This window comes from Streptomyces solitudinis, from assembly GCF_036323765.1.
In the GTDB taxonomy this organism is placed as follows: domain Bacteria; phylum Actinomycetota; class Actinomycetes; order Streptomycetales; family Streptomycetaceae; genus Streptomyces.
In genome coordinates, this window is the sequence record NZ_JAZDCW010000003.1 from 57,672 (window position 1) to 282,753 (window position 225,082).

198 protein-coding genes, 5 tRNA genes and 3 pseudogenes (2 of these 206 only partly in view) are annotated in these 225,082 nt (G+C 74.1%); 124 read left to right on the top strand and 82 right to left on the bottom strand.

What is annotated here, in order from left to right; all coding sequences use genetic code 11:
- The 3 genes from V1J52_RS07785 to V1J52_RS07795 form a co-directional block, all read left to right on the top strand.
- Window positions 1-1,111, top strand: partial view of a HelD family protein gene (locus V1J52_RS07785; RefSeq protein ID WP_330138912.1) — the 3' portion only. Its footprint begins 1,220 nt before the window's first position; 1,111 of the gene's 2,331 nt are visible here — the last part of the coding sequence; its start codon lies off the left edge, out of view; its stop codon occupies window positions 1,109-1,111.
- Between the two features lie 497 nt (window positions 1,112-1,608).
- On the top strand, window positions 1,609-3,027 hold the full coding sequence (locus V1J52_RS07790) for an NAD-dependent malic enzyme (protein WP_330138913.1): 1,419 nt from the start codon (window positions 1,609-1,611) through the stop codon (window positions 3,025-3,027).
- 285 nt (window positions 3,028-3,312) lie between these two features.
- Window positions 3,313-3,594, top strand: coding sequence for an HU family DNA-binding protein (locus V1J52_RS07795; protein WP_330138914.1), 282 nt, complete (start codon window positions 3,313-3,315; stop codon window positions 3,592-3,594).
- Between the two features lie 80 nt (window positions 3,595-3,674).
- Here the strand turns inward: V1J52_RS07795 and murA are convergent, their stop codons facing one another.
- Window positions 3,675-5,000, bottom strand: coding sequence for a UDP-N-acetylglucosamine 1-carboxyvinyltransferase (murA, locus tag V1J52_RS07800; RefSeq protein ID WP_330138915.1), 1,326 nt, complete (start codon window positions 4,998-5,000; stop codon window positions 3,675-3,677).
- Between the two features lie 226 nt (window positions 5,001-5,226).
- Between murA and V1J52_RS07805 the strand changes: the two genes are divergently transcribed.
- From V1J52_RS07805 to V1J52_RS07865, 13 genes are all read left to right on the top strand, one after another.
- Complete coding sequence (locus V1J52_RS07805; protein ID WP_330138916.1) at window positions 5,227-5,844, top strand: YqgE/AlgH family protein; 618 nt, start codon at window positions 5,227-5,229, stop codon at window positions 5,842-5,844.
- A 42-nt stretch (window positions 5,845-5,886) separates the two neighbouring features.
- On the top strand, window positions 5,887-6,177 hold the full coding sequence (locus V1J52_RS07810; protein WP_330138917.1) for a DUF3039 domain-containing protein: 291 nt from the start codon (window positions 5,887-5,889) through the stop codon (window positions 6,175-6,177).
- 124 nt (window positions 6,178-6,301) lie between these two features.
- On the top strand, window positions 6,302-6,439 hold the full coding sequence (locus tag V1J52_RS07815; RefSeq protein WP_330138918.1) for a DUF6126 family protein: 138 nt from the start codon (window positions 6,302-6,304) through the stop codon (window positions 6,437-6,439).
- A 266-nt stretch (window positions 6,440-6,705) separates the two neighbouring features.
- Window positions 6,706-8,016 carry an extracellular solute-binding protein gene (locus V1J52_RS07820; protein ID WP_330138919.1) on the top strand — a complete coding sequence of 437 codons (1,311 nt, stop codon included), beginning with the start codon at window positions 6,706-6,708 and terminating at the stop codon, window positions 8,014-8,016.
- Window positions 8,013-8,960: a carbohydrate ABC transporter permease gene (locus V1J52_RS07825; protein ID WP_443075748.1), complete on the top strand. Its 948-nt coding sequence runs from the start codon at window positions 8,013-8,015 to the stop codon at window positions 8,958-8,960. Before V1J52_RS07820 ends, V1J52_RS07825 begins: the two co-directional genes overlap by 4 nt.
- A 137-nt stretch (window positions 8,961-9,097) precedes the next feature.
- Entirely contained in the window at window positions 9,098-9,952 is an 855-nt protein-coding gene (locus V1J52_RS07830; RefSeq protein WP_330139531.1) for a carbohydrate ABC transporter permease, read from the top strand.
- A gap of 6 nt (window positions 9,953-9,958) precedes the next feature.
- Complete coding sequence (locus tag V1J52_RS07835; protein ID WP_330138920.1) at window positions 9,959-11,656, top strand: beta-N-acetylhexosaminidase; 1,698 nt, start codon at window positions 9,959-9,961, stop codon at window positions 11,654-11,656.
- Between the two features lie 252 nt (window positions 11,657-11,908).
- Window positions 11,909-12,838: an FAD binding domain-containing protein gene (locus V1J52_RS07840; protein ID WP_330138921.1), complete on the top strand. Its 930-nt coding sequence runs from the start codon at window positions 11,909-11,911 to the stop codon at window positions 12,836-12,838.
- Complete coding sequence (locus V1J52_RS07845; RefSeq protein WP_330138922.1) at window positions 12,835-14,151, top strand: (2Fe-2S)-binding protein; 1,317 nt, start codon at window positions 12,835-12,837, stop codon at window positions 14,149-14,151. The genes V1J52_RS07840 and V1J52_RS07845 overlap by 4 nt, the downstream gene beginning before the upstream one ends.
- On the top strand, window positions 14,148-16,460 hold the full coding sequence (locus V1J52_RS07850; protein WP_443075749.1) for a xanthine dehydrogenase family protein molybdopterin-binding subunit: 2,313 nt from the start codon (window positions 14,148-14,150) through the stop codon (window positions 16,458-16,460). The genes V1J52_RS07845 and V1J52_RS07850 overlap by 4 nt, the downstream gene beginning before the upstream one ends.
- Window positions 16,461-16,541: 81 nt before the next feature.
- The gene (locus tag V1J52_RS07855; protein WP_443075750.1) at window positions 16,542-18,347 is read left to right on the top strand and encodes a DEAD/DEAH box helicase; all 1,806 of its coding nucleotides are present in this window, start codon (window positions 16,542-16,544) and stop codon (window positions 18,345-18,347) included.
- A 303-nt stretch (window positions 18,348-18,650) separates the two neighbouring features.
- Window positions 18,651-19,295: an IclR family transcriptional regulator gene (locus tag V1J52_RS07860; protein WP_330138924.1), complete on the top strand. Its 645-nt coding sequence runs from the start codon at window positions 18,651-18,653 to the stop codon at window positions 19,293-19,295.
- 59 nt (window positions 19,296-19,354) lie between these two features.
- Window positions 19,355-20,155 carry a S16 family serine protease gene (locus V1J52_RS07865; RefSeq protein ID WP_330139533.1) on the top strand — a complete coding sequence of 267 codons (801 nt, stop codon included), beginning with the start codon at window positions 19,355-19,357 and terminating at the stop codon, window positions 20,153-20,155.
- 7 nt (window positions 20,156-20,162) lie between these two features.
- On the opposite strand, the gene V1J52_RS07870 is transcribed toward V1J52_RS07865, so the two are convergent.
- A complete protein-coding gene (locus V1J52_RS07870; protein WP_330138925.1) occupies window positions 20,163-20,633 on the bottom strand; it encodes an Lrp/AsnC family transcriptional regulator in 471 nt (156 codons plus the stop codon).
- Window positions 20,634-20,779: 146 nt separating this feature from the next.
- On the opposite strand from V1J52_RS07870, the gene hppD reads away from it, so the two are divergent.
- Together hppD and V1J52_RS07880 are read left to right on the top strand one after the other, a co-directional pair.
- Entirely contained in the window at window positions 20,780-21,922 is a 1,143-nt protein-coding gene (hppD, locus tag V1J52_RS07875; RefSeq protein WP_330138926.1) for a 4-hydroxyphenylpyruvate dioxygenase, read from the top strand.
- Between the two features lie 177 nt (window positions 21,923-22,099).
- A complete protein-coding gene (locus tag V1J52_RS07880; protein WP_330138927.1) occupies window positions 22,100-23,485 on the top strand; it encodes an FAD-binding oxidoreductase in 1,386 nt (461 codons plus the stop codon).
- Between the two features lie 13 nt (window positions 23,486-23,498).
- On the opposite strand, the gene V1J52_RS07885 is transcribed toward V1J52_RS07880, so the two are convergent.
- Entirely contained in the window at window positions 23,499-23,921 is a 423-nt protein-coding gene (locus tag V1J52_RS07885; RefSeq protein WP_330138928.1) for an SsgA family sporulation/cell division regulator, read from the bottom strand.
- A gap of 237 nt (window positions 23,922-24,158) precedes the next feature.
- On the opposite strand from V1J52_RS07885, the gene V1J52_RS07890 reads away from it, so the two are divergent.
- Both V1J52_RS07890 and V1J52_RS07895 read left to right on the top strand, forming a co-directional pair.
- Window positions 24,159-25,478: an RDD family protein gene (locus V1J52_RS07890; protein WP_330138929.1), complete on the top strand. Its 1,320-nt coding sequence runs from the start codon at window positions 24,159-24,161 to the stop codon at window positions 25,476-25,478.
- Between the two features lie 77 nt (window positions 25,479-25,555).
- Entirely contained in the window at window positions 25,556-26,206 is a 651-nt protein-coding gene (locus V1J52_RS07895; RefSeq protein ID WP_330138930.1) for an RDD family protein, read from the top strand.
- Window positions 26,207-26,236: 30 nt separating this feature from the next.
- On the opposite strand, the gene V1J52_RS07900 is transcribed toward V1J52_RS07895, so the two are convergent.
- Complete coding sequence (locus V1J52_RS07900; RefSeq protein WP_330138931.1) at window positions 26,237-26,503, bottom strand: hypothetical protein; 267 nt, start codon at window positions 26,501-26,503, stop codon at window positions 26,237-26,239.
- 413 nt (window positions 26,504-26,916) lie between these two features.
- Between V1J52_RS07900 and V1J52_RS07905 the strand changes: the two genes are divergently transcribed.
- Both V1J52_RS07905 and V1J52_RS07910 read left to right on the top strand, forming a co-directional pair.
- Entirely contained in the window at window positions 26,917-29,217 is a 2,301-nt protein-coding gene (locus tag V1J52_RS07905; RefSeq protein ID WP_330139534.1) for an immune inhibitor A domain-containing protein, read from the top strand.
- A gap of 144 nt (window positions 29,218-29,361) precedes the next feature.
- Entirely contained in the window at window positions 29,362-29,694 is a 333-nt protein-coding gene (locus V1J52_RS07910; protein WP_330138932.1) for a hypothetical protein, read from the top strand.
- A gap of 57 nt (window positions 29,695-29,751) precedes the next feature.
- On the opposite strand, the gene V1J52_RS07915 is transcribed toward V1J52_RS07910, so the two are convergent.
- Both V1J52_RS07915 and V1J52_RS07920 read right to left on the bottom strand, forming a co-directional pair.
- The gene (locus V1J52_RS07915) at window positions 29,752-30,333 is read right to left on the bottom strand and encodes an isochorismatase family protein (RefSeq protein ID WP_330138933.1); all 582 of its coding nucleotides are present in this window, start codon (window positions 30,331-30,333) and stop codon (window positions 29,752-29,754) included.
- A 107-nt stretch (window positions 30,334-30,440) separates the two neighbouring features.
- On the bottom strand, window positions 30,441-31,778 hold the full coding sequence (locus V1J52_RS07920) for a nicotinate phosphoribosyltransferase (protein WP_330138934.1): 1,338 nt from the start codon (window positions 31,776-31,778) through the stop codon (window positions 30,441-30,443).
- A gap of 138 nt (window positions 31,779-31,916) precedes the next feature.
- Between V1J52_RS07920 and clpS the strand changes: the two genes are divergently transcribed.
- From clpS to V1J52_RS07960, 8 genes are all read left to right on the top strand, one after another.
- On the top strand, window positions 31,917-32,216 hold the full coding sequence (gene clpS, locus V1J52_RS07925) for an ATP-dependent Clp protease adapter ClpS (RefSeq protein ID WP_330138935.1): 300 nt from the start codon (window positions 31,917-31,919) through the stop codon (window positions 32,214-32,216).
- Window positions 32,216-32,812: a DUF2017 domain-containing protein gene (locus tag V1J52_RS07930; RefSeq protein WP_330138936.1), complete on the top strand. Its 597-nt coding sequence runs from the start codon at window positions 32,216-32,218 to the stop codon at window positions 32,810-32,812. The genes clpS and V1J52_RS07930 overlap by 1 nt, the downstream gene beginning before the upstream one ends.
- Before the next feature lie 425 nt (window positions 32,813-33,237).
- Window positions 33,238-34,809 (top strand): alanine/glycine:cation symporter family protein, encoded by a 1,572-nt coding sequence (locus tag V1J52_RS07935; protein ID WP_330138937.1) that lies wholly within the window; start codon window positions 33,238-33,240, stop codon window positions 34,807-34,809.
- A 150-nt stretch (window positions 34,810-34,959) separates the two neighbouring features.
- Window positions 34,960-35,400: a M67 family metallopeptidase gene (locus V1J52_RS07940; RefSeq protein WP_330138938.1), complete on the top strand. Its 441-nt coding sequence runs from the start codon at window positions 34,960-34,962 to the stop codon at window positions 35,398-35,400.
- A 66-nt stretch (window positions 35,401-35,466) separates the two neighbouring features.
- Complete coding sequence (locus tag V1J52_RS07945; protein ID WP_330138939.1) at window positions 35,467-35,562, top strand: putative leader peptide; 96 nt, start codon at window positions 35,467-35,469, stop codon at window positions 35,560-35,562.
- 86 nt (window positions 35,563-35,648) lie between these two features.
- Window positions 35,649-35,927 carry a MoaD/ThiS family protein gene (locus V1J52_RS07950; protein ID WP_330138940.1) on the top strand — a complete coding sequence of 93 codons (279 nt, stop codon included), beginning with the start codon at window positions 35,649-35,651 and terminating at the stop codon, window positions 35,925-35,927.
- Entirely contained in the window at window positions 35,927-36,877 is a 951-nt protein-coding gene (locus V1J52_RS07955) for a PLP-dependent cysteine synthase family protein (RefSeq protein ID WP_330138941.1), read from the top strand. The genes V1J52_RS07950 and V1J52_RS07955 overlap by 1 nt, the downstream gene beginning before the upstream one ends.
- 245 nt (window positions 36,878-37,122) lie before the next feature.
- Window positions 37,123-37,878: an MBL fold metallo-hydrolase gene (locus V1J52_RS07960; RefSeq protein WP_330138942.1), complete on the top strand. Its 756-nt coding sequence runs from the start codon at window positions 37,123-37,125 to the stop codon at window positions 37,876-37,878.
- Window positions 37,879-37,995: 117 nt separating this feature from the next.
- On the opposite strand, the gene V1J52_RS07965 is transcribed toward V1J52_RS07960, so the two are convergent.
- Window positions 37,996-39,261 (bottom strand): PTS transporter subunit EIIC, encoded by a 1,266-nt coding sequence (locus tag V1J52_RS07965; RefSeq protein ID WP_330138943.1) that lies wholly within the window; start codon window positions 39,259-39,261, stop codon window positions 37,996-37,998.
- A gap of 302 nt (window positions 39,262-39,563) precedes the next feature.
- On the bottom strand, window positions 39,564-40,817 hold the full coding sequence (locus V1J52_RS07970; protein WP_330138944.1) for a PTS transporter subunit EIIC: 1,254 nt from the start codon (window positions 40,815-40,817) through the stop codon (window positions 39,564-39,566).
- Window positions 40,818-41,015: 198 nt separating this feature from the next.
- On the opposite strand from V1J52_RS07970, the gene V1J52_RS07975 reads away from it, so the two are divergent.
- The 4 genes from V1J52_RS07975 (at window position 41,016) to rdgB (ending at window position 43,268) form a co-directional block, all read left to right on the top strand.
- Window positions 41,016-41,249, top strand: a complete 234-nt coding sequence (locus tag V1J52_RS07975) for a PTS sugar transporter subunit IIB (protein WP_166631116.1) — start codon at window positions 41,016-41,018, stop codon at window positions 41,247-41,249.
- A gap of 84 nt (window positions 41,250-41,333) precedes the next feature.
- The gene (gene rph, locus V1J52_RS07980; RefSeq protein ID WP_330138945.1) at window positions 41,334-42,062 is read left to right on the top strand and encodes a ribonuclease PH; all 729 of its coding nucleotides are present in this window, start codon (window positions 41,334-41,336) and stop codon (window positions 42,060-42,062) included.
- Between the two features lie 206 nt (window positions 42,063-42,268).
- A complete protein-coding gene (locus V1J52_RS07985; protein WP_330138946.1) occupies window positions 42,269-42,643 on the top strand; it encodes a hypothetical protein in 375 nt (124 codons plus the stop codon).
- 13 nt (window positions 42,644-42,656) lie between these two features.
- Window positions 42,657-43,268: an RdgB/HAM1 family non-canonical purine NTP pyrophosphatase gene (rdgB, locus tag V1J52_RS07990; protein WP_330138947.1), complete on the top strand. Its 612-nt coding sequence runs from the start codon at window positions 42,657-42,659 to the stop codon at window positions 43,266-43,268.
- 52 nt (window positions 43,269-43,320) lie between these two features.
- On the opposite strand, the gene V1J52_RS07995 is transcribed toward rdgB, so the two are convergent.
- Window positions 43,321-43,404 (bottom strand) — tRNA-Leu (locus V1J52_RS07995).
- A gap of 25 nt (window positions 43,405-43,429) precedes the next feature.
- The gene (gene bcp / locus V1J52_RS08000) at window positions 43,430-43,906 is read right to left on the bottom strand and encodes a thioredoxin-dependent thiol peroxidase (RefSeq protein ID WP_330138948.1); all 477 of its coding nucleotides are present in this window, start codon (window positions 43,904-43,906) and stop codon (window positions 43,430-43,432) included.
- Window positions 43,907-44,062: 156 nt separating this feature from the next.
- On the opposite strand from bcp, the gene V1J52_RS08005 reads away from it, so the two are divergent.
- From V1J52_RS08005 to sugE, 3 genes are all read left to right on the top strand, one after another.
- Window positions 44,063-44,380: a DUF3618 domain-containing protein gene (locus V1J52_RS08005; protein ID WP_330138949.1), complete on the top strand. Its 318-nt coding sequence runs from the start codon at window positions 44,063-44,065 to the stop codon at window positions 44,378-44,380.
- 139 nt (window positions 44,381-44,519) lie between these two features.
- Window positions 44,520-44,822, top strand: coding sequence for a GroES family chaperonin (locus V1J52_RS08010; protein WP_330139535.1), 303 nt, complete (start codon window positions 44,520-44,522; stop codon window positions 44,820-44,822).
- Between the two features lie 117 nt (window positions 44,823-44,939).
- Window positions 44,940-45,260 carry a quaternary ammonium compound efflux SMR transporter SugE gene (sugE, locus tag V1J52_RS08015; RefSeq protein WP_330138950.1) on the top strand — a complete coding sequence of 107 codons (321 nt, stop codon included), beginning with the start codon at window positions 44,940-44,942 and terminating at the stop codon, window positions 45,258-45,260.
- A gap of 16 nt (window positions 45,261-45,276) precedes the next feature.
- On the opposite strand, the gene V1J52_RS08020 is transcribed toward sugE, so the two are convergent.
- Window positions 45,277-47,763 (bottom strand): transglycosylase domain-containing protein, encoded by a 2,487-nt coding sequence (locus tag V1J52_RS08020; RefSeq protein WP_330138951.1) that lies wholly within the window; start codon window positions 47,761-47,763, stop codon window positions 45,277-45,279.
- A 323-nt stretch (window positions 47,764-48,086) separates the two neighbouring features.
- Here V1J52_RS08020 and V1J52_RS08025 point away from each other — a divergent pair, with 323 nt between their 5' ends.
- Window positions 48,087-48,449: a DUF4180 domain-containing protein gene (locus tag V1J52_RS08025; RefSeq protein WP_330138952.1), complete on the top strand. Its 363-nt coding sequence runs from the start codon at window positions 48,087-48,089 to the stop codon at window positions 48,447-48,449.
- Between the two features lie 262 nt (window positions 48,450-48,711).
- Here the strand turns inward: V1J52_RS08025 and V1J52_RS08030 are convergent, their stop codons facing one another.
- The gene (locus tag V1J52_RS08030; RefSeq protein WP_330138953.1) at window positions 48,712-49,548 is read right to left on the bottom strand and encodes an NAD(P)H-binding protein; all 837 of its coding nucleotides are present in this window, start codon (window positions 49,546-49,548) and stop codon (window positions 48,712-48,714) included.
- An 82-nt stretch (window positions 49,549-49,630) separates the two neighbouring features.
- On the opposite strand from V1J52_RS08030, the gene V1J52_RS08035 reads away from it, so the two are divergent.
- The 3 genes from V1J52_RS08035 (at window position 49,631) to V1J52_RS08045 (ending at window position 53,261) form a co-directional block, all read left to right on the top strand.
- Entirely contained in the window at window positions 49,631-50,635 is a 1,005-nt protein-coding gene (locus V1J52_RS08035; protein ID WP_330138954.1) for an AraC family transcriptional regulator, read from the top strand.
- 260 nt (window positions 50,636-50,895) lie between these two features.
- On the top strand, window positions 50,896-52,254 hold the full coding sequence (locus V1J52_RS08040) for a DUF445 domain-containing protein (protein ID WP_330138955.1): 1,359 nt from the start codon (window positions 50,896-50,898) through the stop codon (window positions 52,252-52,254).
- A 149-nt stretch (window positions 52,255-52,403) separates the two neighbouring features.
- A complete protein-coding gene (locus V1J52_RS08045) occupies window positions 52,404-53,261 on the top strand; it encodes a fumarylacetoacetate hydrolase family protein (RefSeq protein WP_330139536.1) in 858 nt (285 codons plus the stop codon).
- A 75-nt stretch (window positions 53,262-53,336) separates the two neighbouring features.
- On the opposite strand, the gene V1J52_RS08050 is transcribed toward V1J52_RS08045, so the two are convergent.
- Window positions 53,337-54,443, bottom strand: a complete 1,107-nt coding sequence (locus V1J52_RS08050) for a Gfo/Idh/MocA family oxidoreductase (protein WP_330138956.1) — start codon at window positions 54,441-54,443, stop codon at window positions 53,337-53,339.
- Window positions 54,444-54,614: 171 nt separating this feature from the next.
- Here V1J52_RS08050 and V1J52_RS08055 point away from each other — a divergent pair, with 171 nt between their 5' ends.
- The 4 genes from V1J52_RS08055 to V1J52_RS08070 all read left to right on the top strand — a co-directional run bounded on the left by V1J52_RS08055 (window position 54,615) and on the right by V1J52_RS08070 (window position 57,957).
- Window positions 54,615-55,394, top strand: coding sequence for an HAD-IIA family hydrolase (locus V1J52_RS08055; RefSeq protein WP_330138957.1), 780 nt, complete (start codon window positions 54,615-54,617; stop codon window positions 55,392-55,394).
- Window positions 55,395-55,531: 137 nt separating this feature from the next.
- The gene (locus V1J52_RS08060; protein ID WP_330138958.1) at window positions 55,532-56,119 is read left to right on the top strand and encodes a hypothetical protein; all 588 of its coding nucleotides are present in this window, start codon (window positions 55,532-55,534) and stop codon (window positions 56,117-56,119) included.
- A 5-nt stretch (window positions 56,120-56,124) separates the two neighbouring features.
- Complete coding sequence (locus V1J52_RS08065) at window positions 56,125-56,814, top strand: class F sortase (RefSeq protein ID WP_330138959.1); 690 nt, start codon at window positions 56,125-56,127, stop codon at window positions 56,812-56,814.
- A gap of 87 nt (window positions 56,815-56,901) precedes the next feature.
- Entirely contained in the window at window positions 56,902-57,957 is a 1,056-nt protein-coding gene (locus V1J52_RS08070) for a glycoside hydrolase family 6 protein (protein ID WP_330138960.1), read from the top strand.
- A gap of 66 nt (window positions 57,958-58,023) precedes the next feature.
- Here V1J52_RS08070 and V1J52_RS08075 read toward each other — a convergent pair whose 3' ends face one another.
- The 3 genes from V1J52_RS08075 to V1J52_RS08085 form a co-directional block, all read right to left on the bottom strand.
- Window positions 58,024-58,245 (bottom strand): hypothetical protein, encoded by a 222-nt coding sequence (locus tag V1J52_RS08075; protein WP_330138961.1) that lies wholly within the window; start codon window positions 58,243-58,245, stop codon window positions 58,024-58,026.
- Window positions 58,246-58,867: 622 nt separating this feature from the next.
- Window positions 58,868-58,941, bottom strand: a tRNA-Lys gene (locus V1J52_RS08080).
- A 119-nt stretch (window positions 58,942-59,060) separates the two neighbouring features.
- Window positions 59,061-59,744: a nucleoside/nucleotide kinase family protein gene (locus V1J52_RS08085; protein ID WP_330138962.1), complete on the bottom strand. Its 684-nt coding sequence runs from the start codon at window positions 59,742-59,744 to the stop codon at window positions 59,061-59,063.
- Window positions 59,745-59,864: 120 nt separating this feature from the next.
- Here V1J52_RS08085 and ehuB point away from each other — a divergent pair, with 120 nt between their 5' ends.
- From ehuB to ehuA, 4 genes are read left to right on the top strand one after another with little or no spacing between them, the layout of a single operon-like run.
- Window positions 59,865-60,788, top strand: coding sequence for an ectoine/hydroxyectoine ABC transporter substrate-binding protein EhuB (ehuB, locus tag V1J52_RS08090; RefSeq protein ID WP_443075751.1), 924 nt, complete (start codon window positions 59,865-59,867; stop codon window positions 60,786-60,788).
- Window positions 60,785-61,534 (top strand): ectoine/hydroxyectoine ABC transporter permease subunit EhuC, encoded by a 750-nt coding sequence (ehuC, locus tag V1J52_RS08095; protein WP_330138964.1) that lies wholly within the window; start codon window positions 60,785-60,787, stop codon window positions 61,532-61,534. Before ehuB ends, ehuC begins: the two co-directional genes overlap by 4 nt.
- Window positions 61,531-62,178 carry an ectoine/hydroxyectoine ABC transporter permease subunit EhuD gene (gene ehuD / locus V1J52_RS08100; RefSeq protein ID WP_330138965.1) on the top strand — a complete coding sequence of 216 codons (648 nt, stop codon included), beginning with the start codon at window positions 61,531-61,533 and terminating at the stop codon, window positions 62,176-62,178. Before ehuC ends, ehuD begins: the two co-directional genes overlap by 4 nt.
- Window positions 62,168-62,986: an ectoine/hydroxyectoine ABC transporter ATP-binding protein EhuA gene (gene ehuA, locus V1J52_RS08105; protein WP_330138966.1), complete on the top strand. Its 819-nt coding sequence runs from the start codon at window positions 62,168-62,170 to the stop codon at window positions 62,984-62,986. The genes ehuD and ehuA overlap by 11 nt, the downstream gene beginning before the upstream one ends.
- A gap of 63 nt (window positions 62,987-63,049) precedes the next feature.
- Here ehuA and V1J52_RS08110 read toward each other — a convergent pair whose 3' ends face one another.
- Window positions 63,050-64,141, bottom strand: a complete 1,092-nt coding sequence (locus V1J52_RS08110) for a GlxA family transcriptional regulator (protein ID WP_330138967.1) — start codon at window positions 64,139-64,141, stop codon at window positions 63,050-63,052.
- Between the two features lie 71 nt (window positions 64,142-64,212).
- Here V1J52_RS08110 and V1J52_RS08115 point away from each other — a divergent pair, with 71 nt between their 5' ends.
- From V1J52_RS08115 to V1J52_RS08135, 5 genes and pseudogenes are all read left to right on the top strand, one after another.
- A complete protein-coding gene (locus V1J52_RS08115) occupies window positions 64,213-65,652 on the top strand; it encodes an MFS transporter (RefSeq protein ID WP_443075752.1) in 1,440 nt (479 codons plus the stop codon).
- A 94-nt stretch (window positions 65,653-65,746) separates the two neighbouring features.
- Window positions 65,747-66,505: an IclR family transcriptional regulator gene (locus V1J52_RS08120; protein ID WP_330138969.1), complete on the top strand. Its 759-nt coding sequence runs from the start codon at window positions 65,747-65,749 to the stop codon at window positions 66,503-66,505.
- Window positions 66,506-66,561: 56 nt separating this feature from the next.
- A tRNA-Lys gene (locus tag V1J52_RS08125) sits at window positions 66,562-66,635 on the top strand.
- A gap of 246 nt (window positions 66,636-66,881) precedes the next feature.
- Window positions 66,882-67,313 carry a hypothetical protein gene (locus tag V1J52_RS08130; protein ID WP_330138970.1) on the top strand — a complete coding sequence of 144 codons (432 nt, stop codon included), beginning with the start codon at window positions 66,882-66,884 and terminating at the stop codon, window positions 67,311-67,313.
- An 83-nt stretch (window positions 67,314-67,396) separates the two neighbouring features.
- Window positions 67,397-68,501 (top strand): annotated as a pseudogene (locus V1J52_RS08135) (IS630 family transposase); the annotation flags it as partial.
- Between the two features lie 75 nt (window positions 68,502-68,576).
- Here the strand turns inward: V1J52_RS08135 and V1J52_RS08140 are convergent.
- Window positions 68,577-69,011, bottom strand: coding sequence for a MarR family winged helix-turn-helix transcriptional regulator (locus V1J52_RS08140; RefSeq protein ID WP_330138971.1), 435 nt, complete (start codon window positions 69,009-69,011; stop codon window positions 68,577-68,579).
- Window positions 69,012-69,117: 106 nt separating this feature from the next.
- Here V1J52_RS08140 and V1J52_RS08145 point away from each other — a divergent pair, with 106 nt between their 5' ends.
- The 3 genes from V1J52_RS08145 (at window position 69,118) to V1J52_RS08155 (ending at window position 71,889) form a co-directional block, all read left to right on the top strand.
- A complete protein-coding gene (locus tag V1J52_RS08145; RefSeq protein WP_330138972.1) occupies window positions 69,118-70,032 on the top strand; it encodes an alpha/beta hydrolase in 915 nt (304 codons plus the stop codon).
- A gap of 99 nt (window positions 70,033-70,131) precedes the next feature.
- Complete coding sequence (locus tag V1J52_RS08150; protein WP_330138973.1) at window positions 70,132-71,346, top strand: helix-turn-helix domain-containing protein; 1,215 nt, start codon at window positions 70,132-70,134, stop codon at window positions 71,344-71,346.
- 126 nt (window positions 71,347-71,472) lie between these two features.
- Window positions 71,473-71,889, top strand: a complete 417-nt coding sequence (locus V1J52_RS08155) for an ATP-binding protein (RefSeq protein ID WP_330138974.1) — start codon at window positions 71,473-71,475, stop codon at window positions 71,887-71,889.
- Between the two features lie 261 nt (window positions 71,890-72,150).
- On the opposite strand, the gene V1J52_RS08160 is transcribed toward V1J52_RS08155, so the two are convergent.
- From V1J52_RS08160 to V1J52_RS08170, 3 genes are all read right to left on the bottom strand, one after another.
- A complete protein-coding gene (locus V1J52_RS08160; protein ID WP_330138975.1) occupies window positions 72,151-72,651 on the bottom strand; it encodes a DUF3830 family protein in 501 nt (166 codons plus the stop codon).
- A gap of 83 nt (window positions 72,652-72,734) precedes the next feature.
- Window positions 72,735-74,159, bottom strand: a complete 1,425-nt coding sequence (locus tag V1J52_RS08165; RefSeq protein WP_330138976.1) for an amidase — start codon at window positions 74,157-74,159, stop codon at window positions 72,735-72,737.
- Window positions 74,160-74,171: 12 nt separating this feature from the next.
- Window positions 74,172-75,134 carry a D-2-hydroxyacid dehydrogenase gene (locus tag V1J52_RS08170; RefSeq protein ID WP_330138977.1) on the bottom strand — a complete coding sequence of 321 codons (963 nt, stop codon included), beginning with the start codon at window positions 75,132-75,134 and terminating at the stop codon, window positions 74,172-74,174.
- A gap of 212 nt (window positions 75,135-75,346) precedes the next feature.
- Between V1J52_RS08170 and V1J52_RS08175 the strand changes: the two genes are divergently transcribed.
- Both V1J52_RS08175 and V1J52_RS08180 read left to right on the top strand, forming a co-directional pair.
- The gene (locus V1J52_RS08175) at window positions 75,347-76,273 is read left to right on the top strand and encodes a maleate cis-trans isomerase family protein (RefSeq protein WP_330138978.1); all 927 of its coding nucleotides are present in this window, start codon (window positions 75,347-75,349) and stop codon (window positions 76,271-76,273) included.
- A gap of 81 nt (window positions 76,274-76,354) precedes the next feature.
- Window positions 76,355-77,104, top strand: a complete 750-nt coding sequence (locus V1J52_RS08180; RefSeq protein WP_330138979.1) for a maleate cis-trans isomerase family protein — start codon at window positions 76,355-76,357, stop codon at window positions 77,102-77,104.
- A 90-nt stretch (window positions 77,105-77,194) separates the two neighbouring features.
- Here the strand turns inward: V1J52_RS08180 and V1J52_RS08185 are convergent, their stop codons facing one another.
- Window positions 77,195-78,910, bottom strand: coding sequence for a putative bifunctional diguanylate cyclase/phosphodiesterase (locus V1J52_RS08185; RefSeq protein WP_330139537.1), 1,716 nt, complete (start codon window positions 78,908-78,910; stop codon window positions 77,195-77,197).
- 325 nt (window positions 78,911-79,235) lie between these two features.
- Here V1J52_RS08185 and V1J52_RS08190 point away from each other — a divergent pair, with 325 nt between their 5' ends.
- Window positions 79,236-80,519 (top strand): M6 family metalloprotease domain-containing protein, encoded by a 1,284-nt coding sequence (locus tag V1J52_RS08190; protein WP_443075753.1) that lies wholly within the window; start codon window positions 79,236-79,238, stop codon window positions 80,517-80,519.
- 79 nt (window positions 80,520-80,598) lie between these two features.
- Here the strand turns inward: V1J52_RS08190 and V1J52_RS08195 are convergent.
- The 6 genes from V1J52_RS08195 to V1J52_RS08220 form a co-directional block, all read right to left on the bottom strand.
- Window positions 80,599-80,672, bottom strand: a tRNA-Lys gene (locus V1J52_RS08195).
- Window positions 80,663-81,250: a hypothetical protein gene (locus V1J52_RS08200; RefSeq protein WP_330138980.1), complete on the bottom strand. Its 588-nt coding sequence runs from the start codon at window positions 81,248-81,250 to the stop codon at window positions 80,663-80,665. The genes V1J52_RS08195 and V1J52_RS08200 overlap by 10 nt, the downstream gene beginning before the upstream one ends.
- A 159-nt stretch (window positions 81,251-81,409) precedes the next feature.
- Entirely contained in the window at window positions 81,410-81,772 is a 363-nt protein-coding gene (locus V1J52_RS08205) for a DUF8844 domain-containing protein (protein WP_330138981.1), read from the bottom strand.
- 89 nt (window positions 81,773-81,861) lie between these two features.
- On the bottom strand, window positions 81,862-83,235 hold the full coding sequence (locus V1J52_RS08210; RefSeq protein WP_330139539.1) for an AAA domain-containing protein: 1,374 nt from the start codon (window positions 83,233-83,235) through the stop codon (window positions 81,862-81,864).
- Between the two features lie 5 nt (window positions 83,236-83,240).
- Window positions 83,241-84,773, bottom strand: a complete 1,533-nt coding sequence (locus tag V1J52_RS08215) for a hypothetical protein (RefSeq protein WP_330138982.1) — start codon at window positions 84,771-84,773, stop codon at window positions 83,241-83,243.
- The gene (locus V1J52_RS08220) at window positions 84,770-85,906 is read right to left on the bottom strand and encodes a hypothetical protein (protein ID WP_330138983.1); all 1,137 of its coding nucleotides are present in this window, start codon (window positions 85,904-85,906) and stop codon (window positions 84,770-84,772) included. Before V1J52_RS08220 ends, V1J52_RS08215 begins: the two co-directional genes overlap by 4 nt.
- 84 nt (window positions 85,907-85,990) lie before the next feature.
- On the opposite strand from V1J52_RS08220, the gene V1J52_RS08225 reads away from it, so the two are divergent.
- Window positions 85,991-86,596: a histidine phosphatase family protein gene (locus V1J52_RS08225; protein ID WP_330138984.1), complete on the top strand. Its 606-nt coding sequence runs from the start codon at window positions 85,991-85,993 to the stop codon at window positions 86,594-86,596.
- Between the two features lie 92 nt (window positions 86,597-86,688).
- Here V1J52_RS08225 and V1J52_RS08230 read toward each other — a convergent pair whose 3' ends face one another.
- Complete coding sequence (locus V1J52_RS08230) at window positions 86,689-88,119, bottom strand: NsdA family TPR-like regulatory protein (RefSeq protein WP_330138985.1); 1,431 nt, start codon at window positions 88,117-88,119, stop codon at window positions 86,689-86,691.
- A gap of 183 nt (window positions 88,120-88,302) precedes the next feature.
- Here V1J52_RS08230 and V1J52_RS08235 point away from each other — a divergent pair, with 183 nt between their 5' ends.
- The 3 genes from V1J52_RS08235 to V1J52_RS08245 all read left to right on the top strand — a co-directional run bounded on the left by V1J52_RS08235 (window position 88,303) and on the right by V1J52_RS08245 (window position 91,066).
- Window positions 88,303-88,698, top strand: coding sequence for a hypothetical protein (locus tag V1J52_RS08235; protein ID WP_330139540.1), 396 nt, complete (start codon window positions 88,303-88,305; stop codon window positions 88,696-88,698).
- 77 nt (window positions 88,699-88,775) lie between these two features.
- A complete protein-coding gene (locus V1J52_RS08240) occupies window positions 88,776-89,678 on the top strand; it encodes a spermidine synthase (RefSeq protein WP_330138986.1) in 903 nt (300 codons plus the stop codon).
- A gap of 338 nt (window positions 89,679-90,016) precedes the next feature.
- Window positions 90,017-91,066, top strand: a complete 1,050-nt coding sequence (locus V1J52_RS08245) for a hypothetical protein (protein ID WP_330138987.1) — start codon at window positions 90,017-90,019, stop codon at window positions 91,064-91,066.
- A 298-nt stretch (window positions 91,067-91,364) separates the two neighbouring features.
- Here the strand turns inward: V1J52_RS08245 and V1J52_RS08250 are convergent, their stop codons facing one another.
- The 4 genes from V1J52_RS08250 to V1J52_RS08265 form a co-directional block, all read right to left on the bottom strand.
- A complete protein-coding gene (locus V1J52_RS08250) occupies window positions 91,365-92,786 on the bottom strand; it encodes a GH1 family beta-glucosidase (protein WP_330138988.1) in 1,422 nt (473 codons plus the stop codon).
- Between the two features lie 120 nt (window positions 92,787-92,906).
- Window positions 92,907-93,755, bottom strand: a complete 849-nt coding sequence (locus V1J52_RS08255; RefSeq protein ID WP_330139541.1) for a carbohydrate ABC transporter permease — start codon at window positions 93,753-93,755, stop codon at window positions 92,907-92,909.
- Between the two features lie 85 nt (window positions 93,756-93,840).
- Window positions 93,841-94,848, bottom strand: coding sequence for a carbohydrate ABC transporter permease (locus tag V1J52_RS08260; protein WP_330138989.1), 1,008 nt, complete (start codon window positions 94,846-94,848; stop codon window positions 93,841-93,843).
- Window positions 94,849-94,872: 24 nt separating this feature from the next.
- Window positions 94,873-96,201 (bottom strand): ABC transporter substrate-binding protein, encoded by a 1,329-nt coding sequence (locus V1J52_RS08265; RefSeq protein ID WP_330138990.1) that lies wholly within the window; start codon window positions 96,199-96,201, stop codon window positions 94,873-94,875.
- Between the two features lie 201 nt (window positions 96,202-96,402).
- On the opposite strand from V1J52_RS08265, the gene V1J52_RS08270 reads away from it, so the two are divergent.
- Window positions 96,403-97,431 carry a LacI family DNA-binding transcriptional regulator gene (locus V1J52_RS08270; protein ID WP_330138991.1) on the top strand — a complete coding sequence of 343 codons (1,029 nt, stop codon included), beginning with the start codon at window positions 96,403-96,405 and terminating at the stop codon, window positions 97,429-97,431.
- Between the two features lie 36 nt (window positions 97,432-97,467).
- On the opposite strand, the gene V1J52_RS08275 is transcribed toward V1J52_RS08270, so the two are convergent.
- The 3 genes from V1J52_RS08275 to V1J52_RS08285 form a co-directional block, all read right to left on the bottom strand.
- Complete coding sequence (locus V1J52_RS08275) at window positions 97,468-99,006, bottom strand: type 1 periplasmic-binding domain-containing protein (protein WP_330138992.1); 1,539 nt, start codon at window positions 99,004-99,006, stop codon at window positions 97,468-97,470.
- A gap of 106 nt (window positions 99,007-99,112) precedes the next feature.
- The gene (locus tag V1J52_RS08280) at window positions 99,113-101,089 is read right to left on the bottom strand and encodes a hypothetical protein (RefSeq protein ID WP_330138993.1); all 1,977 of its coding nucleotides are present in this window, start codon (window positions 101,087-101,089) and stop codon (window positions 99,113-99,115) included.
- Between the two features lie 254 nt (window positions 101,090-101,343).
- Window positions 101,344-103,113 carry a glycoside hydrolase family 6 protein gene (locus V1J52_RS08285; RefSeq protein ID WP_330138994.1) on the bottom strand — a complete coding sequence of 590 codons (1,770 nt, stop codon included), beginning with the start codon at window positions 103,111-103,113 and terminating at the stop codon, window positions 101,344-101,346.
- 722 nt (window positions 103,114-103,835) lie between these two features.
- On the opposite strand from V1J52_RS08285, the gene V1J52_RS08290 reads away from it, so the two are divergent.
- Window positions 103,836-104,375, top strand: a complete 540-nt coding sequence (locus V1J52_RS08290) for a M23 family metallopeptidase (RefSeq protein ID WP_330138995.1) — start codon at window positions 103,836-103,838, stop codon at window positions 104,373-104,375.
- A gap of 56 nt (window positions 104,376-104,431) precedes the next feature.
- On the opposite strand, the gene V1J52_RS08295 is transcribed toward V1J52_RS08290, so the two are convergent.
- A complete protein-coding gene (locus tag V1J52_RS08295; protein WP_330138996.1) occupies window positions 104,432-105,088 on the bottom strand; it encodes an SACE_7040 family transcriptional regulator in 657 nt (218 codons plus the stop codon).
- A gap of 97 nt (window positions 105,089-105,185) precedes the next feature.
- Between V1J52_RS08295 and V1J52_RS08300 the strand changes: the two genes are divergently transcribed.
- The 6 genes from V1J52_RS08300 (at window position 105,186) to glmS (ending at window position 113,300) form a co-directional block, all read left to right on the top strand.
- Entirely contained in the window at window positions 105,186-106,802 is a 1,617-nt protein-coding gene (locus tag V1J52_RS08300; protein ID WP_330139542.1) for a carboxyl transferase domain-containing protein, read from the top strand.
- Between the two features lie 16 nt (window positions 106,803-106,818).
- Window positions 106,819-108,888 (top strand): acetyl/propionyl/methylcrotonyl-CoA carboxylase subunit alpha, encoded by a 2,070-nt coding sequence (locus tag V1J52_RS08305; protein ID WP_330138997.1) that lies wholly within the window; start codon window positions 106,819-106,821, stop codon window positions 108,886-108,888.
- A complete protein-coding gene (locus tag V1J52_RS08310; RefSeq protein ID WP_330138998.1) occupies window positions 108,885-109,856 on the top strand; it encodes a hydroxymethylglutaryl-CoA lyase in 972 nt (323 codons plus the stop codon). Before V1J52_RS08305 ends, V1J52_RS08310 begins: the two co-directional genes overlap by 4 nt.
- Window positions 109,857-109,861: 5 nt before the next feature.
- A complete protein-coding gene (locus V1J52_RS08315) occupies window positions 109,862-111,025 on the top strand; it encodes an acyl-CoA dehydrogenase family protein (protein WP_330138999.1) in 1,164 nt (387 codons plus the stop codon).
- 113 nt (window positions 111,026-111,138) lie between these two features.
- Complete coding sequence (locus tag V1J52_RS08320; protein ID WP_330139000.1) at window positions 111,139-111,417, top strand: hypothetical protein; 279 nt, start codon at window positions 111,139-111,141, stop codon at window positions 111,415-111,417.
- Between the two features lie 56 nt (window positions 111,418-111,473).
- The gene (glmS, locus tag V1J52_RS08325; protein ID WP_330139001.1) at window positions 111,474-113,300 is read left to right on the top strand and encodes a glutamine--fructose-6-phosphate transaminase (isomerizing); all 1,827 of its coding nucleotides are present in this window, start codon (window positions 111,474-111,476) and stop codon (window positions 113,298-113,300) included.
- Window positions 113,301-113,373: 73 nt separating this feature from the next.
- Here glmS and V1J52_RS08330 read toward each other — a convergent pair whose 3' ends face one another.
- The 4 genes from V1J52_RS08330 to V1J52_RS08345 all read right to left on the bottom strand — a co-directional run bounded on the left by V1J52_RS08330 (window position 113,374) and on the right by V1J52_RS08345 (window position 117,178).
- Window positions 113,374-113,787 (bottom strand): hypothetical protein, encoded by a 414-nt coding sequence (locus V1J52_RS08330; protein WP_330139002.1) that lies wholly within the window; start codon window positions 113,785-113,787, stop codon window positions 113,374-113,376.
- 31 nt (window positions 113,788-113,818) lie between these two features.
- Window positions 113,819-114,235 (bottom strand): DUF4279 domain-containing protein, encoded by a 417-nt coding sequence (locus V1J52_RS08335; RefSeq protein WP_330139003.1) that lies wholly within the window; start codon window positions 114,233-114,235, stop codon window positions 113,819-113,821.
- A 20-nt stretch (window positions 114,236-114,255) separates the two neighbouring features.
- Complete coding sequence (locus V1J52_RS08340; RefSeq protein ID WP_330139004.1) at window positions 114,256-116,190, bottom strand: putative adhesin; 1,935 nt, start codon at window positions 116,188-116,190, stop codon at window positions 114,256-114,258.
- A gap of 457 nt (window positions 116,191-116,647) precedes the next feature.
- A complete protein-coding gene (locus V1J52_RS08345) occupies window positions 116,648-117,178 on the bottom strand; it encodes a universal stress protein (RefSeq protein ID WP_330139005.1) in 531 nt (176 codons plus the stop codon).
- A gap of 355 nt (window positions 117,179-117,533) precedes the next feature.
- On the opposite strand from V1J52_RS08345, the gene V1J52_RS08350 reads away from it, so the two are divergent.
- From V1J52_RS08350 to V1J52_RS08375, 6 genes are all read left to right on the top strand, one after another.
- Window positions 117,534-117,899 (top strand): hypothetical protein, encoded by a 366-nt coding sequence (locus V1J52_RS08350; protein WP_330139006.1) that lies wholly within the window; start codon window positions 117,534-117,536, stop codon window positions 117,897-117,899.
- A gap of 407 nt (window positions 117,900-118,306) precedes the next feature.
- Window positions 118,307-119,599: a GlxA family transcriptional regulator gene (locus tag V1J52_RS08355; RefSeq protein WP_330139007.1), complete on the top strand. Its 1,293-nt coding sequence runs from the start codon at window positions 118,307-118,309 to the stop codon at window positions 119,597-119,599.
- Window positions 119,600-119,637: 38 nt separating this feature from the next.
- Window positions 119,638-120,249, top strand: coding sequence for an oligoribonuclease (gene orn / locus V1J52_RS08360; RefSeq protein ID WP_330139008.1), 612 nt, complete (start codon window positions 119,638-119,640; stop codon window positions 120,247-120,249).
- A gap of 192 nt (window positions 120,250-120,441) precedes the next feature.
- Window positions 120,442-120,514 (top strand) — tRNA-His (locus tag V1J52_RS08365).
- A gap of 176 nt (window positions 120,515-120,690) precedes the next feature.
- Window positions 120,691-121,848, top strand: a complete 1,158-nt coding sequence (locus V1J52_RS08370; protein ID WP_330139009.1) for an acyl-CoA dehydrogenase family protein — start codon at window positions 120,691-120,693, stop codon at window positions 121,846-121,848.
- Between the two features lie 11 nt (window positions 121,849-121,859).
- Complete coding sequence (locus tag V1J52_RS08375) at window positions 121,860-122,750, top strand: acyl-CoA thioesterase (RefSeq protein ID WP_330139010.1); 891 nt, start codon at window positions 121,860-121,862, stop codon at window positions 122,748-122,750.
- Between the two features lie 18 nt (window positions 122,751-122,768).
- On the opposite strand, the gene V1J52_RS08380 is transcribed toward V1J52_RS08375, so the two are convergent.
- Window positions 122,769-123,611, bottom strand: a complete 843-nt coding sequence (locus tag V1J52_RS08380) for a phosphatase (protein ID WP_330139011.1) — start codon at window positions 123,609-123,611, stop codon at window positions 122,769-122,771.
- Window positions 123,612-123,725: 114 nt separating this feature from the next.
- Here V1J52_RS08380 and speB point away from each other — a divergent pair, with 114 nt between their 5' ends.
- Window positions 123,726-124,718: an agmatinase gene (gene speB, locus V1J52_RS08385; protein WP_330139012.1), complete on the top strand. Its 993-nt coding sequence runs from the start codon at window positions 123,726-123,728 to the stop codon at window positions 124,716-124,718.
- A 681-nt stretch (window positions 124,719-125,399) separates the two neighbouring features.
- Window positions 125,400-126,734 (top strand): NADP-specific glutamate dehydrogenase, encoded by a 1,335-nt coding sequence (gene gdhA / locus V1J52_RS08390; protein ID WP_330139013.1) that lies wholly within the window; start codon window positions 125,400-125,402, stop codon window positions 126,732-126,734.
- 161 nt (window positions 126,735-126,895) lie between these two features.
- Here the strand turns inward: gdhA and V1J52_RS08395 are convergent, their stop codons facing one another.
- Window positions 126,896-127,798, bottom strand: coding sequence for a Sco1979 family transcriptional regulator (locus V1J52_RS08395; RefSeq protein ID WP_330139014.1), 903 nt, complete (start codon window positions 127,796-127,798; stop codon window positions 126,896-126,898).
- 109 nt (window positions 127,799-127,907) lie between these two features.
- Window positions 127,908-128,159, bottom strand: a complete 252-nt coding sequence (locus tag V1J52_RS08400) for a DUF397 domain-containing protein (RefSeq protein ID WP_330139015.1) — start codon at window positions 128,157-128,159, stop codon at window positions 127,908-127,910.
- A gap of 209 nt (window positions 128,160-128,368) precedes the next feature.
- On the opposite strand from V1J52_RS08400, the gene V1J52_RS08405 reads away from it, so the two are divergent.
- The 6 genes from V1J52_RS08405 to V1J52_RS08430 all read left to right on the top strand — a co-directional run bounded on the left by V1J52_RS08405 (window position 128,369) and on the right by V1J52_RS08430 (window position 137,594).
- The gene (locus V1J52_RS08405; RefSeq protein WP_330139016.1) at window positions 128,369-129,043 is read left to right on the top strand and encodes an ATP-binding protein; all 675 of its coding nucleotides are present in this window, start codon (window positions 128,369-128,371) and stop codon (window positions 129,041-129,043) included.
- A 229-nt stretch (window positions 129,044-129,272) separates the two neighbouring features.
- Window positions 129,273-133,064, top strand: coding sequence for an ABC transporter ATP-binding protein (locus V1J52_RS08410; RefSeq protein ID WP_330139017.1), 3,792 nt, complete (start codon window positions 129,273-129,275; stop codon window positions 133,062-133,064).
- Between the two features lie 204 nt (window positions 133,065-133,268).
- Complete coding sequence (locus V1J52_RS08415; protein WP_330139018.1) at window positions 133,269-134,597, top strand: ABC transporter substrate-binding protein; 1,329 nt, start codon at window positions 133,269-133,271, stop codon at window positions 134,595-134,597.
- Window positions 134,594-135,562 (top strand): carbohydrate ABC transporter permease, encoded by a 969-nt coding sequence (locus V1J52_RS08420; protein ID WP_443075754.1) that lies wholly within the window; start codon window positions 134,594-134,596, stop codon window positions 135,560-135,562. The genes V1J52_RS08415 and V1J52_RS08420 overlap by 4 nt, the downstream gene beginning before the upstream one ends.
- Entirely contained in the window at window positions 135,562-136,404 is an 843-nt protein-coding gene (locus V1J52_RS08425; protein WP_330139019.1) for a carbohydrate ABC transporter permease, read from the top strand. Before V1J52_RS08420 ends, V1J52_RS08425 begins: the two co-directional genes overlap by 1 nt.
- Before the next feature lie 5 nt (window positions 136,405-136,409).
- Window positions 136,410-137,594, top strand: a complete 1,185-nt coding sequence (locus tag V1J52_RS08430; protein ID WP_330139020.1) for an ABC transporter ATP-binding protein — start codon at window positions 136,410-136,412, stop codon at window positions 137,592-137,594.
- A gap of 31 nt (window positions 137,595-137,625) precedes the next feature.
- Here V1J52_RS08430 and V1J52_RS08435 read toward each other — a convergent pair whose 3' ends face one another.
- Window positions 137,626-138,111, bottom strand: coding sequence for an NUDIX domain-containing protein (locus tag V1J52_RS08435; RefSeq protein WP_330139021.1), 486 nt, complete (start codon window positions 138,109-138,111; stop codon window positions 137,626-137,628).
- Between the two features lie 166 nt (window positions 138,112-138,277).
- On the opposite strand from V1J52_RS08435, the gene V1J52_RS08440 reads away from it, so the two are divergent.
- Window positions 138,278-139,714, top strand: coding sequence for a S28 family serine protease (locus V1J52_RS08440; RefSeq protein ID WP_330139022.1), 1,437 nt, complete (start codon window positions 138,278-138,280; stop codon window positions 139,712-139,714).
- A 120-nt stretch (window positions 139,715-139,834) separates the two neighbouring features.
- Here V1J52_RS08440 and V1J52_RS08445 read toward each other — a convergent pair whose 3' ends face one another.
- Window positions 139,835-140,917 (bottom strand): LacI family DNA-binding transcriptional regulator, encoded by a 1,083-nt coding sequence (locus V1J52_RS08445; RefSeq protein WP_330139023.1) that lies wholly within the window; start codon window positions 140,915-140,917, stop codon window positions 139,835-139,837.
- A 151-nt stretch (window positions 140,918-141,068) separates the two neighbouring features.
- On the opposite strand from V1J52_RS08445, the pseudogene V1J52_RS08450 reads away from it, so the two are divergent.
- The 5 genes and pseudogenes from V1J52_RS08450 to V1J52_RS08470 form a co-directional block, all read left to right on the top strand.
- Window positions 141,069-142,223: pseudogene (locus V1J52_RS08450) on the top strand (Gfo/Idh/MocA family protein); the annotation flags it as partial.
- A 110-nt stretch (window positions 142,224-142,333) separates the two neighbouring features.
- Window positions 142,334-143,506, top strand: a complete 1,173-nt coding sequence (locus V1J52_RS08455; RefSeq protein WP_330139024.1) for a dihydrodipicolinate synthase family protein — start codon at window positions 142,334-142,336, stop codon at window positions 143,504-143,506.
- A 20-nt stretch (window positions 143,507-143,526) separates the two neighbouring features.
- The gene (locus V1J52_RS08460; RefSeq protein ID WP_330139544.1) at window positions 143,527-144,324 is read left to right on the top strand and encodes a sugar phosphate isomerase/epimerase family protein; all 798 of its coding nucleotides are present in this window, start codon (window positions 143,527-143,529) and stop codon (window positions 144,322-144,324) included.
- A gap of 119 nt (window positions 144,325-144,443) precedes the next feature.
- Window positions 144,444-146,687, top strand: a complete 2,244-nt coding sequence (gene recD2, locus V1J52_RS08465) for an SF1B family DNA helicase RecD2 (RefSeq protein WP_330139025.1) — start codon at window positions 144,444-144,446, stop codon at window positions 146,685-146,687.
- A 145-nt stretch (window positions 146,688-146,832) separates the two neighbouring features.
- A complete protein-coding gene (locus V1J52_RS08470; RefSeq protein ID WP_443075755.1) occupies window positions 146,833-148,161 on the top strand; it encodes a citrate synthase in 1,329 nt (442 codons plus the stop codon).
- 435 nt (window positions 148,162-148,596) lie between these two features.
- On the opposite strand, the gene V1J52_RS08475 is transcribed toward V1J52_RS08470, so the two are convergent.
- On the bottom strand, window positions 148,597-148,815 hold the full coding sequence (locus V1J52_RS08475) for a heavy-metal-associated domain-containing protein (RefSeq protein ID WP_330139027.1): 219 nt from the start codon (window positions 148,813-148,815) through the stop codon (window positions 148,597-148,599).
- A 176-nt stretch (window positions 148,816-148,991) separates the two neighbouring features.
- Window positions 148,992-149,192, bottom strand: a complete 201-nt coding sequence (locus V1J52_RS08480) for a helix-turn-helix transcriptional regulator (protein ID WP_330139028.1) — start codon at window positions 149,190-149,192, stop codon at window positions 148,992-148,994.
- A 305-nt stretch (window positions 149,193-149,497) separates the two neighbouring features.
- Between V1J52_RS08480 and V1J52_RS08485 the strand changes: the two genes are divergently transcribed.
- A complete protein-coding gene (locus V1J52_RS08485; protein ID WP_330139029.1) occupies window positions 149,498-149,893 on the top strand; it encodes a glycine cleavage system protein H in 396 nt (131 codons plus the stop codon).
- A 119-nt stretch (window positions 149,894-150,012) separates the two neighbouring features.
- Here V1J52_RS08485 and V1J52_RS08490 read toward each other — a convergent pair whose 3' ends face one another.
- Together V1J52_RS08490 and V1J52_RS08495 are read right to left on the bottom strand one after the other, a co-directional pair.
- A complete protein-coding gene (locus V1J52_RS08490) occupies window positions 150,013-151,662 on the bottom strand; it encodes a RecQ family ATP-dependent DNA helicase (RefSeq protein ID WP_330139030.1) in 1,650 nt (549 codons plus the stop codon).
- 11 nt (window positions 151,663-151,673) lie between these two features.
- Window positions 151,674-151,979, bottom strand: a complete 306-nt coding sequence (locus tag V1J52_RS08495; RefSeq protein ID WP_330139031.1) for a hypothetical protein — start codon at window positions 151,977-151,979, stop codon at window positions 151,674-151,676.
- 86 nt (window positions 151,980-152,065) lie between these two features.
- Between V1J52_RS08495 and V1J52_RS08500 the strand changes: the two genes are divergently transcribed.
- Window positions 152,066-154,144: an FUSC family protein gene (locus tag V1J52_RS08500; RefSeq protein ID WP_330139032.1), complete on the top strand. Its 2,079-nt coding sequence runs from the start codon at window positions 152,066-152,068 to the stop codon at window positions 154,142-154,144.
- Window positions 154,145-154,246: 102 nt separating this feature from the next.
- Here the strand turns inward: V1J52_RS08500 and V1J52_RS08505 are convergent, their stop codons facing one another.
- Together V1J52_RS08505 and V1J52_RS08510 are read right to left on the bottom strand one after the other, a co-directional pair.
- Window positions 154,247-155,572, bottom strand: coding sequence for an FAD-binding protein (locus tag V1J52_RS08505; RefSeq protein WP_330139033.1), 1,326 nt, complete (start codon window positions 155,570-155,572; stop codon window positions 154,247-154,249).
- 104 nt (window positions 155,573-155,676) lie between these two features.
- A complete protein-coding gene (locus tag V1J52_RS08510; protein WP_330139034.1) occupies window positions 155,677-157,062 on the bottom strand; it encodes a glycoside hydrolase family 10 protein in 1,386 nt (461 codons plus the stop codon).
- A 572-nt stretch (window positions 157,063-157,634) separates the two neighbouring features.
- On the opposite strand from V1J52_RS08510, the gene V1J52_RS08515 reads away from it, so the two are divergent.
- Window positions 157,635-158,069: a VOC family protein gene (locus V1J52_RS08515; RefSeq protein ID WP_330139035.1), complete on the top strand. Its 435-nt coding sequence runs from the start codon at window positions 157,635-157,637 to the stop codon at window positions 158,067-158,069.
- A 142-nt stretch (window positions 158,070-158,211) separates the two neighbouring features.
- Here V1J52_RS08515 and nhaA read toward each other — a convergent pair whose 3' ends face one another.
- A complete protein-coding gene (gene nhaA / locus V1J52_RS08520) occupies window positions 158,212-159,567 on the bottom strand; it encodes a Na+/H+ antiporter NhaA (RefSeq protein ID WP_330139036.1) in 1,356 nt (451 codons plus the stop codon).
- A gap of 373 nt (window positions 159,568-159,940) precedes the next feature.
- Between nhaA and V1J52_RS08525 the strand changes: the two genes are divergently transcribed.
- The 4 genes from V1J52_RS08525 (at window position 159,941) to V1J52_RS08540 (ending at window position 169,016) form a co-directional block, all read left to right on the top strand.
- A complete protein-coding gene (locus V1J52_RS08525) occupies window positions 159,941-161,047 on the top strand; it encodes a PucR family transcriptional regulator (protein WP_330139037.1) in 1,107 nt (368 codons plus the stop codon).
- 159 nt (window positions 161,048-161,206) lie between these two features.
- The gene (locus V1J52_RS08530; protein WP_330139038.1) at window positions 161,207-161,854 is read left to right on the top strand and encodes a DUF1449 domain-containing protein; all 648 of its coding nucleotides are present in this window, start codon (window positions 161,207-161,209) and stop codon (window positions 161,852-161,854) included.
- A 198-nt stretch (window positions 161,855-162,052) separates the two neighbouring features.
- The gene (locus V1J52_RS08535) at window positions 162,053-164,134 is read left to right on the top strand and encodes an SPFH domain-containing protein (protein ID WP_330139039.1); all 2,082 of its coding nucleotides are present in this window, start codon (window positions 162,053-162,055) and stop codon (window positions 164,132-164,134) included.
- 94 nt (window positions 164,135-164,228) lie between these two features.
- Window positions 164,229-169,016, top strand: a complete 4,788-nt coding sequence (locus tag V1J52_RS08540; RefSeq protein WP_330139545.1) for a DNA repair ATPase — start codon at window positions 164,229-164,231, stop codon at window positions 169,014-169,016.
- Here the strand turns inward: V1J52_RS08540 and V1J52_RS08545 are convergent.
- The 4 genes from V1J52_RS08545 to V1J52_RS08560 all read right to left on the bottom strand — a co-directional run bounded on the left by V1J52_RS08545 (window position 168,991) and on the right by V1J52_RS08560 (window position 173,149).
- Window positions 168,991-170,979 carry a M48 family metalloprotease gene (locus V1J52_RS08545; RefSeq protein ID WP_330139040.1) on the bottom strand — a complete coding sequence of 663 codons (1,989 nt, stop codon included), beginning with the start codon at window positions 170,977-170,979 and terminating at the stop codon, window positions 168,991-168,993. The two genes, V1J52_RS08540 and V1J52_RS08545, sit on opposite strands and share 26 nt — an antisense overlap.
- Window positions 170,976-171,752, bottom strand: a complete 777-nt coding sequence (locus tag V1J52_RS08550) for an RNA polymerase sigma factor (protein ID WP_330139041.1) — start codon at window positions 171,750-171,752, stop codon at window positions 170,976-170,978. The genes V1J52_RS08545 and V1J52_RS08550 overlap by 4 nt, the downstream gene beginning before the upstream one ends.
- Window positions 171,753-172,118: 366 nt before the next feature.
- A complete protein-coding gene (locus V1J52_RS08555; protein WP_330139042.1) occupies window positions 172,119-172,331 on the bottom strand; it encodes a DUF397 domain-containing protein in 213 nt (70 codons plus the stop codon).
- A complete protein-coding gene (locus tag V1J52_RS08560; RefSeq protein ID WP_330139043.1) occupies window positions 172,328-173,149 on the bottom strand; it encodes a helix-turn-helix domain-containing protein in 822 nt (273 codons plus the stop codon). The genes V1J52_RS08555 and V1J52_RS08560 overlap by 4 nt, the downstream gene beginning before the upstream one ends.
- Window positions 173,150-173,365: 216 nt before the next feature.
- Here V1J52_RS08560 and V1J52_RS08565 point away from each other — a divergent pair, with 216 nt between their 5' ends.
- Genes V1J52_RS08565 through V1J52_RS08575 form a run of 3 tightly spaced genes read left to right on the top strand, consistent with a single transcriptional unit; the run spans window position 173,366 to window position 173,855 of the window.
- Entirely contained in the window at window positions 173,366-173,584 is a 219-nt protein-coding gene (locus tag V1J52_RS08565) for a hypothetical protein (RefSeq protein WP_330139044.1), read from the top strand.
- Complete coding sequence (locus V1J52_RS08570; protein ID WP_330139045.1) at window positions 173,581-173,727, top strand: hypothetical protein; 147 nt, start codon at window positions 173,581-173,583, stop codon at window positions 173,725-173,727. Before V1J52_RS08565 ends, V1J52_RS08570 begins: the two co-directional genes overlap by 4 nt.
- Window positions 173,724-173,855: a hypothetical protein gene (locus V1J52_RS08575; RefSeq protein WP_330139046.1), complete on the top strand. Its 132-nt coding sequence runs from the start codon at window positions 173,724-173,726 to the stop codon at window positions 173,853-173,855. The genes V1J52_RS08570 and V1J52_RS08575 overlap by 4 nt, the downstream gene beginning before the upstream one ends.
- A gap of 40 nt (window positions 173,856-173,895) precedes the next feature.
- Here V1J52_RS08575 and V1J52_RS08580 read toward each other — a convergent pair whose 3' ends face one another.
- Entirely contained in the window at window positions 173,896-174,501 is a 606-nt protein-coding gene (locus tag V1J52_RS08580; RefSeq protein ID WP_330139047.1) for a TetR/AcrR family transcriptional regulator, read from the bottom strand.
- An 83-nt stretch (window positions 174,502-174,584) separates the two neighbouring features.
- Here V1J52_RS08580 and V1J52_RS08585 point away from each other — a divergent pair.
- A pseudogene (locus V1J52_RS08585) lies at window positions 174,585-175,365 on the top strand (SDR family NAD(P)-dependent oxidoreductase).
- 10 nt (window positions 175,366-175,375) lie between these two features.
- Here the strand turns inward: V1J52_RS08585 and V1J52_RS08590 are convergent.
- Entirely contained in the window at window positions 175,376-176,791 is a 1,416-nt protein-coding gene (locus V1J52_RS08590; protein WP_330139048.1) for an aminotransferase-like domain-containing protein, read from the bottom strand.
- Between V1J52_RS08590 and V1J52_RS08595 the strand changes: the two genes are divergently transcribed.
- Window positions 176,790-177,734: a DMT family transporter gene (locus tag V1J52_RS08595; protein WP_330139049.1), complete on the top strand. Its 945-nt coding sequence runs from the start codon at window positions 176,790-176,792 to the stop codon at window positions 177,732-177,734. The genes V1J52_RS08590 and V1J52_RS08595 overlap by 2 nt on opposite strands.
- A gap of 32 nt (window positions 177,735-177,766) precedes the next feature.
- Here V1J52_RS08595 and V1J52_RS08600 read toward each other — a convergent pair whose 3' ends face one another.
- Window positions 177,767-179,476 carry an ABC transporter ATP-binding protein gene (locus tag V1J52_RS08600; RefSeq protein ID WP_330139546.1) on the bottom strand — a complete coding sequence of 570 codons (1,710 nt, stop codon included), beginning with the start codon at window positions 179,474-179,476 and terminating at the stop codon, window positions 177,767-177,769.
- 589 nt (window positions 179,477-180,065) lie between these two features.
- Between V1J52_RS08600 and mgtE the strand changes: the two genes are divergently transcribed.
- From mgtE to V1J52_RS08615, 3 genes are all read left to right on the top strand, one after another.
- A complete protein-coding gene (gene mgtE / locus V1J52_RS08605) occupies window positions 180,066-181,439 on the top strand; it encodes a magnesium transporter (RefSeq protein ID WP_330139050.1) in 1,374 nt (457 codons plus the stop codon).
- Between the two features lie 237 nt (window positions 181,440-181,676).
- Window positions 181,677-182,543 (top strand): metallophosphoesterase family protein, encoded by an 867-nt coding sequence (locus tag V1J52_RS08610; protein WP_330139051.1) that lies wholly within the window; start codon window positions 181,677-181,679, stop codon window positions 182,541-182,543.
- 91 nt (window positions 182,544-182,634) lie between these two features.
- Window positions 182,635-183,342, top strand: coding sequence for an RraA family protein (locus V1J52_RS08615; protein ID WP_330139052.1), 708 nt, complete (start codon window positions 182,635-182,637; stop codon window positions 183,340-183,342).
- A 108-nt stretch (window positions 183,343-183,450) separates the two neighbouring features.
- Here the strand turns inward: V1J52_RS08615 and nagB are convergent, their stop codons facing one another.
- Complete coding sequence (gene nagB, locus V1J52_RS08620) at window positions 183,451-184,233, bottom strand: glucosamine-6-phosphate deaminase (RefSeq protein WP_330139053.1); 783 nt, start codon at window positions 184,231-184,233, stop codon at window positions 183,451-183,453.
- Between the two features lie 135 nt (window positions 184,234-184,368).
- Between nagB and V1J52_RS08625 the strand changes: the two genes are divergently transcribed.
- Entirely contained in the window at window positions 184,369-185,034 is a 666-nt protein-coding gene (locus tag V1J52_RS08625; RefSeq protein WP_330139054.1) for a DUF4230 domain-containing protein, read from the top strand.
- 227 nt (window positions 185,035-185,261) lie between these two features.
- On the opposite strand, the gene V1J52_RS08630 is transcribed toward V1J52_RS08625, so the two are convergent.
- From V1J52_RS08630 to V1J52_RS08685, 12 genes are all read right to left on the bottom strand, one after another.
- Window positions 185,262-186,827 carry a pectate lyase family protein gene (locus V1J52_RS08630; protein WP_330139055.1) on the bottom strand — a complete coding sequence of 522 codons (1,566 nt, stop codon included), beginning with the start codon at window positions 186,825-186,827 and terminating at the stop codon, window positions 185,262-185,264.
- 860 nt (window positions 186,828-187,687) lie between these two features.
- Window positions 187,688-187,972: a gas vesicle protein K gene (locus V1J52_RS08635; protein WP_330139056.1), complete on the bottom strand. Its 285-nt coding sequence runs from the start codon at window positions 187,970-187,972 to the stop codon at window positions 187,688-187,690.
- A 14-nt stretch (window positions 187,973-187,986) separates the two neighbouring features.
- Complete coding sequence (locus V1J52_RS08640; RefSeq protein ID WP_330139057.1) at window positions 187,987-188,187, bottom strand: gas vesicle protein; 201 nt, start codon at window positions 188,185-188,187, stop codon at window positions 187,987-187,989.
- Window positions 188,180-189,049 carry a GvpL/GvpF family gas vesicle protein gene (locus tag V1J52_RS08645; protein ID WP_330139058.1) on the bottom strand — a complete coding sequence of 290 codons (870 nt, stop codon included), beginning with the start codon at window positions 189,047-189,049 and terminating at the stop codon, window positions 188,180-188,182. The genes V1J52_RS08640 and V1J52_RS08645 overlap by 8 nt, the downstream gene beginning before the upstream one ends.
- Complete coding sequence (gene gvpJ, locus V1J52_RS08650; protein ID WP_330139059.1) at window positions 189,046-189,357, bottom strand: gas vesicle protein GvpJ; 312 nt, start codon at window positions 189,355-189,357, stop codon at window positions 189,046-189,048. Before gvpJ ends, V1J52_RS08645 begins: the two co-directional genes overlap by 4 nt.
- On the bottom strand, window positions 189,354-190,526 hold the full coding sequence (locus tag V1J52_RS08655) for an SRPBCC family protein (RefSeq protein WP_330139060.1): 1,173 nt from the start codon (window positions 190,524-190,526) through the stop codon (window positions 189,354-189,356). Before V1J52_RS08655 ends, gvpJ begins: the two co-directional genes overlap by 4 nt.
- Entirely contained in the window at window positions 190,519-191,175 is a 657-nt protein-coding gene (locus V1J52_RS08660) for a DNA primase (protein WP_330139061.1), read from the bottom strand. Before V1J52_RS08660 ends, V1J52_RS08655 begins: the two co-directional genes overlap by 8 nt.
- Window positions 191,172-191,462 (bottom strand): gas vesicle protein GvpG, encoded by a 291-nt coding sequence (locus V1J52_RS08665; protein WP_330139062.1) that lies wholly within the window; start codon window positions 191,460-191,462, stop codon window positions 191,172-191,174. Before V1J52_RS08665 ends, V1J52_RS08660 begins: the two co-directional genes overlap by 4 nt.
- Complete coding sequence (locus V1J52_RS08670; protein WP_330139063.1) at window positions 191,462-192,196, bottom strand: GvpL/GvpF family gas vesicle protein; 735 nt, start codon at window positions 192,194-192,196, stop codon at window positions 191,462-191,464. The genes V1J52_RS08665 and V1J52_RS08670 overlap by 1 nt, the downstream gene beginning before the upstream one ends.
- The gene (locus tag V1J52_RS08675; RefSeq protein WP_330139064.1) at window positions 192,193-192,642 is read right to left on the bottom strand and encodes a gas vesicle structural protein GvpA; all 450 of its coding nucleotides are present in this window, start codon (window positions 192,640-192,642) and stop codon (window positions 192,193-192,195) included. The genes V1J52_RS08670 and V1J52_RS08675 overlap by 4 nt, the downstream gene beginning before the upstream one ends.
- A 78-nt stretch (window positions 192,643-192,720) precedes the next feature.
- Window positions 192,721-193,047: a gas vesicle protein GvpO gene (gene gvpO / locus V1J52_RS08680; RefSeq protein WP_330139065.1), complete on the bottom strand. Its 327-nt coding sequence runs from the start codon at window positions 193,045-193,047 to the stop codon at window positions 192,721-192,723.
- A 77-nt stretch (window positions 193,048-193,124) separates the two neighbouring features.
- Window positions 193,125-193,661, bottom strand: coding sequence for a VanZ family protein (locus tag V1J52_RS08685; protein WP_330139066.1), 537 nt, complete (start codon window positions 193,659-193,661; stop codon window positions 193,125-193,127).
- Between the two features lie 368 nt (window positions 193,662-194,029).
- On the opposite strand from V1J52_RS08685, the gene V1J52_RS08690 reads away from it, so the two are divergent.
- Together V1J52_RS08690 and V1J52_RS08695 are read left to right on the top strand one after the other, a co-directional pair.
- Entirely contained in the window at window positions 194,030-194,464 is a 435-nt protein-coding gene (locus V1J52_RS08690) for a VOC family protein (RefSeq protein ID WP_330139067.1), read from the top strand.
- Between the two features lie 184 nt (window positions 194,465-194,648).
- A complete protein-coding gene (locus tag V1J52_RS08695) occupies window positions 194,649-195,155 on the top strand; it encodes a DinB family protein (protein WP_330139068.1) in 507 nt (168 codons plus the stop codon).
- A gap of 368 nt (window positions 195,156-195,523) precedes the next feature.
- On the opposite strand, the gene V1J52_RS08700 is transcribed toward V1J52_RS08695, so the two are convergent.
- Window positions 195,524-195,985, bottom strand: a complete 462-nt coding sequence (locus V1J52_RS08700; RefSeq protein WP_330139547.1) for a GNAT family N-acetyltransferase — start codon at window positions 195,983-195,985, stop codon at window positions 195,524-195,526.
- Between the two features lie 514 nt (window positions 195,986-196,499).
- On the opposite strand from V1J52_RS08700, the gene V1J52_RS08705 reads away from it, so the two are divergent.
- The 5 genes from V1J52_RS08705 to V1J52_RS08725 all read left to right on the top strand — a co-directional run bounded on the left by V1J52_RS08705 (window position 196,500) and on the right by V1J52_RS08725 (window position 202,782).
- The gene (locus V1J52_RS08705) at window positions 196,500-196,700 is read left to right on the top strand and encodes a hypothetical protein (protein WP_330139069.1); all 201 of its coding nucleotides are present in this window, start codon (window positions 196,500-196,502) and stop codon (window positions 196,698-196,700) included.
- Window positions 196,701-197,273: 573 nt separating this feature from the next.
- Window positions 197,274-197,942, top strand: coding sequence for a hypothetical protein (locus V1J52_RS08710; RefSeq protein WP_330139070.1), 669 nt, complete (start codon window positions 197,274-197,276; stop codon window positions 197,940-197,942).
- Window positions 197,943-198,144: 202 nt separating this feature from the next.
- A complete protein-coding gene (locus tag V1J52_RS08715; protein ID WP_330139071.1) occupies window positions 198,145-199,638 on the top strand; it encodes a glutamate-cysteine ligase family protein in 1,494 nt (497 codons plus the stop codon).
- 117 nt (window positions 199,639-199,755) lie between these two features.
- A complete protein-coding gene (locus V1J52_RS08720) occupies window positions 199,756-201,495 on the top strand; it encodes a flavin monoamine oxidase family protein (protein ID WP_330139072.1) in 1,740 nt (579 codons plus the stop codon).
- 66 nt (window positions 201,496-201,561) lie between these two features.
- Window positions 201,562-202,782, top strand: coding sequence for a metal-dependent hydrolase family protein (locus tag V1J52_RS08725; RefSeq protein ID WP_330139073.1), 1,221 nt, complete (start codon window positions 201,562-201,564; stop codon window positions 202,780-202,782).
- 69 nt (window positions 202,783-202,851) lie between these two features.
- On the opposite strand, the gene V1J52_RS08730 is transcribed toward V1J52_RS08725, so the two are convergent.
- The gene (locus tag V1J52_RS08730; protein ID WP_330139074.1) at window positions 202,852-203,709 is read right to left on the bottom strand and encodes a DUF5995 family protein; all 858 of its coding nucleotides are present in this window, start codon (window positions 203,707-203,709) and stop codon (window positions 202,852-202,854) included.
- Window positions 203,710-203,972: 263 nt separating this feature from the next.
- Between V1J52_RS08730 and V1J52_RS08735 the strand changes: the two genes are divergently transcribed.
- The gene (locus V1J52_RS08735) at window positions 203,973-204,593 is read left to right on the top strand and encodes an L-threonylcarbamoyladenylate synthase (RefSeq protein WP_330139075.1); all 621 of its coding nucleotides are present in this window, start codon (window positions 203,973-203,975) and stop codon (window positions 204,591-204,593) included.
- 116 nt (window positions 204,594-204,709) lie between these two features.
- Here V1J52_RS08735 and V1J52_RS08740 read toward each other — a convergent pair whose 3' ends face one another.
- Both V1J52_RS08740 and V1J52_RS08745 read right to left on the bottom strand, forming a co-directional pair.
- Window positions 204,710-205,687 carry a TIGR03557 family F420-dependent LLM class oxidoreductase gene (locus tag V1J52_RS08740; protein ID WP_330139076.1) on the bottom strand — a complete coding sequence of 326 codons (978 nt, stop codon included), beginning with the start codon at window positions 205,685-205,687 and terminating at the stop codon, window positions 204,710-204,712.
- A gap of 258 nt (window positions 205,688-205,945) precedes the next feature.
- A complete protein-coding gene (locus V1J52_RS08745; RefSeq protein WP_330139077.1) occupies window positions 205,946-207,973 on the bottom strand; it encodes an AfsR/SARP family transcriptional regulator in 2,028 nt (675 codons plus the stop codon).
- Window positions 207,974-208,613: 640 nt separating this feature from the next.
- On the opposite strand from V1J52_RS08745, the gene V1J52_RS08750 reads away from it, so the two are divergent.
- From V1J52_RS08750 to V1J52_RS08785, 8 genes are all read left to right on the top strand, one after another.
- Window positions 208,614-209,834 carry a radical SAM protein gene (locus tag V1J52_RS08750; RefSeq protein WP_330139078.1) on the top strand — a complete coding sequence of 407 codons (1,221 nt, stop codon included), beginning with the start codon at window positions 208,614-208,616 and terminating at the stop codon, window positions 209,832-209,834.
- Window positions 209,822-210,877, top strand: coding sequence for a radical SAM protein (locus tag V1J52_RS08755; protein WP_330139079.1), 1,056 nt, complete (start codon window positions 209,822-209,824; stop codon window positions 210,875-210,877). Before V1J52_RS08750 ends, V1J52_RS08755 begins: the two co-directional genes overlap by 13 nt.
- Window positions 210,874-211,701, top strand: coding sequence for an iron-containing redox enzyme family protein (locus tag V1J52_RS08760; RefSeq protein WP_330139080.1), 828 nt, complete (start codon window positions 210,874-210,876; stop codon window positions 211,699-211,701). Before V1J52_RS08755 ends, V1J52_RS08760 begins: the two co-directional genes overlap by 4 nt.
- A 50-nt stretch (window positions 211,702-211,751) precedes the next feature.
- Window positions 211,752-213,446 (top strand): MFS transporter, encoded by a 1,695-nt coding sequence (locus V1J52_RS08765; RefSeq protein WP_330139081.1) that lies wholly within the window; start codon window positions 211,752-211,754, stop codon window positions 213,444-213,446.
- A gap of 103 nt (window positions 213,447-213,549) precedes the next feature.
- Window positions 213,550-213,753: an aroma-sacti cluster domain-containing protein gene (locus V1J52_RS08770; protein WP_330139082.1), complete on the top strand. Its 204-nt coding sequence runs from the start codon at window positions 213,550-213,552 to the stop codon at window positions 213,751-213,753.
- Window positions 213,754-213,841: 88 nt separating this feature from the next.
- Window positions 213,842-217,345, top strand: coding sequence for an adenylate/guanylate cyclase domain-containing protein (locus V1J52_RS08775; protein WP_330139083.1), 3,504 nt, complete (start codon window positions 213,842-213,844; stop codon window positions 217,343-217,345).
- A complete protein-coding gene (locus V1J52_RS08780; RefSeq protein WP_330139084.1) occupies window positions 217,342-218,163 on the top strand; it encodes a S8 family peptidase in 822 nt (273 codons plus the stop codon). The genes V1J52_RS08775 and V1J52_RS08780 overlap by 4 nt, the downstream gene beginning before the upstream one ends.
- On the top strand, window positions 218,160-218,783 hold the full coding sequence (locus V1J52_RS08785; protein WP_443075758.1) for a GAF domain-containing protein: 624 nt from the start codon (window positions 218,160-218,162) through the stop codon (window positions 218,781-218,783). Before V1J52_RS08780 ends, V1J52_RS08785 begins: the two co-directional genes overlap by 4 nt.
- A 208-nt stretch (window positions 218,784-218,991) precedes the next feature.
- Here the strand turns inward: V1J52_RS08785 and V1J52_RS08790 are convergent, their stop codons facing one another.
- The 5 genes from V1J52_RS08790 to V1J52_RS08810 form a co-directional block, all read right to left on the bottom strand.
- A complete protein-coding gene (locus tag V1J52_RS08790; RefSeq protein ID WP_330139085.1) occupies window positions 218,992-220,551 on the bottom strand; it encodes an aldehyde dehydrogenase (NADP(+)) in 1,560 nt (519 codons plus the stop codon).
- Entirely contained in the window at window positions 220,548-221,972 is a 1,425-nt protein-coding gene (locus tag V1J52_RS08795; RefSeq protein WP_330139086.1) for a pectate lyase family protein, read from the bottom strand. Before V1J52_RS08795 ends, V1J52_RS08790 begins: the two co-directional genes overlap by 4 nt.
- Before the next feature lie 138 nt (window positions 221,973-222,110).
- Window positions 222,111-223,442, bottom strand: coding sequence for an ABC transporter substrate-binding protein (locus V1J52_RS08800; protein ID WP_330139087.1), 1,332 nt, complete (start codon window positions 223,440-223,442; stop codon window positions 222,111-222,113).
- Window positions 223,443-223,596: 154 nt separating this feature from the next.
- Entirely contained in the window at window positions 223,597-224,499 is a 903-nt protein-coding gene (locus V1J52_RS08805) for a DUF6807 domain-containing protein (protein ID WP_330139088.1), read from the bottom strand.
- On the bottom strand, window positions 224,496-225,082 hold the 3' portion of the coding sequence (locus V1J52_RS08810; RefSeq protein WP_330139089.1) for a Gfo/Idh/MocA family protein. Its footprint extends 598 nt past the window's final position; the window shows 587 of its 1,185 coding nt (coding positions 599-1,185); the start codon falls outside the window, past its right edge; the stop codon is at window positions 224,496-224,498. The genes V1J52_RS08805 and V1J52_RS08810 overlap by 4 nt, the downstream gene beginning before the upstream one ends.

Below are 225,082 nucleotides of genomic sequence, written 5' to 3' on the forward strand. Positions count from 1 at the left end.
GGACCCGGAGCTGGCCGCCGAGGCCCGCGAGGCGTTCGACGAGGAGGTGGCCGAGTCGGACGAGTTCGCCGGTTTCCTGGCCGCGTGGTGGCGGGAGCTGACGCCGCGCGCGGTGCTCGCCGCGATGGCCGACGAGAAGCGGCTGGGCCGCTGGTCGCGCCGGGTGCTCCAGCCCCGCGAGGTGCGCCGCCTGGCCCGCTCGCTGTCCCGGCTGGACGCCGCGGGGCAGGGGCCGCTGTCGGTGCACGACGTGGCGCTGCTGGACGAGCTGCACGTCGTCCTCGGCGCCCCGGCCCGGCCCAGGAAGCGGGAGATCGACCCGCTCGACCAGTTCACCGGCCTCGCGGAGCTGACCACGGCGGCCGACCGCGACCCGACGCGCCGCGAGCGCCGTCCGGCCGACGGGGAGGAGCGGCGCGACTACGCCCACGTCATCGTGGACGAGGCGCAGGACCTCACGCCGATGCAGTGGCGCATGGTCGGCCGCCGGGGCCGCCACGCGACGTGGACGGTGGTGGGGGACCCGGCGCAGTCCTCCTGGACCGACCAGGAGGAGGCGGCCGAGGCCCGCGGGGAGGCGCTGGGCACCCGCCCGCGCCGCCGGTTCGAGCTGACCGTCAACTACCGCAACCCGTCCGAGATCGCCGAGCTGGCCTCGCGCGTGCTGGCCCTGGCGATGCCCGGCACCCAGCCGCCCAAGGCGGTGCGCTCCACGGGCCTGGTGCCCCGGTTCGCCGTGACCGGGACCGCGGGGGGTGCCGGAGAGGCCGGGGAGGCCGTGGCCGCCGCCGTGCGCCGGGAGGCGGCGCGGCTGCTGGCGGAGGTGGACGGGACGGTGGGCGTCGTCGTGCCCATGGCCCGGCGGGCGCAGGCGGCCCGCTGGCTGGCCGGGCTCGGCGCGCGGGTGGTGGCGCTGGGCAGCCTGGAGGCGAAGGGCCTGGAGTACGACGCGACGCTCGTGGTGACGCCCGCGGAGATCGCCGACGAGTCACCCGCGGGACTGCGCGTGCTCTACGTCGCGCTGACCCGGGCGACGCAGCGGCTGACGATCCTCTCCGGGGAGCGGGACCTGCCCGACGCGGACGGCGTCCCCGACCTGCTGCGGGACTGAGCGGGACCGGCCGGGGCCGGGACAGGGCCGCCCGGGACCGGCGCGGCCCTGTCCCGGCCCCGGCCGGGGGCCCGTTCCCGGGCCCGGGAACGGGTTGCGGCGGGGGGACGACTTCTGCGGGGGGTTTGTTAGCCTGGGTGGTGGCACCGGCCCGATCCATGCCCCCGGGCCCAACCATCGTCGCTTCGAGCGACCTCTTGCCGCGAGGCGAGCTGGCGGGTCGGTGCCACCCTCAGCGATGAGAAGCGGGTCTCCCACCGGGAGGCCCGCTTCTGCGTGCGCGGCACGCGTCCGTGCGCGGCTCCGCCGGGTGCGGACGCGTGCCGGGACGCGCCCTGCGGGCGGCCGCCCGGGGTTCCTCTCGCCCCGCACTTCTCGTATGGTGGAATCTGTTTTCCGGAGTCAACCCGACTTACCGCCTACCGGGCGGTAAGTGCGACGATTCGGAAAGCAGCCCGCACCCCGCGAAGTGCTCAAGGAAAGCAGAGGAAGTCCGCATGGCAACGGCGCCCAGCGTCTCCTACTCGATGACCGTCCGGCTGGAGGTCCCGGCCGGCGGATCGGCGGTCAGCCAGATCACCACCGTCGTGGAGTCCTCCGGGGGCCATGTCACCGCCCTGGACGTGACCGCGTCCGGGCACGAGAGACTGCGCATCGACGTGACCGTCGCCGCCACGTCCACCGACCACGGCAAGTCGATCGTCGCCCGGCTCGGGGAGATCGACGGCGTCTCGCTCGGCAAGGTCTCCGACCGCACCTTCCTCATGCACCTCGGCGGCAAGATCGAGATGTCGTCGAAGCACCCCATTCGCAACCGCGACGACCTGTCCATGGTCTACACGCCCGGCGTGGCACGGGTGTGCACGCAGATCGCCGAACACCCCGAGGACGCCCGGCGGCTGACCATCAAGCGCAACAGCGTCGCCGTCGTCACCGACGGCTCCGCCGTGCTGGGCCTGGGCAACATCGGCCCGCACGCCGCGCTGCCGGTCATGGAGGGCAAGGCGGCGCTGTTCAAGCGGTTCGCGGGCATCGACGCGTGGCCGCTGTGCCTGGACACCCAGGACCCGGACGCCATCGTGGAGATCGTCAAGGCCATCGCGCCCGGCTTCGCCGGCATCAACCTGGAGGACATCTCCGCGCCGCGCTGCTTCGAGATCGAGGCCCGGCTGCGCGAGGCGCTGGACATCCCCGTCTTCCACGACGACCAGCACGGCACCGCCATCGTCGTGCTGGCCGCCCTGCACAACGCGCTGCGGGTCGTCGGCAAGGACATCGCGGACGTCCGGGTCGTCATGTCGGGCGCGGGCGCGGCCGGGACGGCCATCCTCAAGCTGCTGCTGGCCGCGGGCGTCAGGCACGCCGTGGTCTGCGACATCGACGGCGTCGTGTGCTGCGACCGCGAGGACCTGAAGGAGGCCGACCCGTCCTCCGCCCTGCGCTGGATCGCGGACCACACCAACCCGGAGAACATCTCCGGCTCGCTCAAGGACGCCGTCGCCGGCGCGGACGTCTTCGTCGGCGTCTCCGCCCCCAACGTGCTCACCGGCGAGGACGTGGCGACGATGGCGGAGGGCGCCATCGTGTTCGCGCTCGCCAACCCGGACCCGGAGATCGACCCGGCCACCGCCCGGCAGACCGCCGCCGTCGTGGCCACCGGCCGCTCCGACTTCCCCAACCAGATCAACAACGTGCTCGTCTTCCCCGGCGTGTTCCGCGGCCTGCTGGACGCGCAGTCGCACACGGTGACGGACGGCATGATGCTGGCCGCCGCGCGGGCGCTCGCCGACGTGGTCGGCGAGGACGAGCTGAACGCCAACTACGTCATCCCGAGCGTCTTCAACGAGAAGGTGTCCGGCGCGGTGGCCGACGCGGTGAACGAGGCGGCCCGGGAGGACCGGGCGGCCGCGGTGTGAGGACCGCCACGCACGGGCGTACGGCGCGTCGCGGGGAGGGGCACGCCCCGGCCCCCCGTAGGGTTGCGGGCGGGCAAAGCCGGCGGAACGTCATCGTGACGAGACACGGCGCTTTGCGTGTGACGACAGGCCGCCGGATTGGCTTTACCGCCACTGGTGGGGGCAGGATGCGTCCCGGGCGCGAGGGTCTGGGAGCAGACCCGGGTCCCGGCACTGTCCGAGGGCCCTGGCAGCATCGGCTTCGTCTCACGCCTCATCGGCAAGAAGAACACGGGAGTAACACACATGAACCGCACTGAGCTGGTGGCCGCACTGGCCGATCGCGCCGAGGTGACCCGCAAGGACGCCGACGCCGTTCTGGCCGCCTTCGCCGAGACCGTCGGCGAGGTCGTCGCCAAGGGCGACGAGAAGGTCACCATCCCGGGTTTCCTGACCTTTGAGCGCACCCACCGTGCCGCTCGCACCGCCCGCAACCCGCAGACCGGCGACCCCATCCAGATCCCGGCCGGCTACAGCGTCAAGGTCTCCGCGGGCTCGAAGCTGAAGGAAGCCGCCAAGGGCCAGTAAGGCTCCGCAGGCGCACGAAGGGGCGGCGTCCGGCACCGAGTGCCGGACGCCGCCCCTTCGTGCGGGCGCCCCGCGGGGCGCTACGGCAGCTCCACCTGCGCGCCGAGCGCCGGGAGCTTGTCCATGAAGTTCTCGTAGCCGCGGTTGATCAGGTCGATGCCGTGCACCCGGGACGTGCCCTGGGCGGCCAGCGCCGCGATCAGGTACGAGAACCCGCCGCGCAGGTCGGGGATCACCAGCTCGGCCGCCTGGAGCTTCGTCGGCCCCGACACCACGGCCGAGTGCAGGAAGTTCCGCTGGCCGAAACGGCACGGCGTGCCGCCCAGGCACTCGCGGTACACCTGGATGTGCGCGCCCATCTGGTTGAGCGCCTCGGTGAAGCCGAGGCGCGACTCGTACACCGTCTCGTGCACGATCGACAGCCCCGACGCCTGGGTGAGGGCGACGACGAGCGGCTGCTGCCAGTCCGTCTGGAAGCCGGGGTGGACGTCCGTCTCCAGCGCGATGGCGTTCAGCGGCCCGCCGGGGTGCCAGAAGCGGATGCCGTCGTCCTCGACGTCGAAGGCCCCGCCGACCCGCCGGTAGGTGTTGAGGAACGTCATCATCTCGCGCTGGCTGGCGCCGCGGATGTAGACGCTGCCCTCGGTGGCCAGCGCCGCGCAGGCCCAGGACGCGGCCTCCAGCCGGTCCGGCAGCGCGCGGTGCCGGTAGCCGCCGAGCTTGTCCACCCCGGTGATGCGGATGGTGCGGTCGGTGTCCATGGAGATGATCGCGCCCATCTTCTGCAGGACGCAGATCAGGTCCTCGATCTCCGGTTCCACGGCCGCGTTGGACAGCTCGGTGACGCCCTCGGCGAGCACGGCCGTCAGGAGCACCTGCTCGGTGGTGCCCACGGACGGGTACGGGAGCTGGATCTTCGTGCCGCGCAGCCGCTGCGGCGCCTCCAGGTACTGGCCCTCGGGCCGCTTCTCGATGACCGCGCCGAACTGGCGCAGCACGTCGAAGTGGAAGTCGATCGGCCGGCCGCCGATGTCGCAGCCGCCCAGGCCGGGGATGAACGCGTGACCGAGCCGGTGCAGCAGCGGACCGCACAGCAGGATGGGGATGCGGGACGAACCCGCGTGCGCGTCGATGTCCGCGACGTTGGCGCTCTCCACGTGGGAGGGGTCCATCACCAGTTCGCCGGACTCCGCGCCGGTGCGCACGGTGACGCCGTGCAGCTCCAGCAGCCCCCGCACCACGCGGACGTCGCGGATATCGGGGACGTTGCGCAGCCGGCTCGGTTCGCTGCCGAGAAGGGCCGCGACCATGGCCTTGGGCACGAGGTTCTTCGCGCCGCGGACCCGGATCTCGCCCTGGAGCGGGGTGCCGCCGTGGACGAGCAGGACGTCTTCGGTGCCGGTCATGGAACTCGCGATCTCTACACAAGGGGCAGGGGACAGACGAAATGGTAGTCGCCGCGGCGCCCGCACCCGGCAGCCCGGCGCCCGCCGCGGGCCCGCCGGCGGCCCTACCAGGAGCGTCCCGGCGAAACGCCGTGGAAAGCCGGGGCCGGGGCCGCGGGGAAACCCGTGGGCCGGGAGATCGACGTTGGCCGCCCGCGCGCGGCCCCGGTGGGGAATCATGGGAGCCATGTCCGAGGTGTCCTCGCTCACCGGGCGGCTGCTCGTCGCCACCCCGGCGCTGACCGATCCCAACTTCGAGCGCGCGGTGGTGCTGCTCCTCGACCACGACGAGCAGGGCTCGCTCGGCGTCGTGCTCAACCGCCCCACGCCGGTGCACGTCGGCGACGTCCTGGAGCCCTGGGCGGCGCTGGCGGGCGCCCCCGGAGTCGTCTTCCAGGGCGGTCCGGTGTCGCTGGACGCGGCGCTGGGCGTGGCGATCGTGCCCGGCGCCGCGGGCAACGGCTCCACCGGGGCCGCGTCCGCCGCGGCCCCGCCCGGGGCACAGGGCGCCAGTCCGCTGGGCTGGCGCCGGGTGCACGGCGCGATCGGCCTGCTGGACCTCGACGCCCCGCCCGAGGTGCTCGCCGCCGAGCTGGGCTTCCTGCGCATCTTCGTCGGCTACGCGGGCTGGGGACCGGGGCAGCTGGAGGAGGAGGTGGCGGAGGGCGCGTGGTACGTCGTCGACTCCGAACCGGGCGACGTCTCCTCACCCGACCCCGAGCGGCTGTGGCGCGCCGTGCTGCGCCGGCAGCGCGGCGCGCTGGCCCTCGTGGCCACGTATCCGGACGACCCGACCCTCAACTGAGGCGGGTCCGGCTCGCCCGGCGGGTCGGTACCCTTGGACGCCATGAGCACTCTTGAGCCCGAGCGCGGTACGGGTACCGGCACGCTCGTCGAGCCGACTCCGCAGACGTCACACGGCGATGGCGACCACGAGCGCTTCGCCCACTACGTCCAGAAGGACAAGATCATGGCGAGCGCGCTCGACGGCACGCCCGTCGTGGCGCTGTGCGGCAAGGTCTGGGTGCCCGGTCGTGACCCGAAGAAGTACCCGGTGTGCCCGCTGTGCAAGGAGATCTACGAGTCCATGACCAGCGGCGGCAAGGACGGCAAGGACGGCAAGGGCGGCGGGAAGTAGCCCGCGCCCTGTGGCGGTAGGCGGTACGGGCTCGGTACCGAGGCCCCCGCGGTGTGCCATCGGCGCGCTGCGGGGGCCGCCGTCTGAGCGGGTGGCGGGACGGGACGCGAAGGGGAGCGGGAGCATGGGTGTCACAGGTGGCGGGACGGAGCGCTGGAAGGAACGGCGTGTGCTGCTGCGCGTGCTCATCTACGTGGTGGCGACGCACGTCTTCGCGTTCTTCGTGATCCTGCTGTTCCAGCTGGGGGACCGCAGCGGCTGACCCCGCCCCCGGCCCCCGCGTCCGCCGAGCCCGTCCGGTGATCCGGACGGGCTTTCGGGCGTCCGGGGCCGGGACGGCCGGTCAGGTGGGCGGCCCGGGCCGCGCGTGACCCGGTCCGCGCGGCCCGGGGCCGGGTGCGGGCGGGCGGCTCCGGACGGGCGGAATGGTCGAGACCTCTTGTCGTGGCGGGCCGCGTCGGCCTAGCCTCTTGCGCAGAGCGAAACAGTGGTTGCACATATTGCAACGCCCGTCGTCGGGAGTCCCCCATGAAGCTCTCCGCCCGCCTCGCCGCGCCCCTCGCGGCCCTCGCCCTCGCCGGACTGACCGCCACCGCCTGTGCCCCCGCCACCTCCGACGGGGGCGGCGGGGGAGAGGACAAGAAGACCGGAACGCTGCGCGTCTGGCTGTTCCGCGAGGTGAACAACCAGCCCAAGGAGCGCGTCGTGGACGCCGCGGTGGAGGCGTTCACCGCCCGGCACGACGGCGTCAGCGTCGACGTGCGGTACATCCCCACCGACAGCCGCGCCGAGCGGATGAAGGCCGCGTTCAACGACCCCGCCTCCGCGCCCGACCTCGTCGAGTACGGCAACACCGACACGGCCGGCTACGTGCGCGACGGCGGACTGGCCGACATCAGCGAGGAGTTCGCCGCCTGGGACGAGGCCGCGGACACCGACCCCACCGCCCGGCAGTCCGTCACCGTGGACGGCCGCGTCTACGGCGTCCCGCTGTTCGTCGGCGTGCGGGCGCTGTACTACCGCACCGACGTGTTCGACGAACTCGGCCTCAAGCCGCCGGCCACGCTGGCACAGGTGCGGGAGACCGCCGAGGCCGTCCGCGCCGAGCGGCCGGACCTCTACGGGCTCGCCGTCGGCGGCGCCTACACCTACGGCGCGCTGCCCTTCGTGTGGGCGCACGGCGGCGAGGTCGCCGAGGAGCGGGACGGCGCCTACACCGCCGCCCTCGACGACGCGCCCTCGCAGGCCGGGGTCACCGCCTACACCGACCTGTTCGGCGACGCCAACTGCCCCGCGCGGCAGTGCGCGCAGATGACCGGCAACGACACCGTCGAGGCGTTCGCCGGGGGGAAGGCCGCCATGGCCATCGCCGGCGACTTCAGCCGCCAGGCCGTCGAGTCCGGTCCGGTCAAGGACACGTACGCGGTCGTCCCGCTGCCCGGCACCACCGAGGGCGAGATCGCCCCGGCGTTCGCGGGCGGCAACAACCTCGGGATGCTGAAGAGCAGTTCGCACCGCACCCTGGCCGTCGACCTGATGCGGGAGCTGGCGGGCAAGGAGAGCCAGCGCGAGCTGTTCGACGCCATGGGCTTCCTGCCGACCTTCACCGACGTGCGCGAGGAGGTGGCGCAGCGGGAGCCCTTCGTGGAGCCGTTCGTGCGCACCCTCGCGGCCGGCGCCCGGTTCGTTCCCGCCACGCCCGCCTGGGCGCAGATCGACGCGGGCCAGGTGCTGCCCACGATGTTCCAGGAGGTCGTCAGCGGCCGGAAGGACGTGGCGGCGGCCACGGAGGACGCCGCCGAGGCCATGGACGAGGCGTTCCGGCAGGCGGCGAGTTGACCGGGGCGACGGGCGTGGCGGGCCCGGGCGCGGCGGCGGGGGCGGTCGTCCGCAGGCCCGCCCGGCCGCGCCGGAGCGGCTGGACGCCCTGGCTCTACCTCGCCCCCGCGCTCGTCGTCCTGGCCGGGCTGCTGGTCTACCCGGTCTACCAGCTGGGCCTGATCTCCCTGCTGGAGTACACCCAGGCGCAGGTCAGCGGCGGGGAGCCGACGAGCTTCCAGGGGCTGGCCAACTACGCGACGCTGCTGCGCGACGGCCAGTTCTGGAGCGTGCTGGCCGCCACGGTCGTCTTCGCCGCCGCCTGCGTCGTGGGCACCCTCGCGGTGGGCTGCGCCCTGGCCGTCCTGCTGACCCGGGTGCGGGCGGTGCCCCGGCTGCTGCTCATGTTCGCCGCGCTCGGCGCCTGGGCCACCCCGGCCATCACCGGATCGACGGTGTGGGTGTTCCTGTTCGACCCGGACTTCGGCCCGGTCAACCGGGTGCTCGGCCTCGACGGGTTCTCCTGGACGTACGGCAGGTACAGCGCCTTCGCCCTGGTGCTGTTCGAGGTGGTGTGGTGCTCGTTCCCGTTCGTCATGGTGACCATGTACGCGGGCATCCGGGCCATCCCCTCCGAGGTGCTGGAGGCCGCCGCACTGGACGGCGCCTCCACCTGGCGCGTCTGGCGCAGCGTCATGGCGCCGATGCTGCGCCCGATCCTCGTCGTGGTGACGATCCAGTCGATCATCTGGGACTTCAAGGTGTTCACGCAGATCTACGTCATGACCGGCGGCGGCGGTGTCGCGGGCCAGAACCTGGTGCTCAACGTCTACGCCTACCAGAAGGCGTTCGCCTCCTCGCAGTACAGCCTCGGGTCGGCCATCGGCGTCGTCATGCTGCTGATCCTGCTGGCGGTGACGCTCGTCTACCTGCGCATCGTCCGGCGGAGCGGGGAGGAACTGTGAGCGCCCCGGCGCACCGGGCATCCGGCGGACCCGCCGGCGACGGGTCCGCGGCCGCCCGCGACGGCTCCGCGGAAGCCGCATCCGTTCCGGCCGCGCCCGCCGAGGCGCTGCCGGTCACCGCGCCCGCCCGTACGCCGCTGCTGCGCGCGGCGGCGGCCCGGCTGCGGCCCGCCCGGCCGTGGCGGCTGGCCGCCGAGGCCGCCGCCGTGGCGGTCGCCCTGCTCGTGGCGTTCCCGCTGTACTGGATGGTGCTCTCGGCGGTGAAGCCGGCGGGCGAGGTGCAGTCGGACCGGCCGCGCCCCTGGACGCTGGAGCCCACCCTGGACTCCTTCCGGCGCGTCTTCGAGAACCAGGACCTCGGCCGCTACTTCCTCAACAGCCTCGCCGTGGCCGGCGCCGTGGTCGTCGCCTCCGCGCTCATCGCGTTCCTCGCCGCCACCGCCGTCACCCGCTTCCGCTTCCGGTTCCGCACCACGCTGCTGATCATGTTCCTCATCGCGCAGATGGTGCCCATCGAGGCGCTGACCATCCCGATGTTCTTCCTCATGCGCGACGCCGGGCTGCTCAACACGCTCGGCTCGCTCGTCCTGCCGCACCTGGCGTTCTCGTTGCCCTTCGCGATCTGGATGCTGCGCGGCTTCGTCAAGGCGGTGCCGGAGGCGCTGGAGGAACAGGCGTTCATCGACGGCGCCAGCCGCACCCGGTTCCTGTGGCAGATCCTCTTCCCGCTCGTCTTCCCCGGGCTCGCCGCCGTGAGCGTCTTCTCGTTCATCTCGGCGTGGAACGACTTCCTGTTCGCCAAGTCGTTCATCATCTCGGCCACGGAGAACTCCACCCTGCCGATGGCCCTGCTGGTCTTCTTCGACTCCGAGACACCCGACTGGGGCGGAGTGATGGCCGCCTCGACGGTCATGACCCTCCCGGTCCTCGTCTTCTTCGTACTCGTACAGCGCCGCCTGGTCTCCGGGCTCGGCGGCGCGGTGAAGGACTGACACCACGTGAACACGCACCCCGGCGCGTCAGACGCCTCCCTCCTCGTCCCCGCCCCCCGCTCCTACACCGCCGCCGCACCCGATGGCGCCGCGGACCCGGCCTTCGTCCTCGACGCGGGCACGGTCATCGCGGCGCCGCCCGGCACCGAGGGCGTGGCCCGCTGGCTGCGCACGTCGGTCGGGTCCGCCACCGGCCTGCCGCTCGCCCCCGGCGACGCGGCGGAGAACACGCTCCGGCTCGCCCTCGCGCCGTCCGGCGCGGGCGGGGACGCCGGCGGACTCGGCCCCGAGGGCTACCGGCTGACGGTGGAGGAGACCGGCGTCCTGCTGGAAGGGGCCGACGCGGCCGGGCTGTTCTGGGCCGCCCAGACGTTCCGCCAGCTCCTGGACCCGGCCGCGTTCCGCCGCGCCCCGCTCGGCGCGGACCGGCGGTGGACCGTGCCGTGCGTCTCCGTGAGCGACGCCCCCCGGTTCAGCTGGCGCGGCTTCATGCTGGACGTCTCCCGGCACTTCACCCCCAAGGAGGGCGTGCTGCGGTACCTGGACCTGCTGGCCGCGCACAAGCTCAACGTCTTCCACTTCCACCTCACCGACGACCAGGGCTGGCGCGTCGAGATCGAGCGGTACCCGCGCCTGACGCAGGTCGGCGGCTGCCGCAGCCGTACCCGGGTCGGCCACCGCGCGTCCGACCTGTGGGACGAGCGGGCGCACGGCGGGCGCTACACCCAGGACGACATCCGCGAGATCGTCGCCTACGCCGCCGAACGGCACATCACCGTCGTCCCCGAGATCGACATCCCCGGCCACTCCCAGGCCGCCATCGCCGCCTACCCGGAGCTGGGCAACACCGACACCGTGGACACCGGCGCACTGGAGGTGTGGACGGACTGGGGCGTCAGCCCCAATGTCCTGGCGCCCTCCGACACCGTGCTGCGGTTCTACGAGAACGTGCTGGAGGAGGTGCTCGGCCTGTTCCCGTCAAAGTTCGTCCATATCGGCGGCGACGAGTGCGTCAAGGACCAGTGGCGGGCCTCCGCCGCCGCCCAGGCCCGGATGCGGGAGCTGGGCCTGCCGGACGAGGAAGCGCTCCAGTCCTGGTTCATCCGGCACTTCGACCGCTGGCTGACCGCCCGGGGCCGCCGCCTCATCGGCTGGGACGAGATCCTGGAGGGCGGCACCGGGGGCGCGACGGGCCTCAGCGCGGGTGCCGCCGTGTCCTCCTGGCGCGGCTACGCCGGGGGCATCTCCGCCGCGCGGGCCGGGCACGACGTGGTGATGTGTCCCGAGCAGCAGGTGTACCTCGACTTCCGGCAGGACGGGGGCGCGGACGAACCCGTGCCGATCGGCTACGTCCGCACCCTGGCCGACGTCCACGCCTTCGAGCCGGTGCCGCCCGAGCTGGCCGGGACGCCGCAGGAGCGCCACGTCATCGGCGCGCAGGCCAACATGTGGACGGAGGTGGCGGAGAGTCAGCAGCGCCTGGACTACCAGGTCTTCCCGCGCCTGGCCGCCTTCGCGGAGACCGTGTGGAGCGGCCCCGACCGCCCCGCCTGGCCGGATTTCGCCCGCCGCATGGACGGCGCCCACTACGCCCGCCTCGACGCCCTCGGCGTCGGCTACCGCCCGCCGGCGGGGCCGCACTCCTGGCAGCGGCGGCCCGGGGTGCTCGGACGCCCGCACGACGGGAAGCCCCCGATCGTGTGAGCCCCGCTTCCGCCCCTTGCCGTCCCGCCCCCTGAAAGCGTGGTTTCCGGCGCCGGGCCCCCGCCCGGCGCCCCGTGCGCCGTCCAGCCCGCCCCCGCCCCGCGGGCGTGCGGCGACCCCCGGCCGTGCCGCCGGTGGTCTCCGCCGACCTGCGCGCGGCGGGTGCCGGGAGATGTGCCAGAGTTGCCACGTCCGGGCTGTCAGCACGTACGGTACGGCTGGGCAGCCGGGAGACCGGGAAGGGGCACTGGATTGAGCACGCACGCACCGCATGCGCCGCATGGTCCAGGGGTGACGCGTCCCGTCACCCTGCCGGCCACACTCGACGAGGCCGTGGCGGCCCTCACCGCCATGCCCGCCGCCGTGCCGGTCGCCGGCGGCACCGACCTGATGGTGGCCGTCAACGCCGGGCAGCTGCGCCCCGCCGCGCTGGTGGGGCTCGGCCGCATCAGCGAGATCCGCGGCTGGGAGTACCAGGACGGGCACGGGGTGCTCGGTGCCGGGCTCACCCACGCCCGCATGGGCCGCCCCGACTTCGCCGCCCTCTTCCCCGCGCTCGCCGCCGCCGCCCGCGCCGCGGGACCGCCGCAGACGCGCAACGCGGGCACCCTCGGCGGCAACGTCGTCAGCTCCGCGCCCACCGGTGACACCCTGCCGGTGCTGGCCGCGCTGGAGGCCACCCTCGTCATCGCCGCACCCGGCGGCGTGCGCCGCGAGCTGCCCGTCGACGACCTGCTGACCGGACGGGCCCTGCTCGGCCCCGGCGAGGTCGTGGGCTACCTCCGGGTGCCGCTGCTGCACGCCCCGCAGACGTTCCTCAAGGCCACCGGGCGCACCGGCCCGAGCCGCGCCGTCGCCTCGGCCGCCGTGGTGCTCGACCCGGCACGGCGCGGGGTGCGGTGCGCGATCGGGGCCATCGCCCCGATGCCGTTGCGCCCGCTGGAGGCCGAGAGCTGGGTGGCGTCGCTGATCGACTGGTCGGTGGTGCGGGAGAAGGGCGCCGTCGCGCTCGCCCCCCAGGCGCTGACCGCCTTCGGGGAGTACGTGGCGATGGCCTGCATCCCCGACCCGGCGCCCGACCCCGGCGGCGGACAGGTCCCGGAACTTCCGGCCGCCGCGCTCCGGCTGCGGCGCACCGTGGCGGCACTGGCCCGCCGAGCACTGGGGAGGGCGCTCGCATGAGCACCGACGACCGTTCCGAGGACCGGAACCCCTCCGCCCAGCCGTCCGGACCGCCGCCGTCCGCGCCGCCGCGGGACGCCTGGGGCGGCGAGTACGACGCGGACGCCACCGCGTTCATCCAGCTCCCGCCCTCCGGACAGCCCGGCCACCCGGACTACGACGCCGGCGCCGACGCCGGGTACCCGGAGCAGACGCCGCTGGCCGCGCCCGGCACCGGGCAGGGCTGGGAGCCGCCGGTCATCCCGCCGCCCACGCCGGTCGCCGGGACCGACCCGGCCGCCACCGGGCAGTGGACGCTGCCGTTCGCGCCCGCCCCCGCCGAGCCCGACGCGGAGTACGGGACGGCCTACGGGACGGAGCCGGAGCGGACGGCGTTCCCCGCCACGGGGCAGGCCGCCGCGGCGGCGCTGGCCGGTTCGCACGAGGGGCGGCTCCAGGCGGACACGGCCCCCGCGGAACCGTTCGGGAGCCAGCCGCCGGAGCCGGACGCGCTCCCCGGACCGGACCCGCTCCCCGGACCGGACGCGCTCCCCGCGCCCGGCCCGCTCCCCGCGCCGGACGGCCCCGCGCCCGGGGACGCCGCGCCCAAGGACGCCGAACCCGCCGGCACCGGTCCCGCGGCCGTCGGGCCCGAGCCCGTCCCCGTCGCGCCCGCGCCCGTCCCCGAGACGGAACACCCGCTCACCTCCTACCCGTTGCACGTCAACGGGGCCGAGCGGCACGTGCACGACGTGTGGATCGGCGAGTCCCTGCTGTACGTGCTGCGCGAGCGGCTCGGCCTCGCCGGGGCCAAGGACGGCTGCTCGCAGGGCGAGTGCGGCGCCTGCTCGGTGCAGGTGGACGGCCGCCTCGTCGCGTCCTGCCTGGTCCCCGCCGCGACGGCGGCCGGCAGCGAGATCCGCACCGTCGAGGGGCTGGCCGAGCAGGGCACGCCCTCCGACGTGCAGCGGGCGCTGGCCCGGCACTCCCGCGTGCAGTGCGGGTTCTGCGTCCCCGGCATGGCGATGACGGCGCACGACCTGCTGGAGGGCAACCACGACCCGACCGAGCTGGAGATCCGCACCGCCCTGTGCGGCAACCTCTGCCGCTGTTCCGGCTACCGTGGCGTCATCGACGCCGTCCGCGAGGTGGCCGCCGAACGCGCGGCCCGCCCCGGGCGCACGGACGTCCCCGGTGCGGGCGACGGGAACGGCTCCGGCACCCCGCCCGCCGGGACGCCGCCCGCCGGCACCCCGGCGGGCGGCGGCACGGACGGCGTCGGGACCCGCATTCCGCACCAGGCCGGGCCCGCCGACGAGGGAGGCGCGCAGTGACGTCACAGGACGCGGTGACCGCGACGCCCGCGCAGGGCACCCCGCTCCCGCCGCCCCCGCCCGAGGAGCCGCACGGCCTCGGCGCCTCGCTGGAGCCCGCCGACGCGCTGGCGAAGGCGCAGGGCACCTACCCCTACGCCGCCGACCTGTGGGCCGAGGGCCTGCTGTGGGCGGCCGTGCTGCGCGCCCCGCACCCGCACGCCCGCATCGTCGCCGTCGACACCGCCCAGGCCGCGGCCATGCCCGGCGTCCGGGCCGTCGTCACCCACGCCGACGTCCCCGGCGACCCCCACCACGGACGCGGCATCGCCGACCGTCCCGCGTTCGCCCACGAGGTGGTGCGGCACTACGGGGAGCCGATCGCCGCCGTCGCCGCCGACCACCCCGACACGGCGCGGCTCGCGGCGGCCGCGATCGCCGTCGAGTACGAGGTGCTCGACCCCGTCACGGACCCGGAGCAGGCGTTCGAGGCCGGGCCGCTGCACCCGGACGGCAACATCGTCAGACACCTGCCGCTGCGCTACGGCGACGCGGAGATCACCGGCGAGGTCGTCGTGGAGGGCCTGTACCGCGTCGGCCGCCAGGACCCGGCGCCCATCGGCGCGGAGGCGGGGCTCGCCGTGCCCCGTCCGGACGGCGGCGTGGAGCTGTACACCGCCTCCACCGACCCGCACACCGACCGGGACCGCGTCGCGGCCTGCTTCGGCCTGCCGGCCGAGCAGGTCAAGGTCGTCGTCACCGGGGTGCCGGGCGCGATGGCCGACCGCGAGGACCTGAGCGTCCAGATCCCGCTGGGCCTGCTGGCGCTGCGCACCGGCTGCCCGGTCAAGCTCGCCGCCGGGCGCGAGGAGTCCTTCCTCGGGCACGCCCACCGGCACCCCACGCTGCTGCGCTACCGGCACCACGCCGACGCCGAGGGCAAGCTGCTCAAGGTCGAGGCGCAGATCCTCATGGACGCCGGCGCCTACTCCGACGGTTCGCACGAGGCCCTGGCGGCGGCCGTGGCGTTCGCCGCCGGGCCCTACGTCGTCCCGCACGCCGTCATCGACGGCTGGGCCGTGCGCACGAACAACCCGCCCGCGGGCCACGTGCGCGGCGAGGGCGCGTTGCAGGTGTGCGCCGCCTACGAGGGCCAGATGGACAAGCTGGCCGCCGCCCTCGGCATGGACCCGGCCGAGCTGCGCGCCCGCAACGTCATGGCCACCGGCGACCTGCTGCCCACCGGGCAGACGGTCACCTGCCCGGCGCCCGTCGCCGAGCTGCTGAGCGCCGTGCGGGACGAGCCGCTGCCGCCGCTGCCCAAGGACAGCCCCCAGGACGAGTGGCTGCTGCCCGGCGGCCCGGGAGGCGCGGGCGAGCCCGGCGCGGTGCGGCGCGGCGTCGGCCACGCGCTCGGCATGGTGCACCTGCTCGGTGCGGAGGGCGCGGACGAGGTGTCCACGGCGACGGTGAAGGTGGAGGGGCCGGTGGCGACGGTCCTGTGCGCGGCCGTCGAGACGGGCCAGGGCTTCGCCACGCTCGCCCGGCAGATCGTGCAGGAGGTGCTCGGCGTCGACGAGGTGCGCGTCGCGCCGGTGGACACCGACCAGCCCCCGGCCGGCCCCGGCGCGCGGGGGCGGCACACCTGGGTCTCCGCGGGGGCGGTGGAGCGGGCCGCGAAGATGGTGCGCACCCAGTTGCTCCAGCCGCTCGCCGCGACGTTCGGCATGTCCACGGAGCTGCTGTCCATCGCCGACGGCAAGATCACCTCCTACGACGGGGTGCTGTCCACGACCGTCGCCGAGGCGCTGGACGGCAAGGAGCTGTGGGCCACCGCGCAGTGCCGCCCGCACCCGACGGAGCCACTGGACGACACCGGGCAGGGCGACGCCTTCGTGGGGCTGGCCTTCGCCGCGATCCGGGCGGTGGTGGACGTGGACATCGAGCTGGGGTCCGTCCGCGTGGTGGAGCTGGCCGTCGCGCAGGACGTCGGCCGGGTGCTGAACCCGGCGCAGTGCCGGGCGCGCATCGAGGCGGGCCTCACCCAGGGCGTCGGCGCCGCCCTCACCGAGCACCTGCGGGTGGCCCGCGGCGTGGTGCGCCACCCCGACTTCACCGGCTACGCCCTGCCGACGGCGCTGGACGCGCCACGGACGCGGATCGTCAAGCTGGTCGAGGAGCGGGACGTGGTGGCCCCGTTCGGCGCGAAGTCCGTCAGCGCCGTCCCGCTCGTGGTGGCCCCGGCGGCGGTCGCCGCCGCCGTCCGCGCCGCCACCGGCCGCCCGGTCAACCGCCTCCCCATCCGTCCCGCCACCATCGTCGCCCCCTGACCGCCACCGGCCCCGGGCCCGTGCCCGGCCCGGGGCCGGTGGGCGGGAGGGCGCGGGGGAGCGGTTAGGCTGGCGCGGTCCGTGGCGCCGACCCCTCTCGCGGAGACCGTGACTACCACCTCCCATCTCTCCCCGGCCTTCCCCGGCCGCGCCCCCTGGGGCACGGCCGGCAAGCTGCGCGCCTGGCAGCAGGGCGCGATGGACCGCTACCTGGAACAGCAGCCGCGGGACTTCCTCGCCGTGGCGACGCCGGGCGCGGGCAAGACGACGTTCGCGCTCACCCTCGCGTCGTGGCTGCTGCACCACCACGTCGTGCAGCAGGTCACCGTCGTCGCGCCCACCGAGCACCTGAAGAAGCAGTGGGCGGAGGCCGCGGCGCGGGTGGGGATCAAACTGGACCCGGAGTACAGCGCGGGGCCGCTCGGGCGGGAGTACCACGGGGTCGCCGTCACCTACGCGGGCGTCGGAGTGCGGCCCATGCTGCACCGCAACCGCTGCGAGCAGCGCAAGACGCTCGTCATCCTGGACGAGATCCACCACGCGGGCGACAGCAAGTCGTGGGGCGAGGCGTGCTCGGAGGCGTTCGAGCCCGCGACGCGGCGCCTGGCCCTCACCGGTACGCCGTTCCGCTCGGACACCAACCCCATTCCGTTCGTCACCTACGCCGAGGGCGGCGACGGCATCCGCCGCTCGGTGGCCGACTACACCTACGGCTACGGCAGCGCGCTGGGCGACGGCGTCGTGCGGCCGGTCATCTTCCTCTCCTACAGCGGCAACATGCGCTGGCGCACCAAGGCCGGGGACGAGGTGGCCGCCCGGCTCGGCGAGCCGATGACCAAGGACGCCGTCTCGCAGGCGTGGCGCACCGCGCTGGACCCGCGCGGCGAGTGGATGCCCAGCGTGCTGCGCGCCGCCGACCACCGGCTCACCGAGGTCCGCAAGGCCATCCCGGACGCGGGCGGGCTGGTGATCGCCAGCGACCAGGACTCCGCCCGCGCCTACGCCAAGCTGCTGCGCCAGATCACCGGGCACGGCCCGACGGTCGTGCTGTCCGACGACACCGGGGCCTCGCAGCGCATCGAGGACTTCGGCCGCTCCGAGGACCGCTGGATGGTCGCCGTGCGCATGGTCTCCGAGGGCGTGGACGTGCCGCGTCTGGCGGTCGGGGTCTACGCGACGACGATCTCCACGCCGCTGTTCTTCGCGCAGGCCGTGGGCCGGTTCGTCCGTTCCCGGCGGCGCGGGGAGACGGCGTCGGTCTTCCTGCCGACGATCCCCATGCTGCTCGGCTTCGCGCACGAGATGGAGGTCGAGCGCGACCACGTGCTCGACAAGCCGAAGAAGGCGGGCGACGAGGACCCGTACGCGCCGGAGGCGGACCTCCTCGCCGAGGCCGAGCGGCAGCAGGACGAGGACACCGGCGAGCAGGACGCGCTGCCCTTCGAGGCGCTGGAGTCGGACGCGGTCTTCGACCGCGTCATGTACGACGGCGCCGAGTTCGGCATGCAGGCGCACCCGGGTTCGGAGGAGGAGCAGGACTACCTGGGCATCCCGGGGCTGCTGGAGCCCGACCAGGTGCAGATGCTGCTCCAGAAGCGGCAGGCCCGGCAGATCGCGCACAGCCGCCGGCGGCCGGACGAGGAGGCGGACCTGCTGGAGGTCCCGGCCGAGCGGCGCCCGGTGGTCACGCACAAGGAGCTGCTGGAGCTGCGCAAGCAGCTCAACTCCCTCGTCGGCGCGTACGCGCACCAGAGCGGCAAGCCGCACGGCGTCATCCACACCGAGCTGCGCCGCACCTGCGGCGGGCCGCCGACCGCCGAGGCGACGGCGGGCCAGCTCCGGCAGCGGGTCGCCAAGGTGCGCGAGTGGGCCACGCGTATGCGCTGATCGGAGCCCGGTCGGAACCGGTCGCCGGACGGTGCAGAGCGAAACCTTTCGGACAAGAAGCGCAAAACCAGGGCCAGAGTTGGTCGGTGTGTGACCGGATTCTGGACGGAGTCTTCCGGAGAGCGGAGCCGGTCGCTAAGTTTCGGTCACGCACACGCCCCGTGGCAGCGTCGCCCCGGAGCGCAGCCGGTGCGGCCCTGCCAGCGCCCGGTGGCCTCCCCTTCTCGTTGTCGCGGGACCGGCAGCGGGACACGCACCTGACGTGCGGCAGGCCGTCGGCACCCCACCCGAGAAGGGGGCGTCGTGACCGCGGAGACCTCTCAGACGCTCGACCGGGGCCTTCGGGTCCTCAAGCTCCTCGCCGACACCGACCACGGACTGACCGTCACCGAGCTGTCCAACAAGCTCGGAGTCAACCGGACGGTGATCTACCGGCTGCTCGCCACCCTGGAGCAGCACTCCCTCATACGCCGCGACCTCGGCGGCCGGGCCCGCGTGGGCCTCGGCGTCCTCGGCCTGGGCCGCCAGGTGCACCCGCTCGTGCGGGAGGCGGCGCTGCCGTCGCTGCGCGCGCTGGCCGAGGAGGTCGGGGCGACCGCCCACCTCACCCTCGTGGACGGCGCCGACGCCCTGGCCGTGGCCGTCGTCGAACCGAGCTGGACCGACTACCACGTCGCCTACCGCCCCGGCTTCCGCCACCCGCTGGACCGGGGCGCGGCGGGCCGCGCCATCCTCGCCGGACGGCGGCCCGGCCAGGAGCCGACCGACGGGTACGTGCTCACCCACGGCGAACTGGAGGCCGGGGCCAGCGGTGCCGCCGCGCCGCTGCTGGGCGTCGCCGGGATCGAGGGCAGCGTCGGCGTGGTGATGCTCTCGGAGTCGGTGCCGGAGAAGGTGGGCGACCGGGTCGTCGCCGCTGCCCGGGAGGTCGCCGACGCCCTGCGCTGAGGGCGGCGGACGTGCCCGGGGCGGGCGGGCTCCGGGCGCTTCCCTAGGATGGCGCGGTGATCTCCGCACTCGCGTCCCGCCGCCGCCCGGTGCTCGCCGTGTGCGCCGCCCTGCTCCTGGCCCTGTTCGCCCTCACCGCGCTCGCCCCGCTGCCGTACACCCTCGCCCACCCGGGCGTCACCGCGGACGTGGGCGGCGAGCACGAGGGGCGGCCGGTCATCACCGTCACCGGCCCCGGCGCGGGCGAGCCGCGCGAGCCGGACGGCGCACTGCTGATGACCACCATCGCGGCCACCTCGCCGGACGCCACGGTGCGGCTCGCCGACGTGCTGGGCGGCTGGTTCGCCACCGACCGCGCCGTCATGCCGCGCGACGTCGTGTACCCGGTGGGCGACTCCACCGAGGAGATCCGCGACTACAACTCCGGGCAGATGGCCCGCTCCCAGGAGGCCGCCGTCCGGGCGGCCCTCGCCGAACTCGGCCTCAGCGGCGGCGACGTCACCGTCCGCCTGCGCCTGGACGAGATCGGCGGGCCCAGCGCCGGGCTGCTGTTCGCGCTCGGCATCGTCGACGCGGTCGAGGGCGACGGGAACGGCGGCGGCCTCACCGGCGGGCGCACCGTCGCGGGGACGGGCACCATCGACGAGGACGGCACCGTCGGGCCGGTCGGCGGCGTACCGCTGAAGACGCAGGCCGCCGCCCGCGACGGGGCCGAGGTCTTCCTCGTCCCCGAGGCCGAGTGCGCCGAGGCCCGCTCCGAACGGCCCGAGGGCCTGCGGCTCGTCCCCGTCCGCACTCTGGACGGCGCCCTGGACGCCCTCGCGGCGCTGCGCGAGGGGGAGGAACCGCCGCGCTGCTGACGCCGCCTCACGCCAGGCCCGAGGCCCGGCGCACCAGCGGGACGATGCGCAGCGGCACCGGGTTCTCCATGACGATCGCGGTGGACGCCCGCACGATGCCCTCGAAGCCCACGACCCGGTCGATGACCCGCTGGAGATCGGCGTTGGACCGGGCCACCAGGCGGCACAGCATGTCCCCGTGGCCGGTGATCGTGTGCAGCTCCAGCACCTCCGGCACGCCCGACAGGTGGGCCCGGACGTCCGCGCCCTGGCCCTGCTTAATCTCCAGCGTGGCGAACGCCGTCACCGGGTAGCCGAGCGCGGCCGGATCGACGTCCGGGCCGAACCCCCGGATCACGCCCGAGGCCCGCAGGCGGTCCAGCCGCGCCTGCACCGTCCCGCGCGCCACCCCCAGCCGCCGGGACGCCTCCAGCACCCCGATGCGCGGTTCGTGCGCCAGCAGTTCCAGCAGCCGGCCGTCCAGCGCGTCGACACCCATCGTCCCGCCCCCCACCGGCCCCGGAGGGCCGCGCTCCGTGGTCATTGTGTACAGATCGCCCGGTGCTGGCGCGGACCGACTGTACAGAATGCCCACCCGTTGCCGGAACTGTTGCGCACCCTGTGGAACGGAGAGACGCTGCGGCCATGACTGAGACCCTTGAGACCCTCCAGACCGCGCGGCAGGACTACCCCTTCCCGGTCAAGGGGATGGACGCGGTCGTCTTCGCCGTCGGCAACGCCAAGCAGGCGGCGCACTACTACGCCACGGCCTTCGGCATGCGCCTGGTCGCCTACTCCGGACCGGAGAACGGCAACCGGGAGACGGCCAGCTACGTCCTGGAGTCCGGAGCGGCCCGGTTCGTGCTGACCTCGGTCATCAAACCGGTCACGGAGCGGGGCCGCTTCCTCGCCCGGCACGTCGCCGAACACGGGGACGGCGTCGTGGACCTGGCCATCGAGGTGCCGGACGCCCGTGCCGCCTACGCCTACGCCGTCGAGCACGGCGCGACGGGGCTGACCGAGCCCCACGAGCTGAAGGACGAGCACGGCACCGTCGTGCTCGCCGCCATCGCCACCTACGGCGAGACCCGGCACACCCTCGTGGAGCGCTCCGGCTACGACGGCCCCTACCTGCCGGGCTTCACCGCCGCGGACCCGATCGTCGCGCCCCCGGCCAAGCGGGTCTTCCAGGCCATCGACCACTGCGTCGGCAACGTCGAACTCGGCCGCATGAACGAGTGGGTGACCTTCTACAACGAGGTCATGGGCTTCACCAACATGAAGGAGTTCGTCGGCGACGACATCGCCACCGAGTACTCGGCGCTGATGTCGAAGGTCGTCGCGGACGGCACCAAGAAGGTGAAGTTCCCGATCAACGAGCCGGCGATCGCGCAGAAGAAGTCGCAGATCGACGAGTACCTGGAGTTCTACGGCGGGCCCGGCGTCCAGCACATCGCGCTGGCCACGAACGACATCGTCTCCACCGTGCGCGCCATGCGGGCGGCGGGCGTGGAGTTCCTCAACGTCCCCGACGCCTACTACGACACGCTCGGCGAGTGGGTCGGCGAGACCCGGGTACCGCTGGACGACCTGCGCGAGCTGCGCATCCTGGCCGACCGCGACGAGGACGGCTACCTGCTCCAGATCTTCACCAAGCCGGTGCAGGACCGGCCGACCGTGTTCTTCGAGATGATCGAGCGGCACGGCTCGATGGGCTTCGGCAAGGGCAACTTCAAGGCGCTCTTCGAGGCGATCGAGCGGGAGCAGGACCGCCGCGGCAACCTGTGACCGCGGGCCCGGCACGCTGACCGTCCGGAGCCCGGCGCCGCCGGCCGTCCGGCACGCGCCACGCCGGCCGTCCGGCCCGAGGGGGGCACGCGCCCGCGGGCCGGACGGGTGGCACGGACACGGCCTTCCGGGGCCGGGGCGTTGTCGGCGGCGTCCGGTGGTGCCACGCTGAGGCCCATGGGCTCCGTCACCGAACAGCTCAGGGAGGGACTGCCCGCCGAGGCCGTCCTCACCGACCCCGACGTCCTGCGCGGCTACGCCCGGGACATGGCCGGGTTCTGCCCGGCGGGCACACCGGCGGCCGTCGTCCTGCCGCGCACCGTCGAGCAGGTGCGGCACGTGATGCGCACCGCCACCGCCACCCGCACCCCCGTCGTGCCGCAGGGCGCCCGCACCGGGCTGTCCGGCGCGGCCAACGCCGCGGACGGCTGCATCGTGCTCTCCCTGGTGCGGATGGACCGCATCCTGGAGATCAGCGCCGTCGACCGGATCGCCGTCGTGGAACCCGGCGTCGTCAACGCCGACCTGTCCCGCGCCGTCGCCGAGGTGGGCCTGACCTACCCGCCGGACCCCTCCAGCTGGGAGGAGTGCACGATCGGCGGCAACATCGGGACGGCCTCCGGCGGGCTGTGCTGCGTGAAGTACGGCGTCACGGCCGAGTACGTGCTCGGGCTGGACGTCGTCCTGGCCGACGGGCGGCTGCTGTCCACCGGGCGCCGCACCGCCAAGGGCGTCGCCGGCTACGACCTCACCCGGCTGTTCGTGGGCTCCGAGGGCACCCTCGGCGTCGTCGTGCGGGCCGTGCTGGCGCTGCGGCCCACCCCGCCCGGACAGCTCGTGCTCGCGGCCGAGTTCCCCTCGCCCGAGGCGGCCTGCGACGCGGTGTGCCGCATCATGGCCGGGGACGGCCGGGGTGGCCCGGGCCACACCCCGGCCCTGCTGGAGCTGATGGACCGCACCACGCTGCGCGCCGTCAACGACCTCACCCGCATGGGGCTGCCCGAGACGACCGGGGCGCTGCTGCTCGCCGCCTTCGACACCCCGGACCCGGCCGCCGACCTCGCCTCCGTCGCCGCGCTGTGCCGGGACGCGGGGGCCACCGAGGTGGTGCCCGCCGACAGCCCGGCGGAGTCCGCGCTGCTGCTCCAGGCCCGGCGCTCCGCCCTCGTCGCGCTGGAGAAGGTCAAGGGCGCCACGATGATCGACGACGTGTGCGTGCCCCGCTCCCGGCTCGCCGAGATGCTCACGGGCGTCGAGGCCATCGCCGGGCGGCACGGCCTCACCATCGGCGTCTGCGCCCACGCGGGCGACGGCAACACCCACCCCACCGTGTGCTTCGACGCGTCCGACGCCGACGAGAGCGCCAGGGCCCGGGCGTCCTTCGACGAGATCATGGCGCTGGGCCTGCGGCTGGGCGGGACCATCACCGGGGAGCACGGCGTCGGGCTGCTCAAGAAGGAGTGGCTGGCCCGGGAACTGGGACCGCTGAACCTGGAACTCCAGCGGGGCGTCAAACAGGTCTTCGACCCGCTGAACCTCCTGAACCCGGGCAAGCTGTTCTGACCGCGCCGCCCCGTCAGGCGCCCGGCTCCTCGCTGAACAGCGCGCCCAGCGCCGCGTCCAGCTCCAGTTCCGCGGACTCGCGGCCCGGCGGGACGAGCCGCAGCGTGCGCTCCACCCACGCGGCCACCGGCCCGGCCGGGGCCTCCAGCAGCGCCTCGCCCTCCGGGGAGCTGAGCGCCAGGCGCAGGGCGCCGCCGCCCGCCCGGCGGACCGGCCACACCCGCACGTCGCCCTCGCCGCAGGACCGCCGGGCGCCCTCCACGAGCAGTTCTCTGGCGAACGTCCAGTGGACGGGCCCGGACGAGCCGATGTGGAAGGTGACGTGGACGGCGTAGGGGTCGTCGGCGCGGTAGACGAGCCGGGCGGGTACCGGGACGCTGTGCTCGGGGGAGAGCACCAGCGTCAGTTCCAGCTCGCGTTCGACTGAGGTGTGCATGGTGGCTGCCCTTCCTCGGGTGCTGGGGCTGTGCGGCTGCACCGGATGAGAGCGGGCGGCCGGCGCATCATTACGCGACTTCCCCGATCACGTCAGAGGTTGCGCGGGGCACGGGTCACGTTTTCCGGCCCGAAGCGGTGGGGTCCGCCGCTGCCCCGGCGGCCCGCCGCCGGACTCTGGTAGATGTGGACGAGCACACCCACGACCCACGTCGGCCTAGCAGATTCGGGACCGGACATGAGCGCGCCTCCCTCGGCATCCGCCAACGGCAGCACCCCCGCAGGCTATTACCCGGACCCCTCCATCCCGGGCTATGTCCGCTACTGGGACGGTGCCGCCTGGATGCCGGGCACCAGCCGCCCCGAACCCCGCGCGGGCGAGCCCGCTCCCGGACCGCCCCCGGGCGCCCCGCCGCCCGCGCCGCCCGCCCCGTCGCCGCCTGCGCCCGTCCCGCCCGCGCCTGCGCCCGCCCCGGCGCCCGTCCCGCCCCCGCCCGCTCCGGAGCCGCCCGCCGGGCCGGAACCCGCCGCGCGGGCCGCTGCCGCCGGGGACGTGCCCGCGTCCCGCGCCGCCGCGGCGCCGGACCCCGTGCCGGACGCCGCGTCCCCCCGGCCGGACGGCGAGCCCGCCGCGTGGCAGGCCGACGCCGCCCGGCAGTCCGGATTCGGCGCCGCCGGGAACCGCGTCGCGTGGGGAGCCGCCCCCGCCGCCCCCGGCTTCGCCGATCCGCGCGGCGGCTGGCAGCAGCCGTCCCCGGACTCCCCGGGCCCCGCCCCCGCGTCGGCCCCCGCCGTCCGGGACGAGACGTACGCCCTGCGCCCGGCCCGCTCCGGTGCCCTGCCGCCCGGCCGGGAGCCGCAGCCGGAGCCGTCCGGCGGCTGGGCCCAGCAGGTGCAGGAGCTGGCCCGGCAGGCGCCGGCCGGGACGCCGCGCGGCCCGGCCGGCGCCGTGCCGGAGCCCGCGTCCGGCCGCCCGGCCGCCGGTTCCGCCCCGGTCGCGCCGTGGAAGCCCCCGGTCAGCGACCCCTTCCTCCAGTCCGCGCAGCACCAGGCCCGCCCCGCCGGGCTCGGCCGCCGGTTCACCGCCCGGCTGATCGACACCCTGGTGCAGGCCGCCGTGGCCGGTGCCGTCGCGGCGCCGCTGCTGCCGCGGGCCGCCGACCACGTCCGGGCCAAGGTGGACGCCGCCGAACAGGCGGGGGTGACGCGGGAGGTCTGGCTCGTCGACGGCACCACCGGCGGCTACCTCGCGCTCGTCATCGGCACCTTCCTGCTGTTCGGTCTGCTCTACGAGGCCGTGCCCACGGCGCGCTGGGGCCGTACGCTCGGCAAGAAGCTGCTGGGCGTGGAGGTCCTGCGCCTGGAGGAGCAGACGACACCCGGCTTCGGCGCCGCGTGCGTGCGCTGGCTGCTCCACGGGGTGCTGTCGCTGGCGGTGCTCGGCGTGCTGAACGCCGCCTGGTGCCTGTGGGACCGCCCGTGGCGGCAGTGCTGGCACGACAAGGCGGCCCGCACCTTCGTCGCCCGCCGCGCTCGGGGCGCCCTGCGCCCGGGCTGACGCCGCAGCACGGCGCACCGTCCCCCGTACGGGTCGTGCGGGATGCGGGCGGTACGGGTGCGCGGTCCACTCGGGCCATGAGCACCGACCAGCCGCAGCCCGGCGGGGAGCCGCCGGGGGACGACCCGTTCCGCAAGCCGCCGCCGTCCGCCCCGCCGCCCCCGGGCGCCGGCGGTGGTCACGGGTACGGGTACGGTGGCGGGGAGGCGTACGGCTCCGGGCCCGGTGCGTACGGCGACGTGTACGGCCCGCCCGATCCGCTGGCGGGGATGCCGCCGCTCGCGTCCCGCGGCAAGCGGCTGCTGGCCCGGATCGTGGACGCCTTCGTGGTGGGCGTCCCGGTCTTCCTGATCGGCGGGCTGCTCTTCGGGACGTGGGCGTATCAGGTGGGCGCGAGCACCGACGAGAACGCCTACGACAGCCGCGACTTCGCGCTGTCCCTGATCTACACGGCGGTGTACTTCCTGTACGAGGGCTGGATGCTGACCACCCGTGGCCAGACCCTCGGCAAGATGGCGCTGCGCATCCGGGTGGGCCTGCTGGACGACGGCGCGGTGCCCGAGGGCAACCCGGGGTGGTTCCGCGCCGCCGTCTACAACCTGCCGGCCGTTATCCCGTGCCTCGGCTCGCTGTTCTGGCTCGTCAACGTGGTCTGGTGCACGTGGGACCGCCCCTACCAGCAGTGCCTGCACGACAAGGCGGTCAAGACGGTCGTCGTCGAGGCGTGACCCGGCCCGGTGGGGAGCCGGACGCGCGGCTCAGCGGCGGAACGTCGCCTGCGGCACGCGCGGTTCGGCGGTGGCCGGTCCGGGTTCCGGCAGCGCGGCGTCCTGCCCGGTGCCCGGCGCCCGCTCCCTGGCCGGTGCCGTGAGCACCGCCACCGCGAGGCCCAGCACGAGCGCGCTGCTCGCGATGAGGACGGCACCGGTGCCGGACTCCGTCCGGGTGAGCAGGAGCAGGACGACGGCCGTCAGCAGGACGGTGGCGAAGCCGTAGAGGATCTGGGCGGGACTCGGACGCGGCATGGCGGAATCCGTCCTCGGGAGGTCAGCGGCGGAGGCCGATCGGTCATGTCGCGTACCGTCGGACGACTCTACGATGCGAGATGCCCCTGGGGGACGGGCGGCAAGCGTGACCTTACCCACGGCGCCGTTGCACGGGGGGCGCACGGAGTCACGTGACCGGGACGGTGTCAAGCACCGCCGGGTGAACGGCGGGCCGCGTCGGCGAACGCTCCGCGACGGCCGGGCCACGAGCAGGAGCGCAACCTACTCGATTGACGTGTATAAAACAAGGACTGTCTTTTCTCCGGTCCCTCGGGTCGAATTCCTCCCGTCAAGTCACCGCGCTTGCAGGGGAGGACATCACACCCGTGACCACACCACACCGTCGGTCCATAAGATCGAAGACCGCGGCACTGGCCACCGCCGTCGCCGCCATGGGAGCAGCCGCGCTGCTGCCCGCCACCGCGGCGCACGCGCAGGAGCCCCAGGACGAACTGCCCCATCCGCAGTCGCAGCCGCCCGCCGCCGAGCACGTCGAGCACGACCTTGAGGGTCCGCTGACCCACCAGCAGAACGCGCAGCGCCAGGCTGCGATGCAGAAGCTGGCCTCCGGCGAGAAGCCGCAGGCGAGGAACGGCTCCAAGGTCATGAAGCTGGGCCACAAGAAGTACGTCGAGATGGAGCAGGTGAAGACCGACAAGATCTTCACCATCCTCCTGGAGTTCGGCGACCAGGTGGACCCGCGGTTCGGCGGCACGCCCGGCCCGCTGCACAACCAGATCGCCGAGCCCGACCGCAGCAAGGACAACACCACGCTGTGGATGGAGGACTTCGACCGGGAGCACTTCACCGACGTCTACTTCGGCGACGGTGCGAACTCGGTGAAGACCTACTTCGAGACCCAGTCGTCCGGCAAGTACACCGTCGACGGCGAGGTCTCCGACTGGGTCAAGGTCGACTACAACGAGGCCCGCTACGGCAACAACGCCTGCGGCTCCAACGTCTGCAACACCGTGTGGGACGCCGTCCGCGACGGCGTCAACCAGTGGACCGAGGACCAGAAGGCCGCCGGGCAGACCACCGAGCAGATCCGCGAGCGGCTCGCCGAGTACGACGTGTGGGACCGCTACGACCACGACGGTGACGGCGACTTCAACGAGCCCGACGGCTACCTGGACCACTTCCAGTTCGTGCACGCCGGTGAGGACGAGTCCGCCGGCGGCGGCGCGCAGGGCACCGACGCCATCTGGGCGCACCGCTGGTACGCCTACGGCACCGACTACGGCAAGTCGGGCCCGGAGTTCAACAAGGCGGGCGGCACCGAGATCGGTGACACCGGCATCTGGGTCGGTGACTACACCGTCCAGCCCGAGAACGGCGGCCTGGGCGTCTTCGCCCACGAGTACGCCCACGACCTCGGCCTGCCGGACCTCTACGACACCTCCGGCACCGGAGAGTCCTCCGTCGCCTACTGGTCGCTGATGTCCTCCGGCTCCTGGCTCGGCAAGGGCGAGGACGCCATCGGCGACTGGGCCGGCGAGATGACGGCCTGGGACAAGCTGATGCTGGGCTGGCTCGACTACGACACGGCGAAGGCCGCGTCCCGGTCGATGCACACCCTCGCGCCGCAGGGCGACGAGCCCGGCAGCAACAAGAAGCGCAAGGGCAAGCAGGCGGTCATCGTCGAGCTGCCGGACAAGGAACTCACCACGACGGTCGTCAAGCCGGCCGCCGGTGAGATGCAGTGGTGGAGCGCCAGCGGCGACGACCTGCGCAACTCCCTGACCCGCTCCGTGGACCTGACCGGCGCCTCGACCGCCTCGCTCGACCTCAAGGGCTGGTGGGAGATCGAGGCCGGGTACGACTACCTGTACACGCAGGTCTCCACCGACGGCGGCGCGACCTGGAACGCGCTGGACGGCACCGCCGACGGCGAGCCGATCTCCCGTGACGGCAGCGGCACCCCGGCGCTGGACGGCGCCTCCGGCGGCTACGTGGACCTGTCCTACGACCTGAGCGCCTACGCGGGCCAGCAGGTGGACCTGCGGTTCCACTACCGCACGGACGGCGGCGTGGCCGAGATGGGCTTCGCGGCCGACGAGATCACCATCACCGCCGACGGCGAGACCGTCCTCCAGGACGGTGCCGAGGACGGCGACGCGGGCTGGACGGCCGAGGGCTTCGAGCGCATCGGCGAGTCCTTCACCAAGACGTACCCGCAGTACTACATCGTCGAGAACCGGCAGTACACGGGTTACGACAAGACGCTGAAGACGGGTCCGTACAACTTCGGCGACACCGCCACGCGTCCGGACTGGGTGGAGCACTTCCCGTACCAGAACGGCATGCTGGTGTGGCTGTGGGACACCTCGCAGCTCGACAACAACGTCGGCGTCCACCCCGGTGAGGGCCTCGTCCTGCCGGTCGACGCGCACGCCAAGCCCGAGAAGTGGTCGGACGGTTCGCTGATGCGCAACCGCATCCAGGCGTACGACTCGCCGTTCAGCTGGTACCCGAGCCGGGGCTTCACCCTGCACCAGATGGGGGAGCCGACGAAGATCAGCGGCAATCTGCCCAAGCCGTTCTTCGACGACCGCCTCGGCACCTACTGGTACGAGTCGAACCCGACCGGCGGTGTGAAGGTGCCCGACACCAACACCCGCATCACCATCGTCAGCGAGCCGCCGAACGGCAAGACGATGAAGATCACGGTGGGTACCTCGAAGTGGTGGTGAACCGCGCCCGAGCGTGACCGCCCCGGATACGGAGCGGTTTCACTCCAGGTCACCGCGTGAACGGCCGTCGCCCCCTAGCGGGCGGCGGCCGTTCGGCTATAGGAATGCGGTGACCGCAGGACACGACCGAACGGGGAGCCGGCCATGGGCGCAGGCGGCGGATACACACGGCAGCCCGACGGGAGCGTCGTCGTGGCGCTCTGGCTGCCGGGGCCGCACGGCGGCGAACGCGGACCCGTCCGGGTCCTGGTCCGCGCGGCGAACCGGGCCCGTGCCCTGACCAGGCTCCGGAACCTCGGGCTGCGCGCGGTCTACCTGCGGGGCAACGCCGCCCCGCCCACGCCGGACGAGGTGACGGCGGTGCTGCACCACCCCGACGGGCTGCTGTGGCGCCCGGCTCCGGCCGCGGAGTGGCACCTGTGGCGGCCCATCGCCGCCCTCCTGCGCCCCCCGCCGCCGCACGCGGCCGTCACCTGACCCGGCCGGACGCCGCCCGGCGGGCGGCTCAGGCGGGCGGGCTGGGGCGGGCCGGGCTCAGACGGGGTGGCCGGTGAGGCTCACTCCGGCGGTGCGGAGCTGGCCGAGTGCCGCTTCCGTGGTGGCGGGGGCGACGGCTGCGGTGAGGCCGAGCAGGACGCGGGTGCGGAAGCCCTCCGCCGCCGCGTCCAGCGCGGTCGCGCGCACGCAGTGGTCGGTCGCGATGCCGACGACGTCCACCTCCGTCACCTCGCGGGCGCGCAGCCAGTCCGTCAGCGGGACGCCGTTCTCGTCCGCGCCCTCGAAGCCGCTGTACGCGGCGGCGTGGGCGCCCTTGTCGAACACGGCCTCCACCGCGCCGGAGGCGATGGCGGGGGCGAAGTTCGGGTGGAAGCCCACGCCCTCGGTGCCCGCGACGCAGTGCCGGGGCCAGGAGTGCGTGAAGTCGGGACGCTCGGAGAAGTGGTCGCCGGGGTCGATGTGGTGGTCCCGGGTGGCCACGACGTGCCGGTAGCCGGCCGTCGCGTCGCCGACCAGGTCGGTGATGGCTGCGGCGACCTCGGAGCCGCCCGGCACGGCGAGGCTGCCGCCCTCGCAGAAGTCGTTCTGCACGTCGACGACGATCAGTGCCCGGTGCATGATGCACACCCTTCGGCTGGGGAGGTGAGTGGGGAGCCGGTGCCTGCCGGTGGCTTCGAGCCTAGAGCGCCCGGAACCGTTCCGGGAGGGCACGGCGCGGCACGGGGTCAGCGGTCGGCGTACACCGTCTCCAGGACGGGGTCGCCGGCCGAGAGCTGGGTGGCCGACAGCGGCAGCCCGGCGCGGGCCCTGCGGTGCCGCTCGCGCGGGACGTGCAGGGGTTCGCGGCCGACGACCTCGCCGCCGCGCACCAGCTCCACGGTCAGTTCCCGGTCCGCCAGCCCGTCGGGCACCGGCCCGGTGCCGATCACCTCCGCCTCGGCGAGCCCGTCCGGGCCCGGCCGCCGGGCCGCCCACTTCGCGCCGCCGACGGACAGCTTGCCGCCCATGGACTTCTTCGCCACGGGACGCAGCGGGGCCGCCGGGTCGTCGCTGTCGGCGCGGGCCACCAGCTTGTAGACCATCGAGGCTGTCGGGTGGCCGCTGCCGGTCACCAGGCGGGTGCCGACGCCGTAGGCGTCCACCGGCGCCACGGCCAGCGAGGCGATGGCGTACTCGTCCAGGTCGCTGGTGACGATGACGCGGGTGTCGCGGGCGCCCAGCTCGTCCAGTTGCCGGCGCACGCGGTGGGCGAGCAGCAGCAGGTCACCGGAGTCGATGCGCACCGCGCCGAGGCCGGGCCCCGCGACCTCGACGGCCGTGCGCACGGCCTCGGTGACGTCGTAGGTGTCCACCAGCAGCGTCGTGCCGGAGCCCATCGAGTCGACCTGGGCGGTGAACGCGTCCCGTTCGGTGTCGTGCAGCAGCGTGAAGGAGTGCGCGCTCGTGCCCACGGTGGGGATGCCGTAGCGGAATCCGGCGGCGAGGTCGGAGGTGGAGGTGAAGCCCCCGACGTAGGCGGCCCGCGCCGCGGCCACCGCCGACAGCTCGTGCGTGCGGCGGGCGCCCATCTCCACGAGCGGCCGGTCCCCGGCGGCGACGGCCATCCGGGACGCCGCGGCGGCCACCGCCGAGTCGTGGTTGAGGATGGACAGGATCACCGTCTCCAGCAGCACGCACTCCGCGAAGGTGCCCTCGACCCGCAGGAGGGGCGAGCCGGGGAAGTACACCTCGCCCTCGGGGTAGCCGCTGATGTCCCCGCGGAAGCGGTAGCCGGCCAGCCAGCGCAGGGTGGGCTCGTCCACGATGCGCCGCTCGCGCAGGAAGTCGAGCACGGCGGGTTCGAAGCGGAAGTTCTCCACCGCGTCGAGCACCCGGCCGGTGCCGGCGACCACGCCGTAGCGGCGGCCCTCGGGCAGGCGGCGGGTGAAGACCTCGAACACCGAGCGACGGTGCGCGGTGCCTCCGCGCAGCGCCGCCTGCACCATCGTCAGCTCGTACTGGTCGGTGAACAGCGCCGTCGAGGGCACGGCGACCGGCAGACCCAGCTCTCCAGCAACGTCCATGCGGCGATGCTACCCCACATCTCGTCACTGTGACGATATGCGGAGGAGGCCGGTCCGGACGCGTCCGTGCGGGTGCGCGTGACCCCGGTGGCGGGAGGTGTTTGCACACCGCCCGGGGGGCGGTGGCAGCATGGAACCGTGACCGTACCCCTGGAGATCGAACGGACCGAGGCGGACGAGGCTGCCGAGGCGGTGCCCGAGCCGGACGTCCCCTGGGTGACGGTCGTGCACAACGACCCCGTCAACCTGATGAGCTACGTGACGTACGTGTTCCAGGCGTACTTCGGCTACTCCAAGGACAAGGCGAACGCACTGATGCTCGACGTCCACCACAAGGGCCGCGCGATCGTCTCCAGCGGCTCCCGCGAGGAGATGGAGCGCGACGTGCAGGCGATGCACGGCTACGGCCTGTGGGCGACCCTCCAGCAGGAGCGCTGATGGCCGGCCGGTTCGAACCCTCCGCGAGTGTGCCCGGCGGCGCCGCCATCGCCCTGGACGAGGTGGAGGTGTCCATCCTGCGCAGTCTCACCGTCCAGCTCCTGGAGCTGATCGGCCCGGGGGAGACGCCCTCCGCCGACGCGGACCCGCTGGCCGAGCTGTTCACCGACGGGCCCACCGAGCCGCCGAGCGATCCCGCGCTGGCCCGGCTCTTCCCGGACGCCTACACCGGTCCCGGAGAGCGCGCCGACCGGACCGCCCGGGAGTACGGCGCCGAGTTCCGCCGCTTCACCGAGACCGAACTGCGCGCCCGCAAGCGGCAGGACGGGCTGGCCGTCGTGCACGCCCTGGACAGCCTCCAGCCGGGCGGCGCGGACGCCGCCGTCCTCACCCTGGCGCCCGAGGACTCCCGGCGCTGGCTCGGAGCCCTCAACGACCTGCGGCTGACGCTCGCGGCGCGGCTGGAGATCGGCGACGAGGACGAGGCGGGCGGCCTGTACGCGCTGCCGGACCACGATGCGCGCAAGCCGCTGGTCATGGCCTACCTGTGGCTGGGGGGCCTCCAGGAGACCCTGGTCGAGACGCTGCTGCCCTGACGGGACGCCGCTGCCCGGAGCGCCGGAAGGGCCGCCCCCTTTCCCCGGTGCGGGGAGTGGAAGCGGAATCTCCAATTCTTTTCCCGGCGGGAGCGGTGTGCTCCATTACCGGTGCGTACGGTAATCGGTAATGACCGATAATCGGCATGCACCTGTGTTCTCAGCGGGTCAGATGCACCACCCGTCCGCTTATGTCGCCCCGTGACTCGACCGTAATGCGAACGTGTGATGCCTGTCACATGTAGGCGGTCGCCCTCCGTGGTAGGAACGGCCAATCCGATATTTACGCCGAGCTGACGGCTGGGCGAACACATCGGCGTAGATCGCGCAGGGCCCGCAGGACAAAGACGTTCACCAGTCCGATCGCACCACCGGCAACCGCCGGCGTCCCCTATACCGCAGCTGCATTTAGCCAGAGGTCATTCATGGCAACCAGCGAAACGTCCTGGACCGAATCGGTCGACGAAGCCATCAACGGCTTTGTCGAGCCGGTCGCCAACTTTCTGGGCGACATCGTCTTCTACAGCGTCAACATCAACGGCACAGACTTCCCACTGATCGTCGGCTGGCTCGTCGTCGCCGGTCTGGTCTTCACCGGCTACTTCGGCTTCGCGCAGCTCAAGCACATTCCGGTCGCCTACCGCCTGGTGCGCGGAAAGTACGACCAGAAGGACGCCCCCGGCGAGGTCAACCACTTCCAGGCGCTGACCTCGGCCGTCTCCGGAACGGTCGGACTCGGCAACATCGCCGGTGTCGCCATCGCGATCTCCATCGGCGGCCCCGGCGCCACCTTCTGGATGGTCCTGTGCGGCCTCCTGGGCATGGCGACGAAGTTCGTCGAGTGCACGCTCGGTGTGAAATACCGGGAATTCAACGCCGACGGCTCCGTCAACGGCGGACCGATGCTCTACCTGCGCAAGGGCCTCGCCGAGATGGGCCTGCCCACCCTGGGCAAGGTGCTCGCCGTCCTCTCCGCGCTCATGCTGCTGTTCTTCACCTTCTTCGGCGGCAACCTCTTCCAGATCAACCAGTCCCTGGAGCAGATCGTCTCGGTCACCGGTGGTGACGACAGCCTCTTCGCCACCAGCGGCGGCGCGATCTTCTACGGCCTGCTGGTCGCGGCGCTCGTCGCCCTCGTGCTGATCGGTGGCATGCGGTCCATCGGCGCCGTCACCAGCCGCCTGGTGCCGACGATGGCGATCGTCTACGTCATCGCCTGTCTGCTGGTCATCACCTTCAACATCACCGCCGTGCCGGACGCGCTCGGCACGATCTTCAGCGAGGCGTTCAACCCGCAGGGCGTCGCCGGCGGCCTGCTCGGCGCGCTGATCGTCGGTTTCCAGCGTGCCGCGTTCTCCAATGAGGCCGGTATCGGCTCGGCCCCCATCGCGCACTCCGCGGTGAAGACCAAGCGGCCCGCCACCGAGGGTCTCGTGGCGATGATGGAGCCGTTCATCGACACCGTCGTCATCTGCACGATGACCGCCCTGACCATCGTCATCGCGGGCGGTCCCCGCTACCAGGAGACCCGGGACGCCGCCATGAGCGGCGAGAGCATCGACACCAGCACCAGCGCGGGCATCTCGATCACCTCGGACGCCTTCGACACCGCGCTGCCCTGGTTCCCGGCGGTGCTGACCGTCGCAGTGGTCCTGTTCGCCTTCTCCACGGTCATCACCTGGGGCTACTACGGCCTCAAGTGCTGGGGCTACCTGTTCGGCCACAGCAAGACCGGCGACCTGGTCTACAAGATCCTGTTCAGCGTGATCATCGTGGCCGGCACCCTGCTGAGCCTGGGCACCCTGGTCAGCCTGTCGGACTCCACGGTGTTCCTGGCGGCGCTGTTCAACATCATCGGCCTCTACCTGCTGGCGCCGGTGGTCAAGAAGGAGCTGCGCAAGGTCCTCAACTACGTCCGCCGCCGCGACGCCGGCGACTCGGAGGAGGAGATCGAGGCCGCCGAGGCCGCCGAGGAGAGCGCCGTCCTGAGCAAGTGACGCGCCCTCCCGGCCGCGGCCGGGAGGGGCGGGCGAGCCCCGTCCGGCCGCCGGCCCGGCCCGCGCCCGGCCCGCCGGGCCGCACGGCCCGCGTGCCCCGGCCCGCACCGCCACGGTGCGGGCCGGGGCACGCCGCTTATCCTGTCCGCCATGCTGACCATCACCCGAGCGCTGTACGACCAGATCGTGGCCCACGCCCGCGCGGACCACCCCGACGAGGCGTGCGGCGTCGTGGCCGGGCCGGAGGGCCAGGGCCGCCCCGAGCGGTTCGTCCCGATGCTGAACGCCGCCCGCTCGCCGACGTTCTACGAGTTCGACTCCACCGACCTGCTCAAGCTCTACCGGGAGATGGACGACCGGGACGAGGAGCCCGCCGTCATCTACCACTCCCACACCGCGACCGAGGCGTACCCCTCGCGCACCGACATCTCCTACGCGAACGAACCGGGCGCCCACTACGTGCTCGTCTCCACCGCCGAGTGCGGCAACGGCGAAGGCCCCGTGTCCTTCCGGTCGTTCCGCATCGTGGACGGCACGGTGACCGAGGAGGAGGTCCGGATCGTCGACGCCTACGCCTCCGCGCCGATGTGAGACGGAGTCGTCCGCATCATGAAACACCCGTCCGATTCGGGGACCGGGAATCGTTACGATGAGCCCATGGTTATCCACGACGTGAACGCCGAGGCCCCGGGCAGCATGCTCGTCGCGCGCCTGCACGTCGACCTGTGCCGCCTCTCCAGCGCCATGTGTTGAGCCGTCCGTCCCCACCGGGACCGACGCCGCACCTCCCGCACGCCTGCCCTCGCGCACCCGTCTTCCACACCCCCAGGAGCACACCCATGGCCATCGAGGTCCGCATCCCGACCATCCTCCGCACCTACACCGACGGCCAGAAGGCCGTCGAGGGCAACGGCGGCACGCTGGCCGAGCTGTTCGCGGACCTGGAGTCCCGGCACAACGGCATCCGTGAGCGCCTGGTGGACGACGGCGAGCTGCGCCGCTTCGTGAACGTCTACCTCAACGACGAGGACGTGCGCTTCCTCGACGGCATCAACACCAAGCTCGGCGACGGGGACAGCGTCACCATCCTCCCCGCCGTCGCCGGGGGCATGCGCTGATGCGCCACGACTCCCCGCTGGCCGCGGTGGGCAACACGCCCCTGGTCCGGCTGCCGCGGCTCTCCCCGGCCGAGGACGTGCGGATCTGGGCGAAGCTGGAGGACCGCAACCCCACCGGCTCCATCAAGGACCGCCCGGCGCTGTTCATGATCGAGCAGGCCGAGAAGGACGGCCGGCTCACCCCCGGCTGCACCATCCTGGAGCCCACCTCGGGGAACACCGGCATCTCGCTGGCGATGGCCGCGAAGCTCAAGGGCTACCGGATCGTGTGCGTCATGCCGGAGAACACCAGCGAGGAACGGCGCCAGCTCCTGGCGATGTGGGGCGCCGAGATCATCTCCTCGCCCGCCGCGGGCGGTTCCAACACCGCCGTGCGGGTGGCCAAGGAGCTGGCGGCCGAGCACCCCGAGTGGGTGATGCTCTACCAGTACGGCAACCCGGACAACGCGGGCGCCCACTACGCCACCACGGGCCCGGAGATCCTGGCCGACCTGCCGTCCGTCACCCACTTCGTCGCCGGGCTCGGCACCACCGGCACCCTCATGGGGGCGGGCCGGTACCTGCGCGAGCACCGTCCCGGCATCCAGATCGTCGCCGCGGAGCCCCGCTACGACGACCTGGTGTACGGCCTGCGCAACCTGGACGAGGGCTTCGTGCCCGAGCTGTACGACGCGTCCGTCCTCACCACGCGGTTCTCCGTCGGCTCCGAGGACGCGGTCACCCGCACCCGCGAGCTGCTCGCCGAGGAGGGCATCTTCGCGGGAGTCTCCACGGGCGCCGCGCTGCACGCGGCCATCGGCGTCGGGCGCAAGGCGCTGCGCGCGGGGGAGTCCGCGGACATCGTCTTCGTCGTCGCGGACGGCGGCTGGAAGTACCTCTCGACCGGCATCTACACCGCCGCGTCCACCGAGGAGGCCGTGGCCCGTCTGCACGGCCAGCTCTGGGCGTAGCGCACCGGCACCGGGCCGCCGCCGCGGCCCGTCCCGCCGCTGAGGGACCCGGCCTCGTGGGGCCGGGTCCCTCAGCGGTGTCCGGGACGTGACCGTGCCGCGTCCTTCCGGGGGCACCCGTTCTGGGCCGTCCCCCGCGCTGGTGATTCCGCCCACACCGCGGCGGTCCGGAGCAGCCACCCGTGCGGACGGCCCTTACGCTCGGAGGACCCCTCCCACCGGGCCGCACGGAGGTTCCCGCCCCTATGAAGCTCACCGTCGTCGGCTGCTCGGGCTCGTTCCCGTCCGCGGACTCGGCCTGTTCGAGTTACCTCGTCGAGGCCGACGGCTACCGTCTGCTGCTCGACATGGGCAACGGCGCCCTGGGCGAGTTGCAGCGCCACTGCGGCCTGTACGACCTGGACGCGATCGTGCTGAGCCACCTGCACGCCGACCACTGCATCGACATGTGCGCCTACTTCGTGGCCCGGTACTACCGCTTCGAGGGCGGGCGGTGCGCTCCGCTGCCCGTCCACGGGCCGCGGGGCACCGAGGAGCGGCTGACGACGGCGTACGCGGACACGCCGTCGGACTCCTCGATGCGCGAGGTCTTCGGCTTCCGTGATCTGGTCTCCGGCGCGGATTTCGAGCTGGGCCCCTTCCGCATCCGCGCGGAGGAGGTGGCGCACCCCGTCGAGGCGTACGGCTTCCGCATCGAGCAGGGCGGCTCCGTCCTCACCTACTCGGGTGACACCGGGCAGTGCTCCGCCCTCACGGACCTGGCCCGCGACGCGGACCTGTTCCTGTGCGAGGCGTCCTTCACGCACGGCAAGGAGGACGTGCCCGACCTGCACCTCAACGGCCGCGAGGCCGGGGAGTGCGCGCAGGAGGCGGGCGCGTCCCGGCTCGTCCTCACCCACGTCCCGCCGTGGACGGACGCGCAGGTCAACCTGCGTGACGCGAAGGCCGCCTTCGACGGCCCGGCCGAGCTGGCCCGGCCCGGCGCCGTCTACGAGTTCTGACCCGCGGCCGGGCGTTCCCGCACCGGCGGGGTCCCGGCGGTGCGCCGCGGACGCGCCGGGGCCCCGCCGTCGCGGTGACGGCGGGGCCCCGGCGCGTCGCGGAGGGCGCGGCCCGGGTTACTTGGCCTCGGCCTTCTGGAGTTCGGCCAGCTCCTCGTCGGACTCGCGGCCCGGCGTGGGGAGGTTGAACTTCGTGATGGCGAACCGGAAGACCACGTAGTAGACGGCGGCGAAGCACAGGCCGACCAGGGCGAGCCCGAAGGGGTTCGTCGCGATCCCCAGGTTGAGGAAGTAGTCGACCGCGCCGGCGGAGAACCCGAAGCCGTCCTTCATGCCGAGCGCCCAGGTCAGCGCCATGGAGACACCGGTCAGCACCGCGTGGATCGCGTAGAGGACCGGCGCGATGAACATGAAGGTGAACTCGATGGGCTCGGTGACGCCGGTGACGAACGAGGTCAGGGCGAGCGAGAACATCATGCCGCCGACGACCTTGCGGCGCTCGGGGCGGGCGCAGTGCGTGATGGCCAGGCAGGCGGCGGGCAGGGCGAACATCATGATCGGGAAGAAGCCGGTCATGAACTGGCCGGCCGTCGGGTCACCGGCGAGGAAGCGGGCGATGTCGCCGCTCTTGCCCTCGTAGGAACCGGCCTGGAACCACGGGAAGGAGTTCAGCAGGTGGTGCATGCCGACCGGGATGAGCGCCCGGTTGGCGACGCCGAAGATGCCCGCGCCGACGGCGCCGGAGCCGACGAGCCACTCGCCGAAGTTGTGCAGCCCCGTGCCGAGGACGGGCCAGATGTAGCCGAACAGGATGCCGATGACGAGCCCGGCGAAGGCCGACAGGATCGGCACCAGGCGGCGGCCGCCGAAGAAGCCCGCCCAGTCGGGGAGCTTGGTGCGGTAGAAGCGCTGGTAGAGCAGGGCCACGACGATGCCCATGACGACACCGCCGAGCACGCCGGCGTTGACCGGCGCCTCCACGTAGACGATCTTGTCGTCGACGACGGTGGCGACCTTGGGCAGGTTGCCGTCGGTGAAGGTGCCGAGCACCTTCTGGAACACCAGGTAACCGGCCACGGCGGCGAGCGCGGTCGAGCCGTCCGACTTCTTGGCGAAGCCGATGGCGATGCCGACGGCGAACAGCAGCGCCATGTTGCTGAGGATGGCGTCACCGCCCGCGGCCATGAACCCGGCGATGGTGGTCAGGAACGCCGGGAAGGACTCACGGCCGAGCATGTCGTCGTTGCCGAGCCGGACGAGGAGCGCTGCGGCGGGCAGCACCGCGACCGGCAGCATGAGGCTGCGGCCGATGCGCTGCATGACGGCCATCACGCGCGCACCCATCTTCTTTTCGGCCGCGGGGGCCTCGCTAGCCGTGGACATCCGAACTTCCTCCAAGGGGGCACAAGGCGCCGCCGAAGGGGAAGGGGGAAGACGGCGGCGTCTTCGAACTGGGTGACGGCACGCCGAGGCGGTCTACACCACCCAGTGGTTTAGACCTGTTGTAACACGGTAGGAGCCGGAAGAGGAACCCGCGAGAGCGCGATCACCGGCATAACCGGACACAGCGGACGAAAGCCCTCGAAGCGGACGGTCTCCGCCGCGGCTCGCGGCGCCCCCGACCTTACGCCACCGTCCGGTCCCGCCATGTCGCGGGGGCGGTGCGGGAGTTGGCGCGGCGCGGGCTACTTGAGGTTCTCCGCCTCCATCGCGGCGATCTCCTCGTCGGACTCCCGGCCCGGCGTCTTGAGGTCGAACTTCGTGATGACCAGGCGGAACAGCACGTAGTACACCACCGCGAAGCCGAGGCCGATGGGGATGATCAGCCACGGCTTCGTCGCCTGTCCGTAGTTGAGGACGTAGTCGAAGAGGCCGGCCGAGAAGGTGAATCCCTCGCGGATGCCCAGCGCCCAGGTCAGGGCCATGGACACGCCCGTCAGCAGGGCGTGGATGCCGTACAGCACCGGGGCGAGGTAGACGAACGAGAACTCGATGGGCTCGGTCACGCCGGTGACGAACGAGGTCAGGGCGAGGGAGACCATCATGCCGGTGACGGCCTTGCGGCGCTCGGGGCGGGCGCAGTGCGCGATGGCCAGGCAGGCGGCGGGCAGGGCGAACATCATGATCGGGTAGAAGCCGGTCATGAACATCCCGGCCTCGGGGTCGCCCGCCAGGAAGCGGAAGAAGTCGCCGTTGACCTCCTCGCCGTCCTCGTCGGTGTAGGAGCCGAACTGGTACCAGGCGAACGTGTTGATCAGCATGTGCATCCCGAACGGGATGAGCAGCCGGTTCAGGACGCCGAAGATGCCCGAGCCCCAGGCGCCGAGCCCGGACAGCCCCTCGGCGGCGCTGTCGAGCCCGTTGCCGATGGGCGCCCAGCCGTAGCCGAAGACGACGGCGAGGACCAGGGCGATGAAGGACATGAGTACGGGGATGAAGCGGCGCCCGGAGAAGAAGCCGAGCCAGTCCGGCAGCCGGGTGCGGTGGTAGCGCTCCCAGACCTTCGCCGTGATGATGCCGAGCACCACACCGCCCAGGACCCCGGGGTTCACCGGTTCGCCGGTGACGTCGCTGGTGAAGGCGCTCTCCAGGGTGGAGGTGAACACCAGGTACGCGACGACCGCCGCGAAGGCGGTCGAGCCGTCGGCCCGCCGGGCGAAGCCGATCGCCACGCCGACGCAGAACAGGATGGCGATGTTGTCGATGATGCCGCCGCCCGCCCCGCTGAAGACCGCCGCCAGCCGGTCCCAGCCGAGCCCCTCCTCGCCGAGCACGTCGGGCTGGCCGAGCCGCAGGATCAGACCGGCGGCGGGCAGCGCCGCGACCGGGAGCTGGAGGCTGCGGCCGAGCTTCTGGAGCGACTGGAGGGTCGCCTGCCGCAGGGTGCGGCGCGGTTTGCGCTGCGGCGTACCCTGCGGGGCGGCGGCGTCGGAACTCATCGGCGCTCTCCCGGTTTGGCCTGGGGGCGTGTGCTGGTGTAGACCAGCTCACGGGCGACGGGTCGGCACGGCCCGCGGTGCCGGGCCGGTGATCGTCATCTTTCGGCACATCCGGCGCTTTCGCGCGCGAGCATGGGCCAACCGTGGGCTAATGTGGCAATCTGACCGCTGGCGGCCCGAGACACCAGGAGAATCCGTATGGCCAGCAAGGCTGAGAAGATCGTCGCCGGGCTCGGTGGGCTCGACAACATCGAAGAGGTCGAGGGCTGCATCACGCGGCTGCGCACCGAGGTCAACGACCCCTCCCTCGTGGACGAGGCCGCGCTCAAGGCCGCCGGCGCGCACGGCGTGGTGAAGATGGGCACCGCCATCCAGGTCGTCATCGGCACCGACGCGGACCCGATCGCCGGCGAGATCGAAGACATGATGTGAGCCGGGGCGCCCCGCGGCGCCCCGTGGCCGAAGGCCCGTCCCCCTCGGAACGGGCCTTCCGCTTTTGCTACTAGGCTCGCCCCCATGTCTCGAATCGACGGCCGCACAGCCGAGCAGCTCCGTCCCGTCACCATTGAGCGGAACTGGAGCAAACACGCCGAGGGCTCCGTCCTCGTGTCCTTCGGCGACACGAAGGTGCTCTGCACCGCCAGCGTCACCGAGGGCGTACCGCGCTGGCGCCGCGGCAGCGGCGAGGGCTGGGTCACCGCCGAGTACGCGATGCTGCCGCGCGCCACCAACACCCGCGGCGACCGCGAGTCCGTGCGCGGCAAGATCGGCGGGCGCACCCACGAGATCTCCCGCCTCATCGGCCGCTCGCTGCGCTCGGTGGTGGACTTCAAGGCCCTGGGCGAGAACACGATCGTGCTCGACTGCGACGTCCTCCAGGCCGACGGCGGCACCCGCACGGCCGCGATCACCGGCGCCTACGTCGCACTGGCCGACGCCGTCGCCTTCTGCCACGAGCGCAAGCTCGTCAAGGCCAAGGCCCAGCCGCTCACCGGGACCGTCGCCGCCGTCAGCGTCGGCATCGTCGGCGGCGTCCCCCTCGCCGACCTCTGCTACGAGGAGGACGTGCGCGCCGAGACCGACATGAACGTCGTCTGCACCGGCGACGGCCGCTTCGTGGAGGTGCAGGGCACCGCCGAGGGCGCGCCGTTCGACCGCGCGGAGCTGGACGCGCTCCTCGGCCTCGGCGTCACCGGCTGCGCGCAGCTCGACGGTGCCCAGCGCCAGGCGCTCGGCGGCCGGTGAGCCGGACCCGTCCGGCGCCCCCGCCGCGCGGGAGGGCCGCCGTCCGGCAACCTCCGCCGCGCGGCAACCTCCGCGGCCCCGCGGACGTCCTAGCCGGTACGGGCCGTACGCTTGGCGGCGTGCGGCCCGGCCAGCCCCCTTGCCGCGCCCCGGTGGAACGCCCCGCGGCGACCGCCCGGCACCGGACACGGAATGAGGAACCCGACGTGCGTCGCCTCCTGTTCACCGCAGCAGCCACCACCCTCGCGGCCACCGCCCTCCTCGGGTGCGGGGCCATCGAGAAGGCCCTCGACTGCGCCAACACCGCCGTGGTCGTCGCCGAGAGCGTGAACGACCTCCAGACCGCCGTCTCCGGTGCCGCCGAGAACCCGGCCGAGGCGCGCGAGGCGCTCGACCGCATCGACGCGAACCTCGACAAGATCGACGAGAACACCGGGGACAGCGACGTCAGCGGCGCCGTCACCGACCTGCGCACCTCCGTGGACGAGATCCGCCAGTCCCTAGACAACGGCGAGGTCCCCGACGTCAGCGGGGCCGTGTCCGCCGCCGACAAGCTGACCAACGTCTGCACCCCGAACTGAGCGAACCGGAACGATGCCCCGCACCTCACGCCTGATCCTCGCCACCCGCAACGCCCACAAGGTCACCGAGCTGCGCGCCATCCTCGGCGCGGCCGGGCTCGACGTGGAGCTGACCGGCGCCGACGCCTTCCCCGACGTCCCCGACGTCAAGGAGACGGGCGTCACCTTCGCCGAGAACGCCCTGCTCAAGGCGCACGCCCTGGCCCGCGCCACCGGGCTGCCCGCCGTCGCCGACGACTCCGGGCTGTGCGTGGACGTCCTCGGCGGTGCCCCCGGCATCTTCTCCGCCCGCTGGGCCGGACGGCACGGTGACGATCAGGCCAATCTCGACCTGCTCCTCGCCCAGCTCGCCGACATCGGCGACGCGCACCGGGGCGCGCACTTCGCCTGCGCGGCGGCCCTCGCCCTGCCCGACGGCACCGAGCGCGTGGTGGAGGGCCGTCTGCGCGGCACCCTGCGCCACACCCCGGCGGGCGACGGCGGCTTCGGCTACGACCCGGTGCTCCAGCCCGACGGGGAGGACCGCACCTGCGCGGAGCTGAGCCCGGCGGAGAAGAACGCCATCAGCCACCGGGGGCAGGCCTTCCGCGCGCTGGCCCCCGTGCTCCGCGAACTGCTGGGGTGACCTGGGGGCGCGCCATGCGAAGGGCCCGGCCGCGCCGGCCGGGCCCGCGTCGTGCGGCCGGTGGGATTCGAACCCACACGGGTGTGAACCCACTGGGACCTAAACCCAGCATGACTGCCAGTTCCATCACGGCCGCGTGCCGGCAGTCATCGTAACGGGAGTCAGCCCGCGGTGAGGCTCAGATCCTTCAGCAGCTTGGCGACATGGCCGGTGGCGCGGACGTTGTAGAGCGCGCGTTCGACCGTGCCGTCCTCGGCGACGACGATCGTGGAGCGGATCACGCCGGTGACCGTCCTGCCGTACATCTGCTTCTCGCCGAACGCGCCGTAGGCGGTCAGCGTCTCCTTGGCCGGGTCCCCGACGAGGGTGACCTTCAGGTTCTCCTGCTCGCGGAACTTCGCCAGCTTCTCCGGCTTGTCGGGCGAGACGCCGACGACGTCGTAGCCCGCGTCCGCGAGGAGCCGGAGGTTGTCGGTGAAGTCGCACGCCTGCTTCGTGCAGCCCGGGGTAAGCGCCGCGGGGTAGAAGTAGACGATCACCTTGCGGCCCGCGTAGTCGGCGAGGGCGATCTGCCGCCCGTCGGCGTCCGGAAGGGTGAAGGCGGGGGCGGTGTCGCCGGGCTTCAGGCGCTCGCTCATGAGGATGCTCTCCTTGTGGTGACGGATATCCCCGAGGGTATCCAGCGCCACGAACGGGGGTGTGACGGGCGCGGCCGGGGGTGGACTGACAGACTGTCCAGCAGGGACGACACGCACGACGCGTACGACCGGTACGACGACGACGGAGGAGCTGCGGTGCCCGAAGCCAGGACCCCCGCTGAGATCGAAGCGGACATCAAGCACCGACGGGGACAGCTCGCCGCGACCCTGGACGAGATCGCCGTGCGGGTGCACCCGAAGACCATCGCGGACGACGCCAAGGCGCGCACCGCCGCCGCGCTGGACCGCACGGCGGGCCGCGCGTACGTGGCGGTGAACCGGACGGTCACCTCGGCCCGCGCCCAGCTCGTGACGGAGGACGGCGCCCCGCGCATGGAACGCATCGTGCCCCTCGCGCTCGTCACCGTCGCCGTCGCGGGCCTGTTCGTGACGGCGAGGCGCCGCAGCTCCTGAGCCGCCAGGGCCGCCCCCGGCGCCCGTCCGGTGCCCCCGTGCCCGTCCGGCGGCCGGGGTCCGCCGGACGGGCGCCGGGGTCTGGGATACCGTCGTGCCCGTGAGTTCGCATACGACCGACGACAAGCTGCCCATCCGGATGCTGCACGACCGGGTGCTGGTCCGTACCGACATCCCCGAGGGGGAGCGCCGCTCCTCCGGCGGCATCGTGATCCCGGCGACAGCGGCGGTGGGACGGCGGCTGGCGTGGGCGGAGGTCGTCGCGGTCGGCCAGAACGTGCGGACGGTCGAGCCGGGCGACCGCGTGCTGTACGACCCCGAGGAGCGCGCCGAGGTGGAGGTGCGGGGCGTGGCCTACGTGCTGATGCGCGAACGCGACCTGCACGCCGTGGCCGCCGAGCGGCTGGCGGGCTCCGAGGACTCCACGGGGCTCTACCTGTAGCCGCGGGGGCCGCCGTGCCCGCCCGTCCGCCCCTCCCGCCCGACGAGACGCGCCGTACCGGGCCAACCGCAAAGACGACGCACCTGTTCGGTGGTTTCCTTCGCGTGAGGTGATGTCATGGCATGGGTGCTGCTCGTTCTCGCCGGTCTGCTGGAGATCGGCTGGGCGGTCGGGCTGAAGTACACCGAGGGCTTCACGCGGCTGTGGCCGAGCGTGTTCACCGTCCTCGGCTTCGCGGCGAGCATGGTGCTGCTGGCGCAGGCCGCCAAGACGCTGCCGATCGGGACGGCCTACGGGGTGTGGGTCGGCATCGGCGCGGCGGGGGCCGCGGTGCTCGGCATGGTGATCCTGAACGAACCGGCGACGGCGGCGCGCATCTTCTTCATCGCCCTGCTGCTGGTGGCGATCGTCGGGCTCAAGGTCACGTCGGGGCACTGACCGGCGCGGTCACCGGTCACCGGTCGGCGGGGGAGCCGGAACCCTGGGCGCCGCCGTTGCCGTTGCCGCTGTTGCCGTTCCCACCGGTGTTCCCGTTGCCGTTTCCGCCCCCGCTGCCGGGCTCGTCCGTCTGGCCGTCGCCGGGCGGCTCGGTGTCACCGCCGTCCCCGCCGCCCGTGCCGCCCGTGGCGGCACCGCCGTCGGAGCCACTGGAGCCACTGGAGCCACCGGTGCCGCCGGTGGAGCCGCCGTCCGCGCCGCCGGAGCCGTCGGTGGAGCCGTCCGTGGAGCCGCCGCCCCCGGTGCCGCCGCTCGTCGGCTCCCGGTCGCGGTTCGCCCCGTCGTCGCCGCTGCCGCCGTCGCTGGCGCCCACCTCGGTCGGCTTCGGCCCGGTCGGCTCCGGCTCGGCCCCGTCACCCTCCGGCTCCTGCGGGGCGCCGGAGGCGCCGGAGGAGCCGGAGCCCGGGTCGGAGGTGGCGGACGGCGCCGGCTTCGGGGTCTTCGCCGCCAGGTCGAAGTCCCGCACCGGCTCACCCTTCAGCGCGGCGGCCGTGTACTGGCCCCAGATCCGCGCCGGGATGCCGCCGCCGCTCATCTTCTCCAGTCCGGCCGCCCCGTACAGCGCCTTGTGGGCGCCGGAGTCCGGGTCCTGGCCCATGACGGCGACGACGGTGACCAGCTCCGGGGTGTAGCCCGCGAACCAGGCGGCGCGGTCGTTCTCGGCGGTGCCGGTCTTGCCCGCCGCCGGCCGCCCGGCGGACTGGGCGGCCGTCCCGGTGCCGCCCTCGACCACGCCGCGCAGCACGGCCGTCGTCGCGTCGGCCGCCCCGCGCGGGATGGCCTGCTCCGAGGTGGGGCCCGGCACCGGGATCTCCTCGTCACCGCGGGTGATCTTCTCCACGAGCCGGTAGTCGGTGCGCTCGCCGTGCGCGGCGAGCGTGGCGTACGCCTGGGCCACGTCCAGCGTGCTCGGCGTCGCGGTGCCCAGGGCGATGGACGGACCGGCCTCCGCCAGCGATCCGGTGTTCTCCGGGATGCCCGCCTTGACCAGCGTCTGCTTCACCTTCTCCGGACCGACGTCCACACCCATCTGGGCGAACACGGCGTTCACGGACTTGTCCATGGCCTCGCTGACCGGGAGGTCCCCGTAGTCCTTGTCGCTCTCGTTCTGCGGCTTGAAGTCCGTGGGCTCGCCGTTGCTGACGACGGCGCGCTTGCTCGTCCCGTCGTAGACGGTGTCCGGACCGATGGGCTGGCCGCCCTGCGTCGTCGCGTCGTTCGCCAGCGCCGCCGCGTAGACGAACGGCTTGAAGGTGGAGGCGGCCTGGTAGTCGGCGCGGGTGGCGTTGTTGAAGTACTGCTCGGTGTAGCCGACGCCGCCGTACATCGCCACGACCCGGCCGGTGTCCGGTGCGATCGACGTGGCGCCCGCGCGCACGTACCGGTCGACCTCGCGCTCGTCGCTGAGCTGCGAGTACAGCTGTTCCTCGACGGCCTTGACCAGCTCCTGCTGCTTCTTCCGGTCGATGGTGGTGTGGATGCGCAGCCCGCCGCCGTTCAGCCGGGCCTCGTCCACGATGTCGTGCGAGGTCAGGTAGTCGCGCACGGCCTCCACCAGGTAGCCGCGCTGCCCGGCCTGGGACATCGGCGGCCGGACCTCCTGCGGCACGGGGAACTCCATCTCCGCCCGCTGCGCCGCGTCGAGCCAGTCCTCCTTGACCATGCCGTCCAGCACGTAGTCCCACCGGGCGATGGCGCGTTCGGTGTTCTCGGGGTTGGCGACGACGTCGTAGGTGCTGGGGGAGTTGACCAGCGCCGCGAGGTAGGCGCCCTCGGGCGTGGTGAGGTCGTCCACGTCCTTGCCGTAGTACGCGTGGGCGGCGGCCTGGATGCCGTAGGCGTTGCGGCCGAAGTAGCTGGTGTTGAGGTAGCCCTCCAGGATGTCGTTCTTGCTGACCTCCCGGTCCAGCTTCATGGCGATGAAGAACTCCTCCGCCTTGCGGGTGAGGGTCCGCTCCTGCGAGAGGTAGTAGTTCTTCACGTACTGCTGGGTGATGGTCGAGCCGGACTGCTTGCCCTCGCCCCGCAGCATGTTCCAGGCGGCCCGCGCCATGGCCGCGGGGTCGACGGCCGAACCGTCGTAGAAGTCGCGGTCCTCGGCGGCGAGCACCGCCCGCTGCGTCTCCTCCGGCACCCGGGACAGCGGCACGATCTCACGGTTGACGTCGCCGTCCTTGGCGATCTGCGTGCCGTCGGCGTAGAGGTAGACGTTGCTCTGCCGGGTGGCGTTCGCGTTGGGCTCGGGGATCGGCACCACCAGGTAGCCGATCACCAGGGCGCCGGACACCAGCAGGACGCAGAGCAGGAAGCCGCCGACCAGCATCCGCCAGGTGGGCACCATCCGCCGCCACCCGGTGCGGGCGGGCCGCTCCCGCTCGCCGCCGGAGGCATCGGACGCGTCCGCGTCCGTCGCGCCTTCGCCGCTTCTCGGCTCGTCACTCATCGCGCAGGGGCTCCTCGTCCGACATCACGTCACGCTCGGGGACCGGGTCCTACGGGACAGGCGCCCATAAAGCCCATGAACACATGAAACACCGTAATACTGGTGTTCCGGGCATCACGGGGCGACCACGCGCTCCGGAAACAACCCGGTTGCCCAGCCCCGTCTGCCCGGGTGCCCGCGACCGGATGCCCGTAGTCCCCCCACGTCCGACGGGAACCGTGACGCTCGTCGCACTCCCCGCCCCGGCGGGCGGGGTGCGGCCGGTGGAGTGACTCCGGAAAACCGCGCGACGGCGTCCTGCCGCCCCGCTAGCCTCGACGCCCATGAGCGCCTTGCGGACGATCCATGACGTGCCGGTCCTGATGTGCCCGCCCGAGGGGGAGACCATCCGCGACGAGCGCGATGTCCTGGACCTCATCGGCGACGCCTCCTACCAGGGCGCCCAGTGGGTCGTCATCCCCGTCGAGCGGCTGGACGGGTCCTTCTTCGCCCTGCACACCCGGGTCGCCGGCGAGATCGTGCAGAAGTTCGCCAACTACCGGATGGGACTCGTCGTCCTCGGCGACGTCACCCGGCACATGGCGGCCAGCCCGGCGCTGCGCGACTTCGTCCGCGAGAGCAACCGGGGATGGCAGACGTGGTTCCTCAACGACACGGAGGAACTGCACGACCGCCTCCAGGGCTGAGCGGCGCACCCGCCGCCCGGCCCCGGAGGCGGGGCATCACGCCCGCCGCCACGGGACGCTCAGCCGATCGCAGCCCCAGGGCCCGGAGCGTTCCCGGGGAGACGTCCGCGCCGTCGAGGGCGTTGACGAGACGCAGGGCCCGTTCCGCGGTCAGCAGGTCCCGCGGAACGTCGGGGACGGGGTCGCCGGTGTCCCGCAGGAACGCGGCGAGCTGTGCCGACAGTGGTGTGTGGTCCCGTCCTGCGCCAGGGGTGCCGGGTGGTCAGTGCTGCCAGGCTCCTGCCGCTGCGGCGCGCAGGACGTAGTCCTCGAAGGTCCGGGGCGCCCGGCCCAGCACGGTGGCGAGGTCATCGGTCGTCGCGGCCACCAGTTCGCGTTCCATCAGCACGAACATCTCGGCGACGTGGTGGGCGTCGTCCGCGCCGAAGCCCGCCTCGGCCAGCGTCGCGGCGTACTCGGTGGGGGAGATCCGCCGGTAGGTGAGGGGCCGCCCGGACGCCCGGGAGATCAGCTCGACCGCTTCAGCGAAGGTGAGCGCGCGCGGCCCGGTCAGCTCGTAGATCCGCCCGGCGTGCCGACCGGCCTCGGTCAGCACCACCGCCGCGGCGTCGGCGACGTCCTCGACGTCGATGAACGGCTCGGGGACCGTGCCGGCCGGAAGCGCCAGCTCCCCGGCGGCCAGCGGGGCGTGGAAGAGGTCCTCGTCGAAGTTCTGCGCGAAGTTCGACGGTCGCAGGACGGTCCACTCCAGCGCCGAGCCGCGCACGGCGTCCTCGGCCGACCGCATGTCCAGGCCGAACGTGGAGTCGCCCCAGGTGTCGGCGCCGCGCCCGGAGAGCAGGACCAGGCGGCGCACTCCGGCGGCCTCGGCCCGGGCCACGAACTCGTGCACCGGGCCCGGCACGGGCGGGGCCACGACGTAGACGGCGGCGACGCCGTGCAGGACGGCGTCCCAGCCGCCGGGGTCGGACCAGTCGAACCGGGTCCGGCTCGACCGGGAGGCGGCGCGCACCGGAGTGCCGCGCAGCCGCAACCGTGCGGCGACCCGTCGGCCTGTCTTGCCGGACGCGCCGAGGACGAGAGTGGTGTCGTTGCTCATGACGCCGATCCAACACGGCCGGCCCGGACGATCCCATGGGTGAGAAGCCGGATCGCCTGTCTGTTCGTCTAACCTCCGTGGGGTGGACGTCTTCAGCGACCTGATCCGTGGAGTGCGCGCCCACGGCTCGCTGTTCAGCAGCTCGACCCTGTCCCCGCCCTGGGCCCTGCACTTCGTGGACGGTGCGCCGCTGACCCTGTGCACCGTCCTCAACGGGGCGGGCTGGATCGTGCCGGAGCACCGGCCGCCCGAGTTGCTGCGCGCCCGCGAGACGCTCCTCGTGCGCGGCCCCGCGACGTTCACCTTCGTCGACGAGCCGGGCACCCGGGCCCGGCCGGTCGCGTGCGGCGAACGCTGCACGACGCCCGAGCAGGGCGGGACCCGGCACCGGCGCGGCTGGAACGACTGCGGCGGGGACGGAGCCGGCAGCGCCGGTGCGACGACCCTGATCGTCGGCGCCTATCCGGTCCGCGCCGAGTTCAGCCACCGGCTGCTGGACGCGCTGCCCGCCGTCCTGCGGGTGGACGGCGGGGACGCGGCCGGCCCCGTCCTCGACCACCTCGCCGCCGAGGTCGCCGTCGACACGCCGGGCCAGCAGGTGGTACTCGACCGGCTGCTGGACTGGATGCTGGTGTGCACGCTGCGCGAGTGGTTCGACCGGCCCGGCGGCGAGCCCCCGCCCTGGTGGGCCGCCCAGCGGGACCCGGTGGTCGGTGACGCGCTGCGCCTGCTGCACGCCGAACCGGCAGCACCGTGGACGGTCGCCGCCCTGGCCGGGCGCACCGGGGTGTCGCGTTCGACGCTGGCCAAGCGGTTCACCGCCCTGGTCGGCGAACCGCCGCTGACCTACCTGACCCGCTGGCGCATGACGCTCGCGGCGGACCTGCTGGTCGAGCGGGAGTCCGCGACCGTCGCGGACGTCGCCCGCGCCGTGGGGTACTCCGACCCGTTCGGGTTCAGCGCGGCGTTCAAACGGGTCCGGGGCGTCAGCCCGAGCGAGTTCCGGCGCACCGCGACCACGGCTTCCCCGGCGGCCGGGCGGTGGTCCGTTCCGGGCGCCGCCACCCCGGTCGGTTCGAACGCCTGAAGCGCCGGGCCCGGTGGGCGGGCTGGCGGCGCTGCCGCAGCGGGTGCCCGCCGCGGCCCTGGCGGGGACGGCTCCCGGGAGCGGGCCGACGCGGCCCTCGCCCGGCGGGTGCTGGACGGGCTCTACGGCCTGTAGGGGGGCGGGTCCGCCGGCCGCGCGGCGGGCGGCGGACGGCGCGGGCGGGTTTGCGGGAGGCCGCGTTGCCGCAGGAGTGACCTCACGGCGCACAATCGACCCGTCGCCGGGAACGGGTGGAGTGGATGGAACGCACAGAGCAGGATCTCGAACGCACGGAGCAGGGTGCCGCGGAAGGGGCGCGGACGGACGCGTCGGCGGTGGCGGGCCTCGCCCGCGACCTGGGCGCCTTCACGGCGGCGGACGCGGAGAAGCAGCGCGGCGTGCGGCAGATGAAGGCCATCGCCACGGGGGCCCTCGCGCTGGCCGCCGTGGTGTACGCGCTGGCCACCTGGGCGGAGCACGCGGGCGCGGGCGCCTGGGCGGGTTACGTCGCGGCGGCGGCCGAGGCCGGGATGGTGGGCGCGCTGGCCGACTGGTTCGCCGTCACGGCGCTGTTCAAGCGGCCCATCGGGCTGCCGATCCCGCACACGGCGATCATCCGCACCAAGAAGGACCAGCTCGGGCAGAACCTCGGCGACTTCGTCGGGGACAACTTCCTCTCCGAGTCCGTGGTGCGCTCCCGGCTGCGGGCCGTGGGCATCGGAAGCCGCCTGGGCGGCTGGCTGGCCGAGCCGGAGCACGCGGACCGGGTGACGGCGGAGCTGGCCGCCGCCGTCCGGGGCGCGCTGACCGTCCTGCGCGACGCGGACGTGCAGGCGGTGATCGGGGAGGCCGTCAACCGGCGGGCCGACGCGCAGGAGATCGCACCGGGGCTCGGCCGCATGCTGGAGCGGGTGGTGACGGGCCAGGGGCACCGGCGCGCGGTGGACCTGGTGTGCACGCGGGCGCACGACTGGCTGGTGGAGCACCGGGAGTCCGTGATGGACGCGGTGGCGGGCGGCGCCCCGGGGTGGACGCCGCGCTTCGTGGACCAGCGGATCGGCGAGCGGGTCTACAAGGAGCTGCTGCGCTTCACCGCCGAGATCCGCGACATGCCGGACCATCCGGCGCGCGGCGCCCTGGACCGGTTCCTCGGCGACTTCGCCGCCGACCTCCAGACGGACGCGGAGACGCGGGCGCGCGTGGAGCGGCTGAAGTCGGAGGTGCTGGCCAGGGACGAGGTGCAGGAGCTGATCGGCTCGGCGTGGTCGTCGGTGCGCGCGATGATCGTGGCGGCGGCCGAGGACGAGCACAGCGAGCTGCGGCTGCGGGTGCGCGCGTCGCTGCTGTCGCTGGGCCGCAGGCTGGCCGCCGACGGGCGGTTGCAGCACAAGGTGGACGACTGGATCGAGGGCGCGGCCACCTACGTCATCACCACCTACCGGAACGAGATCACCGCGCTGATCACCGACACGGTCGCGGGCTGGGACGCGGACCAGACGTCCCGCAAGATCGAGGCGAACATCGGCCGCGACCTCCAGTTCATCCGCATCAACGGCACGGTCGTCGGCGCGCTGGCGGGGCTGGCCATCCACGCCTGCACGCGGCTCCTCGGCGGCTGACCGCTCCGGCTCCCGTAGATTCCCCTGTGCGGAAGTTACGGTCCAGTACCTGAACAAGGGCTTGTGACCCCCCGACGGCTTCCGCGAGGATCACCCGACCCAGCGTCTGGCCGTCCCCAGCGCGATCCTCACTTCTCGGGAGCGTGACTGTGAAGTTGCTGCGCATCGGGCCTGCGGGAGCCGAACGTCCGGCGGCCCTGGACGGGGACGGCGTCCCGCGCGACCTGTCCGGACTCGTGCCGGACATCGACGGGACGCTGCTGGCGGACGCCGCCGCCCTCACCCGGATACGGCGGGCCCTGGCGGAGGGGAACCTGCCCGCGCTGGACGCCACCGGCCCGCGCCTCGGGCCGCCGCTCGGCCGGATCGGCAAGATCGTCTGCGTCGGTCTGAACTACCGCGACCACGCCGCCGAGACGGGGCAGCCCCTCCCGGACGAGCCGGTCCTCTTCCTGAAGGCTCCGGACACGGTCGTCGGCCCGCACGACACCGTGCTCGTGCCGCGCGGCAGCGTGAAGACGGACTGGGAGGTGGAACTGGCCGTCGTCATCGGCGCCACCGCCCGGTACCTTCAGACGCGGGAGCAGGCGCTCGCCGCCGTCGCCGGGTACGCCGTCAGCCACGACGTCTCCGAGCGGGCGTTCATGCTGGAGCGCGGCGGCCAGTGGGACAAGGGCAAGAACTGCGAGACGTTCAACCCGCTCGGGCCCTGGCTCGTCACCGCCGACGAGGTGCCCGACCCGCAGGCGCTGCGCCTGCGGCTGTGGGTGAACGGCGAACTGCGGCAGGACGGCAGCACGGCCGACCAGGTCTTCCCCGTCGCCGAGGTCGTCCGGTACGTGAGCCGCTTCATGGTGCTGCGGCCCGGGGACGTCATCAACACCGGCACCCCGGCGGGCGTGGCCCACGGGCAGCCCTGCCCGAAGCCGTTCCTGCGCGCCGGTGACGTGGTGGAGCTGGAGGTGGCCGGGCTCGGCCGCCAGCGCCAGCGGTTCGAGGCGGCGTAGTACCGGGCGTCAGCACCGGAGCCGCCCGCCCGCCGGTCCGGACCGCACGGCGGCCCGGACCGGCGGGCGGGGCGGTCAGGCCAGGGTGACGGTGACGCCGCGGGCGGCCGAGGCGCGGGCGGCCTCCAGCACGCGCAGGGTCGCCGCCGCCTCCAGCGCCGTGACCGGCGGCGTCCCGCCGGGGCCGGAGGCCAGGGCGTCGGCCACCGCCGCGTAGTACGCCGGGTAGTCGCCGTCCACCGTCGGCACCGTCCGGCCCTCCTCGGGGGTACCGAGCGTGCCCCAGGCCGAATCGGGCTCCACGCCCCAGGCGCCGCCCCGCGGACGTTCACCCGCCCGCAGGGCGTTCTCCTGCGGGTCCAGGCCGTACTTGACGTAGGCGGCGGTGCTGCCCAGCACCCGCAGGCGCGGGCCGAGCTGCGCGGCGGTGGCGCTCGCCCACAGGTGGGAGCGCACGCCCCCGGTGTGGACGATGGCGATGAACGTGTCGTCGTCCGCGCCGCCGACCGCGCGGCGCGCGTCGGACTCGGCGTAGACGGTGGCGGCCGGGCCGAACAGCGTCAGCGCCTGGTCCACCAGGTGGCTGCCGAGGTCGTAGAGCAGCCCGCCGACGTCGGCCGGGTCACCGGACTCCCGCCAGCCGCCCTTGAGCTTCGGCCGCCACCGCTCGAACCGCGACTCGAAGCGGTACACCTCGCCCAGCTCGCCCCGCTCCAGCAGGCCGCGCAGGGTGAGGAAGTCGTTGTCCCAGCGGCGGTTCTGGAACGCGGACAGCAGCAGGCCCCGCTCCTCGGCGAGGGCGGCCAGCGCTTCGGCCTCGGTGGCCGTGGCCGCCAGGGGCTTGTCCACGACGACCGGCAGACCGGCGCGCAGCGCCCGTTCCGCGAGCGCCACGTGGGTGCGGTTGGGGGACGCGACCACCACGAGGTCGAGCCCGTCGGCCCGTTCGAACAGGGCGTCGGCGTCGGCGGCGACGTGCACGCCGGGATACTCCTCGCGCGCCTGCCCGGCCCGTTCGGGACTGGAGGTGACGACGGTGTCCAGGGCCATCCCCGGGGTCGCCGCGATGAGCGGCGCGTGGAAGACGGACCCGGCCAGGCCGTAGCCGACGAGCCCGACGCGCAGGGTGCCGGTGGGGCGTGCGTTCACGATGTGCCTCCCGCGTGGACGATCTTCCGCCATGCTACGTGCCACCCCCGCGCCGTCCCCCGGGCGCCCTTCGCCCCCTGGCCTGCCCCGGCCGGCTCACCTCGCCCGCCCGCCCGCCGTCCCACCCCTCGGCTGGCCGGACGGCCGCAGCCCGGCGCCCATTAGGCTGAAGGCGTCCCGCAGTGTGACGGCAGGAGTTCGGCAGTGGCAGAGCGCAAGCCCATCGAGTCATGGCTCACCGACATGGACGGGGTGCTGATCCACGAAGGGGTGCCCATCCCGGGAGCCGACTCCTTCATCAAGCGGCTGACGGAATCCGGCCGGCCGTTCCTGGTGCTGACGAACAACTCGATGCAGACCCCCCGCGACCTGCACGCCCGGCTGTCCCGCATGGGGCTGGAGGTGCCGGTGGAGAACATCTGGACCTCCGCCCTGGCCACCGCGAAGTTCCTGGACGACCAGCGGCCCGGCGGCACCGCCTACGTCATCGGCGAGGCCGGGCTCACCACCGCGCTGCACGACATCGGCTACATCCTCACCGACACCCGCCCCGACTACGTCGTGCTCGGCGAGACCCGCACCTACAGCTTCGAGGCGCTGACGAAGGCCATCCGGCTCATCAACAACGGCGCCCGCTTCATCGCCACCAACCCCGACGAGACGGGCCCCTCGGCCGAGGGGCCGCTTCCGGCCACCGGTTCGGTCGCCGCCCTCATCACCAAGGCCACCGGGCGCGACCCGTACTTCGTCGGCAAGCCCAACCCGCTCATGATGCGCGCCGGGCTCAACCAGATCGGCGCGCACAGCGAGACGAGCGCGATGATCGGCGACCGCATGGACACCGACGTGCTGGCCGGTCTGGAGGCGGGCATGGAGACGTTCCTCGTGCTCACCGGGCTCACCCGCACGGAGGAGGTCGAGCGCCACCCGTTCCGGCCCGGCACCGTCGTGGACTCCATCGCGGACCTCGTCGAGCGCATCTGACCCGCCCGGCGCCGGTCCCGCGGCCGGGCCCGGCCCGGCCGCCGCGCCCGCCCGCCGCCGCGACCCGTTCGGCGGCGCCCGGCGTGCGGCACCGGCGCCGGACGGGGAACCTTCGAAGCAACGAGCCGGAGGTTCCCATGACCAGCGCACGCACCACCGAGGTGACGTTCCGTACCGGGCTGCTGACGCTCGCCGCCACCGCGCTCTGCGCGGCCGGGGCACTGCCCGCCGCCGCGGACGGCGTACGGGCCCCGGACCCGGCGGGCTCGGTCGTCGTCACCCCCGCGAAGGTCCGCGCGGGCGGGCAGGTCAGCGTCCGGGCCGCCGTCTGCGACGGCGCGAAGGGCGTCGCCCGCTCCCGGGCGTTCGTCGCGGACGTCGCGCTCACCCCCGTGGCGCAGGGCGCGCTGGGCGCCGACGCCGCCGTCCGCGCCACGGCCGAGCCGGGCCCGTACCGCGTCACCGTCGACTGCCAGGACGGGGCCGGAGAGCTGCGCAAGGACGTCGCGCAGGCTTCGGTCTTCGTCGTCGGCGGCGCCCCGGGCGGCAAGGAACGCCACACCGAACCCGTGGCCCCCGTCCGCGCCGGGGGCGGCGGCACCGCCCCGGACGCCGACGGCGGCGGTTCCGGCGGCTCCCTGACGCTGGGCGCCGCCGCCGTGGGCCTGGCCGGGTACGTGGTGCTGCGGCGCCGGAGCGCCGCCCGGCGCGGCGCCGCCGCCTGACCGCCGTGTCCGGCGAGGTGCGGCCCTCGAACACCGGGCGGCTCATGACGGGCACGGCGTGGGTCGTGCTCCTGCTGGCGCTGTGGCTGTGGGGCAAGGACGTCACCGAGGACGGCCTCGGCCCCGCCGCCGGTGACGCCGCCCGTCCCGCCGCCCAGTCCGGGCAGCCGGGGCGGGCCGCGGCGTCCACCCGTCCGCTGCCACCCGCCGTCGCGCCACTGGACGGCTCGCCCGCACCGCAGCGCGTCACGGTCGGCGCGCTCGACGTGCGGGCCGTCGTCGTCCCGCGCGGCCTGGACGCGCAGGGCGCCGTGGACCCGCCGCCGCTGAGCGAGGCCGACACCGTCGGCTGGTACGCGGGCGGCCCGGCCCCCGGCGAGGCGGGGGCCGCGCTGCTCGTCGGCCACGTGGACACCGAGGAGGACGAGGCCGTCTTCTACGGGCTGAGCACGCTGGAGCGCGGCGCGCGGGTGTCGGTGACCCGGGCGGACGGCACCGTCGCCGAGTTCACGGTGGAGGACGTCGAGCAGGTCGAGCGCGACGCCTTCGACCCCGAACGGGTGTACGGGGAGCGGCACGCCGGACGGGCCGAGCTGCGCCTGATCACCTGCGGCGGCACGTTCGACCGCGAGGAGCGCCGCTACAGCGCCAACGTGGTCGTCTCCGCCTACCTGACGGGAGGCGGTTCCGCATGAGGCGGCCGGGCTCCCGCGGCACACCCGTCCGCGCGGGGGCGGGAACGCCGTCTCCGACCGGTCCCCACCGTCTTCGAGGGAGAGTGGATGTACGGCACTGACGCCGGCCGCCGGTGGCACGGTGCACGCGCCCGGCTCCGGGCGGGCACGGCCGCGCTGGGCGCGGCGCTGCTCCTGGCGGCCTGTTCCTCGGCCTGTTCCCAGGACGGCGACGGGGGCGGTGACGCGCCCGGGAAGGAGGCCGCGCGGGACGTCCACGGCTCCGGCGCGTCCTTCTGGGTCAACCCGGAGGGCCGGGCGGCCCGCGCGCTCGTCGCGCTCCGGGACGCGGGCCTCACCAAGGAGGCGGAGCTCGTCGAGCAGATCGCCGCCCAGCCCGCCGGGGAGTGGGTGGGCACGGAGGAGCCGCAGGAGCAGACCGCCCGCATCACCGGGGCCGCCGAGGAGGCCGGGCAGGCCGCGCTGCTGGTCCTCTACAACATCCCCCACCGCGACTGCGGCCAGTACTCGCAGGGCGGCGCCCGGGACGCGGACGCCTACCGGGAGTGGATCGACCAGATCGTCGCGGGCATCGGCGACCGCGAGGCGTGGATCGTCCTGGAGCCCGACGCGCTGCCGCACCTCCTCCAGCCCGGATGCGTCCCGGCCGGGCTGCACGAGGAGCAGTACGCCCTGCTCAGCGAGGCCGTGGGCAAGCTGGCCGGGCTGCCGGACACCCGGGTCTACCTGGACGCGGGCAATCCGCGCTGGGTGCGGGACGCCCAGGGCATGGTGGAACCGCTGCGGCGGGCCGGGATCGGGCAGGCGGACGGCTTCTCGCTCAACGTCTCCAACTACGAGACCACCGAGGCGAACATCGCCTACGGCAGGCGGCTGTCCGCGATGGTCGGCGGGAAGCCGTTCGTGATCGACACCAGCCGCAACGGCAACGGCCCCGCCGAGGGCGCGGGCGACGCGGAGGCGTGGTGCAACCCGCCGGGCCGGGCGCTCGGCGAGGAGCCGACGGCGGACACCGGGGAGGAACTGGTCGACGCCTACCTGTGGGTGAAGCGGCCGGGCGAGTCCGACGGAACCTGCAAGGGCGGACCGCCGGCCGGTGACTGGTACCACGAGTACGCGCTCGAACTGGCCGGGGGCGCCTGACGGCCGGACCCGCCGCGCCGGAGGGCCGGACGTCCGCGGCCCCCGGGGGCCGCGGACGTCGGTGCGTCAGTTGATGCCGCGCCAGATGTGCGGTTCGGCGGTGTGCGCGTCGTCCTCCCCGGCGAGCAGCGCCGGGGCCGAGGGCGTGAGGGCGGTCTCGGCGCGGGCGGCGGCGGACGGCGCCACGGCGGGCTCCGGCGCGGCGGGCTCCGGTGCGGCGGACGGCACCGGCGACGGAGCGCTCACCGCGGGGGGCGGTTGGTTCAGGTTCACGTCGGTCAGCGTCACGTGGGTCAACTCCCTCGACAGCGTTCAGGCAGGGCACTCCGCCGGGGGCCGTCGCGGTGCGCGGCCGTCGTCCGGAGTCGAGCAGCCCGGAGGAGGGGCCGGGGTCCGGGCATGCGGTGCCCTCGCGGCTCGCCGTGGCGTATGCCCCGCACGCGTCCCTCCTCGGCCAGGCGTGTCATCCAGCGCGGTAGGGATCAGTGTGCGCGAGCGCTGAGCCCCGCGCGACCGGACCGCGCCGGTCCGTTTCCGGGTGACACCGAGTGCCCGCGAACCGGTGTGCGCATGCACACCGGTTCCCACCCGGCACGACGACGGGCGAGGCGGCGGAACGGCCGCGCCGGGTCCCGGTCCGAGGGCCGGGAGCGGTGCCGAAATTGGCCCGCAGTGCCCACGTCCACTCGTTGACGCCCGTCACCCGGACGGGTGTACTGCCGCGCCGTTCGCGCAGGCCCGCGTCTCGCATCGTCCGCCCCTTCCGTTCCCGAGCGTGCGGGCCACCGTGGCAGGCGCGCCTCGCGCGGGCCTCGACCCGGGATCGCGCCGGGCCCCGCGCGGCCCCGGCGGACGGGGGGGGGGACACGACGGAGGCCCCTCGCTCACTGCGAGGGGCCTCCGCCGACGGTGCGCCGCCAGGGACTCGAACCCCGGACCCGCTGATTAAGAGTCAGCTGCTCTAACCAACTGAGCTAGCGGCGCCCGCGCCGGTGCGGTGACCGGCGCTTCCCCGAGTTTACCCGATCCCGGGAGGTGCCCCGGCACCTCCCGGGCGCCCCGCCGGTCACGTCCCCGTCACCCGTCACCCCGGCGCCCCGGGGTCAGGGCGTCCCGGAGCCGTGCACCACGCGGGCGACCCAGGGCGCGGAGCGCGACGCCTCCACGAGGCCGCCGTTGGGGCCGTCGTTCGCGCGGACCCGCTCCCGGGCCGCAGCGGCGTCCTGCCCGCCCGGCCGGTGGCGGTCCACCAGGCGCGTGTGCCGCACGGCGGCCGGGGCGTCGACGTACCAGAGTTCGTCGATGTGGGCCCGGGCCGCCGCCCAGCCGGGCAGGTCGCAGGCGAGGTAGTTGCCCTCGGTCACCACGACCCGGACGTCCGGCCCGATGACGTGGCGCGCGGCGACCGGTTCGTCCAGGACGCGGTCGAAGTCCGGGCAGTAGACCTCGGCGGGGACGCCCGGCGGGGGCGGGGCCGTGAGCCGGGCCAGCAGGGCGGCGTACCCGGCGACGTCGAAGGTCGGCGGCGCGCCCTTGCGGGCCGTGAGCCCGAGCCGGGCGAGCTGGGCGTTGGACAGGTGGAAGCCGTCCAGCGGCACGTACCCGGCCGACCCGGCGCCGTGCCGGGCGGTGAGCCCGGCCACGAGCGCGCGGGCCAGCGTCGACTTGCCCGCGCCGGGCGGCCCGGCCAGCCCGAGGACGGCGCGCCGCCCGTCGGGGCGCCCGCCGGGACGCCAGGCCGCCGTGAGGAGTGCGTCGTCCACCGTGGTCGTTGGTCCGTTCGCCATGTTCCCACTCTGCCCTTGGGGGGCCCTGCGGAGAGCCGTACGGGCGCGGGACGGCAACGGAGGTATCACCGGCTGGAAAAGATCCGCATATCTTCACAGGATTGGGGTAGCTGCGCGCCCATGGCTCGACCACCGAGAACATTTCAGACATTGCGCTCCTCCGGCGGTGCCGGGGGCAGCCCGATCAGCCGTCGCGCCCTGCTCAGCGGCGCGGCGGCGTTCGGCGTCCTGGGAGCCGCCGGGTGCAGCCGGATGCCCGAGGAAGGGCGGGTGGAGGGCGGCAGCCTGCTGGAGCGGCTGCGGGACCGCGGCACCGTCCGCATCGGCATCGCCAACGAGCCGCCGTTCGGCTTCATCAACTCCAAGGGCGACGCGGCGGGCGAGGCGCCGGCCATCGCCAAGGTCGTCTTCGAACGGCTCGGCGTGCCGAACGTCGAACCGGTGCCGACCGAGTTCAGCGCCCTGATCCCCGGGCTGAAGGCGCAGCAGTTCGACGTGGTGTCAGCCGGGATGTACATCAATCCCACCCGGTGCGAGCAGGTCCTCTTCGCCGACCCGGACTACCTCATGCTCGACGCCTTCATCGTGCGCAAGGGGAACCCGCACAACATCCGCACCTACCAGGACGTCGCCGACCAGGGGCTGCGGCTGGCGAGCGGCGAGGCGTACGCCCAGGTGGCCTACGCCGAGGCCCACGGCATCAACGTGCTCGTCCTGCCCGACCAGGTCGCCGGGCTCGACGCGGTGGTCCAGGGCCGGGTGGACGCCTTCGTGGGCACGAACGTCACCGTCGCCGGAGCCGCCGAGGACAGCGCGCGGGCGGAGTCCACCGAGCCGTTCCAGCCCGTCGTGGACGGCGAGCCCGCCTACGGTGCCGGCGGCTTCGCCTTCCGGCTCTCCGAGAAGAACCTGCGGGACGCCTTCAACAAGGAGCTGCACAAGCTCAAGGAGAACGACTACGAGGAGCTGCTGAAGATCGTCAGCCCCTACGGCTTCACCATCGACGAGATGACCGACCTCACCGCCGAGGAGCTGTGCTCATGAGTTCCGGCATCTTCACCGAGTGGTTCCTGCCGGGCGTCTGGATCACCATCCAGGTCACCGTCTACAGCGCCGCGCTGGCCGCCTTCGTCGCCTTCGTGTCCGGCATCGCCCGCACCTCGCGCTGGTGGATCGTCCGCTTCGTCTCCGGCGCCTACTTCGAGATCTTCCGCGGCACCTCCGCGCTGGTCTTCATGCTGTGGACGGCGTTCGCCTTCCCGCTGATGTTCGGCTGGCAGTTCGTGCCCATGTTCGCCGGAGTCCTGGCGCTGGGCCTGACCTACGGCGCCTACGGGTCCGAGATCGTGCGCGGCGCCCTCGCGTCGGTCGACACCGCCCAGCGCGAGGCGGGCATCGCCCTCAGCTTCACCCGGGGCCAGCGGCTGCGCCGCATCGAACTGCCGCAGGCGTGGCCGGAAATGGTCCCGCCGTTCAACAACCTGCTGATCGAGCTGCTGAAGGGGACCGCGCTGGTCTCCGTCATCTCGGTCGCGGACATGACCTTCGCGGGGAACCTTTCCCGGCTGGCCACCAACGAGAGCGCACCGGCCTACACGCTGCTGCTGTTCTCCTACTTCGTCCTGGCGTTCGTCTTCACCCGGATCATGCGCGCGGTGGAGCGGAAGGCCAAGGCGGGCATCGGGCAGGGCCCGGACAAGCCGGGGCTGCTCAGCACCGTGACCCGCAAGCTCAGCCCCCGCGGTGAGAGCGCACAGGCCCGGGCGACCGCGGCGGGAGGCCAGGGATGAACTGGAACTGGGACGTCGTCAGCGACTTCATGCCGAGCTTCTGGGACGGCGTGCTCGTCACGCTCCAGGCGCTGGTGCTCGGCAGCCTCATCGCGTTCGCGCTCGGCCTCGTGTGGGCCATCGCGCAGCGCTCCCCGCGCAAGCTGATCAGCTGGCCGGTGACCGCGGTGACGGAGTTCATCCGCAACACCCCGCTGCTGGTGCAGCTCTTCTTCCTCTTCTACGTCGTGCCCGAGTTCGGGATCTCCATGTCCCCGCTCGCCACCGGCGTCATCGGCCTCGGGCTGCACTACTCGACGTACACCGCCGAGGTCTACCGGGCGGGCATCGAGGGTGTCCCGTCCGGGCAGTGGGAGGCCGCCACCGCGCTCAGCCTGCCGCGCAGGCGCACGTGGACGTCGGTGATCCTGCCCCAGGCGATCCGCCGGGTGATCCCGGCGCTGGGCAACTACGTCGTCGCCATGCTGAAGGACTCGCCGATGATCGCCGTCATCGGTGCCTTCGAGATGCTCGGCGAGGCCCGCGCCTTCTCCAACCTGACCTTCACCTTCGAGGCGTACACGGTCGTCGGCGTCGCCTTCATCCTCATCGCCTACCCGGCCTCTCTTCTGATCCGAGCCCTGGAGCGTCGTCTTGTCCAGTGACACCACCCCCAGCCCCGAGGAAAGCCCGAACAGCCGCGCGGCCGGCGACGAGCTGATCCGCTTCGACAACGTGACGAAGCGGTTCGGCGACAACGTCGTCCTGGACCGGCTGGAGTTCAGCGTCTCGGCGGGCAAGCACGTGACGCTGATCGGCCCCTCCGGCTCCGGCAAGACGACGATCCTGCGGCTGCTCATGACGCTGCTGGAGCCCGACGAGGGCACGATCACGGTGGACGGTGACTACCTCAACCACGAGCGGCGCGGCGACAAGCTGGTGCCGGCGGGGGAGAAGCACGTCCGCGAGGTCCGCAAGAAGATCGGCATGGTCTTCCAGCAGTTCAACCTCTTCCCCAACATGAAGGTGCTGCGCAACATCACCGAGGCCCCGGTGCACGTGCTCGGCATGCCCAAGGACGAGGCCGAGCAGCGCGCCCGCGAGCTGCTGGAGCTGGTGGGCCTGACCGAGCACATCGACAAGTACCCGCTCCAGCTCTCCGGCGGGCAGCAGCAGCGCGTGGCCATCGCCCGCGCCCTGGCCATGCGCCCGCAGGTGCTGCTGCTGGACGAGGTCACCTCCGCCCTCGACCCCGAGCTGGTGGCGGGCGTGCTCGACGTGCTCCGCGACATCGCCCACACCACCGACATCACCATGCTCTGCGTGACGCACGAGATGAACTTCGCCCGGGACATCTCGGACGACGTGCTCATGTTCAACGAGGGCCGGGTGATCGAGTCGGGGCCGCCGGAGAAGATCTTCAACGACCCGGACCAGGAGCGCACCCGCGAGTTCCTGAGCGCGATCCTCTGAGCGGGCCGCGCCGCCCCCCACACGGCGTGAGCGCGCGGCCCGGCAGCAACCGGCGCCGCGCGCTCAGCCGTTCCCGCGCCCGGCGGCGTCCGCCGGGGTGAAGCCGTCCCGGGGCGCGCGGAACGTCGCCCGGTAGGCGCTCGGGGAGACGCCGAGCGCCGCGGCGAAGTGCTGGCGCAGGGACGCGGCCGTGCCGAACCCCGCGTCGGCCGCGACGCGCTCCACCGGCAGGTCGCTCTCCTCCAGGAGCTGCCGGGCCCGCTGGAGGCGCTGCTGGGCCAGCCACTGCCCCGGCGAGACGCCCACCTCGTCCCGGAACCGCCGGGTGAACGTGCGCACGCTCATCGCCTCCCGCGCGGCCAGTTCGCGCAGCGCCACCGGCTGGTCCAGCCGCTGCACCGCCCACGTCCGGGCGCGCAGCGTCGAACCCGCCTGCTCCCGGGGCACCGGATGCCGGATGAACTGGGCCTGGCCGCCCTCCCGGTGCGGCGGCACGACCGACCGGCGGGCCACGTCGTTGGCCACCGCCGCGCCGTGGTCGCTGCGGATCATGTGGAGGCACAGGTCGATCCCGGCGGCCACCCCGGCCGAGGTCAGCACGTCGCCCTCGTCGGTGTAGAGGACGTCCGGGTCGAGGCGGACGGCCGGGAACAGGGAGCGGAAGTGTCCGGCCGAGCGCCAGTGCGTCGTGGCCCGGCGCCCGTCCAGCAGCCCGGCCGCCGCGAGGACGAAGGCGCCGGTGCAGATCGAGGCGATCCGGGTGCCGGGCCGGACGCGGGCCAGCGCACCGGCCAGCCCGTCCTCCAGCCGGGGGTCGGTGCGGGTGTAGTCGCCGTCGGCGGCCGGGACGACGACGGTGTCCGCCTCGGCGAGCGCCTGCGGGCCGTGGGAGACGCCGATGGTGACGTCGGCCTCCGTCCGCAGCTCTCCGGGGGTGACGGCGCAGGTCACCACCTCGTACAGCGGGGCACCGCCGGGCGACTCGGCGGTGCGGAACAGCCGGTGGACTATGCCCAGTTCGACCGGGAGCAGGCCGGGGCGGGCGAGGACGGCCACCCGGTGCGGCCGCCCGCCGCGGCCGTCCGCGCGGGCCGTCCCGCCGTGCGTGCCGTTGCGCGTGCCGTCGTGCGTGCCGTTCTCGGGGGAAGGCGTCATGGCCCGATTCTTTCACACCCTGGCCATCGGGCCACTCGTCCGGCGCCGGACAGCCGCGCAGGATCGGTGCCATGACGCTCTGCCGCGAAGCCGACCCCCGCCCGGACCCGGAGCCGGGCCCGAAGCCGCCCCCGGCACGGACCCCCGGCCCGGACCCCGTAACCGGCCAGGGACCCGCGCCCGGCCCGGAACCCGGGGCCGCTCCCCGTCCCGCGTCCGGGCGGCGGACGCCGCGCGTGCACCCCGCCTGGTGGGTGGCCGCCGTCGCCGCGCTCACCATCACCGTCACCGGCGCGCTCTCCGCCCTGCCGGGACTGCTGGTCGACCCGCTGCACCGGGAGTTCGGCTGGTCGCGCGGCTCGATCGGCTTCGCCGTGTCGGTGAACATGGTCCTCTACGGGCTGACGGCGCCCTTCGCCGCCGCGCTCATGGACCGCTTCGGCATCCGCCGTGTCGCCGCCGCCGCCCTGGCCACCATGGCCACCGGCGCGGCGTTCACCCCGCTGATGACGGCCGCCTGGCAGCTGACCCTCTACTGGGGGCTGCTCGTCGGACTGGGCACCGGCTCGCTGGCGATGGCCTTCGCCGCGACCGTCACCCAGCGGTGGTTCGTCCGCCGCCGGGGACTGGCGACCGGACTCCTGGCCTCCGCCGGCGTGGTCGGCCAGACCGTGTTCCTGCCCGGGCTCGCGTGGATCACCGACCACCACGGCTGGCGTCCCGCCGTCGTCACCGTCGCACTGGCCGCCCTCGCGGTCCTGCCGCCGGCCGTCGCCCTGCTGCGCGACCACCCCGCCGACGCGGGCCTCGCGCCCTACGGCGCCACCGCGCCCGTGCCCCGGCCCGCGCCCGTCCCCGGGGCCGCCCGGCGCGCCCTGCGCGTCCTGCGGACCGCCGCGCGCGGCGGCGCGTTCTGGCTGCTGACCGCCGCCTTCGCCGCCTGCGGGGCCTCCACCAACGGCGTGCTGTGGACGCACTTCACCCCTGCCGCGCACGACCACGGCATGCCGGTCACGGTCGCGGCCACGCTGCTGGCGGCGATCGGCCTGTGCAACATCGGCGGCACCGTCGCCTCCGGCTGGCTCACCGACCGGAGCGACCCCCGCCGGCTGCTCGCCGCGTACTTCGCCGGACGCGGGGTGCTGCTCGTGAGTCTGCCGGTGCTGCTGGCTCCCGAGGTGCGGCCCCCGATGGTGGGCTTCGTCGTCCTGTTCGGCCTGCTGGACCTCGCCACCGTGCCGCCGGTCCTCGCGCTGTGCCGGGAGCACTTCGGCGCGGACAGTGCCGTCGTCTTCGGCTGGGTCAGCGCCGGCCACCAGCTCGGCGCCGCGGCGACGGCCTTCCTCGGCGGGGTGGCCAGGGACGTCTTCGGCAGTTACGACGTGCTGTGGGCCGCCGTCGGAGCGCTGTGCGGCCTGGCCGCCGTGGTGTCCCTCCTCGTCCGCCGCCCGGCGGCCCAGACCGGCGTCATATGCCGATCCGCGCAACGGGTGGTCCGCACCGGGCCTTAGGCGGCTATCGTGATACGTACGTGCGTGACCTGACGCGACAGTCCCGACGCGGTCGGTCACCACGCAAGCGGTCACAACCTCCAAGGGGGACACCGTGGCGCCGAAGCCCGTACCGGCCGTACCGTTCCGTTCGGTGCAGAACGCACTGCGACTGCTGGAGGCGGTCAGCCGGCACGGCGACGGCATCGCCGAGGACGGCCTCGCCCGCCGCACCGGCCTGCCGCCCGCCCAGCTCGCCCACCTCCTCGCCATGCTCCGGGACGAGGGCTACCTCCAGCGGCTGCACGACGGCAGCTACGTCATCGGGGAGGCGCTGGCCCGGCTCAGCGAGTCCGGCGGCCACCAGCGGGTGCTGCGCGGCCGGTTGCAGGACAAGCTCGTCGAACTGCGGGACGACCTCGGCGCCGCCGTCTACATCAGCCGGTACCTCGACGGCGAGGTCAAGATCACCCAGTTCGCCGCCGGTCCGACGGCGCCGCCGGTCACCGAGTGGGTGGACTTCAAGGCCGCGGCGCACGCCAGCGCCGTCGGCAAGGCGCTGCTCACCCAGCTCGACCACGACGGCCGCCGCGACCACCTCTCCCGGCACAAGACGATCCGGCTGACCTCCCGCACGACCACCAGCGAACGGGCGCTGTTCTCGCAGCTCGACAGCCAGCCGCCCACCGTCCCGGTCCTCGACCTCCAGGAGTACGCGATCGGCACGGTGTGCGCGGCCGTCCCGCTCACCGCGGGCGCCTCGGTGGGCTGTCTCGCGGTGTCCATGCCGCTCCAGCACGCCCACCGGCTGCGCTCGGCCGCCCGCAAGCTCAACGAGAAGGCCGGGCCGGTGCTGCTGTCCCTGTCGATCTGACGGCCCCGGCGGTGGTCGCGAGCACCCCCGCGACAGCGGTAGGATTTTCCTCGCGGGCGCCGCTAGCTCAGTTGGTTAGAGCAGCTGACTCTTAATCAGCGGGTCCGGGGTTCGAGTCCCTGGCGGCGCACTGGGAAACACCAGGTGAGAGGCCCTGTACTGCGAAAGCGGTGCGGGGCCTTCACTGTGATCTCTCACAACTCCACGTCCCCGCCCAGCGCCCCCACCCTCAGCGTCGCTGAGGCAGCGCGGACCGGAAGCCTCAGCGCACCGCCCGTCTACGCGACGATCAAGCTCAGCGGGCCCGCTACTACCGATCAGGGCCCCACAGCTCCTGGCCCTGCGTACGATCCGTTGATGGAATGGTGGAGAACAATTGCGCCTCTGGTCGGTGTTCGTCCTGGGAAGTCTCGGCACGTTGCTCGGGCAGAAGCTGTCTGACACCCGCACCCTCCGGCGTGACCGGCTGCTCGCGCAGGAGGAAGCGAAGGTCCGTCTGGCCGCCGAGCGGGCGACTCTACAGCGGGAAGCGATCATGGAGATACAGCACGCGCTTGAAGGCAGCATGGCCGCTAACGAGCTGCCTCACAGGGCCAGACCGAGTGAGCGATTCCGGGCAACGGCCACGGTATCCGCGCTGCATCTCCGTGCCCACATCGCCCGGCTTGAAGACCGCGAACTTGCCGCCAGCGTGCTGGAGTGGCTGGGGCCGCACCGGGATGCGGCCGCAGCGCGGACGGCGCTCGATGCGCTTGAGGACCGGCTGAGCCGCCATCTCCGTGGGCTGTACGCGAACGGCGCTGCCTAGTGCTCTGACCGGGAAGGTTCGCCGGGTCGGCGGTTCCAGCGGTTGGATGTCCGGAGACGTCCGACCCAACCGTCGGGGGTGTGGTGGCTGAGCCTGTCCGTGTGCGCAGATTGACCGACCAGGAGGGGCAGAAGCTGCAGCAGATCGTGCGCCGGGGCAGCACCAGCTCGGTGCGATACCGGCGCGCGATGATGTTGTTGGCCTCGGCCGGCGGAAACCGGGTCCCGGTGATCGCGAAGCTGGTTCAGGCTGACGAGGACACCGTCCGCGACGTGATCCACCGGTTCAACGAGATCGGCCTGGCCTGCCTGGACCCTCGCTGGGCGGGAAGCCGTCCCCGCCTGCTCAGTCCTGACGACGAGGACTTCGTCGTCCAGACGGCCACCACCCGCCCGACCAAGCTCGGCCAGCCCTTCACCCGCTGGTCGATCCGTAAACTCGCCGCCTACCTGCGGAAGGTGCACGGCCGTGTGATCCGGATCGGCCGCGAGGCATTGCGGTGCCTGCTCGCCCGCCGCGGCATCACCTTCCAGCGCACCAAAACCTGGAAGGAGTCGCCCGACCCCGAGCGTGACGCCAAGCTGGACCGCATCGAGAAGGTGCTGGAACGCTTCGCGGACCGCGTGTTCGCGTTCGACGAGTTCGGGCCGCCCGGCATCCGCCCCACCGCCGGGGCCGGCTGGGCTCCCGCCGGTCACCCCGAGCGCCATCCCGCGACCTACCACCGCACCCACGGGGTGCGGTACTTCCACGGCTGCTATTCCGTCGGCGACGACCGGCTGTGGGGCGTCAACCGCCGCAAGAAGGGTGCGGTGAACATCCTGGCCGCACTGAGGTCGATCCGGGCCGCGCGCCCGGACGGCGCCCCGATCTACGTCATCCTGGACAACCTGTCCGCCCACAAAGGCGACAAGATCCGTCGCTGGGCGAAGAAGAACCGCGTCGAGCTGTGCTTCACCCCGACCTACGCCTCGTGGGCCAACCCGATCGAAGCCCATTTCGGGCCACTGCGGCAGTTCACGATCGCCAACTCCAACCACCGCAACCACAGCGTGCAAACCCGGGCCCTGCACGCCTACCTGCGCTGGCGAAACACCAACACCCGCCCCCGACATCCTCGCGGCGCAGCGTCGCGAACGTGCCCGCGTCCGAAGCGAGAAGGGTATCCGCTGGGGCGGACGTCCCTTGCCGTCGCAACCTGAACGATCTGGCGAATCCATGCGGTCGCGGCCCGAACGTGCAGCAGAGCACCGGACAGACGAATCACTCGCGCATACGGCCTGACGCGGGCGAGGCGAGCATCGCTTTGAGGATGCGTTGCAGCTCAACGCGGTCCTGGGGGGTGACCCTCGCCAACCTGCGGTCGTACTCCGCCGCGAGAGCTGCAAGTGCTCGATCGCGTGCTTGCGTGCCCTCAGCGGTGAGCACGAGCCGATGACGCCGCAAGTCCGCCTCGTCGATCTCGCGGCGGACAAAGCCCTTGGCGACGAGGTTGCGAACGTAGACCGTCACGCTCGCCTTGGGCAGCAGCAGCGCAGTCGCGATCTCAGCCGGGTACGGCGATGCCTCCACCTCGGCCAGGACGAAGAACTCCTTCGTCTCCAACCCGAGCTCGGCCAGCTCCCCCGTGCAGGCATCCATCACAGCACCCAGCAGCCGCTGGTTCAGCGTCCACAGCTGCGCCCCGTCGACTGACATCGACCCTCCATCCAGGTGATACGGTTTCGTATTAGTTTCAGATCGTACAAGATATTGTTTTGTACTGGACTCCTATGGAACAATAATCTCACGAAGGAAGCCAGGCATGATCCAGCACCTCACGATCCCGCGCGGCCCCATCAACCTCGCCGCGAACCTCCACCTGCCCGACAACGCCGACAGCAGCGCACCGCTGCGCGCCGTGGTGCTCTCCACCCCAGGCAGCAGTGTGAAGGAGCAGATCGGCGCCAACTACGCCTCCCGTCTCGCCGCCCGCGGCATCGCGGCGCTCGTCCTCGACCCCGCCCATCAGGGCCAGAGCGAGGGCGAGCCCCGCGACCTCGAAGACCCCTACCGCCGAGGTGAGGACATCTCCTACGCCATCGACGTGCTCACCACGACCCCCGGCATCGACCCGCAGCGCATCGGCGTCCTCGGTATCTGCGCCGGTGGAGGCTACGCCGTGCACACCGCCCGCACGGACCACCGCATCAACGCGGTCGGCACGGTCGTCCCCGTCAACATCGGCGCCTCATTCCGCAGCTTCCAGCCCGACGGTCCGGCCGCAGCACTCGGCGCCCTCGCGGACGCACGCACCGAAGAGGCCCGCTCCGGCGAGACGACCCGCGTAAACTGGCTGCCCGACACCCTCGAGGACGCCACGGCAGCGGGCCTGACCGACATCGACACCACTCAGGCCATCACCTACTACCGCACCGAGCGCGGCGGTAACGAGCACTCCACGAACCGGCGCCTCTTGCGTAGCGACTCCCACCTGCTGGGTTACGACGCGTTCCACCTGGCCGATCAGCTCATGACCCAACCACTCCAGGTCATCCTCGCCGGACGCATCGGCAACACCGGCTCCTACGACACCGGCATGCAGCTGTGGAAGCTGGCCCCCAACCCCGTCGACCTCATGGTGATCGACGGCGCTGGCCACTACGAGATGTACGACGAACCCGAATACGTCGACGCTGCCGTCGAACGACTCGTCAGCTTCTATGCGAACAACCTGTAAGGCATACGAACCGGCGAACCTATGCGGTCACAGCACTAGCGTGCGAGCGGCGGCGTCATCGGCGCTCTGTCCTGAGCACGGCAGGCGTACCGTGACAGCGTGGCAAACGAAGCCCTGGGGAAAACTCTGCGCCGCCTGCGCCGTCTGGCCTCCCTCACACAAGAAGAGCTGGCCGAGCGATCCGGCGTATCCGTTGATGTCATCCGTCAGCTCGAACAGGGACGGAAGCATTCGGCGCGTCTCCCCACGCTGCATGCCCTAGCGAATGGTCTCGGTGTGGAGCTGACCACGCTTCTCGGTGACCCACCTGCCGTGTCCTCCTCCGGGGAGAACGACGGCCCTCGCTTCGTGGCGGTGCGCCGTGCCATCATGCCCGTGCTCGGGGGACCGGAGCCCGAGTCGCCGGGGCCCGACTGCTCTATGAACAGCCTGCGTGAGCAGATCGCGGACGGCTGGACGCAATACCACTCTGCCGAGTTCGACACGGTGATGAAGGCGTTGCCGGATCTGATCTCGGATGCGCGCTCCGCCACCGCATCGGGCAGCGACGACGAGCGCAGGGCCGGTTTCGCGGCTCTGGGGAAGGCACTTCAGCTCGCCGGGCACGTAGCCGTGCGGATGGGTAAGACGGACCTCGCTCTGATCAGCCTCGAACGCGCCATAGGCGCTGCCGGACAGTCATCCGATCCGCTGCTACCGCCCATGATCGTCAACTCCGCGGCGTGGACGTACCAGCGGCAAGGACGTCTGGAAGACGCGTTGGGTATCGCCCTCCGGGCCGCCGACGACATGGCGAACGCGGGCCATACGGGTACGGCCGATGGCCTGAAGGTGTGGGGTGCGCTGACCATGAGCGCCGCCACATCGGCCGCGCGCGGCGGCGACTACGGGCGCGCAGCCGCGATGATGGAGACGGCCGAGAAGGAAGCCGCCCGAGTATCGAAGCTGCCCGACGGCGGAGACAACCGCATGGTCAGCGTCTTCAGCCCTTCGTCGGTCCGCATCGAACGCGTCCGGCTCGCAGTGCAGTACGGGCACCCGCAGGATGCCCTGGCTCTGGCAAAGGGGATGCGGCTCAGCAAGGACACGCCTCCGTCGTGGCGCACGTGGCTGCTGCTGGACGTGGCCCGCGCCCACACGGACACCGGGGACGCGGCCGGAGCGGTGAAGACCCTGGAGTCCCTGCGCCGTGTGGCGCCGACGTGGATGCAGCATCACACCCTGGCCGTGGCGATCGTGCGCGACCTGTGGGCGCTCCCCAACCATCCCCCGGGCCTGCGGCCGTTGGCGGAGTTCCTGGGGGTCTGCGAATAGCGTGGTGAAAGTGGGACGTTGCGCCCCTGTCAGCGTTCCAGGCATGTCGCTTACATGAGCGGACAGCGCCCCGGCGGCCGTGCGACCGGCCCCGGGGCTTGGCCGATCCGAAGGAAGCAGACCGACGTGCCGCAACACACAACCCGGGCCCGCCAGACCGGGCCCCCCGGGTACAGCGAGACCCTGCCGAGGCAGCCCGAGAGCGCCGCCGTCGCCCGCCGCCTGGTGCGTGCCGCCTGCGGCGCGTGGGGACTGGACGACTTGGCCGAGAAGGGCGCCCTGATCGTCTCCGAGCTGGTGGCAAACGCCGTCCAGCACGCCCGGCGAGAGTCCATCCGGGTCGTCGTCGACCGCCCCGGCGCTGCGCGGGTGCGTATCGGTGTCGCGGACTTCTCCCGGGCGTGGCCTGTGGAGCGCGAGGCAGGCGACGGTGACGAGGACGGGCGCGGCCTGCTCGTGATGGCGGCGCTGGCCGCCGACTGGGGCACGGATGAGCGGCGCTGGGGCAAGATCGTGTGGGCGGACCTGGAGGAACGCGGATGACCACCGGCGAGTCCCCGGCCGCAGCGGCCCGCGCTCGTCTGTCGCAGTTGACCGAGATGTTCGGTACGGACGGATGCCTGCGGACCAGCACGCCCCATGAAGGGGTTGTACAACTCCTGACCAGCGGGTCCGGGGTTCGAGTCCCTGGCGGCGCACAGCAGACCGAGGCCCTCCGCGACGAGCGGGGGGCCTCGGCCGTGTCCGCGGTCCGGACCGGGCGCACGTGGCCGGACCGGGCGTGCGGGCCGGACCGGGCGGTGCTCAGGCCCGGCGGAACGACAGCGTCTCGCCGATCGCCCCCGACCGCCACAGGTCCTGGCACGCCTCCGCCATCCGGTCGAGACCGTCGACCACGCTGCCCCACACGATGCCCGGCACCCACCCGGCGTCCCCGTTGATCAGCAGGTTGTTGCGCTCGTAGAACAGGGCGAGGTCCACCACCGTCGTCCGCCCCCGGTGCCGCGCCCCGGTCTCGTAGCCGTAGGACGCCGTGCCCAGCTGGGTGTCGGTGAACGTGAAGTAGCACAGGTCCCCCGGGATGGGGGTGATGGTGGGGTTCTCCAGCGGCGGCTCCTCGGCCGCGAACGCCGGCAGCAGGGTGTAGATCTCGTTCCTGGCGTACTTGGCGTGGTAGACGTCCCCGCCCAGCGGCAGCGCGTCCCACACCGCCGCGCAGGTCACGGGCGCGCGGTCGTCCAGCAGCGCGGCGGTGCAGCGCACGCCGCGCTTGTCGAGCGACACCTCGATGAAGCGGTCGGCCATCGTGCCTCCAGATCGTTGCTCTCCAGCGGTGGGTCAAGGGGCGGGCCCAAGGGCCCGGGGGCGGCCCGGTCGGGCCGGGCGGCTCAGGCCCCGGACGGCGGACCGTCCGGCAGCGGGGGCGGCGGCAGCTCCGCGAGCCCGGTCCCGTACAGCGCGTGGGCACAGCGCAGCACCAGCGCGTCCGCGTGCCGGGCCGCCACGAGCTGGACGCCGATGGGCAGCCCCGCCGCGTCCAGCCCGCACGGCACGCTCGCCGCGGGCTGCTGGGTGAGGTTGAACGGGTAGCTGAACGGGGTCCACCCCGTCCACCGGCGGTGCGGGGAGCCGTGCGGCACCTCCACGCCCCGCTCGAACGCGGTGCGCGGCACCGCGGGCGTCACCAGCAGGTCGTACTCCTGGTGGAAGGCGCCCATGGCCGCGCCCAGCGCCATCCGCTCGTCCACGGCGGCCAGGTACTCCAGCGCCGAGTACGCCGCGCCCTGCTCGCAGATCTCCCGCAGCCCCGGGTCGAGCCGTTCGCGCTGCTCGCCGGTGAGGTGCTGGGTGACGCGTGCGGCCCCGGCGAACCACAGGACGTGGAAGGCGTCCACCGGGTCGGCGAAGCCGGGATCGGCCTCCTCCACCCGGGCGCCCAGCTCCGCCAGGGCGTCCACCGCCCGGCGGACCGCCGCCGCCACCTGCGGCTCCACGGCGACCCGGCCGCCGAAGTCGGGGCTGTAGGCGACGCGCAGCCCGGCCACGCCGCCCGCGAGCTGGTCCCGGAAGCTGCCGGAGGCCGGGGCGAGCGCCGACCAGTCGCGCGGGTCGGTGCCGCCGATCACGTCGAGCAGCAGCGCCGCGTCGGCCGCGTCCCGGGTCATCGGCCCGACGTGCGCCAGGGTGCCGAAGGCGCTGGCCGGATACAGCGGCACCCGCCCGTAGGTCGGCTTCAGCGCGAAGACGCCGCTGAACGCCGCGGGGATGCGCACCGACCCGCCGCCGTCGGTGCCGAGCGACAGCGGTCCGGCGCCCAGCGCGACGGCCGCCGCGCCGCCGCCGCTGGACCCGCCGGCCGTCCGGGACGGGTCGTACGGGTTGCCCGTGGAGCCGTGCCGGGGGCTGTCGGTGACGCCCTTCCACCCGAACTCCGGGGTCGTCGTCTTGCCGAGGAAGACCGCGCCGTGCTCGCGCAGCCGGGCCACCGCCGGGGCGTCCACGTCCCAGGGGCCCTCCTCGCGGGCCGACCAGGAGCCCCGGTAGGTCGGGCCGCCGCGCTGCAACAGGATGTCCTTGACCGTCACCGGCACCCCGTCCACCAGACCGGCCGGATCGCCGCGCCGCCAGCGCCCGGTCGCGGCGCGGGCCTGCTCCAGCGCGGCGTCCTCGTCGATGCGGACGAAGGCGTTCACCCGCGGATCGACGGCCCGCGCGCGGTCGAGCGCGGCCTGCACGGCCTCCACGGGGGAGAAGTCCCCGGCGGCGTAGCCCGCGACGAGCTGGGCCGCCGTCAGGGCGGTGAGATCGGTCAACGCGTCCTCCCGTCAGTGCGCCGGGACGTAGCCCAGCTTCTTGTCGACCACGTTGGACAGCGGTTCGCCCGCGGCCCACCGGTCGAAGTTGTCGCAGAACTGCTCCGAGAGGTCCCGGCGCCAGCCGAGGGTGTCGCCGCTCATGTGCGGGGACACCCACAGCCCCGGCACGTCCCACAGCGGGCTGTCCCCGCCGAGCGGCTCCTCCTCGAAGACGTCGAGCGCCGCCGCGCGCAGGTGCCCGGAACGCAGCGCGGCCACCAGGTCGGCGAGCACCACGTGCCGCCCACGGCCCACGTTGACGAAGCACGCCCCCGGCTTCGTCCGGGCGAACGCGGCGGCGTCGAACAGGCGGTCCGTGGCCGGGGTGAGCGGCGCCGCGCACACCACCCAGTCGGCCGACGGCAGCAGCGCGGGCAGCGCGTCACCCGCGTGGACGCGGCCGAATTCCGCGTCCGCCGACCTCTCCGTTCTCCCCACCAGTTCCACTTCGGCACCCAGTGCCGAAAGAGCGCGCCCGATGGCGCGGCCGATCGGCCCGGAACCGACCACGACGGCACGTGTTCCGGCCACCCGCATCGTCTCCCGGTGCCGCCAGGTACGGGAACGCTGGAATTCCCATGTTCCGGCAAAATCCTTGGCCATTGCCAGCACCAGACCGGTGACGTATTCCGCGATGGGCTGGTCGAAGACGCCGCGCGCATTGGTGATCACCACGTCGGAACCGGCCAGCTCCGGCAGCAGCCGGTCCACCCCCGCGCTGGCCGTGTGGACCCAGCCGGGCCGCCGTCCGCCGCCCGGCCAGGCCCGTCTCACCGCGTCGTTGGTGAAGTCCCAGACCAGCAGCACGTCCGCGTCCGGCAGGCGGGCGGCGAGCCCGGCCCCGTCCGAGCGGAACACCTCGGCCCGCCCGTCGAGCCGGGACAGGTCCGGCGTCGGGTCGTCGTCGAGTACCAGGACGCGGGGCGTGGTCATAGGCGGGAAACCATTTCGAAACGAGGGCGGGTTTCACTCGGGGTGAGGGCCGGGCGGAGCGTGGGACCGGAGCGTCGGAAGGAAGGATTGACCACGGTAGGGATCAGAAACTACCTTCGTCAATGAAGGCATCTGACCCGGCGTCCCGGCTTTCGGCCGGCTTGCTTTTTCTTGCGGCCATCGGCCATCCCTGCGTCTGGTGAGGACTCGCAATGGATGTCTCGTTTCTGGGCGGCCCCGAGCCGCAGCGTGGTGTGGGGATCGTGGCGCCTTTCGATTTCGCGCTCGACCGCGAACTGTGGCGCTGGGTTCCCGACGACGTGTCACTGCACCTCACCCGCACCCCCTTCGTCCCGGTCGAGGTCAGCCTGGACCTCGCCCGGCTGGTCAGCGAGCACCAGACCCTGCGCGACGCCGTCCAGGCGCTGACCGCCGTCGCCCCCGAGGTCGTCGCCTACGCCTGCACCTCCGGCTCCTTCGTCGGCGGCCGGACGGGCGAGGGCGCGATGGCCGCCGCCATGGCCGCCGCGGGCGAGACCCCGGCGCTGACCACGTCGGGCGCGCTGCTGGACGCGCTCGGCGAGATGGGCGTCCGCCGCCTCGCGCTCGTCACCCCGTACACCAAGTCGGTCACCGACGCGCTGGAGGAGTACCTCGGCGAGGCGGGCATCGAGGTCACCGGGCGCAGCTACCTCGGCCTGACCAGGGAGATCTGGCGCGTGCCGTACAAGGACGTCACCAGCATGGCCCGCGCCGCCACGGCCGCGGGCGAGCCCGACGCGCTGTTCATCAGCTGCACCAACCTCCCCACCTACGACGTGATCCCCCAGCTTGAGGCGGAGCTGCGGATGCCGGTGCTGTCCGCCAACCAGGTGACGGTGTGGGGTGCGTTGCGCCGCATCGGCAAGATGGCCGTGGGGCCGTACCAGGCGCTGCTGGACCCGGTGGCCAGACGCGGTCCGGCGGCGCTGTCGCAGACGCCACCGTTCCCCGAGCCGCCCCCCGCCCCCGCACCGGCCGCGCCGCCCGAGGTGGCCTTAGCCGGTTCCGCGCTGCCCGGCGCGGAGGCGGAGCTGTCCGATCCGCTGTCCGACCCGGGCTTCCCCGACGACCACCCCCCAGGCCAGCCCCCGCTGTGACCCGTGGCTGTGACCCCGCCGCCGTGACGCCTTCGCCGCGGCGCCGTTCCGCCGTACCGCCGCACCCCCAGGGAGTTGTCCATGCCCCAGCCCCAGCCCCAGCAGAACCCGCAGGCCGTCGGCTTCCTCTACCCCGGCCACTCGGCGGAGGACGACTACCCGCGGCTGGAGGCCGTCCTGCGGGAGACCGGCGCCGGCCTGCGGCTGCCGTTGGTGCACACCGACATCGGTGAGGACGCGCACCGGGTCGACGCGCTGCTGGAGATGGGCTCGGCCGCCCGGCTGGCCGACGGGATGCGGGAGCTGGCCGGGCGCGGCGCGCAGGCCGTCGTCTGGGCGTGCACCAGCGCGAGCTTCGTCTTCGGCTGGGAGGGCGCGCACGAGCAGGTGCGCGGCCTGGCCGCCACGGCGGGGATGCCCGCGTCCAGCACCTCCTTCGCGTTCGTGCACGCGGCGCGGGCGCTGGGTGTGGAGCGCGTCGCGGTGGCGGCCACGTACCCGGTGGACGTGGCCGAGCACTTCGTCGCGTTCCTCAAGTCCGCGGGCATCGAGGTCGTCGCCCTGCGCGGGAGCGGCATCATCACCGCCGCGGAAGTGGGTACCTGGGGCCGCTCCGAGACGCTGGCGATGGCCGGTGCGGGCGATCACGCGGACGCCCAGGCGGTCCTGCTCCCGGACACGGCCCTGCACACCGCCGCGTACCTGCCCGGCCTCGAAGAGGCGCTGGGCAAGCCCGTGCTCACGGCCAACCAGGTGACGGTGTGGGAGGGCCTGCGGCTCCTCGGCCGTCCCGTCACCACCGACCGGCTCGGGGCCCTCTTCGCCCGCTGACCGCTCCCGACCGGCCCGCGCGCCGTCCCGGCGGGCCGGGCAGGCGGTACCGCGCGGGCCAGACAGGCGGTACCGGGCGGGCCGGGCCGGTCAGGAGGCGGGCTTGAGGAGGGCGGAGATGCGGTCGGCCGCCACCGGCTTGGAGTAGTGCCACCCCTGCCCCGTGTCGCAGCCGATCAGCCGCAGCCGCTCGGCCTGCGCCGGGCCCTCCACGCACTCGGCGGTGACCGTCAGCCCCAGCTTGTGCGCGAGGTCGACCAGTGACGTCACGATCGTCTCGTCCGCCTTGCTGAGGTTCTGCGTGCGGAAGCCGCGCACGAAGGTGCCGTCCAGCTTGAGCGTGCGCACGGGCAGGCGGCTGAGGTAGGCGAGGTTCGAGTAACCGGTGCCGAAGTCGTCGATGGCGATGCGCACGCCCATCTCGGAGAGCGCCTGCAACGCGCGCACCGGGTGCCCGGCCTGGCCCATCACCGCCGACTCGGTCAGTTCGAGCTGGAGGAGGCCCGGCGGCAGCCCCGTCTCCTCCAGCACGTCGGCCACGTCCGCCACGAGGTCGGAGTCCCACACCTGCCGGACGGCCACGTTGACCGACACGTACGGCGGCGCCCCGGCGTGCTCGAGCTGCCAGCGCCGCGCCTGGCGGCACGATTCGGCAAGCGCCCAGCGGCCCAGCGGGACGATGGCGCCGTTCTCCTCGGCGAGCCCGATGAACTCCTTGGGCCCCAGCGTGCCGAAGTGCGGGTGCCGCCAGCGCACCAGCGCCTCCACGCCGCGCAGCGTCTCGTCCGCGAGGCCGACGATCGGCTGGAACTCCAGCGTGAACTCGCCCCGGTCCACGCCCTGCCGCAGGGTGCTGGACAGGGCCTGGCGCGTCATGCGGTGGGCGTTGCGCTCGGGGTCGAAGAGCGTCCAGCGGGCCCCGCCGTCGGCCTTGGCCCAGTAGAGCGTGGTGTCGGCGGCCTGCATCAGCTCCGTGGCCGTCGTCCCGGCGACCGGGCGCTCCACCACGCCGATGCTCGCCGAGACGGTCTGCGGCTGCCCGGCGAGGTGGAAGGGCCGCTGCTGGAGCCTGGTGAGGACGGCCTCGGCCAGGTCGGTGAGCTGCCGGGTGCCGCTGGACCCCTCGACGACCAGGGCGAACTCGTCCCCGCCGAGCCGGGCCACGAGGTGCCCGGTGCCGTGCGGCCCGGCGGCGCAGTCCACGAGCCGCTGGGCCACGGCGTCCAGGAGCTGGTCGCCGACGCGGTGCCCGAGGGTGTCGTTGACGGCCTTGAAGCCGTCCAGGTCCAGGTAGCACAGGCCGATCCGCCCCGTGACGCTGTCTTCGAGCGCCGCCGACAGCCGTTCGAAGAACAGGGCCCGGTTGGGGAGCTTGGTGACGGGGTCGTGCATCTGGAGGTGGCGCAGCCGCTCCCGCAGGTCGCGCTGCTCGCTCACGTCCGTCACGGACAGCAGGGCGCCGCCGCCCGGCGTCCCCGCGGCGACGAGGGTGATGTCGGCCCACAGCGGCCGTCCGTCGGGGTGTTTGAGGCGCCGGGTGCAGCCGGCCTGCCGCCGTTCGCCGCGCAGGACGGCCGCGCAGGCGTCCCGCACCCGCCGGTCGAGGCCGAGCGCGGCCAGTTCGGTGACGGGCCGTCCGGTCACGGCGGCGGGGTCGGTGTCCAGCAGCTCCGCGAGGGCCCGGTTCGCCGCCCGCACCCGGCCCGCCTCGTCCACGACGGCCATGGCGAGCCGGGCGTGATCGAAGGCGGCCCGGAACCCGGGGTCGTGGTGACACTCCGTGACCGAATGAGGCGGTGCTCCCATGCTCTCGATGCCGTCGCCCGGCGCGTCCAGGGTTGCGTTCACCGCTCGCTCCCGGAGGGGTTGGTCACTGGAAAGTCAGCCGATCATAGGGGGTTACGGGCGGGTCCGGCCAGCTCCGCCCCTCGGTGCGCCACTCTCCGGAGGGGGTGGGGGCACGCCAGTACGAGGAACGGCAACGCCGGGCGGAGCCGATGATCTGACTACGCACCGTAAGTGTAATGCCATGACTCGCCCGGCCTAGCTGAATAGGGCGTACAGGCATATCAAAGGACATGGTGAGGGAGGTGTTCCTGACCCGCCCCGGGTCTGCCCCTCGGAGGTTGCCGTGCGTCGTGCGCGTCCCGTCCCGCCCGTACCCGGCCCGCCCCGGATACCGGCCGGCGGACCGCCGCGCCACCGGCGGCTGCGGCGCTGGGCGGCGCTCCTCACGGCGCTCGCGGCGCTGGTGGGCACCACGTCCTTCGCCGGCCCCGTCACCGCGGCGGACATCCCGCCGCCCTGCGCCCTGCGCCGCACGGACGCGCACCACTCCCTCGGGCTCGACACCTGGAACGACGCCTACGTGCGGCCGGAGCGGGCCCTCGACGCCGTCATGCTCTTCCTCGCCTTCCCGGACTCCGAACCGCTCACCACGCCCGCACAGCTCGCCGCCGACCACTTCCCGGCCACCGGCGAGTTCTTCGAGCGCGCCTCCTACGGCCGGTTCGAGCTGCGCGTCCACCCCGCGCGGCGGTGGACCGAGATGCCCGCGCCCTCCCGGTCCTACGGAATAGCGCGCGACTGGGACGCGGAGGACCGGGCGGCGTACGTGCGCGACGCCCTCGCCGTCACCGACGGGCAGGTGGACTTCGCCCGCTACGACGTCGTCTACTTCGTCGCCGACCCCGACGCGCCGGGAGTGGACTCCGACGCCACGAAGGTCGTCAACTTCCGGGAGCCGGTACGGGTGGACGGCACGGACCTGCGCCGCATCGTCACCGTCTTCGAGCGCTACCCCGCCGACCGCAACGTGCTCGCCCACGAGACCGGGCACGTCTTCGACCTGCCCGACCTCTACCACCGCCCCGAGGACGGCAAGGGCGACTGGGACACCCACGTCGGCGACTGGGACCTGATGGGCAGCCAGTTCGGCCTGGCCCCCGAACCGTTCGGCTGGCACAAGTGGAAGCTCGGCTGGCTGGAGCCGGAGCACGTCGACTGCGTCGGCGCGCCCGGCACGAGCCGGCACACGCTGCACCCCCTCGGACGCGCCCCCGCCGGGGATCACGCGGCGGCGGCGCGGCTGGCGGTGGTGCGCACCGGCGCGCGGGAGGCCGTCGTGGCCGAGGTGCGCGAGCCGGTGGGCAACGACGCGGGCCTGTGCACCAGCGGCGTCCTCGTCTACCGGGTGCGCAGCGACACCGCCTCCGCCGGCGGTCCGGTGGAGGTGCTGGACGCCCACCCCGCCACCGCCGCCTGCCCCGACACCTCCGTGCACCCGCCGCTGGCCGACGCCCCGCTCGGCGCGGGGGAGAGCCTGGCGGTGCGGACGGGCGGCGGCACCGTGCGGGTCACGGCCGTCGGCCGCGCGCCCGACGGAGCGTGGACGGTACGGATCACCCGCAGCTGAGCGGCCGGCGGAGGCACCGCGGGACGCGCCCGGACATGCGCGAAGGCCCCCGCGGTGAGCGAGGGCCTCCGGCCGTCTGTGCGCCGCCAGGGACTCGAACCCCGGACCCGCTGATTAAGAGTCAGCTGCTCTAACCAACTGAGCTAGCGGCGCCTGCTGACGTCGTAGACCTTAGCACCCGCGACCCGGTGACCGGAAATCGACGGCCCCCGCCCAGGCTCCCGACCAGCGCGGACCGTCCGCACGGCCGCCCGCAGCAGCGCGTCGGGGCCGGGCAGCCACGGGCGTCCGGGGCCCGGCGAGACGAGCCAGCCGCCCTCCTCGTCCCCCGGCTCGCCCGGCTGCGGGGGCGCGGGCACGGAGACCAGGTCCCCGGGGCCGTACGCCAGCAGCGGAGGGATCGGCTCCGCGCGCCCGGCCGTGCCGGCGGTCCGCCGCGCCTGCCACTCCTCCCACCCCAGCAGGGCGGGCAGCCGCCGCGCGGTGCCCGGCTCCGCGAAGAACAGCACCCGGCCCCGGTCGCGGGCCACCGGACCGCTGCCCGGACCCGTCGCCCACATCACGTCCAGCATGCGCCGCCCGAACAGCGGCGGCGCGCTGATCACGTCGAACACGGAGCCGCAGGGCAGCGGCAGCGGCACCTGCGGACGGGCGGACCACAGGGCGCTGACGCTGCGGGGGAAGGGGCTGGCCGAGGCCAGCCACTCGGCGCCGGAGAGATCGCTGCTCATGACACTTACGTCTACCCGCAGTGCCGGAGCCGTCACTGAGGATCAAGGAAAAGTGGGACACCGTGCCGGGGCGTCCGGTATGGTGCCCGCCGCGCATATGCCGATGGCCCGGTCACCGGTCATCCGCCGCCCGGAACGCCCCCGCCCGCCCCGCCGCCGTCACTCCTCGACGCGGCCCTCGATGAGCTGCCGGCCGAAGGCCACCATGCGGCGGGCGTAGTCCTCCGTCCACGCCGCCCGGTCCGCGATCGCGGCGTCCGGCAGCCGGTCGAAGCGGCGCGGGTCGGCGAGCTGGGCGGCGGCCATCGCCTGGTACTCCACCGCCCGGTCCGCCGCCGCCTGGAACGCGACGGCCAGCTCCGTGGAACGGGTCAGCAGTTCCTTCGGATCGCTGATGGACTCCAGGTCGAAGAAGTGCTCCCGGTCCTCCGCGGCCGCCGAAGGTTCGAAGACCAGCGGCGCGGGACGCCGGAACCTCGGCCGCCCGCCATCGGAATCCGGAGCCGGTTGCGGCTCGGGCATGGAACTACCTCCGCTTCTCGTGGACCATCGACCATTGTCCCGCGTCGGCGCGCGGACTGTCTGCCCCTTCCCCGCCCGCCCCTCCCGGCTCAGCCGTCCGCGCCGACGCGGTGGGCGGCCAGCTCGGCCAGCACCGCCTGCTGGGCCGCCCAGCCGTCCGGGAAGCGGACGCTCACCCCGAGCTGGACCGGCTCCGCCGACGGGTGCTCGTCCAGCAGCTCCGCCACCCCGGCCCGGCACACCACGACGCACGCGTGCCGGTGCCGGGAGGCCAGCACGCACAGCCGGCCCGTCTCCAGGTGGAAGGCCGTCGCGTCGGGGCGCCCGGACAGCGGGTGCAGCACGACCGTCACGTCGTACTCGCGGCCCTGGAGCCGGTTGGCGGTGTCCACGGTGACACCGCCCGCGCCCAGCCGCTCCAGCGCGGCCCGCACCGCCGCGGCCTGGTCCCGGTGCGCGGTGCCCACGGCGACGCGGTCCGCGGTCAGCGGCACCGGCCCGGGGCCGTGCTCGTCCGTGCTCGTCCCGCCGCGTTCCAGCAGCCGCCGCACCACCTGCGCGACGGCCGCCACCGCCTCCGGATCGGTGCGCGGCGTGTGCCGGGCGGGCAGCTCCAGCAGGCCCCAGCCGGAGTCGGCGGCCACGTCCAGCACCCGGTCCACCGGGGAGCCGTCCGCCCGCTCCCGGAAGCTGAGCCGCCGCTCGCCGGGGCCCGTACCGCTGCGGAAGGGTGTGAACGGGTAGAACGCCGAGGACACCAGCGGCGCGGCCGAGGCGGGCAGCCGCCAGGAGACCGGCAGCCGGTGCTGGGGCAGCCCGGGGTGGTGGGCCAGCAGCGCGGCCACCGCGCTGGCCGACGGGTCGTAGGCCAGGCCCGCCCACTGCTCGGTGCCGACCTGGCTGAACGGGTCGAGCTGGCCCGGATCACCGACGAACAGCGCGCGCTCGAACAGCCGGGCCACGGCGAGCAGCGCGTCCGAGCGCATCTGGTACGCCTCGTCCACGATGGCGTGCCGCCACGGCTCGACGCCCTGGACGTGCGCCCACTTGGCGGCCGTCGAGACGACCACGGCCTGCTCCGCCACGTCGCCGGCCTTCGCCGAGGCGCGCACCTGCGGGTACCGGTCCAGCACCGGGTCGTAGGGACGGGGGTCGCTGCTGTGCAGCCGCCCCAGGGGCAGTTCGGGGTCCGCGCGGGCCAGCCGGACCACCAGGTCGTCCACCTGGGCGTTCGTCTGCGCGACCACCATGAGCCGGTGCCCCGCGGCCGCCAGCTCCCGGGCCGCCCGCACCACGAGCGTCGACTTGCCCGCGCCCGGCGGGGAGTCCACGACGACGCCGCGCGCCCGCCCGGAGAGGGTGTCCGCGAGGATCGCCTCGGTGGCCGCCGCCGCGGCGGCGCCCGGATCGGCGTCCGGGCGGGCGTCCGCGGGAGCGGGAGCCGGTGGGGGCGCGGTGCGGATGCCGCTCACAGCAGATCCTCTCCGGTGACGGGGTCGGGGGCCTCGGGCAGCGATCCGGGCGGGCCGCCGTGCGTCCACGGGGTGTCCTCCGGATCCGGCAGGTCGGGACCGCCGCGCGGACTGTGCTCGAACAGCGTCCAGCACACGCTCTCGCCCTCGGCGGGGACGGAACCGGGCGCGGGCTCGCGGGACCGGCCCATGCCGCCGGTCAGCCGCACGGTGACCAGCCCCGGGCCGGGCAGCGCCGCGCACTCGCCGGGCTGGGCCCTGCCGTCCGGCATCGCCCGGTACACCTTCGTGCCCACCGCGAGCTGCGGCTCGTCCCCGGTGCGCAGCGTCACCAGGGGGCGCGGCATCGGGCGGCGGCCCTCGGAGTACGCGGGCTCCACCGCGACGACCTCGCCGGTGAACGCCTCACCGGCCAGCCGCCGGGCGGCCATCACCAGCGGATCGTCCAGCGCCTCCTGCGCCGCCAGCCGGGCGTGGTCCCGCTCGCGGGCGGCGAGCTTGCGCGCGGCCGTGACCGCGTCGTCGCGCCGGGGCTGCGGCGGCTCACCGGCGCGCAGCCGGTCGCGGTGGCCGGTGTAGGACCAGCGGTCCCCCTCCCAGCGGGCGGCGGCCCGCTCGCCCTCGGGCAGCTCCCGGAGCAGGGCGAGCGCCCGCCACATCGCGTCCCAGGTGGGCCGGAGCTGCCCGGCGAGCAGGTTCCGTATCTCGGCGTCCGCGCCGTGGACGCCCGCGTCGTACCGGGCGACGGCCGGGGCCAGCCGCTTGTTGTCGAACGCCGGGTCGGTGGCGGGACCGGCGGGCGGGGTGAGCAGCAGCCCGTCACCGTCCCGGGCCGCCTCCGCGCGCAGGGCGGCGCGCGCGGCGCCGCCGGGCTCCCCGCCCGGGCCGCGGCCGCCGTCCCGGCCGTGGCCGAGCCAGGCCAGCAGGGCGCCCAGGTGCTGGTCCTCCAGCGGGCTCTGGCCGGTGGCCCAGTGCCGGGTGAGCACATCCGTCATGGCCAGCAGCAGCGCGGAGCCCGGTACCCGCGAGCGCTCGGCGTAGTGCGTGAGCCAGCGCCCCAGCAGCGGCACCCGGGCGGGCGCCGGATAGGGCGCCTCCGGATCGTCCTCGGCGGTGCGGCGGAACCGCATCGAACGCCCCAGCAGCCGCACGAAGGCGATGCCTCCGGAGTTGGGCACCAGGAGCTGCGGGGCGTCCGTGCACAGCTCGGCCTCCTCGCCGCCGCGCCGGGACACCGGTTCCACCGCGTCCTGCGCGGACTCCAGGTGCGGCAGCACCGCGTCGGCCAGCTCCGCGAGGAACCGGAAGCGCAGATCCCGGTCGCGCGGCTGGGCGACGGTCAGCAGCAGCGGCTCCTCCGCGTCGGTGCCGAGCATCGCGCCCAGCGGCGCGCCCGCCTCGCCCGCCGTGGTCAGCGGGACGAGGACCAGCGGGCGGTCCGTCAGATGGCGGTGGCGCACGGTGGCGAGCGGCTCGGCCCGCCCCGCGGAGACGGCCTCCATCCGGGCGAGGGTGGACAGCAGCGTCATCGCGCCTCCGGCCCGCCGGAGGCGCCGAGCGCCTCCGCGCGCAGCCGCGCGGCGCGGCGCAGGGCGGCGACGGCCGGGTCCGAGGGGTCTCCCGCGGCCCCGTGCGCGGCGGCGAGCACGTCCTCCACCGTCCGCAGGCCGCCCAGCTCGCCGCGCACCGAGCGGCCCAGGGCCGTCACGTCGCCGGTGGCGCGGGCGCGGGACCGGCAGTGGAACGCCAGCTCGCAGGCGGCCAGGCACTCCGGGGCGTAGGCGGCGGGCACGGCCTCCACGGCGGCCGACAGTTCCTTTGCCGGGCGGTCCACGTCGAAGGAGACATCCTCGGGCAGCTCGGCGGCGATGTCCGCGAGCCGGGTGAGCCGGGTGAGCTGGCGGCGTACGGCGGCGAGCTGCCTGCGCAGGTCCACGGCGGCGGCGGTGGGCAGGTTGGAGAAGTCCTTCGGGCACACCAGCAGCGCGTCGTCGGCGACGGTGCCGCCGAGCGCCTCCAGCGCCAGCGCGTATACCGCCGACTGGCGCACGGCCGCGCCCACCTTGGCCGGGTCGGCGGTGCCGTCCAGGATGGGGAACGACTTGACCTCGATGACGGTGCGGCGGCCGTCCGGCGCGACGGCGACGGCGTCCGGCTCCAGGTGGACGGGCGCCCCGGCGACGTCCAGCTCCAGCATCGGGTGCACGAGCACCGTCCAGACGCCCGCGCCCGCCTCGTCGGCCGCCTCAAGGGCCAGCCGGGTGCGGGCCGCCCGGCCCTCGGGGCCGTCCGCCGCCACGTCCGGCACGGCGACGCCGGCCGGTTCGGGCGAGCGGTCGGCGGTGGCGGCGCGCAGCAGCCGGACCAGCTCGGCGCCGCCGTCGGCGTGCACCCGCGCCTCGAACGCGTGCCCCCGGGCGAAGGCGAACTGGGACTGCCCGAAGGCCCCCTGCACCCCCAGGGCGCGGGCCAGCGCCGTCTTGTCGACACCGGCGCCGTCCAGCAGGGCGCGGCGGCGGCAGCCGGGGTTGGCGGCGAGCGCGGACAGGGCGCGGGCGTCCAGCGGGCGCGGGGCGTGGCCGGGGCCGCGCAGCTCGGCGAGGCGCCGGCGCAGCCCTCCGGTCGTGGCCGTCGCGGGCCTGGGGCGGTTCACGTGCGTCACCCGGCGCAGTCTGGCATCCGGGGCTGACAACGCGCGATGCCCCCGGCCCGCGCCGCCGCCGCGGGGTGCGCGATGATGGGGGACATGGCTCCCCGCATCCTGCTCGTCCGCCATGGTCAGACCGCGTGGTCCCGGCTGGGCCGCCACACCGGGCGGACGGACGTGCCCCTGCTGGACGACGGCCGCCGGATGGCGAAGCTGGTGGGCGAGCGGCTGCACCGGGCGCCCTGGGACGGGCTGTCCGGCGCCGAGGTCCGCACCAGCCCGCTGAGCCGTGCGGCCGAGACCTGCGGACTGGCCGGTTTCGGGGACCGCGCGACGCCCTGGGACGCCCTGCTGGAGTGGGACTACGGCGACTACGAGGGCCTGACGCCCGCCGAGATCAAGGAGCGCGCCGGGCAGGACTGGCTCATCTGGCGCGACGGGGTGCCCGGCGGCGAGAGCCGCGCCGAGCTGTCCGCCCGTACGGACGAGGTCATCGCCTGGGCCCGGTCCGCCGACCGCGACGTGCTCGTCTTCGCGCACGGCCACGTCCTGCGGGTGCTCGGCGCCCGCTGGCTGGGCCTGGACGCCGGCTTCGCGGCGCGCGTCCGGCTCGACCCGTGCGGCCTGTCCGTCCTCGGCTGGGCCTACGGCATGCCCGCGTTCGAACGCTGGAACGACACCGGGCACCTCGACGGCACCGCCTGAGCGGCGGACCGCCTGACAGCACCGTCTGACCCGGCCGCCGTCCGCCGGGCCGGGCGCCCCCGCGCGCGGCGGCGCCCGGCCCGCCCCGCCCGCTACGCCTGCGCGCGGTGGTCCACCGCGCTCAGGAACCCGGCGACGCCTTCCTGGCGCTGGTGGGGCAGGAGGCGGCGGGCCGTGCGGCGGAGCATGCCGTGGATGCGCGAGGAGCGCACCGTGGCCATCAGGCGCACCGCCCGCGTCCCCTCGGCCGCCGCCTCCTCCGGCGCGCCGTGCTCCGCGAGGTCTCCGGCCAGTTCGGCGGTGAACAGCGCGGTGTTGCGGACGAAGTGCGGCGGCTGGAGGCCCGCCGCCCGCCGCGCGCACTGGGCCGCGCGCCCGAAGTCGCCGAGCGCCGCCCAGCACTGGGCCTCCAGCCCGGCCAGCTCCGCCTCCCCGAAGAAGGTCATCCACTCCGGGTCGGCGTCCGAGGGGCCGTGGGCGAACAGCGTGTGGGCCCGGCCGAGCGCCTGCTCGCAGCCCGGACGGTCGCCGAGACCGCTCCAGCCGCCCGCCTCGCGCAGGGCCAGCAGGGCCAGCAGCCGCGCCGAGCCACCCTGGGCCGCGGCGGCCTGTCCGGCCTGGGCGGCCCGCACGGCCTCCCGGGGCCGTCCGGCGTCCCGGGCCAGGAACGCCGTGTTGCAGAAGGCGTGCGCCTCCAGGGCCGGGTTCTGGGCGACGCGCGCGGTGGCCAGGGCCTCGGCGTAGTGCGAGCGGGCGTCGTCGAACCGTCCGGAGTCGTGCGCCAGCCAGCCCGCGGAGATGGCCAGTTCGCCCGCGCCCGCGTGCAGCCGGTCCGCCACCGCCTGCCGTCTGACGTCCCGGTCCAGCAGCGCGTAGGCGCCGCGCAGCGCCGCTCCGGCGCGCTGGTAGAGGGTGTCGCCGCCGTGCCGGTCGTCCAGCAGCCGGATCTGCCGCACCGCCTCCTCGACGGCGGCGGCCTCGCTCGCACCGGCCCGTGCGGGCGGCAGCGGGCCGGTGGCGGTGGCGGTGGCGGCCTGTCCGGGAAGGCCCCAGGGGGCGATGGCCACGGCGGCCGGGCCGCCGGTCATGAACACGCGACGCAGCACGTCGCTCTCCTCGTCGCTGTGGAAGGGGGTGGTACGGCCGGGCGCGGTCCGCCCCGCCGGCACCGCCGGTACGTCCGGTACCGCGAGTGCTGCGTCACCCCCCTCCGCACGCCGGGCGCGGGACGCGCGCCGCCGCACGGCCTCGCGTGGCGCGAAGCCGAGATCGACGAGCGTGTACCCGGGGAACATGTGCCGGAACACGCGTTCGTAGGCGTAATTGGGGCAGCGGATCTCCCCGGCCTCCACCCGTCCGACGTACCGGGCGTCGCACGAGACCTGTTCTCCGATCTCGCGCGCCGCCCGCCGGACGGCGGCGGCGAACTCCCCGGGCGACCGGGAGCCGCGCAGCCGGCGGAAGGCCGCGTTGGGGTGGGGCCGGGGGCGCTGCCCCGATGACGCGGAAGGTGACGACGCCATGTCCCGGAAGGTACACGGCGTGATGCGGCCGCCACGCAGAGTCTGATGACAAAACGGAAATCTCCACCGTGTTCTGCCATGAAGTGCCATACTTTTCCGCCTCTTCCGCCGTAGCCGCACCGGCCCGTCGGCCGTTGGTCCCGTCGCCGAGACAAGCGCACACCGACAGGAGTGGTCCCCTTGCTGGACACCGGACGCCCGCGACCCCCCGTGCGCACCGCGGGCGCGAGCACGGCCGACGAACCCTGCGACCTGGTGACCGTCCCGGCCCGGGAGGGCCTGGAAGCGGCCGCGATCCTGCGGCTGAGCGACGGCGTCGGGCCGGTGCTGCACGACGGCGCCGGGGCCACCCTCGGCTTCCTGGTGCCCCCCGGCACGGCCGCCGGCTGGGACCTGCCCGGCAGCGCCTGCGCCCCCGGCTGCGGGCGCGGCGGCCGTCGCGGGGAGCCGCCGGTGGCGGGCGCGGGCTGGCTCGTGCCCCCGGACGGCACCTACGCGCGGGCCACCGAGCCCGCCCGGCTGCGCGCCGCGCTCGGCGAGGCCGCCCGGATCATCGAGGTCACCGAACGCTCCCGCTGACGGCCCCTCCCGCTGACCGGCCCCTCCCGTGGACGGCCGGTCCCACGCCGTCCGGCCGGCCGGTGGATACTGGCCGGATGGGCAGGGCGCGGGCGGCGGGCGGCGGACGCGGGCAGGCGGCGCGCTCCGGCCGGGAGGCCAGGCACGCCAGGGAGGCCGTCGCGGAGCAGGTCGGCGGCGGCCTGGCCCGGCTGGACCCGGACCCGGACCGGCCGCACGGCTGGACGCTGCTCCTCGACGGCGCCCCGCAGTCGTACGTCGACCTGGACGACCCGGCCCACCTCGCCTTCGCCTACCAGCGCAGGCTCGGCCACGTCATCGACCTGGCCGCCGAACCGAAACGTCCGCTGCGCGCCGTCCATCTCGGGGGCGGCGCGCTCACCCTGGCCCGCTACCTGGCCGCCACCCGGCCCCGCTCCACGCAGCAGGTCGTCGAGGTGGACACCGCGCTCACCGGCCTCGTCCGCCGCACCCTGCCGTGGGACGCGGGCGCCCGCATCCGGGTGCGCGGCGCGGACGCCCGCGAGGGCCTGGGGAGAGTGCCCGACGGCTGGGCGGACCTCGTGGTCGCCGACGTGTTCAGCGGCGCCCGGACCCCCGCGCACCTGGGCACCGTGGAGTTCCTGGCGGACGTCCGGCGGGTGCTGGCGCCCGGGGGCCTGTACGCCGCCAACCTCACCGACGGCCCGCCGCTGGCCCACCTGCGCGCCCAGATCGCCACGGCGCACGCCGTCTTCCCCGAACTGTGCCTGACCGCGGACCCGGCCGTGCTGCGCGGCCGCCGCTTCGGCAACGCCGTCCTGCTCGCCGGGGACCGTCCGCTGCCCGTCGCCGGACTCACCCGGCGCGCCGCGGGGGACCCGCACCCCGCCCGCGTCGAACACGGGCGGGCGCTGGCCGACTTCACCGGCGGCGCGGCGCCCGTTAAGGACGCCACCGCCCGGCCGTCCCCCGCGCCGCCGCCGGGCACGTTCGGCTGACCGGGGCCGGGCCGGGGCCGTGCGATTGTTGTCACTGCCATGACAGACGTCTCGGGGCGACCCCGGCGCCGGTGCAAAGAACGCGCCGACCGGGGCGGAATGCGCGGGCACGGCCTTGCCGCTCCCGGTGGGCGCTCTGGATACTCGCCCGTACCTCCCTGCGTGATCGCCTGCCCGGCGACTCCGGAACAGCCGGAAACGCCCGGCAGGCAGTGACCGGACCACCGTGCCGGACGCCCGCGTGCGGGTGCGGACCCGCCCCGGCCGCCGGCCGGGAGCCCGGTCGCTCCCGCACGCGGCGGACGCGGCCCGAACCCCCCCGATCAGGAGGCACCCGCATGTTGAGGAGAAGGCTGACGGCGTTACTGGCTCTGGCCGTGGCGCTCGGAACGGCCGCCACGACGGCTCCGGCCCGGGCGGTACCCGCCGGGCTGGTCCCCGCCCAGGCGGCACCCGCCGGGGTGGCCCCGGCCCAGGCGGTCCCGGCCCACGGGCAGGACCCGAGGCTGCGGACCAGGACGGTCCGCTACGGCCCCTACACGATCCCCGCGTCCGACCCGAACGCCCCCGGCGGCCACCACGGCGGCACCGGCAACACGCTCAAGCTGGGCGTCGAAGCGCCCTGCGGACACTGCTACATCAAGGGCATCAAGCCGGACCTGGTGTACCCGGACGGGTCGAACGCCAACGTCGACACCGGCCCGATGCTGCACCACTTCGTCATGTACAACCAGTTCCGCAGGGACCCCGTCTGCGGCACCGACCCCACCAACCCCTCGTTCTGGCTCGGTGAGCGCTTCGCGGCCAGCGGCAACGAGCGGACCTTCATCGACGCGCCCAGCGGCTACGGCTACTACAACGCCCCCCTGCACCGCTGGAACCTCATCGCCGAGCTGATGACGCACGCCCACGAGGAGCAGGAGGTCTACATCGAGGTCGAGTACACCTACCTGCCCGCCCACCAGGCGGAGAGGGCCGGATGGGAGAAGGTCAGGCCCGTGTGGCTGTCCGTCGCCGGCTGCGCGACGCTGGACGAGGTGCCGGTGCCCTCCGGCAGGTCCGCCACCTCCTGGGAGTGGGACGTGGACGTGCCGGGGACGGTCGTCGGGATGGGCGGCCACCTGCACAACGGCGGCGTCAGCCTCGTCGCCGAGAAGACGGGCACGGGGGAGACGCTCTGCGATTCGGTCGCCCGGTACGGCGAGACCCCCGAGTACGTCAACCTCCACGGCGGGAAGGAACTCTCCTCGATGGGCAGGTGCATCGATCCCGAAGGGGTCGGCACTGTCGGGAAGGGCGACACCGTCAGGCTCACCGCCCACTACGACACCCGGCAGCCCATCGCCGACGCCATGGGCATCATGGTGACCTACATAGCCGGCGCGTAGGGGCGCCCGCCGGCCGGGCGCGCGGAGCCAGGGCGCGCCCGTGCGGGACGGGGGCGGGTGGCGGGGCGGGCCCGCGGCTTCCCGGTCCGCCGAGTACCGGGAAGCCGCGGGCCCCGCGGCCCGCCGGTGTGCCACCGGGCCGCCCGGACTCCCCAGTCCGGGCGGCGCGGGACGGCTGCGGCGCGGGACGGCTGCGGGCGCGGCAGGAAGGACGGCGACGGGCGGCGGGACGGGTGGCCCCCGTCCCGCCGCGCGTCACCGTCCGCCGCTCACCGCGCCCGTCCGGCTCCGGCCCGCCTCACTCGGCGGGCGGCAGGGTGCGGCTGCGGATGAGGTCCGCGTACCACCGCGCGCTGGCCTTCGGCGTGCGCTCCTGGCTGTCGAAGTCGACGTAGACCGTGCCGAACCGCTTGCTGTAGCCGTAGGCCCACTCGAAGTTGTCCAGCAGGGACCACAGGAAGTACCCGCGCACGTCGGCGCCCTGTGCCATGGCGTCGCGGACGGCGCCCAGGTGGCCGTGCAGGTAGGCGATGCGGTCCGTGTCGTTGACGGTGCCGTCCAGGCCGACCTTGTCCTCGGCGGCCATGCCGTTCTCGGTGATGTAGAGCGGCAGGCCCGGGGCCTCGCGGGTCAGGCGGAGCAGCAGCTCCTCCATGCCGGTCGGGTCCACCGGCCAGCCCATCTCGGTGATCGGCACGCCGGTCGGCCGGTGGAAGGCCACCTTGTCGGCGCCGGGCCAGGGCGAGTGCTCGCTCGCGCCGTGCCCGTCCCGCCGCTCGACCTCGTCGGTCCCCTCCACGGTGGAGACCAGCAGCGGGCTGTAGTAGTTGACGCCGAGGGCGTCCAGCGGCTGGTGCGCGGTGGCCAGGTCGCCGTCCTGCACGAAGGACCAGTCGGTGATCGACGCGGTGTCGGAGATGAGGTCGGCCGGGTAGGCGCCGTGCAGCATCGGCCCCTCGAAGACGCCGTTGGCCAGCGCCATGATGCGGCGCTCGGCGTCCACGTCGCCGGGGGAGTCCGTCTTCGCCCGGGGCACGGCCGGATTCAGGCTGACCCCGACCTTGGCGCGGGCCGGGAGCGCGGCGCGCAGCGCCTGGACGCCGAGGCCGTGCCCGAGGTTCAGGTGGTGCGCGGCGCGCAGCGACGCGGCCTGGTCGGTGCGGCCGGGGGCGTGGACGCCCGAGGCGTACCCGAGGAAGGCGCTGCACCACGGCTCGTTGAGCGTCGTCCAGTGCACGACGCGGTCGCCCAGGGCGTCGGCGACGAGCGTGGCGTACTCGGCGAACCGCTCGGCCGTGGCCCGCTCCGGCCAGCCGCCGGCGTCCTCCAGCTCCTGCGGCAGGTCCCAGTGGTAGAGGGTGAGCCAGGGCGTGATGTTCTTCTCCAGCAGCCCGTCCACCAGGGAACGGTAGAAGTCCAGGCCCTGCTGCACGGCGGGGCCGCGGCCGGTGGGCTGCACCCGGGACCAGGAGACGGAGAAGCGGTAGACCTGGAGGCCCAGGTCCGACATCAGGTCGATGTCCTCGCGCCAGCGGTGGTAGTGGTCCACGGCCACGTCACCGGTGTCGCCCGCCAGGACCTTGCCGGGGGTGTGGGCGAACGTGTCCCAGATGGACGGCGTGCGGCCGCCCTCGCGGACGCCGCCCTCGATCTGGTAGGCGGAGGTGGCCGAGCCGAAGAGGAACTCGGCGGGGAAGTCAGGTTGTCCCTGAACGGTCATATGGGAGCGCTCCCAACGCTAGGTGTGCGGAATGTCGTGTGCGGGCTCCAGGGGCGGCCGGGTCGCGGCCACCCCCGGCGGGGGCCGGGTGGACGAGGTCACGGGATCACGGCCGGTGGTTCATCCCTTGACCGCGCCCTGCATGATGCCGCCGACGATCTGCTTGCCGAAGAGGGCCAGGATGAGCAGCAGCGGCAGGGTGCCCAGCAGGGCGCCCGCCATGATCACTGACTGGTCGGGGATGTATCCGCGGCCCAGACTCGTCAGGGCCACCTGGACCGTCGGGTTCTCCTGGGTCAGCGCGATGATGGGCCAGAAGAAGTCGTTCCACGCCATGACGAAGGTCAGCATGCCCAGCACGGCCATCGCGGGCCGGGCGACGGGGAACACCACGTGCCAGATGATGCGCAGGCTGTGCGCGCCGTCCACCCGCGCGGCCTCGACCAGCTCGGTCGGCAGCGCCTGCACGAGGTACTGGCGCATGAAGAAGACACCGAAGGCGCTGACGAGCGTGGGCAGGATGACGGCCTGGAGCTGGTTGGTCCACTCCAGCTCGGCGATCGCCATGAACAGCGGGACGACGCTGAGCTGCGGCGGCACCATCATCGTGCCGATGGTGAGCATGAGCAGCAGGTTCCGGAACCGGAACTGGAGCTTGGCGAAGGCGAACCCGGCGATCGTGCCGAACAGCACCGTGCCCAGCGCGATCGACCCGGCCACGAGGACCGTGTTGAACAGCGCGAGGCCCAGGTTGGCGTCGGTCCAGGCGATCTCCAGGTTCTTCGGCAGGTTGGCGCCGAACCAGAACGGCGGCGGGCTCTCGGCGAGACGGGTGTTGTCGCGGGAGGCCGCGATCGCCGTCCACACCAGGGGGAAGACGGACACCACGGCCACCAGGACGATCACCGCGTAGGCGATCCTCCCGCCGTGGTGCTGCCCGCCCGCGCCCGCGGCCTTGGGCTGCTTCATCCGGGCGGTGGCGCCCCGGGGGTCGGCCGTGCCGCGCTTGTCGGCGTGCTTCGGGCCGGAGGTGGTGATGGTCATGTCCCGCTCCTCACTCACTCTTCCGCAGCCGCCGTGCGATCACCGCGTTGACCAGCGCGATGACCAGCAGGATGAGGAACATCATCCAGGCGATGGCCGAGGCACGGCCCAGGTGCAGGTTGACCCAGCCCTGCTCGTAGAGGTAAAGACCGAGCGTCTGGAACTGGTTGTCGATGCCGCCCGACGCCCCGCCGGTGGGGTTGAAGAGCAGGGGCTCCCCGAAGAGCTGCATCGCGCCTATCGTCGAGACGACGATGGTGAACAGGATGGTCGGCCGCAGCGAGGGGATGGTGACGTGCAGGAACTGCTGCCAGCGCGTCGCCCCGTCCAGCGCGGCCGACTCGTACAGGTCACGCGGTACGGCCTGCATGGCCGCCAGGTAGATCAGCGTGTTGTAGCCCGTCCAGCGCCAGATCACGATCGTGGAGATGGCGAACTGCGAGGTCCACTTGCCGTTCTGCCAGTCCACCGGGTCGATGCCCACCAGGTCCAGGGCCCAGTTGATCATGCCGTAGTCGCGGCCGTAGAGCATCACGAAGACGAGCGTGGCCGCCGCCACCGAGGTGGCGTACGGAGCCAGCATGACGACGCGGAAGAACGTGCTCCCGCGCAGTTTGTAGTTCAGGACGTGCGCGAGCCCCAGGGCAATGAGCAGCTGCGGCACGGTGGAGATCACGCCGAGGGTGAAGGTGTTGCCCAGCGCGTTCCAGAAGAAGTCGTCCTCGAACAGCCGGGTGAAGTTCTTCAGCCCCACCCACTCCATGTCGGTGGGCGCGGTCAGCGACACCGAGTGCAGGGAGGCGTATCCCGTGTAGAGGAGGGGGAACAGCCCGAAGGCCCCGAAGAAGAGGAAGAACGGGGCGATGAACCCGTACGGGCTCCACTTCACGTCCCTCTGGTACCAGCGGCTGCGCCGGGCCCTCTTCCGTTCCTCACGCGGGGACGGCGGTGCCGGGCGCGGGGCCGCGCCCCCCGTGTGACGGGGGGACGCGGTCGCGGATGCGTCAGTGGTGGTCACTTCGGCTCTCTTGTCTCGGTCGACTCACTTGTCGATCGCGTTGTCGACGGCCTTGACCGCTTCCTCCCAGGCCTCATCCGGGCTCAGGCCGTTCACTTCGACCTGACGGACACCGGCGCGGCCGATGTTGTCCTGGATGATCTGGTCCTTCGGCCCGATGATCTGGGTCGGGATGTTCTCGGCGGCCCGGGAGAAGATCTCCCCGATCGGGGCGTTGGCGAAGTACTCGTGCGTGGCCTCGGCGACCTCGGGGGTCTCGTAGGACTTCGGCGCGCTCGGGAAGCTGCCGCGCTCCTCGAACAGCTTGGCCTGCTGGGTCGGGGAGGTCAGCCACGCGACGAACTTGGCGGCCTCCTCCTTGTTCTTCGCGCTCTCCGGGACGCCGAGGAAGGAGCCGCCCCAGTTGCCGGGCTTCGGGGCGTCCGCGACGTCCCACAGGTCCTTGCCCTTGTCGCCGGCCTTGTCCTGGATGTAGCCGAGCATCCAGGCGGGGCAGGAGATGGTGGCGAAGGTGCCGTTGTTCATCGCCTGGTCCCACGGCTTGGAGAACTGCTCCAGCTTCTTGGTCATGCCCGCCTCGCCGGCGGCGGTGGCGACGTCCCACGCCTCCTGGACGTCCGGGTTCTCCTTGTAGATGACCTCGCCGGACTCGTCGTAGTACTTGCTCTCGTAGGAGGAGATCGCGGCGTTGTACACGCCCCCGGCGGAGTCCACCCAGGAGACGTCGTCGGGACCGTTCTCCTGGAAGTCCCGGCCCGCGTCCAGGTACTTCTGCCAGTCACCGGCCCACAGCTCGGAGACCTCGGCGCGGTCGGTGGGCAGCCCCGCCGCCTCGAAGTGGTCCTTGCGGTAGCAGATCGCCATCGGGCCGATGTCGGTGCCCAGGGCGATCGTCTTGCCGTCGGCGGTGGTGCCCTGCTGCCACTTCCAGTCGAACCAGTCGTCCTTGCGGACGCCGTCCGCCTGGCCGAGGTCCATGAACTTGTCGGCCTGGGTCTGGACGACCTCGGCGACGTTGGCGACCTCGATCGCCTGCACGTCCGCGAGCCCGCTGTTGCTGGCGAGCCGGGTCAGGAGCTGCGGGTAGTAGTTCTCGTTCCGCTCGACGACCGTCTGCTTGATGGTGATGTCGGGGTTCAGCCGCTCGTACTCCTCGTACAGCCCGGCCTCCAGGAAGCCGAAGGTGCCGAAGAGGCCGACCGTGAGTTCGGTCTTGCCCTCGTCCGAGCTGTCGCCCCCACCGGTGCTGCCGCCCTCGTCGCTGGCGCAGCCGGCGAGGAGGGAGGTGCCCAGCACGGCCGCCAGGCCGAGGGCCGACAGCCGGTAGGAGGATCTGCGGGTTCTGCGGTGCATGCGCGTCGTCACTTTCTCCCGAACGTACGGGACGTGAAGGTAAGCACGGGGCTGCGATACCTTGGGAGCGCTCCCAGGAGTGATGTGTTGAAGAGATTCCCGGACGGTTTCAGGGGTGTCAAGAGACCCGGCACCCCGTAATCAGAATGAGGCTTGTAGTTGAATGTTCCGTACACGCGAGGAAGGGGAGGGGAGGCGCCCATGGTCGTGCGCGGAACCGGTCGCAGCCGGCCCACGTTGGAGCAGGTAGCGGCCCTGGCGGGGGTGGGCCGGGGCACCGTCTCCCGCGTCATCAACGGCTCTCCCCGGGTCAGCGACCACACGCGTGCCGCCGTCCAGGCGGCCGTGGCGGAGCTGGGTTACGTGCCCAACCGGGCCGCCCGCGCCCTGGCCGCCGGCAGCGCCGACGCCATCGCGCTCGTCGTGCCCGAGCACGAGACGCGGCTGTTCGCCGAGCCCTACTTCTCCGGCATCGTGCGCGGGGTCAGCGCGGCGCTGGCGGACGCGGACATGCAGCTCCTCCTCACCCTGATCCGCACCCCCAAGGAACGCGAGCGCTTCGCCGCGTACGCCGCGGCCCACCGCGTCGACGGCGTGCTGCTGGTCTCCGTCCACACCCACGACCCGCTGCCCGACCTCCTCCAGCAGATCGAGATGCCCACCGTGCTCAGCGGCCGGCGCTCGGCGGGCGAGTCGCTGCCCTACGTCGACTCCGACAACGCGGGCGGGGCGCAGGCCGCCGTCGAGCACCTCATCGGCCGGGGCCGGCGCGAGGTCGCCACGATCACCGGCCCGCTGGACATGTACGTCGCCCAGTGCCGGCTGGCCGGTTACCAGGAGGCCGTCCGCGCGGCCAGCCGGCTGCTGGACGAGGATCTCATCGCCCACGGTGACTTCACCGAGGAGGGCGGCCACCACGCGATGCGGGCCCTGCTCGCCCGCCGCCCGGAGATCGACGCCGTCTTCTGCGCCTCCGACGTCATGGCCTCCGGCGCCCGCCAGGCGCTGCGCCAGGCGGGCCGCAGGGTGCCGGACGACGTCGCGCTGGTCGGCTTCGACGACTCGCCCGTGGCCCGTCACATGGACCCGCCGCTCACCAGCGTGCGCCAGCCCATAGAGCGCATGGGCCGCGACATGACCCGGCTCCTGCTGGGCCGCCTCGCCAGCCCGGCGACCGCAGCGGAGAGCATGGTCATCCCCACGGAGCTGGTCCGCCGCAGGTCGTCGTAGGGCCTGCCGCCGTCGGCCCGGCCGCCCGCGGCGGCGTCACAGCGCGGGCGTGACGTAGAGGCGGTGCGCCGTCCCGCGTGCGGGGATCTCCAGGACGGGGACGGGCTTGGCGCCCGGGTCGCCGCCCCGCGACGTGCTGAACGACAGGGTGCCGCCGGCCGCCCGCACGGTGTTGTCCTCGTTGAGCAGGAACAGCGCGCGGGCGGTCTGCGCCGCGCTCGGGTCCCGGCCGTCCTCGCCCGTGTGGGTGAGCCGCACGGCGCGGACGGCGGTCATCACGGCGTCGTGGTGCGCGACGGCGTAGCCGTCCGCCAGGAGCCGGCCGGTGTCGCCCGCGCCGGGCAGGTGGGTGGCGTACGCCGCCTCGAAGGCGGCGTACCCGGCGGGCGCGCCGCCTTCCGGTCCGCCTTCCGCGCCGTCCCCGTCCGACCAGGCCGGGTCGCTCGCGGAGGCGTGCACCACCGTGATGCCGCTCTCGCGCAGCCGCTCCACGTCCTCCTCGGCGATGACCGGACCGGTCTCCACGAACAGCACCGAGAGCGGGTCGGACAGGCAGGTGCGCACGTGCAGGGCGTCGAGGAAGTGGTGCAGGTCCGTGGTGCGCCCGGAGAACAGCACCATGTCCGCGTCGGCCCCGCAGATGTTGCGCACGACCGGGTCGAAGAAGCTGTAGGGGACGTCGGAGGAGACCGACGTCCCCTGGAACGGCTGCGGCGCGTGCCCCTCCAGCTCGTCGGCGAACAGCGACCGGAAACTCGCGGTCAGGGACTTCACGTGCAGGTCGGGCGGGCTCTCGTCGTGCACCAGTATGGCCGAGTCCAGGTCGTCGCGCGCCCCCACGTAGGCGTGCAGGGCGGAGACGAAGTCGGTGTTGCTCGGCGTGACGCGCACCAGCCCGGGGATCTCCGCGTGCCGCAGCCCGGCCGCGCTGGCCACCGAGGAGACCATCGGGACGTCCGCGGCGGACAGCCGCTCGGCGGCCTGCCGCGTGGCCTCGACGCTCGGCCCCAGCCCGGCGACCGCGACCAGCGGCGCCGCGTCACCGGTCATGCCGAGCAGCTCCTCCACCACCGGCTCCCAGCGGTCGTGGGCGCTGCCGGCGTTGGCCAGGTAGAGCTGCACCTGCGGGGCCGGATCACCCAGTTCGCGGCTGTGGTTGGCCCGCATCTGCGCGATGTGCGCGCCCTGGAGGGAGTGCAGGATCTGGCCGGCCGAGGCCGGGCTCCCCACGCGCGGCGTCAGCGTGCTGAGCAGCGCGATCTTCACGGCGGGCCCCTTCTGCCCCGCCACCCGGTCGTTCTCCGCCTTGATCCGGCGCTGTATCTTCCGGAACTCCTCGTGCAGAGCGGCCTCGCCGGGCACGAACGCCGGAGCCCCGTCGGTGACGCCGGTGCACTCGCCACCGCGCTCGACCAGGCCCGAGCCCGGCCCGTCGCAGGCCAGCCGGGGCGGCAGCCACACCGCCGCCGCCACCCCCGCGGCGAGCAGCGCCAGCACGCCCACCACGGCCAGCAGCCGGGTGACGGTACGGGCGGGAGGCGAGAAGTCCGTGTGGCTGGAGGCGGTGTCGCTCATCGGCTCTCCCTGGCATCGGTCGGTACGGCGGCACCCCGCGCGCCGGCGCCCCGGCTGGGGCGGACGGCGGCCCGCGCCCGCGCCGCGCCGCCCGGTAACGCCCCGGTCACATCCACCACCGGGCCTGCCGCGCGTAGTCGTCGGCCGCCTCGTGCAGGGCCACCAGCCCGTCCGGGGAGTGCAGGGCGAGCGCGGTCAGCGCGTGCGAGATCTGGGTGTGGAGGAAGCCGCGCTCCACGCCTCCGGCCGGGTCGCCGACGATGCGCAGGGCCGTCAGCAGCCGGGCGACGTGGGCGGTGACGTCGTCGGACGCGGGTTCGGGCAGGTCCTGCACCATGCGGCTGAAGTGGGTGTAGGGGTCCATGAGCTGCCGCTCCAGGCTGCCGCACGGCGCTTCGGCGACCGTCCGCAGCAGGTCGAGCCAGGCGCGCCCGGCCATGTCGGGCAGCAGCCGGGACAGCTCCCCGGCGACGGCCGGCAGGTCGTCCTCGGCGAGCTGGTAGGACAGCGCGCCCCGCAGGTCGTCCCGCTCCCGGCAGTACGCGGCGAGCCTCTGGTACACCGCCCCCCACGAGACGGGGTCCTCCGGGGCGCGGGCGGCGAGGCGGCGCAGCAGCAGCCGGCGCAGCATGACGGTGCCCGAGGGGCCCGCCGCGTCCCACAGCCGGGCCCGGCGCACACCGTCGGCCCAGGCCGGGTCCACCAGGTCCTCCTGGTGGCTCAGCCACAGGGCGTCCACCTCCCGGCAGGCGGCGGCACCGGCGGCGAACGCGGTGGCCTGCCCCTCCCACTGCGCGCCCTCCGGCGGCGGCCCGTCGGCCGCGAGCAGGCGGCGCAGCAGCCACTCCTCCGCGGTGTCCGCCGCCGGTTCCTCCTCCGGCCCGGCCCCGGGCACCGGACGCACCAGGAGACCGACGACCCCGCCGGGCGCCTCCGGGTGCCGGGCGGCGCTCGCGGCGAGCAGCCCGGCCGCCTGGGGATGGCCGCCGGTGTAGGTGTGCACGAGCCGGGCCAGTCGCCGGTCGGCGCGGGCCGCGGGGGTGTCCATGAGCGTCTGGATGTCGGCGCGCGACAGGTCGGGCAGCCGGTAGCGCAGCCACACCGGCGGCGTCCCGCCGGCCGGGACGCGCGGGGCGGTCTGGTCCAGTACCGATTCCAGGGGCGCGCACGGGGCGTCCGCCATCTCGGGCAGTTCCTCCCGCGCCGTGGCGACGACCGTCAGCGGCTCGGCGGAGTCGGAGGGGCTCAGCGGAGGGCGGGCGTCGAGCAGCCGGCGCAGGAAGGTCCGGCCGGGCAGGGTGTCGGCGTTGTCCAGCAGGACGACCGGGCTCTGGAGGGTGTGCACGCGGCGGGACGCGTCCCTCAGGTCGGCGAGGAACGCCTCGCACAGCAGACCGTCCACCTGTGCCCTGGCGGCGAGGTGGCGCACCTCGCCCGGCTCCTCGCGGCGCACGTCGTGGGCGCTGCGGCTGAGCCTGACGAGGGTGTCGATGGGCTGGTCGGGCAGTTCGCGGTCGCGGTGCCCGTACCAGGACCGCGCGCGGTCGGGGAAGGTGTGGCCGACCACGGTGCCGATCCCCCGCAGGGGCACCTGGAAGGTCGTGGAGACGACGCCCGCGCTGAGCCCGACCTCCAGCGGCCCGGCCGCGAGGTCCCGCAGGAAGCGCTGGGGCCAGCCGCCGGTGCGGCGCTGGGCGAGCAGTTGCCGCACGTCCTCGCGGGCCTGCTCGAAGTCGAGGTGGGCCAGGTCCTGTTGCAGGACGAGCAGGCCGATGAGCAGCCGGGGGAAGCGGAGCCTGCCGTACCGGGGGCGGTGCCCGGCCAGCCCCGCGGCCAGCGTGGAGAGCGTGGTGGGCACGTCCTCGTGGAGGGGGTCGGCGAGGTCGGCGCGCCCGTGCGGGATGTGCGGGCCGATCTTCTCGGCCAGCACGTCGAGCAGGACGGTCTTGCCGCTGCCGTGCGCGCCCTCGAAGACCACCACGGGCCGCCGGTGGCCGGGGAGGGCCGGGCGCTGCGGCTGCATGAGCGCGTGAACCGCCCGGATCGCCACGTTCCGTTCGAAAACCGGTCTGCTGTCCGCCACGGCATCGCCTCCCCCGTCCGAGCGCGCGACACGGCACGATGGCACATCTGCTGACGTTGTGCCACCCGCGCACGGCTCTGCGTGACATTTCGTAATGGAACAGTCATGCGTGCGGTGGCGCGCCCCAGCCGCGCCACGCCGGGCCGCCCGCCGGGAGAGCACCGTCCCCGTCCGCGCGCTGCCCCACGACGAGCGCCGCCCGCCGGGGAAGGAGCTCTCCCGGCGGGCGGCGGTTCGGGGTGACGGCTACTGGATCAGTCCAGCGCCGGGTACGCGTTGGCCATCAGCTCCTGGAACTGGGCGCTGAACCAGTGGCCGGAGACCGGCGCGTTGGCCAGGGCGCCCGAGGGGTTGTTGCCGTTGCGGACGTTGCCCCCGTACGTCGGGTCGCACATCCGGTCGAAGCCCTTGCCCTCGTCGTTCGGGATCTGGCGGCTGGAACCGTCGGACTCACCCGGGGGCTTCATCCACACGTAGGCGTCGATACCCGCTTCGGGCGCCGTCTGCGGACGCTCACCGAGGCCGGCTCCGGCCTGGTTGCACCAGTTGCCCTTCTGGTAGCGGCGGTCGTAGCGGCCGCCGTCCACGTAGGCGTCGGCGCTGGTCCGCGGACCCGGGCCGGCCGGACGGTCGGGGCCGCCCCAGCCGTTGCGGGAGGTGTCGATCAGCATGCCGATGTCCGAGTTGAAGCCGACGGACACGGCCTCCTGGCGGAACGCCTGGGCGAAGCTCAGCTCGTCGACGTAGTTGTTCCAGTCGATCCACTTGGCCGCGCCGCGGATCTGCTGGCCGTTGATCACGTCGCCGATGGCGAAGTTGTCCTCCTTCAGCGCGCTGTAGTTGGCGGTGTTGGTGATGAAGCCGTGGACGTCGTCCACCGTGGCGCCCTCGGAGGTGGCGGCGTCGTGCATGATCTGCGCGGAGGCGCCGAAGTTGTCCTCCCAGCCGATCCAGCCGTGGTGGCCGGCGTCCACGTAGTTGTAGACGTTCCCGATGCCGCCCAGCTCGGCGAGGGCGTAGCCGACACCCTTGACGTAGTTGCCGTTCGCCTTCATGACGTCGCACTCGGGCGTGGCCGTCGCGCGGGGGCTGACGTTGGTAACGAGGTTGGGCAGCGAGTCGACCTCGATGGTGGTGACGATCCGCAGGTCCTCGTACTTCGCGTCGGACATGATGTCGACGATCGGGTCGATGTACTCGGTCTTGTAGACGTCGATCTCCGTCGGGCCCAGCTCGCCGTTGGAGGCGAGCGCGGCGCAGTCGCGGCCCGGCAGGTTGTAGATGACGACCTGGAAGACCATCGGGTCGCCGTCGGCCTGCTCCACGGCGGCGTCGAGGTGGTCCCGCAGGCCCATGCCGCCGTTGACGCCCTCGATGGCCGCCCTGCGGTCCATCCAGACGCCGGTGGGCTCGTCGGCGATGCGGTCGCCGCCCGGCTCGGCGGCGGCGTTCGCCGACCACTCCGGGTTCACGTAGACGTCGGCGCCGACGTACGGGTTGTCGACGCGCTCGCCGGGCTCGCCCGGGTCACCGGGATCGCCGGGGTCGCCCGGGTCACCGGGGTCACCGGGGTCGCCCGGGTCGCCCGGGTCGGTGCCGTCGGTGTTGCACAGGACGCCGTTGAGCCGGAACTCGGCGGGCGCCTCGTTGGTGCCGCTGTACTCGGCGTTGAAGCCGAAGGTCGCGGTCGCGCCGGAGCCGAGGCTGCCGCCCCAGCCCGGGTTCTTCGCGCTGACGGAGGAACCGCTCTGCGTGATGTTGGCGTTCCAGCCCTGGGAGATCCGCTGGTTGCCCGCGTAGTCCCAGGTGAGGTCCCAACTGGTGAGGGGGTCACCGGTGTTGGTGACCGAGACGGCCCCCGTGAAGCCGTTGCCCCACTGGTTCGGCACCGTGTAGTCCACCGTGCAGCCGGGCGCGGCCGCTGACGCGACGCCGGGCAGCATCGCGCCGGTCACCACGGTCGAGGCGATCAGGGTTCCGGTCGCCAGGAGCGCTGTGCGCCTGGTGCCTGTCCGTTTCCTCATCACTGTCCCTTCGGATGGTTGTGGGGTTCCACCACACGGGTGGCGGGCCTGCGGTTCCGGTGCGTGCCCGTGGGGCGCTCCGGCGGCATGGCCGGAACGCTGTCGCGCTGTGCGGACGTGCGGACGTGCTCACCCGGAGCGCCGGGGACCGGCGGCCGGGGCCGTGCGGGGCGTGCCATGGGCGGCGACGCCCGTGGGGGCGGATTCACGGCTGGTACGGGGGGTGCGTGGGGAGGTGGTGCGACGGCGCATAAGCGGTGGTGCACGAAAGCGACTCCTCGTCGTCGGCTGCGCGCCTGTGGCGCAGGACGTGTGGAAGCGCTCCCACTGGTTGCCATGAAACGTAGCGGCAACAACTCCTTTACGCCAGAGGCAGTTCAGGAAATGACGGGCGGAAATCTTTCGTGACCTCAGTGTTGTTCAAGCTCTTGACGGGCCGCGCTCGGATGCGCTTCCTTGGGAGCGCTCCCACTGGTTGGCACTTCTCAGGCTCACGACCCCATGGACCGTCAGATTGGTCCATTCCATTCATCATTACGGGCAGAGCTGGCCGCCTGGTCGGCCCGGGTGGCAAGACCCGCCCGGCGCACGAGTGTTGAACGCCGGGGCCGATAGGTGGCCTACGCCGTTCGGCCGCTCGCCGGGCGCGTCGGAACATGACAGACGCCCGGCCGCTGTCGTGTCCTCACAGTGAAGACGTCTCTTCACGGGAGGACGGTCGGATGATCCGGACACACGACGGTGTACGCAGACGGGAACCCACCCGGCGCGGTGTACTGCGCGGCACGGCGCTCGCGGCGCTGGGGCTCGCCCCCGCACTGGGTGCCGCGACGGCGGCCAGTGCGGCGGGACCGCCCTGGGCGAGACCGCTGGCCGGCGGCCACCGCGTCTCCGCCGCGTACGGCGTCCCCGGCGACTGGGAGGCGGGCCACCACACGGGCATCGACTTCGCCGTGGCCAGCGGCACGCCGGTGTACTCGGTCGGCAGGGGCACCGTGGACATCGCCGGTACCCAGGGCGACTACGGCGAGGCGGTCGTCGTCCGCATGGACGACGGCCACTTCGTGCTCTACGCGCACCTCTCGCGCGTCCTGGTCGCCGCCGGGGAACGGGTCCATGGCGGCGAGCGGATCGGCAAGACGGGGGCCACCGGCCGCGTCACGGGGCCGCACCTGCACTTCGAGGTCCGCGCCAGCCGGGACTACGGCACCGACGTCGACCCCGTCGCGTACCTGGCCCGCCGCGGGGTCGTCCTCCTGTGACCGCCCGGCGGTGACCGCCCGTCCCGGCGGGGCGCGCCCCTCCGTTCCGCCGCGGCTCAGGCGGCGTCCGGGCCGGCCGCGGCGGCGAAGGCGCCGGAGGCGAGGCGGTGCAGGAGGGCGGCGGTGGCCGAGCGGTCCGGGAGGGCCGCCGGGCGGCTCAGCCTCGGCGTGGAGTTCAGCAGCCCGAAGACGGCGTGCACCGCCGCCCTGGCCTCGCGCTCGGGCAGGGCGGGGTGCACCTCGCGGACGACGCCGACCCACAGCTCCACGTACTCGCGCTGGAGCCGCCGCACCCGCCGGCGGTCCGCGTCGCGCAGCCGGTCCAGCTCGCGGTCGTGCAGGGTGATCAGCGGCCGGTCGTCCAGCGCGAAGTCGATGTGCCCGGCGATCAGCGCGTCCAGCGCCTCGGCCGCCGGGCGTCCGGCGGTGACGGCCTCGGACAGCCGCGCCCGTCCGCCCTCGTGCAACCGCTCGCTGATGCCGACCAGCAGCTCGGCCAGCATGGCGTCCTTGCCGGTGAAGTGCCGGTAGAGCCCGGGGCCGCTGATGCCGACGGCCGCCCCTATCTCGTCCACGCCGACACCGTGGAACCCGTGCTCGGCGAACAGCCGGGCGGCCTCGTCCAGGATCTGCTCGCGGCGGCTGGGCGCCGGGGACGCCCCGGCCCCCGCGGACGTCTCCGGCCGCCCCGCGGCCCCGGTGCTGGTGCTCATGGCTCCGATTCTAGACAGTGGGGTTAGCGGCCGTTAACCTGAACGGCAGAGGTTAACGCACATTAACCGACTCACCGTGAGCAAGGGGGCTCAGGGCATGCAGCAGGCACCGCCGCTGGCCGGCGCCGTAGACCCGGCGTCACCGGCCTGGCGCACCAACGAGGCCGCACACCGGGAACGGGCCGCGCGGCTGCGCGAGAAACTGGCCGCCGCCCGGCTCGGCGGCGGTGAGCGGGCCCGCGCCCGGCACACCGCGCGCGGCAAGCTCCTCCCGCGCGAGCGGGTGGACGGGCTGCTCGACCCCGGCTCGCCGTTCCTGGAACTGGCACCGCTGGCCGCCGACGGCCTGTACGACGGGCAGGCGCCCGCCGCCGGCGTGATCGCCGGGATCGGCCGCGTCTCGGGTCGGGAGGTGGTGATCGTCGCCAACGACGCCACCGTCAAGGGCGGCACCTACTACCCGATGACGGTCAAGAAGCACCTCCGTGCCCAGGAGGTCGCCCTGGAGAACCGCCTGCCGTGCCTGTACCTGGTGGACTCCGGCGGCGCCTACCTGCCGATGCAGGACGAGGTCTTCCCCGACCGCGACCACTTCGGGCGCATCTTCTACCACCAGGCCCGGCTGTCCGCCGCCCGCGTCCCGCAGATCGCGGCCGTGCTCGGCTCCTGCACGGCCGGCGGCGCCTACGTCCCGGCGATGAGCGACGAGGCCGTCATCGTGCGCGGCCAGGGCACCATCTTCCTCGGCGGCCCGCCGCTGGTGAAGGCGGCGACCGGCGAGGTCGTCACCGCCGAGGAGCTGGGCGGCGGAGAGGTGCACTCCCGCACCTCCGGCGTCACCGACCACCTCGCCGAGGACGACGCCCACGCGCTGCGCATCGTCCGCAACATCGTCGCCACCCTGCCCGCGCGCGGCCCCCTGCCGTGGACGGTGGAGCCCGCCGAGGAACCCGCCGTCGACCCGGCCGGGCTGTACGGCGCCGTCCCCGTGGACTCCCGCACCCCCTACGACGTGCGCGAGGTCATCGCCCGCATCACCGACGGCTCCCGGTTCCAGGAGTTCAAGGCCGAGTACGGCACCACGCTCGTCACCGGCTTCGCCCGCCTGCACGGGCACCCGGTGGGCATCGTCGCCAACAACGGCATCCTGTTCTCCGAGTCCGCCCAGAAGGGCGCCCACTTCATCGAGTTGTGCGACCAGCGCGGCATCCCGCTGCTGTTCCTCCAGAACATCTCCGGGTTCATGGTCGGCCGCGCCTACGAGGCGGGCGGCATCGCCAAGCACGGCGCCAAGATGGTGACGGCCGTGGCCACCACCCGCGTGCCCAAGCTGACCGTCGTCATCGGCGGCTCCTACGGCGCGGGCAACTACTCCATGTGCGGCCGCGCCTACAGCCCCCGCTTCCTGTGGATGTGGCCCGGCGCGAAGATCTCCGTCATGGGCGGCGAGCAGGCCGCCTCCGTCCTCGCCACCGTCAAGCGGGACCAGCTCCAGTCGCGCGGCGAGGAGTGGAGCACCGAGGACGAGGAGGCGTTCAAGGCGCCCGTGCGGGCCCAGTACGAGGAGCAGGGCGACGCCTACTACGCCACCGCCCGGCTGTGGGACGACGGTGTCATCGATCCGCTGGAGACGCGCACCGTCCTCGGCCTCGCGCTGACGGCCTGCGCCAACGCGCCGCTGGGCGAGCCCGGTTTCGGCGTCTTCCGGATGTGAGGGGGAGGAACCGCAGATGTTCGACACCGTACTGATCGCCAACCGCGGCGAGATCGCCGTCCGCGTCATCCGCACACTGCGGCGGCTCGGCATCCGCTCGGCCGCCGTGTACAGCGACGCCGACGCTGACGCCCGGCACGTCCGCGAGGCCGACACGGCCGTCCGCATCGGCCCGGCTCCGGCGGCCGAGAGCTACCTGCGCACCGAGGCGCTGCTGGATGCGGCCCGCGCCACCGGCGCCCAGGCCGTCCACCCCGGCTACGGCTTCCTCGCCGAGAACGCCGCCTTCGCGCGGGCGGTCACCGGCGCCGGGCTCGTCTTCATCGGCCCGCCCGCCGACGCCATCGAGCTGATGGGCGACAAGATCCGCGCCAAGGAGACGGTGCGCGCCGCCCGGGTGCCCGTCGTCCCCGGCTCCTCCGGCAGCGCCCTCACCGACGCCGAGCTGGCCGAAGCCGCACGCGCCATCGGCATGCCCGTGCTGCTCAAGCCCTCGGCGGGCGGCGGCGGCAAGGGCATGCGCCTGGTGCGGGACGCGGCCACGCTGCCCGACGAGATCGCCGCCGCCCGCCGCGAGGCCCGCACCTCCTTCGGGGACGACACCCTCCTGGTCGAACGGTTCGTCGACCGGCCCCGGCACATCGAGATCCAGGTGCTCGCCGACGGCCACGGCACCGTCCTGCACCTGGGCGAGCGCGAGTGCTCACTCCAGCGCCGCCACCAGAAGATCGTGGAGGAGGCGCCCAGCCCGCTGCTGGACGAGGAGACCCGCGCGGCCATGGGCGCCGCCGCGGCCGACGCCGCCCGCGCCTGCGGCTACCGGGGCGCGGGCACCGTGGAGTTCATCGTCCCCGGAAGTGACCCGGGCGCGTACTTCTTCATGGAGATGAACACCCGCCTCCAGGTCGAGCACCCCGTCACCGAGCTGGTCACCGGGCTGGACCTCGTGGAGTGGCAGCTCCGCGTCGCCGCCGGGGAGCCGCTGCCGTACGCCCAGGACGACGTCCGCCTCACCGGGCACGCCGTGGAGGCGCGGATCTGCGCCGAGACGGCCAGGGCCGCCGGGGAACGGGTGGACTTCCTGCCCTCGGCCGGAACCGTCCTGCTGCTGCGCGAACCGGACGGGGAGGGCGTGCGCACCGACTCGGGGCTCAGCGAGGGCACCGAGGTCGGCACCACCTACGACCCGATGCTCGCCAAGGTCGTCGCCCACGGCCCCGACCGCCCCACCGCCCTGCGCCGCCTGCGCGGCGCGCTGGCGGGCACCACGGTCCTCGGCGTGGACACCAACACCGCCTTCCTGCACGCCCTGCTCGCCCACCCCGCCGTCGTCTCGGGCGAGCTGGACACCGGCCTGGTGGACCGGGACGCCGCGGCCCTGCTGCCCGCGTCGGTGCCCGAGGAGGTCTACGCCGCGGCGGCCCTGCTGCGTCAGGCGGCCCACGAGCCCGCGCCGGACGCCGCCGGCTGGACGGACCCGTTCGCGGTGCCCTCCGGCTGGCGGCTCGGCGGCACCCCCGCCTGGACGGTCCACCACCTGCGGCTGCCCGGCGGCGAACCGGTGGCCGTGCGGGTGCGGGGGCGGGCCGCCGACGCCGAGGTGCGCGTCGGGGACGCCGCCCCCGTCCGCGCCCGGCTGCGCTGCGAACCCGGCCGCGTCCACCTGGAGTGGGCGGGCGCCGCGCACCGGTTCGCCCACGCCGCCGACGGCCCCGGCCACTGGCTCGGCCGGGACGGCGCGAGCTGGCACGTCCGCGACCACGACCCGGTGACCGCCGCCCTGCGCGGCGGCGGCGCGGCGGCGGGCGCCGACGCGCTGACGGCGCCGATGCCCGGCACCGTCACCGTCGTCAAGGCGGCCGTCGGGGACGAGGTGGCCGCCGGGCAGGCGCTGCTCGTCGTGGAGGCCATGAAGATGGAGCACGTCATCGAGGCGCCGCACGCCGGGAGGGTCACCGGGCTGGACGTCACGGCGGGCAGCACCGTCGCCATGGACCAGGTGCTGGCCGTCGTCGAGCCGGACGGGCCGCAGCAGCCGGACGGGCCGGGCAGGCCGGACCGCGCAGGTGAGGAGGAGGACGCGTGAGCGGGGGACTGCCCATGCGGATGCCGCTGGCCGGGCTGCCCGCCCGGGTGCGCGTCCACGAGGTCGGCCCGCGGGACGGGCTGCAGAACGAGCAGGGCATCGTGCCCGTCGAGGTCAAGGCGGAGTTCGTCCACCGCCTCGCGGACGCCGGGCTCACCACGGTCGAGGCGACGAGCTTCGTGCACCCGCGCTGGGTGCCGCAGCTCGCCGACGCCGAGGAGCTGTTCCCGCGCGTCGCCCACCTCGCCCCCGGCGTGCGGCTGCCGGTGCTCGTGCCCAACGAACGCGGCCTGGACCGGGCGCTGGCCCTCGGCGCCGAGGACGTCGCCGTGTTCGCCAGCGCCACGGAGTCCTTCGCCAAGGCCAACCTCAACCGCACCGTGGACGAGGCCCTGGCGATGTTCGCGCCGGTCGTCGCCCGCGCCAGGCAGGCCGGGGCGCGGGTGCGCGGCTACCTGTCCATGTGCTTCGGGGACCCGTGGGAGGGCCCGGTGGACGTCGCCCGCGTCGTCGCCGTGTGCCAGGCCCTGGACGGCATGGGCTGCGACGAACTGAGCCTCGGCGACACGATCGGCACCGCGACCCCCGGCCACGTCACCGCGCTGCTCGCCGCCCTGGACGACGCGGGCCTGGCCGCCGGACGCCTCGCCGTCCACTTCCACGACACCTACGGGCAGGCGCTGGCCAACACCCTCGCCGCCCTCCAGCACGGTGTCACCACCGTCGACGCCTCCGCCGGAGGGCTCGGCGGCTGCCCCTACGCCCGGAGCGCCACCGGCAACCTCGCCACCGAGGACCTGGTCTGGATGCTGCACGGCCTCGGCATCGAGACCGGCATCGACCTCGGCCGCCTCACCGCCACGAGCGCGTGGATGGCCGCCCGGCTGGGCCGCCCCAGCCCCTCCCGCACCGTGCGGGCCCTCGCCCGCGACGACGCCTTCGACCGCGTCTCCCACAAGGAGCAGTGACCGTCATGTCCCTGGACCACCGCCTCACCCCCGAGCACGAGGAACTGCGCCGCACCGTCGAGGAGTTCGCGCACGACGTCGTCGCGCCGAAGATCGGCGACTACTACGAGCGCCACGCGTTCCCCTACGAGATCGTGCGCGAGATGGGCCGCATGGGCCTGTTCGGGCTGCCCTTCCCGGAGAGCTACGGCGGCATGGGCGGCGACTACCTCGCGCTGTGCCTGGCCCTGGAGGAACTGGCCCGCGTCGACTCCTCCGTCGCCATCACCCTGGAGGCCGGGGTCTCGCTCGGGGCCATGCCGATCTACCGGTTCGGCACCGAGGAGCAGAAGCGCGCGTGGCTGCCCAAGCTGTGCTCGGGCGAGACGCTGGGCGCCTTCGGGCTCACCGAGCCGGACTGCGGCTCGGACGCGGGCGGCACCCGCACGACGGCCGTGCGGGACGGCGACCACTGGGTGATCAACGGCACCAAGTGCTTCATCACCAACTCCGGCACCGACATCACCGGGCTCGTCACCGTCACCGCCGTCACCGGCCGCAAGGACGACGGATCGCCGCGGATCTCCTCGATCATCGTGCCGTCGGGCACCCCCGGCTTCACCGTGGCGGCGCCGTACTCGAAGGTGGGCTGGAACGCCTCCGACACCCGCGAGCTGTCCTTCTCCGACGTCCGCGTCCCCGTGGAGAACCTCGTGGGTGAGGAGGGCCGCGGGTACGCCCAGTTCCTGCGCATCCTGGATGAGGGCCGCATCGCCATCTCCGCGCTCGCCACCGGGCTCGCCCAGGGCTGCGTGGACGAGTCGGTGGCCTACGCCCGCGAGCGCACCGCGTTCGGCCGTCCCATCGGAGCCAACCAGGCCATCCAGTTCAAGCTGGCCGACATGGAGATGCGCGCCCACACCGCCCGCGTCGCCTGGCGGGACGCCGCCTCCCGGATGCTGGCGGGGGAGGCGTTCAAGAAGGAGGCGGCCATCGCCAAGCTGTACTCCTCGGAGATCGCCGTCACCAACGCCCGCGAGGCCACCCAGATCCACGGCGGCTACGGGTTCATGAACGAGTACCCGGTCGCCCGCATGTGGCGTGACGCGAAGATCCTGGAGATCGGTGAGGGCACCAGCGAGGTGCAGCGCATGCTCATCGCCCGCGAACTGGGCGTCCCCGCGTCCTGACCGGCACCCTGACCGGCGTCCTGCCGGGGTCCTGCCCGGCCTTTCGTGCGGGGTCCTGCCCGGAAGCGGGCAGATTTCTTGCGAAACCGGGCCCGCCCCCGCAGTATCGACGGGTGCCCGAACGCCGGACGCCGCAGTACGACGACCTCGTCGACCACCTGGTCCGCACCACCGCCCTCCAGCGCGGTGAGGCGGGCCGGGTGGTGCTCGACGTGCTCGCCTACTTCGACGAGACGGCCGAGGCGTACGTGCGCCGCCGGCACCGGGAGCTCCAGTCGCGCGGGTTGACCAACCCGGCGATCTTCGAGCGCATCCAGGCCGAGCTGCCGCACCGCGCGGTCGCGCCGCCGCAGCTCTCGCTGCGGCAGCTCCGCCGCATCGTCTACGGCTGACGCCGCAGCGCGGAAGCGGGCACACAGGGACGTCGTCGTCGAAGGAGAAGCGCCGTATGTGCGGAATCGTGGGTTACATCGGCAGGCGGGACGCCGCCCCGCTGCTGCTCGAAGGTCTCCAGCGGCTGGAGTACCGGGGCTACGACTCGGCCGGAATCGCCATCCACAGCAGCGGGACCGGCAAGAGCGCGGGGCTGAAGACGGCGAAGGCCCAGGGCCGCGTCCGCGAGCTGGAGGCCCGGCTGCCCAAGCGCTTCGCGGGCACCACCGGCATCGCGCACACCCGCTGGGCCACCCACGGCGCCCCCAGCGACGAGAACGCCCACCCGCACACGGACGTGAGCGGCACGGTGGCCGTCGTCCACAACGGCATCTTCGACAACGCGGACGACCTGCGCGCGAAACTCACCGCCGACGGCGTGCAGTTCGCCTCCGAGACCGACACCGAGGTGCTGGCCCACCTCGTCGGCCGGTCCCAGGCGGACACCCTGGAGGGCAAGGTCCGCGAGGCGCTGTCCGTCATCGAGGGCACCTACGGCATCGCCGTCCTGCACGCCGGCTTTCCCGACCGCATCGTCGTCGCCCGCAACGGCTCCCCCGTGCTGCTGGGCATCGGCGAGCACGAGATGCTGTTCGCCTCCGACGTCGCGGCGCTCGTCTCGCACACCCGCCAGGTCGTGACGCTGGACGACGGCGAGATGGCCACCCTCAAGGCCGACGACTACCGCACCTACACCACCGAGGGCTCCCGCACCCAGGCGTCCCCCGAGACGGTGGAGTGGGCCGCCGAGTCCTACGACATGGGCGGCCACGACACCTACATGCACAAGGAGATCGCCGAGCAGGCCGACGCGGTGGACCGGGTGCTGCGCGGACGCATCGAGGACCGGTTCGCCACCGTCCGCCTCGGCGGCCTCAACCTGGACGCCCGCGAGGCCCGCGCGGTGCGCCGCGTGAAGATCCTCGGCTGCGGTTCCGCCTACCACGCGGGCATGATCGGCGCCCAGCTCATCGAGGAACTGGCCCGCATCCCCGCCGACGCCGAACCGGCCAGCGAGTTCCGCTACCGCAACGCCGTGGTGGACCCCGACACCCTGTACATCGCGGTCAGCCAGTCCGGCGAGACGTACGACACCCTGGCCGCCGTGCAGGAGCTGAAGCGCAAGGGCGCCCGGGTGCTCGGCGTCGTCAACGTCGTCGGCAGCGCCATCGCCCGCGAGACCGACGGCGGCGTCTACGTCCACGCCGGGCCCGAGGTGTGCGTCGTCTCCACCAAGTGCTTCACCAACACCGCCGTCGCCTTCGCCCTGCTCGCCCTGCACCTCGGCCGCATCCGCGACCTGTCGGTGGCCGACGGCAAGCGCGTCATCGAGGGCCTGCGCAAGCTGCCCGGCCAGATCGCCGAGGTCATGGAGGGCGAGGCGCGCATCGCCGAACTCGCCGCCGACTACGCCACCGCCAAGTCGATGATGTTCGTCGGCCGGGTGCGCGGCTACCCGGTGGCCCGGGAGGCGTCCCTGAAGCTCAAGGAGGTCTCCTACATCCACGCCGAGGCGTACCCGGCCTCCGAGCTGAAGCACGGCCCCCTCGCGCTCATCGAGCCCGCCGTGCCGACCGTGGCGATCCTCCCGGACGACGACCTCCTCGACAAGAACCGCGCCACGCTGGAGGAGATCAAGGCCCGCAGCGGCCGCATCCTCGCCGTCGCGCACTCCGTCCAGGAGAAGGCCGACCACACGATCGTGGTGCCGCGCAACGAGCCCGAGCTGGACCCGATCCTCATGGGCATCCCCCTCCAGCTCCTCGCCTACCACACGGCGCTCGCGCTGGGCCGCGACATCGACAAGCCCCGCAACCTCGCCAAGTCCGTCACGGTGGAGTAACCCCAGCCCTCCCCTGACCCCTCCTCGCGTCCGGGGAGGGGCCCGGGCGGCCCGGCGGCACGCCCTTCCCCGCTCAGAGACCGAGGATCTCCGCCAGGACGTCCGGCGTCTCCTCACACCACGCCGTGAAGGCCACCTGCACGCCCAACGAGCCGAGCGCGGCCAACTGGCGGGGCGCCACGCGCAGACACGACCCGGTCTCGACCTCACCGGCGATCTCCACCCGCACGCCGTCCGCCTGGGCCACGAGGGCGGTCACGGACGCACGTTGCTGGAGGAGCCGGTCGATCAGCGCGTCGATCTCCCCGTCGAAGCTCCCCGGGCGGCCCGGCGGACCGGCCGAGAACCGGTACGTGCGCTCCTCCCCGGAACCCGGCGCGGGCTCCTCCACCACGGTGAGCGCTGCGACGACGTCCCGCATCGCCTCCGGCGGGTGCCCCCGGAAGGTCACGGAAAGCCGTACGGCGACGTTCTCCCATGTGCGCATGTGCGGTGCTCTCCTGAATCCGTGGGACCGGTCAGCGTTCGTTGGTGTTCGGGACCACTTCCAGCGCTACACCGAGAGCGGCGAGCCCGCCCACCTGCGCACCGGTGAGATGGAACCCGGCGTTGTTTCCCGCGTAGCCCTGGATGCGGAGGGAGATCCGGTGTCCTGACGCCGCCAGTTCCCGGAGCGCCCGCGCCGCGCCCGCGGTGCTCGCCAGCATCGCGTCCAGCTGTTCGGACACGGTGTCCGCCGCGTGTCCGCCCCGGCGCAGGACCCACAGGCCGTCCGTGGAACCCGGATGCCAGGCGTCCGCCCCCGGCAGCCGCGTGCTCGTCGGGGCGATGCCCAGGATGCTGGTCACGTACCCGGGATCGAGGTCCGCCTTCTGCACCACCAGCGAAACGGTGGGAATGACCCACTGGTGTGCGAACGGCTCCGCCTTGGTCACGTATGCCTGCCTCGTTCTCGCTAGAAGTGGGTCGCGGACTCGCGGCAGGCGGCCCAGTGGACCCTGCCCATGTCTGCCCGCAGAAGATCGGACAGCCTCGTGATCTCCGGTACCGTGATCGAATTCTCCATGACGCTGAACCCTCCGAACGCCGAAGCCTGGGGCGGGGCGAGGAAGTAATCCATGATGGTCTCTCCCGCGTGATACGTCTCTGTGTATCCGTGCTTCGGGTAGACACCGCTTTCGACTGCTACGCCGTTCAGGCCGGGAATGCGTTGTTCGTGGGGTACGTAGAAGGAGACCGACGTGCCCGGGGGCACGGTCATCGGCCCCGAGGTCTGGTCGAAGAAGCCGTGCCCGGCCAGCACCGTCTCGCCGTCGGGTCGGCCCCCGGCGAAAACCCGGGTGGCGTAGGCGTGGCCCTGGTCCGGTGAGTAGGAGCGGGACGAGACCTCCAGCTTCCGCTCGACCAGCGCCTGCCTGACGTCCTCATAGGCGGGGACGGGCCTGTCCGTTCCCCGGGCTGACTCGGCTGAGAGCTTGCTGCGGGGCTCCGGCGGGAGGAGGTCGTGCGGCCTCACCGAAGCCGGGTCGCTCTCGCCCGCCAATCTCGTGCTGTCGAAGGCGTTCTCTCTTGCGGGGAAACGGCCCCCGTCGGTCTCCAGACGGCCGTCCGGGGTGAGGTGGTGGTTCGGGGGGAGGCGGAGGGTGCCGTCGGGGAGGGCGACGGCGGTCTTGCCGGGCGGGAGCCCGGGCACGGGGTCGCCGGGGGAGAGGCGGGTGCCGTCCGGGAGGAGGTGGGTGCCGTCGGGGAGGGCGGTGGCCCGGACGGCGCTGTGGCCGGCGAGGCGGGCGGTGACGTCCGCCGGGGCGGGCATCTCGACCCGCCGCACCGAGCGGGCGACGAGCCCGGCGGGGTCGGCGGCGTCGGTCAGGTGCCGGGCTGCCGTGGCGGCCCGGCTCGCGGGGGCCGCCATCTTCAGGGGCGCGGTCGCTCCCTTGACGCCGACGAGGCTGAGGGCGTTGAAGAACGTCGCGCCCGAGGCGCGGGCCGGGTCTTTCTCCCACTGGTCGTAGGCCACGAACGCCTTGGCCGCCTCCTTGGCGGTCTGCTTCGCATCCGCCAGGTACGTCCGCACCTCGATCGGTGCGACCTGCACCACGACGTTGCGGGGATCGACGCCGATGGCCGCCGCGGCGGCCAGGACCTCGGCCGTCACCTGCCAGGACTGCTCGAACGCCGCATCGCCCAGGCGGCCGGTGAGGCTGAGGTAGGCCGTGAACGCCCCGCCGACGCCGTCGATGACCATGCCGTCCCACACGAAGCTCTTCGCCCAGTGGCCGAACTCGTGCCAGTGGTGCTCCTCCTCCAGGACGTCACCCCAGGGCGTCTCGGTGAGTCCGCGCATGTCCTCGACGCTGAGGCCGTACGTGCCCTCGCCGCCGGTGCCGTCGCCGGCGGTCCACCGCGCGCCTCCGACCAGGGCGGTGATCGAGTTGGCCGCCTCCCGTTCGGCCGCCCAGAACTGCGCCTGGAGGACGGAGACTGCCTGGACCAGCTCGGCGTTGCGGTCGATCGTGTCGCCGTCGAACCTCCACTCTTCGTCGTCCCGCACGGACTCCACGAAGGCGCGCGCCTCGGCCCTGAGCCGTTCGAGGGCGCGGACGAGGGGCTGGGCCCGGGCCCGGAACGCGTCGAGGATGCCGCCGACCTGCTCCAGGCGGTCCGCGAAGGCGTCGGCCCTCTCGGCGACGGGCCGGGTCGTGGCGAAGAGCTGTTCGGCCTCGGGGGCGGTGTAGAAGGCGGACAGGCCCTGGAAGCGCCCGTGCACGTCGGCGCCCGTCTCCCGGACCGCGCGGCCGTCCTTCCGTAACGCCTCGGCGTCCTCCCGGAGTTGCTCGAAGTCCCCGGTGAAGTCCGGGATGCCCGCCGGGTCGATCATCCGGGGGCTCATGCGCGGCCCCGGTACCGGCGCGCTCCGGGGGCCGGTGGGCGTGGGGCGCGGGCGGCGGGTGGTGGTGCGGCGCGGGGGTGCATGCCGTGTCCTCCCCGGGTGAGCGAGTCTGCGGCGTCGTCCGCCGGACGCGGTGCGTGGCGGTGGGGTCGCGGATTGTCTACCAGAGGGGAAGCGGATCACGCGAGGTGCCGGTGGCGTCGCCCGGCGTGGCCGCCGCACCCCCGTGGGCGGCGCGTGGCCGCGGGGCGGGGGCGGGCGAGGCGGCCCCGGTGCGTGCCACCATGCGCTCCGGGGCCGCTTCCTGCGTGCCGACGTCGCCCATTACGTCGGCGCAAGCCGCCTGACCGGGAACCGTCACTTTCCCGCGGCGGCGCGTTGTACGGCTATATGCCCGTCACAAGCGCACAATCCACTTCCTACGCGTGAGTAGGTTAGTCGGCCCGGACGCGCGGGCTCAGGGGATGACGACGACGGGGCGCTGGGCGCGGCGGGCCAGGCGCCCGGCCACGGAGCCGAAGATGCGGCCGACGATGCCGTGCGTGGAGCCGACCACGATGGCGTCGGCCTCGTACTCGCGACCGACCTCCTCCAGTTCGTGGCAGATGTCGCCGCCGCGCTCGACGAGGATCCACGGCACCTCGCCGAGGTGGTCGGCGCAGGCCAGTTCCAGGCCCAGGACCTCGGTGCGTTGGTCGGGCACGTCGACGAAGACGGGGGGCTCGCAGCCCGCCCAGACGGTGGTCGGCAACCGGTTGGCGACGTGGACGATGATCAGTCCGGAGCCGGAGCGGCGGGCCATGCCGACGCCGTAGGCGAGCGCCCGCTCGCTGGAGAGGGAGCCGTCGAAGCCGACGACCACACCGTGCCGGAAGGCCGGGTCGCAGGGGTGCCGCGACTCGGCGGCGTCCAGCGGGGCGTCCGGAAGCACCGGGAAGTCGGCGACCGGCTTGCGGTCCGCTGGTTCGGGGATCTCGTGTCCGGCCATGTGCGTCTCGGCGAAGAAGTCCTCGGGAGAGGGGCGGATGGTTGCGGGCTCAATGAAAGTCTGGGAAATGCCTTTTGTGTCCCCTGACCCCAGGGTACGGCGCGGTGCGCGCCATGCCCAGAGGGTCCGGCCCGTATCGCCCGGGCGGGTGAGGCCGAAGCATGCCGCAGCGGGCCGCCCGGCGCAACGCCGTCTCGGAGCGCGCCCCCTCGTCGGCCCCCGGCGGCGGCCCGGTCCGCCGCACCGCCTCCGCTGCTTCCGTGTGCTCCCGTGCGCCCCCGGTGCCGCAGCGCCGCGGCACCGGTCCGGCCCGCCGCGCGAGTGACCGGGGGCCGCTCCGCGCGTTGAACAGGGTATGCCCACGTCCCGTCCCACCCGTCCGTCCCTGCCGTCCCGCCCGGCGTCCCCGCCGCGCGGCCGGCGGCCGCTCCCGGGCCGCGCGGCCCTCCCCCCGCACCCGGCCGGGCAGGCGGCCGAGCTGCTGCGCTGGGCCGTGCCGGGCTGCTCGCTGGTGCTGGGCACGCTTCTGATCTGCGGCTCCTCGGCAGGCGGCGCGATCGGTACGGCCGCCGGCCTGGCCGCCGTCACGGCGGTGTGCCGGTTCCTGCTGCGCCGCGCCGAGCGCCCCGCACGCCGGGCGGACCCCGCGGCAGGCGCCGCGACCTGCCCGTCCTGCTCCAGCCCCCGCGGTGGCAGAGCCGGGCGCGCCCCCGCCGCCTGATCGAGTGGCCGGGCGGTGACCCCTGGTCTTGTGCACAGGCGTACGCTCAGGGTGTATGGGTCGCACATATGCCTCTGCGCTTTTTTCGGCCAACTTGCAAGCGGGCTACCCGCCTTGCCGGGTTCCTGCCCATCAGCCGTCTGACCTGCGCTGAAAGGACCATACGGGGGCTGTGCACCCTACGGTGGCGGGGCCGGGGAACCACAAGCACCTTCCCGGCGGCGTCGACGGATGCAACGCTTCGTGATCGAATGGTTTACGCCACGTTGTCTTGTCGACATAGCGCTGCGTGACGAAGTTGTCCCGTCAGCCCCGTGCGACGCAGTAAATTCGATCTTGGCAGAACCACGGCGGGGGAAACCGTGCAACACCGAGAGGAAAGCGACCACTGAGGGGGGCTTAGACACATGAGCCAGGACCCATCGCACGGCCCCGCGCCCGTCCGGAAACTGACCGCCCGGCGGCGTCGCGAGATCGTGGCGGTGTTGCTGTTCGGCGGCGGACCGATATTCGAGAGCTCGATCCCGCTCTCCGTCTTCGGCGTCGACCGGCAGGACGCGGGCGTACCCAGGTACCGCCTGCTGGTATGTGCGGGAGAAGAGGGCCCGCTGCGCACGACGGGCGGTCTGGAACTGACCGCCCCCTACGGCCTGGACGCCATCGCGCGGGCCGGGACGGTCGTCGTCCCCGCCTGGCGCTCCATCACCCAGCCGCCGCCGTCCGCCGCCCTGGACGCGCTGCGCCGCGCCCACCAGGAAGGCGCCCGCATCATGGGGCTGTGCACGGGCGCGTTCGTCCTCGCCGCCGCCGGGCTGCTGGACGGCCGCCCGGCCACCACGCACTGGATGTACGCGCCCACGCTGGCCAAGCGGTACCCGGCCGTCCACGTCGATCCACGCGAACTCTTCGTGGACGACGGCGACATCCTCACCTCCGCGGGCACCGCCGCGGGCATCGACCTGTGCCTGCACGTGGTGCGCACCGACCACGGGGCCGAGGCCGCCGGGGCGCTGGCGCGGCGGCTCGTCGTGCCGCCGCGGCGCGGGAACGGCGGGGGCGAGGTCGGGCAACTGCACCGGCTGGACCGCTCTTTACCCGAGGAGATCGGCACCGACCCGCTGGCCGAGGTCGTCGCCTGGGCGCTGGAGCACCTCCACGAGCAGTTCGACGTGGAGGCGCTGGCCGCCCGTGCCTACATGAGCAGGCGCACCTTCGACCGGCGGTTCCGGTCGCTGACCGGCAGCGCGCCGCTGCAGTGGCTGATCACGCAGCGGGTGCTCCAGGCGCAGCGCCTGCTGGAGACGTCCGACTACTCGGTGGACGAGGTCGCGGCGCGCTGCGGCTTCCGGTCGCCGGTGGCCCTGCGCGGCCACTTCCGGCGGCAGCTCGGGGCCTCCCCGGCGACGTACCGGGCGGCCTACCGGGCCCGTCGTCCGTCGGGCGCCGGCGGCGAGGGGATGGACGGCCAGGAGGGCGGACCACCGGGCTCCGGGGCGAGCGCCCGGGTGCCGCACGCCCGCACCGAACGCCACGAGCGCCCCGACCGGGCGGGGCGGCCCGAGCAGCGTGCGGACGCGCCGCAGGAGGTCGGGTACGCCGAGCCCGGGCTCGTCATCGCCGGGGCGGCGGAGGCCGGTGGCCGCCGCCGGGACGTCCTCGCGGCCAGACTGCCGGGCCAGCGGGGGCGGGCCGTGCCATGAGCGGCGCCTCGGTCAGTGCGCCGACGTAGGGTGCTCGCATGAACGATCGGATGGTGTGGATCGACTGCGAGATGACCGGCCTCTCCCTGACCGGCGACGCGCTCGTCGAGGTGGCGGCGCTGGTGACCGACGCGGAGCTGAACGTCCTCGGCGAGGGGGTGGACATCGTGATCCGTCCCCCTGCCGAGGCGTTGGCCGCCATGCCGGAGGTCGTGCGGGCCATGCACACCGCCTCCGGCCTGCTCGACGAGCTGGCGGACGGCACGACGCTGGCGGACGCGGAGGAGCAGGTGCTCGCCTACGTGAAGGAGCACGCCCCCGAGCCCGGCCGCGCCCCGCTGTGCGGCAACTCCATCGCCACCGACCGGGGCTTCCTGCACCGTGACATGCCACGGCTGGACGCGCACCTGCACTACCGGCTGGTGGACGTCTCCTCGGTTAAGGAGCTGGCCCGGCGCTGGTACCCGCGGGCGTACTACAACAGCCCGGAGAAGGGCGGGACGCACCGGGCGCTCGCCGACATCCGGGAGTCGATCGCGGAGCTGCGCTACTACCGCGAGGCCGTCTTCGTGCCGCCGCCGGGGCCCGACTCCGAGACGGCGAGGGCCATCGCCGCCCGGCACGTCGTCCCGGCCGGGCCCGGGAGCTGAGCGCGGCCCGTCCCCGGAGGGCGCGTGCCCGCCCGGAGTCCGTCCCCGGGGACGGACTGCGGGCGCCGTCCGCGCGCGGTCCGCGGCGTCCCCGGCGGAGGCGCAGAAGGCGGTCGTGAACCCGGTTCAGAACCCTGTACACTCGTATCCGGCCGGTGCGGAAAACCTTCGGGGAACCGCACTCCGGTCATGGTGGATGTAGCTCAGCTGGTAGAGCACCTGGTTGTGGTCCAGGATGTCGCGGGTTCAAGTCCCGTCATTCACCCTCGTCGACGAAGGCCCGGTCTGCCCCGCGCAGACCGGGCCTTCGTCGTGCCGGGGCGCCGTGCCCGGTCCGGCACCTCTGGACAGGCGCACGGGGCTCTGGGTAGCTTGCGCTGAGCAAGCGCTTAGAAAGCGGCGCCTCGCCGCTAGCCCGCCCGCAGTCCCAAGGAGGCGCTCATGCGGCGCACGGTGTTCAACAAGGACCACGAGGCGTTCCGGGAGACGATCCGGGACTTCATCGCCGCCGAGGTCGTCCCGAACTACGAGGAGTGGGAGAAGCAGGGGTACGTCCCGCGCGACTTCTACAAGCAGCTCGGCGAGCTGGGCGTCTTCGGCATCGAGGTGCCCGAGGAGTACGGCGGCGCGGGGGAGACGAGCTTCAAGTACAACGCCGTCATCACCGAGGAGTGCTCCCGTGCGGGCGTCAGCTTCGGCGGCTCCAGCGTGCACACCGGGCTGTGCCTGCCGTACCTGCTGAAGTACGGCAGCGAGGAGCAGAAGCGGCGCTGGCTGCCCGGGTTCGTCGCCGGTGAGCTGATGACGGCCATCGCCATGACCGAGCCCGGCACCGGCTCGGACCTCGCGGGCATGAAGACCACCGCCAGGCTGTCCGAGGACGGCACCCACTACGTGCTCAACGGCGCCAAGACGTTCATCACCGGCGGCGTGCAGGCCGACCGCGTCCTGGTGTGCGCCCGCACCGCACCCGCCGACCCCGGGGACCGGCGTGGCGGCATCTCGATCCTGGTCGTGGACGCGAAGAGCCCCGGCTACGAGGTCGGGCGCACGCTCGACAAGCTCGGTCTCAAGGCGTCCGACACCGCCGAGCTGTCCTTCACCGACGTCAAGGTGCCCGTCGAGGACCTGCTCGGCGAGGAGGGCAAGGGGTTCGAGTACCTCACCCACAACCTGCCGCAGGAGCGCCTCGCCATCGCCCTCGGCGCCTACGCGCAGTCCGCCGCGGCCGTGCGCTTCGCCCAGGAGTACGTCCGCGACCGCACCGTCTTCGGCAAGCCGGTGGCGGCCTTCCAGAACACCAAGTTCGTCCTCGCGGACTGCCAGAGCGACGTGGACGCCATGCAGGCCGTCTGCGACCGCGCGCTGGAGGCCCTGGACGCCGACGAGCTGACGCCGGCCGACGCCGCGTCCGCGAAGCTGTTCACGACCGAGCTGGCGGGCCGCGTCATCGACCGGTGCCTCCAGCTCCACGGCGGGTACGGCTACATGCGCGAGTACCCGATCGCCCGGCTCTACGGGGACACCCGCGTCACCCGGATCTACGGCGGCACGAGCGAAGTGATGCGTTCCATCGTCGCCAAGTCCATGGGCCTGTAAGTTCCCCCGCCATGAGCGAGGCCCTCGACTCCCTGCTCGGCCTGCTCGATCTGGAGCGGGTCGAGCGGGACATCTTCCGCGGCGCCAGCCGCCCGGCCGTCGTGCCCCGGGTCTTCGGCGGGCAGGTGGCGGCGCAGGCGCTGGTGGCCGCCGGGCGCACGGTGCCGGACGACCGTCCCGCGCACTCCCTGCACGCCTACTTCCTGCGGCCCGGCGACCCCGGCGCGCCGATCGTCTACACCGTGGACCGCATCCGCGACGGCCGGTCGTTCACCACGCGCCGCGTCGTCGCCGTCCAGCACGGGCAGCCGGTGTTCCACCTCTCGGCGTCCTTCCAGGCGTACGAGGAGGGGCTGGAGCACCAGGACCCGATGCCGCGGGCACCCGACCCGGAGACGCTGCCGAACTCCACCGACCTGCTGCCGCGCCACGCCCACCTGTTCACCGAGCCGGACGTGGCCCGGCGGCTGGCCGAGGCGCGGGCGGCCGTGGACCTGCGGTACGTCAGGGAGCCGCCGTACGCGGCGGCGGGGCGGGGCCCCGGGGAGGCGCGCTCGCAGGTGTGGTTCCGCACGCACGGCAAGCTGGACGGCGAGCGGGACCAGCCGATGCTGCACATCTGCCTGGCCACCTACGTCTCGGACATGACGCTGCTGGACTCGGTGCTGCTCGCGCACGGGCGGGGCGGCTGGACGGTCGGGGACGTGGTGGGCGCCAGCCTGGACCACGCCATGTGGTTCCACCGGCCCTTCCGCGCCGACGAGTGGCTGCTCTACGACCAGGCCAGCCCCACGTCGCAGGGCGGCCGGGGCCTGGCCAGGGGCCAGATCTACACGGCCGACGGGCGGCTGGTGGCGTCGGTGATCCAGGAGGGCGCGGTGCGGGTGCCGCGCTCGGGCTGAGCCGCCGCGCGCGGGCGGTCAGCCGGGCAGGGGAAGCCCCGCCGCGGCGAGCAGGTAGGCGGTCATCGGCTCGTAGAAGCGCGGGTTGGCGACGTGGTCGTCCAGCGGGACGGTCACCGCCACCGTGCCCTCGGCCTCGGCGACGAAGAGGGCCGGGTCGTTGCAGTCCGCGAAGCCGATGGTGTCCAGGCCGCGCTGCCCGGCACAGCCGGCCCAGCCGTGGTCGGCCATGACGAGGTCTGGCAGCGGCTCCCCGTGCCGGGGCAGGGCGTCGAGGATCTCCCGCATCGGTGCGGGGGAGTGGGTGTGCCACAGGGTCGCCCCGCGCTCGTGCATGGCCACGTCCGCGAGCTGCACGACGACGCCCTCGTCCGCGACCAGCCCGAGCGGGACGCGCACGACGGCGCAGCCCACGGCGCGCAGGGCGGCGGCGACCGACCGGTGGACGTCCAGCAGCCCGCCGGGGTGGCCGGTGGCGAACAGCACGCGCTCGCGGTCCCCCGCCGCCTTGCGCAGCCGGACGGCGGCGCGCTCCAGGGCGTCGACGGTCAGCTCGGGGTCGATGGTGTCCTGCCCGGTGCGGTGCTGCGGGTCGTCCACGACGCCCGCCCGCTCGGCCATGACGGCGAGCACGTCCTGCTCGTCGCGCCACCGCTCGCCCAGTTCCAGGCCGAACCAGTAGTGCCGGTCGCCGTTGGCGAGCGCGCGGTAGTGGGCCAGGTTGTTGTCGCGGGGGGTGGCGACGTCGCCCGCGATGCGGGTGCGGCGCAGGTGCTCGACCAGTTCGGCGCGGGTGGGGACGGCGGCTGCCGCGGAGCCGGCGGGCTCCATGGGCACGGGGGGCACGGGGGACGCAGGCATGCCCCCATTGTCGCGCGTCAGTGCGGTCGCTGGACCAAGTGTCCAAAACGCGGCACCCGCCCGCTCACATCCGTCCATGTCAGCGCCGCCGGTGGGCCACCTAGGCTCGCGCCCATGACCAGTGAGAGCAGCCCCCGCCCCGCCGACCGGCCCGTCGGACCGGTCGACTCCTCGCGCATCCCCCGTTACGCGGGTCCGGCCACCTTCGCCCGGCTGCCGCGGCTGGACGAGGTCGGCGCCGCCGACGTCGCGGTCGTCGGCGTCCCCTTCGACTCGGGCGTCTCCTACCGTCCGGGCGCCCGCTTCGGCGGCAACGCCATCCGGGAGGCGTCCCGGCTGCTGCGCCCCTACAACCCGGCCCAGGACGCCGCGCCCTTCGCGCTCGCGCAGGTCGCGGACGCCGGGGACATCGCGGTCAACCCGTTCGACATCAACGAGGCCGTGGAGACCGTCCAGGCAGCGGCGGACGGCCTCCTGGACAGCGGCGCCCGCCTGATGACGCTCGGCGGCGACCACACCATCGCGCTGCCGCTGCTGCGCTCGGTGGCCCGCAGGCACGGCCCGGTCGCCCTGCTGCACTTCGACGCGCACCTGGACACGTGGGACACCTACTTCGGTGCCGCGTACACCCACGGCACGCCGTTCCGCCGGGCGGTGGAGGAGGGCGTGCTGGACACCTCGGCCCTGTCCCACGTGGGCACCCGTGGCCCGCTGTACGGGAAGAAGGACCTGGACGACGACGCGAAGATGGGCTTCGGCATCGTCACCGCGGCCGACGTCATGCGGCGCGGCGTGGACGAGGTGACCGACCAGCTCCGGCAGCGCATCGGCGACCGGCCGCTGTACGTCTCCGTCGACATCGACGTGCTCGACCCGGCCCACGCGCCCGGCACCGGTACGCCGGAGGCCGGCGGGCTCACCTCCCGGGAGCTGCTGGAAATCCTGCGCGGGCTCTCCGGCTGCCACCTGGTCTCGGCCGACCTGGTGGAGGTGGCTCCGGCCTACGACCACGCGGAGATCACCTCGGTCGCCGCCTCGCACACCGCCTACGAGCTGACGACGATCATGTCCCGCCAGATCGCCGCCGCCCGGGAGTCCGGCGTCTAGGGGTTCGCGGGCCGCTGCTGCCGGGCGCATGTGCACCGTGCACGTGGGTCCCGTGATTTCGGCTGGGTTTCCGATCATTTTCAGCCGTGTTCGAGACGGCTCGGAAGTCCCCGTTGACACGGTGCCCTGGGCACAGCGCCCAGTGCGGCCCGTAACGTGCCTGGTGAGCTGCGGGTGACCGTCATGTTACTGACGCGTAGCCCTATCACTTCCTGCCACTTATTTAATACCCAACGTTACCGATTCTGTTCGGTCGATGTGCAACCGGTGGAGATTCTCGACAGACTCACATCGCAATCCCGCGGGATGGGGTGTCGGAAGACGCTAGGCGGCGGTGCTGGCCCTGTGGGGGGTGCTGGCTCGCCTGTGCCACCAGCGCGACGCCCCGCCGGAACGGCCCTGGAGAGAGGCCTGACTCTCCGGGGCCGTTCCCTTGTCCCCACCCGGGCCCGCCGCTCCCCACCAGGGCCCGCCGCTCCCCGGCGGAGCGCCCTCCGGGGCCGCCCCGAGGGGGCTCCGCCCGCGCCGCCGCGCCCGCGCGGCCCACGTGGCGCGCGGACGGCCGCCGCCCTCCCGCCGAGGTGGAGACGTCTCGGTGTGTGGTCCGCAACAGCTTTGCCGCACGTGCGTGCGGCATCCTACGGTCGGCCGGACATGATGCCCAGGGAAGGAATCCCCCCGATGCGCAACGAGCCGCTGTACGACGAGATCCTGCGGCGCAACCCCGGAGAGCCGGAGTTCCACCAGGCCGTGCGCGAAGTGCTGGAAACCCTGGACCCGATCCTTCAGGCGCGCCCGGAGCTGGCCGAGGCCCGCGTCGTGGAGCGGATCTGCGAGCCGGAACGCCAGATCATCTTCCGCGTCCCCTGGGTGGACGACGCGGGCCGCGTGCAGGTCAACCGCGGCTTCCGGGTGGAGTACAACAGCGCGCTCGGCCCCTACAAGGGCGGCCTGCGCTTCCACCCCTCCGTCAACCTGGGCATCGTCAAGTTCCTGGGGTTCGAGCAGATCTTCAAGAACGCGCTCACCGGGCTCGGCATCGGCGGCGGCAAGGGCGGCAGCGACTTCGACCCGCACGGCCGCTCGGACGCCGAGGTGATGCGCTTCTGCCAGTCGTTCATGACCGAGCTGCACCGCCACCTCGGCGAGCACACCGACGTGCCGGCCGGTGACATCGGCGTCGGCGGACGTGAGATCGGCTACCTGTTCGGCCAGTACCGGCGGATCACCAACCGCTGGGAGGCCGGCGTGCTGACCGGCAAGGCGCCCGGATGGGGCGGCTCCCTGGCCCGCCCGGAGGCCACCGGCTACGGGGCCGTGCTGTTCGCCGCCGAGATGCTGCGGGTGCGGGGCGAGGACCTGGACGGGCAGCAGGTCGTCGTCTCCGGCTCGGGCAACGTGGCGATCTACGCGGCGGAGAAGGCCCTCGCGCTGGGCGCCAACGTGCTCACCTGCTCGGACTCCAGCGGCTACGTGGTGGACGACAAGGGCATCGACGTCGCCCTGCTCAAGCAGGTCAAGGAGGTCGAGCGCGGCCGGGTGGCCGACTACGCCGAGCGGCGCGGCTCCTCGGCGCGCTTCGTGGCCGACGGGTCGGTGTGGGACGTGCCGGCCGACGTGGCGCTGCCCTGTGCCACCCAGAACGAGCTGGACGAGGCCGCCGCAGCCGTCCTGGTGCGCGGCGGCGTGAAGGCCGTCTCGGAGGGCGCCAACATGCCCACCACGCCCGAGGGTGTCCGCGTGCTGACCGAGGCCGGGGTCGCCTTCGGGCCGGGCAAGGCCGCCAACGCGGGCGGTGTGGCCACCAGCGCCCTGGAGATGCGGCAGAACGCCGCCCGCACGGTGTGGACCTTCGCGGAGGTCGAGGAGGCGCTGACGGACATCATGCGGGACATCCACACCACCTGCCACGAGACCGCCGAGCGCTACGGCGCCCCGGGCGACTACGTGCGCGGCGCCAACATCGCCGGGTTCGAGCGGGTGGCCGACGCGATGCTGGCGCAGGGCCTGATCTGACGGCCCCCCCCGCGTGCCGCTGCCGCGTGCGCCCGCCCGGAGACGGGCGGGCGCACGCGGGGGGCGCACGGCGCCGGGCCCGCACCCGTCACGGCTGGGCGTCACGACTGCCGGTCGCGGCTGGACGTCACAGCCTCACGGCCGCCCTCCGCGGCCGCGGGTCACAGCTCCGCGCGCAGGGTGCGCAGGAACTCCGTGGTGCGCTCGTGCGTCTCGGCGGCGGCGCACAGCCGGTCCATGACGACCATGTACGTCTCCACCTCGGGGCGCTTGTCCAGGTACAGCGCGCTGGTGAGCTGCTCCAGGTACACGATGTCGGGCAGGTCGGGCTCGTTGAACCGCAGCAGCGTCACCGGGCCGCCCGCCGCCGCGAGGCCGCCGATGCGGAACGGGGCCACCTGGAGGGTCACGTTCGGCTGCTCGGCGACGGCGAGCAGGTGGTCGATCTGGTCGCGCATGACGGCGGGGCCGCCGAGCGGCCGGCGCAGCGCGGCCTCGTCGATGACGGCCCACAGCCGCGGCGCGTGCGGCCGTCCCAGCAGCTCCTGACGGCGCATGCGCAGGCTCACCCGGCGCTCGATCTCCGCTTCGGGGGCCCGGGAGTGGCCGAGACGGGTGACGGCCCTGGCGTACTCGGCGGTCTGGAGCAGGCCGGGCACGAACTGCACCTCGTAGGTGCGGATGACCGAGGCGGCCTCCTCCAGGCCGAGCAGCGTCTCGAACCAGTTCGGCAGCACGTCGCTGTACTGGTGCCACCAGCCGGGGTTGTTGGCGTGCCGGGCGAGGGTGAGGAACTCCTCGCGCTGCGCCGGGTCGTGCACGCCGTAGAGCGTCAGCAGGTCGGCGACGTCGCGTTCCTTGTACCCGACGCGCCCCAGCTCCAGGCGGCTGATCTTGGCGTGCGACCCGCGGATCGCCTCGCCCGCGGCCTCCCGGGTGATGCCGGTGCCCTCGCGCAGGCGCCGCAGGTGGGTGCCGAGCACGATGCGCAGGACGGTCGGCCCGCCGCGGGGCTGGGCGAGTACCCGCCGGACCGCGGACTGCTCTTCGGGCTGGGCTGACATCACGCCTGCTCCTGCGTGCTCCGGGTAAGGGGACGGCCGCTCAGTGTCCCATCGAGCGGTCCGCCTGTACAGCCGCCCGTGATCCGGGCGGAGGGGGTGCGGGGGGCGTTCAGGCGCCCGTCACCAGGTCGTCGAACTCGCCGTCCTTCGCGCCCTGGATGAAGGCGGCGATCTCGGCGTCGGTGTAGATGAGGGCCGGACCGGACGGATAGCGTGAGTTGCGGACGGCGATGCCGCCGGTGGGCAGTCCGGCCAGTTCCACGCAGTTCCCGCTGGGGTTGCTGCGGCGGCTCTTGCGCCACAGGACACCGTCCAGCCGGGTCGCCGGGACGCCGTTGTCGAACTGCTCGCTTTCGGGCATACCCGCCTCTTTCGTCACTTCAGCAACACCAAGATCTTCAGAGTGCATAGTGCCTCATCGGCCACTGTGCTTGCAGCTGTACTTGCATCCGCACTTGCAGGCGTAAGTACAGATGGCCCAGGATGGGTTCCGCAAGCGTGTTCTGATGGACGTGACCGCTTGACGTGACCGCCATCCGTCGAAACGGTCTACCGGCTGCGGGGTTCGTGATGATTCATCCGGCAAGGTGGGCGGACTCCGGTGCGTCCGAACCCTTCAGCGGCCTCGCTTCCGGCCGCGCGCCCTTCTCCCTGCTGGACCGGGCCGACGGCCCGGCTCCGGCAGGCTCCCCGGCCCAGCCGGCGTCCCCGTCCCTGTCGGCGTCCCCGGCCCCGCGCGGCCCTGCGGGGCCGCTGCCCGGCGGTGCCGCCTTCGCAGCCTGGACGCTCGACAGCGGTCCCCGCTCGCCGGGCGCGGCCCGCGGCCACGCCGGTGCCGCGCTGCGCGGCTGGGGCCTCGCGGAGCTGGTCGACGACGTCGCCATATCCGTCTCCGAGATGGTCACCAACGCGCTGTGCCACAGCGCGGAGCCCTGGGACCCGCCGCACGCGCGGCCCGTGATGCTGAGCCTCCTGCGGCACGGCGGGACGGTGCTGTGCGCCGTGCTCGACGCGGGCCGCAGCGCGCCCGCCGTGCGTTCCGCGGACGAGCTGGCCGAGTCGGGGCGCGGGCTCCAGATCGTGGACTGCCTCGCGGAGGCGTGGGGCTGGACGGCGCCGGGCCCGGCCGGCAAGGCCGTCTGGGCCCGCTTCTCCGTCGCCGGTTCCTCCGGCGGGGAGCACGCCGAGGCGCTCGCCCGTCTCCTGCTCCTGTCGGAGATCCTCGGCACCGGCCGCCCCGCCTGAACCGGGCCGGCGCCTGAACCGGGCGGACGCCTGGCCCGAACCGGCGCCTGGGCCCGCAGCCGGACTCCGGCCCGTGCCCGGGCCCCCGGCCCCACGAGCCGCCCGGCACGCGGAACAAGCGGTTCCGCATGCCGTCGGCCGACCCGCGGGCCGGGCGGGAAGAGATCGCGGACGCGCGGTGTTGGGCCTTGTCGGCAGCAGGTGCGGCGACGGGAAGGCGGAGCACGGCGTGACGGGGACGGAGACGGGGCAAGGGGACGGGGAGCGGCAGGCGGGGTGGGCCCGGCGGCTGACGGCCCACTGCTGGCGCTACCGGCGGAACGTACTGCTCGCACTGGGGGCCTCGCTCGGCGGCATGGGCGTCATGGCGCTCGTCCCGCTGATCACCAAGGCCGTCATCGACGACATCACGGCGGGTGAGCGCGGCAGCCTGCCGCTGTGGATCGGGCTGCTCATCGGAGCGGCCGTCGTCGTCTACGCGTTCACCTACGTCCGCCGCTACTACGGCGGCAGGCTGGCCCTGGACGTCCAGCACGACCTGCGCACCGACATGTACCGGGCCCTCGTGCGCCTGGACGGGCGCAGCCAGGACGAGCTGTCCACCGGACAGGTCGTCGGGCGGGGCACGAGCGACCTCCAGCTCGTGCAGAGCCTGCTGTTCATGGTGCCGATGATGATCGGCAACGTGCTGCTGTTCGTCGTCGCGCTGGTCGTCATGGTGATCCTCTCGCCGCTGCTGACGCTCGTCTCGCTCGCCGTCTTCCCGCTGCTGTGGTGGATCGCCTCGCTCAGCCGCACCCGCCTCTTCCCCGCCACCTGGTACGCCCAGCAGCAGGCCGGTGCGGTGGCCTCCGTGGTGGACGGCGCGATCACCGGTGTCCGCGTCGTCAAGGGCTTCGGGCAGGAAGGCCAGGAGACGGACAAGCTGCGCACGGTCAGCCGCGTCCTGTACGCGGCCCGGCTGCGGACGGTGAAGCTGAACGCCCGCTACACCCCGGCGCTCCAGGCCGTCCCGTCGTTCGGCCAGGTCGCCATGCTGGCGCTCGGCGGCTGGATGGCGGTGCGCGGCCAGATCACCCTGGGCACGTTCGTCGCCTTCTCCACCTACCTCGCCCAGCTCGTCGGCCCGGTGCGCATGCTCGCCGCCATGCTCACCATCGGGCAGCAGGCCAGGGCGGGCGTCGAGCGCGTCCACGAGCTGATCGACACCGAGCCGCAGATGTCCGAGCGGGCGGACGCCCACGCACTGCCGTCCGACGCCCCGGCGTCCGTCGAGTTCGAGGACGTGACGTTCGGGTACGACACCGCGCGCCCCGTCCTGGACGGCGTGAGCCTCGGCATCAGCCCCGGCGAGACGCTGGCCGTGGTCGGCACCAGCGGCAGCGGCAAGTCCACCGTCTCCATGCTGCTGCCCCGCTACTACGACGTCACCGGCGGCGCCGTGCGCGTCGGCGGCCACGACGTGCGGGACCTCACCCTGGCCTCCCTGCGCTCGGCCATCGGCCTCGTCCCGGAAAACAGCTTCCTGTTCTCCGCGTCCCTCCGGGAGAACATCGCCTTCGGCGCGCCCGACGCCGACGACGAGCAGGTCCGCGCCGCCGCCCGCGCCGCCCAGGCCGACGGGTTCATCTCCGAGCTGCCCGACGGCTACGACACGGTCGTCGGCGAGCAGGGCCTGACCCTCTCCGGCGGGCAGCGGCAGCGCATCGCCCTGGCCCGCGCCATCCTCACCGACCCGCGGCTGCTCATCCTGGACGACGCGACCTCGGCCGTGGACGCCCGCGTCGAGCACGAGATCCACGCGGCGCTGCGCGGCGTCATGCGCGGCCGCACCACGCTGCTCATCGCCCACCGCCAGTCCACGCTCGCCCTCGCCGACCGCATCGCCGTGCTGGACCGCGGCCGGCTGGTGGACGTCGGCACGCACGAGGAACTGACCGGGCGCTGCGCCCTGTACCGCCGCCTGCTCACCGACCCCGACGAACTGGGCGACGTCCAGCGGGACCCGGCCGGGCAGGCCGCCCGCGACGAGCACGCCACCGTGGACGGCGTCACCCCGGGCCTGTGGGTGCGCGAGGGCGGCACCGACGCGTCCGGCAGCGCGGCGGACACCGGGGCCATGGTGGCCGCGCAGAGCGGCAGGCCCGGGGCCTGGGGCGCCGAGCTGGCCGCCGCCCCCGGCAGCCCCGACCTGCTGGCCAAGGTCGCCGCGCTGCCGCCCGCCACCGACCAGCCGGAGGTGGACGAGGCCCAGGCCGAGCGGCACGAGCGCGCCTACGGGCTGCGCCGCCTGCTGCGCGGCTTCGGCCGCCCGCTGGCCGTCGCGCTGGCCTTCGTCGCGCTGGACGCGGCGGCGATGCTGGCGCTGCCCGTCCTGATCCGGCACGGCATCGACGAGGGGGTGAGCCAGGCGGCGCTCACCGCGGTGTGGACGGCCGCCGTCCTGGCCCTGCTCGTCGTCGGCGTGCAGTGGGCCGCCCAGTGGGCCGCCATGCGGTTCACCGGGCGCACCGGTGAACGCGTCCTGTACGCCCTGCGGGTGAAGATCTTCGCCCAGCTCCAGCGGCTGGGGCTCGACTACTACGAGCGGCACCTCACCGGCGCCGTCATGACGCGCATGACGACGGACGTGGACGCGCTGTCCAGCTTCCTCCAGACGGGCCTGGTCACCGCCGCCGTCTCGCTGCTGACGTTCCTCGGCATCCTGGTCGCGCTGCTCGCCCTCGACGTGCAGCTCGCCCTCGTCGTCTTCGCCGCGCTGCCCCCGCTGGTACTGGGCACCGTCTTCTTCCGGCGGCAGAGCGTGCGCGCCTACGAGCTGGCCAGGGAGCGGGTCAGCGTCGTCAACGCCGACCTCCAGGAGTCCGTGGCCGGGCTGCGCATGGTGCAGGCGTACCGCCGTGAGGAGACGGGCGCCGACCGCTTCGCCGAGCGCAGCGACGGCTACCGCAGGGCCCGGGTGCGCGGCCAGTGGCTGGTGTCCGTCTACTTCCCGTTCGTGCAGCTGCTCGCCGCGCTGGCGACGGCGGCCGTGCTCGTCGTGGGCGCCGACCGGGTGGCGGCGGGCACGCTCACCGCCGGAGCGCTGGTGGCCTACCTGCTCTACATCGAGCTGTTCTTCGCCCCCGTCCAGCAGCTCTCGCAGGTCTTCGACGGCTACCAGCAGGCGGTCGTCTCGCTCGGCCGCATCCAGGAGCTGCTGCACGAGGAGACGACGACCCCGGCCGCGGCCGACCCGCGGCCCGCGCCCCGCCCGAAGGGCGAGATCACCTTCCGGGACGTGAGCTTCCACTACCGTGCCGCCGACGGCACGCCCCTCGCGGAGGCCGCGCTCGACGGGGTGAGCCTGACCATCCCGGCCGGGCAGACGGTCGCGTTCGTCGGTGAGACGGGCGCGGGCAAGTCCACCCTCGTCAAGCTGGTCGCCCGCTTCTACGACCCGGCCTCGGGCGCCGTCGAGGTGGACGGCACCGACGTGCGGGAGCTGGATCTCACCGCCTACCGCCGCCATCTCGGCGTCGTGCCGCAGGAGCCCTACCTGTTCCCGGGGACGGTCCGCGACGCCATCGCCTACGGGCGGCCCGGCGCGAGTGACGCGGAGGTGGAGGCCGCCGCCCGCGCGGTGGGCGCGCACGACATGGTGGCCTCCCTGTCCGGCGGCTACCTGCACGCGGTGGACGAGCGGGGCCGCAACCTGTCGGCCGGACAGCGCCAGCTCATAGCCCTGGCCCGCGCCCAGCTCGTGGACCCGGCGGTGCTGCTGCTGGACGAGGCGACGGCAGCGCTGGACCTGGCCACCGAGGCGATGGTCAACCGGGCCACCGACGCCCTCGCCGGGCGGCGCACGACCCTCGTCGTCGCCCACCGGCTCACCACCGCCGCCCGCGCCGACCGGGTGATCGTCCTCGACCACGGCCGGGTCGTCGAGGACGGCACCCACGCGGAGCTGCTGGCCGCCGACGGCCGGTACGCGCGGCTGTGGCGCACCTTCACGGGCGCGGCGGCTCCCGCCCCCGCCTGAGCCCGGCCCGTCCCCGCCGCACGGCCCCCGCCTCCTGCGGGCGGGGGCCGTGACCCCCCGTCACCCGTGCGGCGTAAACGCGGGCCTGTCGCCGGGTGTGGACGGCTTGACGCGTGGCACAAACAGTTCCAATGTGCTGCGCATCCGCCGGCACGCCATGCGGTTGCCATCCCCAAAACGGGGCGGCGCGGGCAAGGAGGCTCGATGGGGAAAGCGTGGGCGAGGACGAGAGCTGGGCGGCCACCGCGCCGCACGGCCGCGGCGGCGGGGGCGTCGCTGCTGGCCGTGGGGCTGCTGGCGGGCTGCGGCGGCGACGGCGGCGGCACCGTGGTCAACCTGTACATCTCACCGGAGGAGAGCCTTCCGCAGGTCGTCTCCCAGTGCAACGAACAGGCCGACGGGCGCTACCGCATCGTCTACCACCGGCTGCCGCGCGACGCGGACGGGCAGCGCGAGCAGATGGTGCGCCGGCTGGCCGCCGAGGACAGCGGGCTGGACGTGCTCGGGCTGGACGTCACCTGGATCCCGGAGTTCGCCGAGGCCGGCTGGATCGAGGAGTGGACCGGCGAGAACCGTGAGCGGGCCACCGAGGACGTCCTGCCGGGGCCGCTGCGGACGGCGGTCTGGGAGGAGAAGGTCTACGGGGCTCCGAAGAACACGAACGTCCAGCTCCTGTGGTACGACGAGCGCGTCACGCCCCGCCCGCCGCGCACCTGGGACGAGATGCTGCGCACGGCCCGGCGGCTGAAGGAGGAGGGCGAGCCGTACCGCATCCTGTTCACCGGGGCCCAGTACGAGGGCCTGGTGGTGTTCTTCAACAGCCTGGTGGCCTCGGCGGGCGGTCAGCTCCTGTCCGAGGACGGCAAGCGGGCCGTCGTGGACGAGGGCGTGGTGGAGGCGCTGCGGCTCCTCAAGGAGATGACCAGCGCGGGCCTGACCCCGCCCTCGCTGTCCAACATGCAGGAGGACGAGGTCCGGCTCGCCTTCCAGGGCGGGCAGGGCGCTTTCGAGTTCAACTGGCCCTTCGTCTACGCCTCCTACGCGCAGGAAAAGCCGCAGGAGCTGGAGCACTTCAAGTGGGCCCGCTACCCGTCCTTCGCGGCGGGGGAGGAGAGCCGGGCCACCGTCGGCGGCTACAACCTCGCCGTCAGCAGCCACTCGCGGAACAAGCCGGAGGCGTTCGAGGCGGCGCTGTGCCTGCGCAGCGCGGAGAGCCAGAAGTACCAGGCACTGCGCTCGGGGCTGCCGCCGAGCATCGGGACCGTCTACGACGACGAGACGCCGCTCGACCCCGGCAAGCCGGCCGACCCCGTGGAGAACCCCTCGATGGCGACCGAGTACCCGCCCAAGGAGACCATCCGCGCCGCGCTGGAGGACGCCGCCGTGCGACCGCTCACCCCGGTGTACCAGAACCTGTCCACGGTCACGGCCAAGATCCTGTCGCCGCCGTCCGCGATCGACCCGGAGCGGACGGCCGACGAGCTGCGCGACGAGCTGGACGCGGCGCTGAAGTCCCAGGGGGTGCTGCCGTGAGCACGGTTTCCGCGAAGGCGGACGGACCGGCGCCCGGGACGGGCGGCCCGGGGACGGCGGGCGGGAAGCGCCGCGCCGGGGCCAGCGAGGGGAAGAGGGCCGAACGGCGGCTGGGCTGGCTGCTGTGCGCGCCCGCCGCGCTGGTGATGCTCGCCGTCACCGGCTGGCCGATCGTCTACTCGGTGTGGCTCTCGCTCCACCGCTTCGACCTGCGCTTCCCGGGCGAGCGGGAGTTCGTCGGACTGGACAACTACGCGGTCGTCCTCACCAACGAGTACTGGTGGACGGCGTTCGGTGTGACGACGCTCATCACCGTCGTCTCCGTGGCGCTGGAACTCGTCCTCGGCATGGCGCTCGCCCTCGTCATGCACCGCACGCTGCTGGCGCGCGGCCTGGTGCGGACGGTGACGCTGATCCCGTACGGCATCGTCACCGTCGTCGCCGCGTTCTCCTGGTACTACGCCTGGACGCCGGGCACCGGCTACCTGGCCGAGACCGTGACGCCCGGGGCGGCGCCGCTGACGGAGCGGGCCGCGTCCATCGGCATCATCATCCTCGCCGAGGTGTGGAAGACGACCCCGTTCATGGCGCTGCTGCTCATGGCCGGGCTCGCCCTCGTCCCCGACGACCTGCTGCGCGCGGCGGCGATGGACGGGGCGGGCGGCTGGCAGCGGTTCGTGAAGGTGACCGTCCCGGTGATGAAGCCGGCGATCCTGGTGGCGCTGCTGTTCCGCACCCTCGACGCGTTCCGGGTCTTCGACAACATCTTCGTGCTGACGTCGGGCGCCAACGACACGTCCTCGGTGTCGATGATCACGTACAACAACCTCATCCGGGGCCTCAACCTCGGCATCGGGTCCACGATGTCGGTGCTGATCTTCGTGGCGGTCGCCCTCATCGCGTTCGCCTTCGTGAAGCTGTTCGGTGCCGCCGCCCCGGGCGGCGACGCGGGAGGGAAGCGCTGATGGCCATCTCGACGCAGCCGTTGTCCCGGCGCAAACCGGCCTGGGCGTTCGTCAACACCGTGGTGGTGATCTACGCGCTGACGCCGGTGCTGTGGATCGCCTCCCTGTCCTTCAAGACGAAGGAGACCGTCACCGACGGCAACTTCATCCCGCGCGAGTGGACGCTCGGCAACTACGCCGACATCTTCGCCACCGACACGTTCCTGCGGGCGCTGGTCAACTCCATCGGCATCGCGCTCATCGCGACGTTCATCGCCGTGGTGCTCGCCACGATGGCCGCCTACGCCGTCGCCCGGCTCGACTTCCCCGGCAAGCGGGCGCTGATCGGGGTGTCGCTGCTCATCGCCATGTTCCCGCAGATCTCGCTGGTGACGCCGCTGTTCAACATCGAGCGGGAACTCGGCCTGTTCGACACCTGGCCGGGGCTGATCCTGCCGTACATCACCTTCGCGCTGCCCCTGGCCATCTACACCCTCTCGGCGTTCTTCCGGGAGATCCCGTGGGAGCTGGAGAAGGCCGCCAAGATGGACGGCGCGACGCCCGCGCAGGCGTTCCGCCGGGTGATCGCGCCGCTGGCCGCGCCCGGGGTGTTCACCAGCGCGATCCTCGTCTTCATCTTCTGCTGGAACGACTTCCTGTTCGCGATCTCGCTGACGTCCTCCGAGGCGTCGCGCACGGTCCCGGCCGCGCTGTCGTTCTTCACCGGCTCCTCCCAGTTCGAGGACCCTACCGGCACGATCTCGGCGGCAGCCGTGGTGATCACCGTTCCGATCATCCTGTTCGTGCTCTTCTTCCAGCGCCGCATCGTCGCCGGTCTGACGTCCGGCGCAGTGAAGGGGTGACCGTCATGGCCGAAATCGTCCTCGACAACGTGTCCAAGCGCTACCCGGACGGCGCGCTCGCCGTCTCGGACGTCGACCTGACCATCCGGGACGGGGAGTTCGTCATCCTCGTGGGCCCCTCGGGCTGCGGGAAGTCCACCACGCTCAACATGGTGGCGGGCCTGGAGGACATCACCGACGGCGAACTGCGGATCGACGGCGCGCGGATGAACGAGCGCGCGCCGAAGGACCGGGACATCGCCATGGTCTTCCAGTCCTACGCGCTCTACCCGCACATGACCGTGCGGGAGAACATGGCCTTCCCGCTGCGGCTGGCGAAGGTGCCCGACGCCACGGTGCGGGAGAAGGTGGAGAACGCCGCCCGCGTCCTCGACCTCACCGAGCACCTGGACCGCAGGCCCGCCAACCTCTCCGGCGGCCAGCGGCAGCGCGTGGCGATGGGACGGGCCATCGTGCGCGACCCCAAGGCGTTCCTGATGGACGAGCCGCTGTCCAACCTCGACGCGAAGCTGCGCGGCCAGATGCGCACCGCGCTGTCCCGGCTCCAGAAGCGGCTGGGCACCACCACCGTGTACGTCACGCACGACCAGACCGAGGCCATGACGCTGGGGGACCGCATCGTCGTCCTCCAGGGCGGGCACGTCCAGCAGATCGGTTCGCCGCAGCACCTGTACGACCAGCCCGCCAACCTGTTCGTCGCGGGGTTCATCGGCTCGCCCTCGATGAACTTCCTGCCCGCGGCGGTGGCGGACGGCCACCTGGCGACGCCCCTGGGGCGGGTGCCGCTGACCGACCGGGTGCGCCGCCACCTGGAGTCGGCGGACGCGCCGCGCGAGCTGATCGCGGGTGTGCGGCCCGAGCACTTCGAGGACGCCGCCCTCGTGGAGCGGCACATCCGTGAGGAGGGCCGGACGTTCACCGGCTGCGTGGACGTCCTGGAGTCGCTCGGCTCGGAGAAGTACGCCCACTTCGAGCTGGAGGGCGAGGGCGCGGTGTCCCAGCAGCTCACCGACCTGGCCGACGTCACCGGGTCCGCCGAGGTGCCCACCGGCGGGACGGCCCAGCTCGTCACCCGGCTGTCCGCCGCGACCGAGGCCCGCGAGGGCGCCGACACCACCGTGTGGTTCGACCCCGACCGGCTGATGCTGTTCGATCCCGGCAGCGGCCGCAACCTCACCTACGAGGGCTGAGCGCCCGGCGTCCCCGGGGCACGGCCGTCTCTCACGTACCTGGCCGCACCAGCGCGGCCAGGTACGTGTCGACGGTCTGCAGCTCCCCGCCGGGCAGCTCCGCGACGCCGTCCCACCAGATCGTCCGCTCGATCTCCTCGGTGGGTTCGAAGGCGCCGGGGCGGGCGGTGGTGCCGGTGTACACGGCGCCGCGCAGCACCTGCCGCCCGGGGCCGAGCGCGGTGGTCGCGTATCCGGCGAAGGCCAGCGCGTCGGCGTCCACCCGCTGCCCCGTCTCCTCGCGCAGCTCCCGCACGGCGGCCCGCCGGGTCGTCTCCCCGGGCTCCACCTTGCCGCCCGGCAGCTCCCAGCAGCACCGCCGCCGTTCCCGCACGAGCAGCAGCGCCTCGCCGTGCCACAGGGCGACCAGCACGTACGCCGCCGTCCCGGTCCCCTCGGGGAGCGCGTCGAACGCCAGCAGGGCCATGCCCCGCGGCCCGGTCGCCAGTGCGGCAGCGCCGTCCCAGACCTCACCCATGCCCCGACCCTACGCGTGCGGCCCCGCCCGCGGCGCCCCGCGCGGCATCCGGTCCGCGCCGGTGACGCGGTGTCAGGGGCGGGCCCGGCGAGGAGGGGTGGTGCCGGAGGCGGCGGGTCGGTAGGTTCGCCGCGACCTGACCACTCACCCATCTCCGGGGAGTTCCATGCGTACAGCGCTCAGATGGGTGCTGGCCCTCGTCGTGCTCATCGGCACGGCCGGGACCGGCACCGCGTCGGCGGGGGCCGTCACCACGGCCGGGACCGGCGACATCAGGGACCGGCTGCTCGCCGTCGAGGGCATGAGCCTCATCGAGGAGAAGCCCGTCGACGGATACCGGTTCTTCGTCCTGGCCTACGAGCAGCCCGTCGACCACCGGCGGCCGTGGCGGGGCACGTTCGACCAGCGGATATCGATCCTCCACAAGTCCGAGGACCGGCCCACCGTCTTCTTCACCTCCGGCTACGGGCTCCACACCAGCCCGTCCCGCAGCGAGCCGACGCGGCTGACGGACGGCAACCAGGTCTCCATGGAGTACCGGTTCTTCACGCCGTCGCGCCCGCAGCCGGCCGACTGGTCGAAGCTGGACATCTGGCAGGCCGCCAGCGACCAGCACCGGATCTACACCGCGCTGAGGGGCGTCTACGACCGGAACTGGATCGCCACCGGCGGCAGCAAGGGCGGCATGACGGCCACCTACTACCGCCGCTTCTACCCGCACGACATGGACGGCACCGTCGCCTACGTCGCGCCGAACAACACGGACATCCGCAACGACCGCGCCTACGACCGGTTCTTCGCCACCGTCTCCACCGAGGAGTGCCGGGAGCGGCTGAACGGCGTGCAGCGCGAGGCGTTCGTGCGGCGCGACGAACTCGTCGCCCGGTACGAGACGTGGGCCGGGGAGCAGGGCTACACCTTCGACCTGTACGGCTCCGCCGACCGCGCCTTCGAGGTCGTGGCGCTCGACCTGGTGTGGGCGTTCTTCCAGTACCAGGACGAGGCCGACTGCGCCGCGGCCCCGGACCCGGACGCCACCACGGACGAGCTGTACGACTACCTCGACGCGGTCTCCGGGTTCGCCTTCTACACCGACCAGGGCATGACGCCCTACACGCCGTACTACTACCAGGCCGGTACCGAGCTGGGCTTCCCGTCGGTGCGCACCCCGCACCTCGCGGGCCTGCTGCGCTACCCCGGCATCCAGCACCCGCGCCACGCGGTGCCGGACGAGATCCCGATGCCGCGCTTCGACCGGCACGCCATGAAGGACATCGACCGGTGGGTGCGCACCCGATCCGCGCAGATGCTCTACGTCAACGGCGAGATGGACCCGTGGGGCGCCGAGCCGTTCCGGCTGGGCTCCCGCACGCACGACACGCACCTGTTCACGGCGCCCGGCGCCAACCACGGTGCGAACATCGCCCAGCTCGCGGAGGACGAGCGCGCCCTGGCCACGGACGCGGTCCTGCGCTGGGCCGGGCTGGTGCCGGACGACGGCGGCCCCGCGCCGCGCACGGCGTCCGCCGCGCACACCCCGGCTCCCGACGACGCGGAGCTGGACCGGCCGATGGTCGAGCGGCGCCCGCCCGGCCTGCCGTGACCGGCGGCCCGCCCGACGGCCCGACGTCAGCGCTGCCCGGCGGCCTGACGGCAGCGCTCTGACGGCGCGACGGCCCCGGTTCCGCCACCCGGCGGAACCGGGGCCGTCCCGTGCGCCGCCTCAGCCCCGGGCCGTGCCGGTGGGCGTGGGCCGCTTCGTCCGCCGTGGGGCGGACGTCGAGGCGCGGACCATCAGCTCCGCCTGGACGGTGGCCACCGCACCCGGCGGGGGTTCCTCCGCGCCGAGCGCCAGCCGTCCGGCCCGCGCCCCGGCCTCCTGGAGCGGCAGCCGGACCGTGGTGAGCGCGGGGGCCGCGTCCTGGCTGAAGGGCAGGTCGTCGAAGCCGGCCACGGAGACGTCCTGCGGCACCCGCAGGCCCGCGTCCCGCAGCGCGGCGCACACGCCCAGCGCCAGGGTGTCGTTGCCCGCCACCACCGCCGTCAGCCCCGGTGCGCGGCGCAGGAGTTCGCGCGCACCGTCGTAGCCAGCCGACCGGTCGTAGCCGCCGTGCACCACGGGCCCGCTCTCCTCGGGCAGCCCGGCCGCGCGCAGTGCGGCGTGGTGGCCCGCGAGCCGGTCCCGGGTGGTGGTGCGTTCGCGTGGTCCGGCCACGCAGCCGATGGCGCGGTGACCGAGCGCGAGCAGGTGCTCGGTGAGCCGCCGCGCGCCGCCCCGGTTGTCGAAGGCGAGGGTGAGGGCGCCGTCGGGCTCGCCCGCCAGGGGCGGACGCCCGCACAGCACGACCCGGGTGCCCGCGGCCGCGAGCCGCCGTACCCGGGTGGCCAGCGCCTCCTGGTGGGCGGCGTCCGCCACGGCGCCGCCGGTGAGCACGACGGCGGCGGCGCGCTGGCGCTGGAGGAGGGTGAGGTAGTTCAGCTCCCGTTCGGGGGAGCCGCCGGTGTTGCACACGACCGCGAGTTTCCCGCCGACGCCGTCCGGCGGGTCGAGCGCGCCCTGCACCGCGCCGGCGAGGACGCCGAAGAACGGGTCGGCGACGTCGTGGACCAGGACCCCGACGAGGTCGGAGCGGGCGGCGGCGAGCGCGCTGGCGGGGCCGTTGACGACGTACTCCAGTTCCTCGACGGCGCGCAGCACCCGGCTGCGGGTGGCCCCGGCGACCGGGTAGTTGCCGCTGAGCACCCGCGAGACGGTCGCCGCCGAGACCCCGGCGCGGGCCGCCACGTCCGCCAGCGTCACTGCCATGTCCCTGCCTCCGCCCCGGACGCGCTTCCCGGCGCGCGCCCCTTGTCCGTGTTGCTGTCGGCAGGCTAGCGTGCTGCCTCGTAGAAAGCGCTTACTATCCGCTTGTGCCCGACCTTCCTCTCCGCTTCCGCCGACCGTAGGGAACACCCGCATGACCCGCAGAGTCGTACGGATCGCCATGAACGGCGTCACCGGCCGCATGGGATACCGGCAGCACCTCGTCCGCTCGATCCTCGCGCTCCGGGAGGAGGGCGGGCTCGACCTCGGCGACGGCACGGTGCTGTGGCCCGAACCCGTCCTCGTCGGACGCCGCGAGCACGCCCTGCGCGCGCTGGCCGAGCGCCACGGGCTCGACCGGGACGCCGTCTCCACGGACCTGGCCGCCGTCCTCGCGGACGACAGCATCGACATCTACTTCGACGCCCAGGTCACCTCCGCCCGCGAGGCCGCGCTCCACCAGGCCATCGCGGCGGGCAAGCACATCTACACCGAGAAGCCGACCGCCACCGGCCTCGCCGGGGCGCTGGACCTGGCCGCACGGGCCCGCGCCGCCGGGGTCAAGCACGGCGTCGTCCAGGACAAGCTGTTCCTGCCGGGACTGCTCAAGCTCAAGCGGCTCCTGGACGGCGGCTTCTTCGGCCGCGTCCTGTCCGTGCGCGGCGAGTTCGGCTACTGGGTCTTCGAGGGCGACTGGCAGGACGCGCAGCGCCCGTCGTGGAACTACCGCTCCGAGGACGGCGGCGGCATCGTCACGGACATGTTCCCGCACTGGGAGTACGTGCTGCACGAGCTGTTCGGCCGGGTCCGCACCGTGCAGGCGCACGTCGCCACCCACGTGCCGCGGCGCTGGGACGAGCGGGGCGAGCCGTACGAGGCCACCGCGGACGACGCCGCCTACGGCCTCTTCGAGCTGGAGGGCGGGGTCGTCGCGCAGATCAACTCCTCCTGGGCGGTGCGGGTGCACCGCGACGAGCTGGTGGAGTTCCAGGTGGACGGCACCGAGGGGTCCGCCGTCGCGGGCCTGCGCTCCTGCCGCGTCCAGCACCGCTCGGCGACGCCGAAGCCGGTGTGGAACCCCGACCTGCCCGTCACCGAGACCTTCCGCGACCAGTGGCAGGAGGTGCCGGACAACGCGGAGTTCGGCAACGGCTTCAAGGCCCAGTGGGAGCTGTTCCTGCGCCACGTCGCCCTGGACACGCCCTACACCTGGGACCTGGCGGCCGGTGCGCGCGGCGTGCAGCTCGCGGAACTGGGCCTGCGGTCCGCCGCCGAGGGCCGCCGCCTGGACGTGCCCGAGCTGGCGGTGCCGGAGGTCCCCGCGCCGGTCGCCCCCGCGGCCCCCGCCCCGGACGGACCCTCCCGGGAGGCGCCGGCCCCGCAGGCGCTGGCCGCCGCGGCTGGGACGGAGCCGGGCCGGTGATCCGCCTGCCCGACGGGGACGGCACGCTGCGCCCCTACCACCCCCGCCCGGCCCCCGCCGCGCACGCCCCGGGGGACGCGGCGGGCACGGCGGAGCCGCTGGTCTCCCGCACCGTCCTCGCCGCCGCGCACGTCGTCGCCGACCCGCTCGCCGACACCACCCCGGACGGGCCCGCGGCCGTCGACTGGGACGCCACCCTCGCCTTCCGCCGCCACCTGTGGTCCCACGGGCTCGGCGTCGCGGAGGCCATGGACACCGCGCAGCGCGGCATGGGCCTGGACTGGCCCACCGCCGCCGAGCTGATCCGGCGCTCCGCCGCCGAGGCCCGCGCCGTGGGCGGCCACCTCGCCTGCGGCGCCGGCACCGACCAGCTCCCCGCCGCCGGGGGCACGCTGGAGCAGGTGCGGGCGGCGTACGAGGAGCAGCTCGCGCTCGTGGAGGGGGCCGGCGCGCAGGCGATCCTCATGGCCTCCCGCGCCCTGGCCGCCCGCGCCCGCGGTCCCGAGGACTACGCCGAGGTCTACGGCCACGTGCTGCGGCAGGCGGCCGAACCGGTGATCCTGCACTGGCTCGGGCCGATGTTCGACCCCGCGCTCACCGGCTACTGGGGCAGCGCGGACCTGGACGCGGCGACGGAGACGTTCCTCGCCGTCATCGCCGAGCACTCCGACAAGGTGGACGGCGTCAAGGTCTCGCTGCTGGACGCCGGACGCGAGACGGCGCTGCGCCGCCGCCTGCCGGACGGGGTGCGCTGCTACACCGGCGACGACTTCCACTACCCGGAGCTGATCGCCGGGGACGAACGCGGGTTCAGCCACGCCCTGCTCGGCGTCTTCGACCCGCTCGGGCCGCTGGCCGCCGAGGCCGTCCGCGTCCTGGACACCGGGGACACCGCCGGGTTCCGCGCGCTGCTGGACCCGAGCGTCCCGCTGGCCCGGCACCTGTTCCAGTCGCCGACGCGCTACTACAAGACGGGCGTCGTCCTGCTGGCCTGGCTGGCCGGGCACCAGGAGCACTTCACGATGGTCGGCGGCCTCCAGTCGGCCCGCTCGCTGCCGCACCTGGCACGGGCCTACGAACTGGCCGACGGGCTCGGCCTGTTCCCCGACCCGGAGCGCGCCGAGACCCGGATGCGGCGGCTCCTCGCACTGCACGGGGTGGACGCGTGAACCGGTTCTCGATCAACCAGATGACCGTCCGGCAGCTCTCCCTGCCCGAACTCGTCGCGGCCTGCGCCGCGTCGGGCGTCACCGGGGTGGGGCTGTGGCGCGAGCCCGTGCAGCGGTACGGGGTGGAGGCGGCGGCCCGGCTCGTGCGGGAGGCGGGCCTGACCGTCACCACCCTGTGCCGGGGCGGCTTCCTCACCGCCGTGGAGCCGGACGCGCGGCGCGCGGCCCTGGACGACAACCGGGCCGCCGTCGACGAGGCGGCGGCGCTCGGCACCGACACCCTGGTGCTGGTCTGCGGCGGCCTCCCGCCGGGCGCGAGCGACCTGCACGCCGCGCGCGAGCGCGTCACGGACGCGCTCGGGGAGCTGGCGCCCTACGCCGCCGGGCGGGGCGTGCGGCTGGCCGTCGAGCCGCTGCACCCCATGTACGCGGCCGACCGCTGCGTCGTCTCCACCCTGGACCAGGCGCTCTCCATCGCCGGGCACTTCCCCGCCGAGCAGGTCGGGGTCGTCGTGGACACCTACCACCTGTGGTGGGACGACCGGGTGGCCGCGGACATCGCCCGCGCGGGCGAGCAGGGCCGCATCCACTCCTTCCAGCTCGCCGACTGGGTCACCCCGCTCCCGGCCGGTGTGCTGAACGGGCGCGGCCAGCTCGGCGACGGCGCGGTGGACCTGCGCTGGTTCCGCGCCCGGGTGGACGCCGCCGGGTACACCGGGCCGATCGAGGTGGAGCTGTTCAACGAGGAGCTGTGGGGCCGCGACGGCCGCGAGGTGCTGGCCGAGACGGTCGAGCGCTACCGCGCCCACGCGACGTGAGGCGCCCGGCCCGCCCCGTGCCGCCGTCCGGTGCGCTGCCCGCCGCCTGAGCACCGGAACCCCGGCGCGGGGGGCCGCCGGGGTTCCGGGTGTCGGTGGCGGGGGTTACGGTCGGTGACATGTCGTTTCAGCCCGCCGTGCTCGAAGGGGTCCTGGAGCGCGTCACGTACGCCAACGAGGACACCGGCTACACCGTGGCCCGCGTCGCGCCGCAGCGCAGGGCGGACGCGGGCCACGGGGGCGACGGCCTGCTGACCGTCGTCGGGGCGCTGCTGGGCGCGCAGCCGGGGGAGTCGCTGCGGATGGAGGGCCGCTGGGGCTCCCACCCGCAGTACGGCCGCCAGTTCACCGTGGAGAACTACACGACCGTGCTGCCCGCCACCGTCCAGGGCATCCGGCGCTACCTCGGCTCGGGCCTGATCAAGGGCATCGGGCCGCGCATCGCCGAGCGCATCGTGGACCACTTCGGGGTGGACACCCTCGACGTCATCGAGACCGACGCCCGGCGGCTGGCCGAGGTGCCCGGGCTCGGCCCCAAGCGCACCGCGAGGATCGCCGCCGCGTGGGTGGAGCAGAAGGCGATCAAGGAGGTGATGGTCTTCCTCCAGGGCGTCGGCGTCTCCACGTCCATCGCCGTGCGGATCTACAAGAAGTACGGGGACGCGTCAGTCGGTGTCGTCCGCGAGCACCCCTACCGGCTGGCCGCCGACGTGTGGGGGATCGGTTTCCTCACCGCCGACCGCATCGCGCGGGCCGTCGGCATCCCGCACGACAGCGCGGAGCGGGTGAAGGCCGGGCTCCAGTACGCCCTGTCGCAGTCCGCCGACCAGGGCCACTGCTTCCTGCCGGAGGAGCGGCTGATCGCGGAGGCCGTCAAGCTCCTCCAGGTGAACACCGGGCTGGTCATCGAGTGCCTGGACGAGCTGGCCGGTGAGGAGGAGGGCGTCGTGCGGGAGCGGCTGCCGGACCCGCAGGACGCGTCCGGCACCCTCACCGCCGTCTACCTGCTGCCGTTCCACCGGGCCGAGACGTCGCTCGCCGCGCAGGTGCGGCGGCTGCTGTACACCGCCGAGGACCGCCTGCCCGCCTTCCGGGAGGTGGAGTGGTCCCGGGCCCTGGCCTGGCTGGCCGCGCGCACCGGCGTGGAGCTGGCGCCCGAGCAGCGGGACGCGGTGCGGCTCGCGCTCACCGAGAGGGTCGCGGTGCTGACCGGCGGTCCGGGCTGCGGCAAGTCCTTCACCGTGCGCTCGGTGGTGGAGCTGGCGCGGGCCAAGAACGCCACGGTGCTGCTGGCCGCGCCCACCGGGCGGGCCGCCAAGCGGCTCGCGGAGCTGACCGGCGCCGAGGCGTCCACCGTCCACCGGCTGCTGGAGCTGAAGCCGGGCGGGGACGCGGCCTACGACCGGGAGCGTCCGCTGGACGCGGACCTGATCGTGGTGGACGAGGCGTCCATGCTGGACCTGCTGCTGGCGAACAAGCTGCTCAAGGCGGTGCCGCCGGGCGCCCACCTGCTGCTGGTGGGGGACGTGGACCAGCTCCCGTCCGTCGGCGCCGGGGAGGTGCTGCGGGATCTGCTCGCCGAGGGCGGCCCCGTCCCCGCCGTCCGGCTCACCCGCGTCTTCCGGCAGGCGCAGCAGTCCGGCGTCGTCACCAACGCGCACCGGATCAACGCCGGGCAGCCGCCGCTCACCCGGGGCCTGGCGGACTTCTTCCTCTTCCCCGAGGAGGACACTGAGGCGGCCGGGCGGCTCGCCGTGGACGTGGCCGCGCGCCGCGTCCCGGCGAAGTTCGGCCTCGACCCGCGCCGGGACGTGCAGGTCCTCACGCCCATGCACCGGGGACCGGCCGGGGCGGGGGCGCTCAACGGCCTGCTCCAGCAGGAGGTGACCCCGGCGCGCCCGGACGTCCCCGAGAAGCGCTACGGCGGACGGGTCTTCCGGGTGGGGGACAAGGTGACGCAGATCCGCAACAACTACGACAAGGGCGCGGCGGGCGTCTTCAACGGCACCGTCGGCGTGGTGACGGCCCTGCACCCGGAGGAGCAGACGCTGACGGTGCGCACCGACGAGGACGAGGAGGTGACCTACGACTTCGACGAGCTGGACGAGCTGGCCCACGCCTACGCCGTCACCATCCACCGCTCCCAGGGCAGCGAGTACCCGGCCGTGGTGATCCCGGTCACCACGGGGGCGTGGATGATGCTCCAGCGCAACCTGCTCTACACCGCCGTCACCCGGGCGAAGCGCCTCGTCGTGCTGGTGGGCTCCCGCCGGGCGCTGGCCCAGGCGGTCCGGGCCGTTTCGGCGGGGCGGCGGCACACGATGCTCGATCATCGATTGCGCGGTCCGGCCGCCGGAGCGTAGCGTTCAGGCGGCACGGCACTGCGTGCCATCACAGAGCCCTCTGGCCGACCCCGAGTGCACCGCGCGGCATCAAGTGGGGGAAAGTGGGAGGGGTCAGGGCACCTCGATTTCAACCACTGAACCTCGAAGAAGAGGCACGACGTCGGTGAGGGATGACGTGAGCGAACACCGCGAGAACCGCGAGAACGACACCAAAGAGGTAGTGCTCCGCCACGGGGGCGAGGAGTACAGCTATCCGCTGGTGGAGGGCACGGTCGGGGACAACGGCTTCGACATCGGGAAGCTGCGGGCCCAGACCGGCCTGGTGACGCTCGACGCGGGGTACGGCAACACGGCCGGTGTGCGGTCGGCCGTCACCTTCCTCGACGGCGAGCAGGGCATCCTGCGGTACCGGGGCTACCCGATCGAGCAGCTCGCCGAGCGCGGGACGTTCCTGGAGACGGCGTACCTGCTCATCCACGGCGAGCTGCCGACGGTGGACGAGCTGGCGGCCTTCCGCGGGGAGATCACCCAGCACACGCTGCTCCACGAGGACGTCAAGCGGTTCTACGACGGCTTCCCCCGGGACGCGCACCCGATGGCGATGCTCTCCTCGGTCGTCAGCGCGCTGTCCACCTTCTACCAGGACAGCCACAACCCCTTCGACGAGCAGCAGCGCCACATCTCCACGATCCGGCTGCTCGCCAAGCTGCCGACGATCGCGGCGTACGCGTACAAGAAGGCCGTGGGTCACCCGGTCGTGTACCCGCGCAACGACCTCAGCTACGTCGAGAACTTCCTGCGCATGACGTTCTCCGTGCCCGCCGAGGAGTACGAGCTGGACCCGGTGGTCGTCAGCGCCCTGGACAAGCTCCTGATCCTGCACGCGGACCACGAGCAGAACTGCTCCACCTCCACGGTGCGGCTGGTCGGCTCCTCGCAGGCCAACATGTTCGCCTCCATCTCGGCGGGCATCAGCGCGCTGTGGGGGCCGCTGCACGGCGGGGCCAACCAGGCCGTCCTGGAGATGCTCCAGCAGATCCAGCGCTCCGGCGGGGACGTGGACACCTTCATCCGCAAGGTGAAGGACAAGGAGGACGGCGTCCGCCTCATGGGCTTCGGCCACCGCGTCTACAAGAGCTTCGACCCCCGGGCGAAGATCATCAAGGCGGCGGCCCACGACGTGCTCTCGGCGCTCGGCAAGTCCGACGAGCTGCTGGAGATCGCGCTCAAGCTGGAGGAGCACGCGCTCAGCGACGACTACTTCGTCTCGCGCAACCTCTACCCGAACGTGGACTTCTACACCGGCCTCATCTACCGCGCCATGGGCTTCCCGACGAGCATGTTCACCGTGCTGTTCGCGCTGGGCCGGCTGCCGGGCTGGATCGCCCAGTGGCACGAGATGATCAAGGAGCCGGGCTCGCGCATCGGCCGTCCGCGCCAGATCTACACCGGCATCGTCGAGCGCGACTACGTTCCGGTGGAGCAGCGCTGAACCACGCCGTCGCCCCGCGGCGGCCCCGCTTCCCCGTCCGGCCCCGGTCCCTCCCGACCGGGGCCGGACGCGTGTGCCGCGGGTGTGACGCGGCTCACGCGTGCGGCGTACAACTTCGTCCGGGCCCGGCCGGTCTCATCGGGTGGCGGCGGCACCCGGCGGAGCCGGCGCCACGCTGGACCGGCGCACCCGGCGCCTGAGCGGCCCACCGGTGTGCGCGTCCGGCACATGCGCCCGGTCGTGATCCCGTGGGGGGAATCACCGACGGGGAAGCGGGAAACGCCCCGCTCGCGAGCCCGTGGGGGGACTTGCGAGGGGGCGTTTCTCCGTGGCGCCGACCGCGGTGGGGCCGTTGTGGCGGTACCGGCCCGTGGCGGGACCTCCCGTGGTGTGCCGGCCCGTGGCGGCGCCCGGCGTCCGAGCGGCCGGGCGTCCTCAGGCCCGGCCGACCAGTTCGTACCCGGCCTCGTCCACGGCGGCCCGGACGGCCGCGTCGTCCGGCTCCCCGGCGGACGTGACGGTGACGAGCCCGCTGCTCGCGGCGGCCCGCACGGCGCTCACGCCGTCCAGGGCGGACACCTCCTGCGTGACGGCCTTCTCGCAGTGCCCGCAGGTCATGCCGCTGACCTGGTACGTCGTCGTGATCTCGGTCATCTTCGCCTCCCGGTGCGGACCCGCCGCGCCGCTGCGGACGGGCGGTTCCCGCGCGTCGCTGTTCTCAGCACGGAACCCTATACCCCCTCCCCGTATTCCGGGGCGAGGGCCCGGCGCCGGAGCCCCCGGGCGCCGGAGCCCCCCTCGGGCTCCGGACGCCCGGCGCGCGGGCGGCGCTACGTGCCGCGCCGGCCTCCGTGTCCGGGCCGGCGGGCCACCCACTCCCGGATCGTGTCGGCGTACCAGTACGGGCGTCCGCCCTCGACGACGTCGGGCGACGGCAGCAGCCCGTGCTTGCGGTAGGAACGCACGGTGTCGGTGCGCACCTTGATGTGCGCGGCGATCTCCTTGTACGACCAGAGGCTGCGATCGGCCATGGCGGGACACCTCCACAGGCGTGACGGATGACGTGGCCATCACCCTGCGCGCGCTCCGCCACGCAGTGTGACACTCCTGGCCTGCTGTCGAGCGCCCGTGACCGTCCGTCCGCGCAACGGTGACACCCGTGACGGCCCGGCGACGACCCGGCGACGGGCCCGCGTCGGTCCCGCGACCGCCCGGACGCACGCGGCCCGCGCGTCCGCGCGGGTGAGCGCGCGGTGCGGGCGGCGGTTCCGGGTAACAGGTGTGCGAGTGGCACCGGCCAGGCCGGGCGGTGCCCGCGACGAACCGAGGAGGCGGTGTGCACGAGGTGCCGGAGGACCGGAAGTACAGCGACAACCACCTGTGGGTCCAGGTGACCGGGGACGCGCGGGTGCGGGTCGGGGTGACCGGGCACCCGCGGGAGCCGGGCGGCGTCGCCGTGCGCGTGGCGCTGCCCGGGGAGGGCGACGCCTTCGAGGCGAGCGAGGTGTTCTGCACCGTGGAGGCGGCCGGTTCCGCGCCGCGCGCCCTGACGCTCCCGATGAGCGGGACCGTCGTCGCCGTCAACGACCGGCTGGCCGTCTCGCCCGCGGACGTCGACGACAGCCCGTTCGAGGACGGCTGGCTGGCCGAGATCGCCGTGGACAAGCCCGGGCAGCTCGGCGGACTGCTGTCCCCGCGCGCGTACGCGGAGCAGCTCCGCGGGGCCGGGTAGAGTGGGCTGGTCCGGCCGCCGAGGGGAGAGCGGCGGCCGGGCCCCGTGCCGTCCCCGGCCCGCCCGCTGGCACCGCGTGCCACCACGGACCGGGCGGCGGTGGCGCGGCGCCGGGCCGGTCAGGCTTCCGTCAGGAGGCCGTGCTCCCGGACGGCGGCCAGGGAGAGCGTCCGGTAGCCGGTCCGCTCGAAGACGACGGTCACCCGGTCGTCCTCCGCGCGGACGACGACGCCGGGCCCCCATTCGGCGTGCCGGACGTGGCTGCCGGGCCGCCAGGGCGCGTCGGCGGCGCTGAGCGGGGCGTGCTCGGCGGCGGAGCCGGAGGCGCAGGAGTCGCAGTTGCCGCAGTCGTGGTCGAGCTGCTCGCCGAAGTAGCCGAGCAGGTACCGGCGGCGGCAGGAGAGCGTCTCGGCGTAGCCGCGCAGCATTTCGAGGCGGGAGCGGTCCACCTGGCGCTGCCGTTCGGCCATCTCCGCCACGCGGTCCACCGCCTCGTCCGGCGCCGGGCCGTCCTCGGCGTACTCCGCCCGGCCGTCCCGCATCCGCACGGCGCCGCCCTCCGCCAGGAGGCCCACCAGGGCGGTGGTCTTGCGGCGCGACTGCCCGGTCTCCTCGCCCAGCCGGGCCACCGACAGCGGCTCCTCCTGGTCCCGCACGGTCTTCGCGACGTCGGCCAGCCCCTCGCCGTCGAGGTGCCGGGCGGTGAGGAAGCGCTGGAGCCCGAGGTCCTGCGGCCGGTAGAACAGGACGGCCCGGGCGGGCCGCCCGTCGCGGCCCGCCCGGCCGATCTCCTGGTAGTAGGAGTCCAGCGAGTCCGGCACGGCCGCGTGCGCGACGAAGCGGACGTCGGCCTTGTCGATGCCCATGCCGAACGCGGAGGTGGCCACCACCACGTCCGCCTCCCCGTCCATGAACGCCTGCTGCGCGCTCTCCCGCTCCGCGCCCTTCAGGCCCGCGTGGTACGCCCGCACGGACACGCCCCGCGCGGCGAGGGCCTCGGCGTACCGCTCGGTGTCCTTGCGGGTGGCGGCGTACACCAGGCCGGGCGGCCCGGCACCGGCCGCCCAGTCCACGACGGCCTCCCGCCTGCGGTCGTCGTCGGACTCCGGGCGCACCGTGAGCGTGATGCCGGGCCGGTCGAAGGAGGCGACGACGCGGCGCGGATCGCGCAGCCGCAGGTGGCGGACGACGTCGTCGCGCACCACGGGGCTCGCGGTCGCGGTGAGCGCCAGCACGGCCGGACGGCCCAGGCGCTCCACGGCGTCGGCCAGCCGCAGGTAGTCCGGGCGGAAGTCGTGCCCCCACAGGGAGACGCAGTGCGCCTCGTCCACCACGAACAGGGCGGGCCGCAGGCGCCGCAGCGCGGCCACGACGTCGTCCTTCGCGAGCTGCTCGGGCGCCAGGAACAGGTACTCCGCGTCTCCGCCGCGCAGGGTGCGCCAGGCGCGGCGCGCCTCCTTCCCGGACTGGGCCGAGTTGACGGCCACGGCTTCGGGCGCGTCGCTCTCCCGCAACCCCTCCACCTGGTCGTTCTGGAGGGCGATGAGCGGCGAGACGATGACGGTGGGGCCGTCCATGAGCAGGGCGGGCACCTGGTAGATGGCGGACTTGCCGCCGCCCGAGGGAAGCACGGCGAGGACGTCGCGGCCGTCGAGCAGCCCCCGCATCGCGTCGAGCTGCTCGGGGCGCAGCTCCGGCCAGCCGAACGTCTCCCGCGCGGCATCGCGCAGCGCGGCGTCGTCGCGGTGGGTGGTGCGGTGGCGTGCCATGGACGGGCCTTTCAGGGGCGGGGGTTGGTGCGCTGCCAGCGGGGCCGGGCGCCGCCGCCCCGGCGGCCGGCCACCGACGCGCACTTCGGGCACAGCCGCCGCACCCGGTCGGCGGCGCCGCCCGACTCCGGCAGGGCGTCGGCCCACGGGACGTGCGGGAAGCGCCACAGCTCGGAGCGGCTGAGGGAGAGGCCGCACACGGTCTGGTTCATGCCCTGCTCCCAGGCGTGGACCTCGCCCGCGGGCAGCCGGACGTTGTCCTCCTCGTCCTTCCACTGGCCGGAGGCGGCCACGCTGTATCGCTTCGGTGCCGGCATGCCGCACCGCGTTCCCCGTGCGCGCTGTTTCACGCGGGCGGGCCGCAGGCGGGCCGCGCGCCGCCGGGCGCCCTATCCTCGTGATCATGTCCGGGACGACAGCGAGGTGGGCCGCGGCCCTGGCGGAGACGGCCCGCTCCGGCCTGCGCGTCGAACGCGCCTCCCTGACGCCGCTGCTGGCCGTGCGCGGCGCGTGCGGCGTCGCGCTGGTCATCGGGCTCACCCTGTGGCTCGGCTCGGCTACGCTCGCCGTCTCCTCGGCCTTCGGCGCCTTCGCCTCCGGCATCGCCACCTTCCAGCGGAGCTGGCGTCCCCGGCCCGAGCTGGCGCTGGCCGCGGCGGCCGGGCTGTCGGTCAGCGCGTTCCTCGGCTACGTGCTGGCCGGGCACCCGGCGGCGTTCACGGTGATGCTGGCGCTGTGGGCGTTCGGCGCGGGCATGGCGTGGGTGGCCGGGCCCACCCCCGGGGTGGTGGCCGCGTTCACGGTGGCGATGATGCTGGTCGTCGTCACCCTGCCCTCGTCCGTGCCGGAGGCGGCCCAGCACGCGGGCATCATCGCGCTGGGCGGCCTGGCGCAGGCGGGACTCATCGTGGTGTTCCCCGTCCGCCGCTGGGGCGCCCGGCGGGAGGCACTGGCCGACGCGCTGGCCGGTGTCGCGGACTACGCCCGTCGGCTGCGCGAGGAGCCCACCGCGCCCTTCGACCCGCAGCCGCTGGTGGAGGCCCGCGAGGCCGCGGCCGTCACCCCGCGCCAGGCCCGGCGCCGGCCCCGGCAGCTGCACGGCTACCGGCTGCTGGCCGAGCGGTTCCGCCCGGTGCTGGCCTCGCTCGCCGACCCCGTCCTCGGCGGCGCCGCCCGCGAGGGTCCGGAACGCGACCGGGTGCGCGCGCTGCTGGCGGCCGCCGCGACCGTGCTGGACGGCACCGCGCGGGCGATCCGGCGCGGGGAGCACGTGCGCGTCCCCCGCGAGGCGCTGGACGTCCTCCAGGTGCCCGAGGACGGGCCCGCGCTGCCGCCCGGACCGGCCCGCAAGGCGGCGCTGCGGCTCATCGCCCTCAGCGGGGAGGCCGTGGAGGCCGCGCAGGAACCGGTGGAGGTCACGGCGGTGGGGCACCGCCCCTACCTGCGCCGGGCGACGGGCCCCGGCCAGCTGGCGGTGGTGCTGCGGGCCGTGCGCCGCGAGCTGCGTCCGGCCTCCCCGGTGTTCCGGCACGCGCTGCGGCTGGCCGCCGTCGTCGCCACCGGGTACCTGCTGGGCGGGGCGCTGCCCACCGGGCACGGCTACTGGATCGGGCTCACCGCGGTCATGGTGCTGCGCCCGGACTTCTCCGGCACCGTCTCGCGCGGCGCCGCCCGGCTGGCCGGGACCGTCGCCGGGGTCGTCGTCGGGGGTGCGGTGATCGCCCTGCTCGGTCCCGGCCCCGGCGTCGCGGCGGGCCTCGCGGTGGTGAGCGTGTTCCTGCTGTACCTGCTGATGCGCACCGGGTTCATGGTGATCTCGGCCTGCGCCGGGGCGTACGTGGTGTTCCTGCTCGGCATCGTCGGCACCAACTGGTCGCAGACCGTGCCGGAGCGGATGCTGCTCACCCTCGTCGGCGGCGTGCTCGCCCTCGTCTCCTACGGCCTCTACCCGGCCTGGGAGACGCCCCGGCTGCGTGAGCGCCTCGCCGACTGGCTGACCGCGAGCTGCGGGTACGCCGTCGCCGTCCTGGACGCGTACGGCACGCCGGGCGAGCGGCACACCCGCGTCGTGCGGGAGGCGCTCCTGGACAACCGGGCGGCGCTGCTGGAGTGGGAGCAGGCCACGGCACGGGCGGGCGCGGAACCCGTGCGGCACCGGGGGCTGCCGCGCCGCCGGGCGGCCGAGGCGCAGGCCGCGCTGACGACGGTCGGCCGTTCCGGGCTGCTGCTGGAGGCCCACCTGCCCGAGCCGGGCACGCCGGGCGACCCCGGGGCGGCGGCGTTCGCCGGGGCGCTGCGGGACGCCGTGGCGCGTGCCGCCCCGGCCGTGCGCGCGGGGGCGGCTCCCGACTGGGCGCCGGTGCACCGGGCGCTGGCCCGCTGGCGGCGGGACGCCCGCCATCCCGACGGCATCGCCCTGCGCGCGGCGGAGCTGGTGACCGACGCCCTGGACGAGCTGGCGAAGGCCCTCACCCCGCGCTGACGGCCCGCCTCCCCGGCCGCGCACGGCCGTCCGGGGGCCGTGCCCGTGCGGCGGATCATGCCCGTGCGGTGGCCGTCACGCCTGCCCGGTCACCGGTGGCCGTCACGCCTGCCCGGCTTCCGGAGGCAGCCAGGTCCGCGCGGACCAGGCGTTGCGGAACGTGCCCGCCGGGTCGAGGCGGGCGGCCAGGGCGCGGAAGTCGCCGAGCCGGGGGTGGAGCCGTTCCAGCTCCGCCGCCGGGGTGGTGAACAGCTTGCCCCAGTGCGGCCGGGCGCCGAACGGCGCGAGCGCCGCCTCGACGGTCGGCAGGACGGGCAGGACGCGGCGGGCGTCGGCTGTCCAGGTGAAGTGGAAGGCGACCGCGTCGCGGCGGTAGGCGGGACTGAGCCACTGCTCGTCGGCCGCGACGGTGCGGATCTCGCAGATCTGGAGCACCGGAGCGATGTGCCGCTTGACGGCGTCGAGCGCGTCGAAGGCGGCGACCGCGTCACCGGAGGCGACGAAGTACTCGCTCTGCAGCTCGTCGCCGCTGCTGGGGGTGAACTCCGCCCGGAAGTGCGGCAGGAGGGTGTGCCAGGGGCCGGGTGTGCCGCTCTGGTCGGTGCACGGGCCGGGGGCCATTCCCGGGACCGGGTGGCGGGGGCCGTCGGCGAGGGTGGCGCCGAGCCAGCGCCGGGGCGGGGGCGGGGCGCCGTCGTCGGCGCGCTCCTTGCACCACACCTGGCGGATGTGCTCGCCCCGCCAGTCGGTGAAGAGGCTGACGCTGTGGGCGGCGCCCGTCACGTCCGTGAAGTGCTCGCGCAGCGTCCGGTGCGGCAGGCCCTCGTAGACGTACTGCCGCAGCCGGTAGGCGGGCCGCAGGTCCAGCGTCATGCGGGTGACGACGCCGAGCGCTCCCAGGGAGACGACGGCGCCGTCGAAGCCGTCGTCGCCCCGGCGCAGCGTGACCAGGCTGCCGTCGGCGGTGACCAGCTCCAGTTCCCGCACGGCCGCCGACAGGGCCGGGTTGGCGGTGCCGGAGCCGTGGGTGGCCGTCGCGCACGCGCCCGCGAGGGAGATGTGGGGCAGTGAGGCGAGGTTGTGCAGGGCGAACCCGGCCCGGTCCAGGCGGCCGGTGAACTGGGCGAAGCGCAGGCCGGCGCCGAGGGTGGCCGTTCCCGCGGCGGAGTCGATGTCGCACAGGGGCGGCAGGCCGGAGACGGACACCTGGGTGCCGTAGGTGTCGGCCGCGGTGTTGAAGGAGTGCCCGCTGCCCAGGGCCCGGACGGATCCGCTGGCGGCGACGACGTCCTGGAGCTGGGCGACCGAGGCGGGACGGGCGGTGCGCTCGCGGCGGAAGGTGACGTTCCGCGCCCAGTTGCGGGCGGGCAGGACGTCCCGGGCGTGCGGGAGCGCCGGGTCGCCGGCGGGTGCTTGCGTGGGCTTCATGCGCGGTGCCTTCTGGTGCGGTGTCGTGCCGGTGTGCGGGGTCTTCGGGGGTGGCGCGGGGGTGGGCCCCCGCCCTGGGCGGGCGGGGGCGCCCCGTGGTGCGGTCAGGACGTGGTGCACGTGCCGATGGAGGGGGGTGAGGTGTTGCCGTTCGTCATCACCGTGAAGCCGAAGGTCGTCGAGGCTCCGGCCGCCAGTTGACCACCTCGCATGGTCATGACGTTACCGCTGCCGTCCCAGCTGGGGGTGCCGTTCCAGGTGGCGGAGATCTTCTGCGGCGAGGTCACGGTGACCGTGGTCCGCCAGCCGCTGATGGCGGAGCTGCCCGCCCGCACGGTGACCCGGCCGTTGAAGCGGTCGCCCCACTCCTCGGCCTTGCTGTAGGAGACGGTGCAGGCGCCGCCCCCGCCACCTCCGCCGTCGTCGCCGCCGGAGCCACCGAGCGCGGAGAGCACGGAGTGGTAGGCGGGCTTCTTGTTGTAGTTGCCGTCGAACAGCAGCGGGGTGCCGCCGCTGCGCCACGAGTACTTGTCCGTCACGCCCCAGACGGTGATGCCCGTGCAGCGGGAGACTGCCAGGCACGCCTTGACCACGTTGGCGTAGCTGGTGGCCTGGGAGCTGCCGGAGCCCTCGATGTCCAGCTCGGTGATCTGGACCTCGACGCCGAGGTCGGCGAAGCGCTGGAGGTTCGCCTGGTAGTCGCCCGGCACCGGGGAGGCGCTGTTGAAGTGCGACTGGAAGCCCACGCAGTCGATCGGGACGCCGCGCGCCTTGAAGTCGCGCACCATGGCGTAGACGGCGTTGCTTTTCGCGTTGATGCCGTCGGTGTTGTAGTCGTTGTAGCAGAGCTTCGTGTTCGGGTCCGCCTCCCGCGCCATGCGGAAGGCTTCCTCGATGTACCCGTTGCCGAGCTTGCTCTGGAAGGGCGAGTTGCGGCGGGCGCCGCTGCTGCCGTCCTGGAACGCCTCGTTGACCACGTCCCAGGCGGCGATCTTGCCCCGGTAGTGCCCCATCACCCGGTTGATGTGGTTCCGCATCTCCGAACGCAGCTCGCCGGCCCCGAGGTTGCCGACCCAGCCGGGGAGCTGGGAGTGCCACACCAGGGTGTGCCCGCGGACCTGCATGCCCTGGTTGCGGGCGTGGTTCACGACCCGGTCGCCCGCGGCGAAGTTGAACGAGCCGCGGGAGCCCTGGATGGCGTCCCACTTCATCTCGTTCTCGGCGGTGGCGGAGTTGAACTCGTTGTTCAGCGTGGAGACGTAGTCGCCCTCGCTGAGGCGGTTCGCGGCGACGGCGGTGCCGAAGTAGCGGCCCTTGGCCGCCGCCGCCTCGTCGAGGCTGCTGGCGGCGCTGGCCGGGCTGGACAGGCCGGTCACGCCGGTCAGGGCGAGCACGGCCGACGCGCCCAGGACGAGGGCGCGTCGCGTGCGGGACCTCGGGGCCGGACCGGCGGTCCCGGGCGCGCGGAGTACAGGGGTTCTCTTCACCATTCATCCTTTTCTGGCAGCCGTCTGGCGTGACGGCGATCGACGGATGTACGGACACCGTGCGGCGTCCACAGCGGCTCACAGGTGCTGAGAATCCCGAAAGTTTCGAAACTCTTTCGAAGATTCGGGGAGACCATACGGCGGCACTTGTCGGGGGTCAATCAACGTGCACGCCCCAATTTCCGGGCCCGAACCCCGACTGCGCGGAGTGGCTGTTGAGGGCGGGTGCGCCAGCTGGCGAGGAGAGCTGTGCGCGGAGCCGAAATACTGCCAGGACGGTTCCGAAACTTTCGAGGAGCGGGCCCGTGGCACCCCGGGAGCGACGCCCGGGCAGCTGCGGGTGGCGGGGGGTGCCGTGCCCGCCGTGCACGTCGCGGCATTCCCGTTCCTGCGGACGGGGCGGACGTGGACCATGTGCGGCCGCTCGCGCTCGGTGGTGAGGACGCGGACGGGGACATCGACCCCGGTTCGCCTCTGCGGCCGCACGACACGGCAGCGGATGGCAGGGCCCGCCCTCCCGGGCAACGGGCGGATCTGCCCGGGGAGATGGGCCGGGCCCCTGTTATCGTGCGGCGATGTCAGCGATCAAGCAGTTCCAGGTGACCTTCGACTGCGCGGAACCTGTGCGTCTCGCCGCATTCTGGTGCGAGGTGCTGGGGTACGTCCTGCCTCCGGTCCCGACGGGATTCGCCACCTGGGAGGATTACTACCGCTCGCTGCCGCCGGAGGATCAGGTGGTCTACTTCGCGTGCAGTGATCCCTCGGGCGTGGGCCCGCGCGTGCTCTTCCAGCGCGTTCCCGAAGGGAAGGTCGTCAAGAACCGGCTGCATCTTGACGTGCGGACCGGTACCGGACTCGTGGGTGAGGAACGCCTGGCCGCGCTAGAGGCCGAATGCGCACGGCTGGTCGCGCTCGGCGCGGTACACGTGCGAACGATGCGAGCCGACGGCGAGAACGAGTCCTGCATCGTGATGCAGGACATCGAGGGCAACGAGTTCTGTCTCGACTGAGGGTCCCTCCAGCGGCACGACGTCCAACAGCATCCAGGGCATTGACCTCGGCAAGCACCCAGCCACAGGAACGGCGACGGCCCCGTGCCCCGCGCGCCGGGAGGGCGCGGGACACGGGGCCGTGCTGTGTGCCGGGGGTGGGTCAGCGGCTTCCGCTCGCGTCCCCGCCGCTCTGGGCCTCGGCCTCGCGGGCGGCGCGGGCCTTCATCTCGGCTTCCTCGCGCTGGTCGATGTCCGGGATGCCGTCGTGGTCCTCGTCCCGGTTCTCCTCCTCCCAGATGCGGCGGTAGTGCACGTCACGCCACTTCAGGAGGATGGCCGCGACCACGGCCGAGAGGACGGAGGCGATGAGGACGGCGGCCTTGACGTGTTCGATCGTGCTGTCGTCGTCGAAGGCCAGCTCGGTCACCAGCAGCGAGACCGTGAAGCCGATGCCCGCGAGCATCGAGACGCCCGCCACGTCCGGCCAGGACAGTTCGTCGCTCAGCTCCGCCTTGGTGAACCGGGCGGCCACCCAGGTGCCGCCCAGGACGCCGACGATCTTGCCGACGAAGAGGCCGAGCACCACGCCGAGTGCCTCCGGTTCCCGCGCCGCCTCGGCCAGGGCCGAGCCGGAGACGCCGACGCCGGCGGCGAACAGCGCGAACACCGGCACGGCGAAGCCCGCCGAGATGGGACGCACCTGGTGCTCGACGTGCTCGGCCGGGGTCTCCTCCTCGCCGGGGCGGGGCTTGCAGCGCAGCAGCATGCCCATGGCGACACCGGCGATGGTGGCGTGCACCCCGCTGGCGTGCATCAGGCCCCAGATGACCAGGGCCAGCGGGACGTACACGTACCAGCCGCGCACGTTCAGCTTGTGGTGCAGGAACCAGAAGAGCACCAGGCCCGCGACGGCCCCCGCCATCGCCCACATGTTCAGCGTGGAGGTGTAGAAGAGGGCGATGACCAGGATGGCGCCCAGGTCGTCCACGATGGCCAGGGTCAGCAGGAAGGCGCGGATGCCGGAGGGCAGGTTGGTGCCGATGACGGCGAGGACGCCGAGCGCGAAGGCGATGTCGGTGGCCATGGGGATGGCCCAGCCGTTCATGTCGCCGCCCGTGGGCGCGTTGACCGCGAAGTAGAACAGGGCGGGGACGATCATGCCGCACAGCGCGGCGACCACCGGCAGCGCGGCGGCGGCCGGACGGCGCAGCGTGCCGACGACCAGTTCGCGTTTCAGCTCGATGCCCGCGACGAAGAAGAAGATCGTCAGCAGGCCGTCCGAGGCCCAGTGGCCCACCGACAGGTCCAGGTGCAGCGCCTCGATGCCGAAGTGGAAGTCGCGGACCGACTCGTAGAAGTCGCTGAGCGGGGTGTTGGCGAGGATCAGCGCCACGATGGCAGCGCCCACCAGCACCAGACCGCCGACCGTCTCCGTCCGCAGGGCGTCCGCCAGCCACCGCCGCTCTTTGAGCGGTGGGCGGGCGAACACCCGGTTCTGCTCGGGCGTGGACGTCATGGGGCGGCCTCCTGGAGGGAACTCGGACGGTTGACGAACAGGAATGAGCACGGAGACATGCGAAACCGTGCTGCCGACCAGACTTCCCGGCACACCTTGACTGATTTTGACGCGTTGCTTCTCACCGTACCCGCACGTCACACCCGGTCCGCAAGAGGATCTTCGGCGTCCGGGCGCCTACCCGCCGGTACGGCACGGGGGCGCCGCGCCGTGGTTTTCCTACCGCTTTCCGACCGGATCATGCCTGCCGCGCCCCAGGTGCGGCGGTGAGAACCGTCACGTGCCGCCGGTGCCGACGGTCTCCCCTCTACGCTGGCGGGGCAGCCGCGCCCCGGACGGGCGCGCGCCGAACGAGGAAGGGCACGAGAGGGCCGTGAAGCGCTCCGGCATACCCGCCACCTACCTGGGCGACTACCCGCGGCTCCTCACCGAGGTGTCCGCGACCGGCAGGCTGCCCCGCCGCGCCGAGCTGGACGCCCTGCGGGAGCTGGGCGAGCAGGCCGCCGAGGACGGGCACAGCCTGCGCGAGCTGATCGGCCTCTACGTCGGGCGGACCCGCACGATGTGGGGGACGCTGCCCGGGGTGATGCGCGCGGCCGGCGCCGCCGAGCGGGCCAGGACCGGCGACGCCATCCTCGCGGCACTGGAGAGCGCCATCGGTGCGCTCGGGGAGGGCCACGAACACGCCAGGCGGCTCGCCGTCCGGCAGGAGGAGGCCGGGCGGCGCGAGTTCATCGACGACCTGCTGCACGGCCGCAGCGACCTGGGACGGCTGGCCGAGCGGGCCCAGCGGTTCGGGCTGCGGATGGCCCACGCGCACGCCGTCGCGGTGGCCACCGCCGAGGAGGCGTACGGCGACGTGCACCCCGTCGTGCGGCGCATCGAGCGCGAGTTGCAGGCCCGTTTCGGTGACCGGGACACCCTGCTGACCACCAAGGACGGGCGGCTGGTGTGCGTGGCGGCGGCCAGTGACCGTCCCGTGGTGGACGCCTTCGCCCGGCTCGCCGCCGAGCCCGGCCCCGGCTACCCGGCGGCCCGGCGGGTGGTGGTGGGCCGGGAGCACGCCGGTCCCGGCGGGGTGGTCCTCAGTTACGAGGAGGCGCTGAACGCCCTGCACGTCGCGGACCAGCTCGGGCTGGACGCCGTCCGGCTGTCCGCCTCCGAGCTGCTGGTCTTCCCGGTGCTCCTGCGGGACCGCGGCGCCATCGCCGACCTCGTCCGCACGGTGCTCGGCCCGCTGTCCGAGGCCCGCGGCGGCGCCGAACCGCTGGTGCGGACGCTGATGGCCTGCGCGCAGTCCGGCTACGTCAACGCGGAGGCGGCCCGGCGCCTGGGCATCGGGGTGCGGACGCTGACGTACCGGCTGGCCCGGGTGAAGTCCCTCACCGGCTACGACCCGGGCGACCCGCTCCAGCGCTACACCCTGGAGACGGCCGCGATGGGGGCCCGGCTGCTGGACTGGCCCGGGCGGGACTTCTGACCCGCTCCCTGCGTGTGCGGGCGCCGCTGCGGCTCTCCCGGTTGCAGCATCAGCAGGACATAAGCACGCCGTAAACATTGCCGGGTTCTGGCAATGCGCTCCGGGGGTGTCCGCTGTCACCATGACGGCACACCGCAACCGGCAGAGGGGGGCAGGGCGATGGAGGGATTCCACGGATTCCTGGACGCCGCGCTGGCGTTTCCCGCAGTCCTGTTCGGCTTCGCGCTCGTCGTCGTGGCCGTCTACTGGTGCGCGGTGCTGCTGGGGGGCGCCGTGATCCCCGGAGCCGAGGCCCCTCACGGGGGAGAGGGCGTCGGCTCCGGGGGGAGCGGCGCGCACGGCGCGGGCACCGGTCTGGCGGCCTTCGGGCTGGGCGGCGTGCCCGTCACCGTGGTGCTGTCGCTCCTCACCGCGATTGCCTGGTTCGTGTCACTGGCCGGGACGGCCCTCTTCGCCGGAGCCCTGCCGCGCCTGCTGACCCTGCCGTGCGCGCTCGCCGCCGCCTGGTGGGGGACGCGGCTGCTGCTCCGGCCGCTGCGCCGCCTGACACCGGCCGAGGAGGACATCGCGCGCAGCGACTTCACCGGCCGGGTGTGCACCATCCGCACCGGCCGGGTCGGGCCGGGCTTCGGCCAGGCCGAGGTCGCCGCGTCCGACGGTTCCACGGCGCTCGTGCAGGTCCGTGCTGCTGGTACCGACGCCGCCCGGCTCATGGCCGGTTCCACCGCGCTGCTCTACCACTACGACGCCGAGGGTGAGTTCTTCCACGTCGCGCCGTTCGATCCGGGGCCCGATCCCGGCCCCTGACGGCCACCGCCCCTGACGGCCCCGCCTCCGACGGCCACCGCTCCGGCCAGCGCCCGTCCGCCGCCGCGTGCGGACGGGGCCCGGCCCCGGCCCGGCCGTCCGCGGCCCCGTCCCGCGCGGCCCGTTCCGCGCCCGCCGCCCCGGCCGCCCCGGGGCGCCCGTCCCACCCGCTTCCCGACACGTAAGGGACCCCTCCCCATGGATGCCATCTCCACGGGCCTCGGTGTGCTGTTCGCCGTGGTCCTGCTCATCGCCATCGCCCTGCTCGTCCTCGTCGGGCGCCTGTTCCGCAAGGTGCCGCAGGGCAAGGCCCTCATCGTCTCCAAGATGCGCAAGGTCGAGGTCACCTTCACCGGCATGGTGGTGCTGCCGGTGCTGCACAAGGCCGAGGTCATGGACATCTCGGTGAAGACGATCGAGATCGGCCGCACCGGGCACGAGGGCCTGATCTGCAAGGACAACATCCGCGCCGACATCCGGATCTCGTTCTTCGTGCGGGTGAACAAGACCCGTGACGACGTCATCAAGGTCGCCCAGGCCATCGGCACCGAGCGGGCCAGCGACCGCACCACGCTCCAGGAACTGTTCAACGCCAAGTTCTCCGAGGCGCTCAAGACCGTCGGCAAGCAGCTCGACTTCTCCGACCTCTACACCAAGCGTGACGAGTTCCGGGACCGGATCATCGCCCTCATCGGCACCGACCTCAACGGCTACAGCCTGGAGGACGCGGCGATCGACTACCTGGAGCAGACGCCGCTGGCCAGCCTGGACAGCGACAACATCCTCGACGCGCAGGGCATCCGCAAGATCACCGAGCTGACGGCCGCCGAGCACGTGCGCACCAACGAGTACCAGCGCAACGAGGAGAAGGAGATCACCCGGCAGAACGTCGACGCCCGGGAGGCCGTGCTGGAGCTCGAACGCCGTCAGGCGGACGCCGAGATCCGGCAGCAGCGCGAGATCGACACCGCGCGGGCCAGGGAGGAGGCCGAGACGGCGCGGGTGCAGGCCGAGGAGCGGCTGCGCGCCCACGCCGCGCACCTGAAGACCGAGGAGGCGCTCGGCGTCCAGGGCGAGAACCGGGAGCGGGAGATCGCCGTCGCCAAGCTCAACCGGGAGCGCGTCGAGGCGATCGAGCGGGAGCGCATCGAGAAGGACCGGCTGCTGGAGGTCATCGCCCGCGAGCGGGAGACGCAGCTGCGCCGCATCGCCGCCGACAAGGAGGTCGAGGCGGAGAAGCGGGACATCGCCGACGTGGTGCGCGAGCGCATCGCGGTCGAGAAGACCGTGGCCCAGCAGGAGGAGGAGATCAAGAAGCTCCGCACGGTCGAGGAGGCCGAGCGGGAGCGCCAGGCGATGGTCATCGCCGCCGAGGCGGAGGCGCAGGAGCGGCTGGTCAAGGACATCAAGGCCGCCGAGGCGGCCGAGCAGGCCGCGCAGCACCGGGCGGCCGAGGAGGTCACGATGGCCGAGGCGCGCCGCAAGGCCGCCGACCTCGACGCGCAGGCCGCCGTCCGGCTGGCCGAGGGCAAGCGCGCCGACCAGGCCGCCGACGGTCTCGCCGAGGCCGAGGTCAAGGAGCGCATGGCCGGTGCGCTGGCCAGGACCCGCCGGGTGGAGGCCGACGCGGCGCGGGAGATGGGTCTGGCCGAGGCGGAGGCGATGCGCGAGAAGCTCAAGGCCGAGGCCGAGGGCCTGACCGAGAAGGCCGCCGCCATGGCGGCGCTGGACGAGGCGAGCCGGGAGCACGAGGAGTACCGGCTGCGTCTGGAGGCCGAGAAGGAGGTCCGCATGGCGGGCATGGACGTCCAGCGGCAGATCGCCGAGGCGCAGGCCGCGCTGGTCGGCGCGGGCCTGGAGAAGGCGAACATCGACATCGTCGGCGGCGACTCGGTCTTCTTCGACCGGCTCGTCGGCGCCATCTCGGCGGGCAAGGGCGTGGACGCCTTCGTCGGCGGCAGCGAGACCGTGCGGACGCTGGCGGGCGACTGGCTGGACGCGGACGGTCCGGGCCTGACGAAGGACCTGACGGCCATGGTCGGCGGGCTCGGCGCCGCCGGGATGCGCGACATGACGCTGGCCGCGCTGCTGGCGAAGCTGGTCGCCGCGGGCGGCCCGGAGGCCGGACGGCTCGGCTCCCTGCTGGAGGCGGTGCGCGGCACCGCCGCCGCCGAACTGCCCCTGTCGGCCCTCACCGGCGCGCTGGCGGGCGGCGTCCCGGCGGGCCCGGGCGGCGTCCCGGCGGGCGGCGCGGCGGTCAACGGCGCGACGGCCCGGTGAACCGGCCGTCCGGCTGCGGCGCGCGAGGAGAGAGAAGGACGACGTGAGCACCCCACCGCTGGACACCGGCACCTACGACGTGCTGCACGGCCGCATGACCGCCGCCGCGCGGGAACTGGCCCGCCGGGCGCAGGCGCTGGACGCGCGGCGCGTCGAGGTCTTCGGCGGCAGCGCCCTGGAACTGGCGGGCAACGACCGCCTGCGCACCGCGCGGCCCGGCGTGCCCCGGGACGTGGCACAGGTCGGCGGGATGCTGCTCGCCGGCTACCAGGCGCCGCCCGAGCCCGGCCGGGACACCGCCGTCGGGGACGTCCTCGCCCTGTACCGGCAGCGCGACGGGCGCTTCACCGAGGCGGGCCCCGACGCGCTGCCCGGACTGCTGGACGACCCGGCCTTCCGGCGGGACTTCGCCGAGCTGCACCGCTACTACCGGCAGGCGCGGCTGCTGCGGCTGCGCCGCACCGGCCCGCTGCTGCTCGCCGTCTTCCAGACCGGGGAGCGCGCCACCGACCTGCGCGTGCTGCGCTGGCGCGTCGCCCCGGACGGCACCCCCGCCTACCTGGACGACCAGGGTGAACGGGACCACGTCCTGCCGCCCGCCCACGACGTCACCTGGACTCCCGTCCGCCGCGAGGACCACGTGCCGGGCCGCCACCCGCACATCGCCGTGGACGGCACCCTGTACGTGTCCACCGTCGGCGGGGCGCTCACCGTCAAGGACACCGACGACACCGAGACGGACGCGGGCATCTACCGCGAGCCGGTGGACGAGCCGCTCCAGTCGCTGGCCGACGCGGAGGTGGCGTACGCCAGGGTCGGTCCGCTGCTGCTGCTGCGGGTACGGCCCTACAAGGAGACGGCCGACCGCCACCTCGTGCACAACGAGCGCACGGGGGAGGTCGTGCGGCTGGACGGCGTCGGGCTGGCCTGCCGCCGCCTGCCCGAGGACCAGGGCATCGTCTTCCCCGGCGGCTACTACCTGAGCAACGCCCCGGCGGGCGCCGCCGCGCGCACCTTCGACACCGACACGGCCGGTCTGCGGTTCGAGGCGGCCGTGCGCGCCCCGGGCGGCGAGGACGTGCTCTTCGTCTTCCACGCGCCCGCCGCCGGGCGCGGCCTGCTGCTGCCGTACCACCTCATCCGGGAGGAGGTCGCCACCCCCATCCCGGCACAGGGCCACGCCCTGTTCGACGACGGCACGCTCGTGGTGCTGCGCGGCGCGGACGCCGAGCCCTCCCGCGTCCACCCCGTGCAGGTGTGGCGCACGCCGTACGTCTCCGAGGAGCACGCCGCCGCCCGGCCGCCCGCGGAGGGGCCGCTCGGCCGGATCGGCAACGCCGAGCTGGTGCGCGGCATCTCCGACGTGCTGTCGGTGGCGCGGATGGCGGACGGCATGGCCCCCGGCGCCGCCGTGTTCGAGGCGATCACCGCCGCCTGCGCCAAGGTGGCCGACACGCACTACTGGCTGGACGGCGAGGGGCTGGAGGCGCTGCACGAGCCGCTGGCCGAGCTGGGCGGCACGGCCGCACAGGTCACCGAGGAGTTCGCCCGCTTCGAGGAGGCGCGGGAGCGGGCCCGCGCGGCGCTGGCCGGGGCGGCCGAGGAGGTGACCGCCCTGGTGCGGCGGTCCCGGGCCGAGAGCCCGGGCGGCGCGGACGCCTGGGTGGACCTGCTGACGGGGCTGCACCGCGCGCAGGGCCGGGTGGAGACGCTGCGCGAGCTGCGCCACGCCGACCTGGGGCGGATCGCGGAGCTCGGCGCGGAACTGGCCGAGGCGGTCGCCGCCGCCGGGCGGCGCGCCGTCGCCTTCCTCGCCCGGCCCGAGGCGTTCGACGCCACCCGCGCCGAGATCGCCGGCCTCACCGAGCGGGCGTCCGGTGCCGGGACCGTCGCGGACGCCGACGCGCTGGGCGAGCGCGTCGCCAGGCACGCCGAGGGGCTGCGGGCGGTGACCGACGTCGTCGGCGGCCTCGACATCGACGACGTCACCGTCCGCACCGTCCTGCTGGAGCGCGTCGGCGAGGTGCTGGGCGCCGTCAACCGGGCCAGGGCCGTGCTCGACGGGCGCCGCCGCGAGCTGCGGGAGCGCGAGGGGCGCGCCGAGTTCACCGCCGAGTACGCGCTGTTCGGGCAGGCCGTGGCGGGCGCCCTGGCCGCCGCGGACACGCCGGAGGAGTGCGACGAGCAGCTCGGACGGCTCCTGCTGCGGCTGGAGCACCTGGAGTCCCGCTTCGGGACGTTCGAGGAGTACGCGCGGCAGCTCGCCGAGCGGCGCGAGGAGGTCCACGAGGCGTTCTCGGCGCGCAAGCAGGCCCGGCTGGACGAGCGGGCCCGGCACACCGAGCGGCTGGCGCGGTCCGCCGACCGCCTGCTGGCCACCGTCACCCGCCGCTCGGCGGCGCTGGGCGGCCAGGAGGAGGTGGCCGCCTACTTCGCCGCCGACCCGCTGGTGGCGAAGGTGCGGGCGACGGCCGGGGAGCTGCGCGCGGCCGGGGACGCCGTGCGCGCGCAGGAGCTGGAGGGGCGGCTGAAGGCCGCCCGGCAGGAGGCCGCCCGCGCCCTGCGGGACCGCGCGGACCTGTACGACGCCGAGGGCACGGTACGGCTCGGGCGGCACCGCTTCGCCGTCACCGGGCAGCCCGCCGACCTCACCCTCGTGCCGCAGGACGGCGCCCTGGCCTTCGCCGTCACCGGGACCGACTACCGGGCCCCGGTGCGCGACGCCGCGTTCGCCGCGACGCGCGCCTTCTGGGACCAGCCGCTGCCCTCGGAGTCGCCGGAGGTCTACCGCGCCGAGCACCTGGCGGCGGCCGTGCTGGCGGCCACCGGCGCGGACGGGCTGCGCCGGGCCGCCGCCACCGGGGACGGGCTCGCCGCCCTCACCCGGGAGTACGCGGCCGGAGCGTACGACGAGGGGTACGACCGGGGGGTCCACGACCGGGACGCCGCCGCCGTCCTGGCCGCCGTGCTGGAGCTGCACGCCGGTGCGGACCTGCTCCGCTACCCCGGCTCCGCCCGCGCCGCCGCCCAGCTGTTCTGGGCGTACGGGACGGACGAGGCGTCCCGCGCCGGGTGGCTCACCCGGGCCCGGTCGCTCGGCCGCGCCCGCACCGCCTTCGGGGCGGGACCGGCCGTCGCGGAGCTGGCCGGGGAGCTGGCGGAAGCGGTTCGTGGCTTCGCCGGGCGGTCCGGGCTCACCGCCGGGGAGGGGGACGGCCAGGCCGCAGGGGAGTACCTGTTCGAGGAACTGGCGCTTGGCGGGCCCCGGTTCGCCACGAGCGCCGCCGCCCGTGCGCTGCTGGACGGGTTCCGCGCGGCGCTCGGCGGCCCCGGCTCCGCGGAGGCCGGGCAGTTCGCGGCGGACCTGCGCGCGCTGGACGGCGACGTCGCCGCCCGGCACCAGCTCGTCCACGCCTGGCTGCACGCCTACGCCGCCACCGGAAAACCGGGGGAGGACGGCGGCGCCGACCTGCCCGAGGCCGTCGCCGTCGAACTGGGCGGCGAGGCCGTGCCCCGGCGCGAGGTGACCGCGCCGCTGCACACCACCGTCACCGGGCTGCTGGGCAGCCACCCGCGCCTGTCCGGCGGCGAACTGCCGCTGCGGCTGGACGAGTTCCTGGCCCGCACCGACGCCTTCCGCACCCGCCGGGTGCCCGCGCACCGGGCCTACACCCGGCAACGCGCCGCGCTGCTCGCCGCCGAACGGGAGCGGCTGCGCCTGGCGGACCTGCGGCCGAAGGTCATGTCCGCCTTCGTCCGCAACCGGCTCATCGACGAGGTGTACCTGCCGCTCATCGGCGACAACCTGGCCAAGCAGCTCGGCACGGCCGGGGAGGAGCGGCGCACCGACAGCCAGGGCCTGCTGTTCCTGCTCTCCCCGCCCGGATACGGCAAGACGACGCTGCTGGAGTACGTCGCCGCCCGCCTCGGCCTGGTCTTCGTGCGGGTGGACGGCCCGGCGCTCGGCCACCGCACCACCTCGCTCGACCCGGCCGCCGCACCCGACGCCGCCGCCCGCCGCGAGGTGGAGAAAGCCAACTTCGCGCTGGAGATGGGGAACAACGTCCTGCTCTACCTGGACGACGTCCAGCACCTGTCGCCCGAGCTGCTCCAGAAGTTCATCCCGCTGTGCGACGCCCAGCGCCGCATCGACGGCGTCTCGGCGGCCGACGGGCAGCCGCGCACCTACGACCTGCGCGGCAAGCGCTTCGCCGTCGCCATGGCGGGCAACCCGTTCACCGAGTCCGGCGCCCGCTTCCGGGTGCCGGACATGCTGGCCAACCGCGCCGACGTGTGGAACCTCGGCGACGTCCTCACCGGCAAGGAGGACGTCTTCGCGCTCAGTCACGTCGAGAACGCCCTCACCGCCAACCCGGTGCTCGCGCCGCTCGCCTCCCGGGACCGCGCCGACCTCGACCTGCTGGTGCGTCTGGCCTCCGGTGACGCGACCGCGCACGCCGACCGGCTCGTCCACCCCTACGAGCCGGGCGAACTGGAGCGGATCACCGCCGTGCTGCGCAGGCTGCTGCACGTGCGGCGCACGGTGCTGGCGGTCAACGCCGCCTACATCGCCTCCGCCACGCAGGACGACACCGCCCGCACCGAGCCGCCGTTCCGGCTCCAGGGGTCCTACCGCAACACCGCGCGGCTGGCCGAGCGGATCGTGCCGGTGATGAACGACGCGGAACTGGAGGCGCTGATCGACGACCACTACCTCGCCGAGGCGCAGACGCTCACCACCGGCGCCGAGGCGAACCTGCTCAAACTCGCCGAGCTGCGCGGACGCCTCACCGACGACCAGCGCGCCCGCTGGGCGGAGATCAAGGCGGCCCACACCGCCGCCCGCACCGCCCGGCTCACTCCTGCGGCAGCGGAACGATGAGCGAGGGGGAGGGGAGGGAGCCGATGGACGCGCACGAGCCGCCGATCCGCACCTCCTCGGCTCCGCACGTCGGCAGGAACGGGTTGGGGTCGGTGAGGGGGAGCCGGGGCAGGTCCGTCGGCCCGGTGCCGTACGGGGGGCCGGGCCGGTAGGGGGCCGGTCCGTACGGGCCGTCCGGGTCGTGCACACCGCCCGTGGCGTGCGGGAACGGCGCCACGGGCGTGCCCGGCAGCGGACGGCCGGGCTGCCGGTCGCCGTCGAACTGGCTCCACAGGAAGAACCCGCCGATCGCCAGGGCCACCACCAGCCCGCCCACGTTCAGCGGGCGCCGGGCGGGCGCGACCGCGTCCCGGCGGGGCTTCCCGGGCGCGGGCAGGCCCAGCCGCGACGCCTGCCCCGTGCGCTCCAGCGGAACCGTCGTGTTGACCTCGCACAGCACGAGCAGGAACCGCAGCCGGGCGACGGCGGCGGGATCGTCCGCCGCCTCCCGGGCCAGCTCGTACGCCTCCCGAGCCTCCGAACCGTAGGGCACCAGCGCCCCGGGGCCGGTGGACCGCACGCTCCAGCCCGCGCGGCCCGCCGTGACCAGCCCCTGCCCCACGAGCAGCGACAGCGCCCGCCGCACCGTGCCCGGCGCGCCCCACTGGTCGGCGCCCCAGCCCGTCCCGTCCAGCGCCTGCGCCAGCTCGGGCCCGCGCCCGTCCGCGAGCAGGTCCAGCACATCGCCCAGCGTGCCCGACCCGCCGAGCAGGGCCAGCGGACCGCGCAGCCCCTCGATCGCCCGGACGGCCTGCACCTCGGCGGTGTCGTCCAGCCACTCCTCCCACGGCTGACCCCGCCTGCGCGCGCCGCCCGGCGGCAGCAGCGGACGCAGCAGCGCGTCCCGGACGGCCACGGGCAGCCCGCTCCCCTCTCCGCTCCCGTCCGCGTCGCCCAGCAGCGCCAGCCCCGGGCGCGGGTCCCGCGCCGCGTCCGCCCCCGCCGGCCGGGCCAGGGCGGCCAGGCGGCGTTCCAGCGGCGGATGCGAGTCGAACCTGCCGCCGCGCCGCCCGGAGGCGTCCGGCCGCCACTCCCGGAGCGCCCGCGCGTACTCCGGGTCCGCCAGCAGGAGCGCGAAGGGGCGCAGCAGATCGTCCGGGAGGCGCCCGCGTGCGACCATCGGCTCCAGGAACCGCTCGCGGTAGTCCGCCCACGCCGCGCCGACGGAGTGCACCGCGCGCAGTGCGGACGCCGTCGCCGCGTGCCCGGCCACGGCCGCCGCCGCGGCGTCCGCCTCGAACTCCTGGCGCCGCCGCACGCCGAAGGACACCGCGTCGTACAGCCACGCGTAGGCGCTCAGCACCCGGAACTGGAGCCCGGCGTAGAAGGCCACCATCGGATTGCGCGCCGCGGCCTCCACGAATCCGGAGCGGGCCGTGTGCAGGGCGACGGAGCCCCGGTAGACGGTCGCGGCGAACCGGGTGTGCCGCCGCGCGTAGTGGCCCAGCTCGTGGCAGAGGACGGCCCGCAGCTCGTCCGCGCGCAGCCCCGCCAGCAGCGGCACACCGATCTCCATGCGGCGCGCCGTCACCCGCAGCCCGCCGCGCACGTCCTCGCTGACGGACGCGTTCGCCTCCAGCGTCAGCCGGATCTCGGTGGGCGCGGGCGCGCCCACCGCACCGGCCAGACCGGTGACCGTCTCCCACAGGCCCGGCGCCTGCTTCCGGGTGACCCGGACCGTGCCCTCGCCCGCCTGCGGAGCCCGCCCGCCCGCGAACAGGCCGCGCAGCAGCGCCACCACGGCCGGGAAGCCGAACGCCACGGCGAACAGCGGCACCGGCGAGGTGAGCGGCGCCTCTGTGGTGGCGACCAGCCAGAGCACGACCAGGGAGAAGGCGGCGTACCCGAGGACGAGCGTCCACGACAGCACGTGGAACCCCGCCAGCAGGAGGAAGGCGAGCACCGCCCGCACGGCCGCGCTCATGACCGCCCGTCCGCGGACCCGTCGGCGTGCCCTTCCCCGCGTTCCCCTTCCGGCTCCTCCTCCCGGACGGCCGCGAGGGCCGCCCGGACCCGCGCCATGGCCTCCGCGTCAGCGGCCACCCCGCCGCGCAGCCACGTCTCCGTCACCCGCAGCGCACGGGTCACCCGGTCCTCGTCCGGCCGCTCCGCCGTCATCCGCACCTCCGCCGCGCGTCCCCGCAGTGCGCCGGGCGGCACCAGTTCGTCGCGGTTCACGGACGGACCCTCCGCCGCCCGCTCCCGCGCGTCCAGCCGCTTCTCCAGCGTGCGGCGCGCCTTGAACAGGCTGGCCGCCACGCCGCCCCGGCTCAGCCCCAGCTCCCGCGCGATGGCCTCCTGCGGCATGCCGTGCAGGCAGTGCATCACCAGGACGGTGCGCTGCCTGCGCGGCAGCAGCGCCAGCGCGGCCAGCACCGCCCGCGCCTCCGCCGTCTGCTCCACCCCGGCCACCACCGGCTGCGGGAAACCGTCGAGCCCGGCGGCCCGCGCCCTCGCGTTGCGCCGCCCGGCGGCCCATAAGCGCTGCCGCACCACCCGGTACACCCACGCGTCCGGCGCCTCGTAGCCGCGCAGGCGCTCCCACCGCCGGAACGCCTCCGCGTACGCCTCCTGCACCGCGTCCTCCGCGTCCTGCCGGTGCCCGCACAGCAGCAGCGCCCGCGCCAGCATCCCGGAGAACGACCGCGCGAAGAACGCGTCGAACTCCTCCCGCACGACGGTCCGTTCAGTGCTCACGCCGTTGTCCATCCCCGTTCCCCCCTCGGTCCGGCCGCACCGCCAGCCTGGCACCCCGCGACCCCCGGTACTCCACGACCACCTCGGCACCCCGCGGCGCCCCCAGCGCCCGCGAGAACACCCGTTCCCGCTCCCGGGCGGCCAACCAGTGCACCAGAACTCTTACCCCCGCCGCGACCACCCCCACCCCAACGGTCACCACCGTCTGCTCCCACATGGCCACTCCCCGCCTCTCCGCGTCGCTCCTGTCACCGGGTAACAGAGCGCCGGGCGCCGGGCGTTTACCGGCGGGCGGAAGATTCCTCCGGCGACGACGCAGGCCCCGCCACCGTCTCCGGTCAGCGGGGCCTGCGTCGTCGCCGGAGTTCAGGCGGACAGCGTGTCGTTCCTGACGGCCTGCACGAAGGCGGACCAGTGGGGGGCGGGGACGACGAGGGCCGGGCCGTGGGGCGCCTTGGAGTCCCGTACGGGCACGACCCCGGCGAAGCCGTCGGCGACCTCCAGGCAGTTGCCTCCGTTGTCGCTGCTGTAGCTGGACTTGCGCCATGAGGCGGAGAGAAGGTTTTCGCGGCTGATCATTCGGTGAGTTCCTTCAAGGTGTCAGAGAGCACTTTACGGGTGCGTGCTGGAGACAAAGCGTCAGCGGTGAGCAGATCATAGGCCCGCGTGGCTTCCCTGACGTGTGCAGGTTCTCCCAGGATCTGTCCCTGCAGAAACCCTTCGACGTACACCACGTCCGGCCCTTCATCCAGCGTAAGAGCGGAGAACGGCCCGCCGACACCTGCGTGCCCTCCCACGTCGTAGGGCACCATCTGAATCACCGTGCTGGGGGTCTCTCCTGCTGTCAGCAGGTGCTCAAGCTGCGCCCGCATTACCTCCGCCGTACCCATGCGGCGCCGCAAGACGTTCTCGTCCAGCACGACCCACAGTTCCGGCGGAGAGGGCCGCGACAGGATGCGCTGCCGCTCGATACGTGCCGCGACGTGTTCCTCCACGCTGTCGCGGTCTGTCCGGCGGGCGGAGAGCACGGCTCGTGCGTACTCCTCGGTCTGAAGCAGCCCGGGGACAACCTGGACCTCGAACGACCGAATGACCCTGGCTGCCTCTTCCAGGTCCACGAAGGGGCGGAACCAGGAGGGGTACGCGTACTTGATGACCAGGGGCCACAGGCGCGTGAAGTAGTCCACCGTGCCGAACTTCTCGTCGGCGAACTCGGACAGTTCCCTCGAGGGCAGACGCTGACCCGCCTCCACCTTGTTGAGGAGCGAGGGCGCCATCAGCGCCGCCTTGGCAAAGGCGCGTTGAGTGATGCCTTCGGCCTCGCGCCTCCTGCGCAGGTCCGTCGCGTAGAACGCCAGCACCGAGTCTTCCGGCTTCAGCTCGTCCGCGTATGCCAACGCCTTCCCCTTTCGTTGAAAAGCCCGGATGTCAACGCCGTCCCCCTGGCGAGCGCCCGGGCAGAGGGCAACCCTTGGGGCACAGACAGTAACCAACTCCGTATGTGCGGAGTGCCGGATGGAACGAAGGCAAGCCGAAATGATGACTACCCCTCAGTACCCGGTCACAGCTGTTTCGCTACTCCTGAGCGGCTTCGACGCCGGGACGGAGTCGCGGTGATCGCCGGGGGTCTGGCGGCTGACGCCGAGTGCGCGGCCGAGGAGTTGCGGGAGGCGCTCGCCGGAGCGGGGGTGAGCCTGCCCGGCGTCCACGCCGACCCCCGGGTGTGGGACGACCCCGGGCGCGGGCCGGTACGGCTCGTGGAGCTGGGCAGCGTGCTGCCCGGCACGGCGCGGCACCTCGCCGGGCTCGTCCGGAAGGGGGCCGTGGCGTGACCGGGTGCGCCGAGTGCGCACGGCTCGTGCGGCTCATGGAGGAGGCGCAGGACGTGTGGGACTGGTCGCGGGTGACGGACTGCGTCGTCCTGCTGCGCCGCCACGCGGCTACCTGCGAGAACGCGAAGGAGCCGCGGGGGTGACGGCCGACGAGGAGTCGCAGGACACCGGCGAGGAGGAGCGGGAGCCCGTAACCGACGACGATCTGGCGCAGCGGTTCCGCAAGCTCAGCGCGGAGATCCGCGAGCACCTGAGAGGGCTCGGCCGGTGACCCGGGCCACGACGGGTCCCTCTGCGAGGTGGCGGCCCGGTCAGCCGGTCGGGGGTGAGGGGGGCCAGGTGCGCAGGGCGAGGTCGACGGCGCGGTCGAGGTCCTCGCGGGTGGCGCCGTCCGCCGCCTGGACGGAGAGGCCGTAGGAGAGGGTCGTGACGTAGCGGGCCAGGTCGGCGGCGTCGGTGCTGTCGGGGAGGTCGCCGTCGGCCCTGGCCTGCTCGAAGCGTGCGCGGAGCCGTTCCTCGCCCGCGCGTCTGCGGGCGGCCAGTTCCTCGCGGGCCGGGGCGCCGTGCACGCCGGTGGCCAGCGCGCCCTGGACGACGAGGCATCCGGCGCCGGGGTTGTCCGGGGAGGTGGTGACCTCGGCGGCGCCGCGCAGCAGCCGTTCGGCCACCGCCCGCGCGGTGGGCTGCTCCAGCGCGTCGCGGAGGTGGTGGGCGGGGCCGTCCACGTAGCGGTCGACGGCCTTGCGGAAGAGGGTTTCCTTGTTGCCGTAGGCGGCGTACAGGCTGGGCTTGTTGATGCCCATGGCCCGGGTCAGGTCCGCGAGCCCGGAGCCTTCGTAGCCGTTGCGCCAGAAGACGCGCATGGCCCGGTCGAGCCCGTCGTCCAGGTCGAACCGGCGCGGTCGTCCGGCGGTCATCGGCGCCCCTCCTCGTTGTGTACCGAACGGTATAGTACCGTGACGCGAGTTCAGTACCGATCGGTACACAACGGGAGGCGTTCATGAGCGGTACGTCAGGCACGAACAGCGCGTCGCACCGGCCCCTGGAGGGGAAGGTGGCCCTGGTGACAGGCGGTTCGCGCGGCATCGGGGCGGCGACCGCCCGCGCGCTCGCGGCGGACGGGGCGGCGGTGGCGATCGGCTACGCCGCCTCGAAGCGCAGGGCGGAGGACGTGGTGGCCGAACTGGAGCGCGCCGGGGTGCGGGCCGCCGCCTACCGGGCCGACCAGGCCGACCCCGGCGAGGTCACCGCCCTGGTCACCGCCGTGGCGGCCGACTTCGGACGGCTCGACGTACTCGTCAACAACGCCGGTGTCTCCGTCAACGGACGGGTGGACGACACCGACGCGGACACCGTGGCCTTCGACCGCCAGGTCGCCGTCAACCTCGGCGGAGTCGTCGCGGCCGTCCGGGCGGCCGTCCGCGTCCTGCCCGACCGGCGGACGGATCGTCACCGTCGGCTCCACCCTGGCGGCGCGGGCCGGGTTCACCGGCGTCGCGGACTACGCGGCCACCAAGGCGGCCGTCACCGCCTACAGCCGGGGCGCGGCCCGCGACCTGGGCCCGCGCGGCATCACCGTCAACGTCGTCGAGGCCGGGGCGGTGGCCACCGACATGAACCCGCCCGAGGGGCGTTACGCGGACACGCAGCGCGCGGCCAACGCCCTGGGACGCTTCGGGCGGCCCGAGGAGGTCGCGGCGGCCGTCGCCTTCCTCGCGGGCCCCGGGGCGTCCTTCGTCACCGGCGCCGTCCTCGACGTGGACGGCGGCTACCTGGCCTGAACGCCACCGGCTACGAGGGCCGCTGCCGCGCGAGGAGCCGCCCGATGACGCGCACCCCGTCCGCGAAGGCCCCGGGGCCGGGGCCCGCGTAGTTGAGCCGGAGGAAGCGGCCGGTCGGCTCGGCGGGGAACCACTCGTCGCCGGGCGCGACGATGACCCCGGCGGCCTCGCACTCCCCGGCGAGCCGGTCCAGGTCGGTGGCGTCCGGCAGCCGCACCCACAGGTTCAGCCCGCCCTGGGGCACGGCCTCCAGGTGCGCGTCGGGCACGTGCTCCCCGAGTGCCCGCACCAGCAGGTCCCGGCGGGCGGCCAGCTGGTGGCGCAGCCCGCGCAGGTGCGTGCGCCAGGCGGGCTGGGTGACGACGTCGAGCGCGACGGCCTGGAGCAGGCCGCTGACGTACATCGACTCGGCCTGGGCCTCGGCGAGGACCCGTTCGCGGGCGGGGCCGCGCGCGACGACCCCGGCGACGCGCACGGCCGGGGACACGCTCTTGGTCAGCGATCTCAGGTAGACGACGTGCCCCCCGTCGTCGCGCGCGGCGACGGGGACCGGCTCGGCGGTGATCCCGAAGTCACGGGCCCAGTCGTCCTCGATCAGGAACGCGCCGTACCGGCGCACCGCGTCCAGCACGTGCCCGGCCAGCGCGGGCGGCCAGTGGGCGCCGGTGGGGTTGGCGAAGCCGGGCTGCGCGTAGAAGGCCCGCGCTCCGGTCTGCTCGAACGCGCGGGTCAGCTCCTTCGGGTCCGGCCCGTGCACGCCGCTGGGCACGGGCACGACCCGCACGCCCGCCTGCGCGGCGGCGAGGATCGCGCCCCAGTAGGTCGGCGACTCCATCAGCAGCGGCCGTCCCGCGCCGACCAGGGCGCGGAAGGCGGCGCTGAGCCCGCTCTGGCTGCCGGGGAAGACGACGGCGTCGCTCGGCGTGGGCGGAGCGACCCCGGCCGGGGCGTGCCTGCCGAGTTCGGCCGCGAACCACGCCTGGAGTTCCGGCAGGCCCGCCGCCGGGGGCCTGCCGACGGACGCGTCCCCGCGTGCGGCGCGCCGGAACGCGGCGCGCACCAGGCCGCCGGGCAGCAACTCCCGGTCGGGGTAGCCCGAGTGCAGGGCGATCACGTCGTTGGGAACGGTGCGCAGCGCGCTGGACAGCCGCGGGACGCGGTTCGGCGGCGATCCGAGCGCGGCCGTCTGCCAGCCGTAGTCGTGCGGGCGGGCGACGCGGACCGCGCGCACGAAGGTGCCCACCCCGGGGCGACTGTCCACCAGCCCCTCCGCGGCCAGCGTCCGCAGCGCCTTCTGCACCGTGACCGGGCTCGCCTGGTACCGCGCCACCAGGCTCCGCGTGGACGGCAGCCGCGCGTCCGGCGCGGCCGTCCCGATCCACTCGCGGAGTCCCGCGGTGATCCGCGCACTGCTATCGTCATACATGAAGACTGACAGTAGCGCTACCGCACACAAGGGGCCACTGCTATCCCCCTCACGGGCCGGGCTCGGATGGGGCCTGCTCGGCGTCGCGGCGTTCTCCCTCACCGTGCCGTTCACCCGCGTCATCGTCGACGACGGCGCGATGCCGCCGCTGTTCGTCGGCTCCGGCCGGGCGGTCGTCGCCGCGCTGCTCGCCGCCGTCGTCCTCGCGGCCACCCGGCAGCGCCTGCCCCGGGGCCGCCAGTGGGGCCGCCTGCTGCTCGTCGCCGGCGGTGTGGTCCTGGGCTTCCCCGTCCTGACGTCCTACGCGCTCACCACGGCCTCCGCAGGGCACGGCGCCGTCGTGATCGCCCTCCTGCCCGCCGCCACCGCGGTGACGGCCGTCCTGCGCGGGCGCGAACGGCCGCCGACGCGGTTCTGGGCCACGGCGGTCGTGAGCGCCGGCGCCGCCGTCGCCTTCGCCGCGTCGCAGGGCGGCGGGTTCAGCGGACCGCGCTGGTCCGACCTGCTGCTGTTCGGCGCCGTCGTCGCCGCGGCGATCGGCTACGCGGAGGGCGGCCTCCTCGCCCGCGAACTGGGCGCCTGGCAGACGGTGTCGTGGGCGCTCGTCCTGTCCGCCCCGCTGACCGTCCTCCTCGCCGTCCACGCGATGGCGCGGCAGCCCCCGGACGCCACCGCGGCCGACTGGGCCGCCTTCGCCTACCTGGCCGTGGTGAGCATGTACCTCGGCTTCTTCGCCTGGTACCGGGGGCTGGCGATGGGCCCGATGGCGCAGGTCAGCCAGGTGCAGCTCGTCCAGCCCGTCCTGACCATCTGCTGGTCGGTGCTGCTCCTGGGCGAACGCGTCACCTGGGCCACCGCCCTCGGCGGCCTCGCCGTGATCGCCTGCGCCGGCACCGCCGTCCGCGCCCGGTTGAAGCCCCCGGCCGCCCCGCGCCCACGGTAGGCCCGGACCCGGACCCGCCGGCGGCGGAGCGGTCAGTCGGAGGGGGTGAGGAACTGGGTGGTGGCGAGTTCGGCGTACAGGGCGTCGGCCGTCACCAGTTCCCGGTGCGTGCCCACCGCGCGGACTGTGCCCGCGTCCATCACGACGATCCGGTCCGCCAGGGTGACCGTGGACAGCCGGTGCGCCACCACCAGGACCGTCGTCGTGCGCGCGGCCTCCGCGACCGTCTCCCGCAGCGCCGCCTCGTTGACGGCGTCCAGCTGCGAGGTCGCCTCGTCCAGCAGCAGCAGCCGGGGGCGGCGCAGCAGGGCGCGGGCGATGGCCACGCGCTGCCGCTCACCGCCGGACAGCTTGGTGCCCCGGTGGCCGACGCGGGTGTCCAGGCCCTCGGGGAGGCGGTCCACCAGCGACGTGAGCCGGGTGGTGGCCAGCACGCCGCGCACCTCCTCGTCGTCCGCCTCCGGCGCGCCCAGCACCAGGTTCTCCCGCAGCGTGCCCGACAGGACGGGCGCGTCCTGCTCGACGTAGCCGATCGCGGCGCGCAGCTGCGGCAGCGGCCAGTCCCGCACGTCGCGCCCGTCGAGCAGCACCCGCCCGGCCGTCGGGTCGTAGAAGCGCTCGACGAGGGAGAAGACGGTCGTCTTGCCCGCGCCGGAGGGGCCGACGAAGGCGGTCATCCCGCGCGGCGGCACGGTGAAGGTGACGCCGTGGTGGATCTCGGGCAGGTCGTCGGCGTAGCGGAAGCGGACGGCGTCGAACGCGAGAGAGGCCGGGGCGGCGCCGGGCGCGGGGAGCGCGGCGGCGGGCAGCTCCGGCTCCGTCGGCAGTGCCCGGGTCTCCTGGATGCGGGCGATCGCGGCGGCGCCCACCTGGTACTGCGTCACCGCGCCGACGAGCTGCTGGATCGGGGACATCAGGTAGAAGACGTAGAGCAGGAACGCCACCAGAGTGCCGACGTCGATGGCGCCCGTCGCCACCCGGGCGCCGCCGAAGGCGAGCACCGTGATGAAGGCGACCTGCATGGACAGCCCGGCGGTGTTGCCCGCCAGCGCCGTCCACTTCGCGGCCCGCACGCTCTGCCGCCACGACTCCTCGGCGGCGGCGTGCACGGCGGCCTCCTCGCGGTGCTCGGCCCCCGACGCCTTCACCGTGCGCAGCGCACCGAGCACCCGCTCCAGCGCCGCGCCCATCACCCCGACGGACTCCTGGGCGCGCTTGCTGGCCCGGTTGATGTGCGGCACGATGACGCCGATCAGCGTGCCCGCGCCGACCACGACCCCCAGCGTCACGGCCAGCAGCACCGGGTCGACGAAGGCCATCATGGCCAGCGTCGCCACCAGGGTGAGGCCGCCGGTGCCGAACCCCACCAGCGAGTCGGTGGTGACGGCGCGCAGCAGCGTCGTGTCCGAGGTGACCCGCGCCATGAGGTCGCCCGGCTCGCTGCGGTCCACCGCCGACACCCGCAGCCGCAGCAGGTAGGACGCCAGCGATCGGCGGGCGGCCAGCACGACCGACTCGGCCGTGCGCTGGAGCACGAACCCGCCCACCGCGCCGATCGCCGCGTTCGCCACCACCAGGACGCTCATCACGAGCAGGGCGCCGCCGATGGCGCGGTCCTGGGAGAGGTCCTCGATGAGCTGCCGGGCCACCAGCGGCAGCGCCAGCCCCGTCGCGCCGGTGACCAGCGACAGCGCCGCACCCAGCAGCAGCGCGCGCCGGTGCGGCCGGACGTGCGCCAGCATGACGCGCCACGCGGGCTCGCCCGCTCCCGCTCCCGCCTCCGTCTCCGCTCCCGTTTCCGGTCCCGCCGCTGCGGCACCGGGAGCCTGCCCGGCGCCCTCGGGCGCGGACGCCCCGGCGGGCCGGTCCCGCTCGTTCTCCGATGTGCCGATGACGGTCAACGGGCCTCCCCGGCGCGCGCAGTGACAGCTCTCCACGGGCTAGGACTCCCGCGGCGCCCCGCCGGTTGAGCCACCGGCCGCCCGGCCCGCGCGGACGGCCCGGCGCCCGGCCCGCGCGGACACCGCCGCCGCGCGGCGGACACCGGTGCGGTCGCCGCCGTCCCAAAGGTCCGCTGTATCCTGTCAACGGCGTGCGCGATCCCGCAACGGCGCGCGAGAACCGGACGAGCCTGGTGAGGAGGTGGCGCCGTGCAGCTGTGGAAGTGCGGCGAACCTCCCGGCCGCCGCCCCCCGCCGCGGGGGTGACCTCCCCCCGGCGGCGCCCGCGCGGCGCCGTCCGTCCGCCCGGCCAGGGGTGGGACAGTGGGGGTGCCCGCGGTACTCCCCGGTGCCCGACCCCCGTTCACGCCGCCGCGCTGAGGACGTCCCCATGCCGCAGACCCCGAGCCCCGTCGCCGACGAGCTGCACCCCGAGCTGCCCGAGTCGCTCCAGGAGATAGTCGAGAAGCAGCACCTGCACGCGGCGCTGGAGTGGCTGGAGACGCACCCGCCGCACGTCATCGCCGACGAGCTGGCGCGCATGGACAACGTCACGGCCGGGATCGCGTTCCGGCTGCTGGACAAGGACCGGGCGCTGGCCGTGTTCGAGGAGCTGGAGCCGGTCGACCAGCAGGCCATCCTGGAGGGGCTGCGCGACCACACCTTCGCCGAGCTGGTCGAGGCCATGGACCCCGACGACCGGGCCCGGATGCTGCGCGAGGCGCCCGCCAAGGTCGCGGGCCGGGTACTGGCCGGGCTCAGCGCGCACGAGCGGCAGATGACGGCCGCCCTGCTGGGCTACCCCGAGGGCTCGGTCGGCCGGTACATGACGCCCGAGGTGGTGGCGCTGCCGCAGGACATCACGGTGGAGCAGGCACTGCGCACCGTACGGGAGAAGGGCGCGCACGCCGAGACCGTCTACACGCTGCCCGTGGTGGACCACGGCCGGCGGCTGACCGGCATCGTGGAACTGCGCGAGCTGGTGCTCAGCCCGCCGGAGACGATGGTCTCCGCGCTGGTCGTCACCGAGGCGACGTTCGCCCGCGCCGCCGACTCCGCCGAGCAGGCGGCCCGGCTCATGCGCGAGACCAACGACCTGAACCTGCCCGTCGTCGACAGCGAGGACCGGCTCGTCGGCCTGCTGACCTTCGACGACGCCGACGAGGTCATCGAGGCCGCCGACACCGAGGACATGGCCCGGCAGTCCGGCTCCGCGCCCTGGTCCGGGCACTACATGGCCGCCGGGGTCTGGCAGTTGGCCCGCTACCGTGCCCTGTGGCTGTCGCTGCTGCTGGTCGCCGCGACGCTCACGGTCAGCGTGACCCGGGCGTTCGAGGGCACCCTGGAGGAGGTCGCGGCGCTGGCCATGTTCATCCCCATGCTGATCGGCGCCGGGGGCAACGCGGGCGCCCAGGCGGCCACGTCCTGCGTGCGCGCCCTGGCGGTCGGCGAGGTGCGCGGATCGGACCTGCTGAAGGTCATATGGCGCGAGTGCCGGGTCGGCGTGGTGCTGGGCGGACTGCTGGCCGTGCTCGGCGTGGGCGTGGCGGCGGCGTTCGTCGGCGCGAAGATCGCCGTCGTCGTCGGCATCACGCTGGTGGTCATCTGCGCCTGGGCGGCGACCATCGGCGGCACCATGCCGCTGCTCGCCAAGCGGCTGCGCATCGACCCGGCGGTGGTGTCCGCGCCCATGGTCACCACGCTGGTGGACGCCACGGGGCTGGTCATCTACTTCCTCACCGCGAAGGCCGTCCTGGGCGTGTGACGCCGCGTTCCGGGTGCGGGGTGCCGCACGGGCGGAGCCACGTGCCGCCGCCCGCGCCGCACCGTGCAGATCCGGCCAGGGGCCGCACGTCCGGCCGACGCGCCGGGGAGCTTGGCGGGCCCCGCCCCGCCGGTGGGACGCCGGACCGGGGCCCGCGCGGGGCGGCGCCCGCCCAGCCGGGCGGGTTGGCCGAGGTTGGGGGTGTTGCGGACGGCTCCGACCGCCTAGGTTCGGATCATGCCGGATGGAAAGCTCTGGGCCGTCAGCGATCTGCACGTCGCCTTCGCGGAGAACCGGAAGATCGTCGAGGCCCTCCACCCGGAGTCCGAGGACGACTGGCTCATCGTCGCGGGCGACATCGGGGAGATGGCCGCCGACGTGGGCTGGGCACTGGACCTGCTCAGCAGCCGCTACGCCAAGGTGATCTGGACGCCGGGCAACCACGAGCTGTGGACGCCGCGCGAGGACCCGGTGCAGTTGCGCGGCGACGAGCGCTACCAGCACCTCGTCGGGCTGGCCCGCGCGGCCGGGGTCCTCACGCCCGAGGACCCCTACCCGGTGTGGACGGGCGCCGGCGGACCGGTCGTCGTCGCCCCGCTGTTCCTCCTCTACGACTACAGCTTCCGCACGGAGACGGCCCCCACCAAGGCGGAGGCGCTGCGGCAGGCGTACGACACGGGCGTCGTGTGCAGCGACGAGTTCCTCCTCCACCCCGACCCGTACCCGAGCCGGGACGCCTGGTGCCGGGCGCGGGTGGCGGCCACGGAGCGGCGGCTCGACGCGTGCGGGACGGACCTGCCGATGGTGCTCGTGAACCACTATCCGCTGGTGCGGCACCCGACGCGCATCCTGCACTACCCGGAGTTCGCCCAGTGGTGCGGCACGGACCTGACCGCCGACTGGCACGTGCGGTACCCCGTCCGCGTCGCCGTCTACGGGCACCTGCACATCCCGCGCACCACCTGGTACGACGAGGTGCGGTTCGAGGAGGTGTCGGTGGGCTACCCGCGCGAGTGGAAGCGCCCCGGGCACCCGCGCACCGTCCCGCGCCAGATCCTCCCCGGCCCGGCGACGGGCGGCCCCGGGCCCGCGCGGCGCCCGTGACCGCGCACGGGCCCGGCCCCAAGCCGCCGCCCGCCGCCGGGCGGCCATACTGGTGCGCGTCCGAGCCGGTGAGTGCGGAGGGGAAGACCGTATGGAACACCAGGAGCTGCGGCGGCGGTTCGCCACGCTGACCACCGCCCACGTGGCGGACGCCTGCATCCGCGCCGGAACGGAGGTGCGCTGCGCGCCCGCGCCCGTGCGCGCCGTGGAACCCGGCAGCCGCGTCGCCGGACGGGTGCGCCCCGCCCGGCACGCGGGCAGCGTGGACGTCTTCCTGGAGGCGTTCGAGGAGGCCCGGCCCGGCGACGTCCTGGTCGTCGACAACGGCGGGCGGCTGGACGAGGCGTGCGTGGGCGACCTCGTCGTGCTGGAGGCGCGGGCCGCCGGGATCGAGGGCGTCGTCGTGTGGGGCCTGCACCGCGACACGGCCGACATCCGGGAGATCGGGCTGCCCGTCTTCAGCATGGGCGCCCTGCCCACCGGCCCGCTCCGCCTGGACGCGCAGGCGCCGGACGCGACGCGGTCCGCGGCGGTGGGGGAGTGGACGGTCGGTCCGCAGGACCTGGTGCTGGGCGACGAGGACGGCGTGCTGTTCGTGCCCGCCGCCGGTGCGGGCGACCTCCTCACCCTCGCGGAGGGCATCCGCGACACCGAGCGCCGGCAGGCCCAGGAGGTCCGCTCGGGCAGGTCCCTGCGCGAGCAGGTGCGGTTCGCCGCCTACCTGGAGCGGCGCCGCGAGGAGCCGGCCCTGACCTTCCGCGAGCACCTGCGCGGCGTGGGCGGCGCCATCGAGGAGTGAGGACGCGCCGGGACGCGTGCCGGTCCCGGTGCGCGTCCCGGCGCGGCCGGTTCCGCCCGCCGCGCGCGGCGGCGGGCGGAACCGGGACCGCGCCCGGCACAACCGCTCCTACAGCCCCTGCCAGGACGGCTTGGCGGCGTAGGTGGCGCGGAAGTAGCCCGCGAGCTTGAGCCGGGAGGCCGCGGCCTCGTCCACGACGACCGTGGCGTGCGGGTGGAGCTGGAGCGCCGACGCGGGCACCACCGCGGCGACCGGCCCCTCCACGGCGAGGGCCACGGCCTCGGCCTTCGCCTCCCCGGTGGCCAGCAGCACCAGGTGCCGGGCCTCCAGGATGGTGCCGATGCCCTGGGTGATCACGTGGTGCGGCACGTCGTCGATGCCGTCGAAGAACCGGGCGTTGTCCTGGCGGGTCTGCTCCGTCAGCGTCTTGATCCGCGTCCGGGAGGCCAGTGAGGAGCAGGGCTCGTTGAACCCGATGTGCCCGTCGGTGCCGATGCCGAGGAGCTGGAGGTCCACGCCCCCGGCCTCGGCGAGCGCGCGGTCGTAGGCGGCGCAGGCGGCCGGGACGTCCTCGGCGCCGCCGTCGGGGCCCATGAAGGAGTCGGGGGACAGGCCGAGCGGTTCCACGACCTCCCGCAGCACCACGGAGCGGTAGGACTCCGGATGCCCGGCGGGCAGCCCGACGTACTCGTCGAGCTGGCATATCCGGGCCCGCGAGACGTCCGCCTCCCCGGCGCGCACCCGGGCGGCCAGCGCCCGGTAGACGGGCAGCGGCGTGGAGCCGGTGGCGACGCCCAGCAGGGCGTCGGGCTTGCGGCCGAGCAGGTCGGCCATCGCGGTGGCGACCAGTTCGCCGCCCGCTGCGGCGTCAGGGACGATCACGACTTCCATTCGGGCCTGCCGTTCCGGTTGAGGTCCTGTGGTGCTGTGGCCATATGGTCTAAACCATTGTAGTGCCTTTGGGGCGCGCGGGGGCGGGCATACGGACCGTCGGGAGGCGCCCGCCTCCGGGGAGGAGCACCCCAGATGGCCCACGAAGAACCCCGCGGTGAACGCAGGAGGCCGCGCTGGTTGCGCACGCTCACCGCCGTCGTCGCGGTCCTCGCCGCGGTCGGCCTGCTGTTCCGCGCCGGACTCGTACCCGGAGTCCCGGACCTGTTCGGCGAGGAGACCCACGACCGCACGGGCCCGGCGCTGCTGGAGTCCCTGCGGGACATCAGCCGCTACGACGCCGCGTCCGGCACCTTCCAGGTCGTCGTGGACCTGGAGAAGGACGCCAAGTTCCTGCCCGACGCCGTCCGCGGCACCCGCACCCTGTACGTCGGCGTGGGCACCGTGGACGCCTACGTGGACCTCGGCGAGCTGGGGGAGGAGCGCGTCACTGTGAACGAGGAGCGCACCGAGGCGACGCTCGTCCTGCCGCACGCCCGGCTCGGCGACCCCGCCCTCGACGCCGACCGCTCCTACGCCGTCGCCAAGGAGCGCGGCCTGCTCGACCGGCTCGGGGACCTCTTCTCCGGCAACCCCGGTGACGAACGCGCCGTCCAGCGGCTCGCGGTGGACCACATCGGGGAGGCGGCGCAGGAGAGCGAGCTGACCGCCCGCGCCGAGGCCAACACCACCAGCATGCTGCGCAGCCTGCTGTCCTCGCTGGGCTTCGAGCGCGTCACCGTCCGCTACGACGACCGGTGACGCGGGCCCGCGGGCACGCGGGAAGAGCCAGCGCAGGGGGAGGTGCGGCCGGGGAAACGTGGAGACGGGGAAACGCGGAGACGGGGGCCGCCGTGCGAGGCGGCCCCCGTCAGCCGGTGGTCCGAGGTGGGGTCGGATCACCGGGCGGTCCGGTGCTGGTCCCGGGTCCGGTACTGGTCCCGGTTCCGTGGGCGGGCGCGGGCCCGGCCTGCGGCCGGACCGCGCCCCTAGCGGGCGTACGTCTCGTACTCGGCGACGCGCGGCGTGCCGGACGAGCCGGTGATCTCGAAGGTGACCTTGCGGAGTGTGGTCGCGGGGAAGGTGATGACCCCCGCCCCGCTGCCGGAGGCCAGGACGGCGCCGGAGTCGGCGTCGAGGACCCGGTAGGACCGGATGTTGCCCGTGGCGCCCGCCGCCTCCCGGATGTTGATCTTGGAGACGGTGGTGGCGGAGCCCCACTTGATGGAGATGGCGCCGGTCGAGCCGGTCGGCGACCAGTAGCTGCTCATGTCGCCGTCGCGGACGTTGCCGTAGCTGGTTCCGCTGGCCTTGCTGGAGCCGTCCGAACCGGCGCCGATGCTCAGGTTGTTCCCGCCGGGCTCGGTGGGATCGGGGTCAGTGGGCTCGGGCTCCGGCTCGGGGTCCGGGTCGGTCGGCGTGGGGGTCGGGGTCGGGTCCGGGTCCTGCGGCGAGCAGTTGCCGTCCGACACCCGCAGGCCCTTGCCGGCGCCCGCCGTCTGGCCCACGATGCCGGGCACGCAGCGGGCGTCGTCGAGGCTGTGGGCGTAGGGGATGCTGATGCTGGTGTTGGACCGCGGGTCGGGCCCGGCGGGCTGGTTGTCGCCGCTGCGCTGGGACCAGCGCACGTTGTCGTAGATGTTGCCGCTGACCTGCCAGTAGCCGGCCTCGTCGGTGTAGAAGGTGCCCAGGACGTCCTTGGAGTCCTCGAAGTAGTTGTTGTCCACCCTGGCGCGGGCCCCTGCCCGGGAGTTGATCCCGGACGAGTTGATGCCCGTGTAGTGGTTGTTGTACATGTGCCCGATCCCGCCGCGCAGCAGGGGGGCGCGGGAGTCGATGTTCTCGTACAGGTTGTGGTGGTACGTGACGAAGCCGTTCGAGCGGTCGCTCTCGCTCGACCCGACGAGGCCGCCGCGCCCGGAGTTGCGCAGGATGCTGTAGGACAGCGTCACGTACTGGGTGTTGGCCTTCATGTCGAAGAGGCCGTCGTAGCCCTGCGACTCACCGCCGGACGCCTCCAGGGTGACGTGGTCGACCCAGACGTTGCGGACGTCGCTCTCCATGCCGATGGCGTCGCCGCCGTTGGACGTGGGCGAGCCCGACTTCTTGACGTTCCGGACGGTCACGTTCTGGATGATGATGTTGCGGGCCTCGCGGATGTGGATGCCGAGCTGGTCGAAGACGGCCCCGCGGCCGACCCCGACGATCGTCACGTTGCTGATCTGCTTCAGCTCGATCTTGTCGGCGGCGGTGTTGCAGCTGTCGCCCGACACCTTGCTGGTGTTGCCGTGGTTGATCGTCCCCTCGACCTGGATGGTGATGGGGGTGCTGCTGCTGGCCCGGGTGCACAGGGCCTGGTGGATCGCGGTGCCCGTGGTGGCGCGGACCGTCTGCCCGCCCGCGCCGCCGGTGGTCCCGCCGTTCTGGGTCGCGTAGCCGGTGGCCCCGCCGGTCGCCGCCGACGCCTGGGGCATCGACAGGAACACGCCGGTGCCCGCCGCGATGGCCAGGGTGGCCAGCCCCGCGTTGAGCCGTAGTGCGAGTGAACGTCTCATTCTCGCCTCACCTTTCACCTTTCGTCCTTCTTCGACCGCTGGTTCTCCCGGTCGTCCGGTCTTCCGTCCTCTGTTCTCGCGTCCTTCCGCATCTCGCGTCGCCCTCGGGTGCCGGGCCGCGCCGCGCACGGTGGGCCGTGCCGCCGTGCCGCCGTGCCGCCGAGGCCGCCGGTCCGGCGGCGGGCAGGCCGCCGGACGCCCGGAAGCGGGTGTTCCTCCGGGCGGGTGCCGCACCGCTCGCGCGGCGACCGCTGGAACCGGCGGCGTGACCGGCCGCCTGTGGCGGAAACCGGCACCGCTGGGACCGTGACGGGGTCTGTGGATTGCCAGGACCACGGCGTGCACCTGTGTCGTGCGCACACCGGTGCCCTGGCTGGACTTCCGCGCGCGGATTGGTGGGGGGTGCGTGCGCGGAACCTGTGGCGGGGCCGCGGTGGTGGCGTTCACCGGGACGTCCCCGAGTCTTTCCAGAAAGCGCTTTCTGGCCGTGAGAATAGGACGGCCCCGGAGGGCTGGCAAGGTTCCCGGCAACGGTGAGTTCCACCGCTTTCCCGTGGCGCCGCCTCCCCGGGGGCGGTCCCGCGGCCGGAAACTGATGCTTCGTCCGGAGTGGGCAGGCGGGCCGGGCGGGGCCCGGCGCCGCCCGCAGGCCCGTTCTGCACCGGTTGCGGACGTCACCGCCCGGCGGCCCCGAAGACGGAGCGGCCCACGCGGGCGCGGCCCCGCGAGAACGTTGCGCGGGGCCGCGATCAGGGCCTGCTGTCAGGCATGTTCCGCAAGCGCTGTCCATGCCGCGACCGTCTGACACGCAGCGCGTCAGACGGTCGCGGCCCGGCACCGGCGGGCCGCCGGGGCGGCGCTCAGTCGCGCGGCAGCAGCGGGCCGAGCGGGCCCAGGTCGATGTTCAGGTCCTCCGGGCTCAGCCCGTAGCGGTCCCGCAGCTCGTCCATCTTCTCGGCGAGCAGCATGAGGGTCAGCCCGATGCGCTCCTCCTGCTCCTCCGAGAGGTCGCCCTGGTCGAACCGGCGCAGCGCCTGGCGTTCCATCAGCTGCCGCAGCAGTTCGATCAGGGTGAGGACCAGACGCATCAGGTCCCGCTCCACCGTGTCGCGGTCGAGTTCGATCCGGCCGTTCGCGCGCTCCATGGCTCCCTGGCTCCTTACTCCTCGCCGCTCTCCCAGGGGGACGGCACGTTCTCGTTGACCGAGCTGATGAGGGCGCGCAGGTCGATGCGCACCAGATCGACGTCGGCGATCCGCAGGGTGAGGTCCCCCGCCAGGACCACTCCGCCCGCCAGCAGCCGGTCCAGCAGGTCCACCAGCGCGATCTGGCGCTGGGCCAGCGGCGCGTCGTCACTCACCCGGCACCCCCGCCTCCGCGGATTCCCGGCTTCCGTCCGGTGCGGGTCCGGCGGCGTCGGCGAAGGAGTAGGCGGGCCACGGGCCGGTGAGTTCCACGCGCAGCCCCGGCGCCCGTCCGGCCAGCTCCCGCACCTGCGCGGCGAAGGCGTCCGCCGCCTCCCGGGAGACGAGGTAGGCGCCGTTGAGCACGTTCTGCCCCGACGCCCCCGACAGCCGGGCGTCCTGCGGCCGGTGCAGCCGCGACCGTTCGGCGGCGGCGCTCAGCGCCCGGTGCGCCTCGCGCGCCCACGTCTCGGCCTCCCGGGAGGCCACCTCCCGCACCTGGCGGCGTTCGCGCTGGCGGCGCAGGTAGTCGCGCCCGCTCACCGGCCGCCCGCCGCCGCCCGCACCATTGCCGCCCGCACCACCGGCGGGCGGGTCCACGGCCCCGGCCGGCGCGGGCGCGGGCTCGGTGTGGGCCTTCACGCCCCACTCCTCGCGGCCCTCCACGACGGCGAAGGCGGCGGCGAACCGCTCCCGCCCGGCCGTCAGCATCCGGCGCACCCCGTCCTCGTCGCGGCAGACCGTCGCCAGCCGCAGCGGCAGCGCGTCCCCGGCCCCGGCCACCGCCGCGACCACGTGCTGGTGGTCCCTGGCCGTCCGCTCCAGCCACGCCAGATCCTCCAGGCGGGCCCGCAGCGGCGCCTCGTCGAAGTCGGCCGCGGGGACGGTGCCGACCACCGCGACGACACCGTCCCCCGCCACGAGGCGGACGGGCGACCCCGCGACGCCGTGCAGCCCCCCGGGCAGCACGAGACCGGGCCGCCCGACCGCGTACACGTACTCCAGTTCCCCGGGCTCCTGGCCCTCGGTACCGCTCATGCCGGCTCTCCGCGCTGCTCCAGGGCCGCGATGCGCTCCCGCAGCCGTTCGTTCTCGTCGGCCAGCTCCCGGCGCCGGGCGCCGGAGGACAGCGACGGGTCGTGTTCCCACCAGTCGATGCCCATCTCCCTGGCCTTGTCCACGGAGGCCACGATCAGCCGCAGCTTGATCGTGAGCAGTTCGATGTCCAGGAGGTTGATGCGGATGTCCCCGGCTATGACGACGCCCTTGTCCAGCACCCGTTCCAGGATGTCCGCCAGGTTGGCGCCGCCACCGGAACCCCCGTAGGGCTCGGGCACCATCGTCATCGCGCGCGGACCTCCTCGTCGGCGTCGGCGTCTTCCTCGACGTCCTCGTACCCGGCGTCCTCGGCGTCGGCGTCTTCGGCGGCGTCCTCGGCGTCGGCGTCTTCGGCGTCCCGCGCCTCGGCGTCCTCGTACCCGGCGTCCGCCGGGTCCGTCTCCTCCTCGTCCTCCGGCTCGTCCTCCGGCTCCTCGTCCAGCTCCCCGACGGCCTCCTCCGGCTCCTCCTCGTAGGTGCCGTCGTCCGGCTCCTCGGCGTCCGGCTCGTCCTCGGCCTCCTCGTACGGCTCGTCCTCCGCCGGTTCCTCCGGGTGGCCGTCCTCGGCGCGCTCCGCGCCCTCCGCGCGCTCCTCCTCCTCGGCGACGGCGTCGTCGTGTCCGAGCACCACCTCGCCGTCGCGGATCTCACCGCGCCACTCGCCCGTCGCCTCGCCGCGCATCATGACGAACCGGCGGAAGTGCTTGAGGTCCAGCCGCGCCCGCCGGGACTGGGCCCGCCAGATGGCGCCCGTCTTCTCGAACAGGCCCTTCGGGTAGTACTCGATGACCAGCAGCACCCGGGTGAGGTTCTCCTCCAGCGGGTGGAAGGTCACCACGCCCTTCGTGGTGCCCTTCGCGCCCTCCGAGGTCCAGGCGATCCGCTGGTCGGGCACCTGCTCGGTGGTCGTCGCCGTCCAGCTGCGGTTCGACCAGAAGATCCTGGCCCGCCAGTTCGTCGTGGTGTCGTCGGCCACCTCGACGCCCTGCACCCCCTTGGTGAAGGTGCCGAACTCCTGGAACTGCGTCCACTGCCCGTACGCCTCGCGCACGGGGACGCCGACGTCGATGTCCTCGATGACGGTCAGGAACTTCCCCTGCCCGCCACCGCCCTTGCGGCTGCCGCCGCCGATGCCCTTCACGGCGTCCTTCACCTTGTCCTTCAGCCCGGCGGCGCCCGTCTCGACGGCGGCGCGCACCGGGCCCTTGCCCTCGGCCATCTTCCGGCCGCCCTGGAACGCCAGCGAGGACAGACCGCTGCGGCCCTCGGCGACGTCGTTGAGCCTGGCGGTCATCGAACCGAGGCGGTGCCCGGCCGAGGTGAGCAGCCGCTGCGCCTGTGCGGAGGCGTAGGCGGCGGCCTCCTCCCTGAGACGGTCGGCGGCCGGGTTGTCGAGCAGCTTGCCGGACTCAGCCACGGCGGTCACCTCCGGTGGAGCGGGCCGCGCGGGTGGCCGACGAGGCCGCCTTGCGGCTCTTGGCGGGCGCCTTCTCCGCGCTCTTCGCGGCGGACGCGGGCTTCTTCGCGGCGGCCTTCCGCCGGGCCGGGCGCTCGGAACCCGCCGCCGGCCGGCGGGTCTTCCGGGCGGGCCCGTCCTCGCCGTCGCCCTCGTCCCGCGGACGTTCACCGTCGGCGGCCTCGTCCCGGGGGGCGTCCTCCGCGCCGGGCGCCGTGCCGGACTCCGCCTCGGCGTCCGCAGCCGCGTCACGGTCCGGTTCGGTGTCGTCCTGCGCGCCGCCACCAGCGGGCACGCCGATCCGGTCCTGCACGCCCAGCGTCCGGTCGTGCAGGCTGTCGGCCAGGCTGTTCACCTGCCGGGTGACCAGGGCGCTCGTCGCCGCCTTGCCCACCCCCTTGAGGTCGCCGTTCACCTGTTCGCGCAACTGCGCGAACTGCGGGTTGTCCTGCAACTGCTTCGTCAGCGTCGCCAGCAGTTGCTGCGGGCTCAGGTTCAGCCGCTTGCCCAGGACCATGCCGCCGATCCCGATGACCCACTTGGCCTTCTTCGTCCGCCCGAGCACGTACCCGGCGGTGACGGCGAGCGACAGCGCCAGCCGATTCGTCATATCTTGTTTCCCTTCGCTGCCGGGCCGGGGAATCCCTCGCCCGGTGCCGTCGCGCGGCGTTCCTGTGCTTCTTCCAGCCGGTCCAGGAGCGCGTCCTCGCGCGCGTCGAACTCGTCCTCGTCGATCAGCCCCTCGTCGAGCTGCTCGGCCAGCGCGCGCAGCTCGCTCTGGATGGCCGCCGGGTCGTAGTACTGCCGCTCCGCCTCCGCCACGACCTGTCGCAGCACCCATCCGGCGCCGCGCACCGGGGCGAAGGGGAGCAGCAGCGCCTCGCCGATGAGCCCCATCAGACGCCCGAGGGTGCGGGCTCGACGAAGCTGTACGGCGGCAGCGGCCCGGTGACCTGAACCTTCAGCTGCGGATGGGCCTGCCCGAAGGCGTCGGCGGCCTCGGCGAACGCGGCGGCCCCCTCCCGTCCCACCAGGAACGAGACGTTGGCCAGCCACCCCGCCGACTCCGGACCCGGGCTGTGCCGGTCGGCGTGCGCGGCCAGCGCCTCCGTCACCGCCCGGCCGTCCGCCACCTCACGGGCCCGCACCGCCTCGGCCACCCGCTCGCCGAGCTGGAGCTTGTCCTGGTAGGTGGCGCCACCGGAACTGCGGCCCGCCTGGGCGAGCGCACGCAGCTCCGGGTCCTCGGTGAGGACCTGCCGCAGCACGGACTCCTCGTCGTGCACGGCCTTCACGTTGAACTCGACGCGCCCGGCGACCTCGTCGAGCTGCCGCGCGTAGTGCTCGGCGTGCCGCTCCAGGACGCCGCGGACCGCCTCGTCGTCGTCCGCGACGCTGCCGAACCGCAGCGGCAGGACGGTGCCGAGCGCGCCGACCTCGGCGAGGACCTGCTGGTGGGCGTTGAGGTCGCGCCGTTTGGCGCGCAGGCCCTCCGGGCACTCGCTGACGACGGCCCGGAGGCCGCCGCCCTCCACCGTCCGCACCGGCCGCGGCGGATCACCCACCCCGCCCAGCGCCTCCGGCGGACCGGGGTGGCCGGCGGGGGCGATGCCGTAGACGTACGTGCTCACTCCGTCTCCTCCTTGCGCCGGGCCGGGGCGCGGCGCGGCTTGCGCTCGGCCGGTTCGGCCTCACGGCTGCCGGAGCCCGACTCGCCCTGCGCGCCCTGCTTGAACGCGTCGGACAGCGTCTCGGCCGCGCCGGAGAGCGCACCCTTGGACTTGCCCTTGGCGCCGGACTCGGTGATCTCCCCGACGAGGTCGGGCAGGCCCGGGTCCTTGCGCGGACCGGCCTCCAGGTCCAGCCGGTTGCACGCCTCGGCGAAGCGCAGGTAGGTGTCGACGCTGGCCACGACGACCCGTACGTCGATCTTCAGGATCTCGATGCCGACCAGCGAGACGCGCACGAACGCGTCGATCACCAGCCCGCGGTCCAGGATGAGTTCGAGGACGTCGTAGAGGCCGCTGCTGCCGCCGCCCTGGGACGTCCGGTTCTGCTGTGCGGGGACTACGGTCATGTCGGGGTGCTCCTTCCTCGTGGGACGCGCTCCCTCACCGGGGGCCGGGGCCCGGTGGCCCCGGCCGCTCCGGCACGGCTAGCGAGGGTCCGCCCGTCCGCGTTCGTAACGGCGGGTCCTGCGGTAGCCGGTCAGCGCTCCCTGGTCGTCGGTGGTGACCTCGTACAGCGCCATCAGGCTCATCGTGTCCGGGACCCTGGACAGTTCGAGCACTTCCGCCTCCACGCACCAGCCGCTGTCGGTGCGCTCCACGCGGGTCACCGCCTCGGGGCGGAGACCGGTCAGCTCGGCGAGTTCGGCTCCGGCCCTGCGGAGCACGTCCACCGCGGGGGCGGGACGCCGGGGAGGCGTTTCGTTGCCTTCTCGTGATCCGGAAGCTGCGTCTTCGTGTCTTCTCTCTGGCATGGGCCGCTCCTTGTCAGGTCCGCATACCACCGCCGCTCAGCGGCAAACCGGCGTCCCGTCCCCGCGGGCCCGCCCCGTCACGCGGCGGGCGGGCGGGCGGCCTCCCCGCGCGGCCCCGCCGCACCACTCACCCCGCCGGTGCCGTCCGCACCGCGCCGCCACCACCGCCGACGGCGGCGCGGATGCACCGCACGCCCCAGACGCCGGCCGAGCAGCAGGTAACCGAGCAGCGCACCGCTGGTGTTGAGGATGACGTCGTCCACGTCGAAGGCCCGCCCCGGCACCAGGAAGCCCTGGACCAGCTCCACCGCGGCCATCACCGCCGCCGCGGCCAGACAGACGCGCACCAGCCCGCGCGTGCGCCGCCAGAGCACCGGCAGCAGCAGGCCGAACGGCACGCCCAGCGCGATGTTGCCGCCGAGCTGCCGCACCGCGTCACGGACACCCGGCTGGCCGAGGTACGCCTCGATCGACGCCCCCGGCTGGAAGTTCGAGCTGGTCAGAGCCTCGGACGCGTAGGACGGCGCGAGCGTCAGCCGGGCCAGCGCCACGGCGAACCCGACGGCGGCGGCCGCCGCCAGCAGGAGCAGCAGAACGCGTAACGGGGTCGGCATCTCCCGGCGCGCCCCGGAGCGCGCCGGGTCCGGACGCGCCGGGTCCGGGTGCGCCGGGCCGGGACGCGAGCGCCGCCGGGACTCACCGGGCGGCTCCGCCGCCGCCGTCCGTCCCCGCCGCCACCGTCCGCCGCCGCGGGCCGGGCCCGCCGCGCGTCCCGCGTCCGTGAACCGTCCGCCCTGCCTCACGCCCGCCACCCCCGGCTTTCCGCCGACCGACCCCGATGCCCGCGCGGCGTTCCGCATCCCGCCCGCGACGCGCCTGTGCGGCTACCCCCGGCGCCGCCCCGCATGCGCGCCCGGCGGTCGTCCGACGCCGCGCCCGCACGGTGAGCCCGGCTGTCGGCGCCACCCGGTAGCGTGCCGCCATGGCCTACGTCTTCCAGGTGACGATTGACTCCGCCGCCCCGCACACGCTCGCCGACTGGTGGGCCGACGCCCTCGGCTGGCAGGTGGAGCCCAGCGACGAGGACTTCATCCGCCGCATGATCGCCGAGGGCCACGCGAGCGAGGACGACACCACCACCCACCGCGGCACGCTCGTGTGGAAGGCGGGCGCCGCCATCCGCCACCCGCAGGGCACGGACGCCGCCCCGCGCGTGCTGTTCCAGCTCGTACCGGGGCCGAAGTCGGACAAGAACCGCCTGCACCTGGACGTCCGCACCGGCGGGGACGACCCCGGAGCCGTCGTCCGGCGGCTCACCGGACGCGGCGCCACCGTCGTCCACCACGGCCGCCAGGGCCCCCGCACCTGGACGACACTCACCGACCCGGAGGGCAACGAACTGTGCGTCTCCGCCTGAACCCCGCCCCGCCGCTGGCCGCGTGGCGTGGGCAGGCCCGGGGCGCGTCCGGCGGATCATGCCGGGCTGCCCACCGGCGCTGAAGCGCTGTCGCGACCTGCCGGACATGGAGCTGGGTGAAGCAGGCCGGGCCCGGCGCTAAATGCCTCGACACGGGTCGCGGTGCTCGGGGACGCTTCGCGCGATGACAAGAATCGACGACACGCCGCCCGCGTGGGACGAGCGCACCCAGCTCACCACGTTCCTCGACTACGCACGTGACACCGCCCGCGCCAAGTGCGAGGGCGTCTCCGCGGAGAACGCCCGCAAGGCGCTCCTGCCGGGCTCACCGCTGATGACCATGAGCGGAGTGGTCAACCACCTCCGTTGGGTCGAGTACTACTGGTTCCAGGTGGTCTTCCTCGGCGAGGAGGACCGGGGCCCCTGGACCGAGGAGGACCCCGACCGCGAGATGCGTATCGCCGTCGACTTCCCGCTCACGCAGTTGCTCGACGAATACGCCGAACAGGGCGCCCGCTACCGCGAACTGGTCGCCGGCAACGGCCTGGACGAGCAGGCCCAGCGAGCCGTCCGCGACGGTCTCCATGTCGACCTGCGCTGGATCCTCCTTCACCTCATCGAGGAGACGGCCCGCCACAACGGCCACCTGGACATCCTGCGCGAGATGCTCGACGGCACGACCGGCGACTAGGGCGTGTATCCAACAAGGTCCGCGTCCCGAGCCTCGGGCCGGGCAGGCCGCGCCCCCGATCCGCTCGGGTGCGCGCCGACACGGCGTACGCCTCCTGGAGGAACCGCGCTTACCTGCGGAGGCGCGGTGTCCGCTGCGCCATTCCGGACAAGGCCGACCAGGCCCGCAACCGCAAGATGGTCGGCTTCCGCGGCGGCCGGCCGCCGAAGTCCGGATCGCAGGACTCCAAGGCGCGGCACGCAGTCGAGCGCGGCATCAATCGCCTCAGGAGGCACCGCGCAGTGGCCACCGCTGCGACAAGCTCCCGGGCCGCCGCGAGGGCGACCTTCCTCGTCGCGGCCATCAACGAGTGGCTATGACTGGCCACGTCACGATGGCGCTGCGTAACAGCGGATGGCCACTGTCTGGCGCGGGCTCCACTGCTGCTCGACCGTAGCCATCAGCTCCCAGCCCAGCCGCTCGTACAGGGCTGCCGCGGCGGTACCGGACGTGACGACGTCGAGCATGGGGTGCAGGCCACGACGTCGCGCTTCCTCCACTGCGTGACCGATCAGCAGTGCACCAATCCGATGCCCCCTCGCCTGCGGGGCAACGAACAGCCTGCTGACTACGGCGGTCATACCCCGCGTCATCCCGTTCCGCTTGCTCCACACCATCGGGGCCAGATCGTCTTCGCGGCCTTGCGACAGACTGACATGCCCAACCAGGCTGCCTTCGAGTTGGGCAACCCAGGAGCCCAGCAGGGGACCGCGTGACAGCCACTCGCCGGGTCGATCGGGCCAGTTCACCGGATAGCCATCGCGCGCATGGACCTCTGCGAGCACCCGCACGCACTCCTCAACATCGCCATCAGCCCTCCGGCGGACCCAGCAGGTCGGCCTCTCGTCAGGCACCCCGGAGCTCTCGATGTCCACTCCGGCATAGAAACACAGGCCACAGAGTCACAACCAGCCACTCACGCTCTAGGGTGCCGTCGGGGTGCTTCCGCATCAGGACGTTCGTGTCCGCCGCGGTCGTCCAGCCGCCACCTGTTCGCGCGCGGTCCCGCACGTTGGCCGGCTCTCGACAACCGGCGCATCCGTCCACAGGCGTCGGCTCCAACGCGCCGGACCCGTCCAGTAGTACGACTGGCGTGGTGCTGTACCCAGTCGATTCAGTCATGCGTCCATGATCAGAAACTGCGACGGTCACGCGGGAGCCGGCCTGGGTCGACTAACCAGGACGCACTGCCGTCAATCCTCAGAGGTTCTCTGTGTGCGACGGTTTCGCTGACGCCGCGCACCGGGAACTGCGTGACACCGGATATTCGATGAAATCCGCAGCGCGGGAATGTGCTATGGCCCGGTGCCGCCGGAAGCAGCTTATTGGCTCACTTCGGCCTTCAGCGGACTGACCATGGGGATCTGCGCTCTCGCGCTCGGGAGATACAGCGAGGCGGTCGGCCATCTGAGAACCGGTCTCGACGGCCTGCCCGCCGAGCTGCGCGACGCGCCGTGGACGTGGGAACACAAAGACGCGCTGCGCCGGGCGGCAGAAGCGGTCTGAAGTCATCTGAAGCTGGCTGAAGCGTAGAGAGCCGCACCGCCGTGCCACGGCGCTGGCGTCACGGCCGCGCCGGGGGCTGTGGCTGCCGCGCTGCCGCCCCGTCCGGACCGGGGTGGTGCTCCGGAGCCGCCCCGGCGGCTGTCGGGAGCCGGGTTCTGGGGGCGGCGGATTATTCGGCGCGATGTCCGGGGTGCAGACCGCCAAGGTGGGATGGCGGGGCAATGATGGGGCGCGAAAGGACGCGTGATGCGGTGAGGGCGCTCTTTTCCAGCCAGGCGGGCCATCCGGGCAGAAAATTCATGAGCTTTCTGCTGTGCGTGTCCACGCAGCTCAGCGGGGTTTTCGCCGGGGCGGGTTGACAGATCCGGTGAGGTTGTACGGGACGGCGTTCCGGGTGCCGGTTTGATCGATTCCGCGGGGAGGCATGGACCGGGCGCCAGCGGACACCCGCCGTTCAGGCGAGCGAGGGGAAAGATCGCGTTCCGTCGTTCCTGAGATCGTTTTTCCGGGGTATTCCCGGCTCCCGTTCGCCGCCTCAGCTGTTTCCTTCACATCCGTTCCGAGAGGTTCCCCATGCCTTCCACCGAGTTCATCGACGCCGTCGGTCTGAACGTCACGGACCACGTCGCGTCGAACGAGTTCCTCGCCCTGGCGCGCGAAGGAGCGATCACCAAAGACCACCTGAAGCGGTTCGCGCTGGCGGAGTTCCAGTCGCAGGAGGCCGAGTTCACGGCGTACGGTCTGCTGCTGTCGCGGTTTCCGCACGAGGTTCCCGGCGGCTTCTTCTCCTTCGTCGCCCACGAACTGATGCAGGCACGGCACCGCATGGTGTCGGGGCTGGCGCCCGCGCTGGGCATGTCGCCCGACGAGATGCGGAGTGCCCCCATCGCGGTGCCCGTGCGGCAGTTCACGGAGTTCATCTCCTGGGTCGCCCTGCACGCGGGGCCCGCCGAGGCCGCGCTGCTGGCGCGGACCGACTTCGCCCTGTGGTGCCGGACCTGTGCGGAGATCGCCGACGTGTTCCGCGAGGTAGACGGCGTGCCTCCCGAGGCCCTCGGCTACACCGACGCCTACCGCGACAATCCGCCGGAGGTGGCCGACGGCGTCCTGGAGGTCATCGACTACGGCTTGGCCCAGGGTGAGCGGGACGCGTGGGTCACCCGCAGCGCGGTGCGGATGGAACCGGCGCTGCGGGAGTGGTGGCACGCGGTGGCGACGGGAACGGCCAGCTCACAGACGTGAGCGCGGCGCGCAGCCGCACGACGGCGTTCCGCGCCGCGCGCGCCGGAGCCGCGCACCGCACACCGGAACCGCACCGCACACCGGAACCGCACCGCACACCGGAGCCGGGCCGTGCGCGGCGGAACCGCGCCACGTCACCCCGCCCGCGCCCGGCCGGGCGCGGGACACCGCAGAGGACCCGCACGTGCAGGCAGGAGATCCCGTGGGCCGCGAAGTCGAACGCAACAGGTTCACCCGGTCCGACCGTGCCGTGTTCCGGGAGCGGCTGCGGCAGTCCCTGCCCGTCCTGGCGGAGGTGCTGCGCGCCCCGGGATTCGGGACGGTCGAGCGCACGGTGGGGGCCGAGCTGGAACTGTTCCTCGTCGACCGGCGGATGGGGCCGGCGTGCGCCGCCGAACCGGTCCGCGAGGACGCCGGTGACGCGCGGCTGGCACCGGAGGTGGACCGGTTCAACCTGGAGGTCAACCTCACCCCCGTGCCGCTGGCGGGAGAGCCGTTCAGCGCCATGGCCGGGGAGATCGGCGAGGTACTCGGCAAGGTCGCCGTGCCGGCCGGGCGGCACGGGGCGGCGCCACTGCTGATCGGCACGCTGCCCACCCTGACGCCCGCCGACCTCGGCCCGGCGGCGCTGACCCCGCAGCCCCGCTTCCACGCGCTCGAACGGGCGATGGCCGGGCGCCGCGCGACGCCGTACGCGATCGACCTCACCGGCGACGAGAACCTGCGGCTGCACGCCGAGTCGATCGCCGTGCAGGGAGCCGTCTGCTCCTGGCAGGTGCACCTGGTGGTCCCACCGGGCGAGTTCGCCCGCACCTACAACGCCGCCCAGCTCGCCACCGGGCCGGTCCTGGCCGTGGCGGGCAACTCCCCGCTCCTGCTGGGGCGCCGCCTGTGGCAGGAGACGCGCGTCCCGATGTACGAGCACGGGTTCGGTGACCGTCCCGCCCCGCCCCGCACCGGAGGGCCGCCCCGCACCGGAGGGCCGCCGCGCGTCGGGTTCGGACCGGCCTGGCTGGAGGGCGGCGCGCTGGAGCTGTTCGACGCGGCGGTACGCGACCACGACGTCCTGCTCCCGTTCCCCTCCGACGGCGCCCCGGGCCAGCGGACGGAAGGGCGCCTGCCCGGGCTGGAGGAACTGCGGCTGCACCTGAGCACGGTGTGGTGGTGGAACCGTCCGGTGTACGACCCGGGCGGCCACCTGCGCATCGAGTTCCGGGCCCTGCCCTCCGGCCCGACGGTCGTGGACATGGCGGCCAACGCGGCGCTGCTGCTGGGGCTCACCGCCCACCTGGCGGAGCACGTGGACGTGCCCGCCGCCCTGCCCTTCGCCCGCGCCCGGGAGAACTTCTACCGCGCCGCCCGGTACGGCCCGCACGCGCGGCTGTGGTGGCCGGACGGCGGGGGCGGCCGCCCGGTCGCCGAGCACCCCGCGCCGCGGCTGGTCACCGGCCTGCTCCCGGCGGCGTTCCGGGGGCTGTCAGCCCTGGGCGTGGCACGCGGCGAGGCGGCCCGCCTGCTGGAGACGGTGGCGGACCGCGCCGCGTCCGGGATCACCGGCGCCGTCTGGCAGCGGCGGGCGCTGGACCGGCTCCAGCAGCGCTTCGAACGGCGCGCCGCCCTGCGGGAGCTGACCGCCCGCTACCGGCAGCTCTCCGCCGAGGGCGCCCCAATCCACACCTGGCCGCTTCCCCGGTAGCCAGGGGCACCCGCTCCACAAGCCACCCGACTCGAGAACCACCGCTCCGGAGGCCATCCGGCCCGAAGGCCACCCGTTCCCCCAACCACCCCATCCGAAAGCACGGTGAAGGACAGCATGGACATCCAGCCTCCGCCCGCAGCCGACCTGCAGGCGGACTTCCCCTTCGACTACGCCGCCCACCTCGCCGGCGGCCGACGCGCCGGGCGCCTGCCCGAGAACGCCCGCGGTGCCCCCGTGGCGGTCATCGGCGCGGGCGGCAGCGGACTGGCGGCGGCCTACGAACTGATGCGGGCCGGCTGCCGTCCCGTCGTGTACGAGGCGGAGTCCAGCCCGGACGGGCCCGGCGGGCGGCGACTGGGCGGCCGCATGTACAGCCGCCGCCTGGACGCGGCCGACAGCGCCGTCGTCGAGCTGGGCTGCATGCGCTTCCCCGACTCCGCCCGGCTGCTGCGCCAGTACGCGGAGGATTTCGGCCTGCACTGGGAGCCGTTCCGGGAGAACTACGCGGCGGGCACCACGCCGGTGACCGTCTGGGACGTCGACGGGAGGAGCCACGCCGTCGAGCAGATCACCGACCTCTACCCGCTCGACGAAACGTTCCGCCGCGCCCACCTCCGCTGGCAGGAAGCCCTTACCAGGACCGGACTGCACCAGATCCAGCGCGACATCGCCCGGCGGGACCTTACCGCGGTGCGCCGCCGCTGGCAGGACATCGTGCACCGGTACGAACAGTGGACCTTCTACCGCTTCCTGCGGGACGCCGACGGGGTCGGCCTCGGCCACGACGAAGCCCGCCTGCTGGGGACCGCCGGGATCGGCCCCGCCGCCTGGGACTGCTTCTTCGGCCTCAGCGCGGTCGAGATCCTGCGGCTCCTCCTGGTGTCCGAAGGAGGCACCCAGTGCTACCCCCGCGAGGGCATCAGCGCGCTCGCCGACGGGTTCTGGGCCCACCGCACCACCGGACCCGACGGGCGGGAGACGAGCCTGGAGGAGATCAACGGCGGCGCCCCGCGCCCGGCCGTCACCGTACTGGAGGTCGAGGACGACGCCGCCCGGGGCGTCACCGTCCACAGCGCCGACGGCCACCGGGAGCGTTTCGCGGCGGCCGTCTTCACCCCGCAGCTGCACCTGCTGGAGACCGGCGTCGAACTCCGCTCGACCCCGTCCGGCGCCTCCCCCCTGGGGCCCCGGCTGTGGCGGGCCGTCCGGCGGCTGAGCTACTGGCAGTCCGCCAAGACCGCCCTGGTGCTCGACGCCCCCTTCTGGGAGGGGACGAGCATGGACGGCGTCACCCTCACCGACCGGCTGCCCCGGGCGTCCTACACCCTCGACTACGGCCCACCGCGCGGCGAAGGCGGCCGACGCGCCGTCCTGGACCTCAGCTTCACCTGGTCCCAGGACGCGATGAAGGTCTCCGCCTCCAGCCTGGAGGAACGCGTCGCCCTCTTCGTCCGCGACCTCGCCCGCATCCACCCCGACGCCGCCACCACCCTGCGGCAGCAGGCCGAGCAGGCCCAGGCGGTCACCGTCTCCTGGGAGAACGAACCCCACTTCCGCGGGCTGTGCCGCTTCGCGTGCCCCGGCGAGTTCCCCTACCAGCGCGACCTGTTCAGCCACTTCATGAAGGACTTCACCGGCACGCGCGCCGTGCCCGGCGAACCGCCCAACGCCCTCTTCCTGGCGGGCGACGACACGTCCTGGTCCCCGGGCTGGCTCGAACACGCGCTGGCCTCCGGCATCAACGCCGCCTGGGGCGTCCTGCGGCTCCTCGGCGGACAGCCGGAGCCCGGCAACCCCGGCCCGGGAGACGTGTGGGACCGGCCCGAGTACAGCCCGATCACGCCGCCCGCCTGAACCCCGCCCACCCCCGCCCCGCGTCCCCGCCCGGACCGCGGCCCGCAGCCGACCCGAAGGAGCCCCATGGACAGCACACCGCAACGTGACATCCTCCTGCGCCCCGACCGCGTGTGGGACGCCATCACCAGCACCCCGGTGGACGGCCTGGACGTCCTGGTACGCGACGGCCGCGTGGCCGAGATCGGCCACGCGCTGCCGCCCCCCGACACGGCCGACGTGGTCGAACTCCCCGGCTGCACCCTCCTGCCGGGCCTCATCGACTGCCACGTCCACCTGCTCGACAACAGCGCCGAGACCTCCCCCGCCGCCTACCAGACGCTCACCGCCGTCCCGGCGCTGCGCGACCTGCTCGCGGGCGGCTTCACCACCGTCCGTGACCTCGGCGGCGCCCACCTGCCCCTCAACGTCTCCCTGAAGCGAGCGGTCGAGGACGGGCTCGTGGACGGCCCGCGCATCCAGGCGGCCCCCAACATCCTCTCGCCCCGGGGCGGGCACGGCGACAAGCAGCCTGACCTGACGCTGCGCTACGGCGCCCAGATCGGCACCGTGGCCGACGGCATCGAAGAAGTGCGCCGCGCCGTACGCGAACAGGCCAGGGCCGACGCGGACTGGATCAAGTTCACCGGCGGCGGAGGCTTCTCCTCCACCCTCGACGACCCCACCGACACCTCCTACTCCCAGGCCGAGACGACCATGCTGGTGGGCACCGCCCGCGACCTCAACCTGCCGTGCGCCACCCACGCCTTCCACGACGAGGCCGTCACGCGGGGAGTGGCGGCCGGTGTCCGCAGCGTCGAGCACGCCTGCCTCGCCGGCCCGCGCACCTACGACCTCATGGAACGCGCCGGAACCTTCCTCGTACCGACCCAGTACGTGCAGGTGTACTTCCTCGACCGCCTCGACGACGACGCCTTCTGGGAGGGCGACACCCTGGTGCGCACCGCCTTCCGCACCTACGAGGAGCGGCTGCGCGAAGGGATGCTGCGGCCCGCCCGCACCGACGTGAAGGTCGCCTTCGGCACCGACGCGGGCATGTTCCCGCACTCCGACAACTGGCGGGAGTTCCCCACCCTGGTCTCCCACGGGTTCACCCCGCTGCGTGCCCTGCGCGCCGCGACCACCGTCGCAGCCGACCTCCTGGACCGGCCCGACCTGGGCCGCATCGCTCCCGGCGCCACCGCCGACCTCGTCGCCCTGCACGGTGACCCCTTCGAGGACATCACCGCCACCGGGCGGGTACGGCGCGTCATGAAGGGCGGGACGTTCGTCCGCACCCGGCCGTGAGGCCGCTGCCCGCCCCACCCGCCGCCGCGCCACGGCACTCCGGCAGGAGCGCGGGCGTGCGGCGAGGCGTCAGAGAGGCCGGGAGAGGCAGTAGGTGTCGCGGACGGTGCGGTACCCCGGCACCCGGACAGCGCCCAGCAGACGCGCCCACTGCCCGGCGTTCGTCTCGATCCTGCGCGCGACCCGGTCGCGGGCCGCCCGGTCCGGGGCGCCGGTGAGCTGCCGGGCGTGTTCCCACGCCTGCTCGCGCCACATGCGGAAGAGCTGGCTGGCGGTGTGGCCCGCGATCGGGTTCCAGCGGTCGTCCGCCAGGGCCACGAGCGGATCGTACCGGCGGGCGACGTCCCTGACGGCGGGACCGTACGCGCGGTCCAGGACCTGCTGGAAACGGTCGTAGTCGGCCTTGCGCGAGGTGCCGTCGGGACGAGTGAGGCCCAACCCGGCGATGACGTAGGGCATGTCCCGCTGGATGTGCGCGTTCGCACCGAGCAGCACGTCCTGGCCCGCGTTGACGTCGGCGGTGCGCGCCGCGTGGAACGCCGCACGCCACGCCTCGGGGACGGGGCGCCCGGCCTGGTCGGCCTCGTACGCGTCCAGGTACAGGTTGAGGAAACCCGTGTTGAGGTCGCCCGCGAGCCAGGAAGGCTCCTCGAAGGCCCCGTCGCCGGCAAGTGCCCTCTCCAGGGACCGCTGGAGGTGTACGGAGATCGCGGGGAAGGGGGCGCGGTGGTCACACCGCAGCTCGTCACGGACGTCCTCGAGGACGCGGCGTACGTCCTGTACGCACCCGGGCACCGGCCCCTGACAGGAAAGGCGCCCCGCCTCGGCGGCCCGCGGGGCGGCGGCGGCCGTACCGCCGGTCAGGGTGAGCACGGCCGCCATCGCGACGGTGACGAACGCACGGGTCCTGCCTGGTTGACGGACCACGGGCCGTCTCCTTCACCTGGTCTCCCACCGCGGGAGACGACGCGCGGACGGACTGACGCGGCCCGCGGCGACGCACGGCGGTAGGGCTTCATCGCGGACTTGGGGTCACCACCGCGCCCGGGGCGGGGATCTGCGGGACCTGCTTCTCCCGGCCCGTCCACGATCGCAGAGGGCCGGCCGCGGGTACATCACCCGTACGAGCGTCCTTGGCGGAGCCGTCCTGCCGCCCGGGCCCGGGCGGCAGGCTCACGTAGGGTCGGCGCATGGCGAAGTACTTCGACGTGCACCCCGTAAACCCCCAGCAGCGCACCATCTCCAACGTGGCTGACAGCATCCGCTCCGGCGCGCTCGTCGCGTACCCGACCGACTCCTGTTTCGCCCTGGGATGCCAGCTGGGCAACCGTGACGGCCTCGCCCGGATCAGGTCGATCCGCGACCTCGACGACCGTCACCACTTCACTCTGGTGTGCCAGAACTTCGCGCAGCTCGGCCAGCTCGTGCACATCGACAACGACGTGTTCCGCGCGGTCAAGGCGGCGACGCCCGGCAGCTACACCTTCATCCTCCCCGCCACGAGGGAGGTGCCACGCCAGCTCCTGCACCCGAAGAAGAAGACGGTCGGAGTCCGGATTCCCGACCACACCGTGGCGCAGGCCCTGCTCGCCGAGCTCGGCGAGCCGCTGCTCTCCAGCACCCTGCTCCTGCCCGACGAGGAGGAGCCGATGACGCAGGGCTGGGAGATCAAGGAACGCCTCGACCACGTGGTGGACGCCGTGGTCGACTCGGGCGACTGCGGCACCGAGCCGACCACGGTCATCGACTTCTCCGAAGGCGAAGCCGAGGTCGTACGCCGGGGCGCGGGCGACCCCACCCGGTTCGAGTAACCCCGCCCGAGGCACGTGACGACGCCCCCTCCCTCCGGCTGAGTTCCGGCGGCCCCCTCCCGGGCCGGACACCCGCCCGGCGGCACGCCGCCTCGACGACGTGCCGCCGGGCGGGGTCAGCGGCTGGTGGCGGGGGTCAGCGCGCGCATGCGGCCGTCCAGGTGCTCGCGGTAGAAGTCCGTGAACCCGTCCGGGTCGGGCCCCGCGTTCTGCATCACCAGGTGGTCGAACCCGGCGTCCACGAACTCCTGCGCCACCGCGACGTAGCGGTCGGGGTCGGGGCCGCACGCGAACTTCTCCAGGATGTCCTCCTCGCGCACCGTGCCGGTGGCCGCCGCGAAGTTCACCGGGTTGGGCAGCTCGCTCATCACCTTCCAGCCCGTCACCGCCCAGCGGCTCGTCTCCAGCGCCGCCCGCGCCGCGCTCCGCTCGTCGGGCGCCCAGGCCATCGGCACCTCGGCGTAGCGGGGCCCGTCGCCCCCGGCCTCCCGGTAGCCGCGCACCACGTCCGGCTTCTGCTCGGTGGCGAACAGCCCGTCGCCCAGCTCCGCCGCGATGCGCGTGGAGACCGGTCCGCTGGCGGCCACCGCGATGACGGGCGCGCGCTCGGGCAGGTCGAAGACGCGGGCGTCCTCCAGCCGCAGGTACGTGCCCTCGTAGGAGCGGTAGCCGCCCTGCCACAGCAGCCGGATGATCTCCAGCGCCTCACGGAGCATGGCGTGCCGGGTGCTCACCGAGTCGGGGAAGCCGCGTCCCACGACGTGCTCGTTGAGCCGCTCGCCGGAGCCGACGCCGAGCGTGAACCGGCCGTCCGACACGAGCGCCAGCGTCGCCGCCGCCTGCGCGATGATCGCCGGGTGGTAGCGCACGGTCGGGCACGTCACGCCCGTCACGAGCTGCACGCGCTCCGTCCTGGCGGCGATGGCGCCGAGCACCGTCCAGGTGAACGAGGAGTGGCCCTGGTTGTCGAGCCAGGGATGGAAGTGGTCGCTCATCTCCACGAAGTCGAACCCGGCCTCCTCCGCGCGCACCGCCTGCCGGATCAGTTCCGCCGGACCGAACGCCTCGGACGCCAGCTTGTAGCCGATCTTCACGTACCGAACTCCTCTCGGGTGGGCCGGCGCCGTCCCGTCCGGGCCGCCGTCCGCCTGTGGCCAGCACGACCCTGGCAGGCACGCCCCGCGACGCGCGGACACCGGGCGGCGCGGCACGCCCGACTCACCCGATCGCCCCGCCCCGGACGTCACACCCCCGGTACCTTCCACGTGCCCGCATCCCCGCGCCCCGGGACCCGGAACCGACCGCATCCGCCCACGGGCCGTACCCGGTCCGGCACCTGACCGGGACGGTGGTCAGGGGTGCAGGGGGGTGCGGGGTGGGGTGCCGGGGGTGGCGGGCGTCGCGGCGGGGACGGCGGGGACGGGCAGGGTGAGGCTCGTGGGGCGGGGGAGGGAGGCGGCGTGCAGGTGGTGCAGCGGGTGCAGGGTGTAGCCCTCGGGTCCGGCCTCCGCGAACCGCTGCGCCGTCAGCCCTTCGAGGACGTCCTCCGCGTCGGAGGAGGGCAGGTCCAGCAGCTCGGGCGTCACCGGACGGCCGACGACCCGGTCACGCGGCAGCGTGCCCAGGTGCCGGTACGCCCGCAGTTCGGGGCCGGTGAGCGCCGCAGCCGCCAGGTCGAACGACCGCCGTACCGAGACGTCCCCGACGGTGAGTTCGCCGAGTCCGCGGGCCGGGTCGGCCAGGCGGGCGACGAGACGGCCCACCGTCCAGTGCGGCTGTGCGGCGAGGCGGGCGCCGACGAGCCGGACGCCCAGGGGCAGGTGTCCGACGAGGCGGGCCGCCTCGGCGCAGGCCGCCGCCTCGGCCGCCGTCCGCTCGGCACCGGCGACGCGGGCGAGCAGCTCGGCGGACTCCTCGGGGGCGAAGCAGCCCACCTCGGTGCGGTGCGCCGACTCCAGGGCGCCCAGCAGTAAGCGGCTGGTCACCAGGGTGGCGCACCCGTCGCCGCCCGGCAGCAGCGGCCGGACCTGCGCCTCGTCCACGGCGTCGTCCAGCACGACCAGCAGCCGCCGGTCGGCGCACGCGGTGCGGTACCGGGCGACGAGCCGGGCCAGCGATCCGCGTGCGGCACCCGGCGGGCGGGGACCGGTGCCGTCGCCCGGCCCGTCGCCGCCGTCCGGCCCGTCGGTCGCGCCGAGGGCCCGGCACAGCTCCTCCAGCGCGTCGGCGGCGGGCCGGGCTCTGCCGTCGGGCGTGCGCAGGGACACCCAGAGCTGCCCGTCGGGGAAGTGCGGCCGCAGCAGGTGGGCGACGCGGACGGCCAGCACCGTCTTGCCGCCGCCCACCGGCCCGCTCAGGACGGCCAGCGTGGAGCGCGGGCGCGGCGGTTCGAAGCGCAGCCCGGTCAGCGCCTCGAACACGCTGGGCCCCGGCCGGGCCGGTCCGCCCGCGCCCTGCTCGCAGGCCGGGGTGAGCGCCCGCACGGCGTCGTCGGTCTCACGCAGCCGTCCGACGAGGTCGGGCAGGTCGCGGGGGAGCTGGCAGGACTCGGGGCAGGCGCCGGACGCGGCGGGAGCGGCCGGAGGGCCGGACGCGTGGGCGGTGGGGGCGCCGGGCCACAGGGCCTCCGCGCCGACCGCCTCGCCGTCGAGCACCGCACGCTGGAGGCGTGCGAGGACGGGGGAGGGGGCGATGCCCAGCTCCCCGGCGAGTCTTCGCCGGATGTCGTCGTACGCGGACAGCGCCTCGGCGGGCCGCCCCGCGCGGTGCAGCGCGAGCATCTGCAGGGCGCGCAGCCGTTCCCGCAGCGGGTGTTCGCGGACGAGCGGGTCGAGGTGCTCCAGCAGTGCCGCCGCCGGGTCCCCGGCGGCCAGGCCCGCCTCCGCCCGGTCCTCCAGGACGGCGAGGCGGTGCTCCTCCATGCGTTCGGCGGCGCTGCGCAGGGCGTCCGCGCCGTGCAGGTCGGCGTAGGGGCGGTCCCGCCACAGGGCGAGCGCGGCCTCGAAGTGCCGTGCCGCCACCCGGGGCCGGTGTTCGGCGAGCGCCTGCCTGCCCTGCCGGGCGTGCGCGTCGAAGCGGTCCCGGTCGAGTTCGCCGGGCCGCACGGCGAGCCGGTAGCCGGGGGCCCGGTACGTCAGCCGCCCGGTCTCGTCGTCGGCGGCCAGCACGCGGCGCAGGTGCCACACGTAGACCTGGAGGTTCTTGACGGCGGTGCGCGGCGGCTGGTCGCCCCACACGGCCTCGATCAGGGCGTCCGCCGAGACGACGGTGTTGGCCCGGTGCAGCAGGACACCGAGCAGGACGCGTTGCTTGAGTGAGCCGAGGGACATCGCGCGGGTGTGCACGTGTACCTCCAGGGCTCCCAGGACTCCGAACTCCATCGCTCCCCCTGAAGCAGTCACGGTGCCCGTGCGGGCGGGTTCCCGTGTGCCGACGCCGTGCCGAAGCCGTGCGGATGTGCCGGTGTGCGGAACGTGCCGGTGTGCGTGGACGGACGTGCGGACCGTGCGGACGTGCCGATGTGCGCGAAATGTGCCGGAACCGTGCTGGGCCCTGCTGGGCGGGCGCCCGTGGCGACGGCGGGTACCGGCCGCCGCACCGGGGTGCGCACCGCGCGGCCGGCGGACGGCCCGGGGGCGGGCTGCGCCCTCGGGGACGGCCCCCGGTCGTGATCCTGCGTCACTCATCGAATGTCATGGGTCACCGGCCCCGCAAGGGGCGGGACGTGATTCTCGCGGACACCTTGGCATCCGGCCGGAGGGGGCACAGGGCGGCGGCCCCTCCACAGCGGGTCCACACGGGCCCCACAGACGGCCACCCGCCGCACCGCGGCGGCGCACCGGCCGGTCAGCGCCGGGCCAAAGGGTTCTCATACCGGCGTCATACCGCGGTCAAGGCCCGGCCGTGCAGGGTCGTCACCACAACGGCCCGGACGCCGGGCCACCCGCCGCGCGGCACGTCGCCGCCGACGGGTGTGCCCCGGACGGGCCCCGCCAGCTTGCGACGAGGGAAGGGCCGCCAGTGCACCTTGTGGACGTCCTGCGGGCCCGTGCGGTCCCCGGGGCGGGCGTCATGCTCGCCCTCACCCGGCGCTGTCCGCTGTCCTGCCGCCACTGCTCGACGAACTCCATGCTCAGCAGCGAGGAGCACGCGGAGTCCCTGTTCGAAGGGTTCGTGCGTACTTTCACGCCCGAGGACCGCCCCGACTTCGTCCTGATGTCCGGCGGTGAGGTGCTGCTGCGTCCGGCGCTGGTCGAGCGGATCGCCCGGCTCGCCCGGGAGGCGGGGGCGCGGACGCACATCCTGTCCGGCATGTTCTTCGCCCGGCAGCCCGGCATCCCCGACCGCATCCGGCGGGCCATCGACGCCGTCGACCACTTCTCCGCGAGCCTCGACGCCTTCCACGAGGAGGAGGTGTCCCGGGCGGCGGTGCTGCGGGTGCTGCGGCAACTCGTCGACGAGGGCAAGGACGTCAGTCTCCAGGTCGTCGGCCTGGACGAGGACGACCCGTACCTGGCGGAGGTCACCGACGACATCCGCACGACGCTTGAGGACCGCGTCCCGGTGTGGGTGTCCCTGGTCGGCAACGTCGGCCGGGCCACCGAGTGGCTGCCCGAACTGCGGGGTACGGGCGGGGACGTCCGGCCGGCGGCCGCGGGACGCCCGCCGCACCCGGCGCCGCCGTCCCCCTGCGAGATGGCGTCCTGGCCGCTGGTGACGTTCGACGGCACCGTGGTCGCCTGCTGCAACCAGAACGTCGTGGACGGGCTCGGCGGACGGCTCCCGGCGCACCTGCGGCTCGGCCACGCGGCAACGGACAGCTGGCAGACCGTCAGGGACCGGCAGCGCTCCCGGCACCTGCTGCGCGGCGTGCGCACGTTCGGGCCCTCCTACCTGGCCGAGCGGACCGGCGCGCCGCCCGGGTCCTGCTCCGGCTACTGCGACACCTGCTTCACGCTCTCCGACGATCCGGACACCGCCGAGGCCGCCGCCTCGCTGATGGACGCGCCGGGGACACGGGTGCTGGAGGGGCACATCGCCGAACTCGTCTCCGGAGCCGGGCCCGTGGGCCTGGCCCGCCGGTTCGGCACCCACCGCTACGCCGATCTGCTGCTGCTCGGCTACGACGGCGGCACCGGTGCCGGCGGTGAGACCGGCGGCGGAGCCGGTGCAGCCGCCGTGCCGGGCCGGGACGCGGCCACCGCGTCCGCGACGACAGGGGGTTCCCGATGCGCCGTCTGAGCTTCGCCGACCTGGAGGAGGGCCGGGAGCGCCGCGGCACGCTCGCGCTGCTGTTCATCACCGACCGCTGTCCCGTCGGCTGCGGCCACTGCTCGGTCGACTCCCGCCCGGACAGCCCCCGCATCACCGACTTCGCCCTGTTCGAGGAGGTCGTGGAGGGCCTGTGCGCCCTGCCGGACGCCCGCGTCGTCGGCATCTCCGGGGGCGAGCCCTTCATCGAGCGCCGCGGGCTGACCTACGCGTCCCGGCGGATCACCGAGGCGGGCAAGGACCTCATCCTCTACACCAGCGGTTTCTGGGGACCGGCGGGCACGGACGGCGCCCCGGGCACCGCCGGAGCGGACGGCGGCGGCGCGCGGCTGGCGCCCGAGTGGGCCCGCGCGGTACTGCGCCGGGCCAGCACCGTCTACCTGAGCACGGACGCCTACCACGAGGAGTCCGTGCACGAGCACCGCTTCGCCGCCGCCGCCCGGGCGGTCGCCGCCGAGGACGTGTGGCTGGTCGTGCAGGTGATGAACGAGCCGCGCATGGTGGAGCGCGCCGGGGAACTGCTGCGGGCGGCCTTCGGGCCGGACTGGGCGTCCCACGCGGAGGTGGCCACGGCGCCGCCGCTGCCCTACGGCCGGGCCGGTTCCCTCGACTCCCACCTCTTCCGGCGGGAGCGCCCGCGCTACCCGGCCGAGTCGTTCGGGAAGTGCCAGACGGCGAACGTGCCCGTCATCCGCTACGACGGCACCACCACCATGTGCTGCAACGAGATGGTGATCACCGGCGCCGGGCCCGCCCGGCTGCGGCGGCGCTGCACGACGCGCGAGGAGGTGACCGCGGCCCTCGGCGGGTTCACCCGCGACTCGCTGTACCGGGCCATCGGCACCGTCGGACCCGGCCTGGTCACCGCCCATCCGCGCTACCAGGACCTGGCGGGGCGGGAGTTCGCCAGCGTCTGCGAACTGTGCTGGGTGATGGCCAAGCGCGCCCCCGAGGACGCGCGGGACAACCTGATCGACGCCATCCGCGTGCTGGGAGAGGAGCGAGTGGGATGACGACTGCCCTGAACCGGCCCGGTGCGGCCCGCCGGACGCCGGACCCGGACCCGGACATGACGCCGGAGGTGCCCCGCGGGGCGGACGGCCCCCGCGCGGAGGAGGCCCGCCGCACCGGCGGCGCCGCCCTGCTGCGCGCCAAGATCGGGCTCGTCATGCCGGAGTTCCGTGCCGTCAGCGGACGGCTGTGGGGCGTGCCCCGCGTCGCGGAGCTGTACCCGGACTACCTGTGCGTGCTGCACTCGATGGTCCGCTCCACGATCCCGCTGATGGAGGCCGCGCTCGCCCGCTCCCGGGAACTGGCCGCGCACGGCGACCCGGTGGCGGAACGGCTCGTCCCGTACTGGACGCAGCACATCCGCGAGGAGACCGGGCACGACGAGTGGCTGCGCGAGGACCTCGCCGCGATCGGCCGCGACCCGGACGAGCCGCTGCGCCGGCTGCCGGGCGCCATGGCCGCCACGCTCGTCGGAGCGCAGTACTACTGGCTGTTCCACTACCACCCCGTGTGCCTGCTCGGGCACATCGCCGTCGTCGAGGGCAACCCGCCCACGCGTGAGGTGGCCCGGCTGCTCAGCGAGCGGAGCGGCCTGCCGGAGAGCGGCTTCCGCACGCTGGCCCGGCATGCCGCGCTGGACGTCAAGCACCGCGACGACCTGCTGCGGCTCGTCGACTCCCTGCCGCTGACGGACCCGCAGCACACGGCGCTCGGACTGTCCGCGCTGCACACCATGGACGCCCTGGTGCAGCTCTTCCGCGACCTCGCCGACGCGTTCCGCGACCCGCAGGTCCGCAGCACCGTCCCGCAGGCCCCCGCCGCCTGACCGCCCTGCCCGCACACGGCGACGTCCACCAGGAAGGAGGAGGGACGAGCATGGCCCGCCTCGCCTTCGCAGCACCCCTGCGCCACCGGCGCTTCCGCCTGCTCTTCGCGGGCAGCGCCGTCTCCGGCATCGGCGACTGGATGGACTACCTGGCCCTCGTCGTCCTCATCGCCTACACCTGGGACCAGGGACCCGGCGGCCTCGCCGCGCTGTCCCTGGCGATGGCGGCACCGTGGGTGCTCGTCGCCCCCGTCGCCGGGGTGCTGGCCGACCGCATCGCCGACAAGCGCCGCGCGCTCATCCTGTGCGACCTGCTGCGCTGCGCCCTGGTCGCCGGGTACTTCCTGGCACCGGGCATCGAGATCCTGCTCGTGTTCGTGCTCCTCAAGGGCGTGTGCTCGACCGTCTTCAACCCCGCCTACCAGGCCACGCTGGTGCGGGTGGTGCCCAAGGAGGACCTGCTCCAGGCGACGGCCCTCGGGGCGTTCGTCTCACAGGCCACGAAGGTCGCGGGACCGGCCTTCGGCGGCCTGCTGGTCAGCGGCATCGGGGTGCGCGGCGTCTTCGTCGCGGACGCGGTGTCCTTCCTGGTCTCGGCGGCGTTCCTGGCCCGGCTGGACCTGCCGCCCACGCCGCGCGGCGCCGCACGGCCCGCGGCGTCCGGCGCCACGTCCCCCGGCCGCCCCGCCGCCTTGGAGCGGCGGCGCTGGGCGGGCCGCTTCCGGGGCGAGTTCGCGGAGGGCGTGCGCTTCATCGCCGCGACGCCCGCCCTGCTCGCGGTCACGCTCAGCATGGCCGCGTCCCTCTTCCTCGTCCTGACCTTCGACATCCTCTCGCCGCTGGCCCTCAAGGAGCTGGGCATCGGGGAGTCGATGCTCGGCCTGGTCATCGCGGCGGTCGGGGCGGGAGCGGTGACGGGCACCCTGGTGGCGGCGCAGTGGGGGCGGGGCTGGAACCCGTTCGCCCTGATGGGCGGCGGCCAGGTGGTCACCGGGGCGCTGGTGTGCGGGATCGGCGCGGCGGTCGCGGCCGGACTGGCGGGGACGACGGCGGTGTGGGTGCCGGTCGCCTTCGGCATCGGCCTCGCGTCCTCGGCGATCCTCGTCGTCTACCCGTACGTGCTGCGCCGGGAGACCCCCGAGCACCTGATGGGCCGGGTCAGCGCGACGACCGGGGCCGTGCCCACGGTGCTCCAGCTCGCCGCGCCGCCGGTGGCCGCCGCGCTGGCCGCCTGGCAGGGCCTGTCGTTCGTCCTGGTCTGCTCCGGCGGCGGCCTCGCCGTGACCGGGCTGCTGCTGCTCCTGTGGAGCGCCCGCCGCCGCCCCCGCACCGCCGCCTCCGTACCCGCCTCCGCAGACGGCGCACCCGCCACCGCGGCCGCCACCGAGTCCGAACCCCCGGCGGCCACCGCGTCCGCACCGCGGACCGCCCCAGAAGCTCCGGCGCGCACCGACGCGCCGGTGAACCGGCACCGCCGTTCCACCCCGCCGGGTTCCCCGGCGGGCAGCCGTCCACCCGAAGGACCAGAAGGAGCAGTCATGAGCGAGAACCTCCGCACCCTCGACTCCGCCGGCATCCCCACCGACCGCATCCCCGAGGGGCAGCGCGAGGTGCTGGCCGCCCTGTCCGCCGACGAGCTGGCCGTCCTGACCTCCGTGAAGGAGCGCGTCGACGCGGCCGTCGAGGTCCAGGCGCACGCGGAGAAGGACCGGGACGACACCACCGTGGGCGTCGTCATCTGGTAACGGGCCACCGAGGTCCGGCCGGCCGGCCGGACCGTACCGCCTCGCGGGCGGGCCGGGCACCCGGTCCGCCCGCGAGGCGGCCCCACGAGGAAGGGAAAGCGGGATGACTCCCGAGGAGACACTCACCGTCCTGCGCGGCTCCGGATTCCCGGTGGACACCCTGCCCGCCGAACAGCGCGCGGTCCTGGAGGACCTCACCGAGGAGGAGATCGCCGTGCTGGTGTCGGTGAAGGACCGGCTGGACGCCCACGCCCCCGAGGTGCAGGCGCACTCCAGCGAACCGATCATCGGCGGCGTCCTGTTCTGAACCGCCGCACCGCCGCACCGCCGACCGCCGTACCGCCGTCCGGCATCCGCCGCACCACCGCGGCCGACCCGCCCAGGAAGGAGGACCGATGACCGTGGCCTGTCCCGCCTGCGCGGCGCCCGCACCGCCCGCCGCGCGGTTCTGCCCCTCCTGCGGACGGGCGCTGGCCGGTGCGGCGCCCGCACCCGAGCCCCTCGCCTCCCGGCGCACCGTCACCGTCCTGTTCTGCGACATGACGGGGTCCACCGCGCTCAGCGAACGCCTCGACCCGGAGGCCCTGCGCCACGTCATGCTGCGGTACTTCGCCCGCATGCGCGGCTGCGTCGAGGACCACGGCGGCACCGTGGAGAAGTTCATCGGTGACGCGGTGATGGCCGTCTTCGGCGTCCCCGTGGCGCACGAGGACGACGCGCTGCGCGCCGTCCGCGCCGCCCTGGACATGCGCGCCTCGCTCGACGACCTGAACGCCGAACTCCGCCGCGACCTGGGCACGACCGTCGCCGTCCGCATCGGTGTGGACACCGGTGAGGTCGTCGCCACGGCCGTGCCCGGCGCCGACCAGGCCCTCGTCTCCGGCGAGACGGTCAACGTCGCCGCCCGGCTGGAGCAGCACGCGCCGCCCGGCCAGATCCTCGTCGGGGCCGCCACCCGCGCCCTGGCCGGTGCCGCCGTGGAGACGGAGCCGGTCGCGCCGCTCACGGTCCGGGGCAAGTCCGTGCCCGTGCCCGCCTGGCGCGTCCGCCGCGCGCTGGCCCGCCCCTCCGCCGGTCACCCGCGCGCGGAGTCGCCGCTGGTGGACCGGACCGGGGAACTGGACGCCCTGCTCGCCCTGCACCGGGCCGCCGCCCGCGACCGCGCCGCCCGCCTCGTCACCCTCGTCGGCGACCCGGGCGTCGGCAAGTCGCGGCTCGCCCGCGCCTACGCCCGGGAGGCCGTGCGCCAGGGCGCGCTGGTCACCGCGGCCGACTGCCCGCCGTACGGCAGCCCCGGGCCGCTCGCCCCGCTCGCCGCCCTGCTGGAGGGCCTGGCCCCCGGGCTGCCCGGCGGCTCCGGAACGTACCGGGAGCGCGTGACGCGGCTGCTGGGCACCGGTCAGGACGGCGGCGCCTCGGCCGCCCTGCTGGACCGGCTGCGCCGCGGCGAACCGCCCGGCACCGCCGCCGCCGAGGTCCACTCCGCGCTGCTGCGGCTGCTGGGCGCGCTCGGCCGGAACCGCACGGTCGTCGCCGTACTGGACGACACGCAGAGCGCCACGCCCGCCCTCCTGGACGCCGTGGAGCACCTCGCCGCGGAGCTGCGGGACGCCCGGGTGGTGCTGCTGTGCCTGGCCCGCCCCGAACTGCTCGACCAGCGGCCCGCGTGGAGCACCGGGACGCCGCACGCCACCCGGCTGCCCCTGGCGCCGCTGCCCGCCGCCGACTGCCGCGACCTGGTGGTGCGGCTGCGTTCCGCCGCGCGGGAGGCGGCCGGTGACCTCGTCCTGCACTTCGCCCCCGGCACCGCGCCCGCGCCTCCCGGCACCGCGGGCCCGGACGCTCCCGGGTCCGACGACGCCGTCACCGCGCGCATCGCCGAACGGGCCGAGGGGAACCCGCTGTTCGTCGAGCAGCTCGTCGCCGTGGTGCGCGAGGGCGGCGACCTGGAGACCGTCCCGCTGTCCCTGCGCGGGCTCGTCGCCGCCCGGCTGGACCGGCTCCCCCCGCTGGAGCGCGAGCTGCTGGGCTGCGCGGCCGTCGCGGGCCGCGAGGTGGACCCGCGCCACCTCCTCGTCCTCGCCGGGGACGCACCGGGCGGCGCCACGGGGCCGGACTACGGCGGGGCCGACGGCACCGCCCGGCTGCTCGCCTCCCTGACCCGCCGCCGGCTCCTCGAACCCGCCGCCGTCCCCGCCGTTCCCGCCGGGGACGCCCAGCGGGCGCCCGGCCGGGGCGGGAAGCCCGCGCGGGCCCACCGGTTCACCAGCCCGCTCGTCCAGGAGGTCGTCTACGCGGGGCTGCCCCGGCGGCTGCGAGCCGAACGGCACGAGCGGCTGGCCGCGTGGCTGACCGGGGCGCGGCCGGACGGCGCGGGCGGGCCCGCGCCGTCACCGCCCGACCACACCGCCGTCGGCGGCCACCTGGAACGGGCCTTCTGGCACCGGCACGCCCTCGGCCTCCTCGACGGCACCGCCCGCCGCACCGGGGCCGCCGCCACCGACCACCTCACCTCGGCGGGCGCCGCGGCCCTGGCCCGGGGCGAGGTCGGCTGGGCCACCGGCCTGCTGCAACGCGCGCAGGCGGTGGACGACGCCTGCCGGGAGGCCCGCGAAACGGCAGGGGAGACGGCCGGGGAGACAGCCGGCGAGGACGCCCACGAGGCGGCCCACGAGACGACCGGGGAGGCCGGGCCAGGCTCCGCCGCTGCGGGCCTCGCCCTGCGCGCCGCCCTCGCCGAGGCGCTGCTCGCGGGCGGCCGGACCGAACGCGCCGTCGCCGCCTTCCACGACGTGCACCGGGAGGCCGTCGCCACCGGCGCGCACGCCGCCGCCGCCCGCGTCCGGCTGCAACTCGCCTACCTCGAACCCGGCCGCCCCGGCTTCGGCACCGCCCTGGAAGCCGCCCGCGAGGCGCTGCCCTGGCTCACGGCCGCCGGGGACGACCTCGGCCTCGCACGGGTCCGGCTGCGCATCGGGCAGGCCCACCAGAGCGACGGCCGCCACGCCCGCGCCGTGGCCGACCTCACCGCCGCCCTCGGCCACGCCGCCCGCGCCGACGCCGAACTCGAACGGGCCGGTGCCGCCGGGGCGCTCGGCGTCTCGCTGTGGCTCGGCCCCGAGCGGGTGCCCGCCGCGCTCGCGCGCTGCGAGGAACTGCTCGTCACCGACCTCGACGGGCGGCGCATGGCGCAGGCCGCCCTCGCCTGCCCGGTGGCCGCCATGCTCGCCACCCGCCGCCGCTTCCGCGCGGCCCGCGAACGCCTCACGCTGGCCTCCGCCACCCTCCACGACCTCGGGCACGCCTTCGCCGCGCCCGCCGTCACCGTCTTCGCCGCCACCGTCGAGGCCCTCGCGGAGCGCTGGGAGAGGGCCGAGGAGCTGCTGCGCGGTGCCCGCACCGGGCTGGAGCAGCTCGGCGACGCGCAACTGCTGGCCACGGCCACCCGCGACCTGGCCCGCGTCCTGGTGGAGCGGGGCCGTCACGCCGAGGCCGCCGGGCTCCTCGGGCCCGTCGACGGGGACCCGTCGGCCACCGCCGAACTGCACGCCCTGCACGGCCGGGTGCGCGCCGCCGCCGGGGACGCCGCCGCGGCCCGCGCCCACCTGGACGCGGCGCTGGAGGCGGCCCGCGCCACGGAGTCCCCGCTGAGCCTGGCCCAGGCGGAACTGGACACCGCGCACGCGCTGGCCGACGCCGCCGGGCCCGGCCGCCCCGTGCCGCCGCAGGCGCGCGACCGGGCCGCCGACGCCCACCGCCGCTTCCGGGCCAAGGGCCACCTCGTCGGTGCCGCCCGCGCCCGCCGCCTGCTCACCCCGCCGGGCGCCGCGCCCGCGCCGCCCCCGCCCCGCGCCCGCCGCGCGGCGCGCCCGGCGCCGTCACCGGAGGCCGGAGGATGACCGCCGGACCGCCGCTGACCTGGAACCTCGTCGGCCGGACGCCCGCCGAGATCGCCCTGGCCACGAGCTGGCCCCGGCAGGTCACCGCCGAGGAGGCGTGGGGCGGCTCCACCGGGGCGGGCGTGCGGGTGTGCGTCGTGGACAGCGGCATCGAGGACGGGCACCCGCTGGTCGGACGCGTCACCTCCGCCCACGTGGCCCGCCGGGACGGCGACGGCGGCCACCACGTCGTCCCCGACCCCGACGGCGACGCCTGCGGGCACGGCACCGCCTGCGCCGGAATCATCCGCTCCGTCGCGCCCGGCTGCGAGCTGCACAGCGTCCGGGTGCTGGACTCCGGCTTCGCCGGGTCCGGCGACGCGCTGGTCACCGGCGTGCGCTGGGCGCTGGAACAGGGCTTCGACGTCGTCAACCTCAGCCTGTCCACGACCCGGCACACCTTCGCAGGCCAGCTCCGCGAACTCGCCGACCACGCCTACTTCCGGGGCACCCTGCTGGTGGCCTCGGCGCACAACATGCCGGTGGAGAGCTTCCCGTGGCGGTTCTCCTCGGTGCTGTCCGTCGGCAGCCACCAGGACGACGACCCCGACGTCGTCCTGTACAACCCGTCGCCGCCCGTCGAGTTCTTCGCCCGCGGCTCCGGCGTCACCGTCGCCTGGCCCGGCGGGGGCACCTCCGTGTGCACCGGCAACAGCTTCGCCGCCCCGCACGTCGCGGGCCGCTGCGCGCTCATCCTGGCGAAACACCCCGGCCTGAAGCCCTTCCAGGTCAAGGACCTGCTCATGCTCACCTCGGACAACGTGCGAGGACACCGATGACCGACAACGGACCCCTGCTGCCCGGCCACTCCCCGGACCCTCCCGAGGACGCCTTCGCCCGCGGCCACCAGCGGATGCTGCGCTCCGTCGTGGACGTGGCCCGCGCCATCTTCGAGGCGCAGGCCAGCTCCATCTTCCTGCTGGACGAGGAGCGGGACGAACTCGTCTTCGCCGCCGTCTCCGGGCAGGGCGAGGACTTCCTCGTCGGCCGCCGCTTCCCGGCGTCCCGGGGCATCGCCGGATGGGTGGTGCGCTCCCGCCAGCCGCTCACCGTCGACGACGTCTCCAGCCGGCGCGACTTCGCCGGGGACATCGCCGAAGCCACCCGGTACGTGCCCACCGCGCTCATGGCCGCCCCGCTGCTGTGCGGGGAACGGGTGCTCGGCGTGCTGGAGGTCCTCGACCGCAACCCGGCGATGCGCACCTCGCTGGCCGGGATGGACCTGCTGGCCCTCTTCGCCGGGCAGGCGGCGCTGGCCCTGGAGCTGACCGAGCACCACGAACGCGCCGCCGCCCCACGCGTCCCCGCCGACCTCGCGGCGGCCCTCGGCGGCCTCCCGGCGGAGCGCAGCGCCGCGGGCCACCGCCTGCTGGACGCCCTGCGGGACGTCCTGGCCTGAGCCCCGCCGCCCGGGCTTCACCCGGCAAGGGGCTTGCCCCGCCGGGAGAACGCGGGGCCCCGCCGGTCGCGTGCCGCGCGTGCGGCACGACGCGGACCGGCGTCCACCGCACCACCTGGTGGTGAGCCGCCCCGGCCGCGCCCGGGCGCCGGTGCACGGCGACGGCCCCTGACGCCGCCGTCGCGCACCGGCACTCCGCCCGGCCGGGCTACGGCGTGCGCCGCGCCGCCCCGCCGCCCGCCTCCGGGCTGCCGTTGACGCGGCGCGGCACGCCCGGCGGGCCGTCGTCACGCAGTTCCGGCGGCAGCAGGGCCTGCGGCGCGGACTGGTAGACGACGGGCCGCAGCCAGCGCTCCACGGCGGTCCCGCCGACGGAGGTGGCCGTGGACGTGGCGGCCGGGTAGGGACCGCCGTGGTGCTGGGCGGGGGCCACGGCGACCCCGGTCGGCCAGCCGTTCACCAGGACGCGCCCGGCCAGCCCGGTCAGTTCCGCGAGCAGCGGCCCGGCCCGGCCCCCGGCGCCCGCGGCCTCCGCGCCGGACAGGTGCACGGTGGCGGTGAGGTTCCCGGGCAGCCGGGCGAGGACGGCCGCCGCCTCCGCGTCCCCGGCGTGCCGGCAGACGACGGTGACCGGGCCGAAGCACTCCTCCAGCAGCGCGTCGTGCCCGTCCCCGGCCGCCAGCGCGGCAGCGGGGACGGTCAGCACGCCGGGCCGCACGCCGTGGTCGCCGTCGGCGCCGGGCGGCACCGGCGCCTCCACCCCGGGCAGCTCCGCCCGCTCCCGGACACCGGCGACGAAGGCGTCGCGCATCCGGTGGTCGAGCATGACACCGGCGGCGGCGCCGCTGACCTCCCCGGCCAGCGCGTCCACCAGCCGGTCGCCCGCGGGCCCGGCCGGGACGAGGACGAAGCCGGGCTTTGTGCAGAACTGACCGGTGCCCAGCGTCATGGACGCCGCGAGCCCCGCACCGATCTCCTCCGCCCGCTCGGCGGCGGCGTCCTCGGTGACGACGACCGGGTTGAGGCTGCCCAGTTCGCCGTGGAACGGGATGGGCACCGGGCGGGCGGCCGCCGCGTCGAACAGCGCCCGCCCGCCGCGCACCGAACCGGTGAACCCGGCCGCCGCGACCAGCGGGTGCCCGACCAGCGCCACCCCGGCGTCGAAACCGTGGACGAGGACGACCACGTCCTCGGGCAGCCCCTCCTCGGCCGCCGCCCGGCGCAGCAGCCCGGCGCACAGCTCGGAGGTGGCCGGGTGGCCGGGGTGGGCCTTGACCACGACCGGGCACCCGGCGGCGAGCGCGCTCGCCGTGTCGCCGCCGGGTACGGAGAAGGCCAGCGGGAAGTTGCTCGCGGCGTAGACGGCGACGACGCCGAGCGGCACCTTCCAGCGGCGCAGGTCCGGACGGGGCGGGGTCTGCGCGGCGTCGGCGTGGTCGATCCGCACGTCGAGGAAGGAGCCCTCGTCCACGAGCGCCGCGAACGCACGCAACTGGGCCGTCGTCCGGGCCAGTTCGCCGGTGAGCCGGGCCGTGCCGAGCGCCGTCTCGGCGTCGGCGGCGGCCACGACGCGTTCGTGGTCCTCGTCCAGCAGCCGGGCCGCCGTGCGCAGCAGGGCCGCCCGCGCGGGACGGTCGGCGAGCGCGGCCCGCGCGTCGTGGGCGGCCCGCACGGCGCGGTCCACGTCCGCGCCGGTGGCCTCCACCGCGGCCTGTTCCCGCCGCTGCCCGGTGCGCGGGTCGACGCTCCACACCGGTGCCGCCGTCACGGCCGCTGCCCTTCCGCGCCGCGCGCCCCGGTGCCGCGCGGTTCGTGCCACGCGAGCTTCCCGGCCCCGGCCCACAGGAAGACGAGGCCGGGCACCGCCCAGGTCGCGTCCACCCGGTCGCGCAGCTCGGGGGTCCACCCCGCGCCCGAGCGCAGCGGCGTGTCCGGGTTCAGGGCGTTGTGGGCCGCGATCAGGTCCACCTTCCTGCCGTTGACGAGGTTGTCCCCGGCGGTGAGCGGCGCCTCGCTCCACTTCTTCAGGACGGTCCCGGCGGGGACGGAGCGCGGCAGGCTGAAGTAGTTCTTCTCCGCGTACAGCTGCGACTCGAAGCCGATGCCGAAGGTGTAGGCGTAGGCGTCGGCGTCCCGCGCGACGTAGTGGTTGTTGTAGGTGTCCACCTGGCCGAAGCGGACGCGGGGCGCGCGCTCCCCGATGTCGCGGAACTTGTTGTGGTGCAGGGTGACGCGCAGCTTGCCGCGGTCGGTGGCCCCCGCGCCGTCGCTGTTGCCGATGAGCAGCGTCTTGTCGTGGTCGGTGAACACGTTCCAGGAGACCGTCACGAGGTCGGCGCCGCGCACGATGTCGAGCAGCCCGTCGTGCCGCTGGTAGGGCTGGCCGAAGTGGCGGGTGTCGTCGTCGGCGCCGCGGCCGTCCGTCAGGGTGTTGTGGTCCACCCACACGTGCCGGGAGCCGTACACGACGAGGTTGTCGTACTCGGAGTTCCACGCGCCGTCGGCGCCGTCGGTCGGGTCCCACTGCGGGAAGCAGTCGAAGGTGTCCTCGAAGGTGAGGTTGCGGACGATGACGTTCTCCACGCCCCGGATCTGCACGTTCGCGCCCAGCAGCCGGGCGTCGCGGCCGACGCCGACGAGCGTGGTGTTCGAGCCGACGTCCAGCCGGATCTGGGCGGCCTGGCGGCGCGCGGAGGCCACCCGGGCGTCCTCCATCGGGCCGGACGGATCGGCGCTGCCCCACACGTCCGGGTCGTAGGCGGCCAGGTAGCCGGGCAGGGTGTACCCGTCGGTGGCGTAGTCGTCGCAGGCCAGCGCGTTGCCCGCGGCATCGGTGTGGGCGTCGATGGTCCCCTTGATCCGGATGATCCGCGGCGTGTCCGCGTCGCCGTGCGCCACGGCGGCGCGGAGTTCCGCCCAGCTGTCGACGGTGAAGACGTGGCGGCGGTCGGCCGCCGAGCCTCCGGTGGTGCCGCCCTCGGCGGCGGCCCACCCGTCGTTCGCGCCGAGCACGGCGCGGTCGACGGAATACCGGTGGCTTTCGGCGGCGGCTGCCGGGGCGGAGAGCGGGGCCGTCACGGCCAGGGCGAGGGCGGCGCAGCCCGCGGCGGCCGACGCGGTGCGTACGCGCCGGGCGCGGGGGGCTTGCGGCCCCCCGGGCTGCGGGGCGCGGGAACGGAACGGGCGCATGGTGGAGCTCCTGTTCGGTGGAGGGAGGGTGACGGGGTGAGGCGTGGGGGAGGGGCGGTGCCCCGCGGTGGGGCCCCGGGGCGGCCGCGGGTGCGGGCGCGGGCCGCCGGGACGTGCTGACGTGCGGGCGTGGAGCGGCTAGCGCTGCTCCTCCCACTCCGTCTGGGCGTCGTTGAGCAGGCCGGCGAGCTTGTCGGCGAACTCCTGCGCGGTGATGTCGCCGAGCAGCAGCTTCTGGAAGTCCGGCTCGATGTCCGCCTTGCTGATGTTGTTCCAGTCCGGCAGGTAGTACGGGAGCTGCACGACCTTCGTGTCCGGGTCGTTGACCGACTCCATGGCGGCCTTGATCGGCGGTGCGTCGTTGATCCAGGCGTCGCTGGCGGCTTCCGTGTTGGCGGGGATGGAGCCGGCCGCCTCGTTCCACCGGCTGTTCATCTCGTGCGACGCGGCGAACTCGATGAACTTCCAGGCCGCCGCCTTGTTGTCGCTGCTCTTGAAGAGGCCGAGGCCGTCCACCGGCTGGGAGACGATGGTGCGCGGGCCGCCCGCCTCGGCGGGCGGCAGCGGGAACCCGTCGATGCTGTCCTTGCCGAACGCCTTCACGTGGTCGGTGTAGGAGCCCAGGTTGTGCAGGAGCATGCCGATGTTGCCCTGCCCGAACTGGGCGACCATCTTGGCGAAGTCGTTGTTCAGGTCGGCCGACGGCGTGACGTCCTTGTAGAGGCCGACGTAGCGCTCCAGCGCCTCGACGTTCGCCGGGTCGTTGACCGTCGTCTTGCCGTCCTTCCAGAACGTGTCGATGCCCGACTGCGCGTACATCATGTCCAGCGCCTGGGCCACCGATCCGGCGCCGCCGCGGATGGTGAAGCCGAACTTGTTGTTGCCGGCGTCCGTCAGCTCCTCGGCGCCGCCGTAGAAGTCGTCCCACGTGCGGGGCGCTTCCAGGCCCGCCGCCTCGAACAGGTCCGTGCGGTACCACAGCGTGCCCTGGTTGCCGGAGGTCGGCACGGAGTACAGCTCCTCGCCCCGCCCCCCGGCCGAGGCGACGCTGTCCAGCATGTTCTGCGACAGCTTGCCCTTCAGGCTGCCGTCCTCGATGCGCTGGGTGACCGGCTCCAGCGCGTCCTGGGCGACCATGTTGGCGAGGTAGGCGGTGCCGACCCCGCCGACGTCGGGCAGCCCGCCGCCCGCGATGGCCGTGTCGTACTTCGCCTGCACGTCCGTGATGGGCACGGGGACGTAGGTGACGTCGATGTCCGGGTTGGCCTTCTCGAAGTCGGCGATGATCTCCTTCCAGACGGCCGTGCGGACACCGCCGTTGTTGTCCCAGAAGGTGATCTCGCCCGTGCCGGAACCCTCGTCGCCGCTGCCGGTGCCGCCGTCGCCGCAGCCGGCCGCCGTCAGGGCGAGCACCGTCGCCGTCAGCGACGCCAGGGCCGCCCGTCCCGCTCTCGTCCGCTTGATCCGCATGGCTTGCTCTTCTCTCTCGTGATCCGGGTCCTGCCGTGATCCGGCCGGTGCCGCGTGTGCTGTTCCGCTGTGTCGCTGTTTCCGTGCTGCCGTGCTGCCGTCCGGGGTGCGGCCGGGGGCTGCCGGTGGGCGCCGGGGGTACCGGCGGTGGGGGTCAGGTGCCGTCCGCGGGCGGCTCCGTGGGACGCCGGGCGCCCGTCGCCGCGCCGGCCAGCGCGGCGGCGGCCTCCCGGTCCAGACGGCCGTCGGCGACGACGGTGACGATCCGGCGCACCACCGCCTCGCGCGGTGGGACCGTCAGGGGACGGGCGGACGCGAGCGAGGAGCCGACGCCCGGGTACTCCGCCGCCCGCACGAACCAGGGGTCGGCACGGGTGGCCGCGTCCGCCGCGGCGAACACCAGCGTCCAGCCGTCCCCGGCCAGGGCCAGCCAGCCGGCGCGGGTCCCGTGCACGGCGTCCTCGCCCTCGGCGTCCGCGGTGAACACCCGGGGCGGTGCCGCCTCCTTCGGCGCGCGCCAGAAGAAGCCCCCGTAGGCCGCGCCGGGACGTCCGTTGGTGGCGGGGCTGCCGATGCGCACCGGTACGTCCGCCGCGCCGCTCAGCGCGCACTCCACGTCCAGCGCCCAGGCGGCCGGGGACAGCGGCGTCGCGGGCAGCGCCACCGCGGCCACCGTGCGCCGCTCCCGGAGCAGCTCGGTACCGCCGGCCTCCCAGGCCAGCTCCTGGGTGAAGTGGTCCGGGCCGTGCCGCAGCCAGCCGGTGTGGCGCTGCGTCCCGTGGTTGTCCAGCTCCACCGGCCCCCGGTCCCGCACGAAGGTGCGTCCGCCCCAGAAGCTGTACCCCGCGACGTCGGCGACGGTGACCGAGACGCCCAGGTGGTGCAGGTGGTCCTCGGGCCGCTCCTCGGTGACGGTGACGCCGCCCAGCGTCGTCACCGGGTGCAGGTACGGGCGGGGCGCGAGGCGGTGCGGCAGCCCGGTGCCGGAGCGGTACCGCGCGACGGTGCGCCCGGCGCAGGCCAGTTCGAGCAGCGGGTCCGCCGCCGGGGCCGTCACGGCGCACCCACCGCGGTGGGCGAGGACCAGGGCGTCTCCGTCTCGGAGAACAGCCGCAGGTTCTGCGCGCTCGACGCCACCAGCGCCTCGACGCCGGGCACGACGCGGCGCGGCGCGGGCCCGTCGTGCACGACGCGGACGGCGGACGCGGGCAGCGGCCGGGGCGCGGGCGCCAGCCGCACGGCCTCCAGCAGCCGCATGAAGCCGCCCGTCCGCTCGGGCGGCACCAGCAGATCCGCGCCCTGCCGCAGGTGCGCGACGAGGTTCTCCAGCAGGTCGGTGCGGCCGTGGACGGTCTCCTCCGCCTCGTGGCCCGCCCGCTCCAGCCGGACGCGGTCCTGCTTGTACCAGAACGTGATCCGCCCCCGCTCGCCGTGCACCACGACGTACGGCTCGCCCGGCTGTTCGGCGCACAGGGTCAGCGCGGCGACGACGGGCACCCCGGCCGCCGTGCGGATGCGGACGCAGGAGGTGTCGTCCGCCTCGATGTCGTTGGCGCGCAGCAGCTCCACCCGCACGTCGGTGACGTCCTCGGCGCGTTCGCCGCCCGCCAGGGCCAGCGCGGTGGCCACGGCGTGCGCGA

What these genes read in the sequence shown, in the direction of transcription:
- V1J52_RS07790 (WP_330138913.1), top strand. Translation starts at nt 1,609, where the DNA reads ATGGCAACGGCGCCCAGCGTCTCCTACTCGATGACCGTCCGGCTGGAG.
- V1J52_RS07795 (WP_330138914.1), top strand. Translation starts at nt 3,313, where the DNA reads ATGAACCGCACTGAGCTGGTGGCCGCACTGGCCGATCGCGCCGAGGTG.
- murA (WP_330138915.1), bottom strand. Translation starts at nt 5,000, where the DNA reads ATGACCGGCACCGAAGACGTCCTGCTCGTCCACGGCGGCACCCCGCTC.
- V1J52_RS07805 (WP_330138916.1), top strand. Translation starts at nt 5,227, where the DNA reads ATGTCCGAGGTGTCCTCGCTCACCGGGCGGCTGCTCGTCGCCACCCCG.
- V1J52_RS07810 (WP_330138917.1), top strand. Translation starts at nt 5,887, where the DNA reads ATGAGCACTCTTGAGCCCGAGCGCGGTACGGGTACCGGCACGCTCGTC.
- V1J52_RS07815 (WP_330138918.1), top strand. Translation starts at nt 6,302, where the DNA reads ATGGGTGTCACAGGTGGCGGGACGGAGCGCTGGAAGGAACGGCGTGTG.
- V1J52_RS07820 (WP_330138919.1), top strand. Translation starts at nt 6,706, where the DNA reads ATGAAGCTCTCCGCCCGCCTCGCCGCGCCCCTCGCGGCCCTCGCCCTC.
- V1J52_RS07845 (WP_330138922.1), top strand. Translation starts at nt 12,835, where the DNA reads ATGAGCACCGACGACCGTTCCGAGGACCGGAACCCCTCCGCCCAGCCG.
- V1J52_RS07870 (WP_330138925.1), bottom strand. Translation starts at nt 20,633, where the DNA reads ATGGGTGTCGACGCGCTGGACGGCCGGCTGCTGGAACTGCTGGCGCAC.
- hppD (WP_330138926.1), top strand. Translation starts at nt 20,780, where the DNA reads ATGACTGAGACCCTTGAGACCCTCCAGACCGCGCGGCAGGACTACCCC.
- V1J52_RS07880 (WP_330138927.1), top strand. Translation starts at nt 22,100, where the DNA reads ATGGGCTCCGTCACCGAACAGCTCAGGGAGGGACTGCCCGCCGAGGCC.
- V1J52_RS07885 (WP_330138928.1), bottom strand. Translation starts at nt 23,921, where the DNA reads ATGCACACCTCAGTCGAACGCGAGCTGGAACTGACGCTGGTGCTCTCC.
- V1J52_RS07890 (WP_330138929.1), top strand. Translation starts at nt 24,159, where the DNA reads ATGAGCGCGCCTCCCTCGGCATCCGCCAACGGCAGCACCCCCGCAGGC.
- V1J52_RS07895 (WP_330138930.1), top strand. Translation starts at nt 25,556, where the DNA reads ATGAGCACCGACCAGCCGCAGCCCGGCGGGGAGCCGCCGGGGGACGAC.
- V1J52_RS07900 (WP_330138931.1), bottom strand. Translation starts at nt 26,503, where the DNA reads ATGCCGCGTCCGAGTCCCGCCCAGATCCTCTACGGCTTCGCCACCGTC.
- V1J52_RS07905 (WP_330139534.1), top strand. Translation starts at nt 26,917, where the DNA reads ATGGGAGCAGCCGCGCTGCTGCCCGCCACCGCGGCGCACGCGCAGGAG.
- V1J52_RS07910 (WP_330138932.1), top strand. Translation starts at nt 29,362, where the DNA reads ATGGGCGCAGGCGGCGGATACACACGGCAGCCCGACGGGAGCGTCGTC.
- V1J52_RS07915 (WP_330138933.1), bottom strand. Translation starts at nt 30,333, where the DNA reads ATGCACCGGGCACTGATCGTCGTCGACGTGCAGAACGACTTCTGCGAG.
- V1J52_RS07920 (WP_330138934.1), bottom strand. Translation starts at nt 31,778, where the DNA reads ATGGACGTTGCTGGAGAGCTGGGTCTGCCGGTCGCCGTGCCCTCGACG.
- V1J52_RS07930 (WP_330138936.1), top strand. Translation starts at nt 32,216, where the DNA reads ATGGCCGGCCGGTTCGAACCCTCCGCGAGTGTGCCCGGCGGCGCCGCC.
- V1J52_RS07935 (WP_330138937.1), top strand. Translation starts at nt 33,238, where the DNA reads ATGGCAACCAGCGAAACGTCCTGGACCGAATCGGTCGACGAAGCCATC.
- V1J52_RS07940 (WP_330138938.1), top strand. Translation starts at nt 34,960, where the DNA reads ATGCTGACCATCACCCGAGCGCTGTACGACCAGATCGTGGCCCACGCC.
- V1J52_RS07945 (WP_330138939.1), top strand. Translation starts at nt 35,467, where the DNA reads ATGGTTATCCACGACGTGAACGCCGAGGCCCCGGGCAGCATGCTCGTC.
- V1J52_RS07950 (WP_330138940.1), top strand. Translation starts at nt 35,649, where the DNA reads ATGGCCATCGAGGTCCGCATCCCGACCATCCTCCGCACCTACACCGAC.
- V1J52_RS07955 (WP_330138941.1), top strand. Translation starts at nt 35,927, where the DNA reads ATGCGCCACGACTCCCCGCTGGCCGCGGTGGGCAACACGCCCCTGGTC.
- V1J52_RS07960 (WP_330138942.1), top strand. Translation starts at nt 37,123, where the DNA reads ATGAAGCTCACCGTCGTCGGCTGCTCGGGCTCGTTCCCGTCCGCGGAC.
- V1J52_RS07965 (WP_330138943.1), bottom strand. Translation starts at nt 39,261, where the DNA reads ATGTCCACGGCTAGCGAGGCCCCCGCGGCCGAAAAGAAGATGGGTGCG.
- V1J52_RS07970 (WP_330138944.1), bottom strand. Translation starts at nt 40,817, where the DNA reads ATGAGTTCCGACGCCGCCGCCCCGCAGGGTACGCCGCAGCGCAAACCG.
- V1J52_RS07975 (WP_166631116.1), top strand. Translation starts at nt 41,016, where the DNA reads ATGGCCAGCAAGGCTGAGAAGATCGTCGCCGGGCTCGGTGGGCTCGAC.
- rph (WP_330138945.1), top strand. Translation starts at nt 41,334, where the DNA reads ATGTCTCGAATCGACGGCCGCACAGCCGAGCAGCTCCGTCCCGTCACC.
- rdgB (WP_330138947.1), top strand. Translation starts at nt 42,657, where the DNA reads ATGCCCCGCACCTCACGCCTGATCCTCGCCACCCGCAACGCCCACAAG.
- bcp (WP_330138948.1), bottom strand. Translation starts at nt 43,906, where the DNA reads ATGAGCGAGCGCCTGAAGCCCGGCGACACCGCCCCCGCCTTCACCCTT.
- V1J52_RS08010 (WP_330139535.1), top strand. Translation starts at nt 44,520, where the DNA reads ATGCTGCACGACCGGGTGCTGGTCCGTACCGACATCCCCGAGGGGGAG.
- sugE (WP_330138950.1), top strand. Translation starts at nt 44,940, where the DNA reads ATGGCATGGGTGCTGCTCGTTCTCGCCGGTCTGCTGGAGATCGGCTGG.
- V1J52_RS08020 (WP_330138951.1), bottom strand. Translation starts at nt 47,763, where the DNA reads ATGAGTGACGAGCCGAGAAGCGGCGAAGGCGCGACGGACGCGGACGCG.
- V1J52_RS08025 (WP_330138952.1), top strand. Translation starts at nt 48,087, where the DNA reads ATGAGCGCCTTGCGGACGATCCATGACGTGCCGGTCCTGATGTGCCCG.
- V1J52_RS08030 (WP_330138953.1), bottom strand. Translation starts at nt 49,548, where the DNA reads ATGAGCAACGACACCACTCTCGTCCTCGGCGCGTCCGGCAAGACAGGC.
- V1J52_RS08040 (WP_330138955.1), top strand. Translation starts at nt 50,896, where the DNA reads ATGGAACGCACAGAGCAGGATCTCGAACGCACGGAGCAGGGTGCCGCG.
- V1J52_RS08050 (WP_330138956.1), bottom strand. Translation starts at nt 54,443, where the DNA reads ATGGCGGAAGATCGTCCACGCGGGAGGCACATCGTGAACGCACGCCCC.
- V1J52_RS08060 (WP_330138958.1), top strand. Translation starts at nt 55,532, where the DNA reads ATGACCAGCGCACGCACCACCGAGGTGACGTTCCGTACCGGGCTGCTG.
- V1J52_RS08070 (WP_330138960.1), top strand. Translation starts at nt 56,902, where the DNA reads ATGTACGGCACTGACGCCGGCCGCCGGTGGCACGGTGCACGCGCCCGG.
- V1J52_RS08085 (WP_330138962.1), bottom strand. Translation starts at nt 59,744, where the DNA reads ATGGCGAACGGACCAACGACCACGGTGGACGACGCACTCCTCACGGCG.
- ehuB (WP_443075751.1), top strand. Translation starts at nt 59,865, where the DNA reads ATGGCTCGACCACCGAGAACATTTCAGACATTGCGCTCCTCCGGCGGT.
- ehuC (WP_330138964.1), top strand. Translation starts at nt 60,785, where the DNA reads ATGAGTTCCGGCATCTTCACCGAGTGGTTCCTGCCGGGCGTCTGGATC.
- ehuD (WP_330138965.1), top strand. Translation starts at nt 61,531, where the DNA reads ATGAACTGGAACTGGGACGTCGTCAGCGACTTCATGCCGAGCTTCTGG.
- V1J52_RS08110 (WP_330138967.1), bottom strand. Translation starts at nt 64,141, where the DNA reads ATGACGCCTTCCCCCGAGAACGGCACGCACGACGGCACGCGCAACGGC.
- V1J52_RS08115 (WP_443075752.1), top strand. Translation starts at nt 64,213, where the DNA reads ATGACGCTCTGCCGCGAAGCCGACCCCCGCCCGGACCCGGAGCCGGGC.
- V1J52_RS08140 (WP_330138971.1), bottom strand. Translation starts at nt 69,011, where the DNA reads ATGTCAGTCGACGGGGCGCAGCTGTGGACGCTGAACCAGCGGCTGCTG.
- V1J52_RS08145 (WP_330138972.1), top strand. Translation starts at nt 69,118, where the DNA reads ATGATCCAGCACCTCACGATCCCGCGCGGCCCCATCAACCTCGCCGCG.
- V1J52_RS08160 (WP_330138975.1), bottom strand. Translation starts at nt 72,651, where the DNA reads ATGGCCGACCGCTTCATCGAGGTGTCGCTCGACAAGCGCGGCGTGCGC.
- V1J52_RS08170 (WP_330138977.1), bottom strand. Translation starts at nt 75,134, where the DNA reads ATGACCACGCCCCGCGTCCTGGTACTCGACGACGACCCGACGCCGGAC.
- V1J52_RS08175 (WP_330138978.1), top strand. Translation starts at nt 75,347, where the DNA reads ATGGATGTCTCGTTTCTGGGCGGCCCCGAGCCGCAGCGTGGTGTGGGG.
- V1J52_RS08180 (WP_330138979.1), top strand. Translation starts at nt 76,355, where the DNA reads ATGCCCCAGCCCCAGCCCCAGCAGAACCCGCAGGCCGTCGGCTTCCTC.
- V1J52_RS08185 (WP_330139537.1), bottom strand. Translation starts at nt 78,910, where the DNA reads ATGGGAGCACCGCCTCATTCGGTCACGGAGTGTCACCACGACCCCGGG.
- V1J52_RS08200 (WP_330138980.1), bottom strand. Translation starts at nt 81,250, where the DNA reads ATGAGCAGCGATCTCTCCGGCGCCGAGTGGCTGGCCTCGGCCAGCCCC.
- V1J52_RS08205 (WP_330138981.1), bottom strand. Translation starts at nt 81,772, where the DNA reads ATGCCCGAGCCGCAACCGGCTCCGGATTCCGATGGCGGGCGGCCGAGG.
- V1J52_RS08215 (WP_330138982.1), bottom strand. Translation starts at nt 84,773, where the DNA reads ATGACGCTGCTGTCCACCCTCGCCCGGATGGAGGCCGTCTCCGCGGGG.
- V1J52_RS08225 (WP_330138984.1), top strand. Translation starts at nt 85,991, where the DNA reads ATGGCTCCCCGCATCCTGCTCGTCCGCCATGGTCAGACCGCGTGGTCC.
- V1J52_RS08230 (WP_330138985.1), bottom strand. Translation starts at nt 88,119, where the DNA reads ATGGCGTCGTCACCTTCCGCGTCATCGGGGCAGCGCCCCCGGCCCCAC.
- V1J52_RS08240 (WP_330138986.1), top strand. Translation starts at nt 88,776, where the DNA reads ATGGGCAGGGCGCGGGCGGCGGGCGGCGGACGCGGGCAGGCGGCGCGC.
- V1J52_RS08245 (WP_330138987.1), top strand. Translation starts at nt 90,017, where the DNA reads ATGTTGAGGAGAAGGCTGACGGCGTTACTGGCTCTGGCCGTGGCGCTC.
- V1J52_RS08250 (WP_330138988.1), bottom strand. Translation starts at nt 92,786, where the DNA reads ATGACCGTTCAGGGACAACCTGACTTCCCCGCCGAGTTCCTCTTCGGC.
- V1J52_RS08255 (WP_330139541.1), bottom strand. Translation starts at nt 93,755, where the DNA reads ATGAAGCAGCCCAAGGCCGCGGGCGCGGGCGGGCAGCACCACGGCGGG.
- V1J52_RS08265 (WP_330138990.1), bottom strand. Translation starts at nt 96,201, where the DNA reads ATGCACCGCAGAACCCGCAGATCCTCCTACCGGCTGTCGGCCCTCGGC.
- V1J52_RS08270 (WP_330138991.1), top strand. Translation starts at nt 96,403, where the DNA reads ATGGTCGTGCGCGGAACCGGTCGCAGCCGGCCCACGTTGGAGCAGGTA.
- V1J52_RS08275 (WP_330138992.1), bottom strand. Translation starts at nt 99,006, where the DNA reads ATGAGCGACACCGCCTCCAGCCACACGGACTTCTCGCCTCCCGCCCGT.
- V1J52_RS08285 (WP_330138994.1), bottom strand. Translation starts at nt 103,113, where the DNA reads ATGAGGAAACGGACAGGCACCAGGCGCACAGCGCTCCTGGCGACCGGA.
- V1J52_RS08290 (WP_330138995.1), top strand. Translation starts at nt 103,836, where the DNA reads ATGATCCGGACACACGACGGTGTACGCAGACGGGAACCCACCCGGCGC.
- V1J52_RS08295 (WP_330138996.1), bottom strand. Translation starts at nt 105,088, where the DNA reads ATGAGCACCAGCACCGGGGCCGCGGGGCGGCCGGAGACGTCCGCGGGG.
- V1J52_RS08300 (WP_330139542.1), top strand. Translation starts at nt 105,186, where the DNA reads ATGCAGCAGGCACCGCCGCTGGCCGGCGCCGTAGACCCGGCGTCACCG.
- V1J52_RS08305 (WP_330138997.1), top strand. Translation starts at nt 106,819, where the DNA reads ATGTTCGACACCGTACTGATCGCCAACCGCGGCGAGATCGCCGTCCGC.
- V1J52_RS08315 (WP_330138999.1), top strand. Translation starts at nt 109,862, where the DNA reads ATGTCCCTGGACCACCGCCTCACCCCCGAGCACGAGGAACTGCGCCGC.
- glmS (WP_330139001.1), top strand. Translation starts at nt 111,474, where the DNA reads ATGTGCGGAATCGTGGGTTACATCGGCAGGCGGGACGCCGCCCCGCTG.
- V1J52_RS08330 (WP_330139002.1), bottom strand. Translation starts at nt 113,787, where the DNA reads ATGCGCACATGGGAGAACGTCGCCGTACGGCTTTCCGTGACCTTCCGG.
- V1J52_RS08340 (WP_330139004.1), bottom strand. Translation starts at nt 116,190, where the DNA reads ATGAGCCCCCGGATGATCGACCCGGCGGGCATCCCGGACTTCACCGGG.
- V1J52_RS08345 (WP_330139005.1), bottom strand. Translation starts at nt 117,178, where the DNA reads ATGGCCGGACACGAGATCCCCGAACCAGCGGACCGCAAGCCGGTCGCC.
- V1J52_RS08350 (WP_330139006.1), top strand. Translation starts at nt 117,534, where the DNA reads ATGCCCACGTCCCGTCCCACCCGTCCGTCCCTGCCGTCCCGCCCGGCG.
- V1J52_RS08355 (WP_330139007.1), top strand. Translation starts at nt 118,307, where the DNA reads ATGAGCCAGGACCCATCGCACGGCCCCGCGCCCGTCCGGAAACTGACC.
- orn (WP_330139008.1), top strand. Translation starts at nt 119,638, where the DNA reads ATGAACGATCGGATGGTGTGGATCGACTGCGAGATGACCGGCCTCTCC.
- V1J52_RS08370 (WP_330139009.1), top strand. Translation starts at nt 120,691, where the DNA reads ATGCGGCGCACGGTGTTCAACAAGGACCACGAGGCGTTCCGGGAGACG.
- V1J52_RS08375 (WP_330139010.1), top strand. Translation starts at nt 121,860, where the DNA reads ATGAGCGAGGCCCTCGACTCCCTGCTCGGCCTGCTCGATCTGGAGCGG.
- V1J52_RS08380 (WP_330139011.1), bottom strand. Translation starts at nt 123,611, where the DNA reads ATGCCTGCGTCCCCCGTGCCCCCCGTGCCCATGGAGCCCGCCGGCTCC.
- speB (WP_330139012.1), top strand. Translation starts at nt 123,726, where the DNA reads ATGACCAGTGAGAGCAGCCCCCGCCCCGCCGACCGGCCCGTCGGACCG.
- gdhA (WP_330139013.1), top strand. Translation starts at nt 125,400, where the DNA reads ATGCGCAACGAGCCGCTGTACGACGAGATCCTGCGGCGCAACCCCGGA.
- V1J52_RS08395 (WP_330139014.1), bottom strand. Translation starts at nt 127,798, where the DNA reads ATGTCAGCCCAGCCCGAAGAGCAGTCCGCGGTCCGGCGGGTACTCGCC.
- V1J52_RS08400 (WP_330139015.1), bottom strand. Translation starts at nt 128,159, where the DNA reads ATGCCCGAAAGCGAGCAGTTCGACAACGGCGTCCCGGCGACCCGGCTG.
- V1J52_RS08405 (WP_330139016.1), top strand. Translation starts at nt 128,369, where the DNA reads ATGATTCATCCGGCAAGGTGGGCGGACTCCGGTGCGTCCGAACCCTTC.
- V1J52_RS08415 (WP_330139018.1), top strand. Translation starts at nt 133,269, where the DNA reads ATGGGGAAAGCGTGGGCGAGGACGAGAGCTGGGCGGCCACCGCGCCGC.
- V1J52_RS08425 (WP_330139019.1), top strand. Translation starts at nt 135,562, where the DNA reads ATGGCCATCTCGACGCAGCCGTTGTCCCGGCGCAAACCGGCCTGGGCG.
- V1J52_RS08430 (WP_330139020.1), top strand. Translation starts at nt 136,410, where the DNA reads ATGGCCGAAATCGTCCTCGACAACGTGTCCAAGCGCTACCCGGACGGC.
- V1J52_RS08435 (WP_330139021.1), bottom strand. Translation starts at nt 138,111, where the DNA reads ATGGGTGAGGTCTGGGACGGCGCTGCCGCACTGGCGACCGGGCCGCGG.
- V1J52_RS08440 (WP_330139022.1), top strand. Translation starts at nt 138,278, where the DNA reads ATGCGTACAGCGCTCAGATGGGTGCTGGCCCTCGTCGTGCTCATCGGC.
- V1J52_RS08445 (WP_330139023.1), bottom strand. Translation starts at nt 140,917, where the DNA reads ATGGCAGTGACGCTGGCGGACGTGGCGGCCCGCGCCGGGGTCTCGGCG.
- V1J52_RS08460 (WP_330139544.1), top strand. Translation starts at nt 143,527, where the DNA reads ATGACCGTCCGGCAGCTCTCCCTGCCCGAACTCGTCGCGGCCTGCGCC.
- recD2 (WP_330139025.1), top strand. Translation starts at nt 144,444, where the DNA reads ATGTCGTTTCAGCCCGCCGTGCTCGAAGGGGTCCTGGAGCGCGTCACG.
- V1J52_RS08475 (WP_330139027.1), bottom strand. Translation starts at nt 148,815, where the DNA reads ATGACCGAGATCACGACGACGTACCAGGTCAGCGGCATGACCTGCGGG.
- V1J52_RS08480 (WP_330139028.1), bottom strand. Translation starts at nt 149,192, where the DNA reads ATGGCCGATCGCAGCCTCTGGTCGTACAAGGAGATCGCCGCGCACATC.
- V1J52_RS08490 (WP_330139030.1), bottom strand. Translation starts at nt 151,662, where the DNA reads ATGGCACGCCACCGCACCACCCACCGCGACGACGCCGCGCTGCGCGAT.
- V1J52_RS08495 (WP_330139031.1), bottom strand. Translation starts at nt 151,979, where the DNA reads ATGCCGGCACCGAAGCGATACAGCGTGGCCGCCTCCGGCCAGTGGAAG.
- V1J52_RS08500 (WP_330139032.1), top strand. Translation starts at nt 152,066, where the DNA reads ATGTCCGGGACGACAGCGAGGTGGGCCGCGGCCCTGGCGGAGACGGCC.
- V1J52_RS08505 (WP_330139033.1), bottom strand. Translation starts at nt 155,572, where the DNA reads ATGAAGCCCACGCAAGCACCCGCCGGCGACCCGGCGCTCCCGCACGCC.
- V1J52_RS08510 (WP_330139034.1), bottom strand. Translation starts at nt 157,062, where the DNA reads ATGGTGAAGAGAACCCCTGTACTCCGCGCGCCCGGGACCGCCGGTCCG.
- V1J52_RS08515 (WP_330139035.1), top strand. Translation starts at nt 157,635, where the DNA reads ATGTCAGCGATCAAGCAGTTCCAGGTGACCTTCGACTGCGCGGAACCT.
- nhaA (WP_330139036.1), bottom strand. Translation starts at nt 159,567, where the DNA reads ATGACGTCCACGCCCGAGCAGAACCGGGTGTTCGCCCGCCCACCGCTC.
- V1J52_RS08530 (WP_330139038.1), top strand. Translation starts at nt 161,207, where the DNA reads ATGGAGGGATTCCACGGATTCCTGGACGCCGCGCTGGCGTTTCCCGCA.
- V1J52_RS08535 (WP_330139039.1), top strand. Translation starts at nt 162,053, where the DNA reads ATGGATGCCATCTCCACGGGCCTCGGTGTGCTGTTCGCCGTGGTCCTG.
- V1J52_RS08540 (WP_330139545.1), top strand. Translation starts at nt 164,229, where the DNA reads ATGACCGCCGCCGCGCGGGAACTGGCCCGCCGGGCGCAGGCGCTGGAC.
- V1J52_RS08545 (WP_330139040.1), bottom strand. Translation starts at nt 170,979, where the DNA reads ATGAGCGCGGCCGTGCGGGCGGTGCTCGCCTTCCTCCTGCTGGCGGGG.
- V1J52_RS08555 (WP_330139042.1), bottom strand. Translation starts at nt 172,331, where the DNA reads ATGATCAGCCGCGAAAACCTTCTCTCCGCCTCATGGCGCAAGTCCAGC.
- V1J52_RS08580 (WP_330139047.1), bottom strand. Translation starts at nt 174,501, where the DNA reads ATGACCGCCGGACGACCGCGCCGGTTCGACCTGGACGACGGGCTCGAC.
- V1J52_RS08595 (WP_330139049.1), top strand. Translation starts at nt 176,790, where the DNA reads ATGAAGACTGACAGTAGCGCTACCGCACACAAGGGGCCACTGCTATCC.
- V1J52_RS08590 (WP_330139048.1), bottom strand. Translation starts at nt 176,791, where the DNA reads ATGTATGACGATAGCAGTGCGCGGATCACCGCGGGACTCCGCGAGTGG.
- V1J52_RS08600 (WP_330139546.1), bottom strand. Translation starts at nt 179,476, where the DNA reads ATGCTGGCGCACGTCCGGCCGCACCGGCGCGCGCTGCTGCTGGGTGCG.
- mgtE (WP_330139050.1), top strand. Translation starts at nt 180,066, where the DNA reads ATGCCGCAGACCCCGAGCCCCGTCGCCGACGAGCTGCACCCCGAGCTG.
- V1J52_RS08610 (WP_330139051.1), top strand. Translation starts at nt 181,677, where the DNA reads ATGCCGGATGGAAAGCTCTGGGCCGTCAGCGATCTGCACGTCGCCTTC.
- V1J52_RS08615 (WP_330139052.1), top strand. Translation starts at nt 182,635, where the DNA reads ATGGAACACCAGGAGCTGCGGCGGCGGTTCGCCACGCTGACCACCGCC.
- nagB (WP_330139053.1), bottom strand. Translation starts at nt 184,233, where the DNA reads ATGGAAGTCGTGATCGTCCCTGACGCCGCAGCGGGCGGCGAACTGGTC.
- V1J52_RS08625 (WP_330139054.1), top strand. Translation starts at nt 184,369, where the DNA reads ATGGCCCACGAAGAACCCCGCGGTGAACGCAGGAGGCCGCGCTGGTTG.
- V1J52_RS08630 (WP_330139055.1), bottom strand. Translation starts at nt 186,827, where the DNA reads ATGAGACGTTCACTCGCACTACGGCTCAACGCGGGGCTGGCCACCCTG.
- V1J52_RS08635 (WP_330139056.1), bottom strand. Translation starts at nt 187,972, where the DNA reads ATGGAGCGCGCGAACGGCCGGATCGAACTCGACCGCGACACGGTGGAG.
- V1J52_RS08645 (WP_330139058.1), bottom strand. Translation starts at nt 189,049, where the DNA reads ATGAGCGGTACCGAGGGCCAGGAGCCCGGGGAACTGGAGTACGTGTAC.
- gvpJ (WP_330139059.1), bottom strand. Translation starts at nt 189,357, where the DNA reads ATGACGATGGTGCCCGAGCCCTACGGGGGTTCCGGTGGCGGCGCCAAC.
- V1J52_RS08660 (WP_330139061.1), bottom strand. Translation starts at nt 191,175, where the DNA reads ATGACGAATCGGCTGGCGCTGTCGCTCGCCGTCACCGCCGGGTACGTG.
- V1J52_RS08665 (WP_330139062.1), bottom strand. Translation starts at nt 191,462, where the DNA reads ATGGGGCTCATCGGCGAGGCGCTGCTGCTCCCCTTCGCCCCGGTGCGC.
- V1J52_RS08675 (WP_330139064.1), bottom strand. Translation starts at nt 192,642, where the DNA reads ATGACCGTAGTCCCCGCACAGCAGAACCGGACGTCCCAGGGCGGCGGC.
- gvpO (WP_330139065.1), bottom strand. Translation starts at nt 193,047, where the DNA reads ATGCCAGAGAGAAGACACGAAGACGCAGCTTCCGGATCACGAGAAGGC.
- V1J52_RS08685 (WP_330139066.1), bottom strand. Translation starts at nt 193,661, where the DNA reads ATGCCGACCCCGTTACGCGTTCTGCTGCTCCTGCTGGCGGCGGCCGCC.
- V1J52_RS08690 (WP_330139067.1), top strand. Translation starts at nt 194,030, where the DNA reads ATGGCCTACGTCTTCCAGGTGACGATTGACTCCGCCGCCCCGCACACG.
- V1J52_RS08695 (WP_330139068.1), top strand. Translation starts at nt 194,649, where the DNA reads ATGACAAGAATCGACGACACGCCGCCCGCGTGGGACGAGCGCACCCAG.
- V1J52_RS08710 (WP_330139070.1), top strand. Translation starts at nt 197,274, where the DNA reads ATGCCTTCCACCGAGTTCATCGACGCCGTCGGTCTGAACGTCACGGAC.
- V1J52_RS08720 (WP_330139072.1), top strand. Translation starts at nt 199,756, where the DNA reads ATGGACATCCAGCCTCCGCCCGCAGCCGACCTGCAGGCGGACTTCCCC.
- V1J52_RS08725 (WP_330139073.1), top strand. Translation starts at nt 201,562, where the DNA reads ATGGACAGCACACCGCAACGTGACATCCTCCTGCGCCCCGACCGCGTG.
- V1J52_RS08735 (WP_330139075.1), top strand. Translation starts at nt 203,973, where the DNA reads ATGGCGAAGTACTTCGACGTGCACCCCGTAAACCCCCAGCAGCGCACC.
- V1J52_RS08745 (WP_330139077.1), bottom strand. Translation starts at nt 207,973, where the DNA reads ATGGAGTTCGGAGTCCTGGGAGCCCTGGAGGTACACGTGCACACCCGC.
- V1J52_RS08755 (WP_330139079.1), top strand. Translation starts at nt 209,822, where the DNA reads ATGCGCCGTCTGAGCTTCGCCGACCTGGAGGAGGGCCGGGAGCGCCGC.
- V1J52_RS08760 (WP_330139080.1), top strand. Translation starts at nt 210,874, where the DNA reads ATGACGACTGCCCTGAACCGGCCCGGTGCGGCCCGCCGGACGCCGGAC.
- V1J52_RS08765 (WP_330139081.1), top strand. Translation starts at nt 211,752, where the DNA reads ATGGCCCGCCTCGCCTTCGCAGCACCCCTGCGCCACCGGCGCTTCCGC.
- V1J52_RS08770 (WP_330139082.1), top strand. Translation starts at nt 213,550, where the DNA reads ATGACTCCCGAGGAGACACTCACCGTCCTGCGCGGCTCCGGATTCCCG.
- V1J52_RS08775 (WP_330139083.1), top strand. Translation starts at nt 213,842, where the DNA reads ATGACCGTGGCCTGTCCCGCCTGCGCGGCGCCCGCACCGCCCGCCGCG.
- V1J52_RS08780 (WP_330139084.1), top strand. Translation starts at nt 217,342, where the DNA reads ATGACCGCCGGACCGCCGCTGACCTGGAACCTCGTCGGCCGGACGCCC.
- V1J52_RS08785 (WP_443075758.1), top strand. Translation starts at nt 218,160, where the DNA reads ATGACCGACAACGGACCCCTGCTGCCCGGCCACTCCCCGGACCCTCCC.
- V1J52_RS08795 (WP_330139086.1), bottom strand. Translation starts at nt 221,972, where the DNA reads ATGCGCCCGTTCCGTTCCCGCGCCCCGCAGCCCGGGGGGCCGCAAGCC.
- V1J52_RS08800 (WP_330139087.1), bottom strand. Translation starts at nt 223,442, where the DNA reads ATGCGGATCAAGCGGACGAGAGCGGGACGGGCGGCCCTGGCGTCGCTG.